The 230,686-nt window shown below is 36.7% G+C and carries 212 protein-coding genes, 3 pseudogenes and 1 riboswitch (1 of these 216 only partly in view); of the genes and pseudogenes, 152 read left to right on the plus strand and 63 right to left on the minus strand.

From position 1 onward, the window contains the following. Together ACFPM4_RS11035 and ACFPM4_RS11040 are read right to left on the minus strand one after the other, a co-directional pair. On the minus strand, positions 1 to 403 hold the start of the coding sequence (locus ACFPM4_RS11035) for a sensor histidine kinase (RefSeq protein WP_382351395.1). The gene continues 554 nt to the left of window position 1, outside the view; only the first 403 of its 957 coding nucleotides appear in the window; it begins with the start codon at positions 401 to 403; its stop codon lies off the left edge, out of view. Next, positions 403 to 1,098, minus strand: a complete 696-nt coding sequence (locus ACFPM4_RS11040) for a response regulator transcription factor (protein WP_382352068.1) — start codon at positions 1,096 to 1,098, stop codon at positions 403 to 405. The genes ACFPM4_RS11035 and ACFPM4_RS11040 overlap by 1 nt, the downstream gene beginning before the upstream one ends. A 134-nt stretch (positions 1,099 to 1,232) precedes the next feature. Between ACFPM4_RS11040 and ACFPM4_RS11045 the strand changes: the two genes are divergently transcribed. The 8 genes from ACFPM4_RS11045 (at position 1,233) to ACFPM4_RS11080 (ending at position 9,797) form a co-directional block, all read left to right on the plus strand. After that, complete coding sequence (locus tag ACFPM4_RS11045) at positions 1,233 to 1,721, plus strand: hypothetical protein (RefSeq protein ID WP_382351397.1); 489 nt, start codon at positions 1,233 to 1,235, stop codon at positions 1,719 to 1,721. A 171-nt stretch (positions 1,722 to 1,892) separates the two neighbouring features. Beyond that, the gene (locus ACFPM4_RS11050) at positions 1,893 to 2,207 is read left to right on the plus strand and encodes an MGMT family protein (RefSeq protein ID WP_382351399.1); all 315 of its coding nucleotides are present in this window, start codon (positions 1,893 to 1,895) and stop codon (positions 2,205 to 2,207) included. Between the two features lie 193 nt (positions 2,208 to 2,400). Beyond that, positions 2,401 to 3,240: a nuclease-related domain-containing protein gene (locus ACFPM4_RS11055; RefSeq protein ID WP_382352071.1), complete on the plus strand. Its 840-nt coding sequence runs from the start codon at positions 2,401 to 2,403 to the stop codon at positions 3,238 to 3,240. Positions 3,241 to 3,867: 627 nt separating this feature from the next. After that, positions 3,868 to 4,638, plus strand: coding sequence for an ABC transporter ATP-binding protein (locus ACFPM4_RS11060; protein ID WP_382351402.1), 771 nt, complete (start codon positions 3,868 to 3,870; stop codon positions 4,636 to 4,638). After that, positions 4,613 to 6,484, plus strand: coding sequence for an FtsX-like permease family protein (locus tag ACFPM4_RS11065; protein ID WP_382351405.1), 1,872 nt, complete (start codon positions 4,613 to 4,615; stop codon positions 6,482 to 6,484). Before ACFPM4_RS11060 ends, ACFPM4_RS11065 begins: the two co-directional genes overlap by 26 nt. 64 nt (positions 6,485 to 6,548) lie before the next feature. Further along, the gene (locus tag ACFPM4_RS11070) at positions 6,549 to 7,376 is read left to right on the plus strand and encodes a DUF368 domain-containing protein (protein WP_382351407.1); all 828 of its coding nucleotides are present in this window, start codon (positions 6,549 to 6,551) and stop codon (positions 7,374 to 7,376) included. A gap of 268 nt (positions 7,377 to 7,644) precedes the next feature. Beyond that, a complete protein-coding gene (locus ACFPM4_RS11075; RefSeq protein WP_382351410.1) occupies positions 7,645 to 8,559 on the plus strand; it encodes an ABC transporter ATP-binding protein in 915 nt (304 codons plus the stop codon). Continuing rightward, positions 8,559 to 9,797, plus strand: a complete 1,239-nt coding sequence (locus ACFPM4_RS11080) for an ABC transporter permease (RefSeq protein WP_382351413.1) — start codon at positions 8,559 to 8,561, stop codon at positions 9,795 to 9,797. Before ACFPM4_RS11075 ends, ACFPM4_RS11080 begins: the two co-directional genes overlap by 1 nt. Positions 9,798 to 10,144: 347 nt before the next feature. Here the strand turns inward: ACFPM4_RS11080 and lipA are convergent, their stop codons facing one another. Together lipA and ACFPM4_RS11090 are read right to left on the minus strand one after the other, a co-directional pair. Continuing rightward, entirely contained in the window at positions 10,145 to 11,086 is a 942-nt protein-coding gene (lipA, locus tag ACFPM4_RS11085) for a lipoyl synthase (RefSeq protein ID WP_318280818.1), read from the minus strand. A 4-nt stretch (positions 11,087 to 11,090) separates the two neighbouring features. Beyond that, positions 11,091 to 11,933 carry a lipoate--protein ligase family protein gene (locus ACFPM4_RS11090; protein WP_382351416.1) on the minus strand — a complete coding sequence of 281 codons (843 nt, stop codon included), beginning with the start codon at positions 11,931 to 11,933 and terminating at the stop codon, positions 11,091 to 11,093. A 210-nt stretch (positions 11,934 to 12,143) separates the two neighbouring features. Between ACFPM4_RS11090 and ACFPM4_RS11095 the strand changes: the two genes are divergently transcribed. From ACFPM4_RS11095 to ACFPM4_RS11115, 5 genes are all read left to right on the plus strand, one after another. Beyond that, complete coding sequence (locus ACFPM4_RS11095) at positions 12,144 to 12,518, plus strand: GntR family transcriptional regulator (protein WP_382351418.1); 375 nt, start codon at positions 12,144 to 12,146, stop codon at positions 12,516 to 12,518. Between the two features lies 1 nt (position 12,519). Further along, positions 12,520 to 13,431, plus strand: a complete 912-nt coding sequence (locus tag ACFPM4_RS11100; RefSeq protein WP_382351420.1) for an ATP-binding cassette domain-containing protein — start codon at positions 12,520 to 12,522, stop codon at positions 13,429 to 13,431. Beyond that, complete coding sequence (locus ACFPM4_RS11105; RefSeq protein WP_382351423.1) at positions 13,403 to 14,149, plus strand: hypothetical protein; 747 nt, start codon at positions 13,403 to 13,405, stop codon at positions 14,147 to 14,149. The genes ACFPM4_RS11100 and ACFPM4_RS11105 overlap by 29 nt, the downstream gene beginning before the upstream one ends. Beyond that, positions 14,146 to 14,832 (plus strand): hypothetical protein, encoded by a 687-nt coding sequence (locus ACFPM4_RS11110; RefSeq protein WP_382351426.1) that lies wholly within the window; start codon positions 14,146 to 14,148, stop codon positions 14,830 to 14,832. The genes ACFPM4_RS11105 and ACFPM4_RS11110 overlap by 4 nt, the downstream gene beginning before the upstream one ends. Positions 14,833 to 14,910: 78 nt before the next feature. Continuing rightward, a complete protein-coding gene (locus ACFPM4_RS11115) occupies positions 14,911 to 15,471 on the plus strand; it encodes a superoxide dismutase family protein (RefSeq protein ID WP_144919577.1) in 561 nt (186 codons plus the stop codon). A 47-nt stretch (positions 15,472 to 15,518) separates the two neighbouring features. On the opposite strand, the gene ACFPM4_RS11120 is transcribed toward ACFPM4_RS11115, so the two are convergent. Next, positions 15,519 to 16,316, minus strand: coding sequence for a TIGR00266 family protein (locus tag ACFPM4_RS11120; protein ID WP_382351429.1), 798 nt, complete (start codon positions 16,314 to 16,316; stop codon positions 15,519 to 15,521). A gap of 296 nt (positions 16,317 to 16,612) precedes the next feature. Here ACFPM4_RS11120 and ACFPM4_RS11125 point away from each other — a divergent pair, with 296 nt between their 5' ends. Genes ACFPM4_RS11125 through ACFPM4_RS11135 form a run of 3 tightly spaced genes read left to right on the plus strand, consistent with a single transcriptional unit; the run spans position 16,613 to position 17,672 of the window. Further along, positions 16,613 to 16,981 carry a DUF2089 domain-containing protein gene (locus ACFPM4_RS11125; RefSeq protein WP_382351432.1) on the plus strand — a complete coding sequence of 123 codons (369 nt, stop codon included), beginning with the start codon at positions 16,613 to 16,615 and terminating at the stop codon, positions 16,979 to 16,981. 4 nt (positions 16,982 to 16,985) lie between these two features. Continuing rightward, positions 16,986 to 17,378 carry an SHOCT-like domain-containing protein gene (locus ACFPM4_RS11130; RefSeq protein ID WP_144919574.1) on the plus strand — a complete coding sequence of 131 codons (393 nt, stop codon included), beginning with the start codon at positions 16,986 to 16,988 and terminating at the stop codon, positions 17,376 to 17,378. 6 nt (positions 17,379 to 17,384) lie between these two features. Continuing rightward, on the plus strand, positions 17,385 to 17,672 hold the full coding sequence (locus ACFPM4_RS11135; protein ID WP_382351435.1) for a hypothetical protein: 288 nt from the start codon (positions 17,385 to 17,387) through the stop codon (positions 17,670 to 17,672). 528 nt (positions 17,673 to 18,200) lie between these two features. Here ACFPM4_RS11135 and ACFPM4_RS11140 read toward each other — a convergent pair. From ACFPM4_RS11140 to ACFPM4_RS11160, 5 genes are all read right to left on the minus strand, one after another. Then, positions 18,201 to 18,923 carry an amino acid ABC transporter ATP-binding protein gene (locus tag ACFPM4_RS11140; RefSeq protein ID WP_382352074.1) on the minus strand — a complete coding sequence of 241 codons (723 nt, stop codon included), beginning with the start codon at positions 18,921 to 18,923 and terminating at the stop codon, positions 18,201 to 18,203. A gap of 1 nt (position 18,924) precedes the next feature. Continuing rightward, entirely contained in the window at positions 18,925 to 19,587 is a 663-nt protein-coding gene (locus ACFPM4_RS11145; protein WP_144919571.1) for an amino acid ABC transporter permease, read from the minus strand. Positions 19,588 to 19,675: 88 nt separating this feature from the next. Beyond that, positions 19,676 to 20,434 (minus strand): transporter substrate-binding domain-containing protein, encoded by a 759-nt coding sequence (locus ACFPM4_RS11150; protein WP_382351439.1) that lies wholly within the window; start codon positions 20,432 to 20,434, stop codon positions 19,676 to 19,678. Between the two features lie 353 nt (positions 20,435 to 20,787). Next, complete coding sequence (locus tag ACFPM4_RS11155) at positions 20,788 to 22,242, minus strand: UDP-N-acetylmuramoyl-L-alanyl-D-glutamate--2,6-diaminopimelate ligase (RefSeq protein WP_382351441.1); 1,455 nt, start codon at positions 22,240 to 22,242, stop codon at positions 20,788 to 20,790. Positions 22,243 to 22,966: 724 nt separating this feature from the next. Next, on the minus strand, positions 22,967 to 23,755 hold the full coding sequence (locus tag ACFPM4_RS11160) for an HAD family hydrolase (RefSeq protein WP_382351444.1): 789 nt from the start codon (positions 23,753 to 23,755) through the stop codon (positions 22,967 to 22,969). A 140-nt stretch (positions 23,756 to 23,895) separates the two neighbouring features. Here ACFPM4_RS11160 and ACFPM4_RS11165 point away from each other — a divergent pair, with 140 nt between their 5' ends. Beyond that, positions 23,896 to 24,837, plus strand: coding sequence for an aldo/keto reductase family protein (locus tag ACFPM4_RS11165; RefSeq protein WP_382351447.1), 942 nt, complete (start codon positions 23,896 to 23,898; stop codon positions 24,835 to 24,837). Between the two features lie 99 nt (positions 24,838 to 24,936). Here ACFPM4_RS11165 and ACFPM4_RS11170 read toward each other — a convergent pair whose 3' ends face one another. Then, positions 24,937 to 25,080: a hypothetical protein gene (locus ACFPM4_RS11170; RefSeq protein ID WP_382351450.1), complete on the minus strand. Its 144-nt coding sequence runs from the start codon at positions 25,078 to 25,080 to the stop codon at positions 24,937 to 24,939. A gap of 398 nt (positions 25,081 to 25,478) precedes the next feature. On the opposite strand from ACFPM4_RS11170, the gene ACFPM4_RS11175 reads away from it, so the two are divergent. From ACFPM4_RS11175 to ACFPM4_RS11235, 13 genes and pseudogenes are all read left to right on the plus strand, one after another. Next, positions 25,479 to 26,234, plus strand: a complete 756-nt coding sequence (locus tag ACFPM4_RS11175) for a sugar phosphate isomerase/epimerase family protein (RefSeq protein WP_382351453.1) — start codon at positions 25,479 to 25,481, stop codon at positions 26,232 to 26,234. A gap of 13 nt (positions 26,235 to 26,247) precedes the next feature. Beyond that, positions 26,248 to 27,411, plus strand: a complete 1,164-nt coding sequence (locus ACFPM4_RS11180) for a Gfo/Idh/MocA family protein (RefSeq protein ID WP_382351456.1) — start codon at positions 26,248 to 26,250, stop codon at positions 27,409 to 27,411. A 19-nt stretch (positions 27,412 to 27,430) separates the two neighbouring features. After that, a complete protein-coding gene (locus ACFPM4_RS11185) occupies positions 27,431 to 28,504 on the plus strand; it encodes a Gfo/Idh/MocA family protein (RefSeq protein WP_382351459.1) in 1,074 nt (357 codons plus the stop codon). A 113-nt stretch (positions 28,505 to 28,617) separates the two neighbouring features. Further along, positions 28,618 to 29,976: pseudogene (locus ACFPM4_RS11190) on the plus strand (MATE family efflux transporter). 19 nt (positions 29,977 to 29,995) lie between these two features. After that, positions 29,996 to 30,553, plus strand: a complete 558-nt coding sequence (locus ACFPM4_RS11195; protein WP_382351462.1) for a GNAT family N-acetyltransferase — start codon at positions 29,996 to 29,998, stop codon at positions 30,551 to 30,553. A 96-nt stretch (positions 30,554 to 30,649) separates the two neighbouring features. Beyond that, the gene (locus ACFPM4_RS11200; protein ID WP_382351465.1) at positions 30,650 to 31,870 is read left to right on the plus strand and encodes a S1C family serine protease; all 1,221 of its coding nucleotides are present in this window, start codon (positions 30,650 to 30,652) and stop codon (positions 31,868 to 31,870) included. Positions 31,871 to 31,973: 103 nt separating this feature from the next. Next, positions 31,974 to 32,690 carry a winged helix-turn-helix domain-containing protein gene (locus ACFPM4_RS11205; protein ID WP_382351468.1) on the plus strand — a complete coding sequence of 239 codons (717 nt, stop codon included), beginning with the start codon at positions 31,974 to 31,976 and terminating at the stop codon, positions 32,688 to 32,690. Continuing rightward, a complete protein-coding gene (locus tag ACFPM4_RS11210; protein WP_382351471.1) occupies positions 32,687 to 34,093 on the plus strand; it encodes an ATP-binding protein in 1,407 nt (468 codons plus the stop codon). Before ACFPM4_RS11205 ends, ACFPM4_RS11210 begins: the two co-directional genes overlap by 4 nt. Before the next feature lie 107 nt (positions 34,094 to 34,200). After that, positions 34,201 to 35,094 (plus strand): peptidylprolyl isomerase, encoded by an 894-nt coding sequence (locus ACFPM4_RS11215; RefSeq protein ID WP_382351474.1) that lies wholly within the window; start codon positions 34,201 to 34,203, stop codon positions 35,092 to 35,094. Positions 35,095 to 35,168: 74 nt separating this feature from the next. Further along, positions 35,169 to 35,888: a hypothetical protein gene (locus ACFPM4_RS11220; RefSeq protein ID WP_382351477.1), complete on the plus strand. Its 720-nt coding sequence runs from the start codon at positions 35,169 to 35,171 to the stop codon at positions 35,886 to 35,888. Positions 35,889 to 37,132: 1,244 nt separating this feature from the next. Continuing rightward, positions 37,133 to 38,140: a nuclease-related domain-containing protein gene (locus tag ACFPM4_RS11225; protein ID WP_382351480.1), complete on the plus strand. Its 1,008-nt coding sequence runs from the start codon at positions 37,133 to 37,135 to the stop codon at positions 38,138 to 38,140. Between the two features lie 75 nt (positions 38,141 to 38,215). Further along, a complete protein-coding gene (locus ACFPM4_RS11230; RefSeq protein WP_382351483.1) occupies positions 38,216 to 39,073 on the plus strand; it encodes a putative RNA methyltransferase in 858 nt (285 codons plus the stop codon). A gap of 20 nt (positions 39,074 to 39,093) precedes the next feature. Then, complete coding sequence (locus tag ACFPM4_RS11235; protein ID WP_382351486.1) at positions 39,094 to 41,241, plus strand: type IA DNA topoisomerase; 2,148 nt, start codon at positions 39,094 to 39,096, stop codon at positions 41,239 to 41,241. A gap of 62 nt (positions 41,242 to 41,303) precedes the next feature. On the opposite strand, the gene ACFPM4_RS11240 is transcribed toward ACFPM4_RS11235, so the two are convergent. The 3 genes from ACFPM4_RS11240 to ACFPM4_RS11250 all read right to left on the minus strand — a co-directional run bounded on the left by ACFPM4_RS11240 (position 41,304) and on the right by ACFPM4_RS11250 (position 43,950). Further along, positions 41,304 to 41,843: a P-loop nucleotide/nucleoside kinase family protein gene (locus ACFPM4_RS11240; protein WP_382351489.1), complete on the minus strand. Its 540-nt coding sequence runs from the start codon at positions 41,841 to 41,843 to the stop codon at positions 41,304 to 41,306. Positions 41,844 to 42,012: 169 nt separating this feature from the next. Next, a complete protein-coding gene (locus ACFPM4_RS11245) occupies positions 42,013 to 42,984 on the minus strand; it encodes a ring-cleaving dioxygenase (RefSeq protein WP_382351492.1) in 972 nt (323 codons plus the stop codon). A 114-nt stretch (positions 42,985 to 43,098) separates the two neighbouring features. Next, positions 43,099 to 43,950 carry an undecaprenyl-diphosphate phosphatase gene (locus tag ACFPM4_RS11250; RefSeq protein WP_382351495.1) on the minus strand — a complete coding sequence of 284 codons (852 nt, stop codon included), beginning with the start codon at positions 43,948 to 43,950 and terminating at the stop codon, positions 43,099 to 43,101. Between the two features lie 322 nt (positions 43,951 to 44,272). On the opposite strand from ACFPM4_RS11250, the gene ACFPM4_RS11255 reads away from it, so the two are divergent. The 4 genes from ACFPM4_RS11255 (at position 44,273) to ACFPM4_RS11270 (ending at position 50,608) form a co-directional block, all read left to right on the plus strand. Further along, positions 44,273 to 45,610, plus strand: a complete 1,338-nt coding sequence (locus ACFPM4_RS11255; protein ID WP_382351498.1) for a hemolysin family protein — start codon at positions 44,273 to 44,275, stop codon at positions 45,608 to 45,610. A gap of 212 nt (positions 45,611 to 45,822) precedes the next feature. Then, entirely contained in the window at positions 45,823 to 46,281 is a 459-nt protein-coding gene (locus ACFPM4_RS11260; protein ID WP_382351501.1) for a flavin reductase family protein, read from the plus strand. A gap of 132 nt (positions 46,282 to 46,413) precedes the next feature. Further along, positions 46,414 to 47,502, plus strand: a complete 1,089-nt coding sequence (locus ACFPM4_RS11265; protein ID WP_382351504.1) for a carbamoyl phosphate synthase small subunit — start codon at positions 46,414 to 46,416, stop codon at positions 47,500 to 47,502. Then, complete coding sequence (locus ACFPM4_RS11270) at positions 47,495 to 50,608, plus strand: carbamoyl phosphate synthase large subunit (protein ID WP_382351507.1); 3,114 nt, start codon at positions 47,495 to 47,497, stop codon at positions 50,606 to 50,608. The genes ACFPM4_RS11265 and ACFPM4_RS11270 overlap by 8 nt, the downstream gene beginning before the upstream one ends. Before the next feature lie 1,018 nt (positions 50,609 to 51,626). Here the strand turns inward: ACFPM4_RS11270 and ACFPM4_RS11275 are convergent. The 4 genes from ACFPM4_RS11275 to ACFPM4_RS11290 all read right to left on the minus strand — a co-directional run bounded on the left by ACFPM4_RS11275 (position 51,627) and on the right by ACFPM4_RS11290 (position 56,605). Next, positions 51,627 to 52,445, minus strand: a complete 819-nt coding sequence (locus ACFPM4_RS11275; protein WP_382351510.1) for a glycoside hydrolase domain-containing protein — start codon at positions 52,443 to 52,445, stop codon at positions 51,627 to 51,629. A 222-nt stretch (positions 52,446 to 52,667) separates the two neighbouring features. After that, positions 52,668 to 52,805: a hypothetical protein gene (locus tag ACFPM4_RS11280; protein WP_186324598.1), complete on the minus strand. Its 138-nt coding sequence runs from the start codon at positions 52,803 to 52,805 to the stop codon at positions 52,668 to 52,670. A gap of 80 nt (positions 52,806 to 52,885) precedes the next feature. Continuing rightward, the gene (locus ACFPM4_RS11285) at positions 52,886 to 54,718 is read right to left on the minus strand and encodes a PAS domain S-box protein (protein WP_382351513.1); all 1,833 of its coding nucleotides are present in this window, start codon (positions 54,716 to 54,718) and stop codon (positions 52,886 to 52,888) included. A 360-nt stretch (positions 54,719 to 55,078) separates the two neighbouring features. After that, the gene (locus tag ACFPM4_RS11290) at positions 55,079 to 56,605 is read right to left on the minus strand and encodes a glycine betaine uptake BCCT transporter (RefSeq protein WP_382351516.1); all 1,527 of its coding nucleotides are present in this window, start codon (positions 56,603 to 56,605) and stop codon (positions 55,079 to 55,081) included. Between the two features lie 273 nt (positions 56,606 to 56,878). Here ACFPM4_RS11290 and xylA point away from each other — a divergent pair, with 273 nt between their 5' ends. From xylA to glpK, 7 genes are all read left to right on the plus strand, one after another. Beyond that, complete coding sequence (xylA, locus tag ACFPM4_RS11295; protein ID WP_382351519.1) at positions 56,879 to 58,207, plus strand: xylose isomerase; 1,329 nt, start codon at positions 56,879 to 56,881, stop codon at positions 58,205 to 58,207. 18 nt (positions 58,208 to 58,225) lie between these two features. Next, on the plus strand, positions 58,226 to 59,392 hold the full coding sequence (locus ACFPM4_RS11300; protein WP_382351522.1) for an ROK family transcriptional regulator: 1,167 nt from the start codon (positions 58,226 to 58,228) through the stop codon (positions 59,390 to 59,392). Beyond that, positions 59,382 to 60,896 (plus strand): xylulokinase, encoded by a 1,515-nt coding sequence (gene xylB, locus ACFPM4_RS11305; RefSeq protein ID WP_382351525.1) that lies wholly within the window; start codon positions 59,382 to 59,384, stop codon positions 60,894 to 60,896. The genes ACFPM4_RS11300 and xylB overlap by 11 nt, the downstream gene beginning before the upstream one ends. Positions 60,897 to 60,912: 16 nt before the next feature. Beyond that, positions 60,913 to 62,085: a MalY/PatB family protein gene (locus tag ACFPM4_RS11310; RefSeq protein ID WP_382351529.1), complete on the plus strand. Its 1,173-nt coding sequence runs from the start codon at positions 60,913 to 60,915 to the stop codon at positions 62,083 to 62,085. Positions 62,086 to 62,118: 33 nt separating this feature from the next. Beyond that, on the plus strand, positions 62,119 to 63,606 hold the full coding sequence (gene nhaC / locus ACFPM4_RS11315; protein WP_382351532.1) for a Na+/H+ antiporter NhaC: 1,488 nt from the start codon (positions 62,119 to 62,121) through the stop codon (positions 63,604 to 63,606). Positions 63,607 to 63,791: 185 nt separating this feature from the next. Next, on the plus strand, positions 63,792 to 65,423 hold the full coding sequence (locus ACFPM4_RS11320) for a glycerol-3-phosphate dehydrogenase/oxidase (RefSeq protein WP_382351535.1): 1,632 nt from the start codon (positions 63,792 to 63,794) through the stop codon (positions 65,421 to 65,423). A 14-nt stretch (positions 65,424 to 65,437) separates the two neighbouring features. Further along, positions 65,438 to 66,931, plus strand: a complete 1,494-nt coding sequence (gene glpK, locus ACFPM4_RS11325; protein WP_382351537.1) for a glycerol kinase GlpK — start codon at positions 65,438 to 65,440, stop codon at positions 66,929 to 66,931. Positions 66,932 to 67,591: 660 nt separating this feature from the next. Here glpK and ACFPM4_RS11330 read toward each other — a convergent pair. Continuing rightward, positions 67,592 to 67,852 (minus strand): hypothetical protein, encoded by a 261-nt coding sequence (locus tag ACFPM4_RS11330; protein ID WP_382351540.1) that lies wholly within the window; start codon positions 67,850 to 67,852, stop codon positions 67,592 to 67,594. Between the two features lie 233 nt (positions 67,853 to 68,085). On the opposite strand from ACFPM4_RS11330, the gene ACFPM4_RS11335 reads away from it, so the two are divergent. The 9 genes from ACFPM4_RS11335 to ACFPM4_RS11375 all read left to right on the plus strand — a co-directional run bounded on the left by ACFPM4_RS11335 (position 68,086) and on the right by ACFPM4_RS11375 (position 79,404). Beyond that, positions 68,086 to 69,036, plus strand: coding sequence for an ABC transporter permease (locus ACFPM4_RS11335; protein WP_144919536.1), 951 nt, complete (start codon positions 68,086 to 68,088; stop codon positions 69,034 to 69,036). Continuing rightward, a complete protein-coding gene (locus ACFPM4_RS11340; protein ID WP_382351543.1) occupies positions 69,029 to 69,979 on the plus strand; it encodes an iron chelate uptake ABC transporter family permease subunit in 951 nt (316 codons plus the stop codon). The genes ACFPM4_RS11335 and ACFPM4_RS11340 overlap by 8 nt, the downstream gene beginning before the upstream one ends. Continuing rightward, positions 69,976 to 70,737 carry an iron ABC transporter ATP-binding protein gene (locus ACFPM4_RS11345; RefSeq protein ID WP_382351546.1) on the plus strand — a complete coding sequence of 254 codons (762 nt, stop codon included), beginning with the start codon at positions 69,976 to 69,978 and terminating at the stop codon, positions 70,735 to 70,737. Before ACFPM4_RS11340 ends, ACFPM4_RS11345 begins: the two co-directional genes overlap by 4 nt. A gap of 103 nt (positions 70,738 to 70,840) precedes the next feature. Then, the gene (locus ACFPM4_RS11350) at positions 70,841 to 72,340 is read left to right on the plus strand and encodes an MFS transporter (RefSeq protein WP_382351549.1); all 1,500 of its coding nucleotides are present in this window, start codon (positions 70,841 to 70,843) and stop codon (positions 72,338 to 72,340) included. A gap of 66 nt (positions 72,341 to 72,406) precedes the next feature. Then, on the plus strand, positions 72,407 to 76,087 hold the full coding sequence (locus ACFPM4_RS11355; RefSeq protein ID WP_382352077.1) for a nitrate reductase subunit alpha: 3,681 nt from the start codon (positions 72,407 to 72,409) through the stop codon (positions 76,085 to 76,087). Then, positions 76,077 to 77,645, plus strand: coding sequence for a nitrate reductase subunit beta (gene narH / locus ACFPM4_RS11360; protein ID WP_382351552.1), 1,569 nt, complete (start codon positions 76,077 to 76,079; stop codon positions 77,643 to 77,645). Before ACFPM4_RS11355 ends, narH begins: the two co-directional genes overlap by 11 nt. Further along, on the plus strand, positions 77,620 to 78,150 hold the full coding sequence (narJ, locus tag ACFPM4_RS11365; RefSeq protein ID WP_382351555.1) for a nitrate reductase molybdenum cofactor assembly chaperone: 531 nt from the start codon (positions 77,620 to 77,622) through the stop codon (positions 78,148 to 78,150). The genes narH and narJ overlap by 26 nt, the downstream gene beginning before the upstream one ends. A 21-nt stretch (positions 78,151 to 78,171) precedes the next feature. Beyond that, positions 78,172 to 78,879: a respiratory nitrate reductase subunit gamma gene (gene narI / locus ACFPM4_RS11370; RefSeq protein ID WP_144919529.1), complete on the plus strand. Its 708-nt coding sequence runs from the start codon at positions 78,172 to 78,174 to the stop codon at positions 78,877 to 78,879. Positions 78,880 to 78,975: 96 nt separating this feature from the next. After that, on the plus strand, positions 78,976 to 79,404 hold the full coding sequence (locus ACFPM4_RS11375; protein WP_382351558.1) for a hemerythrin domain-containing protein: 429 nt from the start codon (positions 78,976 to 78,978) through the stop codon (positions 79,402 to 79,404). Between the two features lie 201 nt (positions 79,405 to 79,605). Here the strand turns inward: ACFPM4_RS11375 and ACFPM4_RS11380 are convergent, their stop codons facing one another. Further along, positions 79,606 to 80,727: an IscS subfamily cysteine desulfurase gene (locus ACFPM4_RS11380; RefSeq protein ID WP_382351561.1), complete on the minus strand. Its 1,122-nt coding sequence runs from the start codon at positions 80,725 to 80,727 to the stop codon at positions 79,606 to 79,608. A gap of 106 nt (positions 80,728 to 80,833) precedes the next feature. Here ACFPM4_RS11380 and nadB point away from each other — a divergent pair, with 106 nt between their 5' ends. From nadB to nadA, 3 genes are read left to right on the plus strand one after another with little or no spacing between them, the layout of a single operon-like run. Continuing rightward, a complete protein-coding gene (nadB, locus tag ACFPM4_RS11385) occupies positions 80,834 to 82,405 on the plus strand; it encodes an L-aspartate oxidase (protein ID WP_382351564.1) in 1,572 nt (523 codons plus the stop codon). Continuing rightward, positions 82,374 to 83,222, plus strand: coding sequence for a carboxylating nicotinate-nucleotide diphosphorylase (gene nadC / locus ACFPM4_RS11390; RefSeq protein ID WP_382351567.1), 849 nt, complete (start codon positions 82,374 to 82,376; stop codon positions 83,220 to 83,222). The genes nadB and nadC overlap by 32 nt, the downstream gene beginning before the upstream one ends. After that, the gene (gene nadA / locus ACFPM4_RS11395; protein WP_382351570.1) at positions 83,219 to 84,319 is read left to right on the plus strand and encodes a quinolinate synthase NadA; all 1,101 of its coding nucleotides are present in this window, start codon (positions 83,219 to 83,221) and stop codon (positions 84,317 to 84,319) included. The genes nadC and nadA overlap by 4 nt, the downstream gene beginning before the upstream one ends. 580 nt (positions 84,320 to 84,899) lie before the next feature. Here the strand turns inward: nadA and ACFPM4_RS11400 are convergent. Then, entirely contained in the window at positions 84,900 to 86,924 is a 2,025-nt protein-coding gene (locus tag ACFPM4_RS11400; RefSeq protein WP_382351573.1) for a penicillin-binding transpeptidase domain-containing protein, read from the minus strand. A gap of 146 nt (positions 86,925 to 87,070) precedes the next feature. On the opposite strand from ACFPM4_RS11400, the gene ACFPM4_RS11405 reads away from it, so the two are divergent. Then, complete coding sequence (locus ACFPM4_RS11405) at positions 87,071 to 87,622, plus strand: class I SAM-dependent methyltransferase (RefSeq protein WP_382351576.1); 552 nt, start codon at positions 87,071 to 87,073, stop codon at positions 87,620 to 87,622. Positions 87,623 to 87,757: 135 nt separating this feature from the next. After that, a complete protein-coding gene (locus tag ACFPM4_RS11410) occupies positions 87,758 to 88,003 on the plus strand; it encodes a hypothetical protein (RefSeq protein ID WP_382351579.1) in 246 nt (81 codons plus the stop codon). 35 nt (positions 88,004 to 88,038) lie between these two features. On the opposite strand, the gene ACFPM4_RS11415 is transcribed toward ACFPM4_RS11410, so the two are convergent. Together ACFPM4_RS11415 and ACFPM4_RS11420 are read right to left on the minus strand one after the other, a co-directional pair. Further along, positions 88,039 to 88,557 (minus strand): YobA family protein, encoded by a 519-nt coding sequence (locus ACFPM4_RS11415; protein WP_382351582.1) that lies wholly within the window; start codon positions 88,555 to 88,557, stop codon positions 88,039 to 88,041. Between the two features lie 117 nt (positions 88,558 to 88,674). Beyond that, positions 88,675 to 89,604 (minus strand): manganese-dependent inorganic pyrophosphatase, encoded by a 930-nt coding sequence (locus ACFPM4_RS11420; RefSeq protein WP_382351585.1) that lies wholly within the window; start codon positions 89,602 to 89,604, stop codon positions 88,675 to 88,677. A gap of 122 nt (positions 89,605 to 89,726) precedes the next feature. On the opposite strand from ACFPM4_RS11420, the gene ACFPM4_RS11425 reads away from it, so the two are divergent. From ACFPM4_RS11425 to ACFPM4_RS11455, 7 genes and pseudogenes are all read left to right on the plus strand, one after another. After that, on the plus strand, positions 89,727 to 89,873 hold the full coding sequence (locus tag ACFPM4_RS11425) for a hypothetical protein (protein ID WP_382351588.1): 147 nt from the start codon (positions 89,727 to 89,729) through the stop codon (positions 89,871 to 89,873). Between the two features lie 93 nt (positions 89,874 to 89,966). Further along, positions 89,967 to 90,791 (plus strand): prephenate dehydratase, encoded by an 825-nt coding sequence (gene pheA / locus ACFPM4_RS11430; RefSeq protein ID WP_382351591.1) that lies wholly within the window; start codon positions 89,967 to 89,969, stop codon positions 90,789 to 90,791. Positions 90,792 to 90,824: 33 nt separating this feature from the next. Next, positions 90,825 to 91,463: pseudogene (locus tag ACFPM4_RS11435) on the plus strand (DsbA family oxidoreductase); the annotation flags it as partial. Positions 91,464 to 91,730: 267 nt separating this feature from the next. After that, on the plus strand, positions 91,731 to 91,892 hold the full coding sequence (locus tag ACFPM4_RS11440; protein WP_186324596.1) for a hypothetical protein: 162 nt from the start codon (positions 91,731 to 91,733) through the stop codon (positions 91,890 to 91,892). A gap of 118 nt (positions 91,893 to 92,010) precedes the next feature. Next, complete coding sequence (locus ACFPM4_RS11445) at positions 92,011 to 92,814, plus strand: CPBP family glutamic-type intramembrane protease (RefSeq protein WP_382351594.1); 804 nt, start codon at positions 92,011 to 92,013, stop codon at positions 92,812 to 92,814. Between the two features lie 462 nt (positions 92,815 to 93,276). After that, positions 93,277 to 93,822 (plus strand): sigma-70 family RNA polymerase sigma factor, encoded by a 546-nt coding sequence (locus ACFPM4_RS11450; RefSeq protein ID WP_382351597.1) that lies wholly within the window; start codon positions 93,277 to 93,279, stop codon positions 93,820 to 93,822. Next, positions 93,815 to 95,386 carry a hypothetical protein gene (locus tag ACFPM4_RS11455; RefSeq protein WP_382351600.1) on the plus strand — a complete coding sequence of 524 codons (1,572 nt, stop codon included), beginning with the start codon at positions 93,815 to 93,817 and terminating at the stop codon, positions 95,384 to 95,386. Before ACFPM4_RS11450 ends, ACFPM4_RS11455 begins: the two co-directional genes overlap by 8 nt. Positions 95,387 to 95,424: 38 nt before the next feature. Here ACFPM4_RS11455 and ACFPM4_RS11460 read toward each other — a convergent pair whose 3' ends face one another. From ACFPM4_RS11460 to ACFPM4_RS11475, 4 genes are all read right to left on the minus strand, one after another. After that, entirely contained in the window at positions 95,425 to 95,874 is a 450-nt protein-coding gene (locus tag ACFPM4_RS11460; protein ID WP_382351603.1) for a threonine/serine exporter family protein, read from the minus strand. Between the two features lie 15 nt (positions 95,875 to 95,889). Further along, positions 95,890 to 96,642, minus strand: coding sequence for a threonine/serine exporter family protein (locus ACFPM4_RS11465; RefSeq protein ID WP_144919513.1), 753 nt, complete (start codon positions 96,640 to 96,642; stop codon positions 95,890 to 95,892). Positions 96,643 to 96,743: 101 nt separating this feature from the next. Next, on the minus strand, positions 96,744 to 97,622 hold the full coding sequence (locus ACFPM4_RS11470) for a sensor histidine kinase (RefSeq protein ID WP_382351606.1): 879 nt from the start codon (positions 97,620 to 97,622) through the stop codon (positions 96,744 to 96,746). A gap of 39 nt (positions 97,623 to 97,661) precedes the next feature. Beyond that, positions 97,662 to 98,360, minus strand: a complete 699-nt coding sequence (locus ACFPM4_RS11475; RefSeq protein ID WP_382351609.1) for a LytR/AlgR family response regulator transcription factor — start codon at positions 98,358 to 98,360, stop codon at positions 97,662 to 97,664. Between the two features lie 160 nt (positions 98,361 to 98,520). Here ACFPM4_RS11475 and ACFPM4_RS11480 point away from each other — a divergent pair, with 160 nt between their 5' ends. Together ACFPM4_RS11480 and ACFPM4_RS11485 are read left to right on the plus strand one after the other, a co-directional pair. After that, positions 98,521 to 99,267, plus strand: coding sequence for an ATP-binding cassette domain-containing protein (locus ACFPM4_RS11480; protein ID WP_382352080.1), 747 nt, complete (start codon positions 98,521 to 98,523; stop codon positions 99,265 to 99,267). Then, positions 99,260 to 100,423: an ABC transporter permease gene (locus ACFPM4_RS11485; RefSeq protein ID WP_382351612.1), complete on the plus strand. Its 1,164-nt coding sequence runs from the start codon at positions 99,260 to 99,262 to the stop codon at positions 100,421 to 100,423. Before ACFPM4_RS11480 ends, ACFPM4_RS11485 begins: the two co-directional genes overlap by 8 nt. Positions 100,424 to 100,468: 45 nt before the next feature. Here ACFPM4_RS11485 and ACFPM4_RS11490 read toward each other — a convergent pair whose 3' ends face one another. Further along, positions 100,469 to 101,962, minus strand: a complete 1,494-nt coding sequence (locus tag ACFPM4_RS11490; RefSeq protein ID WP_382351615.1) for a peptide MFS transporter — start codon at positions 101,960 to 101,962, stop codon at positions 100,469 to 100,471. A gap of 398 nt (positions 101,963 to 102,360) precedes the next feature. On the opposite strand from ACFPM4_RS11490, the gene ACFPM4_RS11495 reads away from it, so the two are divergent. Then, positions 102,361 to 104,118 (plus strand): ABC transporter ATP-binding protein, encoded by a 1,758-nt coding sequence (locus ACFPM4_RS11495; protein WP_382351618.1) that lies wholly within the window; start codon positions 102,361 to 102,363, stop codon positions 104,116 to 104,118. Further along, a complete protein-coding gene (locus tag ACFPM4_RS11500) occupies positions 104,118 to 106,136 on the plus strand; it encodes an ABC transporter ATP-binding protein (protein ID WP_382351621.1) in 2,019 nt (672 codons plus the stop codon). The genes ACFPM4_RS11495 and ACFPM4_RS11500 overlap by 1 nt, the downstream gene beginning before the upstream one ends. Before the next feature lie 1,375 nt (positions 106,137 to 107,511). On the opposite strand, the gene ACFPM4_RS11505 is transcribed toward ACFPM4_RS11500, so the two are convergent. Further along, the gene (locus ACFPM4_RS11505) at positions 107,512 to 108,435 is read right to left on the minus strand and encodes an NERD domain-containing protein (protein WP_382351624.1); all 924 of its coding nucleotides are present in this window, start codon (positions 108,433 to 108,435) and stop codon (positions 107,512 to 107,514) included. Between the two features lie 212 nt (positions 108,436 to 108,647). Between ACFPM4_RS11505 and ACFPM4_RS11510 the strand changes: the two genes are divergently transcribed. From ACFPM4_RS11510 to leuD, 14 genes are all read left to right on the plus strand, one after another. Then, a complete protein-coding gene (locus tag ACFPM4_RS11510; RefSeq protein ID WP_144919504.1) occupies positions 108,648 to 109,190 on the plus strand; it encodes a helix-turn-helix domain-containing protein in 543 nt (180 codons plus the stop codon). An 18-nt stretch (positions 109,191 to 109,208) separates the two neighbouring features. Continuing rightward, positions 109,209 to 110,306, plus strand: a complete 1,098-nt coding sequence (locus tag ACFPM4_RS11515) for an ABC transporter ATP-binding protein (protein WP_382351627.1) — start codon at positions 109,209 to 109,211, stop codon at positions 110,304 to 110,306. Continuing rightward, positions 110,303 to 111,106 carry an ABC transporter permease gene (locus ACFPM4_RS11520; RefSeq protein ID WP_144919502.1) on the plus strand — a complete coding sequence of 268 codons (804 nt, stop codon included), beginning with the start codon at positions 110,303 to 110,305 and terminating at the stop codon, positions 111,104 to 111,106. The genes ACFPM4_RS11515 and ACFPM4_RS11520 overlap by 4 nt, the downstream gene beginning before the upstream one ends. Then, entirely contained in the window at positions 111,103 to 111,906 is an 804-nt protein-coding gene (locus ACFPM4_RS11525; RefSeq protein ID WP_144919501.1) for an ABC transporter permease, read from the plus strand. The genes ACFPM4_RS11520 and ACFPM4_RS11525 overlap by 4 nt, the downstream gene beginning before the upstream one ends. Then, positions 111,903 to 112,976 carry an ABC transporter substrate-binding protein gene (locus tag ACFPM4_RS11530; protein ID WP_382351631.1) on the plus strand — a complete coding sequence of 358 codons (1,074 nt, stop codon included), beginning with the start codon at positions 111,903 to 111,905 and terminating at the stop codon, positions 112,974 to 112,976. The genes ACFPM4_RS11525 and ACFPM4_RS11530 overlap by 4 nt, the downstream gene beginning before the upstream one ends. 276 nt (positions 112,977 to 113,252) lie before the next feature. Beyond that, positions 113,253 to 114,152: a branched-chain-amino-acid transaminase gene (gene ilvE / locus ACFPM4_RS11535; protein WP_382351634.1), complete on the plus strand. Its 900-nt coding sequence runs from the start codon at positions 113,253 to 113,255 to the stop codon at positions 114,150 to 114,152. Positions 114,153 to 114,204: 52 nt separating this feature from the next. After that, positions 114,205 to 115,869, plus strand: a complete 1,665-nt coding sequence (ilvD, locus tag ACFPM4_RS11540; RefSeq protein ID WP_382351637.1) for a dihydroxy-acid dehydratase — start codon at positions 114,205 to 114,207, stop codon at positions 115,867 to 115,869. Positions 115,870 to 116,290: 421 nt separating this feature from the next. Next, on the plus strand, positions 116,291 to 118,027 hold the full coding sequence (gene ilvB, locus ACFPM4_RS11545; RefSeq protein ID WP_382351640.1) for an acetolactate synthase large subunit: 1,737 nt from the start codon (positions 116,291 to 116,293) through the stop codon (positions 118,025 to 118,027). Further along, positions 118,024 to 118,542 (plus strand): acetolactate synthase small subunit, encoded by a 519-nt coding sequence (gene ilvN / locus ACFPM4_RS11550; protein WP_382351643.1) that lies wholly within the window; start codon positions 118,024 to 118,026, stop codon positions 118,540 to 118,542. The genes ilvB (ACFPM4_RS11545) and ilvN overlap by 4 nt, the downstream gene beginning before the upstream one ends. 17 nt (positions 118,543 to 118,559) lie before the next feature. After that, a complete protein-coding gene (gene ilvC, locus ACFPM4_RS11555) occupies positions 118,560 to 119,594 on the plus strand; it encodes a ketol-acid reductoisomerase (protein WP_144919496.1) in 1,035 nt (344 codons plus the stop codon). Next, complete coding sequence (locus ACFPM4_RS11560; RefSeq protein ID WP_382351647.1) at positions 119,581 to 121,122, plus strand: 2-isopropylmalate synthase; 1,542 nt, start codon at positions 119,581 to 119,583, stop codon at positions 121,120 to 121,122. The genes ilvC and ACFPM4_RS11560 overlap by 14 nt, the downstream gene beginning before the upstream one ends. A 32-nt stretch (positions 121,123 to 121,154) precedes the next feature. Further along, positions 121,155 to 122,237: a 3-isopropylmalate dehydrogenase gene (gene leuB, locus ACFPM4_RS11565; RefSeq protein ID WP_144919494.1), complete on the plus strand. Its 1,083-nt coding sequence runs from the start codon at positions 121,155 to 121,157 to the stop codon at positions 122,235 to 122,237. 11 nt (positions 122,238 to 122,248) lie between these two features. Beyond that, complete coding sequence (gene leuC / locus ACFPM4_RS11570; RefSeq protein ID WP_382351650.1) at positions 122,249 to 123,664, plus strand: 3-isopropylmalate dehydratase large subunit; 1,416 nt, start codon at positions 122,249 to 122,251, stop codon at positions 123,662 to 123,664. Continuing rightward, positions 123,661 to 124,245 (plus strand): 3-isopropylmalate dehydratase small subunit, encoded by a 585-nt coding sequence (leuD, locus tag ACFPM4_RS11575; RefSeq protein WP_144919492.1) that lies wholly within the window; start codon positions 123,661 to 123,663, stop codon positions 124,243 to 124,245. The genes leuC and leuD overlap by 4 nt, the downstream gene beginning before the upstream one ends. A 249-nt stretch (positions 124,246 to 124,494) precedes the next feature. Here the strand turns inward: leuD and ACFPM4_RS11580 are convergent, their stop codons facing one another. The 3 genes from ACFPM4_RS11580 to ACFPM4_RS11590 are packed head-to-tail and all read right to left on the minus strand — an operon-like array spanning position 124,495 to position 126,439. Next, positions 124,495 to 125,178, minus strand: a complete 684-nt coding sequence (locus tag ACFPM4_RS11580; RefSeq protein WP_382351653.1) for a hypothetical protein — start codon at positions 125,176 to 125,178, stop codon at positions 124,495 to 124,497. Then, the gene (locus ACFPM4_RS11585; RefSeq protein WP_382351656.1) at positions 125,175 to 126,071 is read right to left on the minus strand and encodes an ABC transporter ATP-binding protein; all 897 of its coding nucleotides are present in this window, start codon (positions 126,069 to 126,071) and stop codon (positions 125,175 to 125,177) included. Before ACFPM4_RS11585 ends, ACFPM4_RS11580 begins: the two co-directional genes overlap by 4 nt. Continuing rightward, positions 126,071 to 126,439, minus strand: coding sequence for a GntR family transcriptional regulator (locus ACFPM4_RS11590; protein ID WP_144919489.1), 369 nt, complete (start codon positions 126,437 to 126,439; stop codon positions 126,071 to 126,073). The genes ACFPM4_RS11585 and ACFPM4_RS11590 overlap by 1 nt, the downstream gene beginning before the upstream one ends. A 370-nt stretch (positions 126,440 to 126,809) precedes the next feature. On the opposite strand from ACFPM4_RS11590, the gene ACFPM4_RS11595 reads away from it, so the two are divergent. The 10 genes from ACFPM4_RS11595 (at position 126,810) to ACFPM4_RS11640 (ending at position 135,500) form a co-directional block, all read left to right on the plus strand. Beyond that, the gene (locus ACFPM4_RS11595; protein WP_382351659.1) at positions 126,810 to 128,198 is read left to right on the plus strand and encodes a TldD/PmbA family protein; all 1,389 of its coding nucleotides are present in this window, start codon (positions 126,810 to 126,812) and stop codon (positions 128,196 to 128,198) included. 4 nt (positions 128,199 to 128,202) lie between these two features. Continuing rightward, the gene (locus ACFPM4_RS11600) at positions 128,203 to 129,546 is read left to right on the plus strand and encodes a TldD/PmbA family protein (protein ID WP_382351662.1); all 1,344 of its coding nucleotides are present in this window, start codon (positions 128,203 to 128,205) and stop codon (positions 129,544 to 129,546) included. 101 nt (positions 129,547 to 129,647) lie between these two features. Next, complete coding sequence (locus tag ACFPM4_RS11605) at positions 129,648 to 129,911, plus strand: hypothetical protein (RefSeq protein ID WP_382351665.1); 264 nt, start codon at positions 129,648 to 129,650, stop codon at positions 129,909 to 129,911. A 70-nt stretch (positions 129,912 to 129,981) separates the two neighbouring features. Next, on the plus strand, positions 129,982 to 130,803 hold the full coding sequence (locus ACFPM4_RS11610; protein ID WP_382351668.1) for a hypothetical protein: 822 nt from the start codon (positions 129,982 to 129,984) through the stop codon (positions 130,801 to 130,803). Further along, positions 130,800 to 131,405 carry a hypothetical protein gene (locus ACFPM4_RS11615; protein WP_382351671.1) on the plus strand — a complete coding sequence of 202 codons (606 nt, stop codon included), beginning with the start codon at positions 130,800 to 130,802 and terminating at the stop codon, positions 131,403 to 131,405. Before ACFPM4_RS11610 ends, ACFPM4_RS11615 begins: the two co-directional genes overlap by 4 nt. 15 nt (positions 131,406 to 131,420) lie before the next feature. Next, positions 131,421 to 132,296: an ROK family protein gene (locus tag ACFPM4_RS11620; protein WP_382351674.1), complete on the plus strand. Its 876-nt coding sequence runs from the start codon at positions 131,421 to 131,423 to the stop codon at positions 132,294 to 132,296. Between the two features lie 194 nt (positions 132,297 to 132,490). After that, on the plus strand, positions 132,491 to 133,360 hold the full coding sequence (locus ACFPM4_RS11625) for a cation diffusion facilitator family transporter (RefSeq protein ID WP_382351677.1): 870 nt from the start codon (positions 132,491 to 132,493) through the stop codon (positions 133,358 to 133,360). A gap of 110 nt (positions 133,361 to 133,470) precedes the next feature. After that, positions 133,471 to 133,743: a hypothetical protein gene (locus ACFPM4_RS11630; RefSeq protein ID WP_144919481.1), complete on the plus strand. Its 273-nt coding sequence runs from the start codon at positions 133,471 to 133,473 to the stop codon at positions 133,741 to 133,743. Positions 133,744 to 133,775: 32 nt separating this feature from the next. Then, positions 133,776 to 134,546: a membrane protein insertase YidC gene (yidC, locus tag ACFPM4_RS11635; protein ID WP_382351681.1), complete on the plus strand. Its 771-nt coding sequence runs from the start codon at positions 133,776 to 133,778 to the stop codon at positions 134,544 to 134,546. Between the two features lie 63 nt (positions 134,547 to 134,609). Beyond that, positions 134,610 to 135,500 carry a GNAT family N-acetyltransferase gene (locus ACFPM4_RS11640; RefSeq protein ID WP_382351684.1) on the plus strand — a complete coding sequence of 297 codons (891 nt, stop codon included), beginning with the start codon at positions 134,610 to 134,612 and terminating at the stop codon, positions 135,498 to 135,500. A gap of 218 nt (positions 135,501 to 135,718) precedes the next feature. Here the strand turns inward: ACFPM4_RS11640 and ACFPM4_RS11645 are convergent, their stop codons facing one another. The 4 genes from ACFPM4_RS11645 to ACFPM4_RS11660 all read right to left on the minus strand — a co-directional run bounded on the left by ACFPM4_RS11645 (position 135,719) and on the right by ACFPM4_RS11660 (position 139,533). After that, entirely contained in the window at positions 135,719 to 137,161 is a 1,443-nt protein-coding gene (locus ACFPM4_RS11645) for a DUF3221 domain-containing protein (RefSeq protein WP_382351687.1), read from the minus strand. Continuing rightward, entirely contained in the window at positions 137,154 to 137,702 is a 549-nt protein-coding gene (locus ACFPM4_RS11650) for a sigma-70 family RNA polymerase sigma factor (RefSeq protein WP_382351690.1), read from the minus strand. The genes ACFPM4_RS11645 and ACFPM4_RS11650 overlap by 8 nt, the downstream gene beginning before the upstream one ends. 219 nt (positions 137,703 to 137,921) lie before the next feature. Further along, the gene (locus ACFPM4_RS11655) at positions 137,922 to 138,983 is read right to left on the minus strand and encodes a C45 family autoproteolytic acyltransferase/hydolase (protein ID WP_382351693.1); all 1,062 of its coding nucleotides are present in this window, start codon (positions 138,981 to 138,983) and stop codon (positions 137,922 to 137,924) included. A 13-nt stretch (positions 138,984 to 138,996) separates the two neighbouring features. Beyond that, a complete protein-coding gene (locus ACFPM4_RS11660; protein ID WP_382351696.1) occupies positions 138,997 to 139,533 on the minus strand; it encodes a cysteine hydrolase family protein in 537 nt (178 codons plus the stop codon). A gap of 180 nt (positions 139,534 to 139,713) precedes the next feature. On the opposite strand from ACFPM4_RS11660, the gene ACFPM4_RS11665 reads away from it, so the two are divergent. Then, positions 139,714 to 142,608 (plus strand): family 78 glycoside hydrolase catalytic domain, encoded by a 2,895-nt coding sequence (locus tag ACFPM4_RS11665; protein WP_417498484.1) that lies wholly within the window; start codon positions 139,714 to 139,716, stop codon positions 142,606 to 142,608. A 42-nt stretch (positions 142,609 to 142,650) separates the two neighbouring features. Here the strand turns inward: ACFPM4_RS11665 and ilvA are convergent, their stop codons facing one another. Both ilvA and ACFPM4_RS11675 read right to left on the minus strand, forming a co-directional pair. Beyond that, the gene (gene ilvA / locus ACFPM4_RS11670; protein ID WP_382351702.1) at positions 142,651 to 143,913 is read right to left on the minus strand and encodes a threonine ammonia-lyase IlvA; all 1,263 of its coding nucleotides are present in this window, start codon (positions 143,911 to 143,913) and stop codon (positions 142,651 to 142,653) included. Positions 143,914 to 144,034: 121 nt separating this feature from the next. Continuing rightward, the gene (locus ACFPM4_RS11675) at positions 144,035 to 144,703 is read right to left on the minus strand and encodes an SIMPL domain-containing protein (RefSeq protein WP_382351705.1); all 669 of its coding nucleotides are present in this window, start codon (positions 144,701 to 144,703) and stop codon (positions 144,035 to 144,037) included. A gap of 415 nt (positions 144,704 to 145,118) precedes the next feature. Between ACFPM4_RS11675 and ACFPM4_RS11680 the strand changes: the two genes are divergently transcribed. Next, positions 145,119 to 145,250, plus strand: a complete 132-nt coding sequence (locus ACFPM4_RS11680) for a hypothetical protein (protein ID WP_382351708.1) — start codon at positions 145,119 to 145,121, stop codon at positions 145,248 to 145,250. A gap of 395 nt (positions 145,251 to 145,645) precedes the next feature. Next, positions 145,646 to 145,789 (plus strand): hypothetical protein, encoded by a 144-nt coding sequence (locus tag ACFPM4_RS11685; RefSeq protein ID WP_382351711.1) that lies wholly within the window; start codon positions 145,646 to 145,648, stop codon positions 145,787 to 145,789. 57 nt (positions 145,790 to 145,846) lie between these two features. On the opposite strand, the gene ACFPM4_RS11690 is transcribed toward ACFPM4_RS11685, so the two are convergent. Further along, positions 145,847 to 147,043 (minus strand): MFS transporter, encoded by a 1,197-nt coding sequence (locus ACFPM4_RS11690; RefSeq protein WP_382351714.1) that lies wholly within the window; start codon positions 147,041 to 147,043, stop codon positions 145,847 to 145,849. 195 nt (positions 147,044 to 147,238) lie between these two features. Between ACFPM4_RS11690 and pxpB the strand changes: the two genes are divergently transcribed. The 10 genes from pxpB to ACFPM4_RS11740 all read left to right on the plus strand — a co-directional run bounded on the left by pxpB (position 147,239) and on the right by ACFPM4_RS11740 (position 161,996). Next, positions 147,239 to 147,946 (plus strand): 5-oxoprolinase subunit PxpB, encoded by a 708-nt coding sequence (gene pxpB / locus ACFPM4_RS11695; RefSeq protein WP_382352082.1) that lies wholly within the window; start codon positions 147,239 to 147,241, stop codon positions 147,944 to 147,946. Further along, entirely contained in the window at positions 147,943 to 148,959 is a 1,017-nt protein-coding gene (locus ACFPM4_RS11700; RefSeq protein ID WP_382351717.1) for a 5-oxoprolinase subunit C family protein, read from the plus strand. Before pxpB ends, ACFPM4_RS11700 begins: the two co-directional genes overlap by 4 nt. Then, entirely contained in the window at positions 148,940 to 149,707 is a 768-nt protein-coding gene (locus tag ACFPM4_RS11705) for a LamB/YcsF family protein (RefSeq protein ID WP_382351720.1), read from the plus strand. The genes ACFPM4_RS11700 and ACFPM4_RS11705 overlap by 20 nt, the downstream gene beginning before the upstream one ends. Before the next feature lie 199 nt (positions 149,708 to 149,906). After that, a complete protein-coding gene (locus ACFPM4_RS11710; protein ID WP_382351723.1) occupies positions 149,907 to 151,535 on the plus strand; it encodes a sensor domain-containing protein in 1,629 nt (542 codons plus the stop codon). Between the two features lie 40 nt (positions 151,536 to 151,575). Continuing rightward, a complete protein-coding gene (locus tag ACFPM4_RS11715) occupies positions 151,576 to 153,468 on the plus strand; it encodes an EAL domain-containing protein (RefSeq protein WP_382351726.1) in 1,893 nt (630 codons plus the stop codon). Positions 153,469 to 153,581: 113 nt separating this feature from the next. After that, positions 153,582 to 156,062, plus strand: a complete 2,481-nt coding sequence (locus tag ACFPM4_RS11720) for an EAL domain-containing protein (protein ID WP_382351729.1) — start codon at positions 153,582 to 153,584, stop codon at positions 156,060 to 156,062. Positions 156,063 to 156,091: 29 nt separating this feature from the next. Beyond that, positions 156,092 to 159,328 carry a response regulator gene (locus ACFPM4_RS11725; protein WP_382351732.1) on the plus strand — a complete coding sequence of 1,079 codons (3,237 nt, stop codon included), beginning with the start codon at positions 156,092 to 156,094 and terminating at the stop codon, positions 159,326 to 159,328. Further along, positions 159,312 to 160,181 carry a CheR family methyltransferase gene (locus ACFPM4_RS11730; protein WP_382352085.1) on the plus strand — a complete coding sequence of 290 codons (870 nt, stop codon included), beginning with the start codon at positions 159,312 to 159,314 and terminating at the stop codon, positions 160,179 to 160,181. The genes ACFPM4_RS11725 and ACFPM4_RS11730 overlap by 17 nt, the downstream gene beginning before the upstream one ends. Before the next feature lie 116 nt (positions 160,182 to 160,297). Then, positions 160,298 to 160,774 carry a hypothetical protein gene (locus ACFPM4_RS11735; protein ID WP_144919465.1) on the plus strand — a complete coding sequence of 159 codons (477 nt, stop codon included), beginning with the start codon at positions 160,298 to 160,300 and terminating at the stop codon, positions 160,772 to 160,774. Positions 160,775 to 161,213: 439 nt separating this feature from the next. Then, positions 161,214 to 161,996 carry a divergent polysaccharide deacetylase family protein gene (locus tag ACFPM4_RS11740; RefSeq protein ID WP_382351736.1) on the plus strand — a complete coding sequence of 261 codons (783 nt, stop codon included), beginning with the start codon at positions 161,214 to 161,216 and terminating at the stop codon, positions 161,994 to 161,996. Between the two features lie 191 nt (positions 161,997 to 162,187). Here the strand turns inward: ACFPM4_RS11740 and sspO are convergent, their stop codons facing one another. The 3 genes from sspO to ACFPM4_RS11755 all read right to left on the minus strand — a co-directional run bounded on the left by sspO (position 162,188) and on the right by ACFPM4_RS11755 (position 164,410). Further along, positions 162,188 to 162,337, minus strand: coding sequence for a small acid-soluble spore protein O (sspO, locus tag ACFPM4_RS11745; RefSeq protein ID WP_144919463.1), 150 nt, complete (start codon positions 162,335 to 162,337; stop codon positions 162,188 to 162,190). Positions 162,338 to 162,391: 54 nt separating this feature from the next. Continuing rightward, entirely contained in the window at positions 162,392 to 163,393 is a 1,002-nt protein-coding gene (locus tag ACFPM4_RS11750; RefSeq protein WP_382351740.1) for an aminoglycoside phosphotransferase family protein, read from the minus strand. 93 nt (positions 163,394 to 163,486) lie between these two features. After that, positions 163,487 to 164,410: an SDR family oxidoreductase gene (locus tag ACFPM4_RS11755; protein WP_382351743.1), complete on the minus strand. Its 924-nt coding sequence runs from the start codon at positions 164,408 to 164,410 to the stop codon at positions 163,487 to 163,489. Positions 164,411 to 164,623: 213 nt separating this feature from the next. Here ACFPM4_RS11755 and tnpB point away from each other — a divergent pair, with 213 nt between their 5' ends. Together tnpB and ACFPM4_RS11765 are read left to right on the plus strand one after the other, a co-directional pair. Beyond that, positions 164,624 to 165,799 carry an IS200/IS605 family element RNA-guided endonuclease TnpB gene (gene tnpB / locus ACFPM4_RS11760; protein WP_382351745.1) on the plus strand — a complete coding sequence of 392 codons (1,176 nt, stop codon included), beginning with the start codon at positions 164,624 to 164,626 and terminating at the stop codon, positions 165,797 to 165,799. Positions 165,800 to 165,937: 138 nt separating this feature from the next. Continuing rightward, positions 165,938 to 166,111 carry a hypothetical protein gene (locus ACFPM4_RS11765; RefSeq protein ID WP_186324589.1) on the plus strand — a complete coding sequence of 58 codons (174 nt, stop codon included), beginning with the start codon at positions 165,938 to 165,940 and terminating at the stop codon, positions 166,109 to 166,111. Between the two features lie 39 nt (positions 166,112 to 166,150). Here the strand turns inward: ACFPM4_RS11765 and ACFPM4_RS11770 are convergent, their stop codons facing one another. From ACFPM4_RS11770 to ACFPM4_RS11780, 3 genes are all read right to left on the minus strand, one after another. Next, complete coding sequence (locus ACFPM4_RS11770; protein ID WP_382351748.1) at positions 166,151 to 166,330, minus strand: small acid-soluble spore protein H; 180 nt, start codon at positions 166,328 to 166,330, stop codon at positions 166,151 to 166,153. Positions 166,331 to 166,344: 14 nt separating this feature from the next. Further along, positions 166,345 to 166,524, minus strand: a complete 180-nt coding sequence (locus ACFPM4_RS11775; protein ID WP_144919458.1) for an H-type small acid-soluble spore protein — start codon at positions 166,522 to 166,524, stop codon at positions 166,345 to 166,347. 140 nt (positions 166,525 to 166,664) lie between these two features. Next, positions 166,665 to 167,879: an ROK family transcriptional regulator gene (locus ACFPM4_RS11780; protein WP_382351751.1), complete on the minus strand. Its 1,215-nt coding sequence runs from the start codon at positions 167,877 to 167,879 to the stop codon at positions 166,665 to 166,667. A 230-nt stretch (positions 167,880 to 168,109) separates the two neighbouring features. On the opposite strand from ACFPM4_RS11780, the gene ACFPM4_RS11785 reads away from it, so the two are divergent. From ACFPM4_RS11785 to ACFPM4_RS11810, 6 genes are all read left to right on the plus strand, one after another. Continuing rightward, positions 168,110 to 168,889 (plus strand): SDR family NAD(P)-dependent oxidoreductase, encoded by a 780-nt coding sequence (locus ACFPM4_RS11785; protein WP_382351754.1) that lies wholly within the window; start codon positions 168,110 to 168,112, stop codon positions 168,887 to 168,889. A gap of 29 nt (positions 168,890 to 168,918) precedes the next feature. Then, a complete protein-coding gene (locus ACFPM4_RS11790; protein WP_382351757.1) occupies positions 168,919 to 172,071 on the plus strand; it encodes a galactose-binding domain-containing protein in 3,153 nt (1,050 codons plus the stop codon). Between the two features lie 50 nt (positions 172,072 to 172,121). Beyond that, entirely contained in the window at positions 172,122 to 174,113 is a 1,992-nt protein-coding gene (locus ACFPM4_RS11795; protein ID WP_382351760.1) for a glycoside hydrolase family 2 protein, read from the plus strand. Positions 174,114 to 174,335: 222 nt separating this feature from the next. Beyond that, the gene (locus ACFPM4_RS11800; protein WP_382351763.1) at positions 174,336 to 175,157 is read left to right on the plus strand and encodes a sugar phosphate isomerase/epimerase family protein; all 822 of its coding nucleotides are present in this window, start codon (positions 174,336 to 174,338) and stop codon (positions 175,155 to 175,157) included. Further along, a complete protein-coding gene (locus ACFPM4_RS11805; RefSeq protein ID WP_382351766.1) occupies positions 175,157 to 176,221 on the plus strand; it encodes a Gfo/Idh/MocA family protein in 1,065 nt (354 codons plus the stop codon). Before ACFPM4_RS11800 ends, ACFPM4_RS11805 begins: the two co-directional genes overlap by 1 nt. Before the next feature lie 90 nt (positions 176,222 to 176,311). Then, positions 176,312 to 177,049: a hypothetical protein gene (locus ACFPM4_RS11810; protein ID WP_382351769.1), complete on the plus strand. Its 738-nt coding sequence runs from the start codon at positions 176,312 to 176,314 to the stop codon at positions 177,047 to 177,049. Positions 177,050 to 177,102: 53 nt separating this feature from the next. Here ACFPM4_RS11810 and ACFPM4_RS11815 read toward each other — a convergent pair whose 3' ends face one another. After that, positions 177,103 to 177,267, minus strand: a complete 165-nt coding sequence (locus tag ACFPM4_RS11815) for a hypothetical protein (protein ID WP_186324602.1) — start codon at positions 177,265 to 177,267, stop codon at positions 177,103 to 177,105. A 50-nt stretch (positions 177,268 to 177,317) separates the two neighbouring features. Continuing rightward, positions 177,318 to 177,497: a DUF2187 family protein gene (locus ACFPM4_RS11820; protein ID WP_382351772.1), complete on the minus strand. Its 180-nt coding sequence runs from the start codon at positions 177,495 to 177,497 to the stop codon at positions 177,318 to 177,320. A 213-nt stretch (positions 177,498 to 177,710) separates the two neighbouring features. Here ACFPM4_RS11820 and ACFPM4_RS11825 point away from each other — a divergent pair, with 213 nt between their 5' ends. The 6 genes from ACFPM4_RS11825 to ACFPM4_RS11850 all read left to right on the plus strand — a co-directional run bounded on the left by ACFPM4_RS11825 (position 177,711) and on the right by ACFPM4_RS11850 (position 184,513). Beyond that, the gene (locus ACFPM4_RS11825; protein ID WP_144919450.1) at positions 177,711 to 178,361 is read left to right on the plus strand and encodes a TetR/AcrR family transcriptional regulator; all 651 of its coding nucleotides are present in this window, start codon (positions 177,711 to 177,713) and stop codon (positions 178,359 to 178,361) included. A 250-nt stretch (positions 178,362 to 178,611) separates the two neighbouring features. Further along, complete coding sequence (locus tag ACFPM4_RS11830; protein WP_382351775.1) at positions 178,612 to 179,715, plus strand: sensor histidine kinase; 1,104 nt, start codon at positions 178,612 to 178,614, stop codon at positions 179,713 to 179,715. Further along, positions 179,715 to 180,356, plus strand: coding sequence for a response regulator transcription factor (locus tag ACFPM4_RS11835; protein ID WP_382351778.1), 642 nt, complete (start codon positions 179,715 to 179,717; stop codon positions 180,354 to 180,356). Before ACFPM4_RS11830 ends, ACFPM4_RS11835 begins: the two co-directional genes overlap by 1 nt. 861 nt (positions 180,357 to 181,217) lie before the next feature. Continuing rightward, positions 181,218 to 182,150 carry an ABC transporter ATP-binding protein gene (locus ACFPM4_RS11840; protein WP_382351781.1) on the plus strand — a complete coding sequence of 311 codons (933 nt, stop codon included), beginning with the start codon at positions 181,218 to 181,220 and terminating at the stop codon, positions 182,148 to 182,150. Then, the gene (locus ACFPM4_RS11845; protein ID WP_382351784.1) at positions 182,151 to 183,413 is read left to right on the plus strand and encodes an ABC transporter permease; all 1,263 of its coding nucleotides are present in this window, start codon (positions 182,151 to 182,153) and stop codon (positions 183,411 to 183,413) included. After that, positions 183,410 to 184,513 carry an ABC transporter permease gene (locus ACFPM4_RS11850; RefSeq protein WP_382351787.1) on the plus strand — a complete coding sequence of 368 codons (1,104 nt, stop codon included), beginning with the start codon at positions 183,410 to 183,412 and terminating at the stop codon, positions 184,511 to 184,513. Before ACFPM4_RS11845 ends, ACFPM4_RS11850 begins: the two co-directional genes overlap by 4 nt. A 47-nt stretch (positions 184,514 to 184,560) precedes the next feature. Here ACFPM4_RS11850 and ACFPM4_RS11855 read toward each other — a convergent pair whose 3' ends face one another. The 5 genes from ACFPM4_RS11855 to ACFPM4_RS11875 all read right to left on the minus strand — a co-directional run bounded on the left by ACFPM4_RS11855 (position 184,561) and on the right by ACFPM4_RS11875 (position 188,400). After that, the gene (locus ACFPM4_RS11855) at positions 184,561 to 184,731 is read right to left on the minus strand and encodes a hypothetical protein (protein ID WP_382351790.1); all 171 of its coding nucleotides are present in this window, start codon (positions 184,729 to 184,731) and stop codon (positions 184,561 to 184,563) included. 170 nt (positions 184,732 to 184,901) lie between these two features. After that, complete coding sequence (locus ACFPM4_RS11860; protein ID WP_382351792.1) at positions 184,902 to 186,554, minus strand: b(o/a)3-type cytochrome-c oxidase subunit 1; 1,653 nt, start codon at positions 186,552 to 186,554, stop codon at positions 184,902 to 184,904. Then, positions 186,551 to 187,024 (minus strand): cytochrome c oxidase subunit II, encoded by a 474-nt coding sequence (locus ACFPM4_RS11865; protein ID WP_144919444.1) that lies wholly within the window; start codon positions 187,022 to 187,024, stop codon positions 186,551 to 186,553. The genes ACFPM4_RS11860 and ACFPM4_RS11865 overlap by 4 nt, the downstream gene beginning before the upstream one ends. An 18-nt stretch (positions 187,025 to 187,042) precedes the next feature. Continuing rightward, complete coding sequence (locus ACFPM4_RS11870) at positions 187,043 to 187,165, minus strand: cytochrome C oxidase subunit II (protein WP_144919443.1); 123 nt, start codon at positions 187,163 to 187,165, stop codon at positions 187,043 to 187,045. A 566-nt stretch (positions 187,166 to 187,731) separates the two neighbouring features. Beyond that, positions 187,732 to 188,400: a Crp/Fnr family transcriptional regulator gene (locus tag ACFPM4_RS11875; protein WP_382351797.1), complete on the minus strand. Its 669-nt coding sequence runs from the start codon at positions 188,398 to 188,400 to the stop codon at positions 187,732 to 187,734. 175 nt (positions 188,401 to 188,575) lie between these two features. Between ACFPM4_RS11875 and safA the strand changes: the two genes are divergently transcribed. The 5 genes from safA to ACFPM4_RS11900 all read left to right on the plus strand — a co-directional run bounded on the left by safA (position 188,576) and on the right by ACFPM4_RS11900 (position 192,936). Beyond that, entirely contained in the window at positions 188,576 to 189,193 is a 618-nt protein-coding gene (gene safA, locus ACFPM4_RS11880; RefSeq protein ID WP_382351800.1) for a SafA/ExsA family spore coat assembly protein, read from the plus strand. Between the two features lie 384 nt (positions 189,194 to 189,577). Continuing rightward, complete coding sequence (locus tag ACFPM4_RS11885) at positions 189,578 to 190,477, plus strand: ABC transporter ATP-binding protein (protein WP_382352088.1); 900 nt, start codon at positions 189,578 to 189,580, stop codon at positions 190,475 to 190,477. Continuing rightward, positions 190,478 to 191,215, plus strand: coding sequence for an ABC transporter permease (locus tag ACFPM4_RS11890; protein WP_382351803.1), 738 nt, complete (start codon positions 190,478 to 190,480; stop codon positions 191,213 to 191,215). A gap of 3 nt (positions 191,216 to 191,218) precedes the next feature. Further along, positions 191,219 to 192,337, plus strand: a complete 1,119-nt coding sequence (locus tag ACFPM4_RS11895) for a sensor histidine kinase (protein WP_382351806.1) — start codon at positions 191,219 to 191,221, stop codon at positions 192,335 to 192,337. Then, positions 192,334 to 192,936 carry a response regulator transcription factor gene (locus ACFPM4_RS11900; protein ID WP_382351809.1) on the plus strand — a complete coding sequence of 201 codons (603 nt, stop codon included), beginning with the start codon at positions 192,334 to 192,336 and terminating at the stop codon, positions 192,934 to 192,936. Before ACFPM4_RS11895 ends, ACFPM4_RS11900 begins: the two co-directional genes overlap by 4 nt. Before the next feature lie 78 nt (positions 192,937 to 193,014). Here the strand turns inward: ACFPM4_RS11900 and ACFPM4_RS11905 are convergent, their stop codons facing one another. Next, entirely contained in the window at positions 193,015 to 194,949 is a 1,935-nt protein-coding gene (locus tag ACFPM4_RS11905; RefSeq protein WP_382351812.1) for a DUF2207 domain-containing protein, read from the minus strand. 113 nt (positions 194,950 to 195,062) lie between these two features. Next, positions 195,063 to 195,629, minus strand: a complete 567-nt coding sequence (gene lepB, locus ACFPM4_RS11910) for a signal peptidase I (RefSeq protein ID WP_382351815.1) — start codon at positions 195,627 to 195,629, stop codon at positions 195,063 to 195,065. A gap of 199 nt (positions 195,630 to 195,828) precedes the next feature. Here lepB and mscL point away from each other — a divergent pair, with 199 nt between their 5' ends. After that, on the plus strand, positions 195,829 to 196,209 hold the full coding sequence (gene mscL / locus ACFPM4_RS11915; protein ID WP_382351818.1) for a large conductance mechanosensitive channel protein MscL: 381 nt from the start codon (positions 195,829 to 195,831) through the stop codon (positions 196,207 to 196,209). A 55-nt stretch (positions 196,210 to 196,264) separates the two neighbouring features. On the opposite strand, the gene ACFPM4_RS11920 is transcribed toward mscL, so the two are convergent. Beyond that, on the minus strand, positions 196,265 to 196,804 hold the full coding sequence (locus ACFPM4_RS11920; protein ID WP_382351821.1) for a YceI family protein: 540 nt from the start codon (positions 196,802 to 196,804) through the stop codon (positions 196,265 to 196,267). Positions 196,805 to 197,025: 221 nt separating this feature from the next. On the opposite strand from ACFPM4_RS11920, the gene ACFPM4_RS11925 reads away from it, so the two are divergent. The 5 genes from ACFPM4_RS11925 (at position 197,026) to ACFPM4_RS11945 (ending at position 202,837) form a co-directional block, all read left to right on the plus strand. Next, positions 197,026 to 198,318 carry a pyrimidine-nucleoside phosphorylase gene (locus ACFPM4_RS11925; protein WP_382351824.1) on the plus strand — a complete coding sequence of 431 codons (1,293 nt, stop codon included), beginning with the start codon at positions 197,026 to 197,028 and terminating at the stop codon, positions 198,316 to 198,318. Between the two features lie 70 nt (positions 198,319 to 198,388). Further along, positions 198,389 to 198,943 (plus strand): nitroreductase family protein, encoded by a 555-nt coding sequence (locus tag ACFPM4_RS11930; RefSeq protein ID WP_382351827.1) that lies wholly within the window; start codon positions 198,389 to 198,391, stop codon positions 198,941 to 198,943. 68 nt (positions 198,944 to 199,011) lie between these two features. Further along, positions 199,012 to 199,164: a hypothetical protein gene (locus ACFPM4_RS11935; RefSeq protein ID WP_186324586.1), complete on the plus strand. Its 153-nt coding sequence runs from the start codon at positions 199,012 to 199,014 to the stop codon at positions 199,162 to 199,164. 98 nt (positions 199,165 to 199,262) lie between these two features. Continuing rightward, positions 199,263 to 199,718 carry a MarR family winged helix-turn-helix transcriptional regulator gene (locus ACFPM4_RS11940; protein WP_382351831.1) on the plus strand — a complete coding sequence of 152 codons (456 nt, stop codon included), beginning with the start codon at positions 199,263 to 199,265 and terminating at the stop codon, positions 199,716 to 199,718. Then, a complete protein-coding gene (locus ACFPM4_RS11945) occupies positions 199,715 to 202,837 on the plus strand; it encodes an MMPL family transporter (RefSeq protein ID WP_382351834.1) in 3,123 nt (1,040 codons plus the stop codon). Before ACFPM4_RS11940 ends, ACFPM4_RS11945 begins: the two co-directional genes overlap by 4 nt. Positions 202,838 to 202,883: 46 nt before the next feature. Here the strand turns inward: ACFPM4_RS11945 and ACFPM4_RS11950 are convergent, their stop codons facing one another. Next, positions 202,884 to 204,140, minus strand: a complete 1,257-nt coding sequence (locus tag ACFPM4_RS11950) for an anaerobic sulfatase maturase (protein WP_382351837.1) — start codon at positions 204,138 to 204,140, stop codon at positions 202,884 to 202,886. 196 nt (positions 204,141 to 204,336) lie between these two features. On the opposite strand from ACFPM4_RS11950, the gene cyoE reads away from it, so the two are divergent. The 7 genes from cyoE (at position 204,337) to ACFPM4_RS11985 (ending at position 209,831) form a co-directional block, all read left to right on the plus strand. Beyond that, positions 204,337 to 205,242, plus strand: coding sequence for a heme o synthase (gene cyoE / locus ACFPM4_RS11955; RefSeq protein ID WP_382351840.1), 906 nt, complete (start codon positions 204,337 to 204,339; stop codon positions 205,240 to 205,242). Positions 205,243 to 205,379: 137 nt separating this feature from the next. After that, on the plus strand, positions 205,380 to 205,532 hold the full coding sequence (locus tag ACFPM4_RS11960) for a cytochrome c oxidase subunit 2A (protein ID WP_144919430.1): 153 nt from the start codon (positions 205,380 to 205,382) through the stop codon (positions 205,530 to 205,532). Positions 205,533 to 205,549: 17 nt separating this feature from the next. After that, the gene (locus ACFPM4_RS11965; protein ID WP_144919632.1) at positions 205,550 to 206,011 is read left to right on the plus strand and encodes a cytochrome c oxidase subunit II; all 462 of its coding nucleotides are present in this window, start codon (positions 205,550 to 205,552) and stop codon (positions 206,009 to 206,011) included. 27 nt (positions 206,012 to 206,038) lie between these two features. Continuing rightward, complete coding sequence (locus ACFPM4_RS11970; protein WP_382352092.1) at positions 206,039 to 207,706, plus strand: cbb3-type cytochrome c oxidase subunit I; 1,668 nt, start codon at positions 206,039 to 206,041, stop codon at positions 207,704 to 207,706. A gap of 451 nt (positions 207,707 to 208,157) precedes the next feature. Continuing rightward, a complete protein-coding gene (locus ACFPM4_RS11975) occupies positions 208,158 to 208,784 on the plus strand; it encodes an SCO family protein (protein WP_382351843.1) in 627 nt (208 codons plus the stop codon). 9 nt (positions 208,785 to 208,793) lie between these two features. Further along, a complete protein-coding gene (locus ACFPM4_RS11980) occupies positions 208,794 to 209,351 on the plus strand; it encodes a hypothetical protein (RefSeq protein ID WP_382351846.1) in 558 nt (185 codons plus the stop codon). Between the two features lie 117 nt (positions 209,352 to 209,468). Continuing rightward, positions 209,469 to 209,831 (plus strand): cupredoxin domain-containing protein, encoded by a 363-nt coding sequence (locus ACFPM4_RS11985; protein ID WP_382351849.1) that lies wholly within the window; start codon positions 209,469 to 209,471, stop codon positions 209,829 to 209,831. A gap of 41 nt (positions 209,832 to 209,872) precedes the next feature. Here the strand turns inward: ACFPM4_RS11985 and ACFPM4_RS11990 are convergent, their stop codons facing one another. After that, positions 209,873 to 210,568: a Crp/Fnr family transcriptional regulator gene (locus tag ACFPM4_RS11990; protein ID WP_382351852.1), complete on the minus strand. Its 696-nt coding sequence runs from the start codon at positions 210,566 to 210,568 to the stop codon at positions 209,873 to 209,875. Between the two features lie 56 nt (positions 210,569 to 210,624). Then, positions 210,625 to 212,283 carry a biosynthetic-type acetolactate synthase large subunit gene (gene ilvB / locus ACFPM4_RS11995; protein ID WP_382351855.1) on the minus strand — a complete coding sequence of 553 codons (1,659 nt, stop codon included), beginning with the start codon at positions 212,281 to 212,283 and terminating at the stop codon, positions 210,625 to 210,627. Positions 212,284 to 212,450: 167 nt separating this feature from the next. Here ilvB (ACFPM4_RS11995) and ACFPM4_RS12000 point away from each other — a divergent pair, with 167 nt between their 5' ends. Further along, on the plus strand, positions 212,451 to 212,609 hold the full coding sequence (locus ACFPM4_RS12000) for a hypothetical protein (RefSeq protein WP_382351858.1): 159 nt from the start codon (positions 212,451 to 212,453) through the stop codon (positions 212,607 to 212,609). 354 nt (positions 212,610 to 212,963) lie between these two features. On the opposite strand, the gene ACFPM4_RS12005 is transcribed toward ACFPM4_RS12000, so the two are convergent. Further along, positions 212,964 to 213,377, minus strand: a complete 414-nt coding sequence (locus ACFPM4_RS12005; RefSeq protein WP_382351861.1) for a YlbF family regulator — start codon at positions 213,375 to 213,377, stop codon at positions 212,964 to 212,966. Positions 213,378 to 213,587: 210 nt separating this feature from the next. Between ACFPM4_RS12005 and ACFPM4_RS12010 the strand changes: the two genes are divergently transcribed. The 8 genes from ACFPM4_RS12010 to ACFPM4_RS12045 all read left to right on the plus strand — a co-directional run bounded on the left by ACFPM4_RS12010 (position 213,588) and on the right by ACFPM4_RS12045 (position 220,277). Beyond that, positions 213,588 to 214,703, plus strand: a complete 1,116-nt coding sequence (locus ACFPM4_RS12010; protein WP_382351864.1) for a TIGR04053 family radical SAM/SPASM domain-containing protein — start codon at positions 213,588 to 213,590, stop codon at positions 214,701 to 214,703. 25 nt (positions 214,704 to 214,728) lie between these two features. Then, entirely contained in the window at positions 214,729 to 216,144 is a 1,416-nt protein-coding gene (gene hemY / locus ACFPM4_RS12015) for a protoporphyrinogen oxidase (protein WP_382351867.1), read from the plus strand. A gap of 27 nt (positions 216,145 to 216,171) precedes the next feature. Then, complete coding sequence (locus tag ACFPM4_RS12020) at positions 216,172 to 217,431, plus strand: hypothetical protein (RefSeq protein ID WP_382351870.1); 1,260 nt, start codon at positions 216,172 to 216,174, stop codon at positions 217,429 to 217,431. Positions 217,432 to 217,553: 122 nt separating this feature from the next. Next, the gene (locus ACFPM4_RS12025) at positions 217,554 to 217,787 is read left to right on the plus strand and encodes a DUF2249 domain-containing protein (protein ID WP_144919419.1); all 234 of its coding nucleotides are present in this window, start codon (positions 217,554 to 217,556) and stop codon (positions 217,785 to 217,787) included. A 21-nt stretch (positions 217,788 to 217,808) separates the two neighbouring features. Beyond that, positions 217,809 to 218,132 carry a hypothetical protein gene (locus ACFPM4_RS12030; protein ID WP_144919418.1) on the plus strand — a complete coding sequence of 108 codons (324 nt, stop codon included), beginning with the start codon at positions 217,809 to 217,811 and terminating at the stop codon, positions 218,130 to 218,132. Between the two features lie 49 nt (positions 218,133 to 218,181). Then, positions 218,182 to 218,706: a DUF2249 domain-containing protein gene (locus tag ACFPM4_RS12035; RefSeq protein ID WP_382351874.1), complete on the plus strand. Its 525-nt coding sequence runs from the start codon at positions 218,182 to 218,184 to the stop codon at positions 218,704 to 218,706. Positions 218,707 to 218,719: 13 nt separating this feature from the next. Then, positions 218,720 to 219,952 (plus strand): hypothetical protein, encoded by a 1,233-nt coding sequence (locus ACFPM4_RS12040; protein WP_382351877.1) that lies wholly within the window; start codon positions 218,720 to 218,722, stop codon positions 219,950 to 219,952. Between the two features lie 25 nt (positions 219,953 to 219,977). Further along, positions 219,978 to 220,277, plus strand: a complete 300-nt coding sequence (locus tag ACFPM4_RS12045; RefSeq protein WP_382351880.1) for a metal-sulfur cluster assembly factor — start codon at positions 219,978 to 219,980, stop codon at positions 220,275 to 220,277. Positions 220,278 to 220,566: 289 nt separating this feature from the next. Here the strand turns inward: ACFPM4_RS12045 and ACFPM4_RS12050 are convergent, their stop codons facing one another. After that, positions 220,567 to 221,022: an SRPBCC family protein gene (locus ACFPM4_RS12050; protein ID WP_382351883.1), complete on the minus strand. Its 456-nt coding sequence runs from the start codon at positions 221,020 to 221,022 to the stop codon at positions 220,567 to 220,569. Further along, the gene (locus tag ACFPM4_RS12055; RefSeq protein ID WP_382351886.1) at positions 221,015 to 221,365 is read right to left on the minus strand and encodes a MerR family transcriptional regulator; all 351 of its coding nucleotides are present in this window, start codon (positions 221,363 to 221,365) and stop codon (positions 221,015 to 221,017) included. Before ACFPM4_RS12055 ends, ACFPM4_RS12050 begins: the two co-directional genes overlap by 8 nt. Before the next feature lie 276 nt (positions 221,366 to 221,641). After that, positions 221,642 to 221,772, plus strand: a riboswitch (FMN riboswitch). 366 nt (positions 221,773 to 222,138) lie between these two features. Between ACFPM4_RS12055 and ribE the strand changes: the two genes are divergently transcribed. The 3 genes and pseudogenes from ribE (at position 222,139) to ribH (ending at position 223,908) form a co-directional block, all read left to right on the plus strand. After that, a complete protein-coding gene (gene ribE / locus ACFPM4_RS12060; protein WP_382351889.1) occupies positions 222,139 to 222,780 on the plus strand; it encodes a riboflavin synthase in 642 nt (213 codons plus the stop codon). A gap of 15 nt (positions 222,781 to 222,795) precedes the next feature. Then, positions 222,796 to 223,383 (plus strand): annotated as a pseudogene (gene ribB, locus ACFPM4_RS12065) (3,4-dihydroxy-2-butanone-4-phosphate synthase); the annotation flags it as partial. A gap of 57 nt (positions 223,384 to 223,440) precedes the next feature. Further along, a complete protein-coding gene (ribH, locus tag ACFPM4_RS12070; RefSeq protein ID WP_144919412.1) occupies positions 223,441 to 223,908 on the plus strand; it encodes a 6,7-dimethyl-8-ribityllumazine synthase in 468 nt (155 codons plus the stop codon). A gap of 86 nt (positions 223,909 to 223,994) precedes the next feature. Here the strand turns inward: ribH and ACFPM4_RS12075 are convergent, their stop codons facing one another. Together ACFPM4_RS12075 and ACFPM4_RS12080 are read right to left on the minus strand one after the other, a co-directional pair. Beyond that, entirely contained in the window at positions 223,995 to 224,159 is a 165-nt protein-coding gene (locus ACFPM4_RS12075; protein ID WP_382351892.1) for a hypothetical protein, read from the minus strand. A 12-nt stretch (positions 224,160 to 224,171) separates the two neighbouring features. Next, positions 224,172 to 225,809 carry a SulP family inorganic anion transporter gene (locus tag ACFPM4_RS12080; RefSeq protein WP_382351895.1) on the minus strand — a complete coding sequence of 546 codons (1,638 nt, stop codon included), beginning with the start codon at positions 225,807 to 225,809 and terminating at the stop codon, positions 224,172 to 224,174. Between the two features lie 152 nt (positions 225,810 to 225,961). Here ACFPM4_RS12080 and ACFPM4_RS12085 point away from each other — a divergent pair, with 152 nt between their 5' ends. The 5 genes from ACFPM4_RS12085 to ACFPM4_RS12105 all read left to right on the plus strand — a co-directional run bounded on the left by ACFPM4_RS12085 (position 225,962) and on the right by ACFPM4_RS12105 (position 230,625). Continuing rightward, on the plus strand, positions 225,962 to 227,104 hold the full coding sequence (locus tag ACFPM4_RS12085) for a glycerate kinase (protein WP_382352095.1): 1,143 nt from the start codon (positions 225,962 to 225,964) through the stop codon (positions 227,102 to 227,104). 32 nt (positions 227,105 to 227,136) lie between these two features. Continuing rightward, a complete protein-coding gene (locus ACFPM4_RS12090) occupies positions 227,137 to 227,559 on the plus strand; it encodes a DUF1801 domain-containing protein (protein ID WP_382351898.1) in 423 nt (140 codons plus the stop codon). A 283-nt stretch (positions 227,560 to 227,842) separates the two neighbouring features. Then, positions 227,843 to 229,303: an IS1182 family transposase gene (locus tag ACFPM4_RS12095; RefSeq protein WP_382351901.1), complete on the plus strand. Its 1,461-nt coding sequence runs from the start codon at positions 227,843 to 227,845 to the stop codon at positions 229,301 to 229,303. Positions 229,304 to 229,653: 350 nt separating this feature from the next. Further along, a complete protein-coding gene (locus tag ACFPM4_RS12100; protein WP_382351903.1) occupies positions 229,654 to 230,076 on the plus strand; it encodes a YhfM domain-containing protein in 423 nt (140 codons plus the stop codon). Between the two features lie 96 nt (positions 230,077 to 230,172). Then, positions 230,173 to 230,625, plus strand: coding sequence for a hypothetical protein (locus ACFPM4_RS12105; RefSeq protein ID WP_382351906.1), 453 nt, complete (start codon positions 230,173 to 230,175; stop codon positions 230,623 to 230,625). Positions 230,626 to 230,686: the final 61 nt, after the last annotated feature.

Raw genomic sequence — 230,686 nt, forward strand, 5'->3', positions numbered from 1 at the left:
TTAGTTCCATCACGGATAATGGGGTCTTCATTTGGTGTACCCATTGATTAATAAATGTTAAGTGATTTGCACGTTTATTTTCTTGAAGATGAAGTTCATTAATATATTGGGAATACTGCGATTTTAACAAGTTAGTCAATGCTTCTGGTATGGGGGCATTGCCTAATTGTTGTACTGCATCGGTTAGTTCATATGAAGTAGCTGTAAGCCGTTTATAATACTCTTTATGAGTTAAATAGCGATAAATTAAATACATGGATAATAGAAAAATAGTGATAAACAAGCAGTAAATGGCAGTTGGTATGTTTGTATATCCATCTAAGTAGACGATTGTTAGTACAAAGATTATTTGAATGATATTAATGAAAATAAGAGGAAGATGTTCACGAAAAAATAGCTTCATTACGTATTCTCTCCTAAAGTAAGGCGATATCCTACACCACGAACTGTTTCAATTACGTTTTCTATCCCTAGTTCTTGTAATCTTTTACGGAGACGGGTTACATTCACATTTAATGTATTCTCATCCACAAAAGACTGATCATCCCATAACTTTTCGAGTATATCTTCACGTGCAACAACTCTTGGAGACTTTTCCAACAACATTTCCAATAATACTGCTTCTTTCTTTGTTAATGTTACCGTTGCTCCTTCTACCTCTAACTCTAGTCGTTCCATATAAAGCGTTAGTTCATTAAGATGCATAACTCTCTCTTCGGGTTTTGGAGCATATTCTCCATACGCTCGTCGTAAATTACTACGGATCTTTGCCATTACAACTTCATAGTGAAATGGCTTCGTTATATAATCATCCGCCCCATTTTCCAATGCCATCACTTGATCCATCTCACCCGCACGAGCAGATATGAAAAGGATAGGGCACGTAGAAAGTGCACGGATTTGCCTACACCAATAGTAACCGTCATAACTAGGTAAATTCACATCTAATAAGACAAGTGCAGGTTTAACTTTTTTAAATATATCTATTACATTCTCGAAATCCTCTGTAATAATGGCTCTATAATTATACTTTTCCAAATAATTCTGGAGGAGCTTCGCAATCTTTGGGTCATCTTCCACAATCAGAATCTTTGTCATTTTCATTCTTCCTTTTTCTAAAATATGTGCTTTTAACATTACATAATCGCCTGGAAAGTTCAAGAGATAATTGAGTGTACATGACATTTAAAAATCAGCTAGGACATATATATAGTAATAAAGGAGGGAGGCTAATGGGAAAGGAATTTTCTAATAAGACTTCGTCAAAAGCAGCTATTTATATTGGTGTAATTTTGGGCATGGCTGGTATCATGCTTATGTTCATCAATGACCCAGTGGGATGGTCCACAATAGGATTAGCACTTATCTTATTTTTGGTATTACGATATTTTGGAGATGATACGACCGTTTCTTGTGATGAACAAGGATTTAAAGTAAAGATAGTTAGTAAAAGAAAAGGAACTACCGTAAAGGAATATGCATGGGAGGATGTAACTGGAACATATTACTACGAGTATGAGTCCGGTGGAGAAGATAGTTCCATCTCTCGTTTTTTTCAAGTGAATACGGCAGAAGGGATTGCCTTTAATATGGAGGCTATGAAGAGCTTCGATGAGTTAATAGAAATTTTTAATGAAAATACAAAGCATCTTTCCTATAAATGGGCAAAGATAGACGGATTTCAGAACACTTATATTCAACAAGAGCGCATGTTCCAGTAAACTTTACACTCCTTTTTTTCTACAATTTACGTTATGAAAAAGGAGAGATAAAACATATGAATGTTTTATCTCCCTTACTATACATACCCTCGTTAAAACCTCATTCATGACCTTTTTCCGTTTAGCCTCGAAGATTGTATGGTGGTATACTTCTTTTAGAGGAGTGAGACCATGCATCCATTTACAAAAGAAGTAGTATCGATTTTAAAGGAAATTCCACAAGGAAAAGTTGTGACATATGGACAAATCGCCAAACTTGCAGGCAATCCACGCGGTGCTAGGCAAGTTTCTAGAATCCTTCATTCTATGAGTGAGAAACATAGCTTACCGTGGCATAGAGTAGTAAACGCAAAAGGTGAAATCGTCATTGCCAACCCAGAAATAGCTCTCCAGCAAAAACTCCTTCTAGAAAGTGAAGGTGTAGAGTTAATCAATGATAAACGTGTTGATTTAAGTCGTTATCAAGTGGGGACGATGGATGAGTAAATTCAGTGTGGCAAATGTATTCGAATTGTGCTACTATTTCATTAATTATATTAGGAGGTGCACGTCAAATCATAGTAAAATATCGTTCTGAATCGCTCTCTCTATTAAGCCTACAGGCAGGTATTTTCGGGTAGACGAGAGTCATCCACAGTATCCAATCCTGTCCTCCAACTATACTTCCAAACAAGCAGGCATTGCTGGCGAAGAAAGAGTAGAGAGAGTATTCCAAAATCACAGCTTTCCCTTCCAACACTGTATCCTTCATGACTTATCCCTTCACTCAGCTACGACATTTCAAATTGATTCACTATTTTTAACTCAATTTTATGCTATTCTTTTTGAAGTGAAAAACATTTCAGGAAAACTAACTTTTCGAGAGAATCCAAGACAATTAATAAGAGAAAGAGATGATGGACAAGTAGATGCATTTGATTGCCCAGCAGCCCAAGTCGAAAGAAATAGTGAGTTGTTGGTGTTGGATCTCTGGCTGCAGTCCAAAGGTATTAATATCCCTGTAATTGGAGTCGTCGTACTTGCTTATCCAAAGCAAATAGTTTTAGTTCCTCCTAAAAGTACTCCCATTCTCTTTCCCAACTTAATTCCATCCTACATTAGAAAGATCCCTCAAAATAGGCCAATACTTAATGAAAAAGATTTAGATTGGTTATGTAATACAATGATAAATAGTCATCAAATTTATATTCCAAACCCACTTTCGCAAACGTATAAAATTCAAAAACATGACATTCGATCAGGTGTGATTTGTGATAAATGTCGTCATGTTGGGATGCAAAGAATAAGTAAAAAAGGATGGCATTGCTCGCACTGTAATCACATTAGCAAAAATGCCCACATAAACGCAGTTAGAGATTGGTTTTTACTATTTGGAGGGAAAATGACAAACAAGGACTGCCGTGAATTCTTGCATATAAACATCGATACGGCAACCAGAATACTACGAAGCATGGATTTAATAAATGAAGGAATCTTCAAAGGTAGAACATACGCGATGGATTTTAGCAAGATCATTTAAGGGTATATCTCGTTGTCGCGAGAATTTGTCTTCGCCTTGTTATCGAGAGATTATGCCTTGCGATCGCGAGAAATAAAACGAATCGCGAGAATAACTAGAAAATCGCGAGAATAACTAGAAAATCGCGAGAAAAATTAAATAATCGCGAGAAAGTGCCTTACAATCGCGAATAAATTTTGAAAATCGCGAGAAAACAGCAAGAAATCGCGAGAAATAAAACGAATCGCGAGAATAACTAGAAAATCGCGAGAAAAATGAAATAATCGCGAGAAAGTGCCTTACAATCGCGAATAAATTTTAAAAAATCGCGAGAAAGTAGCAAGAAATCGCGAGAATAAAATTGGTGCGCGAGAAAATCGAAATAATCGCGAGAAAACGCCCTGCAATCGCGAATAAATTTTGAAAACCGCGAGAAAAACGAGAAAATCGCGAGAAACTCCCCTTCAATCGCGAGAAACTCCCTTCAACCGCGAGAACCGAGCAAGTTTCCGCGAGTTAACTATCTAGTAACTTACTAAATAGCTGACTAACCTTACAAACATGTAATAAAACTGAAAGATAAAGCGATGGTTGAAAAAACTCTTTTTCCGCTAAACTATGGGTAGTGAGGAAAGGGGTTTTTTTATAATGGAGACGTTAAAAGTTAAAAATTTAAGTAAAGTTTATGATGGAAAAGTAGCATATAAAGCATTATCAGATATTGATTTGACAATTGAACAAGGTGAATTTGTAGGAATTATGGGACCATCAGGTAGTGGTAAAACAACATTACTTAATATGGTATCAACCATTGATCAACCTACTTCCGGTTCGATTTTAATTAATGGGAAGGATCCTTTTCGATTAAAACATAATGATTTAGCGCTATTTAGACGTAGGGAACTTGGATTTGTATTCCAAGATTTTAACTTGTTACCCACTTTAACTGTAGAAGAAAATATCGTTCTTCCGTTAACGCTCGATGGGATGAAAGTAAAAGTAATGCAAGAGAGGGTAGATGCGGTTGCGAAGAAATTAGGGATTACGGAGATATTAAAGAAACGCATATATGAAATTTCCGGTGGTCAAGCACAAAGAACAGCTATCGCTCGTGCTACTATACATCAGCCACAACTGATTCTTGCAGATGAACCGACAGGGAACTTAGATTCAAAGTCATCTAGAGCAGTAATGGAAATGCTGGAATCAATAAATAAAAAGGATAATGCAACAATGATGATGGTAACTCATGATGCGATTGCTGCAAGCTATTGTAATCGTGTCATTTTTATCAAAGATGGCAAGTTGTTTAATGAAATTCATCGTGGTGACAACCGTCAAGCGTTCTTCCAAAAGATTATTGACGTGTTATCGTTTCTAGGAGGGGATTCACATGACCTTTCGTCGATTCGCGTTTAATAATGTCATGCGTAATAAGCGCACATACGCTGCGTATTTTTTGAGTAGCACATTCTCAGTTCTAGTATTTTTTGTTTATGCTATGTTTGCATTTCACCCATCTTTATTAGAAATCAATCCGAATGTAGCGATAGGACTTCATTTTGCTGAGGCAATAATTTACGTGTTTTCATTCATTTTTGTTTTGATTTCTATGAGTGCTTTCTTGAAATCAAGAAAAAAAGAGTTCGGTTTAATGGTGATGCATGGAATGACAAACATGCAACTCCGAAAGATGGTATTTTTAGAAAATGTCATTATCGGATTTTTTGCAACCATTTCAGGTATTACGCTTGGTCTTGTTTTCGGCAAGGTTATCTTATTAACCGCTGAGAAAGTATTGGATCTAGAGCAGAGCTTAAACTTCTATATACCAATCCAAGCATTGTTATTAACATTTATTGCTTTTCTTTTATTATTTATTATTATTTCTTTTTCAACTGTGTCTATTTTAAAAGGAAATAAACTAGTTGATCTAATAAAAGGGAGTGAAGCTCCGAAAAAGGAACCGAAAGCATCTGTGTACTTATCTGTTCTTTCAATCATTCTGCTTGCAGCTGGATATACCACTGCATTAATCGTAAAAAATTTGCAAGTGATTATAGCGATGATTCCAGTAACTATTGTCGTTATTATTGGTACTTATTTTCTGTTTACACAGTTAAGTGTGTATACAATAAATTTACTGAAGAAGAGTAAAAATTTCTTTTGGAAAAAAACGAATCTCGTTTTAATGTCAGACCTAGCGTATCGTATGAAAGATAATGCTCGTACATTTTTCTTTGTAGCGATTGTCTCAACAGTAGCATTTTCAGCAATAGGATCATTAGTAGGATTTAGAGCGATGATGACAAAAGAATTAGTGAAGGAATCACCATTTGCTATAGAATATGAATCCTACAATAATAATAAAGATGAAGAAGCGCATTTGGAACTCATCAGGAATGAACTGAAAACAAATGACATCCCCTTTGTAGAAACGAAAACAGCTATTATGGAAATACCTAAGGGAGATATTACAATTTACGTTGTGAGAGAATCTGATTATAATGCACTTGCAAAAATGAAGAATGAGGAGCAAGTCAAGCTTGCTAATAATGAGACAGCTTTATTGTATTATCACAGTTCGATAGGTGAGTTGGAAACAAGAGATGAACAAAAAGAGTTTACTATAGGTGAAAAATCCCTTCAACAAGTACGAGCAATCCCAACTAATTTATTGCCTGGATTTCATGATTTTTACATTGTGAACGATAATCTATATCAAGAATTAAAGAAAGATGATACGGAGGAATCTCTTTACTATGCCTTTTCTATTGATGATTGGAAAGAAACAATCCCAGTAGGAAAAAAATTAACGGAAGATTTACAGCGCTTCGGTGATTCATACATGTTTACATCATTAGGGAATGAGTGGAATGAACTGAACCAAGGTTTTGGAGCGGTTCTGTTTGTTGGATTATTTATTGGGGTTATTTTCTTTGTTGCTGCAGGAAGCTTTTTATATTTTAGGTTGTATACGGATTTAGATATGGAAAAAGCAAAATTTAAAGCCATAAATAAAATGGGAATAACTAGTAAAGAATTAACAAAAGTAATAACAATTCAACTAGCCTTACTTTTCTTTGTCCCGATTGTTATTGTGTTAATTCATGGGTCCGTTGCTCTTACAGCTTTACAGCGTATGTTTAACTACAATTTAATGATGGAATCTACTCTTGTGCTAGGGGCATTTAGCATCATTCAAATCGTTTATTTTCTATTAATAAGACAGAACTATATTCGCAAAATTAAGTATAATATTTAATTCTCCATTTAAGCATTTCAATGCTATAATAAGTCCTATGAGTTTGGAAGAGGAGAATTAAATGATGGATTGGAAAAATATTTATCGTGGTCTTTTAATGGGGATAACAGATTTAATACCAGGGGTTAGTGGAGGTACCGTTGCTTTTATTCTTGGTATATATGATCGGCTACTAGCAGCTATCAGTGGTTTTTTCAGCCGTGAGTGGAAGAAACATATAGGCTTTCTTATCCCGCTTGGAATAGGAATTGTTGCAGCGTTAGTAATATTTAGTAGATTAATCGACTATTTACTAGAACACCATTTAGAACCAACACAATTTTTCTTTATGGGCCTTATACTAGGAGTAGTTCCTTTTATTTTCAAAGAAGCAAATGCAAAACAGAATTTTAAAGCGAGCCACATTATCGCGTTAATTATTGTAGGAGCATTGCTTGCTTCATTAGGCTTTATAAAACCTGATGAGGCAGCTGAACCAATTACAACATTAACGTTCCCAAATGCGATTGGATTATTTTTTGCCGGCTGGTTAGCTAGTATGGCAATGCTTCTTCCTGGAATAAGTGGATCTTTTATTCTACTGTTATTGGGTGTTTATACAACTGCTATTAGAGCGTTGAAAGATTTTAATATTCCACTAATTATTGTTATAGGCGCGGGTGTGATTATAGGATTTATTGTTAGTAGTAAAGCAATTCGTTATTTATTATCTAACTTTAAATATATGACATATGCGATTATCATTGGATTAATTTTTGGTTCATTTTTTGTGATGTTCCCTGGAGTACCTCATGGTTCTTCCCTGTATTTAAGTATTGCAACTTTTATCATCGGACTTGCCTTTTCATTATGGTTTAGTTCTGATAAAATGACGAAAAAGAAACATAAATAGATTTGCATAAGGTTGAGACAAAATGATTTGATCTGGATGTAAATCCGAACAATGTAAGTGTAGCTAGACCGCTTCAGAAATACACTTCGCTGGTAACTATATAATTTATATAATTGATAATGTGACCGAACTATCTTGTTTGAAATCAAGTTATAGTTCGGTTTTTATTTACAACCATATTCTTCTGTCCTAGCCTTTTTGTTTTTTATAAATATAGGGAACTTATTATATGTTCAAATCGTATTACAGTAGATAGGAGGACGATGTAATGGAAAATGTATTATCAGTGAAAAATCTTGGTAAGTCATTTAAATCTAAAAATGTTATCCAAGATATATCATTCGATGTCCGTAAAGGTGAAATAATGGCGATTTTAGGACCTAATGGAGCTGGGAAATCAACGACAATCCGTAACATTATGGGAATTATGTACCCAGATGAGGGAAGCATTGAATTTCATAATTATGCTAAGAATGAAATCCCGCGTCAAAAAATTGGTTACCTTCCAGAAGAACGTGGTCTATATAAGAACGTTAAAGTAATGGATATGATTCTATATTTAGCAGAACTAAAAGATTATCCAATAAAAAAAGCTAGAGAGCGAGCGATGGAATATTTAGCTAAGCTTGGCCTAGAAGGGAAAGAGAAAGTATCGGTTGAAGAACTCTCGAAAGGGATGGGACAAAAAGTACAGTTTATTGGTTCCATTATCCATGAACCGGAATTATTAATTTTGGACGAGCCATTTTCAGGGTTAGATCCTGTTAGTCAGGAAGTGTTTAAGAAAGAAATTAAAGCACTGGCAGATAACGGAACTGCAATTTTATTATCATCTCACCAAATGAATATGGTAGAAGAAATTTGTGACCGACTCTTTATGATCAGCCAAGGAAGAAAAGTAATTTATGGTTCGTTAGAAGACGTGAAGAATGAGTATGCTAATTTCAAATGTACATTACGTGGTAAAAATGATATTAGCATACTGGAGCGAATTCCTCATGTGCAACGTGTGGAACAAAAGGGAGAAGTTAATGTTTTATATTTATCCCAAGATGTACGTGTGACAGAGTGGTTAAGACAATTGCCTGAATCCTTGAATATACAGGAATTATCTATTGATCGCATTTCCCTTCATGAAATATTTATTGATGTAGCCACTGCTCAACAAGGAGGTGCTCAATAATGCGTAACAGCTTAAAGGTCGCTAAATGGGAAATAAAGCGAAATATGATGAATAAATCATTTATTATTTCTTTATTATTGACACCTATTATTTTTATGTTTTTCTTTTTCGTACCACAATTATTTAATAATGACGATAAAGAAGCAGAGCCGGTTAATGTATTTGTATTAGATGAATTGCAAGTGTGGGATAGTGTAAAGCAAATTGCGGAACAGCAGCAATTGAATTGGGATTTACATTTGACGGATTTAACTGTAGATGAGATAAAGGAACAAGTAGTTAATACGGAAAACTCAGCGTATATTCCACTTACGGAAGAGTCACTAGAACAAGGGTCGATTCAATTGTATCTAAGTGATGATGTTAGTGATAACTTTATTTATGAAGCTTATACTTTGGAAGCACCAATACGTCAGTTACAAATAGAAAGATTAGGATTAACAGCTGAGCAAGAGCAAGTCATTGTAAAGGGAATTACAATTGAGCAGGCGGATGCGAGAACGGATGATGCAATCATTGACGGTGAAGAAGGTGCTGGGGATGAGGAAGATGCTCTAAAACGAATTGTCCCAGCCGCATTTGCTGGTATCATTCTCTTTTCTATCGTAATGACTGGAATGATGATATTTACTTCTGCATCTCAAGAAAAGAAAGAAAAAGTTGCTGAGATCATTCTCTCTTCTGTAACTCCAGGTGATTTAATGCAAGGGAAGATAATCGGTTATTTCGTACTAGGGATTACTCAAGTTGCAGTTTGGCTAGTTTTCCTACTACCACTTGTCGCTTGGAAGACAGATATTCCATTAATGAAATACTTATTAGTACCTGAATTATTATTATTGCTGTTATTAGCACTTTCTGGATATTTATTATTCGCAGCTATTTTCGTGGCGATTGGTGCAACGGTGGAAGACATGACAGCTACTAGTAACTTCCAAGGATTTGTCATGATGCTACCATTCTTACCATTAATTTTTATTGCTCCAATCATAAACGACCCAAGTGGTCTTATGGCAAAAATCGGCTCATTTTTTCCATTAACATCACCATCTGTATGGATTATTCGACTTGCGATGTTAGAAGAATGGCCATGGATAGAAATACTAATTTCACTTCCAATCCTCTTAATTACTATCTGGTTAATTATGAAGGCTGCCGGAAAAATATTCAAAATTGGTATTCTCATGTACGGAAAAAACGCCACACCAAAAGAAATCTGGAAATGGCTATGGGTATAAAGAAAAGCGGAAGCGACTGTTCAGCGACGTACAAATTTAAAGATTTCTGACGAGATAAAGGAAACACGACGAGGAACGAGTCGATGTTGACTTATCGTAGGAAGAAAACGTAAATTTGCTAGTCGCTAGGAGCTGTAGCTAGACAAAGAAAAGCGGAAGCGCCTGATCATCGACGTACGGATTTACTAGGGTCCTGACGAGATAAAGGAAACACGGAGAGCCCTTAGGCAATCCGATGTTGACTTATCGTAGGAAGGAACCGGAAATCCGCTAGTCGCTAGGAGCTGCAGCTAGACAAAGAAAAGCGCGATTTCATGGATTGTTTCCATGGAATCGCGCTTTATTAGTTAAAAGTTAAAGTCTACTACTTTTTGCTCTTGTTGCTCTACACCTTGCATGTATTTAATGCGTCGCTGTGCAGCAGCATTGCTAACTTGCTCATCTGCATGATAGGAAGAACGAACAAGTGGGCCAGATTCACAATGGCTGAATCCTTTTGATAAAGCAATCTCCTTTAATTCAGCAAACTCGTCTGGGTGATAATAACGTTCCACCATCAGATGTTGTTTCGTAGGTTGTAAGTATTGACCAATCGTCATAATATCCACATTATGGTCGAGTAAGTCATCCATTGCTTTTAAAATCTCCTCTTTTGTTTCCCCGAGACCAACCATGATACTAGATTTTGTAGGGGTATTTGGAGCGATTTCTTTTACTCGCTTTAAAAGCTCAAGTGAACGCCAATATTGAGCACGTGCACGAACTTTTGGAGTTAAGCGTTCTACTGTTTCGATATTATGGTTGAAAATATCAGGGCCACTAGACATTAATGTCGTTAGACTTTCATAGTCTCCCTTCATGTCAGATGGTAAGATTTCAATTGTACATCCAGGGTTTTCTCTACGAATAGCTCGTACTGTTTCTGCAAAAACAGCTGCACCACCATCATTTAAATCGTCACGAGCAACGGCAGTTACGACGACATGCTTAAGTCCCATAATTTTTACAGATTCAGCCACACGAGCTGGTTCGCCCCAGTCTAATTCATTTGGTAGACCTGTTTTGACGGCGCAAAAACGACATCCTCTTGTACAAGTGTCACCTAGTATCATAAAGGTAGCGGTTTTTCTTTCGCTCCAACATTCGTGAATATTAGGGCAACGAGCCTCTTCACAAACTGTGTTTAATCTTTGACCACGCATTAACTTTTTTAAACCTTGATAGGATTCATTTGTATTAATTTTTGTTTTCAGCCACTCAGGTTTTCTAATGTATTCTTTATTAGCCACTTTTTTAAACACCTGCTTTCGCTTTTTTGAAGTTCCATTCTTCTGATCGATATTTTGAATCTGCTAAAGCATGTACTTCATCCCATTGCTCTTTCGTTAACTCAAATGGAGTAAACTCAAGGTCTAATCCTCTTTGAAAACCTATTTCAAATGCTTTTTCCGCTTTTTCATATGTAATGAGCTCCTTGGAAACATCATTCATCGCTATTGCCTTATTCGAAAAGTCATCTCGTTTTCTAGCACGAAGTTCTTCCGTCGAGAAAGCAAATAAATCAAATAACATTTGTTTGTTAATGGTGAACGGTAAAGAGCCATGCTGAAGTAAGACACCTTTTTTACGTGTTTGTGCATGACCAGAAATTTTTTTCCCTTCCACAAGCATTTCATAATCAGAAGGTCTTTCAAAACAAACGGCTGTTGTTTCTCTTGTAAAATGTTCTTCAGGTCGAGAATAATCAACATCAATACCGAGCTCTCTAAAGCCCTCAAGTATCCCTTTAGATAACGTATAGTAGGCTTTGCGAATAGAGTCCGCTATGTACGGTTTATCCTCTGAAACAACAAGGCTATATGTTAATTCATCGTCATGTAAAACGGCACTTCCTCCAGTTAATCTACGGACAAACTGACATTTATGACGTTCTACTCCGGTAAAATCGATTGATCGTTCTACTTTCTGAAAATGACCGACAGATAGAGTTGGTCGCTCCCAACCATAAAATCGAAGGACAGGTGGTATCTCGCCTTTACTATGCCAAAGGAGCAGACATTCATCTAGTGCCATATTCACTGCAGCATCATTGTACCCAGAATGAAGTAGGCCCCATGTGTCTTTCACTCTTTTCATCTCCTTGTTGTAATCAAATATAGTATGTAACTAAAAATTTCCAATGATACTATCGTAGCGAAGAAAGGTTAAAAAGTACAGTAAAACACTCCGAATTAGAATTGCAATAAGGAAATTTCTAATAATTACATTTTATTGTTGTATTTTTTTTTGTATTAGAATATACTACATTACAACAGTAATGCACTATTGTTGAAAGGAGGTAACTGTGTGATTTTACCTTCAGACAGTTCGAAACCAATTTATGTGCAAATTTCCGAATGGCTTGAAAATGAAATCATCAGCGGAAATTTTGTAAGTGACGATAAAGTTTATTCGCAATACCAACTTGCGGAAATGTTTAATATCAATCCTGCGACAGCTGCAAAGGGGCTGAATATATTGGCGGATGAAAATATTTTATATAAAAAACGTGGTCTTGGAATGTTCGTTACAGAGGAAGCGAAAGAGAAAATTTTAAGTAAGCGAAAGAATGAAACATTAAAAGGATTAGTTCATGAACTTGTTTTAGAAGCTGAAAGGCTACAAGTTGGGGAAAACGAATTGTTTGAAATGATCCGATTAGCTAGAAAAGGAGGCAAGTAACATGAATGTGATTGAATGTTCCAATCTGGTGAAGCGTTATGGGAGCAAGAGTGTATTAAATAATATGTCATTTACCATTCAAGAAAATAAGATAACAGGTTTAATAGGAAGAAATGGTGTTGGAAAGACGACTTTGCTAAAAATTATCGCAGGTTTTATACATCAGACTTCAGGTGAACTAAAGGTGCTTGGAAAATCACCTTTTAATAATCTTTTCGTTTCAGCTAATAGCATTTTTATTGATGATCAAATGACACTGCCACCTGCATTAAATTTAGGACAAATATTAGAAGAAGCAGCACGTTTTTATGAAAATTTTGATTTGGAACTAGCTTTACGACTGTTAGATTACTTTGCAATTGATGCCTATCAATACCATAACAATCTCTCAAAAGGAATGACGAGTACTTTCAATATGATTTTTGGATTATCCGCACATTGCGCTCTAACGATTTTTGATGAACCGACAACAGGGATGGATGCAGCGGTACGTAAGGATTTTTATCGAGCTTTACTAAAAGATTACATTGCATTTCCGAGAACAATCATCATATCTAGTCATCATCTAGAGGAGATTGAGGATTTACTGGAAGATGTCATGTTAGTAAAAGACGGGGATATCCATCTCCACATGCCTATTTCAGAATTGAAAGAGTGGGCAATTGGAGTTCAAGGCAAGAAGAGTGTAGTTGCCAACCTTACTAACGAAAAAGACATCATTTATCAAAAAGAAGTAGGTGTCGATCAGGTGTATGCTGTTATGAAAAATGATTTTGAGGAAATGGAAATCGAGCAGGCACGTCAAAAGGGTCTAAAATTCTCACCTATTTCTTGTAATGATATATGTGTTTATTTGACAAATCGAGGAAAGGGAGGGATTGATGATGTCTTTAGCCGAAGTGAACATAACTAATCTAGTAAAAAAACAATTTAGCTTTAAAACAAGAGCATTTCTTGGCGTATTTTCCTCGCTAGCAATGACGCAAATTTTGGGAATTATTTTATCACTTACAGGAGTGGCTAGCTCAGGTTTTTTTAGTGATGAATTAGAAATTAATTTGTACTATTATTCAGCTAATATGGTTATTATGCTATCGATGATATGGGCGCTTATTTCCGGAATCTTAATAACTGCACGAGCAACACGTTATGATGATTTCTCATTTGTGACAAATCGACTGAGTAGTAATATTGCGAATATATTATTCTTAATTACAGCGAGTGTGGTTGCAGGAATTTTAGCAATGGCATCTAGTTACTTTTTGCGAATCATCACCTATTTCGATAGTGATGTTCAACTGCATATTGCTGGTGGTGTATATGCAAAGCCAAATGAGTTATTAATAGGTATTATTGCAACTGTGCTATTACTTTTATTATTTAGTTCAATAGGTTATTTCGTGGGGATGCTTATTCAAATAAATAAAGTATTTTCAATCCTTCTACCTGTTCTATTATTCGGTTTAATGGTAGTCGATGGAGTAAGTGGAGGCGACAATGTAAAAAAAGTATATGAATTTATTTTTAAAGAAGCTTCATTAGGACTATTTACTGTAAAAATAATTGTAATTTCTGCACTTTTATTCGTAACTTCTATAATAATGACGAATCGATTGGAGGTTAGAAAATGAAAATTCTGGCAGCCATATTAGTAACGTTGATTTTAGTCAGTGTATTAATAGTTGCGTTTAAAGTCTTAATATTAAGTAGTAAAACTTACCGACATAAACGGATTGTAAAATCACTATTATTACTTTACGTTGTCGTCATTATTGCATCGGTTTTTATTTATGAATTACTACCCGAAAAAAGTAATAGCAATATAAGAATTGTGGAAGCGAATGAAGAAAATCCATTTAATAAAGCGGAGATAATACTTGATGACCGTCCTCAGTATGATGATTATATTAAGAGTGCTTGGGAGTTTAATTATGACAAGGAAGAACTTCATATAAGAGTAGTAGAAGGAAGCTTTAACGGGCCAATCGTACTGGAAAGAAAGACGGTTAACGATGGACTGGTAGAGGCAAAATATTATGCAAGTGTTGTAATGGATAAAGTAGACGTTACGCAAGAATTACATTCATTGGATGTAAAATTAGAAAATGATACGATCCAATTAATCGGTTCTTCCGGTGTGAGGCTGTATAACTATAATATATATCAGAAGGAATTTACAATTACACAGTTCACATCAGAAAGCGATAGTATACTTGAGCATTCAAGTACTAAAATAGATTACCTTTATCTCAAAATACCAAAGGATCTGAAACTCATTAATCATACTAATATGTATTTAGAAGAAGAAAGATAGAAAATTTCCTGTGTTTAAATAAAAAACAGCATTGTTGGGAATGATGCTAAATGATTCTAAACATAGGAGGATTACAACATGAAAAAAATGCTATTTTCTATAGCAATAGTTCTTTTTACTATCCTATTAGGAGTTGGTAATGCTGACAACATACTTATTACATCAGCTGCTAGCACTAGTACTCCAACTCCAATCGAAATTGATCTAATCAATGGGGATGAAGAAAAGATAGGCACTGCAACGTTTACAGAATCAAGCAAGGGTGTTAAAATCCGCGTGAAAGCAGAAGGTTTAGAGCCAGGGACAAAGGCAATTCATATTCACGAAACTGGAAAATGTGTAGCCCCTGATTTTACATCAGCGGGAGGACATTTTAATCCTGGAAAAAAAGAACATGGTTTTGAAAATCCAAAAGGCTTCCATGCTGGAGATTTACCAAATATTGAAGTTTCTGCTCAAGGTGTCGTAGATGTTGAAATAGTAGCCCCTGGTCTGACATTAAAGCAAGGTGCAGAAAACTCTCTGCTTGATGCAGATGGTAGTGCACTAGTTATTCATGAAAAAGCAGATGATTATAAAACAAACCCAGCTGGTAATGCTGGTGATCGTATTGTTTGTGGTGTAATCGGTAAGGAATAATAAAAAGGGTTGTCACTTCGTTTTGAAGCTGACAACCTTTTACTTTTTTATCTATCGCCACCAAGGATATCGAAGAGACCACCGATTCCACCTTCACCTTTGGAAGATCCACCTGGCGTTTGTGGTGCAGCAGCAAAGACACGACTAGCAAGTCTAGAGAATGGGAGGGATTGAACCCAAATAGTTCCAGGGCCTCTTAATGTTGCAAAAAATAGTCCCTCTCCACCAAATAATGCTGTTTTTACACCTTTTACCATTTCAATGTTGTAGTCCACTTCTTGCGACATCGCTACTAAGCAACCTGTGTCTACTCGTACTACTTCACCAGGTTGTAGTGTCCGTTTATACATGGTTCCACCTGCATGTACAAACGCCATTCCATCACCTTCAAGCTTTTGCATTATAAAGCCTTCTCCACCGAAAAATCCCACTCCAATCTTACGTTGGAATTCAATTCCGACAGAAACACCTTTCGCAGCTGCAAGAAAAGCATCTTTTTGACAAATAATCTTCCCGCCTAATTCACTTAAATCCATCGGAATAATTTTTCCTGGATATGGAGCGGCAAAAGATACGTGGTTTTTCCCGGAGCGTTCATTTGTAAATGTCGTCATAAACAAACTTTCTCCAGTAAGTAGTCGTTTACCAGCACCCATTAGTTTTCCCATCAAACCGCTACCTTGATTGGAAGAACCATCTCCAAAGACAGTCTCCATACGTATCCCATCATTCATCATCATTAAACTACCTGCTTCCGCAATAACTGTCTCATGCGGGTCTAGCTCAACTTGTACAAACTGCATATCATCTCCAAAAATCTCAAAATCAATCTCATGATTATTCATCTATGACACCATCCTTCTAAAAGAAACTACGAATAGAGTATGTAGAAAGATTCGGTTGTATTAAAAAATAGTTGCAATCTCTATAATTTTGTAAAGGAGAGGTTGTCGCGCATGATAACATATAGAATTTCATCGTGGTGATTACAAACAAAGTAATGATCAATTTCCTTTTTAATGAAATTAATGATATAAATTAAAAAAATTAATATTTAAATTAACATATTTAAAAAATAAATGTTTACATTATTAATAATATGAACTATTATATTGATAATAAGAAGTAGAGGAGGGGGAGGATGGGATACCCATTAATCACAAATTGCCCTGTTTGCAGTAAAACATTAAAAATTACTAAATTGCAGTGCTCCCATTGTCAGACAACCATTGAAAATGACTTTGAATTATCAAAGTTCGCCGCGCTCAATCAGGAACAGCTTTATTTTATTGAGGTGTTTTTAAAAAGCAGAGGTAATATTAAAGAAGTTGAAAAAGAATTAGGAGTTTCATATCCAACTGTTCGTGGGAAACTTAACGATATTATTAGTGCACTAGGATATAAGGAAAGAAAAGCTGATTCAGAGGAAAGAAGTGTCATCTCGATGCTAGAAAAAGGAGAAATTAGTGTAAATGAGGCTTTGAATTTATTAAAAGATAAGGGAGAGTAAGGACATGAAAGATGAAATAAGTAAAGTGTTAGCAATGGTTCAAGAAGGGAAACTTGGTTCGGATGAAGCAACAGAACTTATTAATGCACTAAAAGAAAAAGATTCGAGTAAACTACCACTCCATGACTCTGAGTATTTGAACAAAACATTGAAAATTAAGGTGGAATCTCAACAAGGTGATAAGGTCAATGTTAATTTGCCATTACGCTTAATTCATGTCGCGTTAAAATCAGGTCTTAATATTGCAGCAAAGATTCCTGAGGCAACACCTTACGTTAAGGATATTGATGCGCTTGATGTAGATTTGATTTTATCTGCAATTGAAAACGAATTAGATGGTCAAATTGTAGATGTTACTAGCGCCCAAGGTGATATCGTATCAGTTGTAATAGAGTGATTTAAAATGATTAAAATTCGTGTGAAGCAAAAAGATAAAAAAGGTTTTGCCATATTTGTTCCATATGCAATTTTATCAACCGGAAGTTGGATCCTATCTTCAAAAAAGATTTGGGCGTTTATACAGAAACAGGTGGATAAAGGCGATAAAGGGGAAGAAAGTAAAATCTATATCCCTACATCGATTGAAAGAAAAGATATGAAGTTACTTTTGAAAACAATAAAGAAGTATAAGGGACTAACAATTGTAGATGTAGTAGATAAAGAAGGAAATGAAGTATTGATTAAGTTGTGATGGATTTTTTGTTTTATTTTTATAGGTGAGAACAGTGTAGCGTTACTTCAACAATACCGCTACAGAAATACACTACGCTTTCCGCGGGCGGCTAATGAGCCTCCTCGACGCTTAACGCGTCTGTCTAGCTCAAGCTCCTAGCGGCTATCGAACGATCCAATCCTTTCCCTACGATAAGTCAACATCGGCTCGTTCCTCGCCGTGTTTCCTTTATCTCAGTACAGGATTGTCTCCCGTTCGTACGCCGCTGATCAGTCGCCTTCGCTTTTCTGACTGTGGGGTCTCATCGAGGCCTTTGTTCCCGCAGGAGTCTACGTGTATTTCCTCCGCTGATATTGTTCTATTAATAAGCTTGCATTTAATACAATAATAAAATTTGTATAATAAACAATTTCCTTTTGTAAGACTAGAACGTTGAATGTCTACCAGTAGTTTATTTAAGGAAGCCGAACTATCGTAAAAATAAATCAAGTAATAGTTTGGCTTTTTTATTTTCATCAACATTCATTAATATCTGACTCTTTGTTTTCACAATATCTTACTTAAGAATTCTTGTGTTCTCGGATGTTGTGGGGCGTCAAATATTTGTTCAGGGTTGCCTTCTTCCATGACAATTCCTTCATCCATAAAAATAACTCTGTCTCCGACTTCACGTGCAAATCCCATTTCGTGCGTTACTACAACCATTGTCATTCCCTCTCTCGCAAGATCCTTCATTACTTGTAACACGTCGCCGACAAGTTCTGGATCAAGAGCTGAAGTTGGTTCATCGAATAGCATCACTTTTGGATTCATTGCAAGTGCTCTAGCAATTGCAACCCGTTGTTTTTGACCGCCGGACAAGCTATGCGGATAAACATCTGCCTTATCGGATAGTCCAACCTTCTCTAGTAGGGGAAGTGCTTCTTCTTCCGCTTTCAGTTTTGATGTTCCTTTCACTTGTATTGGACCAAGTGTAATATTATCTAGTACTGTCATATGTGGAAAGAGATTAAAATGTTGAAAGACCATTCCCACTTGGGAGCGTACAGTATTAATATCTACTTCCTTATCCACAATATTATCTCCATCAATCACGACTTCGCCAGAGGTAATATCCTCGAGTAAATTTAAGCAGCGAAGGAACGTACTTTTACCTGAACCAGATGGTCCGATAACGCAGACAACTTCACTCTCATCTATCGTTGCATTAATTCCCTTTAAAACTTCTAAACTACCAAAAGATTTATGCAGATTTTTCACCGTAATCATATTAGACATCCAGCTTCCTTTCTAGTTTCCGTAAGTAGAATGATGTTGGTACGGTAATAATTAAATATAAAATACATACCATAATTAAGGTTTGGAATGCGCTGAAGGTGGCATTGTAGTATTGTTTCCCCATGTATAAAAGCTCTCCGACAGCAATGACGGAAAAAAGAGAGGTATCTTTCAGGCTAATAATAAATTGGTTGCCTAAAGGAGGAATCATTCTTTTTAGTGCTTGTGGCCATATAATAAAGCGCATTGTTTGTCTTTGGGTTAGGCCTAGAGATCTACCAGCCTCATGTTGTCCCTTATCAATAGAATGAACAGCACCGCGAACAATTTCAGCGATATAGGCGCCAGCATTAATCGTTATGGCAATAATCGAGGCGGTTACTTTATCAATATTAAATCCTATAATATCTTCTGTTAAGCCGCTAAAAATAAATAAAACTTGAACGAGAATCGGTGTTCCTCTTACAACTTCTACATAAACTGCACAAATGCCGCGAATTAGTTTGTTTTTTGATAGACGGCCCAATCCTGTTATTGCTCCTAAAGCAAATCCTAGTATGAGACCTACAATTGTAATGATAATCGTCCACACAAGTCCTTTTAACAAGAATGGTAGACTTTGAATATAGTGACTTTCCATTATTGCTTCTATCATGCAATTAATCTCTCCCTGCGTCTAGTTGGTTGTAAAAGCGCAACAAGTTTCTTGACCTGTTGCGCTTGAAAGAAATTTATTCGTGTGCTTATTCACCTAACCACTTTTCATCTGGTGCTTCCCCAAAGTATTTCTCATACAATTTTGCGTAGGTGCCATCAGCGATTATACTCTCAAGTGCTTCGTTTACTTCATCCAAAATATCTGAGTCTTTCTTTAAAGCGATCCCATATGATTGGCCTTCCAATACATCACCAACCATTTTCAATTTGCCTTCTCCTTCTGTAGCGATATAGTGTTGAACGTTCGGTAGATCATAAAACGCACCATCAAGTCGGCCGTTACTAACATTCATATAAGCAGTAACAATCTCAGGATACGCTTCTACTTGAGCATCCGTATTGTCTAACAAAAATGTTTCACTAGTTGATCCCTGTCTCGTACCAATTTTTTTACCTGCAAGATCATCAATAGATTGGATATCACTATCTTCCGGTACCATTAAGATAAGACCAGAGTCATAATAGGGGATAGAAAAATCAATCGTTTTAGCTCTTTCTTCCGTAATAGACATCCCTGCTATCCCAATAGGGTACCTACCTGATTGCATTCCAGTAAGTAAGCCATCAAAATCCATTGTTTCAAACTCAATCTCAAAATCGGCGCGCTCTGCGATCTCTTTGATTATCTCAATATCAAATCCCTCTAATTCACCAGTTTCTGTGTTCAGATATTCAAACGGTTTGAAGTTTGAGTCTGTTGCAACTGTGTAAGTATCTGAGCCACAGGCAGAAAGTAATACAATGAACAAAAGTAATGTAACGAACGTAACTACTTTTTTCTTCAAAATAAAAGCCCCTCCTAAATTTAATTGCACTTCTTATTATCCACTAAACATAAAAAATATTAAATATTCGTAAAACTCAATGTAAGAGTGTATAGAGTTATGTAGTATGACAAGGTTATAGTAGATACCTGTTTATATAAAAATGCTCCATGATGGTGGCGATTACTTCCATATATACCCGCTGATATTGGAATTAATCATAAATAGGAAAAAATTATAGACAATATGAGAAGTAGTTCTAAATTTCATAGATAGGCATATTATTCAATTGGTAGATAATATATTCAGACAAAATTACATTTGAATTAAAATAGGACTGTCCTAAGGTTATAACCTTATTTGGACAGTCCTCATTAACTGATGGAAGCTTCTTGTTCATTACTATTATTTAACAAGTATTGTAAGGTTTCTGCATCACTTGATGTAGGTAATTCGAATTCTTGTTGGTAATTTTCATGGCCTTTTCCGGTAATAATCACCCATTCTCCATTTGTAGCAGTATCCCATGCATGTTTGATAGCAAGTGTTCGATCAGGGATTACTAATGTTTTACCATCTTTATGATATTGGAGTAGGGTTTCTTCCATCTTCTTATGTGGAATACTGTTCAAATCATCAAATGTTAGGATCGATAAATCGCTAAACTCACAAGAAACATCCGCCATTTCTCTACGTTTATTTGGATCCCGGTCTCCGCGAAATCCAAATATGTGAGTAATAGATTTTGCTTTCATTTCTAAAGCAGTCTGTAAACACTGGGAAAAGGCAGCTGCAGTATGGGCATAGTCTACTATAAAATTTGCGCCACAAGGATGTTGGAAAACTTCAAACCTTCCCGGTACTCCGGAAAAAGATTGAAGGCAATCTTCCATGAGTTGCCCATTTATTCCTAACTGTGATGCAGTCAGAAAAGCCATTGCTGCATTTTGAAAATTATGTATTCCTAGCATATTAAGTTTTAATTTATAACTTTCATTATTCAAAAATAAGTGTGCAATGGGATCGGAGCTCTTTCTTTCCAAAAAATAAGCATCCTTACCAAGGGGAATAATTTCTTTTTGTGAGATTAGGTCCGCTAGTTTTTCACCCCAGCTATCATAACAATTAATGACTGCTCTTCCTTGAGTAGATAATTGATCAAATAAACTTGCTTTTACTTTAAAATATTCTTCCATATTGTGATGGTAATCTAGGTGGTCTTGATCTAAATTCGTAAACAAACAAACATCAAATTCAATACCCCAAATACGATGTTGAGCAATACCATGCGATGATACTTCTATAATAATAAAGTCGTCTTGGCTTGCTGCAATTTGTTTCTGCAATTCAATTGCATCTAATGTTGTATTCCGCTGAGAGGAGGTTATTTGTCCATTCACAATATTATAAACAGAACCGAATAGTGCACATGTTTTTCCAGCGGATTCTAACATATGTTTTAACATGAACGATGTTGTTGTTTTACCATTTGTTCCTGTAATACCTATGACAATATGATTCCTGGAAGGATTCCCATAAAATTCGCACGCAAGCATCGCAAGAGCTAAGCGGCTGTTAGAAACTTTTATATAAGGAACAGGTAAATCCGATTTATCTTTTTCACCAACAATGACTGCTGCTCCAGCAGATAAGGCAGATTCTATATAATCATGGCCATCGGTTTGATAACCGGGTATCGCGATAAATAAATATCCAGGCTGTATCTCTTCTGAATTTGCAGATATTCCTACTATTTCAATTGAATCAAATTCATCATTATGGATAGAAGTAAGTTCTGATAGTTGATTCAAAAGGTTTCCGAGTTTCATGTACCATCACCCCTTGATGTTGCAAATCAGTTTTTCTCTATCCTATTATTGTCAATCTAGGTAAATTTTAATGTTATTTCTGTAAAATTTTCGAAGTAATAATAAAAACTGCAAAAAAGAGATGAGAGAAGGCCAAAAAAAGACGATTTAAAATTACAAATGTAATTTTAAATCGTCTTTGCGCGGATTAAGGTTATTTTGTGTTTTTCCTTAGAAAGCTTTTGAATCTATATGTATCTACAGTGATGGAATTGCTTTTTATGACTTCTTTCTTGTTGATTGGAGCGGAAGGCGGCGACTCCTACCATGGAAATAAAGCTTTAAAAAGTTAGCTCTGTTAAACTCTGTTGTTGATTTGCGCTTCTGTACACTCGCTTTCCGCGGGCACGGCCTCAGCTAACTTGGCAAAGAAAACCGCTTTGCCAAGTGGATCTTCGGCTCGTGCTGTTCCCGCAGGAGTCTCGTGTACATCCGCTACAATCAACTAAGTTGTTAACAACAATGAACTTTAACAGAGCCAAAATGTTAAATTAACTTATACATGCATCGTATAGACCTACCCTAGCACATTTCCATTCCCTGTGGTGGTTTTTTGGATACATGGTTGACTGCGGGGGTAGCGAGAATGGTGAGACCCTGCAAGGAGCTTAGCGACTGAAGCGGCTCACCGCTCTCCCCGCGGAAATCAACTATATGAATTGCTCAAACATGAAATTAGGAAATGCTATTTAACTAAACCAATTGTTTTTAATCCATTGAAAATACCATTATCCTCTACAGATGTTGTTTGATATTTTGCATATTCAAATAGTTTTGGATTGGCATTTCCCATTGCAAATCCCGCACCTACAACTTGTAACATTTCTTTATCATTTAACCCATCACCGAAAGCAATCGCATTTTCGGTGGGGATATTCAATAATTTTAAAATTTCTACTATGGCTCTTCCTTTATTTACACTATCACGGATTACATCATAACAGTGCCGTAGCCCATCTACATTTACTTGAGAAAAGTGATATGCAGAATCTATTTCATACAGGGCTGGGTCTTCATCTTTTAAATTTATTAAAGTAGCTCCTAAAATTTTATCTGCATATTCCGAGGTAAATACATCGTTTTTTTGTAAATTGAACGCCTCAATAAACCCCTTTACTTCGGGCTTATCCAATGAATTGAAATAGTTTTTTTCACTTGTATAAAGAACGATATCATGGTTATTCTTTTCTGCAATTTGTAGGAACTGATGAATGGTGCTTTCTTGCATTGGTTCATTTACAATTACTTCATCTTTATAGATAGCAAGAGCTCCGTTATAGCCGATGAAAGAATGTACATCTAATTCATCTGCTAGTTCTGAGATTTCGTGAAGTGGACGACCAGTTGCAAGGAATACTTCAACCCCATTATTCCGTGCTTGCTTAATTGCATCCTTTGTAGATTCATCGTATGTGTGGTCAGGTTTAAGTATTGTACCGTCAATATCTAAAAACAATGCTTGGTATTTAGCCATTTTCTTCTCCTTAAGTTGTAATGATTATAGTCAGTGTATCATATTCTTGATAGGTGCTGAAAATGTAATCGTTTCCTTGACTACAATTCATAAATGATAGATGATAATAAAAGAGATTAAGAGTGGAGGAGATGACAGAAATGAACTATCGTAGACTAGGAAGAACGGGTTTAAAAGTAAGTGAAATCAGCTTAGGAAGTTGGTTAACGTATGGTAACTCAGTAGAGGACAATACTGCTGAAAAAATTATCCATAAAGCATATGATCTAGGTATCAACTTTTTTGATTCTGCTAACATGTATGGTCTTGGAGAAGGCGAAAAAGTAATGGCACAAGCTTTGAAGGCATATCCTCGTGAATCATATGTGATTACAACGAAGGCATTCTGGCCAATGGGCGATGGTCCTAATGACCGCGGTCTTTCCAGAAAGCACGTGTTTGAACAAGTTCATAGTAGTTTAAAACGAATGGACTTAGACTATGTGGATATCTTCTATTGCCATCGATATGATCCAGAAACTCCTGTAGAAGAAACACTACGAGTAATTGATGATTTAATCCGTCAAGGAAAGATACTTTATGCGGGAGTAAGTGAATGGAGTGCAGCACAAATTGAAGAGGCTGTCAGAATAGCAGATAAGTATTTACTTGATAGAATCGTAGTTAATCAGCCACAATACAATATGTTGGATCGTAGAATTGAAAGTGAAATAATTCCGGTTTCTGATAAGTATGGTATAGGTCAAGTTGTATTTTCCCCACTAGCACAAGGTGTTTTAACAGGTAAGTATTTAAATGGAATTCCGGAAAATAGTCGTGCCGCAAATGAAGATATTAATATATTTGTTAAGCACATGCTAAATGATGATGTTTTAAACAAAGTTCGTCAATTAGATGGGGTAGCTAAGGAGTTGGATACAACTCTGCCAGCACTAGCAATTGCGTGGATATTACGACAACCGAGTGTTGCAAGTGCAATCGTAGGAGCTAGTCGCCCAGAACAAATTGAGGCAAATGTTGAAGGGGCGAAATTAAAACTATCTACTGAAATCATTGAAAAGATAGATGAAATTCTGAAGTAAATAATAAAGACTCCTAAAATGGAATATAGATAAATTAAAAACCGACCTATCAATTTTATGGATAGGTCGGCTTTGTTATTCTGTCTTCGAGTGCTGTTCTCACTGGATGAAACGGTCTAATTTAAAGTTACCAACGATCCGTTGATGTTGCAAAATATATTTCTTATAGAATAAAGCCAAACTATCTTGAATTACTTCAAGTAATAGTTTGGCTTTTAATTCATCTGTATTTCTTTTCTCCAATCGTATTATTATTTATTTAGCTCTGTTAAACTCTGTTGTTGATTTTCGCTCCTGTACACTCGCTTTCCGCGGGCACGGCCTCAGCTAACTTGGCAAAGAAAACCGCTTCGCCAAGTGGATCTTCGGCTCGTGCTGTTCCCGCAGGAGTCTCGTGTACATCCGCTACAATCAACTAAGTTGTTAACAACAATGAACTTTAACAGAGCCATTTATTTATAAATCAAATGTTTGATTAATATTTATGTTCGCATGTCTAATTATTGATTTTAGTCATTAATAAGAAACTTTTAGTAATTATACTCTGCCTTTTTGATATAATGAAAGCGTATAATAGAAACCTTTCTATTATGCAAATTTACCCTACATAGCTAAGAAGGGACATTGGAGGAGCTAAGATAATGGAACAAAAATTTGCTGCACAGTTATTTACTGTACGAGACGAACTGACAAAAGGCATAACATCTACTTTTAAAGAATTAAAGAAGATGGGTTGGGCTGGGGTACAATTGTCGGCATTACCGGCAGGGTATGACCCAAATGAAGTCAAGGAAGCATTGCAGGAAACAGGACTTGGTGCAGCAGGAATGCATATTTCACTAGACCGAATGGAAGATGACCTCGAAAATGTGGTGAAAGAAGCGGACTTATACGGAACAAAAGATATTGTTTTACCTTATATCGGAGAAGAACATAGGAGTGTAGAAGGCTATAAATCCATTAAGAAACGTCTTAATGATATAGCTAGAAAACTACCAAATTATCGAATTAGCTATCATAACCATGACTTTGAATTAAAAACTGAAATCAATGGTGTATCAGCACTTGAATATATTTTAGAACCGACACAAGATAATTTAGTGCTAGCAGAAATTGATGTGTATTGGGTAAAAAAAGGTGGTCAAGAGATATTATCATTTATTCAACCTTATGCAAACAGAATGCCAATCATCCATTTAAAAGATATGAGTGATGATGAGAAAGAAGTATTTGCAGAAGTTGGGACAGGAAAGATAGACTTTCTACCAATTCTCCAATGGGGAGAGAAGTATGGGGTTGAATGGTATGCAGTAGAACAAGATATATGTCCAGGAAATCCAATGGATAGTTTAAATATAAGTTACGAAAATTTGATGAGATTAAAAGAACAAATATAAGGGAGTGATTATAATGTCTGAAGTAAGAGTAGGTATTATTGGTTTAGGTAACATGGGAACAAGTCATGCTAATCAAATTTTTTCAGGTAATATCCCAGGGGCTGTACTTGGAGCAGTTTGCGATGCTCGTCAGGATAGACTTGATTGGGCAAAGGAAACATTCCAGGATCAGGTAGAAGTTTATGATTCTGTTGAGGAATTTTTCAATAGTGGAAATATAGATGGTGTCATTATAGCAACACCACATTATGATCATCCACCACTTGCAATTAAAGCATTTGAAAAAGGATTGCATGTTCTCTGTGAAAAACCTGCAGGAGTTTACACAAAAAATGTTCGCGAGATGAATGAAGCAGCTGAAAAAAGTGGAAAAGTGTTCAGTATGATGTTCAACCAAAGAACAAATCCACTATACCAAAAAGTAAGAGACCTTATCGTTTCTGGTGAACTGGGAGAGATAAAACGTACGAACTGGATTATTACGAACTGGTATCGTTCCCAAAGTTATTATGATTCCGGAAGTTGGCGTGCTACTTGGGCTGGTGAGGGTGGAGGAGTAATGCTGAATCAATCTCCACACCAATTAGACCTGTGGCAATGGACAACGGGATTAATGCCGAAGCGTGTCCGTGCATTTTGTAGCTTTGGTAAGTATCGTAATATTGAAGTAGAAGACGATGTTACAACTTATGCAGAGTATGAAAATGGTGCAACAGGTGTATTTATTACTTCCGTTGGAGAAGCGCCTGGGACAAATCGGTTTGAAATCGCTGGAGACCGCGGAAAGTTAGTCGTAGAAGATAATAAATTAACTTTTTGGCGTTTACGAGTTTCTGAGAAACAATTTAACGAAGAATATAAAGGTGGCTTTGGGGAACCAGAGTGCTGGAAGATAGATATTCCTATTCATGGACATGGAACAGAACATGTTGGAATTATGAGAAACTGGATTAGTGCTATTTTGCACGGTACAGAACTACTTGCTCCTGGAGAAGAAGGTATTAAGAGTTTAATGATTTCAAATGCGGTTTATTTGTCCAGTTGGATAGATAATTGGGTGGAAATGCCAATTGATGAAGACTTATTCTATGAGATGCTTCAGGAAAAAATCAAAAATTCAACATATGAAAAGGTAGATACAGGAGATAAAACACTGGATGTTAGTGGAACACACTAAATATGAGGAGTGTATTTGAATGCAAAAAAAGGATGGGATGAACTACGCCCCTAAAGGTGAAGTGAGGCGAGTTGTAGCAGAAGGAGAATTTCATATTGCTGCAATCGCATTAGATCATGGTCATATATACGGAATGTGTAATGGACTTGTCGAAGCAGGTGCCACCTTGAAATGGGTATATGATCCAGACCCGAAGAAAGTAGAAGCATTTGTAAAGTCATTTCCACAAGTCGAAGTGGCAAATAGTGTGGAACAAGTTTTACAAGATCCTGAAATTAAACTGGTTGCGGCAGCGGCTATTCCTTCTGAACGTGGACCTTTAGGCATTCGGGTGATGGAAAGTGGAAAAGATTATTTCACGGACAAAACTCCGTTTACTACGATGGCCCAATTAGATGCAGCAAAAGAAGCTGTGGAAAGAACAGGACAAAAATACATGGTGTATTATTCTGAACGATTACACGTGGAAAGTGCTGTTTTTGCTGGAGATTTAATTAAGCAAGGTGCAATTGGTCGTGTATTACAAGTACAAAACTTGGCTCCACACCGCTTAAATGCTCCTTCACGTCCTAAGTGGTTTTTTGAAAAAGAAAAATATGGTGGTATCCTTTGCGATATTGGAAGCCATCAAATAGAGCAATTCCTTTTCTATTCTGGCAATACAGATGCGAAAGTAGTAAGGAGCCAAGTCGCTAACTATACAGTGAAAGAATATCCAGAGTTAGAGGACTTTGGTGATTGTATGATTGTTGGGGAAAATGGTGCAACTCACTATTTCCGCGTGGACTGGCTAACACCAGATGGGCTTGATGTTTGGGGAGATGGCAGAACATTTATTTTAGGATCGGAAGGCTTTATAGAAATTAGAAAATACATTGATATTGCCCGCGATAAAAGAGGCGACCAAGTATATTTATCGAATCAAGAAGGCACTTTCCATTATTCCGTTAGTGGAAAAGTTGGGTTTCCGTTCTTTGGAGAACTAATTCTTGACTGCATTAACCGTACGGAAAATGCAATGACACAGGCACATGCCTTTAAAGCGGCTGAACTTTGTCTACAAGCACAAGAACAAGCAGTAAGATTGGAATAGTAATGTTAAAATCCGGACTTGGATATATAAACTCGTCCGGATTTTTATTATTTTGCATCACAATCTGTTACAGTAGTCATAATGATAGTTTGAAAGAAAGGAAGCTTTTGTAGATGAAACAGCAAAACTTCACTACTGGAAGTATTTGGCGTCAATTAATCACTTTCTCTTTTCCGATGTTATTGACTAACCTCTTGCAAGTATCGTATCAATTTATCGATAGTTTGTGGGTGGGTAATTTATTAGGTGCCGATTCACTCTGAGCTGTTGCTGTTTCAAGTACGGTAATCTTTACTGTTCTTTCCTTCATAATTGGAGTGAATAATGCAACGTTAACAATCTTATCGCAATTAAAAGGAAGAGAAGATGATACAGGCTTAAAAAGCTATGTAAATGCATTTACTGTAATTCTTGGTAGTATGGCAATCTTACTTGGAGTGGTTGGTTTTGTATTTGCAGAGTATATATTACAGCTGTTAGGAACTCCGGATGAGTTAATAAAAGAAGCAACTAGTTATTTGCAGATAAACTTTTTAGGGATTCTGTTTTTATTTGGATATAATTTTATCGGTACAGTTTTTCGTGCTTTAGGGAATAGTAAGACTCCACTTCAGTTCGTTATTATTGCAGTGATACTAAATACAATATTAGACCCAATATTTATATATACTTTTAATTGGGGAATAGAAGGTGCAGCTTATGCTACCATTGTTGCTCAAGGTATTGCATTCCTTTACGGACTATTTATTAGTTTACGTAAAAACATAATTCCATTTTCTATTCCGAGTATACCGAAGAGAGAGGAAGTATCTCTCATATTAAATCAAGGGATACCATCTGGTTTGCAAATGACGGTTATTTCTGCAGGCTCAGCGGCAATTATGAGTGTTGTAACCAGTTTTGGAAGTGCAACTGTAGCGGGTTTTGGAGCGGCACAACGCTTAGAGAGTATTATTATGCTTCCTGCACATGCACTAGGAACTGCTGTAAATAGTATGGCAGGGCAAAATATTGCTGCTCAGAAATGGAAACGAGTCAATAAAATAACACTTTATGCTACGCTTCTCAATCTTGCAGCCATGTTGATAGCTGCGGTGCTAATTTTCCTTTTCGCCAATATTGGAGTTCGTATGTTTATCTCAGAACAACAAGCGATTAGCTTCGGGACAGAATATATTAAAATCATTGCATTTTTCTTCCCATTCTTAGGATTTAATTTTGTATGGAATGGTGTTGTTCGTGCTTCTGGTGCTGCTTTTCAAGTATTGGTATTAAACTTTATTTCATTTTGGATTTTGCGTTTTCCATTAATATATATTTTTGCAAAATTAATTGGAGAAAAGGGAATTGCAGTAGGAATGGGATTAAGTTTTGTTATTAGTAGTATCTTTGCTTTTTCCTACTATCGATTTGGAAAATGGCGAAAGATTGAGCTTTTTGATGAAGAAAAGAAATCAGCAGTTACTTTGTAAATTTGAGGAGATAAAAACGATGTTCACTCTTAAAGTTAATGACGAGATCTATTTAAGGCAAATTGCATTACAAGACGCAGAGGCTGTCTTTCAATTGACTGACCAGTCTAGGGAATATTTACGTGAATGGCTCCCATGGTTAGATCAAACTACTAGATTAGAAGATACGAAGAATTATATTGAATTCAGTATCGAAGGTTTTGACAATCATAAATCGATGAATAACGTGATTGTCTATAAAGATAACATTGTAGGTATAGCAGGATTTAATGAATTAGATTGGACAAATAAAATTGCTTATGTCGGCTATTGGATGGGCGAGGGTTATCAGGGGCATGGAATTATGACGAAAGTAGTAGAAGTGTTAACAGACTATGCATTTTCTCAATTGAAGTTCAATCGCGTTGAAATTCGTGCTGCTGTAGAAAATAAGAAGAGTCGAGCAATCCCTGAGCGGTTAGGATATAAGCTAGAGGGTTGTGTCCGACAAGTGGAATGGTTATATGATCATTACGTGGATCATGCTATATATGGAGTACTAGCGAATGAGTGGAAAAAAGATAAAAATAAAATATGAGTATTTTTACCTAACTATTTAACATTCTGTAACAATTTATTCATAATTTCTGGCTATGCTAAGAAAAAAAGAAGCAATTAGCTAGGAGGAATTATGATGTTTGACAATGAACATAATGTTTCCAATATTACTGAGAGACCGAAAGAAAGATGGAAACCAAAATCATCATTTTTCACAAAAGTTATTTCAACTGTAACAGCGGGCATCATTGGATCGGTATTAACACTTGCAGTAGTTGTAAATACCGACTTAATGAAGCAGCCAAGTGCAGAAGAAATACCTAATGAAACTTCTGTTCAACCAGAAACGGATACATCTTTTACAGTTCGACCAGTTTCTAACACCGACACATCATTAGCTGATATGGTGGAAGATGCATCCAAGGCTATAGTAGGAGTAGTCAATTATCAAAATAAATTTAATCGATTCTCACCAATCTCTGAAAATATTGAAGCTGGTACTGGATCAGGGGTAATCATTAAGAAAGATGGTAAACATGCCTTTATCGTGACGAACAACCATGTAATTGAAGGAGCAGAAAAAATTGAAGTCTCATTAGATAATGGCGAAAAGTTAACAGCAGAATTAGTTGGAGCAGATGCTTTAACCGATTTAGCGGTATTGAAAATTGATTCTAATAAAGTAGATGCTGTTTTGGAATTTGGGGATTCTGATTTGTTGAGGGCAGGCGATACAGTTGTTGCAATCGGTAACCCGCTTGGATTAGAGTTTTCAAGAACAGTAACTAAAGGAATTGTAAGTGCAGCTGAGCGTACTATTAATGTCTCTACTTCAGCGGGGCAATGGGATTTAGATGTTATTCAAACAGATGCAGCAATTAATCCTGGTAATAGTGGTGGTGCATTAATTAATTCTTCAGGTCAATTAGTTGGGATTAATAGTTTGAAAATCTCGAGCAATGGCGTTGAAGGTTTAGGATTTGCAATTCCAAGTAATGACGTGATGCCATTGGTTGATCAAATAATTAAAGAAGGTAAAATTGAAAGACCATATATGGGAGTTAGCTTAGTAGATTTAGAACAAGTGCCAGAACAATACTTAAAGGATCTGCCAGAGTCAGTGGAAGGTGGCGTAATGATTACAGCTGTAGAGCCAGGATCTGCTGCTGCCAAATCCGAATTACAAGCACAGGATGTAATTGTAGGTATTGAAAAAGAAGAGATAAAGAGCGCAAGTGAGCTTCGCAAAGTTCTATACACAAAACACAAGATAGGTGATAAAGTGAAAATTTATGTATATCGCCAAGGTAAACTCAAGACCCTTCATATGACACTTTCTGCTAAGCAAGTTGATTAATTCTCAACACCTCTTACATTGCTAGTAAGAGGTGTTTCTAGTTGATAAAAGCTTCAATAAGTTTTATTTTAAGGAAAAGGGCAATGATGGGCGGTGCGTATAGTTGAAGATACTAGTGATAGAAGATAATGAAAGTGTTGCAGCTATGATTGAAATGTTCTTCGTAAAGGAAGAAATTAAAGGTGAGTTTGTATATGATGGTTTCGCGGGATATCAACGTGCTCTTGAAGAATCATGGGATTGCCTCATTATCGATTGGATGCTTCCAGGAATGGATGGCGTCACGATTTGTAGAAAAATTAGAGCAGTAAATAAGGATGTTCCGATTATTATGCTTACTGCTAAAGATAGTGAATCAGATCAAGTATTAGGATTAGAAATGGGTGCAGATGATTATGTAACAAAACCTTTCAGTCCACTGGCACTAATGGCAAGAATAAAAGCAGTAACACGTAGAGTAAATGTACAGAAAACTAAACCAGAAGAATCGGGTGTAATAGAAACTAGACATGTAAAAGTAAATAAAAATACTCGTGAAGTGTATTTAGATGGAAAACCTGTAGACAACTTAACGCCTAAAGAATTTGATCTCCTTTATCACTTTGTTCAACATCCAAAGCAAGTTTTTTCGCGGGAGCAATTATTAGAAAAAGTATGGGGATATCAATTCTATGGGGACGATCGTACAGTCGATGTTCATATTAAGCGGTTGAGGAATAAAATAGGCTCTGGTGACCAGTCATTTTTTCAAACTGTATGGGGAGTCGGTTATAAATTTGAAGAGATGGATGAAGAAGCCGACACTGGTAATACACAATGAAAATTAAATATTTATACCAACAACTAGGAAGTCACGTAAGTGTTATCGTTATTGCCTTCTTAATCTTGAGCTTACTGTTTACACATTTTATGGAGGACTATGTCTATAAAAGCAAAATAGAAGAATTAACCTCCTACGGTAAAAATATTTTACAAGATTTAGAAACAGGATATGGCACACAACAAATACTTCAAGAATATGGAAATGTGTTAGATGGAAGAGATATTCAGTATAGTTTGTTCAATCAAAATTCAACTATTATTTACTCCTCAGGAAGAAGCTTATTAATTGAACTTCAAGAAGAGGATTGGGAAAAAATTAAAGCAGGCCATACAATGGCTGTAAAACAAGATTTTGTCCGTTTTGGTGAAGGTGTAACCTTTGTATTAATGCCATACCATCAAAATAATCAATTTGTAGGTGGGATACTACTAACATCTCCAATAAAGGGTTCTCGCCAAGTCATATCAGAGATCAATCATGATTTAGTGAACACAATGCTGATTGCATTTGCTGTTGCCTTATTATTAAGTTGGATTGTTTCTAGTTTTCATGTGAAGCGTATTAAACGACTGCAACATGCGACATCACTCGTTGCATCTGGTGATTATTCTGTGCAAATCCCAGCGTCTAATTTTGATGAGATTGGAGAATTATCATCTGACTTTAATAAGATGGTAGAGAAGTTAAAAGTTTCGATGGAGGAAATTGAAAGCTTAGAAAATCGTAGGCGGCAATTCATGGCCGACGTCTCTCATGAGATGCGAACGCCACTAACGACAATAAGTGGTGTCATTGAAGGAATCCGCAATGATATGATTCCAGAATCAGAAAAAGAAAAAGGAATGCTACTGGCAAGTAATGAAACAAAACGCCTCATTCGACTCGTGAATGAGAATCTAGATTATGAAAAAATTCGTTCCAATCAAATCACATTATATAAACAAGAAATTAAATTGGAAGAAGTATTAGAAATTATTAAAGATCAATTAGAGCTATTGGCAGAACAAAAAAATAATGAGATAATTGTCGATGTGGACAAGCATGCTTTTATATATGCAGATTATGATAGACTAACGCAAATATTAATTAATATAACAAAAAATAGTATTCAGTTTACAGAGAATGGCCGTATTATTCTTAGGGGGAGAGCTTCCGACCAAGAAACTATTATTGAAATAGAAGATACCGGAATCGGAATAAATGCCGAAGAAATAGAAAAAATTTGGCAGCGCTTTTATAAAGCAATGCTATCTCGAACGACGAATCCTTATGGTGAATTTGGACTGGGATTATCAATTGTGAAGAAATTAGTTACGATGCACAATGGAAACATTGAAGTTACAAGTGAAGAAGGAAAAGGAACAACGTTTACTTTGAAGTTTCCAGTGAAGAAAGATTAGTCTATATGTGTATAAAGTAGCATTTAATATACATTTTTTAGGTTGTTCATAATTTGTTCATACATTATTATTATAATCAAGAGGTAGATTCAGAAGGAGGACTTAAAATGAAATCAAAACTATCAACAAAGAAATTTACCATATCGGTTATTGCATTAGTAATCATTGGTGCAGCTATCATTTTTGGAGCGGCATTCTCTAAGAGAGATGTAGTAGCAAGTGTAAATGGTGAAAAAATAACAAAAGATGATTTATATGAAACACTTACAGATAAATATGGTGCTAGCGCAGTAAATGCATTAATTGAAGAGAAAATAATCGACATGGAAGCAGAAAAAGCGAAGATTAAAATCTCAGATGATGACATTGCTGCTGAAATGCAAAACTATGCTGATACAGTAGGTGGCCAACAAGCACTAGATATGTTCATGATGCAACAAGGTATTACGAAAGAAGACCTTGAGAAAGACATTGTTCAATATTTGAAAATCGAAAAGTTAATTGGTCCAAAAATTGATGTAACAGAAGAAGAAATGAAAGAACACTTTGAAGAAAATAAAGAAAGCTTTAACGAAGAAGAACAAGTACAAGCTAGCCATATCCTTGTAGAAGATGAAGAAACTGCAAAAGAAGTAAAAGAAAAAGTAGATGCAGGCGAAGATTTTGCTGAGTTAGCAAAAGAATATTCTACAGATCCTGGTTCTAAAGATAACGGTGGAGACTTAGGATATTTCGGTAAAGGTAAAATGGTGAAAGAATTTGAAGAAGCTGCATTTGCGCTTGATGTAGATGGCATTAGTGATATTGTAAAATCAGAACATGGCTATCATATTATTAAAGTTACTGGCAAAAAAGAAGCAAAAGAAGCAGTTTTTGAAGATGTGAAAGAAGAAATTAAAGAAACATTATTTAACAAAGAATTACAAACAGAATATCCAACTTGGTTAAACGAGAAAAAGAATGAATACGATATTGAAAATTCTTTTGAAACAAAAGCATAATATTTCATAATTTTTTCCAAAACGCTGGGCATGATAATACATGCCCAGCATTTTTTATTAAAGGAGGAAAAAATATGAAAAAGCAGATAGTTACATATGTATTTGCGATTGTTTTATTGTTCGGAATAGTAGGGAACTCTACAGTGTTTGCAACATTTACGGATGTACACCAGCATAAAGGTGAACATATGTATGACGAAGAAATGTTAAAAAAGAAAGCGGAGAAATTTGGTATTGAGACAGAAGGAAAAGACGCAAAAACATTGCATAAGGAAATAAAAGATGCTTGGATAAAGAAAAAAGCAAAAGAGTTCGGAATCGATACAGCTAATAAAGATAACGAACAGCTTTTAAAGGAAATCAAGAAAATTAAACTAGAAAAAGCTGCAAAAGAGCTCGGAATTGATGCAACCGGGAAAGATCCAGAACAATTAGCGAAAGAAATTCACGAAAAAATCATCGAGAATAAAGCAAAAGAGCTGGGTATATCCACTAAAGGAAAGTCAATGAAGGAGCTATCAAAGGAAGTCCGCGAAGCTTGGATCAAACAACAGGCAAAGGAACTTGGCATATCAACAGAAGGTAAAGAATTAAAAGCACTAGCAAAAGAAGTGAAAGAGCAACAAATCATCCAAGCAGCTGAAAAACTAGGCATGAATACAAAAGGAAAATCATCCAAAGAACTAATGATGGAAATGATGGAAAAACACAAAAAAGAAGTCAAAGAAATGAACCTCCTCCCTTTTAAGGAATGGAAATGGATTTGCCATTACGGACATAAAAAGCATAGATAACAGTTAGAGCTTTCGTAGTATCGAAAGCTCTTTTTTATAGTGCGTGATGATGTGACTGCTGGGCTCTAGGATTGCGATTCTTAAGGGGGAATGGACGTGCTCGCAATTGGGTTAAGTAGTGGGATGTGCAAGAAAATGGTGAGTTGTCGCAAGAATATAGGGTGAATCTGCAAGAATATCGAGTGGATTAGCAAGAATGGATGTGAGCTGCAAGAATATCCTGTGTATTCGCAAGAAAAGTGGGATGTTCCGCAAGAAAGAGAGCAGTAGTCGCAAGAATATGGAGTGAATGCGCAAGAATATCGGGTGAATCTGCAAGAATGGATGTGCTCCGCAAGAATATAGTGTGCAGTAGCAAGAAAAGTGGGATGTTCCGCAAGAAAGAGAGCAGTAGTCGCAAGAAAATGATGTGAATGCGCAAGAATACCGGGTGAAGTAGCAAGAATGGATGTTCTCCGCAAGAATATAGTGTGCAGTAGCAAGAAAAGTGGGATGTTCCGCAAGAAAGAGAGCAGTAGTCGCAAGAATATGGAGTGAATGCGCAAGAATATCGGGTGAATCTGCAAGAATGGATGTGCGCTGCAAGAATATAGTGTGCAGTAGCAAGAAAAGTGGGATGTTCCGCAAGAAAGAGAGCAGTAGTCGCAAGAAAATGATGTGAATGCGCAAGAATACCGGGTGAAGTAGCAAGAATGGATGTTCTCTGCAAGAATATCATGTGCAGTCGCAAGAAAAGTAGTGGTTGTCGCAAGAATATGAGCAGTAGTCGCAAGAATATGAAGTGAATGCGCAAGAATATCGGGTGAACCCGCAAGAATGGATGTGCGCTGCAAAAATATCATGTGTATCCGCAAGAAAAGTAGTGGTAGTCGCAAGAATATGAGCAGTAGTCGCAAGAATATGAAGTGAATGCGCAAGAATACCGGGTGAAGTAGCAAGAATGGATGTTCTCCGCAAGAATATAGTGTGCAGTAGCAAGAAAAGTGGGATGTTCCGCAAGAAAGAGAGCAGTAGTCGCAAGAATATGGAGTGAATGCGCAAGAATATCGGGTGAATCTGCAAGAATCTCAGCACACCGCAAAAAAAATGAGTGTACTCGCAAGAATATCAAACAAACCCGCAAGAATACCAATCCAACCCCATAAACCAAATCACCATCCTTCACAAACAATCCCTTACTAAAAATATCCCATAAATATTTTGTCGATTTAGCAGGAATTTTGTTATTAATGAAGAAGTAAATTATGAACAAATTAAATAGAGGTGGTAGAATGATCAAAAAGTATAGAACGATACCAATTAAGATACTTATATTGGAAGCGTTGCTTAGGAGGCTCCCTGAGAATCATCCCAAAAGACCGAAGATTAGAGAAGAATTGGTAAGAAGCTACGCTGGTTATCGTGGTGAAGAAAGCCTCGATTATTATTTAGCACAGTTACCTCCAGATAATTACTACATTTTTCAAGACCTCCGTATTCCTATCTCCAAAGATACCTACTTTCAAATTGATATTCTCTTATTAACACGCCGTTATTTTATTATTTATGAAGCAAAGAATATGTTGGGTACATTATTTTTCGATTTTAATCAATTGGTTCGGACATATGAGGAAAAAGAGGAAATTTTCCCTGACCCAATTGTTCAAGTACAAAATCAGCAATATCACTTAGATAACTTGTTGAAAAAGCACTTAAATAAAACCGTCCCCAATACCTCATTCGTAGTTGTAACGAATCCATCCTCCAAAATTGAAATAAACTCTCAATATCATGTAGCCAAACAAAAAGTAATTCGTAATCCTGCCATCCTCCCAAGGTTTGTGACTTATAGCAGACAGCATCCAACAGATATACTAGATGATAGAGAGTTACAAAAAATTACTCGATTATTACTAAAGTTTCATACCCCTTCACAACCTGATATTCTATCTCAATTCCAAATCTCCATAGATGAAATCCTACCTGGACTATACTGTGACCGTTGCATGTCCCTATCAATAGTAAAAGTAGATAGAACATGGAAATGCCAACAGTGCGGGATAGAAAATGATAAAGCTTTTATTCAAGCGATAATCGATTACTTTCTATTGATTGGAGCCACGATAACCAATCAACAATGCAGAGCATTCATCCAACATTCTTCCATTTATGTAGTTTCCCGCTTACTTCGATCATTAAAACTGCCTTACAAAGGAAGCACTAAAGGCAGAGCATACCAACTTTCGTTACATGATTTGCAGAAGTGGTTGTAAGCTCGTAGCGAATAGAATTGATATAGTTACACATGGTATGATGAAAATAAATGACGAATAAAGGATGAGAAATGGATGTCCCAATTAAGTAAAAAAGCAATCGCTTCGAAATTGCTTCAAGAATATTCACAGTTGCTTCGTTGTCCTATTTGTAAAAGGACAATGATCATGCAAAATGACCAGTCACTAGTATGTGAAGAGAACCATCACTTTGATCTTGCTAAAAAAGGTTATGTACATTTGCTGTCACAGTCTATTGAAACAAAATATGATAAAGAACTTTTTCAATCAAGAAAACGGATAGCAGAGGACGGCTTTTTTGCACCGCTTATAAAATCTATAACGAAAATAATAGATAGTAATAAGACCGATGCCATCATGTTGGACGCCGGTTGCGGAGAAGGGTCGCATTTAGCCCAAATTCAGCAATCACTTGAGCAAGCATCTTTTGGGATTGGTGCAGATATTGCAAAAGAAGGAATCCAGCTAGCTACAAGTAATTCGTCTAATTCAGTATGGATTGTAGCGGATTTAGCGAATCTGCCAATAGCAACAACATCAATCGACTATATCTTAAATATTTTATCTCCTTCTAATTATGCAGAATTTGACCGTCTACTTAAGAAGGAAGGAAAGTTAATTAAAGTAATACCGAACTCGGATTATTTAAAAGAATTGCGTGGTATTTTTTACGAGGATAAAGAAGCGTATGATAATGAAAGTACAAAAGCGAGATTTCAAGAAAAGTTTGAGCTGCTACATACGGAACAAGTTCGTTATAGTGTGAATGTAAAGCAACCTCTACTGAATGATCTTGTTAAAATGACACCATTATCTTGGTCTGCAGACAAATCCAAAGTGGAGGAAGTAAATAATACAGAATCGATGAACATTACAGTAGATTTAAGTATATTAGTTGGAATAAAGAAATAAAGGCAAGGAGAGTTTTTTGTATGAAATTAATCATCGCCGAAAAGCCATCTGTATCGAGAAACATTGCAGATGCATTGAAAATAAAAAATCGGCAAGACGGATTTTTTGAAGGAAACGGCTATATTGTCACTTGGGCTTTTGGGCATTTACTGCAACTATATGATGCAAAAGATTATGAAGAAAAGATGGCATCGTGGAAAATGGAGAACTTTCCTTTTATTCCTCAGAAATTCCAATATAAAGTAAAAAGTAACCCTAAAAACAGAGAAAAACCTGACTTGGGTGCAAAAAAACAATTAAATATCATTCATCAATTAATGAATCGAAATGATGTAGATGCCATCATATCTGCTTGTGACTTTGACCGCGAAGGACAGTTAATTGGAGATAGTATTATTTATAAAGCGAGGCCAACAAAGCCTGTATATCGACTTTTACTGAATGAGTGGACACCTCAAGAAGTATTAAATGGATTAGATAATCTAAAGCTAAATACAGAATTACGTCCGCTTCAAGATGCTGGTATAAGTAGACAATGGGCTGACTGGGTAATAGGGATTAACTTAACTTCTGTAGCGACATTGAAGTATCAAAAAGGAAAGGGTAAAGCGCTCAATATAGGTCGAGTACTTTTACCTACCTTGAAAGTTATTTATGACCGTGATCAAGAGATTGCTAATTTTAAACCTGAGGATTATTTTAAATTACAAGCTACATTCAAAACGGCAGAAAATGAAACATATGAAGCTACTTATTTTGAAGAGAAAGAAGAGAAGTTTAAAAGTAAAGAACAGTTAGAAGAAATACGTTCGCAAATCAATGAAAAACCAGGAGTTATTCATAATAAAACAGTCCAGAAAAAGAAAGAATTCCCACCATTTTTGTTCAACCTATCTAATTTACAAGGACATATTACGAGTAAACATAATGGATGGACCGCAGACAAAGTGTTAAAAGTAGCGCAATCATTATACGAAAATAAATTTATCACTTATCCAAGGACATCTAGTATTGCCTTAGAGGAAAGTTTAGTAGGAAAAACAGCAAAAGTGCTCGAAACTCATTCAGAGGATTTGCCCTATCGAGATGAAATTAAGTTTATTCGCTCCAAAAGAGTTTTTAATAATGCAAAAGTAGAGAGTCATAGTGCAATTATTCCCACCTATTTGAAACCAAAGAAACTCACTTCAGATGAACAGGTTGTCTATCAAGCAATTAAAAATCGATTTATCATGCAATTTATGCCAGTTGCGGAGCATGAAGAAACAATCATTGAAACAAAAATTAAAGATACGAGTATAAAAGGATTATTTATTGTAAAGGGAAAAGTTCAATTAATTGAAGGCTGGAAAAAGGTTGAGAAAATCCAATCAAAGGATACTATTCTCCCTTTAGTCCATGTGAACGACGAAGTGGATATGCTTAAAAGTGAAATAACCTCTCATGTTACGAAACCTCCAAAGCAACATACTGAAAAAACTTTGCTACGAATGATGGAGACAGCGGGAAGAAATATTAAGCAAGATGAGGAAGATATTGAAGCGATATTAAGTGGATTTAGCATTGGAACACCAGCAACGAGAGCAGAAACGATCAAAAAATTAAAAGATGTTGGCTATATTTCTTCACAAGGGAAAAATTTAGTTTGTACTGAATTAGGTAAAAAGTTAGTAGAAACATTTCCTATTAAAAACCTGTTTAGTTTAGAATTTACAGGTCGTCTAGAGAAATCCCTTTTTGATATAGAAAAAGGAAAGCATAATAAAAATGAATTTTTGCAGATGATATATTCATTCACAACGAAAGCTGTAGAAGAAATTAAGACAGATTCAGCTGGAACAATCCACGAAGTTACAAGAGGAAGAAAATTGAACGACTTCATGGGGAAATGTCCTGTTTGTGGACATGCGGTGATCGAGGGGAAGAAAGGATTTGGCTGCAGTAATTGGAAGAACGGCTGCAAGTTTGTGATTTGGAAAAATGACAAATTTTTGGCGACAATGAAAAAGAAGCCGACAAAGACGATGGTGAAAACTTTATTGAAGAATGGTGTTGTTACTGTAAAGGGGCTTACAAGTAAACAAGGAAATAAGTTCGATGCACAAATGCGCTATGAAAAGAACACGGAGAACGATTATTTTAGCTGGAAAATGGAGTTTACAAAATAAGTAGTAAAAACTATTTAAGGACATAACACAGATATGACGAAGAGTGGGTTATGTCCTTTCATTTACAACATGATATATTTAGGATTATTAATAATTTCACTCAGAACAGTAGGGATGTTATCCAAGTTATTTTTGCTAATATCCAATATATGATTTTCCTGTAATCCCGCTTCTTTAAACTCTTTCGCTAAAATTAAACACCTTTCTCCCATTCTATATTCTATCTTTCTCATATTATCCCTTTTTATTAAGGTTTCATTATCGGCCCAAAGGACGACATATTTAACTTGAGTATTTATTTCTTGTAACTTTTCATTGAGCCATTTTGCCTCTTGTGGGAAGGTTACGTAATCGATGACAACATCATTGCCATATTGAAGGAAGTTCTTTGTAAGACTTAAAATATTATCCCAAATCAACTTTACTTCTTCTTTGCTTTCCCAAGGTTTTTTTCGTCCATTTACATGCATATGACTAATATAATCACCTGATATATAGGCACTATTTTTAAATTGTTTTACGAGTTCCCTGGAAGTTGTGGATTTACCAACCCCTGCTGGACCTGATAATAAATAAACGATATTTGATTCCTGATCTTTCATTCTTTTTACCTCCAAATATAAAGCTTACATAGTATTTCGGTTGTAATTGCTATAAATCCTTCTATTGTTGCTTAGGTTGTTAAATTGGAGTTTGAATAGATAAATAAAAAGGATTGGAGATAAATTTGTTCTATCTCTAATCCTTTCAAATAGTGAATTGCCAAAATATTTACTTTTTCAGTTGAAGTGGTTTTAACTTGGCTTCGATTTCGTTTCTCTTTGCTTCTAAGAAGGGAGGAAGAGCTAGAGACTCTCCTAAGTGGTCAATATGTTCGTCTGTATCAAACCCTGGTCCATCTGTTGCAAGTTCAAAAAGTATTCCATTTGGTTCTCGGAAATAGAATGAACGAAAGTAGAAGCGATCGACAAAGCCTGAATTTGGAAAGCGAGCTGAACGGATTTTCTTAATCCATTGATGTAGTTCATCTTCATTTTCAACACGTAATGCGACATGGTGAACACCTCCACGGCCTAGGCGTGTTTCCGGTAAGTCATTTCGTTCTTCCAAATGTATCTCCGCCCCGCTACCACCTTCACCTGTTTCAAAAACTACAATGTCAGGTTGGCCAGCTACTGGAGAAGGGTATCTTCCTTTACGTCGGAATCCCATTACATTTGTGAGCGCATGTTCGGTTGGTTCTGGATTTTTTACGGTTAATGAAACAGGGCCAAGTCCAGTTACACCAGATGCAACTGGAACTGTACTTTTATCCCAAGGTACTCCTGCAGTAACACCCATGTTTTCTTCATCTGATACAAGGATTAGTTGTTGTCCTTCCGGATCAGTAAAAGCAAGTGTTTTTCTATTTGCTCTTTTCTTGATATCCTCATGATCAACTCCGAATTCCTCAAAACGAGCTTTCCAATATGTTAAAGCTTTATCGTCTTTCACCCTAAGTGATATAGATGAAATACTACGAACACCTTTGTGATTTTTGGCTAGCATGGGGATTTCAAAGAATGTTAACTCCGTTCCTGGATTTCCTTTCTCATCTCCATAGAATAAATGGTACATGGAAGTATCATCCTGATTAACGGTCTTTTTTACGAGGCGCATGCCCATAATATTTGTATAAAAATCAAGGTTCTTTTCTGCGTTTGCAGTCATGGCGGAAACATGATGTATCCCTTTTAGTTCCATCTTCAAACCTCCTGTAATTAAAATATCTCGAATTCAAGATAATTATAATATGTAATATCATTTTTGTCAATTTATATAAAAAAGCTTGCCCAGTAACAGGCAAGCTTTTCAAGATTACATCATCGAAATATAAATAACACCAAGAATGGCAGCTAGTACAATTCGATAGATGGCAAATGGAAGTAATTTAATTTTTTCTATCAATACAAGGAAGAAGCGAATAGAAATCCAAGCGAAAACAAATGCACTAACGAAACCAACGACGAAAAATGGAATGACTTCAGCAGTCATCACATCCCATTTACTAATTAAGGAAACAGCACTAGCTCCAAACATAATTGGAACAGCCATAATAAAAGTAAAGTCTGCTGCTGCACGATGCTTAAGTCCCATTAATACACCACCAGAAATGGTAGCACCTGATCTAGAAAACCCTGGCCATAGTGCAATACATTGGAATAAACCAATTAAGATTGCCTGTTTATATGTAACTTCATCAAGTGAAGCGCCATCGGATTCTTTATTTTGTTTTGCTTTCCAATCCGCAATAATCATTAATACTGCACCTGCTACTAAAGCAAGTAGTACCGTTTCCACTCTAAATAAATACTGATCAATTATATCTTCAAATGCTAATCCGAGTACAGCTGCAGGTAAAAGTCCTACAATTACATGTGATAACTTTAAACGTGGACCAGATGTTACATTAGTATCTTTACCACCAATATGTATACCAACTAAACTCCATAACTTTTTCCAGAAGACAATGACGACAGCTAATATCGAACCAAGTTGAATGACTACCTTAAAGGTATTTGCAACCTCGGGTGATCCTAATATTTCTTGTGACTTTAATAGCATATCATCTACAATAATCATATGTCCTGTCGATGATACTGGAGCAAATTCCGTTAAACCTTCCACAAATCCTAATATTAATGCAACAATAATATCCCATACAGTCATAATTATTTAATCCTCACTTTCGAACTTTAATTTTACATACTCCTACTTAAAAAGGAAAGGGTGTAACAAAAATTAAATCATATTCCTCAAAATAGACGATTTTTTTAGTGAAAAACCCTACACAAATCTAAAAAAATAAGTCTAATATAATAGCATAAAGAATATTCTTTCTTTGAAAGTATTTTCATATATTTTAAAAATAACATATTTTAATAATATGAAGTTAGGAATTCCTGTAGTATAATATAATTACAAATCGTCTATCCATAGACGAATTTTAAATCACAGGAGGTGTACCACCTTTCGTTGAAAGGTGAACCATTTGGACATAGTCAGTTTAATCTTAATTGCAATTTTGATTGCTTTAACTGCATTTTTCGTAGCGACGGAATTTGCCATTGTAAAGATCAGGAGCTCGAGAGTAGATCAGCTTATTGAGGAAGGAAAGCCTGGGGCAAAAGCAGCAAAACATGTGACGACACATATGGATGAGTACTTGTCTGCGTGTCAGTTGGGAATTACGGTAACAGCATTAGGGATTGGTTGGTTAGGAGAGCCAGCATTAAAAGATATGATTCAACCTCTCCTTCGGAATTTCGAAATCAGTTCTTCTGTTTCACATGTAATTTCAGTTGCAGTTGCATTTTTAATTGTTACGTTTTTACACGTAGTAGTTGGGGAACTAGCACCAAAAACTGTAGCAATTCAAAAATCCGAAATGGTAACATTAGCTTTCGCTAAGCCATTGATCTGGTTTTACAGAATCATGTTTCCGTTTATCTGGGCATTAAATGGATCAGCACGTTTAATGGTAAAAATGTTTGGGATCCAACCTGTAAAAGAGCATGAGGAATCTCACTCTGAAGAGGAGCTTCGCATCATTTTGTCCGACAGCTATAAAAGCGGGGAAATCAATCAATCAGAATTGACGTATGTCAACAATATTTTTAAGTTTGACGAACGTATTGCAAAAGAGATCATGGTACCTCGTACAGAGATGATATCTCTTTCTACTGAGGATAATTTTCAAGATTGGCTTAAAATTATTAAAAAAGAGAAGCTAACACGTTATCCAGTATATGAAGGAGACAAAGATAATGTAATTGGATTGGTAAACATTAAGGATATCTTAATGGCACAAATTAAGAATAGTGGTCCTGCAGATAATGTGAAGGTAACCAGCTTCTTAAAACCTATTATTCTTGTGATTGATACAATCCCAATTAACGATCTTTTGTTAAAGATGCAGCAAGAACGTACACATATGGCTGTCTTATTAGACGAGTATGGCGGTACTTCAGGTCTTGTTACAGTTGAAGATATAATTGAAGAAATTGTTGGAGAAATCCAAGACGAATTCGATACGGATGAAATTGCAGAAGTAACCAAACTAGGCGAACAGCATTATTCATTTAGTGGTAAAGTACTCATTAATGAAGTAAATGATCTACTTGGTACGAACTTATCTGATGAGGAAGTAGATACTCTCGGTGGATGGATTTTGTCACAAAACTTTGATATTACAGAAGGTGAAGTTGTACTTGCAGAAGGATTCACGTTTACTGTTAGAGAAGTGGAAGGGCATCAGATCCAATATGTAGAGGTTAAAAAAAATGAATTTATAGAAGAACCTATTCATTTGGAAATAAAGGAAGCATAATATAAAAAAACGCACTATGGTTGAGGATTTCCTCAAAATAGTGCGTTTTATTTTTGGATTGGATGCAAGTTAGCGATTATTGTATATACATATAATAATAGTAGTAATTTTAATTCTTATTATTCTAACCTACTTTATAGGAATTTATTTCTGCGTTTGCTAAAATAAAAGTAATAGATTGATAAGAAGTTTTTAGGAAGGGAGTTGCTTCAATGGATGATCGAACGTTTAGGACAGCAATGGGGAAGTTTGCTACTGGTGTAACTGTGGTAACAACGAAAGTAAATGATACAGTTCATGGTATGACAGCAAATTCCTTTGTATCCGTATCACTTAATCCAAAGCTTGTCCTCATTTCAGTAGGAAAACAAACAAGTATGCATAATTATATAAAACAATCAGGTTCGTTTGCAATTAGTGTTTTGAATGAAAATCAGGAGGAGATTTCCGCCTTATTTGCAAGTCAGTTAAAAGATGAACGTGAAATAGAATTTGAGTTGTTTAATGAAATGGAAGTAATAAGCGATGCAATTGTTCAAATTACTTGTGAATTGTATGATATGACCGAAGCTGGTGACCATACTTTGTATATAGGTGAGGTAACGGATTTACGCATTCAAGATGGAGAACCTTTATGTTTTTATGGAGGCAAGTACAGGAAAGTTACATGACTAAGACTCGGCAGGGTATTAACTGTCGAGCTTTTTTTGAAACAAACAATAAAAAATGCGAATTTTTATAGATTAAAATGAATAATAATGCTATTATATTTATAAATATACGACATCGGTTGAGGTGAGGGCATGAAACATTATTTACATTTAGCAAATGGGTCCAAATTCACTGGGAAGTTGTTAACGACGAATAGTAACAACTTTTTTTCAGGAGAAATTGTTTTTTATACAGGAATGGCTGGTTATCAGGAAGTGTTAACAGATCCGTCTTATAAGAATCAAATTGTTGTTTTCACATACCCGCTGGTAGGTAATTATGGGATAAATGAGGAAGATTTTGAGAGTAAACAACCACATGTAGCTGGAGTTGTCGTATATGAAGGGAATATGCGCTATTCTCATTATCAAGCTAAATACTCCTTAAAAGAATACTTAGATAAATGGAACATTCCACTTCTAAGTAATGTTGATACAAGATCAGTTGTTAAAAATATCCGCTTAGAAGGCTCCATGATGGCAACAATTAGTCCAATGGAAAAAGTATCTGTGGATAATAACAATATGACGGGAGATAACGTAATTGAATCTGTTTCTACAAATACATTTCAAGGGTATGGAATTGGCGAGGGAAAAAAGCATATTGTACTAATGGATTTTGGATATAAAAAATCGATATTAGATTCATTATTAAATAGAAATTGCCAAGTAACAGTTGTTCCTTTTAATACGAAGTGTGAACAGATTAAAGCGATAAATCCGGATGGAGTGTTACTTTCTAATGGTCCGGGTAATCCAGAACAATTAAATTACCTGCTTGGTAATCTGAAGCAAATTATTACGAACTTTCCAACGATGGGGATTTGTCTCGGGCATCAATTAACAGCTTTAGCATTGGGCGCAAAAACAAGAAAAATGCTGTTTGGTCATCGCGGTGCAAATCAACCTGTTATTGATTTAACTACAAATAAAGTATATATGAGTTCTCAAAACCATAGTTACGAAGTGTATGAGCCAAGTCTAAAGGGAACATCATTACAAGTCCGTTTCCGTAATGTAAACGATGGAACCGTAGAAGGACTAAGTCATAAAGAGTTGCCAATCTTTACTGTCCAACATCATCCTGAAGCAAACCCAGGTCCTTTAGAAAGTATGCATCTTTTTGATGAGTTTTTGCAAATGATAAATGAATATAGTGGGAGAGAAAAAGTTTATGCCTAAAGACAACACTTTACAAACGATTTTAGTAATTGGATCAGGACCGATTGTCATTGGGCAAGCAGCTGAATTTGACTATGCAGGAACACAGGCCTGTCTTGCTCTTAAAGAAGAAGGATATAAAGTTATTTTAGTAAACAATAATCCAGCAACCATCATGACAGATGATATGAATGCGGATGTTGTTTATTTTGAACCACTAACAGTGGATGTTCTAGAAAAGATTATTGCGAAAGAGCGACCAGATGGCCTACTAGCGACATTAGGGGGGCAAACAGGACTGAACCTTGCATATCAATTGGATGAACACGGGATATTAGACAAATACGGAGTAAGACTTCTCGGTACACCAATTGATTCCATTAAAAAAGGGGAAGACCGGGAATTATTTCGTCAATTAATGTTTGAAATTAATGAACCAGTTCCTGACAGTGAGATTATCCACACAATGGAAGAGGCAATTGCTTTTGCTGAGAAAATAGGTTTTCCAATCATTGTTCGCCCTGCTTATACACTAGGTGGAACTGGTGGAGGAATTGCAGATAATATGAAATCCTTCAAGGAGCTTGTGCGTGGCGGATTACAAGAAAGTCCAATTACCCAATGTTTAATTGAAAGAAGCATTGCAGGTTTTAAAGAAATCGAATATGAAGTAATGCGTGATGGTAATAATACTTGCATTACAATTTGTAATATGGAGAATATCGATCCTGTTGGTATTCATACTGGTGATTCCATCGTTGTTGCTCCGTCGCAAACACTCTCCGATGATGAATTTTATATGTTGCGCGCAGCATCAATAAAAATAATTTCTGCTTTAAATATTATTGGCGGTTGTAATATTCAATTTGCGCTTGATCCAAATAGTAAACAATATTATTTAATTGAAGTGAATCCACGTGTTAGTCGTTCATCTGCACTTGCTTCAAAGGCAACTGGTTATCCGATAGCCAAAATTGCAGCCAAACTTGCAGTAGGGTATAACTTGTCAGAGTTAATTAATCCAGTGACAAAGAGTACTTACACAAGTTTTGAACCATCCCTTGACTATGTTGCAGTCAAATTCCCACGTTGGCCATTTGATAAGTTTACAACTGCACATCGTAAATTAGGAACCCAAATGAAAGCTACTGGAGAGGTAATGGCTTTACATCGGAACTTTGAGGGAGGAGTCCAAAAAGCTATTGATTCCCTTGAATTGAAAACAAACGGCTTACAGCTGTTAAGTTTGAAAGATTGTAATGTTCCAGAGTTATGGGAAAAGTTAAAAGAAAAAACAGATGAACGAATTTTTGTCATCTTTGAGATGTTGCGTAAAGGCGTAACTATTGATGAAATACATGAAGAAACGAAGATTGACTATTTCTTTTTACATTCATTCGATTCACTGATAGAGCTAGAAAAGGAAGTTAGCTCCAAATCAATGGACACTGTAGATGAAGATGAAATGCTTGTTTATAAAGAAAAGGGGTTTTCTGACCGCTACTTAGCATCAGTTTGGAATGTTTCAGAACTAGAAGTGAGGGAGTATCGCAAATCACTGAATGTTCATGCTGTATATAAGACAGTTGATACATGCGCTGCGGAATTTGAATCACATACAAACTATTATTATTCCGCGTACTTTGGTGAAAATGAACAAGTAAAGACAACGCAAAAGAAAGTACTAATGATTGGTAGTGGTCCAATTAGAATAGGGCAAGGAATTGAATTCGATTATTGCTCTGTTCATGGTGTTTACGCCATGCAAGAAGAAAATATTGAAACGATAATGATTAATAACAACCCAGAAACGGTTAGTACTGATTTTGCGACTGCAGATCGGCTTTATTTTGAACCATTAACACTGGAGTATGTATTAAATGTAATAGAAGCAGAAGGTATTGATGATGTTATCGTCCAGTTCGGTGGTCAAACCGCAATTAACTTAGCAAAAGGACTAGAAGAATATGGAGTAAATCTTTTAGGAACTTCATTTGATGTCCTAGATCAATTAGAAGATCGTGATCGTTTTTACCAGCTATTACAAGAGCTTGAAATTCCACATGTCCCAGGAGCAATTGCTGAGAATAAACTGGAATTGGAGGAATGTGCTGAAAAAATTGGTTTCCCAATTTTAATACGACCTTCCTATGTAATCGGTGGACAAGGTATGGAAATAATTAGTTCTATGGAACAATTACGAAGCCGTTTGAATAACGGGACTGAATTAGCGTATCCAATCCTTATTGATTCTTACATACCTGGAAAAGAGGTAGAAGTAGATTTAATTGCGGATGGAGTAGATGTATATATTCCTGTTATTGCCGAACATATTGAAAAAGCAGGTGTCCACTCAGGGGATAGTATGGCAATACTTCCTGCAAAAACAATATCAATGAACGTGAAAGAAAAAATATCATTATATTCGAGCAAGATTGTTAAAAAATTAAAGTATAAAGGATTAATGAATATCCAATTTGTCATTGATGGGGAGAACGTTTATGTCCTGGAGGTTAACCCGAGGGCAAGTAGAACAATACCTATCATAAGTAAAATAAAGGGTATTTCATTAGTACAAGTTGCGACAAAAATATTGCTCGGGAAATATTTGCTGTCGAATATATTTGAAAAAACAGGCATGATGGAAGATATTCCATATACCGTAGTGAAGTATCCAGTTTTCTCGACATTTGCACTCAGTGGTTTAGATTCAAAAGTTGGACCTGAAATGAAATCTACAGGTGAAGGGATTGCGATTGGTGAAAATATTACCGACGCTCTTTCTAAGGCATTTCATGGTCAGAAGTCTAAAAAAGGTAATAGTGTCTATAAAGCAAGCTCTGTTACGGTTGACGAGCAATTAATATCAGAAATGACAGAAAAGGGATTATCGTTAACTGAAGACAGCTTCGATACATGGATAAGCGAAAATAGTGGAGTAGCTGTGCTTGCATATGGTAATAGTGATGAAGATAAAAAGCTACGTTTAATGGCAGCAAAATACAGACTGCACGCTTTTTCGGAGGAAGAAACCTTCAAAGCGTATTTACAGTCACTTGGTACAAAAGAAATGACAGTTGTTTCATTAAATGAATGGCTGGATAATAAACCGACGTTACAAATTTAAAAGTGGTTGAGACAGAGCGATTTGACAAGGATGTAAATCCGAACAATGTAAGTGTAGACATACCGCTTCGGAAATACACTTCGCTTTCCGCGGGCTTAGAAGAGTGAAAGGCGCTTGGTAATGGACCGAGAAAAGATATGCTATTAGGGAAATGACGGATGAAAAGGGTGTTGTGTTAAATTTTTAATAGTTGATTTCCGCTCTAGGCGGACGCTTTCCGCGGGGCGAGCGGTGAGCCGCTTCAGTAGCACCGCTTCTTGTCTAGCTCAAGCTCCTAACGGCTAACGAACGATCCATTCCTTCCCCTAGGATAAGTCAACATCGGCAAGAGGAACGTCGACTAAAAGCGGCACATCCTGTGCAGGCTCATGCTGCGACGTCCTGTCGCTTCGCCTGCATTAGTACATCCTGTACGTCACAACGTCGACGTGACCCACATCCTGTGGGCCCTCGCCGTGTTTCCTTTATCTTAAGAAGGGAATGTCTCCCGTTCGTACGCCGCTGATCAGGCGCCTTCGCTTTTCTATCTGCAGGGTCTCACCTGCACGCTAGTCCCGCAGGAGTCGCCGCCCGCCGCTCCAATCAACAGTATCTGCTACTAATAGTCTTATATATGAGGCCTTTGTCCCGCAGTCAACCATGTATCACAAAACCAGCTATACACCACAGAGGGTGAAAATGGATTAAGCAGTCTATACTGAAACTATCCTTGCCACATGGTATGTATAGCTCTTTTTTTACGAATTAGAAGGGTTTTATTTATTGTTCTCTTTTCCGTAATTAGAGGTTTTTTTCATGGTATGAGTCTACGTGTATTTCCTCCGCTCGGGGGGATTGCATCCATGGTACACCATTAGTTCCCACTTTAATATTGATAATTGTTGGGCGGGAAAATCACAATATATTTAAATAACAAAAGTCGAACTAACTTGATAATAATTCAAGAAATAGTTCGACTTTTTATATTTTTTAATTTACATTTACCAGTCTCTTGAGTTTCAGATTAACTCCATCATTCTTACCATAGATACTCAAATAGTTCGCCTTTGAATAAGTTGGTGTCTATGTTACATGCTTCCGCATCTATTCCGTATTGCCATCCAAGTAAATAGGATCCTTCAGGTGCTCCTGGATTATATTCAGGTGCATTTTCCTCTGTTGTGATACCTTCTTGTGGGTAAGCTGTCCAAATGATTGTTTCGTTCTTAAGCTCTTCATTTTCCTCTGCTGCTTCACTATAGATAGGGTAAAGCTCTTGTTCTTCAGCAAATACTCCATAAATACCTGGTTTATAAGCAGAATCTTTCATGCCATCAAACCAGCCTTTAATAAACTCTTTGTCTACTGGATAGTCAGGCTCAATATCAGCAAATATAGCCTTTCCATCTGGGACTTCTAGTTCTTCTGCTAATTCAACCGCGTTTCTTGCTTGTTCCATGCCATTTTCATAACCTGTAGCATCTGAGAAATGGTTGTATATTAGTAAAATCTTTACGTCATTGGAATGGAGATAATCTGCCTCATCACTTGTTAAACCAAAGGATACATTTTCTTTATCACCTAAATATCTACCCCATACTTTTGGAGTACCAAAGTTATCTACAACACAAGCATATAATTCTTCAGTCGTTAGACTTGCTGAGTCTACTCCCCAGAATGCTTTATCTGGATCAATGTCATTATTATTTTCTGAATCATTTTGTTCTTCACCGTTGTTATTGTCGTTTCCATTATCTCCTGGCGTATCCGTATTATTATTTCCAAAAGCAAAGAACAATAATGGAAGTGCCAATAAGATAGAGGCTAATATCACCCATAGTAATGGTCGTTCTGTCATATACTCCCCTCCTTACTACGTACAATATGCAAGTAGTACAAGGAGGGTATGGGGATAAGCGGATGGACAAACTAAAAAAATATAAAAGGATTTTGGAATATATGGTAGAGAGGGGTACAATGCTATCGGAATTAAATGTCATGAAAAAAGTGAGAAAAAGAAAAGGACTGCTCACAAGTCATATATGATGACTTAATGGACAGTCCTATTTGTTCGCATATCTTATTTTTTGGTCATGTTGTTTAGACCAGAAAGCTGAGGAATCACATTTGCAAGTTGCCCACCTCGACCAGTCATTAAACTGTACGCAGCTGCACCAATACCAATGGATGCAATTATCGGTAAGACATTTCGTTTCATGATTTCAGCTCCTAATTTGTATTAATTGCTCTTTTGAGCATTTATAGCTTTTGTCATTTAACGTTAAACTATCACAGAATTTATTTACCAATATCCGTAGCTAATGGAAGACGAATCTCTACAGTGGTTCCTTTACCTAGTTCACTAAAAAATTCAATTGACCCTTTATGATCTTCAATAATTTTATTACTAATCATTAAACCAAGGCCTGTACCTTTTTCCTTATTCGTAAAGAAGGGTTCACTAAGTCGCTGCAGATGTTCCTTGGAAATGCCAATACCTTCATCACGTACTTTTATCATGACAAATCCTTCTTCAGTTGAGAGAGTATGTATATGTAGTTTTCCACCTCGTGGCATTGCCTCTATCGCATTCTTTATTAAGTTAATAATTACTTGTTTAATTTGCTTTGCTTCACAATTCACAAATGGGAACGAATTGAATTTTGTGACGAATTCCACATTATTTAATACGGCCTCTGGGCGCATAAAAGAAATAACCTCTTGTACGACCGTATTCACATTTTCTTTTTTGAAAACAATTTCCCTTTGTGGTTTGGCGAGTATTAAAAATTCATTCATAATAAATTCGATTCTTTCAATTTCTGAAGTAATAATTTCACCAAATTGATGATTCGTTTCCTCGGCTAGTAATTGGACAAAGCCTTTAATACTTGTTAAAGGGTTTCTTATTTCATGTGCAATTCCTGCTGCTAGTTGGCCGATTACACCTAATTGGTCGAGCTGTTTAATTTGATTTGTTTTTTCCTTTAATTCTGTAACATCCTTAAAGATACTTATATGTCTCGTTACAGTGCCATCTTTATCTGTAATCGGAGTTATTTCAGCTCTTATCCAGCGAGTTTGCCCACTGTCTTTATCTGTTAAGTTAAATTCAAGTGCTTGTGATATCCCGCTTGTGGATCTAAAAATTTCAATCAAATTATTGCTGGCATCTGTATCAAATTTATCTTCAAAACATAGAGGATTTTCATAAATATCTTCAAGCTTAATCCCCCAAGATTTTTCTATAGAAGGACTTACATATAGGAATTTATCTTTTTTTATGTCAAACAAACAGATGACTTCCGATATATTTTTGGTTATATCAAGGAGTAATCTCTCTTCCGCTTCTAAAGTTTCGTTTTGCAGTTTTACAAGCATTTTATATTCCATAAGTTCAGATATATTTTCTGTTACTCCTAATAAAGCGGAAATTTCACAGGTTTCATTATATACAGGAGTTATCATTAAATTTATGGGAATTAGGGTACCATCTCTTCTTTGTCTCACAGTCTGAAGCTTAATTAATTTTTCGCCTTGTAGTAATCGCTGCATGACATTTTGAAATTCAAATTCTAAATGTTGTGGGACAATTGGTAGCCTTTTACCGGTTAATTCATCTTGTGTCCATCCATATAACTCTTCAAATGCTCGATTCACTAAGATTACTTTTCCATCCACATCGACAATATCAGCCGCCGTATCTGTTAAGTCAAAAAACGTGCTTCGCCATCCTATCGATATGCTATCTCTACTATCTATTATATCTTTTAAAGGGTGACAAATAAGCTTAATCGAACCTTCCTCTGTATACTCACAAGAAGTCCAAAGTATTGAACTGTATGTCCCGTTTTTTTGTTTTAATCGACTTGTGAAGGGGATGAATTGTTGATCTGGATTCATAAATAGTAGTTTTTCGACAGTGTTTTTTACATCATCAGGATGAATAAAATCGAATAGAAGAGAATTTTCTATATCCGAATTAGGTATTTGAATACATGTTTCAAAAGCTGAATTTGCGTATTTTATTATCCCTTTTTTATCTAAAAGTAAAAAGATATCTTTTGTTTTTTTAGAAAACCATTGTAATGCTTCGAATATGAAGGGATTTTCTACATTTATTTGCCCCACCGAAGACTCCCCTTTTTAGACTATGATATTTTAATTGTAACAGAAATTTTAAGTAAAATTAACAGAAAAGAAATAAGAATATAATTATTAGTAAAATGTCGAAAAAAGAAAATGGAGAAATTATATTCAACAAGAAATAAATCCCAATAAATAATTTCACGAAATGGGGTAAAGTTTTGGAAAGCTGCCCTGTCCTCACGTCCTGGTATGTTAATTGAGAATATGATCTGAATACTAGCAGTCAACCTCAATAATACTTAGCAATTTTTGTTAAAAGGTAACAAGAAAAAACCAAACTATCTTGAATGTTATTCAAGCAATAGTTTGGCTGTAATTCATCTACACTAATTTGTCTCAATTTCAATCTTTATTTATTCCTTTTTTTGCTTTCGGGCGAGGTCCGAGTCCTAATTCTTTCTTTTCTTTTATTAAAGCTTTGTAGAGGGAAATCATCATTAAAATCATAATAAACGAGAATGGAAAAGCTGCGATTATTAATGCATTTTGTAAGGCTTGTAATCCACCACTCCTTAATAATATTGCAGCAATAGCGGCAAGCAGTATACCCCATGTTACCTTCACTCGGTTAGGAGGTGTTAATGATCCATACGTAGTCTGCATTCCTAAGACGAATGTAGCAGAATCTGCAGAGGTAATAAAAAAAGTACCTACAAGCAATATGGCAACGATTGACAATACCGAGGAAATTGGTAATTGGTTAAAGATAGCGAATAAAACTTCCTCTGTTGCAAATTGTGTTAAATCGACATTCCCGCTTTGTTGGACATCAATTCCAGTAGTTCCAAATACAGTGAACCATATAAAGCTAACAATTGTTGGTAATAGGATTACTCCAATTAGAAATTCACGAATCGTACGTCCTCTCGATACACGTGCTATAAATATACCGACAAAAGGAGACCACGAAATCCACCATGCCCAATAAAATATCGTCCAATCATTTATCCATTCGCGATGATCTGGGTTAAGTGGTGCTATCCGAAAACTCATTTGTATGATGTTCTGAACATACTTTCCTAATGTGTCTGTAAACATATTCATTATAAATAAGCCAGGTCCCGCTATAAATACTAATACTAATAACAATACAGCTAGGACAAGGTTGGCATTACTTAAATACTTAATTCCTTTGCTCAATCCTGACCATGCGGACATTAGGAAAAGTATTGTAACAATTATTATTATAATTAGTTGAACCGTAAAATTAATCGGAATATCAAAGAGGAATGCTAATCCACCGTTTATTTGCGCTGCTCCAAAACCTAATGTAGTGGCTACTCCGATTACTGTCGCAGTGACTGCAATGATATCAATAATAGTAGCAATTTTACCTTCCGTATGCTTACCTAACAATGGGCCAAGCGTTGCGCTAATTAGACCAGGTTTGTCTTTTCTGAAGTTGAAGTAAGCAAGGCTTAATGCAACTAAACCATAGATTGCCCATGCATGTATACCCCAATGAAAAAAGGTGTACCTCATTGATTCTTTAATGGCATCATTTGAACCTGGCTTTGCAAGTGGAGGGTTATTGGCAAAATGTGAAAGTGGCTCAGCTGCTCCCCAGAACACCAGTCCGATTCCCATACCGGCACTAAATAACATGGCGAACCATGTGGTTTTTGAGTATTCCGGTTTTTCACCAGGTTTACCTAATCTAATTGCACCTATTGGACTAAATATGAGTAACAGGCAGAAGATTACGATTACCGTCACTAAAATTAAATAATACCAACCGAAGCTAGAAGTAATAAATGCTTGGATATTTGCAGTTGCTGCTTCAAAGTTTGTTGGTGTCGCTACACCTAAAATGACTGCTACTAACAAAATAGCTGCTGATATCCAAAAAACGTTTGAAACTTTTCTCATATCATTCTCCTTTAAGACGATTCACGTTTTTGTATACTTAGTATTGCTTCATTTCCAATTCTTATTTAACTGTAGTTCGATTATTTTTAGAAAGTATGATGGAAAAGCACTTAAGTCTGTTAAATTTTCAAGAACAAGTGGGGGGGATTATAGTTTTTAAAGCACTTTTTAAAATTTATTTAAAAAGTGCTTGAAAGCGCTTCTCAAAGGTTGTATATTATAATTAGAAGTTAAGAAAATGCTTACGAAAACGATGTTGAGAGGGGTATGTAGATGTTGAAAGAAGCTGTATTTAAGGATATTCCAGTAATAAAGTATGAGGGAGCAGGTTCAACTAACCCATTTGCTTTCAAACATTATAATGCAGATGAGGTAGTTGGGGATAAGCCGATGAAGGATCATTTAAGGTTTGCTATGAGTTATTGGCATACATTTACATTTGGCGGTACGGACCCATTTGGTTTACCAACAATGGAGAGAGAATGGGATTCCATTGAAAGCCCAATGGAACTTGCAAAGAGAAGAGTAATTGCAGCTTTTGAATTCATGGAAAAGTTAGGAATTGAATACTTCTGCTTCCATGATGTAGATGTTGCTCCTGAAGGAAAGACACTTGCAGAAAGCCAACGCAATTTATTTGAAATCGTAGACTTAATTGAAGAGAAAATGGAAGAAACAGGAATTAAGTTGTTATGGGGTACAACAAACGCGTTTAGTAATCGAGTATTTATGCATGGTGCTGCTACTTCATCTAATGCAGATGTCTTTGCAAGAACTGCTGCACAAATTAAGATTGCTATGGATATAACGAAACGTCTTGGTGGTGAAAACTACGTACTATGGGGCGGTAGAGAAGGTTATGAAACACTTTTAAACACAAATACAGAACTTGAATTAGATAACCTTGCACGTTTACTAAGAATGGTTGCAGCATATAAAAAAGAAATTGGCTTCACTGGTCAACTATTAATTGAACCGAAGCCGAAGGAGCCTACAAAGCATCAATATGATTTCGATACAGCTACAGTACTAGGGTTCCTAAGAAAATATGGTCTTGAAAATGAGTACAAACTTAACATTGAAGCGAACCACGCTACTCTTGCTGGGCATACATTCCAACATGAGTTAAATATGGCAAGAATTAATGGTGCATTAGGAAGTATTGATGCTAACCAGGGTGATACATTACTTGGTTGGGATACAGACCAATTTCCAACAAATGTGTATGATGCAACATTAGCAATGTATGAAGTATTGAAGCAAGGTGGATTAGCACCAGGTGGTTTAAACTTTGATGCAAAGGTTAGAAGAGCATCATTTGAAGCAGAAGATTTATTCCATGCTTATATCGCTGGAATGGATACCTTCGCGAAGGGCCTAAAAGTAGCACATAAACTGCTTGAGGACGGAGTACTTGAAGATAATATTGCAAAACGTTATGAAAGCTATGATAGCGGTATAGGGAAAGAGATTGTCAATGAGCAAGTAGGGTTAAACGATCTATATGAATACGCATTGAAAAATAATGATATCAAATTAAGTTCTGGAAGACAGGAAATGCTTGAAGCGATTGTAAATAACTATATCTACGAATCAAAATAAACAGAATTGGTGATGTAAATGTATGTTCAACAGCATGAGAAAATGATTAACAGAGATAAGGTGTTGGCAACACTTTTTGAGCATCGCCAATTAACAAAGCTAGATATTTCACGTATTACAAATTTAAGCATTCCGACAGTTACTTCAAATATTACTAGTTTAATAGAATTAGGAATAGTGGATGAGGCAGGAGTTGCTAATTCCACAGGTGGACGTAAACCAAAAATAGTCCGCCTCCTTCCTAATTCGCGATTTTCAATCGGTGTCGAAATTACACCAACAAAAGTAAAATTGGTGATTATCAACTTATTTTGTGAAATCCAACTCAGGAAAGAGTTTTCCTTAGATGAACTGAAGACAACTTCTGGATTTCATCGAGCAATGATAAAAATGGCAGATGTAGTCCAAGAAATGATTAAGGAGCTACATATTCAAAGCCAGTGCATTATGGGAATTGGTATTTCTGTTCCAGGAACAGTTAACCGAGAACAATTTGTGTTAGAACTCGCGCCAAATCTAGGTTTAAAGCAATTTTCGCTCCAATTTCTTAAGGATATGTTTCCATTCCCTCTTTATATTGAAAATGAGGCAAATGCTGGTGCGTTTGGTGAATTAATGCTTGATAAGCAAGCCTCGGATGAACATACCGTTTATGTATCGATTACGGAAGGGATTGGTACTTCGATTATATCGAAGGATGGCTTCTATAAGGGTAATAAAGAACGTGCTGGTGAGTTCGGCCACATGCACACTGGAAATTCTGAAAGAGTTTGTAGTTGTGGAAGGACAGGTTGTTGGGAACTGTTTAGTTCAGAAACAGCTTTACTTAATTTGTACAAGGAACAAACAGGTGTAGAACAACCAAAGCTAGCCGAAATAATGGAGAGGCATATTGCAAAGGATGAAGATGCCCAAATTGTTGTGAAGCAATATTTGCAAAATATTGCTCTAGGTATACAAAACATCCTATTAGCAATTGATCCAAAGCAAATTATTATTGGTGGCGAGCTTGCTAAATATAGTGATCAATTAATAATAGAGTTACGAAAATTCATTTTTTCCCAAGCTGTTTTTCACAATGAACAAGATGTGGATATAAATTTCTCTAGTTTATATACAGATTCATCTATTTTAGGGGCTGCTATTACCCCTTATAAACAACTATTTCTAACAGATGAAGAGTAAAGAAGGTGTAGTTATGGGGTATCTTGGAATTGATTTAGGTACATCTGGTGTAAAGATTGTCTATATGGAAGAACCAGGTAAAATAGAGAAACAAGTTACAAAGGAATATCCGATATATCACCCCCACCCTGGATGGTCAGAACAACATCCGATGGATTGGTGGGAAGCGACAATTGCTGGTATACAAGAGATTTTGAAAGATGTAGATACAAGTGATATAGCAGGTATTGGTTTAAGTGGTCAGATGCATGGAATGGTAGCACTAGATAAAAATGGCGAGGTGTTAACACCTGCTATTCTATGGAATGATCAACGTACTCATGAAGAATGTCTTTACTTAAATAATGAAGTTGGCAGGGAATTTCTAACGAAGCATACTGGAAATATGGCCCTTACTGGCTTTACAGCACCAAAAATTCTTTGGTTGAAAAAGAATCAGCCTGAAATTTTTGATCAAGTCCGTTACTTCATGTTACCGAAGGATTTTATAGGATATAAATTAACAGGTGAACTGTTTACAGATGTTTCAGACGCTTCTGGTACACTGTATTTTAATGTAGAAAAACGCACTTGGTCTCAAGAGATATTAGATATTATCGGAATAAATGAAGCAATGCTACCAAAAGTATTTGAATCATATGAGGTAGCTGCAAAAATTAATGAGAGCGCTTCTACACAAACTGGCCTTCCAGTAGGTGTACAAGTTATTGCTGGTGGTGGAGATAATGCTGCTGGTGCAGTTGGAAGCGGTATTATCCACGAAGGTACAGCATTAATTTCTTTAGGAACTTCAGGCGTTGTTTTTTCTCCGCAAAGGACGTATTCCGTAGATGAAAATAATCGTTTACATTCCTTCTGTGATGCTACAGGAAAATGGCATGTAATGGGTGTAATGCTGTCTGCTGCTGCATCTTTAAAATGGTGGATAGAAGATATACATCATGGCGATTATGATCAGTTATTACAGGAGGCAGAAGCTTCTCCAGCGGGAAGTAATGGACTTTATTTCCTTCCATATTTAAGTGGGGAAAGAACACCTCATAATGATCCATTTGCAAGAGGGTCATTTATAGGCTTGAGCCCAACTCATACTAGAGGAGATATGACGAGAGCTGTATTAGAAGGTGTTGCATTTGCACTTAATGACTCGTTTGCAATTTCCAAGGACTTAAATCTTACTTTTGAACAAGTGAGTATCATTGGTGGAGGTACGAAGAGTTCTTTATGGATGCAAATATTTGCGGATATGCTGCAAACAACCGTAGTAACTTCCTCTAATTCGGGGGGACCAGCTGTAGGAGCTGCCATTTTAGCTGCAGTTGGAACTGGTGCTTATCAATCATTAGAAGAAGCATGTACTAAAATGGACGAAAATGGAAAGGTATTTGAACCAAATGTATCTAATGGGGAAGTGTACGCAAAAATGTTCCCTGTTTTCCAAAAGGTCTATTCCGCTTTAAAGGATACTTTTGGAGCAATATATCAAGTCAACGAGAGCTTGTAGACTAGAGGCGAACAACATGAGAAACAGCTTTGATCAGATTATTAATCGTTTTAATACAAATTCTGCTAAATGGGATGAGCTTGCGGAGCAGTATGGGCGAGAAGTAATTGCACTATCTGTTGCTGATATGGATATACCAGCTCCAAAAGTACTCGTAAACAAAATGGTAGAAATGGCTAGACATGGAATATATGGATATACCGATCTATCATCATCCTATTATGCCGCGGTTCAGGATTGGTATAAACGGATGTATGATTGGGAGATTCCTAGAGAATGGATTGTCTTCTCACCGAGAATTGTACAAGCAGTCTCGCTCATTATTCAAAATTTCTTGGAAGAGGGAGATAAAGTTCTTGTTCATACTCCGTCGTATGGCCCAATTACGAATGCAGTTACGCTAAACAATCGAACATTAATTGAAAGCCCTTTACTGTTGAAAGATGGTCGTTATGAAATTGATTTCGAAGATACAGAAGCAAAAATGAAAGCTGGCGTAAAAGTTTTACTTTTTGTCTCACCACATAATCCAACTGGACGTGTTTGGACGAAAGTAGAGCTTAAGAGATTAGGAGAATTATGTGTTAAATACAATGTTTTGCTTATATCAGATGATATTCATTCTGATTTTACGTATGGGGAACATCGTCATACTTTCATTTCAAACATTTCAGAGGAGATTGCACAACATTCTATTATTTGCACATCACCTGCAAAAACGTTTAACTTAGCAAGTTTAGAGATTGCCAATATTATTATTCCAAATGATAAGCTACGCACTCAGTTACAAAAGAACATAGTTCAGGCAGGTATTCATAATCCCACATTTTTTGCAGTACCTGCCTTAGAGGTTGCGTATACACAATGTGATGTTTGGCTTAAAGAGTTAAAGGATTATGTACAACAAAATATGAATTACGTAAAAGTATCTTGTGAACAGCATCTACCAAAAGTAAATACACTTGTTACAGAAGGTACGTATTTAATGTGGCTAGATGCACGAAAATGGAGTGAAAAAGAAAGCGATTTAAAAAAATGGATATTAGACGAAGCAAAGGTCGCATTGAGTTTCGGTTCTTCTTTCGGTAATGAATATGAAGGATTTATTCGAATCAATGTTGGAACTCCACGTCCACTCTTAGAAGAAGGCTTAAGACGCATCGCAGGTATTTATCAGCAATACAACTAGGGATTGTTACAATACAAAAGAGGTGAAGGACAGATGTCAAAAACAACTACTGTTAAGAAACCAACATTGTTCTTAGCGTTATTACCAATTCTAACAATGATTGTATTACTATTTGGTGGATATGTATTCTTTGAATTACCACCGGAGCCGCTCATTATTATTTCAGCCATTGTAGCTGGAGCAATTGCTATTTATCTAGGCCATTCCTACAATGATATTCTGGATTCTGTATCTCAAAAAATTGCAAAAACGATGCCTGCAATATTAATTTTAATCACAGTAGGTTTTATGATTGGAGCTTGGATGGTCGGTGGTACTATCCCGATGATGATCTATTATGGTTTGAAAATTGTTAGCCCGCAATATTTACTAATCACTGCATTTCTTGTTACATCTATAGTTGCAATATGTACAGGTACCTCTTGGGGATCTGCAGGGACAATTGGTGTAGCGTTTATGGGTGTAGCAGCGGGGATGGATGCTAATCTTGCTGCTGTAGCAGGTGCAGTTGTAGCAGGTGCATATTTTGGAGATAAATTATCGCCATTATCTGACACTACTAATATTGCTGCTCTTGCTACAGGTGTAAATTTATACGAGCATATTGGTCATTTATTATATACTACATTACCTTCATTTATCGTTTCAGGTATTGTATTTTTAGTAGTAGGCCTTAATACGAATAGTGCAGGTGGGGATTTACCAGAAAAAGTTGGAATAATCATGGATACACTAGGTACAATTTTTAATTGGAATATACTATTGATTATACCTGTCTTGATTGTTTTAATCGGTTCCATTTGGAGAAAACCAACTATTCCCGTCATGCTATTATCTTCAATTGTAGCAATGGTGAACGGCTTGATTTTCCAAGGATTTTCGTTGAAAAGTGTAGTAGCTTCAGTTGTAAACGGTTTTAACGTATCGATGATACAAGTTTCTAACTTTGATGCAGCTACTGTAATAGCTGATATCCCTACTTTATTGAATCGTGGTGGAATGAATTCAATGATGGGGACATTACTCATTTGTTTCTGTGCTATTACATTTGCTGGGACTATCTCAGTTACTAATTCAATTGAATTGATTATTAACAAATTACTTAAATTTGTTAAATCAACGGGTAGTTTAATCGTTACAACTATTGCTACTGGCTTAACGATGATTGGCGTTACAAGTAATGGGCAAATTTCTATCTTAATTCCAGGGGAAATGTTACGCGAAACATATATTAAAAGAGGCTTACATCCTAAGAACTTAGGGAGAACGATAGAGGATTCTGCATCCATTATTGAACCAATTTTACCTTGGACAGCAGCAGGTGCCTATATGGCAGGAACATTAGGTGTAGCAACATTAGAATATTTACCATGGGCAGTATTATGTTGGACAGGTATTATTTTTGCGACAATTTGGGGTTATACTGGATTTGGTATAGCTAAATTATCGAAAGAAGAACAAGAAAAAATGATGGCAGAGACGCATACTTCCGAGATGCCATTGCAAAGCATAGCTAAATAATTATTAGTTAAAGTGAATTAATAATAAATTATGACTAATAACATATAATAATAGAATTGTAAGACTAGACGACATTAGAGCATAGTGCATTAGTGTTCGGGCTAGTCTCTTTTTTGTTAGTATAACGAGTGGAATTTTAAAGCAAATTAAGAGGAATGAGCTGAGTTACGAAGGAGAGAGCCATGATGGGTGATTTTTCCGCATTTAGCCGGGAACAGCTATTACAACTTATGGGAAATAAAGAATATGATTTACTAGTTATTGGTGGCGGAATAACGGGTGCTGGAATTGCTCTCGACGCGGCTTCACGTGGTTTAAAAGTAGCATTAGTTGAAATGCAAGACTTTGCAGCTGGAACATCGAGTCGCTCTACGAAACTAATACATGGAGGATTACGGTACTTAAAGCAATTTGAAATTAAGGAAGTAGCAGATCTTGGTAAAGAGCGGGCAATTGTTTATGAAAATGGTCCTCATGTAACTACACCAGAATGGATGATTCTCCCTTTTCATAAAGGAGGCACATTTGGCAAGTTTACGACAGCAATCGGACTTACCATGTATGATTACCTTGCAGGAGTGAAAAAAACAGAACGCAAAACGATGTTAACAAGGGAAGAAACATTAGAAAAAGTTCCATATATAAAGGAAGATGGGTTATTAGGTAGTGGATTCTATGTGGAATATCGTACAGATGATGCACGATTAACAATTGAAGTGATGAAATCTGCTCATGAAAGAGGAGCACATATTATGAATTACGTCAAAGCAGATAGCTTTATTTATGAACAAGGTATCATTGTTGGCGTTAATATAGTTGATATGCTTTCCAATTCACATCATGTAATTCGTGCTCGCAAAGTGGTCAATGCAGCAGGGCCTTGGGTGGATGAGGTTCGGAAAAAGGAAGGAACAATTGAAGAGAAACACTTAAAACTATCGAAAGGTATTCATCTTGTGTTTGATCGAAAGACCTTTCCTCTTTCACAATCCGTTTACTTTGATACACCTGATGGTCGTATGGTGTTTGCCATTCCACGTGAAGGAAAAACATATGTAGGGACGACGGATACCTTTTATGATGGAGATCCGAGTGAATTACATGTTACACGTGAGGATTGTACGTATATACTTAACGCCATACATTATATGTTTCCTGCCATTAAGCTTACCGATACAGACATAGAGTCAAGTTGGGCAGGTGTAAGACCATTAATTCATGAAGAGGGAAAGGGTCCTTCGGAAGTATCGAGAAAAGATGAAATATGGGAATCTGACACAGGATTGATTACTATTGCTGGTGGTAAATTAACTGGCTACCGTAAAATGGCTGAAAAAGTAGTTAACCTACTTGTACATCAACTTGGGAAGGCAACTAGCCCTTGTATAACAAAAACGCTTCGCATTTCTGGTGGAGATGTTGGGGGATCTGCACAACTCGATTCTTTTTTAGAGGAGAAAGCCCAGGAAGCAGAAAGTTTTGGTTTAACGCAGGAGGATGGCTATAAATTAGCGAAGTTATATGGTACGAATGTAGATAAAGTGTTGTCTTACCTTACGAATAAAGAGGGATCTAATCTGCCACCAAGTTTACACGCACAACTACTTTATAGCATTCATCATGAAATGGTTGTGAAACCGACAGATTTTATCTTAAGAAGAACGGGTTACTTATTATTTGATATGCGAAAAGTAGAGCAGTGGAAGCATAAAATAATCGAAGAAATGGCAACGATTTTTAATTGGACAGACGAGGAAAAGTCACATTATGTGGAGGATCTAAATGAGGAAATAGCTAGGGCAACAACTTTCAAATGATGGAGGTAGTGTAAATGAGTGAACAATATATTATGGCATTAGATCAGGGTACAACTAGTTCGCGAGCAATATTGTTTGATCATAACGGTGAAATTTTTCATACATCACAAATTGAATTTAAACAATATTTTCCACAACCAGGTTGGGTAGAGCATAATGCAAATGAGATTTGGAGTTCTGTTTTAGCTGTAATTGCTAGAGTTCTCTCAGAGAAAAATGTTAAGCCTGAGCAAGTTGTTGGGATTGGAATAACGAACCAAAGAGAAACGACCGTTCTTTGGGATAAAAACACAGGTGAGCCGATTTATCATGCGATTGTTTGGCAGTCACGACAAACAGCGGAAATATGTGAGGAACTCCAAGCAGCAGGTCATGAACAAACATTTCGTAGTAAGACAGGTTTATTAATTGATCCATATTTTTCAGGAACAAAAGTAAAATGGATATTAGATAATGTAGAAGGTGCAAGAGAAAAAGCTGAAGCAGGTGACTTATTATTCGGCACGATTGATACTTGGCTCGTATGGAAATTATCTGGTGGAAAAGTACATGTAACGGATTATTCTAATGCCTCTAGGACTCTAATGTATAACATCCATGAATTAAAATGGGATGAAGAGCTTCTAGAAATTCTTGGAGTACCTGCTTCGATTCTACCTGAGGTGCGTTCATCCTCAGAAGTTTACGCACATACGGAGGATGTCCACTTTTTTGGACAAAAGACTCCTATTGCGGGAATTGCTGGTGACCAGCAAGCCGCACTATTTGGTCAAGCTTGTTTTGAGCGTGGGATGGGAAAAAATACATATGGTACAGGTTGTTTTATGTTAATGAATACTGGAGAACAGGCGGTTGTGTCGGAACACGGACTATTAACAACGATTGCTTGGGGGATTGATGGAAAGGTAGAGTATGCGCTAGAAGGAAGTATATTTGTAGCGGGCTCTGCTATCCAATGGTTGCGAGATGGTTTGCGTCTGTTCCGCGATTCTGCTGAAAGTGAGAAATATGCGCAAAAGGTTGAGTCTACCGATGGAGTGTATGTTGTTCCTGCATTTGTCGGGTTAGGTACACCATACTGGGATAGTGATGTAAAAGGAGCAGTATTTGGATTAACACGGGGAACGTCCAAGGAGCATTTTATCCGAGCTACACTTGAATCTCTTGCATATCAAACAAGGGATGTGTTGTACGCTATGGAAGCAGATTCTGGAATACCATTAAAAGCATTACGCGTTGATGGTGGTGTGGTGAAAAATAATTTTCTCATGCAGTTTCAAAGTGATATGTTAAATGTTTCAGTGGAACGCCCGACAATTAATGAGACTACAGCATTAGGAGCGGCGTACTTAGCAGGCTTAGCAACGGGATTTTGGAAAGACCGTTCCGAAATAACGAAAAACTGGAAAATGGATCGCTCTTTTACTCCAAAAATGGATGAGGCTATTCGAGAAGATCTATATAATGGATGGAAAAAAGCAGTAAACGCAACAATTGCATTTAAATAAAGCTCTGTTAAACTCTGTTGTTGATTTTCGCTCCTGTACACTCGCTTTCCGCGGGCACGGCCTCAGCTAACTTGGCAAAGAAAACCCTCTTTGCCAAGTGGATCTTCGGCTCGCGCTGTTCCCGCAGGAGTCTCGTGTACATCCGCTACAATCAACTAAGTTGTTAACAACAATGAATTTTAACAGAGACTTAAATAAAGAAAGATGGAGCAATCATTTTAGTAATAAACCCGAACAGATGCTAACTTTACCGCTACGGAAATACACTACGCTTTGCAGGAGCATAGAAAAGGGAAAGGTCATAAATGAAGAAGGAAGGCTAAAAACACAACATCCTGTTGGCAGGCTCAAACAACGAATTCCTGTCGCTTCTCATGCACTAGTATATCCGTACTTCATTGCGTGCCCGCGACAAGCAAATAACCTGAGACAAAGGAAGCAGTTCTTTTCCTTTCTTGTCTCAGGTTATTTGCCCTCGAGCCGATAGCGCTGTTCGCTAGACAAGGATCGAAGAAGCCTCGTCGGTGCTCTAGTCGCACCTGTTTAGCTTAGGCTCCTAGCGGCTAGCGAGCGAGACATTCCTTTCCTTACGATAAGTCAACATCGGCAAGCGGAAACTGAAAATATACTCTCCAGATTGTCATAGATGTTCCAAAAGTTTTAAATAATTCCTTCTTCCTTGAATTTTAGCCATTCCATTCCTAAATCGATAATAGCTAGTGCAAGAGCGTGTTCCAAAATATTACTCTCCGCATAGCCAACGACATCGTCATATTCACTTCGAAAATATTTCGAATACGCTTTATAGGATCCATCCTCATTTAGGATTGCGTAAGCACTTAGTTTACCCCCAAGCTTATCTTTTCCCAAGGCATATGTATCCCCAATAACATCTTTTGTTAGAAGTATGTATTCAAGCATTCCATAACAACCTTTTTTACATGAATATATAACCAAATAAACAAAATTGCAAATTATCAAAATCTGGGTATTGAAGTGCTATTTGAAGATAGAAATTAACCATCGTCACAGTTTATACACAATTGATAATCATTATCAATTATTGATTGACTTGGATGTTGTCCATGATATAATTGAATTGATAATGATTTTCAATTAAAGACAGAAAAATCAAACAGGTGCTGAGGGTTTCTATGAAAACATGGTATTTACTTATCGGGCTAATTGTTGCCTCCATACTGTCACTATTCATTGGTGTCAGTAATATAACTCCTCTAGATTTACTAGATTTTACATCTGAGGAGACTGAAATATTTCTCATTAGCAGACTTCCTAGACTTTTTGCTATATTGCTAGCTGGAGCGGGAATGAGTATTGCTGGACTAATAATGCAACAGCTTAGTCGAAATAAATTTGTGTCTCCTACAACAGCAGGAACACTAGATGCTACGCGACTTGGTATTTTAGTATCGATGCTCTTATTCGCAAATGCAACAATGTTTACGAAAATGCTAGTAGCGTTTGCTTTTGCATTAGGTGGAACCCTGTTATTTATGCAAATTCTCAATCGCATAAAGTTTAAGGATGCCATCTTCATTCCACTTGTAGGACTCATGTTCGGGAATATATTATCTTCCTTAACGACGTTTTTTGCGTATAGAGCTGATGTTATTCAAAACATGTCTGCATGGTTACAAGGTGACTTTTCAATGATTATGAAAGGGCGCTATGAATTATTATATATAAGTATTCCAATTATCGTTATTGCATATTTATTTGCAAATCGTTTTACCGTTGCCGGTATGGGAGAGGACTTTGCCAAGAATCTCGGTTTGCATTATAAAAGAATAGTCAATATCGGATTAATTCTTGTTGCACTAATAACTGCAACAGTTGTACTAACTGTAGGAATGATTCCGTTCTTAGGACTTATCATCCCTAATATTATATCGATTATCAAAGGGGATCATTTGCAAAAAACGTTACCACAAACGGCCCTATTAGGAGCTACTTTCCTTCTAATATGCGATATTTTAGGCAGAGTCCTAATATATCCTTATGAAATTTCTATTAGTTTAATGGTAGGAGTCATTGGAAGTGGTATTTTCCTTTACCTACTGTTCCGGAGGAAAGCATATGCGTAATTCTACTAAACTAATAATTTTAACTGTAATTGCTCTAGGCTTTTGTGGAATATACTTATTTCATGACTTGAATGGCAGCTTTGACTATGCTCTCCCGAGAAGGACAATGAAAGTATTAGCGATGGTAATAACGGGAGTAGCAATAGCTTATGCAACTGTTGTCTTTCAAACAATTACCCATAATCGTATATTAACACCAAGTATTATGGGATTGGACTCCTTATATTTGTTAATACAAACATTAGCTATTTTCTTTTTAGGATCTGACCATATTACGATTGTAAACAGACAAGTCAATTTCATTTTGTCAGTAGTAGCGATGATTATTTTCGCTTTACTACTTTATCAATTTTTATTTAAAAAGGGTCAACGACCAATCTACTTCTTACTATTAGTAGGTATTATTGTCGGAACATTTTTCGGAAGTGTTACAACCTTCCTTCAAGTGTTAATTGATCCAAATGAGTTTTCAATTGTACAAGATAGGATGTTTGCAAGTTTTAATAATATAAGTTCTGATCTTGTATGGATTGCTTTATTCATAATCGGGATCGTGATTCTAATAGGTTGGCGAACACTACCTTACTTAGATGTATTATCGTTAGGTCGTGATACAGCAATCAATCTTGGAGTAGCATATGACAAGCTAGTAAAGCAGATGTTAATCATTTCCTCTGTCTTAATTGCTGTTTCAACTGCTCTAGTTGGGCCAATCACATTTTTTGGCTTAATTGTTGCCAACTTATCCTACCAATTCTTTAAAACATATAAACACAGTATATTGATTAGCGGTGCCGTTGCAATGAGTGCAATTGCTCTAGTTGGTGGGCAATGGGTAGTAGAACGGGTCTTTAGCTTTTCTACAACATTAAGTGTCATTGTTAACTTTGTTGGTGGTGTTTATTTCATTTATTTATTATTAAAGGAGAGTCGATCTACGTGATACAAGTGCGCGGCTTATCGAAGTTTTATGGGAAAAAGCCTGTAGTTGAAAATGTAACAGTTGATATAAAGCGTGGACAAATTACTTCTTTTATTGGGCCAAACGGTGCTGGGAAATCGACGTTATTATCGATGGTAAGTCGTCTCCTCGATGCTGATACGGGAGAGGTGTTAGTTGATAATAATAATGTGAAAAAGATGAAGTCAAATGAATTCTCGAAACGAGTTTCGATATTGAAGCAATCAAACTATATGAATGTTCGACTGACGATTCGGGAACTTGTTTCGTTTGGTAGATTTCCATATTCAAGAGGTCGCCTAACACCAGAAGATGAAGAAAAAGTCGATGAAGCGATTGAATATATGGCATTAGGAGATATACAAGATTCGTATATTGAAGAGCTATCAGGTGGACAAAGGCAACGTGCCTTTATCGCGATGGTTATTGCTCAAGATACAGAGTATATTTTGCTCGACGAGCCATTAAATAACCTAGATATGAAACATTCTGTGCAGATAATGAAAATATTACGCAGACTTGTGAATGAATTAGGGAAGACGGTAATCATTGTTTTACATGATATCAACTTTGCTTCCGTATATTCTGATCGTATCGTTGCACTGAAAGACGGGAAAGTTGTAAAAGATGGACCTACAGAAGAAATTATTCAGTCTGATTCACTGAAAGAGATTTATGATATGGATATACCAATACAACAAATGAATAACTGTAGAATTTGTGTCTACTTTAACTCATAAATAACTCGAGGGAAAATTCCCTCGAGTTATTTTTTTGTTTTGGAATGATTTAAAGAAAAAGTGGAATGGTAAGGAAATAGGAAAATAAAGGAGGAGTACGTGCATGAATCGAGGTGGTGTGCAATTAACACTACAAACTAGTAGTTTAGTGATTGGCTTCATGGTGTGGGTAATTCTATCCTCATTAATGCCATTTATATCTAAAGACATTCCTCTAACAGCTAGTCAAATATCCTGGGTAACTGCTGTTCCAGTTATTCTCGGTTCTATTCTTCGAGTTCCGATTGGTTTCTGGACAAATTCCTTAGGGGCTAGATATTTGTTTTTTATTAGCTTTCTTATCTTATTGCTCCCTGTTTATTTTATCAGTATTGCCGATTCCATGATGGGGTTAATTCTTGGCGGATTGCTTTTAGGTATTGGTGGTGCCGTATTTTCCATTGGAGTTACCTCCTTACCTAAATATTACCCAAAGGAAAAGCATGGTTTTGTGAACGGTATTTATGGTGCAGGTAATTTAGGTACAGCCTTAACCAGCTTTGCTGCTCCAGTATTGGCAGACAAGTTTGGATGGAGAACAACCATCCTGCTCTACATTATTTTACTAGCGTTATTTGCATTATTAAATTTTATTTTTGGTGATCGAAATGAACCGAAAGTAAAGAAACCATTCTTCAAGCAAATTAAAAGTGTATATAAAAGCCAAAAATTATGGTTTTTAAGTCTATTTTATTTTATTTGCTTTGGTTCATTTGTAGCTTTCACCGTATATCTGCCAAATTTCCTCGTTAATCACTTTGGGTTAGAGGCAGTGGATGCAGGTATGCGAACGGCAGGTTTTATTGTGCTTGCAACCATTTTGCGCCCAGTTGGTGGTTGGCTAGGGGATAAATTTAATCCCTATAAAATTTTGGTACTCGTTTTTGCTGGTTTAACAGTCTCTGGAATTTTACTTTCCTTTACTCCATCACTAGTAATTTACACTGTAGGTTGTCTTTCTGTTGCAGTTTGTTCTGGTATTGGAAATGGAACGATATTCAAGTTAGTTCCAATGTATTTCTCCAATCAAGCAGGGATTGTGAATGGGATTGTTGCGATGATGGGTGGGCTTGGCGGATTTTTCCCACCACTTATTTTAACAACGTTATTCAATTTTACTGGTCACTACGCCATCGGTTTTATGGCATTGTCCCAGTTTTCACTCGCAAGTTTAATATTAGTTTTCTGGATGTATCACCAAGATAAACTCTTCGTTGCTGATAACGTTATTGAACATACAGAAACAGGAGTAATGTTGACAAATATAGATGGTGTAATAGTTCGGGTTAATAAGGCGTTTACCAATGTCACAGGGTATACCCCTGATGAGGTAATAGGAGAGACACCGAAAAAATTACAATCAGGTAAACATGGTAAGGACTTTTACGAAAAGATGTTTGCAAGTATTAAAGATAAGGGCTTTTGGAAAGGTGAAGTATGGAATAAGCGTAAGGACGGGGAAATTTATCATCAATGGTTAACAATAAGTCCCGTAAAAAATGAAGTTGGTGATACTCAGTACTATGCTGGTTTATTTACCGTATTGCCGAATGAGAATGATTAGGCTGTATTCATACCTGTGAAATATGTAGTGGGAACTAATAAATATGTAACAGAAAGGGAGTTTATCATGGCAAATAACTCTTCTCCATTTTGGAGTAAATTGAAGTTTTTTGGTCAAACAGTGAAGGATAATAATCATATCGAAACTCAGCCACGGAGCCGTGAATCAGAAAAAATTTACCGTCGTCGGTGGCAACATGATAAGGTAGTGCGAACAACTCATGGCGTTAACTGCACAGGTTCGTGTAGTTGGAAGGTACATGTAAAGGACGGAATTATTACATGGGAGACACAACAAACAGACTACCCTTCAACAGGACCTGATATGCCTGAATATGAACCACGTGGGTGTCAGCGTGGTGCAACATTTTCTTGGTATACATATAGTCCTTTAAGAATTAGATACCCTTATGTACGTGGCTCACTACTTAAATTGTGGAGAGAAGCTTTAGAGGCAACAAAGGATCCTGTACTAGCTTGGAAGAGTATCGCAGAGGATGAAGCGAAGGCAAAAGAATTTAAAGCATCACGTGGGAAGGGTGGTTTTGTCCGGGCAAATTGGGATGAAATGTACACTCTCATTTGTGCTTCCCTTATCTATACGATCCAGGAATATGGACCTGACCGTGTATTTGGTTTTTCTCCAATACCGGCCATGTCGATGGTGAGTTACGCTGGCGGAGGGAGATTTTTAAGTTTATTAGGAGGCTCCTTATTAAGCTTTTATGATTGGTATGCGGATTTACCAAATGCTTCCCCTCAAATTTGGGGGGATCAGACAGATGTTCCAGAGAGCTCTGATTGGTATAACTCTAGTTACATTATTGCTTGGGGTTCGAATATACCGCAAACTCGAACACCGGATTCACATTTTTATGTGGAATCTAGATATAGAGGAACAAAAGTAGTAGCTGTTGCACCAGACTATGCGGAGTATGTGAAGTTTGCTGATAATTGGTTACCTGTGAAGGTTGGAATGGATGCAGCCCTTGCTATGGCGATGACACATGTTATTTTGAAAGAATTTTATGTCGATCAACAGGTTGATTTCTTTAATGATTATATAAAGACATATACAGATATGCCGTTCTTTATTACATTGAAAGAAAAGGATGGCCATTATGTTGGCGATAAATTTCTGCGTGCAAGTGATTTAGGTATGGAAGTGAACAATGCAGAATGGAAACCAGTCTTATTTGATAAAAATACGAAACAGTTTGCAGTACCAAATGGAACGATAGGTCATCGCTGGGAAGAAGGAGCTAATTGGAACTTAAAGCTAGAAGACCGTGACAACGGCTTGGGAGATATTGATCCTCAACTATCACTATTAGGGGAAGAAGATAAGGTTGTTATGGGGCTATTCCCATACTTTGGCGAAGAACAAGAAGGTGTTTTAAAAAGAGGGTTACCTGTGAAGGAAATCTCCATTAATGGCGTAACTACTTATATCACAACCGTCTTCGATTTAATGATGGCGAATTGTGCTGTGAATCGTGGACTTCCTGGGGATTATCCACAAAGTTATGAAGATGACATCCCATATACACCAGCATGGCAACAAAAACATACAGGTGTGGAAAAAGATAAAGTGGCTCAAATTGCAAGGGAATTTGCACAAAATGCGATAGATTCCAAAGGTAGATCGATGATTATTATGGGATCAGGAATTAATCAGTGGTATCATGCTGACAATATTTATCGTGCCATTTTAAACCTAGTTATGCTAACAGGCTGTGAAGGGAAAAATGGGGGCGGTTGGGCTCACTATGTTGGTCAGGAAAAGGTACGTCCACTTGAAGGCTGGGGTACGATTGCGATGGCGAAAGACTGGGGTGGACCGCCACGACTAATGAATGGAACAAGCTTTTTCTACTTTGCAACGGAACAATGGCGTTATGAAGATCAACGTATTGAAAATTTAAAGTCACCACTTGTGGATAAGAGCTTGTACAACCATCCTGGTGATTACAATATTTTAGCAGCTCGATTAGGGTGGTTACCTAGTTATCCACAATTTAATAAAAACAGTATTGAACTTGCAAAAGAAGCTGGTGGTTCCGTAGAGAAATTAAAGGAAAATGTCGTACAGCAGCTGAAGAATGGCGATCTTAAATTTGCAGTCGAAAACCCTGAAAATAAAAGCAATTTCCCTAAAGTCCTCTTTGTTTGGAGAGCGAATTTAATTGGTAGTTCGGCAAAAGGACATGAGTATTTCTTAAAGCATTTACTTGGGACACACCACGGTAACCTTAGTGAAGAAAATGACCAAGATGCAACTGAAGAAATTAATTGGGTAGAAGATATTCCTGAAGGAAAATTAGATTTACTAGTAAGTATGGATTTTAGAATGTGTAGTACCGGTTTATATTCCGATATTATTTTGCCGGCAGCAACTTGGTACGAAAAGTCCGATATTTCAAGTACGGATATGCACCCGTTCGTTCATCCATTTAACCCTGCAATTGCACCACCATGGGAAGCGAAATCAGACTGGGAGACATTTAGAAATTTGGCGAAACGCTTTTCATTAATGGCGAAACATTATTTACCTGAACCAGTTCAGGATGTAGTTTCGACTCCGCTTGGTCATGATTCCCCAGGTGAACTCGCCCAAGCATATGGACGTGTCCCTGACTGGAAGAATGGGAAAGAAGAGCCTGTTCCAGGGAGAAATTTACCTAATTTGAATATAGTTGAACGTGATTATACGAAAATCTATGACAAGTTTATCTCACTTGGACCTAATGCAGGTAAACAGGTTGGGGCACATGGGATCAGTTTTAATTCAGAGGATGAATACAAAAAGTTATTAGAAATGCTCGGTCCATCTAATCATTCAGAGATATACCAAGATTGTCCTGATATATATTCAGACAAAAATGTTGCCGAGGCCATGTTAACTTTATCTAGTGCAACAAACGGCAGTCTTGCTATGAAAGCTTGGGATGTTGTTGAAAAACAAACTGGTCAAGAGTTAAAAGACTTATCCAGTGATCGAGCTGGAGAGCATATTACATTCCATGACATTACAACTCAGCCGAAGAAGGTTATAACGACACCTATTTTTACAGGAATTCAGAAAGGGCATAGGCGCTATTCGCCATTCACTCAAAATATTGAAAGACTCATTCCTTTTAGAACATTAACAGGAAGACAGCATTTTTATATAGACCATGATTTAATGACGGAGTTTGGGGAAGAATTGCCTACATTCAAAGCTCCATTGAAAAAGATGACCTTTTACGATAAGGATAATCGTCCAGTTATGGGTGGTCAGGAAATAACATTGAAGTATTTAACACCTCACTTTAAATGGTCTTATCACAGTACGTATGGTGATACATTACCAATGTTGACATTATTTAGAGGTGGGCCACACGTTTGGATTAATAATGAAGATGCAGCATCCGTAGGTTTAGATGATAATGATTGGATTGAAATGTATAACCGAAATGGTGTAGTAGTTGCTAGGACAGTTGTTAGCCACAGAATGCCGAGGGGAGTAGCCTTTATGTACCATGTACAAGAACGTTATATTAACGTACCAGGCTCACCTATTACGAAGCAACGTGGTGGTACATTTAACAGCCCGACTAGAATTCATATGAAGCCGACACAAATGATCGGCGGTTATGCGCAGCTTAGCTATGGATTCAACTATTATGGACCAACAGGAAATCAGCGTGATGAACAAGTTGTCATTCGAAAAATGGATAGGGATGAGGTGAAGTGGCTTGAGAATTAAAGCACAATACGGCATGGTAATGAACCTCGATAAATGTATTGGCTGCCATACATGTAGTGTGACATGTAAAACGACATGGACTAACAGACCCGGTGCAGAGTACATGTATTGGAATAATGTGGAGACGAAACCGGGAGTTGGGTACCCGAAACGCTGGGAAGACCAAGATACGAGAAAAGGCGGCTGGGAAATGCGAAACGGCAAACTAGAGCTAAAAGCAGGTGGCCGTGCGAGCAAATTATTAAATATTTTTTATAACCCAGACCTTGCACCAATCGATGATTACTATGAACCTTGGGATTATGAATATGAGAACCTAATTAATAGTCCTGCTGGTGATTATCAGCCAGTGGCCCGCCCGAAATCTCAATTAACTGGAGAATATATGGAAATCGTTTGGGGACCAAACTGGGAGGATGATCTTGCTGGTGTTTATAAGACTGGTAAAGATGATCCGAACATGAAGGGCCTTGAAGAACAAGTGAAATTTGAGTTTGAAGAAACGTTTATGATGTATTTGCCAAGAATTTGTGAGCATTGCATCAATCCATCTTGTCTAGCGTCCTGTCCATCAGGGGCGATATATAAACGTGATGAAGATGGGATCGTTCTCGTAGACCAAGATGCATGTCGAAGCTGGCGCTTTTGTATGTCGGGATGTCCATATAAAAAGGTGTATTTCAACTGGAAAACGAACAAGGCAGAAAAATGTACTTTCTGTTTTCCAAGAATTGAAACAGGACAACCAACAATATGCTCCGAAACATGTGTAGGACGGTTACGCTATATTGGGTTAGTTTTGTATGATGCAGATAAAGTGGAAGCTGCTGCATCTGTTCAAGATGACAAGGATGCATATGAGGCACAGTTAGATATTTTCCTTGATCCACATGACCCGGAAGTAATAGCTGAAGCAAGAAAACAAGGGATTGCGGATGACTGGATTACAGCTGCACAAGATTCACCAGTATATAAGCTAGCTGTAGAACAAAAAATTGCCCTACCACTTCATCCAGAATATCGTACGCTACCAATGGTATGGTATGTGCCACCACTGAGTCCATTTATGAACGCATTTGGTGGTAGTGGGGATGCGATTGACCCTCGTGTTGTTTTCCCAACCATTGAGCAAATGAGAATACCAATTGAGTATTTAGCGAATCTATTTTCTGCAGGTGATACGGAAGTGATAAAAAATGTCCTTCGTAAGTTAGTTGCGATGAGAAGTTATATGCGCCAACTCAATTTGGATAAACCGACAGACCCTAGCATATTAGAGGCATCGGGGTTAACGGAGGATCTTGTACAGGAAATGTATCGATTGAACGCAATAGCAAAGTATTCTGATCGATATGTAATCCCACCTTCTCATAAAGAGTTGTCTGGAGATATGTTTACGGAAAGAGGAATGGCTGGATTTGAGGAATTCGGAAATAGTAGTGGTGGTGGAGGCTGTGAAACATGTGCAGTTGGTTCTCATCCACCAGAATCACCTTTGGAGTACTATGGTGAAAAGTATTGGAGGGAATTAGATGAATCAAAAGCAGAAGGCCTATAGTCTAATATCCACCTTACTGCAATATCCCGAACAGGAATGGATTCCCCTCGTGCATGATTTAAATATGCACGAGGAGTTTCCTGATGACGAGATTCGATTTCCACTCCAACAATTTATTCGATATGTAACGAATACTTCTTATGAAGAGTTATGTGGGAACTATGTTTATACATTTGATTTTTATGATAAAACAACTTTGTATTTAACTTATTCGGTATTTAAAGATAACCGTGATCGTGGCCCGGTGCTAGTAGAACTTAGGAATCAAATGTATGAGTTAGGTATGGAGTTTACATCAGAGGAACTGCCAGATTATTTGCCGCTTGTACTAGAATGCGCTTCTATTATTTCGGATCAAGATGCGGATAAGCTCCTTCGATTACATTTAAGGTCGATAAGGAATTTGTATCTAGAACTGCAAGGGATTGATAGTCCATATCGGCTTTTGCTAGAAGCATGTATAAATTGCATTGAAAAAGACATAGAAAATGAGAAAGTTTCATGATGAAACAGAAAGGAGTCATATATGAGTTTTATTGATACTTTCCTATGGGCTGTCTTTCCGTATCTTACATCCACGATTTTTATCATTGGTCATATTATTCGTTATAATGTGGATCAATTTGGTTGGTCAGCACAATCAAGTGAGTTTTTGGAAAAAAGGCAATTGAAATGGGGAAGCCTTCTGTTTCATTGGGGAATTGTCTTTGTGTTCTTTGGTCATGTTGCTGGTATTATGATACCGAAAATCATCTATGATACGGTTGGTGTTTCGGATCATTTATATCATATGGGAGCACTTTGGTTAGGTGGAGCAGCAGGTGTTGCAACTGTTATAGGAGGTTTCTTGCTATTTTTACGTAGAAGTGGACATAGGAGAATCCGAAATAATAGCAGCTTCAATGCAATGTTTACATTAGTTTTATTAGGTGCGGTTGTATTAGTTGGTTTTACAGCAACGGTGGGCTATGCGGCATCTGGTGGTGACTTTGATTATCGAACTACGATTAGTCCATGGTTTCGCGGATTGTTGCTTTTTAACCCACAGCCTGAATTAATGGTGGGAGCACCATTTGGTTTTCAGCTTCACGTGATTCTTGCTTTTGCACTGTTTGCTGTATGGCCATTTACAAGGCTTGTCCATGTTTGGAGCCTACCATTGGAGTACTTAACGCGAAATTACATTATTTTCCGTAAAATGAATGCCCAACAAATAGCAAGACGAGTTAAATAATGGTAGTTCTGTCTATACTAGATAAAAAATAGTAGATGTCTTAGGGGGCAATTGCCTCTTGTAGACATCTTTTATTATAAGGGAGAGAGGAAAATTATGTCAGGACCATCATTAAGAAAGTTGGATGCACATCGAGCCATTCACGAAGGATCCTTTCGAGAAGCTAAGCATCTAACAGATTTATTGTATAAGTTAGTGGATGAAAAAAAGGAAAAAGAAAGTGCAGAAGTAGCAGATGGACTAGTAGAACACTGGGAATTACGGGTTATTACCCACGCCGACTCTGAGGAAGAAGGATTTTACAAAGAAGTAGTGGAAAAAGACCCAGATATGAGTGAAACGATTGCTAAGTTAACAAGAGACCACGATTTACTACGGATACTAGCAAAGAGAATCAGAGGAATCTTAAAATCGGATGGTGTAACAAAAGAAGTATTAGAGTGTTTTACAGGCATGCTTATTGTAAATGAAATCCATAGCCGAGATGAAGAAGAGAAGCTACTAGGGCATGATCACCACCATTGATGTTCTTTGCGAAAGCAGCTATATCTAGACGACTATCTGTAGATGATTGCTTTCCTATGGAGAGGATGGGAATCAGAATGTCAACCTGATTCCCTTTTAAGTGAAAAATCTTCAGAAAGGTAATCAGAAGGTCACTCTGCTTCCCGTTTAGGTGAAAAAACATCACAATGGGAATCATGCTCCAATGACTTCCTAATTCTTTTATGTTTGTTCTTGGATTATTCGTCCAATAGTTAATGCTAATTCTCTTACATCCTCCACATTTGTCTCGCGTCCAAATGATATTCGAATAAATTCTTTGGCGGACTTATCTTCCACCCCAAGCGCAAGCATCGTTTTGGACGGAGTTTGTTGTCCTACTTGGCATGCACTACCTGTTGAAATCGCAAATCCGAAGCGATTGCATTCAAGCATCACCATTTGACCTTCAACGCCTTTTATTCTCATACCAATTGTAGAGGGAATGTCTGAATTATACATTACAAAATTTAATAGGTGTGGTTCTAGTGTATTTATAAAAGCGTTACGTAGTATTTCATAGTGCTTATGATAATTATCTAAGTTTTCGTATGCTTTTTTCGCAGCAATCGTCATCGCCACAATTGCTGGAACATTAACAGTACCGGGTCTAAATCCCTTTTCATGTGTTGCACTAGGATGATATGGCATCCATTGTAAATGAGGCTGTATATATACTGCTCCAATTCCTTTTGGGCCATAAAATTTATGCCCAGAAATCGTTAAGCTATCTACTATACGAGCAATCGGCTTTATATCTGTTTTGCCAAACGTTTGTACACAATCGCTATGAAGTAAAATACCTTTTTCTTTACAAATGGCACTTACTTCCTCCAGAGGTTGGATCGTGCCAATCTCCGAGTTTCCATGCTGTAAAGTAATTAATACCGTATCTTCACGAAGAGCTCCTATAAGCTGATTTATACTAATATGGCCACTTGCATCAAATGGAAGTGTTGTGACTTCATAATCTTCTTGGCGCAATTTTTCTAATGTGCTATGAATGGATGAATGCTCCGCCATTCCAGTAACAATATGCTTTCCCTTATTTTTAATGGAGGAAAGTAATGCATGAATAGCAAGGAAGTTTCCCTCAGAACCCCCACTTGTAAAATAAATACCAGCCTTATCCACTCCTAATAAATTAGCAATCTCATAGCGACTATTTTCTAATAAATCGAGTGCTTGGCTTCCAATATCATGAAGACTACTGGAGTTTCCGTAATAGTCTGTTGCAGCTTGCACATATACTTGTGCAGCTTCTTTATCAAGTGGGCAAGATGCTGCGTAGTCAAAGTATTTCATGCTTTTTACAGCTCCTCCGTTTTATTTTTCGAAAAAAACTCTTGTCATAATTTTAAATCTATGTAAATATAAGTGTCAAGACAGGTGTAAATATAGGGAGGCTGAAATGAAGCAAGCAGATGTAATTATTATTGGAAGCGGGATTGCTGCTATGCAACTTGCAAATGAGCTTCGTCATGATTTGAATGTGATTATCCTCACAAAGTCAAAGCTAGAGAATGGTAACTCCTATTTAGCTCAAGGAGGAATTGCAGCTGCAATAAGCAAAAATGACAGTCCCCATAAACATGTTATAGATACACTGGAAGCTGGTAGATTTCATAATGATCTCGATGCAGTTCAAGCTCTTACAAAGGCAGCACCGTCGCTTATTTATCATCTGCACCAGGAAGGATGTAAATTTGATCAAAATAATGATGGGGAATTGCTGCTTGGTATGGAAGGAGCACATAGTGAAAAACGGATTGTTCATGGTGGAGGAGATGCAACAGGAAAAACAGTAATGGATTTTCTAGCTTCTCAAACAAAACCAAATATAAATATTATTGAAAATATCTTCGTATTCGAACTATTAACTTCAAAAGGAAAATGTTACGGAGCTAAAGGTAAGTATGCAAATCACAAAGTAGAAACTTTTTACGCAAACCATATTGTTATTGCTACAGGGGGATGTGGTCAACTGTATCGCTATACGTCAAATGCCGAAACGGTGACGGGTGATGGAATAGCGCTTGCTTACCGTGCAGGTGCTGAGATAGCAGATATGGAATTTATTCAATTTCATCCAACATTGTTGTACACAAATGGAAAAACTCGAGGACTTATTTCTGAAGCAGTGCGTGGAGAAGGAGCGAGGTTAATTACCAAATATGGGAAGTTCATCATGGAAGGTGTTCATCCATTAGGAGATTTAGCTCCAAGGCATATAGTGTCGCAAACCATTTATGAATATATACGGAATGGGGAAGAAGTGTTTCTAGACATCTCTGATGTTGAAAATTTCTCTTCTCGTTTTCCAACCATTACTGGACTATGCAAAAAACATGGTGTGGACATACAAGAAAAATTAATACCAGTGGCACCAGGCAGTCACTTTTTAATGGGTGGTATTAAAACAGACCTTATAGGTAGTAGTAGTTTACAAGGTTTATATGCTATTGGGGAGGTAGCATGTACTGGTGTTCATGGTGCAAATCGCCTCGCTAGTAATTCTCTATTGGAAGGCTTGTTTGTTGGTAAAAGATTAGCAGACTGGTTGAATACTAATCATGTAAAGGAAAATATAAATCTAGATTTTAATTTTTACAAAGAAGCAGGAGAAGTCGCATTACCGAAACTGCACGAAATAAAAGATTCGATGATGGATAACGTTGGTATTATTCGAACAAAAGTAGGACTATTAAAACAAAAGCAGTGGTTGGATAACTTCCATATCACAGAATTGCTCGATGCAAATTTAGAAGACTATACAACCGATGAATTAACAAAGATATTTATGCTCATTACTGCATCATTAATTACCGAATCCGCAATACAACGAACGGAAAGTAGAGGCGGTCACTATCGTCAAGACTACCCTCACGAAAATGATGCGTCCTGGTTAAGAAAACAAATAATTCATAAACGAAATATAAAGGGTGATCAGCTTGAACAGATTGAAATTAAAGCAGCTACTTGAACAATTTTTTATAGAAGATATCGGAGATCGTGACATTACGAGCTGTATCTTTGGTGATGAGCAGATTGGAAAGATCGATTTTATCGCAAAAGCAGCTGGTGTATTCTGTGGGGAAGAAGTAATTAGAGCTGGATTTTCGCTTTTAGATTCAAGAGTAGAAATGGTGATTCATAAGCATGATGGTGATGATGTTCGTGTTGGAGACATTATTGCAACTGTGAGTGGGAAAGTTGCTATTTTATTACAAGGAGAGCGGGTAATTTTAAATCTAATACAAAGAATGAGTGGGATTGCTACTAAAACGAAAGAAGCCGTTAACTTGTTAAATAGTACACATACTAAAATTTGTGATACACGAAAAACAACTCCAGGTTTACGAATGTTAGAAAAATATGCAGTGCGCTGTGGTGGTGGTGTCAATCATCGCTATGGATTATATGATGCTGCAATGATTAAAGATAACCATATTTCCTTTGCTGGTTCAATTTCAAAAGCAGTGGAAGCTGTACGTTCTAATGTTGGTCATATGGTGAAAATCGAAGTGGAGACAGAGACAAAAGAGCAAGTGTTAGAAGCGGTAACAGCAGGTGCAGATGTCATCATGTTTGATAATCGCAAACCAGAAGAAATTAAAGAGTGGATCGAATTAGTTCCACGAAGTATTATTACCGAAGCTTCTGGGGGTATTACGTTAGAAAATCTCGCAGGTTATGGTGATAGTGGTGTGGACTATGTATCATTAGGATTTTTAACACACTCAGTATCTTCATTAGATATAAGCGCAAAAGTGACTGTTAATGAGGGGGAAGCGAAATGAGTCTTTTAGAAATGTTACAGAAGAATGCAATCCCCGATAAGTATCGGGAAATGTCTGTTGAGGAAATGGAAGCTAGAGTAAGAGAAATTAAAGAAAAACTAGGAAAGAAATTGTTTATACCAGGCCATCATTATCAAAAAGATGAAGTTATTCAGTTTGCAGATGCAACAGGGGATTCATTGAAACTAGCACAGTTATCTCAAGAAAACCGAGATGCTGAATATATTGTTTTTTGTGGTGTTCATTTTATGGCGGAGACAGCGGACATTTTAACGACAGAAAATCAAAAAGTATTTTTACCAGATATGCGTGCTGGTTGTTCAATGGCTGACATGGCAGATATTTATCAAACAGAGCGGGCTTGGAGTAAGCTTGTAGAAATTTTCGGAGATACAATTATTCCATTAACATATGTGAATTCAACAGCAGCAATAAAGTCTTTTGTCGGTCAACATGGTGGAGCGACAGTTACATCGTCAAACGCAGAAAATATGGTCCAATGGGCATTTGGACAAAAAGAAAGACTACTATTTTTACCTGATCAGCATTTAGGAAGAAACACAGCCTATAATCTTGGAGTAGGCTTAGATGAAATGGCAGTGTGGAATCCAATAAAAGATGAGCTAGAATACGAAGGACCTGTTGAGAATATTAAAGTGATCCTTTGGAAAGGTCATTGCTCTGTACATGAAAACTTTACTATAGCAAATGTGGAAGCAGTTCGCCGTGACTATCCAGATATGACAGTTATTGTGCATCCGGAGTGTAGTAGAGAAGTAGTGGCGGTATCTGATATGGCTGGTTCAACGAGTTATATAATAAATGCAATTGAACAAGCAGAAGCAGGATCTTCTTGGGCGATTGGTACGGAAATGAATCTAGTAAATCGGATTATTCAGCAGCATCCAGATAAACATATTATCTCTTTAAATCCACATATGTGTCCATGCTTAACGATGAATCGAATTGACTTACCACACCTTACGTGGAGCCTGGAGAGAATTGAGCAAGGGGAAGAACATAATATCATTAAAGTGGATGAAAAAACGGCAACTTTTGCTAAATTAGCATTGGATCGTATGTTGGAATTGGCATAGCAATACACGCTAGGTTTCCCAGCTATTTAAGAGGACAGAAGTATAATAGATTTCGAAAAACAGTCTTTCTTGTGTGAGTATGAAGACAAAAGAAAGATGAAAAGCAGAAAACTGTCTTCATAGTGTTTGTATGAAGACAAAATAAAGAGAAAAAGTGAAAAACTGTCTTCATAGAGGGCGTATGAGGACAAAAGAATGAAGAAAAGTGGAAAACTGTCTTCATATTGGTCGTATGAGGACAAAAGAAAGAGAAAAAGTGAAAAACTGTCTTCATAGTGTTTGTATGAAGACAAAATAAAGGGAAAAAGTGCAAAAATGTCTTCATAGAGGTCGTATGAGGACAAAAGAATGATGAAATGTGGAAAACTGTCTTCATAGAGGTGGTATGAGGACAAAAGAAAGAGAAAAAGTGAAAAACTGTCTTCATAGAGGTGGTATGAGGACAAAAGAATGAGAAAAAGTGGAAAATTGTCTTCATAGTGGTCGTATGAAGACAAAACAAAGAGAAAAGGCGAAAAACAGTCTTCATAGTGCTTATATAATGAAAAAAGCAACCCCCACACTAAGTGGGGGTTGCTTTTTATTTCGTCTTTTTAAAGATATTCGAGACTTTCGTAACTGTTGCACTGGAGCTTCCATCTTCGAGCATTAACGCTACAATCATTTTTGGATTTTCCACGTTATAGGCTACGAACCAGCCATTTTCTTTCCCTTTTTCACCTTGTGCCGCTTTTGCATATTCGGCCGTTCCTGTCTTTCCAGCAATAGGATAACCATCAATTTTGCCGCCACGTGCAGTCCCTTTTGAATCCTCCACTACTTTACGTAGTGCTGTTTTCATTTTTTCAGCATTCTCTGCACTTATTAGATTTTCCTTCCAAGTTTGCCCTTTTTCAGCATTCAATTCTAAAACGGGTTTTATCATTTTTCCGTTATGAATAATAGCTGTGTATGTGCTTGCTAAATGGACAACATTCATTTCTACTTGCCCTTGACCATAACTTGAATCAGCTAAAGCTATGTCAGAATCAATGTCCCCAATAGTAGATGGGTACATTGGGTAGAGATAATCCATTTCTTCTTCAAAACCAAATTTCTTTAATCCATCCATAAATTTATCTTTTCCAAGCTCTAATGTAGTTTGGGCAAAATAAATATTATCGGAGTATATTAATGCTTTTTCTAAATCAATTGGTACACCATAGTCACTAACTCTTTTAACCTTGTAGTTCCCCCATGATGCGTCTTTCCCCCAAGTTAATCCATTAATTTTAAGTGTAGTAGTCCAATCCGTTGTACCAGCTTCTAAACCAATTGCTGCTGTTATCGGTTTTAAAACGGAACCAGGAGCAAATGTGTTATTAAATCGATTTAACATTGGGTTGTATGGATTGTCTTCAATTTCAGCCCATTGGTCATTTGAAGGGCCAAGTGTTAAAATATTTGGGTCATAACTAGGACTGCTTACAAGTGCTAATGTTTCTCCTGTATTTGGATCAAGTGCAGTTGCCGTTCCTGGCTCTCCATTTAATTCGTTGTAAACTAATGTTTGTAACGAACTATCAATAGTTAACTTCACATCTTCTCCATCTTGTGCGACTTTTTCAGCAAGTACCACTTGGGTGTCATCTGTTTTATTAATAATAATCTTCGCGCCAGGTTCCCCTCGTAAGCGATCCTCGAGAACTAGTTCTAAACCACGTCTACCAATTAAATCATTACTTGAATAGCCTTTGCCTTTATTCTTTTCTAGGTCTTCTGCTGTTACTGGTGCAATATTACCTGTTAAATGAGCAGCAGCTTCTCCGAGTGGGTAAACTCGCGCTTGTACTTCTCTGTTTCTAGCAGCTGCAATATCTTTTAGTTCATTTAATGTTGCGATATCATCAGCTGGTACTTTTTTAATTGGAACAAAATGGTCTGGTTGAACCCAAGAAGCACCTAATGCTTTTTCAATCTTTTCGACATCGATACCGAGTATCTCTGCAACTTGCTCCATTACTTCGGCTTCATTGCCTTCCATAGCAGCAGGAACTAGGCCAATTTCATATGCAGTTCCATTTTCTGCAAGTGCGTTTCCATTACGATCCAATATTGCTCCACGTTTTGGCTTTGTCGTTGATACCGAAATAGTATCACCAGCTTGTAACTGTGGGAAAATATGCGTTGTATCCCATTGGATGAACCAGTCATACTTTTCTTCATCCATTTTCTCCTGGATGACTCCTACCTGCTGGTCAAATGTAATTTCACCAGCAATACTATCCATTGTTACGGAATAAGGAATTTCGACTTGCTTTGCTTCTTCATCCTCACCGGTTTCGTCCTGCTTTGTAAAAGTAATATGTACATTTTCTATTTCTAAATCTTCATAGATTTTCGTATAGCGATTTGTAAAGTCTTCTTTTGAAATACTGACTTTTACATCCGTCGATAAGTACTCATACATATCTGCAAATTTTTGCTCTTGCCATAACTCGACATACTGTGTAAAGCGGTCACCTGGTTGTGGCTCCTTTACTTCTTTCTTTTCTTCTTTGTCACTACAACCAACTAAAACTAAGGTAAAAATAATGCAAAATGTAAGTAAAAGATACTTTTTCATTTATATACCTCCTTAACTCCATTGTAACAGTTTTGATTATATAGAAAAGTAGGAATCGATGCTAATTTGAATAACTTAGAACAGGTGTTGTGTACACAATTCATCTATAAAATGGTATTTTGTCTATAAAGGGGAGGGGGATGTACATGAATAACTTGAAGATCGTTATTGGTGCTGGGGAGTATAATAACAATCCAAGCTGGCTATTAACACAAGAATCGGAACTGAATATGTTGAAACGTGATGATTGGACGAAGCGCTTTAAAGAAAACACAGTCGATGCTATTTTAGCTGAGCATGTATGGGAACATTTAGATTTTGATGAGGGAAAAGAAGCAGCCCGCATTTGTTATGAATTTTTAAAACCAGGTGGATATATTCGCTGTGCTGTCCCAGATGGCTTTTTTCCAAATGATGAATATCAGCGTGGTGTTCAAATAGGTGGACCTGGGCCGAAAGATCATCCTGCAGCAAGTCATAAAATCGTACATAACTATAAAACTATTACTAAGATGTTTGAAGAGGCAGGTTTTGAGGTTTCTCTTTTGGAGTATTGTGATGAAGTAGGTGAATTTCATTACAATGATTGGGACGAAAAGAAAGGATTCATCTATCGTTCCAAACGCTTCGACCATAGAAATAAAGATGGAAAGCTAGGCTTTGTTTCTTTGATTGTCGATGCAAGGAAACCTATATAAATGAGGAAGGGTCCATTTGATATTAGTATTCTGCAGGACTATTGAATTAGTTAGTCGAATAGTATGGCTAAGAGGTGGATATAAGGTGTTTTGATAGCAATTTCGGAATGGTACAAAAAATTGATGGAGGGGACCATGGAGAGAAGAACTTTCATATTTTTAGGGGCCATTTTTATGATAGTCAGTGGGATGTTTTATACTGCAGAAAGAGTCGCGGCGATTTTGGCTGGTGGATTAGCAGATGGGGGCAGTGCAATCCATGGTGGAGGAACTTTCGGGACGGTGGATTACCCAGGGTTTTTTGATAACTTGTTTGTCTATTTGTTCTTTATTATAGGCTTATTGCTAGTCGCAACAGGATATATACAGAAGAAATCTTGAAAGCGCTTGCCCTTTAAAGGAGCGAGCGCTTCTGTTTAATCCTTTATCTCTATCGTAATTACATCGCCATCTGGTAGTTCTTTGAATTCAACTTTCCAAATATTTTTGGTGTTATCAAAGTATATATTTCTAACTGCCATTTGTTTTGTTGGTTGGGCCTTAATAATTTTACGGAGTGCTTGTTCCTCTGTCATTTTGGCGCCGTCAGGCTTGGAAGATTCGACTACTTCGAGCTTGCTGATTTTCCCTTGCATTGGATACGAATCTGCTACAGGACCATCAATCCATACCTTTACCATTTGCCCTATTTTCACATTTTCTGGAGCGTTGGATAACGAAATGGCATCATAGTATTCACTCAAGCCATCGTTGGCACTAAAATCTTGAGCTTCAGCACTAACAACTAAGATTCTTGAATCATTTTGATCCATTACATAGCCAATGATATCAGGCTTTCCTTTTTCATCTGTATTCCCATCTGCATTCGCTTGACCACATGCAGCTAAAATGATGACTAAAAAGAAAAGGATAATATGTGTATATATTTTTCTCATGCATTACAACCCCTTTATATATCCCTTTATATATAAGACGAAAACGAGTCAAGAAAGTTTCTTATACATGAAAAAGCATGTAATTTCCACTTGGGAAATACATGCTTCTGAGGTTAATTATTTACTTAGCGCATCTGTTAAAGGTGGGACAATTTGTTTTTTACGGGATACAACACCTTTTAATACTGCTTCATTATTATCAAGTTTCACATCAAATGCTTCTTCAACTGCGCTCGCAGCTTGTCCAATCGCAACTGCAGTTGAGTCATTTGTTAGAATATCTGTTACTACAAATAAGAATAAGTCGAGATTTTTCTCTGCAACAACATTTTGTAATGCTGCTTCGATTTCTGCTTTTCTAGCAAGAACATCTTCTACACCAACTGCATTTACTTGCGCAATCTCTACTTTTGCAGAGCCCATAGAGAATTCTTTCGCATCAAGGGAAAGTAATTGTTCTACTGTTTTACCACTGACATCTGCGCCAGCTTTTAACATATCTAAACCATAGCTGTCAGCATCTACACCAGCAATTTCAGCAAGTTCACGTGCAGCTGCTACATCTTCTTCTGTGCATGTTGGTGATTTAAATAATAGAGAGTCAGAAATGATTGCAGATAACATTAAGCCTGCCATCTTTTTATCAATTTCTAAGTTATTTTCTTTATAAATTTTCTTCAAAATTGTAGCTGTGCATCCAACAGGTTCTGCACGGAAATATACAGGATCACTTGTTTCGAAGTTAGCGATACGATGGTGATCAATGACTTCCACAACACGTACTTGCTCAATATCATCTGCGCTTTGTTGACGTTCATTATGGTCAACTAGAATTACTTGATCTGTCTCATTGGCAACAGTTGTAACAAGACGTGGTGCTTCTACTCCAAATGTGTCTAATGCAAATTGTGTTTCACCATTTACTTCACCTAGGCGAACAGCTTCCACATCTGCACCAAGTTTAGTCTTAATATCGGCATAGACAATCGCTGAAGTAATTGTATCTGTATCAGGATTTTTGTGACCAAAGATAAGAGTTTTTGCCATGATAAATTCTCCTTACTAATATGTATTTAAATCTTTTTCTATTTTACCATTGAAGATAATAAGATTGAAGGGGAGCGGGTCGAAAAACTATTTATCATGAGAGTCATGAGGAGTGAGTATTGATGAAAAATGAAAAACCAACCGAAACGCTTTCAGATGCTATGAATAAAGCATCATTTGGAGATTTGAGCTCGATTGGGAAAATCGGCTGTCTTCCAATTACAATCATCGTCCTTATTGTTATCCTTATATATGTCATTTCTAGGTGAAAAAAATGCTAATCTATTGTTATAATTCCAAAACTGCATTATAATTTTGAGAATTCAGTTTTACATAGAAATTAGATGAGGGGTTTGTTAAATTTGAAAGTTGCATACTTAGGACCTAAAGGGACTTTTTCAGAAGAAGCCGCAATTCGTTATTATTCAGATGCTAATATTGAGCCAATTATGTATAAAGATATATTAGATGTATTGGAAGCTGTAAGTGAAGAACAAGTGGATAAAGGGATTGTGCCGATAGAAAATGCTATTGAGGGTACAATTACGATGACAACGGATGGCCTAGTAAACAATGATGTGTGGGTGGAAGGTGAGGCAGTACTTCCTGTAAAACTGCAATTATTGGGAGTAAAAGGTGCGTTGCTTGAGAATGTGAAGGAAGTATGGTCTATCCCACCTGCATTAGCGCAATGTCGTAATTTTACACGGGAGTTACAAGTTGAAACTAAACACTATAGTAGTACTGCTGGAGCAGCTGAGACCCTTCGTGATGAAGGTCGCCTTGATGTTGGTGCAGTTGCATCCGAATGGGCGGCTAAAACATTCGGTTTGGATGTTTTAGCAAGAGATATTCATGATAATAATTGTAATTCTACGAGATTCTTAGTGTTAACTAAAAAACAAATAGCAGATGTACAAACAGCAGCGAAGTCGATGCTTTTGATTACACCAACAGAAGATCGCCCAGGTTTGCTAGCAATTATTCTAAATGTATTTTCTTCACTAGGTGTCAACTTAACATGGATTGAATCGCGACCTACGAAGAAAAAGCTTGGTACATATCGCTTCTTTATTGAAGCAGCAATGGGAATTCAAGAAACTAATTTGCAAAAAGCAATTGCTATACTAGAAACGTATGGTTACCATGTGCGTGTTCTTGGAAGTTATAACACGAAAAAGCTATAATGGGATTCAAGTCAAAACAATGAGGTGAACGCATTGAAAATTGAAGTATGGTCAGATTTTGTCTGCCCGTTTTGTTATATTGGAAAACGTCGTCTCGAACAAGCAGTGGAAAACTTTGCACATAAAGATAACGTTCAGATTGAATATAAAAGCTTTGAATTAGATCCAACTACTCCGAAAGATAGCACCCAATCCGTTCATGAAATGCTTGCTTCCAAATATGGGATGAGTGTGGAGGAAGCGAAAAAAATGAATGAAGGAATGGGTCAACAAGCTGCTACAGTTGGTTTAACCTATAACTTCGACAACATGGTACCTACAAATACGTTTGATGCTCACCGTCTCACTCACTTCGCGAAAACAAAGGGTAGAGACATTGAACTAACTGAAAATCTGCTATATAGCTATTTTACAGAAAATAAACGCTTAAGCGATTTGGACACATTAGCTACTATTGCCGAGCAATCAGGATTAGACCGTGAAGAGGCATTAGCTGTATTACGTGATGAAAATGCTTATGCGGATGATGTTCGCTATGATATTCGCACCGCTCAAGAAATTGGTGTACGTGGAGTACCATTCTTTGTTATTAATCAAAAATATGCCATCTCTGGTGCACAACCATTAGAAACATTCACTAGTGCACTTGAAAAAGTGTGGGAAGAAGAAAATCAACAATAAATCATACACAGGGCACTGGAACAACTAAAATGTTTCGGTGCCTATTTATTGTTTGTGATTGAATTTGGTGGGGTCGGTTCTTAAGAATTAATCTAAGAAGCATTTTTGCAATGTTTCAAATACTTTTGAAAGAGGCATTTGTTAAAGATACATTTGGAAATAGTGTTTTTTTATTCACAATCCTTTATAGTAGAACTAGTATGTTTTATATGAGGAAGGAAGATCATTTTGAAAAAGTATTTTATCATTCGGATTCTAGTGGTTTTATTATACATCGCTGTTCTTTGGTACGGATTAAGAGAACGTACTAACACTGGTTATATTGTGATTGCAGTAGGTTTAGTTGCAGGTCTAGTAATTAATTACTTTAATTACCGTATTAACTTGAAAGATAGACTGGAGCAAAAAAATAAACAATAATTTAGGGCCTCGTCCATTAAAAATCAAACAGTGGATGAGGCCTTTTGCATACATATTTTCAGCATTCTTATATAAAAGTGAGAAATATTAGAAAGGAATTTGATTGTAGTTGAAAACGGTGAGGAAAATATTTTCAAGGATTTTTGATCATGAAAGGGAATTAGAAAATAGCATACGAAATAGTAATGTTAGAGTCATCTGGTTGTTAGTAGCGATTATTTGGGTTATGTTTGGAACTTATGCTTATAATGAATTACTTAACAGAAGAACCGTTGTAACAGAGGTTTTATTTTTATTTATTACTATACTCATCATCTGGAAAAATAAAGGATTAATTAAGACATTTTTTTATAATCCTTTTAAAAGAGTTGGTGCTCCTTATTCCATTTCGAACGTATTATGGATGTATCCATTTAGCGTGCTCTTAATTAGCGTTATTTTTTTGGCAATACCGCAAATTCTTGGGTGGACATCAAGTGACCCGCAGAATATTGAGCAAATTTCGATGACAACTGGTGAATATATTACTAATCTGCTAACTTTACCTTTGTTGGTTTTTGAAGAAGAGTCCTTAAATGTACTTATAGTAATAGCCATTGCTAGATTAATATGTGTGCGTATGAAACGGGGCTGGTCTCTACTGGCAGTCTTATTAGCAGCTTGTTTATTTGGCTTTCTTCATGTATCTGCATGGGGCTGGGAATCGGCTATCTCAAGAATGTTTATTCATATTCCATTCATTTATAGCATCATCTATTTTAGAACTGCTTGGATCAGCATGCTTGCCCACTTTTACCAAAACGCACTAACCTATACCTCAATAATTTATCCGGACTTTCCAACGTTATTTGTAGGGTACGGATTATTAGCTTGTCTTCTGATAGTTGTATATAGAAAATGGAGAAAGAAAGTAAATACATAAATAAGAAACCTCGTCTTAAAAATAGGCGAGGTTTTTGTTAATTAGGACAAGTGTGCCCAGTGAATGGAGAAATAGTTAAGATCGGTCACGTAATAACAGCGGATTCTGGCTACTCATTACTTGCACTATTAATTTTCCTCTAAATAAGCAACCATTTCCTGTATTATTTAAATATAAAGCTCTGTTAAACTCTGTTGTTGATTTGCGCTCCTGTGCACTCGCTTTCCGCGGGCACGGCCTCAGCTAACTTGGCAAAGAAAACCGCTTAGCCAAGTGGATCTTCGGCTCGTGCTGTTCCCGCAGGAGTCTCTTGTACATCCGCTCAATCAACTAAGTTGTTAACAACAATGAACTTTAACAGAACCAAATATAAAAACTTTTTAATAAAATGATGGGACTTTTCCTGTTATGGATCGTCTTAACATATAGAAGCTCCATTAGAGAGTAAAAGAGGTGAGTTGATTGGGGGAAAATACACCATTGTCTATTTCTGCTACTGAGTTTAGTAAGGAAGCAGCAATAGAATGGGTAATGGATCATCATGGTGAGAGCTTAAAGCGCTTTATTTTTACTTATGTAAAAAATAGAGCACAAATGGATGATGTTTTTCAAGATGTGATGCTTACTGTTTATCAAAAAATAGATACAATCCGTGATGCATCAAGTTTGAAGAATTGGTTATACAGAATTACAGCAAATAAATGCAAAGATTATTTGCGGTCGCCTTTGCACCGTTTATTTATTTGGAAGGATGAGGTTTTTGAAAAGACAACACAAACTCCTGAGCACTTTGTATTGTTGGATGAACAGAAAAGAGAAGTGATTAAAGCCATCATGAACTTGCCGATTAAATATCGGGAAGTCCTCATTTTACAATATTATCAGGAGTTCAGTATAGAAGAAATTAGTAAGCTATTAGATGTAAATCCTTCTACCATTCGTACGCGCATTATGCGAGCGAAGGAAAAACTGAAAGTGAAGCTAAAGGAGGATTATCTTAATGAGTAAATTATCTAAGCAAGATTTCGATGATTTTCTGGGGAAAGATCCTTATTACAGTGAAGAGGACAAAAAGCTGTTTTTCGATAAATTGCAAAATAAAAAGCCAAAGAGACAATATGTTGTTCAGAAAGTCTTATCAGTAGCTGTTCTCTTTATTATGATACTCGGTGGTATTCAAGTGTGGAATGGAAATCTACCGTTTTTTATATCAAGTGATGAATATAAATATAGTAATACACAAGGACGTGTGATAGCGAAATCGTTTGTAGATGTTGACCTTTATTACTACACGAAAACACCAGGTTTAAAAAGAGCAGAAGGATTGGGACTTGTGACAGAAGTGAACAAAACCATTCCGATAACAGAGGATGCAGACCTTCATATTGAGAAAATTTGGTATAATGCCGAGAATACACTTATTTTTTATTATATTGAAATGCCTGATATGAAGAAAAAGTTATCAAATTCACATGATTTATCAACATTTATTCAATATGTAACAATACATGAGGATGAAAATGGGGAATTTGAAGAAGAACCGAAAGTAGTAGCTACGGGAGGAGGTCCATATTTAAAATCTATACACCCATCATACGAAGGTGTTATTTATGAAAACCGACTTTACCAACGTGCAGTAATTGAAAATATAAGAAGCAATTCTGATAGTTGGGAAGGGGATGTTGAATACGTCCAAAAACTAAATACCAAGTTGACCAGTGATATTACTGTTAATTTATTGGGTGAAGTAATAATAATTAATGATGTCGAACTCCCTGTTCATTTTGATTTTACTAGCAATCCAATCATTACAAAGACAATCAATGAGACAAATGAAAGTCAGTATGCCCGTTTAACTTTTGAAAAGTTGGAAATTCGACCAGAAAAAAATTTGTTATATGGTAAATATGAATTACCTGAAGGGCAGCAATTTAGTAAAATCAATGCAAGTCTAGTCTTAAATGGTAGGGTGATTGATACAATTGTTGGTTATGAAGATGTAGAAGGTGACCCAGATTCTTTTATTTTTCAAATCCCTGCATTTAATGAATTGCCGGACGAAGTAACCTTTGAAATTGATAATGTTCATTTGTTTGGGAAAGATTCATTTGAGTTTACGATGGATGTATCTGATTATGAGCAAAGATTAGCGAATGCGGAGAGTTATGAGAAAAAAGTAAACGAAAAAATAACTGAGATAAAGGACACGAAAGTTTATTTGGAGCGATTATATTATGATGACCGTGGGATTAATTTTGATATTCTGTATAAAGCAAAAAAACGAAAACAACCATTACGGTTAATACCTGACGTGCCACTTAACCCTAGCTTTGGATATGATGATTATAGTCATTTACGGATTTTCGTAACTGCAGAGAACGAATCCGGAGAACCTGGGGAACCTGGAGATTATGGTCAAATTGGAAGCGGTCCAGGAGAAAAATACAGCATGTTTTTAGATAGAAAGTTTATAGAAAAATCTAAAGAAGTCACTGTCACCATCGAACGCCTTTTATACAGTGCCCAAATAGATCAATCATTTACAGTTCCAATCAAAGAATCTAATAACTAAACAAAAACCTGATCTCCACTCACTGGAGCTCAGGTTTTTTAAACTACTCGCTTCTTCTTAAACAGCTTCAATACAAACTGCATAATTACCTCTGCGAATACAAGTCCCATGGCGATCGCGCTTGCGATGATGAAGGCTTTCATGGCAAGTGGGATGGCGTTTGCGTAATCATTGCTGGCGACGTGACGCATTGCATCATATGAGGTTCCTCCTGGAACGAGGGGGATGATGCCTGCAACGATGAAAACAATAATCGGTGTTTTATATTTTCTTGCCATCATATGACCAATGATGGCGACGATAAATGCACCTGAAAAAGAAGCTTGAACGACATCGAACCCATTATCCTCCATAACGATGTATACAATCCATCCGAGCATTCCAACAATTCCACATTGGATTAGTGCTTTGCGGGGAGCATTGAAAATAATTCCGAAGCCAACAGCTGCTATAAAGCTTAATATAAGATGAGTTACGTAAAATACCATAATTTCTCCTACTTCCTATATAAATAATGAATACACTACCGCAACTCCAGTTCCGATGGCTAGTGCAGTGAAAAATGCTTCTGCACCTTTTGAAAGACCTGATAAGAAATGGCCAGCCATTAGGTCGCGAATTGCATTCGTAATTAAGAGACCAGGAACAAGTGGCATAACGGAGGCAATTACGATAATATCCAGTTGATGCCCCAAGCCATTTTTCACTAATAAAAGAGCCAATAAGCCAATCACAAAAGATGCGGTTGACTCAGCAAAAAATTTTACCTTCGTATGGTGGTGGAGAAGTAGAAAGGCAGAAAAACCAACTCCACTTATCAACATTGCTGGTAAAAAGTCTGCCCAAATACCTCTAAACATAATTAAAAAACAGCCACTAGCAATAGAAGCTGCGATGATTTGAAGCCAAATGGGGGAGGCAAGGTTTTCCTTTGAGAGTTTCTTCAGTTCCGCATAACCAGTCTCGGCATCGATCACGCCTGCAGTTATCTTTCTTGAGATGTCATTCACCAGCGCAATTTTTTCCAAGTTTGTTCCCCGTTCATTTATTCTAACAACTTGAGTTGGATCTAGGTTCTCCAAAGAGAAGATGATTCCTGTATGTGTAACATAGCTTTGACTATTTGGAAAGCCACATGCAGCAGCCATTCGGATCATCGTATCCTCTGCACGATATGTTTCTGCTCCACTTTGCATCATTATTTTCCCAGCTAATAGACAAGCATCAATAACTATTAATTTTTCATTTTGTTTCATTCTTAAAAACCTCATAACCATATTTTCTAAACTATCATAACGTTATATTTCATCAGTTCTCTATGCAGTGGAGATTCGCCTAACAGGATTGGCACCTTATTTTACTTTACATCTGGTATTTTGATTTTTAAAGTAAACGTTTCGTCAATGGCAGTGAAGTCAAGCGTCCCATCATGCTTTTTCACGATATTCATGATTTGCTGTGTACCGATTCCTTCATGGGTCCCACCTTTAGTAGATTGGGATCGTTTTGTAAAAATACATTCAATCGTTTCATTCTGGAGCGGAACAGTACTATTTTGACATACTAAAATCCAAATCCCACTTTGTTTTCGGCAACTGAAGAAGATATTTCCTTGTTTACCAGTATCCTTATATTCGCAAGCTGCATCCATTGCATTATCTAATATATTTCCAATTAGTGAGACTAGCTCATATTCCGAAAGTGGCATACCTGAAATGGCGTGTTGAATATTGTAATCGAGTTTAATTCCTTGTTGTTCTGCTTTTTTATGATAAGAGTACAGAGTACCAGCGATGATATTAGATTCATTTTTAAGAAATTGATCTACGTCCGCAAAATGTTTTTGTAGTTCTGTTTTATAATCATCATGGCCAGTCCCATACATAAGAGCAGTTGCATGTGCTTTGAAATCATGCCGTTGTTTCCGCAGCTCGTCCATTAAAGCAAGTTGCTGTTCATGATTGCGTATAATTGCTTCATTTTGTTCTTGTTGCTTTCTTTGGTTTTTACCAATGTACAAGAATGCGACGACAGGAAAAATCATTCCTAATGTAAGTAAGGCTTCATTTGTAAAATAAGAAGCAGCTAACCAGCATATTTGCAGTACTGCTAATACTTTTCCCCAAGAAGGTGGGTAGTAACCTTGTAAATATGTATAAAAATGAGATATGGCACAAACAAGGAGAAGAACCGAAATGATATAATGATGAGTCCAGACCATTGAAGTGATTGCCACTATCCAGGGTATGAGCATAATAACTTGCATTTTTTCACCTCAAAAATAATACTTCTGTAGATAATCCATCTTAAATTTTGTAAGCATTGCTATTTTTTTCGTACCTTCAAATGTTACACTGTACGACTTCTTTGTATATATGGAAAAGCTTTTTACATAATGAAGATTGATAATGAAAGAGCGATGGGAGCGGATAAAGTTATTTTCTCGCAAGTTACCTTCTAGTTCGTTCATTGTTAAATACGTCTCGTATTCTTCATTAATCGTATAAATCGTAGTTGATCTACCAGTGCGTTCTGCAAAAATAATATCCTGCTTCGGGATCATCTCAATATGACCTTTCTGCTTCAATATTAATCTACCAGTTAGATTTCCTCCGCGTTGCTTCTCTCGATATTTTGCTAATGCTTGTAGTAATCTTTCCTTCTTAAAAGGTTTTAAAATATAATCATGAACATTTAATTCGAAGGCATGTACTGCGTAACCACTGTTTGCAGTCACGAAAATTACAGTAATCAGCAATCCATGAGTATGTATTAAATCTGCAAGCTCATAACCAGAGATTCCTGGCATTTCTATATCAGCTATTAATAAATCAATCTTGTTTTCTTTTATTTGTTGGTAAGCCTCTTCTGGATCAGTCGTTGCAAAAATAATTTCAACATCCTCTTCCGACTCCAGTATAAATTTAACTTTATCGAGATCAATCATGCGGTCATCGACAATTCCCACTTTCATCTCCAAAACCCCTTTAGTAATGCTACGTATCATTATAATAGATTTTTATGATAAAAGAACCTTTCACGACATATAACCCCCCCTTCACGACATAATCGCAGAAAGTTTTTTCAATAATCGATACAATACAATTAACGAAATCGAGAAGGAGATGTGGATGATGCTTGTTGTAGATAAAGTATCGAAACAATTTAAAGATAAAAAGCAAATAGTTAAAGCAGTTGACTATTTATCATTAACGATTCCTGAAGGCCATGTTGTCGGGTTAATAGGTGAAAATGGTGCAGGAAAAACTACGTTGCTACGTATGCTATGTACGTTGATTGCTCCTGACGAGGGGAAAATCACACTAGATGGCAATGATATTTATACCCATAAAGAGCAAGTAAGAAAGCGAATGGGAGTATTATTTGGTTCGGAAACAGGGCTTTATAGCCGCTTAACTGCTAGAGAAAACTTAGAGTACTTTGGAAGTTTATATGGTATGACAAGTCATGAAATTAAAAATCAAATTGAGATGCTTGCGAAACGATTTGGCATGCGTAAATATTTGGATCGAAAAGTAGAAGGCTTTTCTAAAGGGATGATGCAAAAAGTTGCGATAGCGAGAACGCTTATCCATAATCCAGATATTGTTTTATTTGATGAGCCTACTACTGGACTTGATATCACTTCATCAAATATTTTTAGAGAGTTTATTCTTCAATTTAAAAAAGAAGGAAAAACAATTATATTCTCCACTCATATTATGGATGAAATTGCCCAGCTTTGTGATGATGTCATTATGATGCATAAGGGGCAAATGGTATATGAGGGTGGATTAGAAGAGTTATATGAACAAGAGAATAGTCGAGATCTAAATTATTTATTTACTTCTAAAATTGTAAGAGGTGATTTATATGTTTAAGACGATATTTATGAAAGAGATGAAGGACGTTTTAAGAGATAAACGGTCTATTACATTACTTGTCCTATTTCCTATCATTATGATGGCTGCACTTACTTTATTTTACGATAAAATCATCACTTCTAATGATGAGGATGAATTTATTTTAGCGGTGGAGGATACAGTAGATTCAGAACTTCTCGACCAGCTTGCAATTTATATGCCTACGTTAACAATTGAAAGATTTGCTGATGTCGACGAGGCAGTGAAAGAGAAGGAAGCACAAGTTGGGATTGAGTTTGCAGAAGGCTGGAAGGAAATGATGAGCTCACAGGAGTCTATTCCAGTTAATGTTATATTTGATCCTGGTAGTCAAGAAGGATCTGGAGCTTCAAGTGTAGTGATGTCAGCTTTAACTAAATGGCAAGAACAAACAGTGAAACAACGATTAGCCGGTGAAAATATCGATTATAGCTTAATAGAAGTTTTTACCATTGAAACAAAAACAACTAAAGAAGAAGATAATGCAATCGCATCTTATATGTTATCCATATTAATTCCTTTACTTATTCCAATTGCAATTGCGAATGGTGCCTATCCATCAGCAACGGAACTATTCGCTGGTGAGAAAGAAAAGAAGACGATTGAAGCATTATTTATTACACCAGTAAAACCAATTCAAATATTATTAGCTAAGTGGCTAACACTTTCGTCGTTAGGTATATTTACAGGGTTACTTTGTATTGCTGTACTCAGTGTATTAATGAACTTTACAACTGAGCTGAAAAAAGGATTAACATCGATTGCAGACCCAATATCCTTTACATTAATGAGCATTGTACTCATTGTATTATTTGCAATCTTTATATCCGCTTTAGAAATGATATTGAGTATGATGGCTAATTCAGTAAAAGAAGCAGGCTATTATATAACTCCTGTAATGGGAATTCTGACACTTCCAATGCTGTTCATGTTTTTCTCTGGAGAAGCATTAAGCCTTCCGTTATACGCTTTGCCTGTGATGAATTTATTTTTATTTGTCCGTGATGCCTTTAGTGGTCAGTTAACAGTGGGAGCCTTTGGATTGGCAGCAGCAAGTTATATTGTCATTATCCTAGTTTTATTCCCAATTGCGAATAAGCTATTTAAGAATCACCGACTTATGTTAGGTAAATAAAGAAAAATCGGGTTGTCTTTTTTGGAAGACAACCCGATTTTTTATTTATTTTGCACCCTTCATGAATTTTTGAATTCGAGGTGATATGACAAATAGTAATACTCCAAGTAAGATGGCAATTGCGCCGATGATACCAAAATATATTATTTCGGTTTCTGGCTTGTACAATTTTACGATTTGCGCATTAATTGCCTGCGCGGATGCACTAGATAAGAACCAAAGACTCATCGTTTGTGCGGAAAAGGCAGCAGGTGCTAATTTTGTCGTTGTAGATAAACCAACAGGTGATAGGCATAACTCTCCAAGTACAACGATTAAAAAGCTAAGTGCAAGCCATATAGGACTTACGAGCGTTGTTGTGCCATTCAAATATGCAGGGATAATCATAATTACAAAAGAAAGTCCTGCAAATATTAATCCAAATGAGAACTTTTTAGGTGTGGATGGCTGCCGTTTCCCAAGTCTAATCCACATCCATGCAAATACTGGCGCAAGTAGAACGATAAAAATAGGATTTAGTGATTGGAACCAAGATGATTGCAGTTCCCAACCAAAGAAGCTTAATTGTGTTCGTTCATCAGCATATAGTGCTAAAATAATGGCGCCTTGTTCTTGAATTGCCCAAAACATTGTAGCAGCAAGGAATAACGGTATATATGCAATTAAATTCGAGCGCTCATCATCAGTTGTTTTTTTACTGCGATACATAACAATAAAGTAAGCTGTAGGAATAACGATACCAAGAATACTTACAAGCATTGTAAAGCGGTCAATCGTTAATAAACCAGTCTTAGTAGTAATGATTCCTAATACAACAATTACAATCGTGATAATTGCGAATTTTGTGAATAAAGATTTGCGTTCTTCTTTTGAAAGTGGATTCGGTACATGTGATCCGGCCAATCCAAGGTTTTTCTTTCTAGTTAATAAGAAAATAATTAACCCTAATAACATTCCGACAGCAGCAATTCCGAAGCCTAAGTGGAAGCTATATTCTTGACCGACTGTTCCGACAATAAATGGAGCAAGTAGTGCACCTAGGTTAATCCCCATGTAGAAAATACTAAATCCTGCATCACGACGCTCATCATCTCTGCTATAAATATCACCGACGATACTGGATACATTTGGCTTTAAAAGTCCTGTCCCGATAATGATGAATCCCATCGAAATGAAGAGGGCAGTAACTCCTCCAGGAAAGGCCAGTGCAATATGGCCAATCATGATTAATATTCCGCCGTAAAAAACAGTTTTTCTTGTACCGAAAATACGGTCTGCAATCCAACCACCGATGATTCCCGACATGTAGACGAGTGAACCATATATCGCCATAATCGAACCGGCAGTTGCTTTATCCATCCCTAGACCGCCTTCTTTAACGGTATAGTACATGTAGTATATTAGGATGGCTCTCATGCCATAGTAGGAAAAACGTTCCCAAAACTCTGTGAAGAACAAAGTGAATAATCCTTTAGGGTGCCCAAAAAATCCTGTTTGTGGGACACTTGCGACTATTTGTTGTTCATTCTTTGTTGTCATTTCTTAGTCCCCTTTTGCGTAGAATAAAAAAATAATATCACTTAATAAAAAAACTGTAAAATGTTCGAAAGTTAGCATTTGCAACAAGAATGCTATTGTTAAAACAATTAATTTACAGAGTATTTTATTTTTAGCATTGACAGTATTAATTTTTCCATGCTAACATATGAACACTAATAAATTCGGAAAAAGGAGGCTGATGATCGTGAAAAAGTTAATTGTAAATAATCCGCAACTAAATAGATTGTCAGCCTACTGTCACGCATAAATGTTACATAAGAAAAAGTGACGTGGGTTGTACACTACCCGTGTCTATTTTTATGTGAAGCATAATTGCGCACATTTTTAATGGCGCAGTTATGCTTTTTTTTATGTTTTTTTTGATTGGAGGTTTTTGTATGTTTAGTGTATTAACAAAATTAGGTTGGTTCTTTCGACAGCATTGGAAACGTTATACTGTTGCACTCGTATTGTTAGCTTTTGCTAATCTATTCGAAATAATTCCACCTTTTATTATTGGTTCAGCTATCGATCATATGTTTTTAGGAACGTTGACAGCATCCACATTGTTCTTATTTTTAGGTATCTTAGCTGTAGGTACAATTTTAAATTACGGAATCACCTATGTTTGGCAGTATCTATTATTTGGTGGAGCAATTGTCGTGGAGAAAATGCTGCGGTCACGCTTTATGAATCATTTATTAAAAATGACACCAACATTTTTTGAAAAAAATCGTACAGGGGATTTAATGGCAAGAGGAACAAATGATTTAAAGGCGATATCCACAACAGCGGGATTTGGTATTTTAACATTATTTGATTCTTCTTTATACATGTTAACAATACTGATCTCCATGGGATTCCTTGTATCTTGGAAATTAACATTGGCCGCAGTTCTACCGTTACCTATTCTTGCATGGATAATTACAGTACTTGGAAAGAAGATTCATGCAAAATTTATGTCCGCACAAAAAGCATTTGGGGATATGAATGATCGTGTTTTAGAATCTGTTGCTGGAGTGCGCGTAACTCGTGCATATGTACAAGAGAAAGCTAGTGAAGCAGATTTTCAACATATGACAGAGGATGTTTATGAGAAGAATATTAATGTAGCACGGATTGATGCATTATTTGGTCCGGCTACGAAAATTATTACAGGTATTAGTTATGTCATTGGTTTATCCTATGGGACGTATCTTGTTTTTCATCAACAAATCACACTAGGCCAACTTGTTTCCTTTAATGTTTATTTAGGGATGCTTATTTGGCCAATGTTTGCAATTGGTGAATTGATTAATGTCATGCAACGTGGAAATGCATCACTAGACCGAGTTCAAGAAACATTGAATTATGAAGAAGATGTAAAAGATCCAGATGCACCTACAGCAATTGAAAAGCCAGAATCTATAAGCTTTAAGGATGTTTCTTTCCGATATCCATCTTCCAAAACAGATAACCTGGCGAAGATTGATGTTGAAATCAATCGTGGAGATACGATTGGAATTGTAGGTAAAACTGGTAGTGGTAAAACGACTTTCGTCAAGCAACTTTTACGAGAATATCCATTAGGAAAAGGTGAGTTGTCAATATCTCAAGTAGGTATTGAAGAGCAGAAGATGGATCAAGTTCGCTCCTGGATTGGCTATGTTCCACAAGATCATGTGCTCTTTTCAAGAAGTGTTCGTGAAAATATTTTATTTGGAGACGAACATGCTACGGAAGAGGACCTGAAAGAGGCGATTCGTTTAGCCTATTTTGAAAAAGATTTAGAAATGCTTCCACAGGGTTTAGAAACACTAGTTGGTGAAAAAGGTGTAGCTTTATCTGGTGGTCAAAAACAAAGAATTTCTATTGCTCGAGCTTTAATTAAAAATCCTGAAATTCTAATATTGGATGATTCACTATCTGCAGTAGATGCGAAGACAGAGGCAAAAATCATCCAAAATATCAGAAGTGAAAGAGAAGGAAAAACCACCCTTATTACGACCCATCGATTATCAGCCGTCGAACATGCTAATTGGATTTTAGTTTTAGATGACGGGAAAGTCGTAGAGGAAGGAACGCATGCTGACCTAATAAGTAATAATGGCTGGTACAAAGAACAATATGATCGACAGCAAATTGAGGATTCACTCGCAGAGGAGGTGCATGCATAATGACTGGAAAGAGATTATTTAAATATGCTTTATTTTTTAAAGGTACGATTATTGCGGCACTAATTATGCTGACCTTGTCGGTTGCGACTGAGGTTTTGAGTCCATTCATCGCAAAAAAGTTAATTGATGAACATATTTTGGGGATAGAGGACCATTGGTTGCAAACGAGTCAAGAAGAATCTGCTGTTTTATATGATGGTAAATCGTATGTAAGAGAGCGTTATGCGGAGCAAGATAAGCTAATAGTAAATGGCAGTGCTGCTACGATTTTGCAAGTGAATAAAGGCTTTTATTTTATTGAAGGGGAAGTTCCTTTAAATGGGCAACGTTCTGTATCAGGTGATCAAATTACAATTACAAGTAACGGGGAGAAGGTTAGTTATAATGCTAAAAAACTCTCTATTTCTGAAACACTAGCCTTTTATAAGCCGGAAGTTCCAACAATTATAACGCTATTAATCTATTATTTTTCGTTATTTGTTATTTCAGCAATATTTGGTTATGGGCAATATTTCTATTTACAAAAAGCCGCAAACCGTATAATTCAAAAAATGCGAACAGATATTTTTTCACATATTCAGACTTTGCCTATTCGTTATTTTGATGATTTACCAGCAGGGAAAGTTGTGGCGCGAATTACGAACGATACCGAAGCTATTCGAGAGTTGTATGTCGCTGTATTAGCGAACTTCTTTACAGGTTTCATTTATATAATTGGTATTTATGTAGCGATGTTTGTATTAGATGTAAAGCTTGCCCTTATATGCATGCTACTATTACCGATTATGTTTATTTGGATGATTGTATATCGTAAATTTGCATCCAAGTACAACCGTGTCATTCGATCTAAAGTGAGTGAATTAAATGGAATGATAAACGAATCCATACAAGGGATGACGATTATTCAAGCATTTCGCCGAGAGAAGCAAATGAGTAAGGAATTTGAAGATTTAAATGAAACTCACTTCCGTTATGAGAAAAAGTTGCTAACATTAGATGCATTATCCTCTCATAACGTTGTAGGTGTTCTCAGGAATTTCGTATTTGTCGGCTTTATTTGGTACTTCGGAAGTGACGCATTAGGAGCACACTCTGTTATTACAATGGGTGTTCTCTATGCGTATGTAGATTATATTAACCGTCTATTTAATCCTGTTACAAATATTGTGACGCAATTCTCTAACTTAGAATCAGCTTTAATTGCTGGAGAGCGTGTATTTCGCCTTCTCGATGAAAAAGGGGAGGAAGTTAGTGCCGAAAGAATACAACGATATAAAGGTAACGTTAACTTTAACCATGTATACTTTGGCTATAAAGAAAATGAATATGTATTAAAAGATATCCATTTTGAGGCGAAGCAAGGGGAAACAATTGCACTCGTTGGTCATACAGGTTCAGGTAAGAGCTCGATTATGAATATATTATTCCGCTTTTATGATTGCAATAAAGGAGAAATCCTTATTGACGGTAAAAATATTCAAGAAATCCCGAAACAAACTTTACGAGATCACATGGGAATTGTTCTTCAGGATCCATATCTATTCACTGGAACAATCTTATCGAATGTTAGCTTAAATGACCCGCGTATATCTCGTGAAAAAGCCGAAGCAGCACTGAAAGCTGTTGGAGCAGACCGAGTGTTAAAGAATCTAGAAAAAGGTTATGACGAGCCGGTTGTGGAAAAGGGAAGCACCTTATCTTCAGGACAACGCCAGCTTATATCCTTCGCGCGTGCACTTGCTTTTGACCCTGCAATTTTAATACTTGACGAGGCAACATCAAGCATTGATACGGAAACAGAAGCAATTATTCAAGAAGCGATGGACGTCCTGAAAAAGGGAAGAACAACGTTTATCATTGCCCACCGTCTGTCTACAATTAAGAATGCAGACCAAATTCTAGTATTGGATCGTGGTACTATCGTAGAACGCGGCAACCATGATGAATTGATGGAGAAAAGAGGCAAATACTATCAAATGTATCAGCTTCAACAAGGCACTCCACAAATCGGTGCCTAAGCGTTAGGGTTCAGTCATTTATGACTGAACCCTTTTTAGTTAAACAAACGCTTGTTTAAAACAAACGTTTGATTTAATGGTTTGGGGTTTGTAGGCAGTTGAATCTCGTTCTGTATATGGGGTAAAAGAGGTGAAGGGGGCTTGGTGGCGAGTTCATCGTGCCCGGTTTGGGTTGGGAAAGGCGTAGGCGGTCACGTAGGGTCGTTCATCGTGCCCGGCTTTGGATGGAAATGGTGTAAGCGGTCACGTTGGAGTGTTCATCGTGCTCGGCTCTGGATGGAAATAGTGCAGGTGGTCACATTGGGTCGTTTATCGTGCCCGATTCCGGAAGAAAAAGCCTGATGTGGTCACGCAAGATCGTTCAACGTGCCCGTCTCCGGGAGAAAATGCTTGAGGTGGTCACGCAAGGCCGTTCATCGTGCCCGTCTCCGGGAGAAAAAGCCCGAGGTGGTTACGCAAGAACGTCCAACGTGCCCGTCTCCGGGAGAAAAAGCCCGAGGTGGTTACGCAAGAACGTCCAACGTGCCCGCCTCCAGAAGAAAAAGCCCGAGGTGGTTACGCAAGAACGTCCAACGTGCCCGCCTCTAGAAGAAAAAGCCAGAGGTGGTCAAGCAAGGCCGTTCATCTTGCCCGTCTCCGGGAGAAAAAGCCCGAGGTGGTCACGTAGGGTGGTTCATCGTTCCCACCTCCGAAAGAAAAAGCCCGAGTCGGTCACGCAAGATCGTTCATCATGACCGGCTTTGGATGGAAATGGTGTAGGCGGTCACATTGGGTCGTTCATCGTGCCCATCTCCGAGAGAAAAAGCCCGAAGCGGTCACGCAAGGCCGTTCATCGTGCCCGTCTCCGGGAGAAAAAGCCCGAGGTGGTTACGCAAGAACGTCCAACGTGCCCGCCTCTAGAAGAAAAAGCCAGAGGTGGTCAAGCAAGGCCGTTCATCGTGCCCGTCTCCGGGAGAAAAAGCCCGAGGTGGTCACGCAAGGCCGTTCATCGTGCCCGTCTCCGGGAGAAAAAGCCCGAGGTGGTTACGCAAGAACGTCCAACGTACCCGCCTCCAGAAGAAAAAGCCAGAGGTGGTCACGCAAGAACGTTCAATGTGCCCGCCTCCGGAAGAAATAGACGGAGGAGGTCACGCAAAATTATCCCGGTACCCAGCCCCAGATAAAAATTGCCAAAGCGGTCACGATAAAAGATCCCACATCCCCTTAAAACCACAAAAAAGATGGAACAGGTCATGCTGGAGAATCCAACGTCCCTCTTCCAATAAAAAGAGAGGAGGTAACATGGAAATGTCTCCTTATCCCACATGCAAAGTTTAAAAGCAACTAAGGGCATGTAAGAAGACTTCTCCAGATCCCTCCTTTTTTAAATAACTCCTTATTTAAATACGTAATAAGTATGTCTACCTTTCTTAATCATTCTCATATTTCTCGCTAATATTCTTCGAATTGTTTTCTTGGAAATGATATCACCACACCAATGTTGAATGTGAGAAGTTGTTATCTTCTTATGAGGAAACAATTTCACGAATTCAATAATACTCCGCTTTAGTGCTAAATCTACGTCTTCGATTGCACCACAGGTTTTACAAATAAGCCTTCGATATGGGATAGGGCTGAAGATACTGGAACAGTTCGTGCAAATTATTCCTTTCCTTAATTCTTCATATTCATATTCAGGCAATTTTTCATTGGATGATCGATTGAGTTTGTTACTAATAAAATGGTTTGCTAAATCACTATGATGTTGTCCTAAGTTAAAGGTCACTGCATTTAACTTATCGATAAAACGGTTAACTTGTGTTGGAAAAATAATGGGAGCATCTAAAGGTGCATTATATAGGTGGAATTCGGGGTTAATGAAGATAGCATAAGGTTCGATGGAAAAGTGGAAATTGGACTGTTGTAAGAAGTTTCCGAGTAATATTTCACTTCTCTTTAACTGATGGAGTGGATTTCGTATTTCTTTCCCAGATGAAAGTACATACCAGCTGTCATTTTGAATATAAAAGTCATCATTATTATTTTTTACTTCGAGCGGATAGATTGTTTCTTTTCCTATTAGTAGAAAGTCAATTTGGAATTCATTGTTGTTGGCACTTAAAAGAAGGTTGTTGAGGAGTAGATAATTTGGGGATAATTGCTTTTTCAGTACTTCTAACATTCTTAATTCACCTTCATATCCTTTCTGGAGATTGTAAAATTGTGTTTTTTGAGGAGGTAAGAGGTTGGTTCGGTGTTGCAAATACGTTAATAATTCTAATTCGTACGGTGGGGAGTGATTAATTGATTGCATGGGCATTATCCTTTCTATTAATAATCGTATCTAGGATAACATGGTGGGTAGAAAATTCAAACTATTAAATAGCAGTGATTTTATAAAATATTAATCTTGCACAATCCACATAAATATGTATAATATTCTAGAGTTAAAAGTAAACAATAAGTTTAGTATTTGTATACTACATTGACTTATGGTTTACATATACTAAACATTAACGGAAGGTGTGAAGTATGCGAATAGGTAAGAAAATAAAGAACTTAAGATTAAAAAAAGGATTAACACAAGAAGAGTTGGGTGAGAGGACGGACTTGAGCAAGGGGTATATTTCACAACTTGAAAGAGATTTAAGTTCACCTTCGATTGAAACGTTTTTCTCTATTCTAGAGGTACTAGGTTGCACACCGAAGCAATTTTTCGATGAGGAAGAAAGAGAGCAAAAAGTAGTATATAGAGAAGAAGATCAGACAGAATACATAGATGAAGAGAAGGGTTACGAAATAAAATGGCTTGTGCCCGAATCGAATGAAATGGAAATGGAACCAATCTATTTAACACTCGAAGAAAAAGGTGAATTTAAGCAGTTTGAACCATCCTTATCTGAGACCTTTGCTTATGTTTTAAAAGGGAAAATTATGATTACGTTAGGAAAACAAACTTATTATGCCGTAAGTGGTGAATCTATTTATTTTCAGGCTTCTGAACAACATCAGATTAGTAATGTTCATAATGGTCGAACAGAGCTTATATTAATCGCTACAGATTCCTATTTATAGCAGTTTGGAGGATGAAAGATGACAGAAACAACTATCATTCGCTTTGAAAATGTGTCAAAGCAATTTGATGATACAACTATTTTAGATAATGTCAGTTTTGAAATTGAACGCGGTAAGTTTTACACACTACTTGGGCCATCTGGGTGTGGGAAAACAACGATATTAAGATTAATTGCAGGCTTTATTGAACCGACAAAAGGTACGATTTACATAAATGACAAGAAAGTTAATAAAGTTCCTGCAAATGAGCGACAAGTTAATACCGTCTTCCAAGACTACGCGCTATTTCCACATTTAAATGTATATGAAAATGTAGCATTTGGGCTGCGCATCAAAAAGATGAAAAAGAATGTTATTGATGAAAAGGTAAAAGAAGCATTAAAGTTTGTAAATTTAGAAGGATATGAGAATCGTGAAATTACGGAGATGTCTGGTGGTCAGCGTCAACGTGTAGCGATTGCACGTGCAATTGTAAACGAACCAGAGGTAATTCTACTGGACGAACCACTATCAGCACTAGACTTGAAATTACGAACAGAAATGCAGTATGAACTTCGCGAATTACAACGTCGACTAGGTATTACCTTTATCTTTGTTACTCATGATCAAGAGGAAGCTTTGGCAATGTCAGATGAAATCTTCGTCATTAATAAAGGTAAAATTCAACAAAGTGGGACGCCTACTGATATATATGATGAACCTATTAACCGCTTTGTTGCAGACTTTATCGGAGAGTCTAATATTATTAAAGGCAAAATGATGAAGGATTTCTTAGTAGAATTCGCTGGAAAACAGTTCGAATGTGTCGATCAAGGGTTAAATGAAAACGAGGCGGTTGAAATTGTAATTAGACCTGAGGATTTAGAAATTTCCGTGAAAGAAAAAGCTAATTTACACGTGCGTGTCGATAGTCAACTCTTTAGAGGAGTTCATTATGAAATTTGTTGTTTTGACGAGTTAGGAAATGAATGGCTTGTTCATTCCACTAAAAAAGCAGAGATTGGCCAAGAAATCGGTTTACGCTTCGACCCTGAAGCAATTCACGTCATGCGCCTTGGTGAAACAGAAGAAGAATTTGATAAACGATTGGAATCATACGATGAGGTAAGTCAATGAAAACACGTAATTTCTACCTAATTCCGTATGTGCTTTGGATAGCACTATTTGTTGTTACACCAATCATTCTTGTGGGCTATTATTCATTCTTTGATATCGAAGGTAATTTTACTTTAACCAATTATCAAAAATTCTTCACACCAATTTATTTAAAAATGACACTTAGCTCTTTTTGGTATGCATTGCTTATTACAATTTTTACTTTGTTAATTGCATATCCAACGGCGTATTTCCTAACGAAAGCAAAGCATCGACAACTATGGCTTTTACTTATTATTTTGCCATCGTGGATTAATTTGCTTCTAAAGGCTTATGCGTTCTTAGGCATATTTGGAGCATATGGTCCAGCGAACCAATTTTTAGACTTTATTGGTATTGGATCAAGACAAATATTATTTACCGATTTTAGCTTTATTTTTGTAGCAGTATATATCTTTATTCCATTTATGATTTTACCAATTTATAATTCATTAGAAAAAATGAATACATCACTAATTGATGCGGCTAATGATTTAGGAGCATCACAATGGACTACCTTTAGACGTGTTATTTTTCCATTAACATTGGATGGAGTTAAGTCTGGATGTCAGGCTGTATTTATTCCGGCATTATCCTTGTTTATGATTACACGACTCATTTCCGGAAACCGAGTAATTACTCTCGGTACTGCAATTGAGCAACATTTCTTAGTAACACAGGATTGGGGAATGGGGTCAACAATTGCTGTATTCTTGATTATTATCATGGCTGTCATCATGATTGTTACAGGTAAACGAAAACGAGGTGATTTGGCAAGATGAGAGGAAATAAATTAGGGAAAGTATATTTAATACTCGTTTTTGTTGTTCTATATGCACCAATATTTTATTTAATGTTTTATTCATTTAATAGCGGAGAATCCATGAGAGGTTTTGAAGGATTTACGTTAGATTGGTATAAAGAGGTATTTCAGGATACAAGGTTAATTATTATCGCATTGAATACGTTAATAATTGCGCTCTTATCTGCTACTATATCGACGATCCTAGGAGTATTTGGGGCACTTGCAATTTCTTATGTGAAAAGAAGGCAAGCACGGAATACATTAGAAACACTTAATAACGTATTAATTGTTAGTCCAGATGTAATTATTGGTGCGTCTTTCTTAATTCTATTTACGATTATTGGGATTAAGCTTGGTTTTACCTCTGTCTTACTATCCCATATTGCGTTTAGTGTACCAATAGTTGTAATTATGGTATTACCGAAACTTCAAGAGATGAGTTCCTCTCTGATATACGCAGCCCGTGATTTAGGAGCTTCGAACTGGGATGTGTTATCAAAGGTAATTTTACCATATATTACACCAGGTATTTTTGCTGGCTTTTTCATGGCGTTAACATATTCACTTGATGATTTTGCTGTTACATTTTTTGTAACAGGTAATGGTTTCTCTACTTTATCTGTAGAAATTTATTCTCGTGCTCGACAAGGGATTTCATTGGAAATTAATGCATTATCAACGCTTATTTTCCTAGTAACGTTAGCACTTGTCATTGGCTACTATATGATTAATCAGCGTCAAGGAAAATCTATTGCAGCAGGAGTGAGGAAATCATGAGTAAACTAGTCCGTGTATTTATTCTATTATTCATTGTTTCCTTTGCTCTAATCTATCTCGTTAACAGTATGAATAGTTCACAAGGATATACAAGTGGAAACACACTGAATGTGTATAACTGGGGAGAATATATTGATCCAGATTTAATTAATAAGTTTGAGCAGGAAACAGGAATAAAAGTGATATATGAAACGTTTGATTCAAACGAAGCAATGATGATGAAAGTTTCACAAGGTGGTACTGCATATGATATAGCTGTACCTTCCGAATATACGATAAGTAAAATGAACGAAGAAGGATTATTAATCCCACTTGATCATGAGAAGTTACCAAATTTAAAGCATATTAATGAGAATTTCATGGATTTATCTTTCGATCCTGATAATAAGTATTCCGTTCCATATTTTTGGGGTACTGTTGGTATTGTTTATAACCCAAAAATGCTTGATGGGAGAGAATTTACAAGTTGGAATGATCTTTGGGACCCTGAATTAAAAAATCAAATTTTACTAGTTGATGGGGCTAGAGAAGTTATAGGAATGGGATTAAATAGTCTGCATTACTCTTTAAATGATACAAATAAGGAACATTTACAAGAGGCAAAGGCAAAACTAGATGAGCTAACTCCTAATATTAAAGCAATCATTGGTGATGAAATTAAATTACTCATCGCGAATGAAGAAGCTGCAATTGGTGTTGTTTGGTCAGGTGAGGCTGCCGATATTATGTGGGAAAATGAAGATCTTAACTATGTTGTACCGGAAGAAGGATCTAATTTATGGTTCGACAATATGGTAATCCCGTCATCTGCAAAGAATGTAGATGGTGCACACCAATTTATTAATTTTATGTTGGATCCAGAGAATGCAGCTCAAAACGCAGAATATGTAGGATATTCAACGCCTAATAAAAGTGCTCTAGAGTATTTACCTGAAGAAATAACAGAGGATGAACGCTTTTATCCAGATGAAGAGCTTACGGAAAGACTGGAAGTGTACGATAACTTAGGAAAAAGAATGCTTGCTTACTATAATGAATTATTTTTAGAATTTAAAATGCATCGAAAATAACGAAGAAAAGTCACTTAATTTCCTTCCTATATAAGGAAGGAAATAGTTAGGTGGCTTTTCACATTTAATTGGTAAAAAAAGTTTGTAAAAAATTCATAAATTTTGAAAGCTTGATTTAAAAGAAATGAAAACGGATACAGTAAAATTCATTATTTTTAACTGATAAAACATTCTGAAAATCACTTGACGTTTTCCCAATACCGCGGTAACATTGAAACAATTTAATAAATCAAAACTACCAGAATAATAAATACTTAACGAAAGGGGCGAATAGTAATGAGTGAACAATTAATCTTCCTTGACGGTCGATTTGTCAAAAAAGAAGATGCCGTTATTTCAGTGTATGATCATGGGTTCCTCTACGGAGATGGAGTCTTCGAAGGAATTAGGTCATACAGCGGAAATGTTTTTCGTTTAGACGAACATTTATCACGCCTATATGATTCGGCGAAGTCCATCATGTTAACCATTCCATACACGAAAGAGGAGATGACTAACATTGTTGTTGAAACACTCCGCCAGAACGATTTGCGAGATGGCTATATTCGCCTCGTCGTTTCACGGGGAGCAGGTAATTTAGGATTAGATCCTCGTAACTGTGCTAAAGCATCTGTAGTAGTTATTGCTGAACCACTCAGTATCTATCCTAAAGAACTTTATGAAACTGGGCTCGAAATCGTGACCGTGGCGACAAGAAGAAATCGTTCTGATGTTCTTAGTCCGATGGTCAAATCGCTTAACTATTTAAATAATATTTTAGTGAAAATTGAAGCGAATCTTGCAGGAGCACCAGAAGCATTAATGTTGAATGACCAAGGCTATGTTGCAGAAGGTTCTGCAGATAATATATTTATTGTAAAAGATAACAAGTTATACACACCTCCAGGCCATGTTGGGGCACTAGTAGGGATTACGAGAAATGCTATTATCGACCTTGCTAGAGTTAAAGGGTATGAAGTGTCGGAATCAGTATTTACTCGACATGATGTGTACACAGCAGATGAAGTATTCTTAACCGGAACAGCTGCAGAGGTAATTGCAGTAAGTAAGGTGGATGGACGGGTAATTGGTGATGGTAACCCAGGACCAATTACGAAAGAACTGTTAGTAGATTTCAGAGAACTAACTGTAACTGATGGAGTGAAAGTATTCGACCAAACTTTACATGTTAGCTGAAATAGAAAATGTTCAGTAGACCCGGGAAAATCGAACCAGGAGTTGTAATAAAATGAGAAGTGACATGATAAAAAAAGGAATCGATCGTGCTCCACATCGCAGTCTTTTATATGCGACAGGGATTAAAACGAAAGATTTAGAGAAACCATTTATTGGGGTTTGTAATTCATATATTGATATAATTCCAGGACATAAGCATTTAAATGTCTTTGCAGAAGTTGTAAAAGAAGCAATTTGGGAAGCAGGTGGAGTCCCATTCGAATTCAACACAATTGGGGTTGATGATGGGATTGCAATGGGGCATGTCGGTATGCGATATTCCTTGCCAAGTCGGGAGCTAATTGCTGACTCAGCAGAAACAGTTATTAATGCGCATTGGTTTGATGGAGTATTCTACATTCCGAACTGTGATAAAATCACACCAGGAATGTTAATGGCAGCATTTAGAACAAATGTCCCATCTATCTTCGTTACAGGAGGTCCAATGGAAGGGGGAGTCTCTTCTGAAGGTGAACCTTTAACTTTGACATCTGTTTTCGAAGGTGTTGGTGCATTTCACGCAGGAAAAATGTCTGCGGAGAAACTTCTTGATATTGAGCAAAACGCTTGTCCTACATGTGGATCATGTTCAGGTATGTTTACAGCGAATTCCATGAACTCTTTAATGGAAATGTTAGGATTAACACTACCAGGAAACGCAACAATTGTTGCAACATCTGATGAGCGCCATCAATTAATCAAAGAAGCTGCAAAACATTTAATCCGTATGGTAAAAGAAGATGTCAAACCACGTGATTTAGTAACAGAAAGAACTATCGATGACGCTTTTGCATTAGACATGGCAATGGGCGGGTCGACAAACACAGTTCTTCATACTTTAGCAATTGCGAATGAAGCAGGACTAGATTATGACTTATCACGTATTAATAAAGTAGCAGAGCGAGTACCTTATTTAGCGAAAATTGCACCTGCATCAGACTATACAATGCAAGATATCCATAATGCTGGTGGTATAAGTGCAATTATCCGTGAGCTTTGTGAAATTGGAGCTATTGAAAAGGATAGAATGACAGTCACTGGTAAAACTGTATACGAGAATGTAAAAGATGCAGAAATTAAGAATCCAAATGTGATTAGGCCGAATGATAATCCGTATAGCCCTGTTGGTGGTCTTTCTATATTATATGGAAACATCGCTCCAGAAGGTGGAGTTATCAAAGTAGGTGCAGTTGATCCATCTATTAAAACTTTCCGTGGTACAGCAATTGTGTTTGAGTCTCAGGAAGATGCACAAGAAGGTATTAATAATGGAACAGTAAAAGAAGGTCATGTTGTTGTTATTCGTTATGAAGGGCCGAAAGGTGGTCCGGGAATGCCAGAGATGCTTGCTCCAACAGCAGCAATTGCAGGAAGAGGCCTAGGAACAAAAGTTGCGCTAATAACTGACGGACGTTTCTCAGGTGCATCAAGAGGTATCTCTATAGGTCATATTTCTCCAGAAGCTGCAGACGGAGGACCGATTGCTTTAGTAGAAGATGGGGATGAAATCAATATCGATCTCATTAATCGTACCATCGAATTAAATGTATCGGATGATGTTTTAGAAGAGCGACAAAAGCAACTGAAACCATTTGAACCAAAAATTAAAACAGGTTATTTAGCAAGATATTCAAAACTTGTCACATCTGCCAGCACTGGTGGTATAATGAAAATATAAATATTCCGAAAGCTATGAAGAGGAAAAAGTAAATGGAGTTCTGTATTACCAGAGAGCCGGAACTGCTGGAAACCGGCAATGCAGCCATCTACGACATCGCCTTGGAGCATGGACCAGGAACGCGAAAGCAATTATGGGTTCACGGGGGTTTAAAGTCCCCGTTATCAGAGAGCATCAGCTCATGAGGCAGTAAGTAATTACTGTGAAGTAGGGTGGTACCATGAAAGTTTTTTCATCCCTGCATAAAAGGTTCTCCTTTTGTGTGGGCTGGAAAAACTTTTTTATTTTAAACGCGAAAGCAATTAAGTAGACAATAGCCTTTGGATTATTAATAATTTACCAAAAATTAATGGATAAAATCGTATAAATACGATATTTATAAAATAATGAAAAAAAGGAAAGGTAGGCGCTTGCGGTGAGTATGGGATTTCCACTAGGAGCAAACAACCATAAGTCTGACACGGCCATTAAGGAACGAGTGAAAACTGGAGCTGACCTATTTATTGAGGCACTACAAAAAGAAAATGTTGAAGTTATGTTTGGCTATCCAGGAGGAGCTGCACTGCCTATCTATGATGCATTGCACAAAAATCCAATCAAGCATATTTTAACAAGACATGAACAAGGTGCCATTCATGCTGCTGAAGGTTATGCTAGAGTTACTGGAAAGCCAGGTGTTGTACTTGCAACTTCTGGACCAGGAGCAACGAACCTAGTAACTGGTATTGCAGATGCCATGATGGACTCACTACCACTTGTAGTCTTCACAGGTCAGGTCGCAAGCTCGGCGCTTGGAACAGACGCGTTTCAAGAATCGGATATTGTTGGTATTACGATGCCAATTACAAAACATAATTACCAAGTAAAAAGAATTGAAGATTTAGGGCGTATCATTAAAGAAGCATTCTATATTGCTACAACTGGAAGACCCGGACCGGTTTTAATCGATATTCCAAAAGATGTTGCTTCACAAGAGGTATCAAAAGTTTTACCAGAAGCAACTGTCAATTTACCAGGATATCAACCAACAACACAACCAAATTATTTGCAAATACAGAAACTAGTAAAGGCAATGGAAAGTGCGAAGAAACCATTGATTCTAGCTGGTGCTGGAGTACTATTTGCGAAAGGGTCAGATTATTTAAAACAATTTGTAGAAAAAACAGGCTATCCTATTACGAATACGTTACTAGGTCTCGGAACAATTCCAGGTGACCATCCACAATTCCTAGGGATGGCTGGCATGCACGGAACATATACGTCGAATATGGCGATAACTGAGTGTGATTTGTTAATCAATATTGGTGCACGATTTGATGATCGATTAACTGGTAATTTGAAATACTTTGCGCCAAATGCAACAGTTGCTCATATTGATATCGATCCAGCGGAGATAGGCAAGAATGTTCCAACTGCTATTCCAATTGTTGGAGACGCAAAGGTAGTATTGGAAGAACTATTAAAACTAGAACTTGAAATTCCTGATATTTCTGCGTGGAGTGAGCATTTAAAGGAGAATAAGGAAAAATATCCATACAAACAGCCATCATCGCCAGAAAATTCACTTTCTTCACCACATGTAATTAAAATGATTCATGATTTAACAGGTGGCGATGCGATTGTAACTACTGACGTTGGTCAGCATCAAATGTGGGCTGCACAGTATTACGGATTTAATGGACCAAATAATTGGGTTACTTCTGGTGGATTAGGAACAATGGGATTTGGTTTCCCATCAGCTATCGGAGCTCAATTGGCTCATCCAGATCAAACAGTAGTTGCTGTTACTGGTGACGGTGGTTTCCAAATGACACTTCAAGAACTATCTGTTATTAAAGAACTTAATCTACCAGTGAAAATAGTTATTTTAAACAATCAATTTCTTGGTATGGTTAGACAGTGGCAAGAAACATTTTATGAAAAACGTTATTCTCATTCCATCATGTCAGAACAGCCTGATTTTGTTAAGTTAGCTGATGCATATGGAATTAAAGGATATAGAGCTTCAAATGAACAGGAAGCGAAGGCAGTATTTGAAGAAGCTTTCAACATCCCTGAACCAGTACTAATCGATTGTCGGGTAATTCAAGAAGAAAATGTTTATCCAATGGTAGCACCAGGAAAAGGGCTACATGAAATGTTGGGGGTGGGAGAATGAAACGCGTTGTTACTGTAACAGTTAATAATAATCCAGGAGTTTTAAACAGAATTACTGGATTATTTGCAAAACGACAATTTAACATCGAAAGTATTACAGTAGGACCAACTTTGAATCCGGCAATATCAAAGATGACTTTCATTGTTCCGATGGATGATCCCGCGAAAATGGAACAGCTTTTAAAACAATTACAAAAGCAAATTGATGTATTAAAAGTATCTGACATCACAGATAAATCAATCGTGACACGTGAATTAGCACTAATTAAAGTTCAATGTCCACCAGCAGTTCGAAGTGAAGTATATAGCATTATCGAACCGTTTAGAGCAACTGTAATCGATATGGGGAAAAATATGATTACGGTACAAATTACTGGTGAACCAGACAAAGTTGACGCATTTATGGAGTTGTTAAAGCCTTATGGCATTAAAGATATATCAAGAACAGGTGTAACTGCATTTGTTCGCGAACATCAAAAACAAGATACACAACAACTATCAATCATTCAATTATAAGAGGAGATGGACTAAAAATGGCAAAAGTATACTATAACAATGAAATCAATGAACAGGAATTACAAGGAAAGAAAATCGCAGTATTAGGATATGGATCTCAAGGTCATGCTCATGCAACTAACTTAAAAGAAAGTGGTTTTAATGTAGTAGTTGGTGTAAGACCTGGTAAATCTTTCGATCAAGCAGTAGAAGACGGTCATGAAGTAGTAACAGTAAGAGAAGCAGCTGCACAAGCAGATATCATCATGGTATTGCTTCCAGATGAAAGACAAACAGCAGTATATGAAAATGAAATTAAACCTGAGCTATCTGCAGGTAAAGCACTAGTATTTGCTCATGGATTTAACGTACATTTCAGCCAAATCGTACCTCCAGCTGATGTTGACGTATTCCTAGTAGCTCCTAAAGGACCAGGACACCTAGTTCGTCGTACATTCCAACAAGGTGCAGGTGTACCAGCATTATTCGCAATCTATCAAGATGCTACTGGTAAAGCAAGAGATATAGCACTAGCTTATGCAAAAGGTATTGGAAGTGCACGTGCAGGTGTGTTAGAAACTACGTTCAAAGAAGAAACAGAAACAGATCTATTTGGAGAGCAAGCAGTACTTTGTGGTGGAACAACTGCACTAGTAAAAGCTGGTTTCGAAACTTTAGTAGAAGCAGGATATCAACCAGAAGTTGCATACTTTGAATGCTTACATGAACTAAAATTAATCGTGGATCTAATGTATGAAGATGGTCTTGCTGGTATGCGTTACTCTATTTCAGACACAGCTCAATGGGGTGATTTCGTATCAGGTCCACGTGTAATTGATGCAAGTGTTAAAGAACGTATGAAAGACGTATTGGATGATATCCAAACAGGTAAGTTTGCAAAAGGTTGGTTGCTAGAAAACCAATTGAATCGTCCAGAATTCAATGCTATTAACCAACGTGAAAGCGAACATCTAATTGAGAAAGTAGGTCAAGAACTCCGCGAAATGATGCCGTTTGTTAAAGCTGGCAAAAAACAAAATAACAAGGAAGTGGTTGGTAGTGCGAAAAATTGATTTCTATGATACCACCTTGCGAGATGGAGAGCAGTCTCCCGGAGTAAATTTAAATACTGCAGAAAAATTAGAGATTGCAAAACAACTAGAGCGCCTAGGGATGGATGTAATTGAGGCGGGTTTTCCCGCCGCCTCCCCTGGTGATTTAGATGCAGTAAGAAAAATTGCCTCAACTATCAAAAATTCTTCCGTTACAGCTCTTGCACGCTGTGTAAAATCAGATATAGATGCTGCTTGGGAAGCATTAAAAGTGGCGGAGTGTCCTAGAATTCATATATTTCTAGCAACATCAGATATACACATGAAATATAAGCTAAAACAAACACCTGAACAGGTAGTTAATACTGCAGTTGAAATGATTAAATATGCGAAGTCACTTTTCCCAGTCGTACAATGGTCAGCAGAGGACGCATTTAGATCAGATCGTGCCTTTCTTGCCCATATTGTAGAGCAAGCAATCAATGCTGGAGCATCCATCATTAATATTCCTGATACTGTAGGTTATGCTACACCAAAGGAATATGGTGAATTATTTAAATATTTAAAAGAAAATGTTCCTAATATTAACCAAGTAAAACTTTCGGCTCACTGTCATGATGACTTAGGAATGGCAGTCGCAAATACATTAGCAGCAATTGAAAATGGTGCAGATCAAGTGGAAGGTACCATTAACGGAATAGGAGAAAGAGCAGGTAACGTCGCTTTAGAAGAAGTGGCGGTGGCGCTCTATACTCGTAAAGATTTTTATAATATTCAATCAAATCTAACATTAAATGAAATTAAACGTTCTAGTCAATTAGTAAGTCAATTAACAGGAATGGTTATTCAACCTAATAAGGCTGTAGTTGGTAAAAATGCATTTGCTCATGAATCAGGGATTCATCAGGATGGTGTATTAAAAGAGCCAACAACATATGAAATTATTACTCCTGAATTAATCGGAGAAGCGTCAAATAATCTTGTTTTAGGAAAACACTCTGGCCGTCATGCATTCCAAGACCGTGCAAAATTAATGGGATTTGATCTTGATCAAGAAGCACTTAACAATGCATTTAAGGAATTTAAGAAGCTGGCAGATCGTAAAAAAGAAATTACAACAGAGGATTTGTGGACGATATTAACAAACCAACAATTGAAAGATTCTGAGGCTGCTATCTATGAATTAGAATCTGTTGAAGTTCAATATGTCTCCGCAAATACACCTTCAGCTACTGTAAAAGTGAAGACACCTGAAAATGAAGTTGTCGAAGCAACAACAACAGGAGCAGGAAGTGTAGAAGCTATCTTTAACGCCCTTGAAAAAGTTGTGGATGGTACAGTTCATGTTCTTGATTATCGTGTTTCATCCATCGGTAAAGGAAGAGATGCGTTAGCTGAGGCAGTTATTAATTTGACGTTTAATAATGAAGAACTAACTGGACGTGATGCGGCACAAGACGTTCTAGAAGCCTCTGCTAAAGCGTATTTGAACGCAGTAAACCGTAGCTTATTACAAATTCATATAAAACAAATGATTGGAACCATTTAGTATCGTTTAGAGTTATAAGGAGGAAATGGAGATTGAAGAAACGAGTAGCTGTATTACAAGGAGACGGAATCGGTAAAGAAGTAACAGACGCAAGTATTGCTGTATTAGAAGCAATTGGCCGTCGCTTTCAACATGAGTTTGAATGGAAATACGGCTTGCTCGGTGGAGTAGCTATCGATAAAGCCGGCAAGCCATTACCTGAAGAAACAATCGCCATTTGTGAAGAGAGTGACGCGATTTTATTAGGGGCTGTCGGTGGTCCAGCATGGGATAATAATCCTTCCCATCTTCGACCTGAAAGAGGGCTTCTTCAAATTCGTAAACACTTTGAACTAAGTGTTAATCTCCGGCCAGTGCAAGCTTTTAAGAGCTTGCTGGCTGTTTCTCCTTTAAAGGAAGACGTAGCAGCTGGTGTTGATATGATGATTGTTCGTGAATTAACTGGTGGCCTATATTTTGGAGAACCAAGTCATCATGATAACGACAAAGCTGTTGATACACTATTATACAGTCGTGAGGAAATCGAACGCGTTGTAACACATGCATTTGAATTAGCAAAGATTAGAAGAAATAAAGTAACATCTGTTGATAAGGCGAATGTATTAGAATCTAGTAAACTATGGAGAAAAATTGTAGAAGAAATTGCAGAAAAATATCCTGATGTGGAATATGAACATATGCTTGTCGATGCTGCTGCGATGAAGTTAATCACATATCCTTCATCATTCGACGTTATTGTAACAGAGAATATGTTTGGTGATATTTTAAGTGATGAAGCATCTGTAATAACGGGATCACTAGGAATGCTTCCATCTGCAAGTCTTCGAGTTGATGGATTTGGGCTTTACGAACCGATTCATGGTTCTGCACCTGATATAGCAGGGAAAAATATTGCAAATCCAATTGGTACAATTTTATCAAGTGCAATGATGCTTCGCAGTTCATTTGGAATGTTAGAAGAAGCAAATGCGATTGAAGAAGCAGTTAAAAACGTACTAGATGCAGGCTACTGCACAAGTGAATTTAAAGAGATTGGTAGAAACATATTATCTACTACAGAAATGACAGAAAAGATTATTAGTGAAATAGAATCAAAAACTGTTAAAACAATGTGAGGTGAAGAAAGATGGGCAAGACGATTATTGAAAAGATTTGGGAAAAACATGTCGTTCATCGGGAAGAAGGTAAGCCTGATTTGCTGTATATCGATCTTCATCTCGTACATGAAGTGACATCTCCGCAAGCATTTGAAGGCTTACGCTTAAATAACAGGAAAGTAAGAAGACCCGACTTAACATTTGCAACGATGGATCATAACGTACCGACTCGATTAAATGAGGCAGTGCAAGATCCAATTTCGAAAAAGCAAATGTCCACTTTGGAGAAAAACTGTGCTGAGTTCGGTGTACCTCTAGCAGGTATGGGGCACCCAGACCAAGGGATTGTCCATGTTATTGGTCCACAATTAGGATTAACACAACCTGGTAAAACAATCGTATGTGGTGATAGCCATACATCTACGCATGGTGCATTTGGGGCTCTAGCATTTGGTATTGGTACAAGTGAAGTGGAGCACGTGCTTTCCACACAAACATTATGGCAAGCAAAGCCAAAAACAATGGAAGTAAAAGTAAATGGTAAATTAGGTGAAGGTGTAACATCAAAAGACTTAATATTAGCGATTATTGCAAAATACGGCATTAACGTTGGTACAGGTCATATTTTTGAATACACAGGTGAGGCAATTCGCAATTTGACAATGGAAGAACGTATGACAGTATGTAACATGTCAATAGAAGCGGGAGCAAAAGCCGGATTAATAAGTCCTGATGAGAAAACATTTGCTTATTTAGAAGGACGTCCACACGTACCGACTGGAGAAGCTTTTGAAAAATTAAAAGAAGAATGGCGTACACTTGCGACCGATGATGATGCTGTTTATGATGCAGTAATTGAGATCGATGCAAGTGAAATCGAGCCAGTTGTAACTTGGGGTACAAACCCAGGTATGGGTGTTGGAATAAATGGTCGTGTTCCAAAACCAGAAGATGCAAAAACAGAAGCAGAAAAAGCAGAGATTGAAAAAGCATTAACATATATGGGGCTTGAAGGTGGCACGAAAATGACAGATATTGAGATACAATATGTGTTCATTGGGTCCTGTACGAATTCACGTATCGAAGATCTACGTGCTGCTGCAAAAGTAATCAAAGGCAAAAAAGTTCATCAAGGTGTGAATGCGATTGTTGTTCCAGGTTCACATTCTGTGAAATTGCAAGCTGAAGCAGAAGGTCTGGATCAAATCTTCCTTGATGCAGGATTTGAATGGCGTCAATCTGGCTGTAGTATGTGTCTTGCAATGAATGCAGACCAAGTACCTGCTGGAAAGCGTTGTGCATCCACATCCAACCGTAACTTTGAAGGTCGTCAAGGAAATGGATCAAGAACACACCTTGTTAGCCCTTCAATGGCAGCTGCTGCAGCAATTGCTGGTCGTTTTGTTGATGTTCGCACATTTTCACAAGAGGAGGCGTTAGTATGAAACCAATTAAAGAAGTAACAAGCGTACTTGCGCCATTAGATCGATCCAATGTGGATACTGACCAAATCATTCCGAAGCAATTTCTAAAACGTATTGAGCGCACAGGTTTTGGTAAATACCTATTTTACAACTGGCGTTTTGATGATAACGGCGCAGAAAAAGCAGATTTCGAGTTGAACAAACCAGAATATGCGGGTGCTGAAATCCTAATCTCCCGCGAAAATTTTGGATGTGGATCATCGCGTGAACATGCTCCGTGGGCGCTTGGTGATTACGGTTTCCGTGTTGTAATTGCGATTAACTTTGCTGATATTTTTTACAATAACTGCTTTAAGAATGGAATTCTTCCAATCCAGCTATCAGAAGCAGATGTAGATGATTTAATGAAAAAAGCAAAAGCAAAACCATTAAAGATTACTGTTTCACTAGAAAGCGAAACAGTTACTACAGAAGATGGTGACACATATTCATTTAAGGTAGATGAGTACCGTCGCCAAATGCTTCTAAATGGATGGGACGAAATTGCATTAACATTGCAATTAGAAGATAAAATAGCAGAATACGAAAAAGCACAAGCTTAAAAAAGAGGATGGGAAACCATTTGAACAGAATGTAAATCCGAATTGCCCAAAACACTACAGAAATACACTGTAACTTTAGAATCGTAAAGCGGACAATCCTATCCTGTGAAAACAGCTCTTCTAAAATGAATAAAACCGAACTATCTTGAGTTTGATTAGATAGTTCGGTTTTTTATTCCATTCATATTCTTTTGTCCCACGCCTTTTTCTTTATTAGCTATATAAAGAGTTTCTGCATTCACCCTATATTCATATTGTTGATCTTTTCAAGAAAAAGTATGATGCAATTAAATAAATCAAGATGAAAGGGATAAACCAATATGCAATTCCAACAGCAGTCTTACCAACAAACCAATTAAAAATATCAATCCAAGCATCATAATAGGACACTAATAATGTGGCAATTGTTCCTAATAATACTATAACTAAAGCTGAAATTAACATTCCCTTCCCGCCATATCGTAGGAAGAAACTAGCGATTAGTGAACCTGTAAAGTACAGCATTGTAATTAGAAGAATGTACATTACAATTTGCTCCCATATTGTTCCGTCATTTACATATGGAAAGTGGAAGAAATGTAGTCGATTGCCCCAACCATTTGTACTATTTTCAATTACTGAGAAAATATACAGTAAAACAGCCAAGGTAGTACTTGAAATCAAACCCATTATGACGTTACCAGTGAAAAAGTCGATCCTTCTTACGGATAGCCCGATTGCGAAAGGGAATAAATGTGCAATCGATAGGATCCCGAAGACAAACATATAGACCATTACGGACGAAATTCCACCTGTATAGAAAGGTTCGTCACTAGGAATTAAAAAACTCACGATTATATTAACAAAGAAACTTGAAAACAAGATGATAGAAGGTATATAAATTAATGACCACTTATCTCTTGTATACATTTTCAATACACTTTGAACATTCATTGTGCAATCGCTCCTCTTTTATCAGAATTGCCTTTCGTTAAATGGACAACGAGCTGTTGTAAAGAAACTGGAGTGATTTCCAACCCATTTTCTATTGCATGTTTTCTATCCAACTGATTTTGCTTACCAATTACTGTGACTGATAGAAGTCCTCCAAATGGCTCGCGGTGTACCGTTTCTTTGCCTGATATAAACGCTTCGACTTTCGCTGCTGATCCAGTAACAGTGTAAGCCGTCCCTCTCAATGACTCTGCATCTTCATTAATAATTAACTGACCATTATCGATGACTAAAATATGTTCTAATAGGTTACTTACTTCATCAATTAAATGGGTGGAAAGGATGATAGTTCTTGGGTTTTCTCCGTAATCCTCCATCAATCTATCGTAAAATAAATTTCGAGATACTGCATCTAGTCCTAGATAAGGTTCATCAAAAATGGTGATTGGTGCACGACTAGCAAGCCCTACTACGATTCCAACTGCAGAGAGCATTCCTCTGGAAAGCTTTTGGACCTTTTTCTTTAAAGGAAGGTTAAAGTCATTTATTAAAGACAATGCATATTCGTGATCCCAATTTGGGAAGAGCCCTTTTGATACGTCTAATATATCTTGTACGGAAAACATCTTTGGATATTTTTGACTTTCTTTTATAAAACAAATGCTTGATAGTACCTTTTTATTTTCAAAAGGATCTTCACCGAATACTGTTAACTCACCACTAGAAGGGAAAATCTGTGATGTGATCATTTTCATGAGAGTTGTTTTTCCCGCACCATTTCGTCCAAGTAATCCATATATTTTATTTTCTTCTATGGAGAAGCTCATATTTTTAATTGCTTGGAAATCACCATAAGCCTTTTCTAACTGGTTTACTTCAATTATCTTTTTCATTATTGTTCATCACCTCTCCGAATCATCTCTGTTAATTGTTCAGCGGTAATCCCCAGCTTCTTTGCTTCATGAATCATCGTAACGATATACTGCTCGAAAAATTGTTCTTTTCGTTTCTCCATTACTTTTGCGCGTGCACCTTCCGCTACAAACATCCCAATCCCTCGCTTTTTGTATAAGATTCCTTCGTCAACTAACAAATTAACCCCTTTAGCGGCTGTGGCTGGATTGATTTTGTAAAATGCTGCGAATTGATTTGTGGAGGGTACTTGGGTTTCTTCTTCAAGTGCTCCCTCGATAATGTCGTCTTCTATGCGCTCAGCTATTTGAATAAATATTGGCCGCCCATCATCAATTAATTGCTTCATATCTTCACCACCATGTTGGTTAGTTACTTGTGTAATTAACCATATAACAAATGAACATTCATGTCAACATAGTTTTTAAAAATAGGCTTGGAAATATAAAAAATTAATTTGATGGATATTTAGTGTTAGTGTGAGGTGATGGCTAATACACATGTAATAATGCTTAATGACATGTGTACAAAGGGATAGGTTAGCGTGGGTAAAAGTCTAGTAGGCTGGATTAGATTAGAAATACACGAAAGCTAAAATTAGGTGCTCCATACTAATAAGAGGAGGAAATCAAGAAAATTAAAAACATTTAGTAGTAACAACCCTGAAAAGAATAGTAAACTAGATATATGAAGTTATTGAACAAGGAGGGAAAAAACAAATGATTAGTAAATCAGTTATAGAAGATGTTTTAGCTGCCGCATTATCAACTGGTGGAGATTTCGCCGAAGTATTTGCGGAAGATCATTATAAAAATAGTATCGTTTTACAAAAAGGAAAAATTGATAAAAGTATTTCTGGAAGGGACGCGGGTGTTGGGATTAGGGTTTTCAATGGCCTGCAAAGTGTGTATGCATATACGACTGATTTTTCAAAAGAGGGTCTATTAAAAGCGGCAAAAAATGCAGCACATGCGATTAAAGGGGATGTTCGTCATATCCCAACGGCTTTGCAACAAGAAATAATTACACCACTACATAATATTATCCATATGCCGCGTACAATTGAGTCAGCTAGAAAAGTAGATGTGATGAAGAAAGCGTACGAGATTGCTAAAAACTATCATGCTAGTATTAAGCAAGCGTCTGTCACATATGTAGATAGTGAACAAAATGTCCTTATCGCGAACTCAGAAGGTAAATTTGTTGAGGATAAACGGGTGCGTAGTAGGATGGCGATTCAGGCGATTGCATCGGATGGAAAGCAAATGCAACCTGGTTTTTACGGTCCTGGTGCATATAAAGGATTTGAGTTCTTTGAAAACCTTGATTTAGAGCATTATGCTGGTGAGGCAGCTCGAATTGCAGTTACTATGCTCAATGCGGAGGAATGTCCGAGTGGGAAATTCCCTGTTATTATCGATAACGAGTTTGGTGGTGTTATTTTCCATGAAGCTTGTGGTCATGGACTAGAAGCGACAGCAGTTGCGAAAGGTAACTCTGTTTTTGCAAATCGTATTGGAGAAAAAGTAGCACCTGATATAGTTACCTATATTGATGACGGTACACTCGCAAATGAGTGGGGTTCACTCAATATCGATGATGAAGGAGAAAAATCAAGGAAGAATGTTTTAATTGAAAATGGTATTTTAAAAGGTTATTTAATAGATAAATTTAATGGACGTCGAATGGGAATGGATGCAACAGGTTCTAGTAGACGGGAATCATATCGTTACAACCCAACATCAAGAATGACGAATACGTATATTGCCCCTGGGAAGTCAACTCCGGGAGAAATTATTGCATCCACTGAACATGGGCTATATGCAAAATACATGGGTGGAGGATCTGTTAATACATCAACTGGCGATTATAACTTTGCCATCATGGAAGCGTATATGGTTGAAAATGGAGAAATTGGCAAGCCAGTTAAAGGAGCAACGTTGATTGGTAATGGTCCAAAAACATTACAACTTGTTGATATGGTAGGCAATAACTTAGCACATGGAGCTGGTATGTGTGGATCTGTAAGTGGTAGTCTCCCAGTCAATGTTGGGCAGCCAATGATTCGTGTAAGTGAAATAACTGTCGGCGGGACGAAGGGAGAGTAACTAGATGAAAATTGAGAAATTTCAAGAGCGATTATTAGAAAGTGGTCTAGCTGCTGGTTTTGAAGATATGGAAATATATTATGTGAAATCCAAACGTTTTGCATGCCAAGTATATAAAGGTGATGTTGATCATTATGAGACAGCAGAGGAAGGCGGTCTTTCCTTCCGTGGTCTCTACAATGGGAAAATGGGTTATGCATATACAGAAAAAATTGATCAAGAATCTATTCCATTTCTACTTAATAGTGCAAAAGCGAATGCAGAGATATTGGAAGATGAGGAACAAGATGAAATATTTGCAGGAAGTGAAGAGTACGAAGATCGCGATTTTTATTCCGAAAGTCTAGATAATATTTCTGTTCCAGATAAAATTGCTTTTTTACAAGAAGTAGAAAGCAAGATTGCGAACTATGATCCTCGTATTAGTTCGATTAATTCATGTAAGCTTATCGAAGGAGCTACAGAACGAGTTCTAGCTAACAGTAAAGGCCTTGTGCTTCATGATCGTAGCAATTACTTAGGCGTTGTCCTCTCCGTCATTGTAAAACAAGATGATGAGACAAAGAGCGGTTTTAAAGTAAATATAACGAAGGATTTCTCTACTTTGCATGTTGATGAAATTGCAAAAGAGGTGGCAGAGGAAGCACTCTCTTATCTTGGAGAAAAGTCGATCGCAAGTAAAAAGTATCCTATTGTTCTTCGTCATGATGCTGCTTCACAATTGCTTGATACGTTTGTATCTGTGTTCTCAGCTGAGGTTGCTCAAAAAGGTCAATCATTATTAGAAGACAAAACAGGTGATCAAATTGCCGCTGACATTGTAACAATTGTGGATGATCCTTTCTATGAAGATGGATTTGCAGGTCGTAATTTTGATGGCGAAGGTGTAGCTTCGAAAGTTTGTACGGTTATTGAAAATGGTACATTAAATACACTTCTTCATAATCGCAAGACCGCGAAAAAGGCTGGAGTGGAAACAACTGGTCATGCATATAAGCCATCTTATAAAGGAACGCTGACAGTTGCACCATCTCACTTTTATATAAAACCAGGTGAGGTAACTCGTGAAGAACTTATTGCTTCTCAAGAGGAAGCGGTATTTATTACAAAACTAGCTGGACTTCATTCTGGAGCAAATGCTGTTTCTGGAGATTTCTCTGTAGCTGCTAACGGCTTTTACGTGAAAGATGGAAAAATCGTAACTGCAGTGAAGCAAATGACGATTGCTGGTAATTTCTTTGAGTTATTAAAAATGGTAAAAGAGATTGGGTCTGACCTATATGTATCAACAGGTGGAATTGGATCGCCGTCGATATTATTAGAAGGTTTATCTGTAACAGTGGAATAATGAGGAGCACCCTAATAATAGGGTGCTTTTCTTCTTGTGTTCATAATGATGAAGTATAATTAGATGAAGATATTGTATTTTGTTTAGAGGAGACGAATATTATGGAAGTATTTTTAGCAATTTTAATTGTAATAAGTTTTGTCGTATCTGTTGCCCTAATTGTGATGACGATTGTAAAAGCATTATATGATAAAGGAATGTCTATCAAGCGATTAGGAATATTATTAGCTATATCATTTGCTGTATTTGTTCTATCAATTGTGTATTTTGATAAGACGGTGAAACAGAATGAAGTCCAAAAAGAAGGAGCGGTATATATACACGGAGGAGAGGATAGTAGCATTTCCTTTCAAATTGATGAATGATAAAAGGAATTTCGCTACCAAGAACCGAATAAGTTAATGTGCAAGGAATTTTGACACGGAGGTTTTGCCAGTGACGATAAAAAAGCCTGTGCTCCTAATTGGGATGGCATTGGTGCTCGTTAGCTTGATTGGGAATTATTCGGTGTTTGCTATTAATCAATTGAAATCGCCTATTATGTTAAAACATTATTACAATTTTTCCGTTCCTTCAGGGTTAACATTAGAGTTGCATTATCTTGTAAATCGTAGTGAAGAAATGGATATTCAATATGCAACTATTGGTGACAGTGAGATACCTTTATATTCAAAAGAATCGTGGACTTATCAAACTCTGCGCCACCATAAAGTGAAAACATTATATTTTCAACTAGATAATCATTTCTTTGAGGATATGAAATATGACGAGATGACCATTAATCAAATTCGTGTATTTCTTACAAATGGCGAATCTATGGTAATGGATGTAGGGGAAATAAACTTTTATAAGCGGGAAGATTCACCTTTAGATTTTAAAAGTTCTGGAAGTTCAAATGACAATTCTGGATTTGGAACATTAAGTGTAGAGGAAAATATGAATATTGAAAGTTATGAAGTGTCATTTATTAATAGCTTAAAAAACAATATTATTTATGATCTCAATCTCGGTGAAAAAAAGGTTGATGATCAATATAGTTTCCCTATTTCAAAGGAAAAAGGAGATATTATATCCTATCAATATCATTGGAAATTTAAAGAAGATGACCCAATGCGAAATCACTATTATTACACGACTTTGACATTGAAAGGCAAGGATGAAAGTAATACACCTTATAAACATCCTATTACGATGGATTACAGACCTTACTTTACAGAAAAAGATGTGAAAGAGATTATTAAGGAGGCAAAAAAATGAGAGATCTTGCCTCTGCATTAAATAGAATCTTTTGGGGATTAATCTTTGTTATTATCAATGTTAACATTATCTATTTTGATATATTTCCAGACTTTATTGGCTACTTTATGATTCTAGCAGCATTAAGTAAGTTGCAATCCTATTCAGCGTATTTTTCGAAGGGAAAGATATTTGCGGTTACATTGGCTCTCTATGCAATTCCACTATGGTTTATACCAGATTTACAACTGACAGAGGGTTTTCATCCAACTTCTGAAACAGTATATTTCTTGCTAAGTACCGTTGTTCATACATTTCTACATATTGGATTAATATATATGATTTTATGTGGATTAATTGAAATTGCAGAGAAATGTACTTTATCAAATTGGATTAATAGAATTGGAAAAGGACTTCGTGTATATGTATACACCATGTTTGTTTGTTGGACCATTATTCCGTTTGTCCTAAATATGACGGAGAATGCAGCAATGATTACTTTAATAGGTACGATGATGTTTTCTTTCATTATGGAATTGATGATTATTGTTTTGATTAGGAAGTTTCGAAATTCTATAAATTCTTTGAATGCGATTACATTAAAATCAATAAAAAGTATATAGAAGAGGGGTAGAACGATGTTTGCAGCTATCGAAGCAGGAGGAACGAAATTTGTCTGTGCAGTTGGGGACCAAAATTATCATATAGTAGAAAAGATAGAGATTCCTACAACTACACCAGCAGAGACAATGGAAAAAGTGAGAGACTTTTTTTCTCAATTTGAAATCAAATCAATGGCGATAGGAACATTTGGGCCAGCAGATATTAACCGTCAATCTCCAACGTATGGCTCGATTACTACAACACCAAAGGAACATTGGCAGCATTATCATATTCTTGGGTACTTGAAGGAACATTTTCAAATACCAATTGTTTTTGATACTGACGTAAATATTGCAGCATTAGGTGAGGCAAAGTTTGGTGCCTCGAAGGAAGTGAAGAACAGTATATATATGACGGTGGGGACGGGAATCGGTGTCGGTGCTATTGTGAATGGAGAAATGTTGCAAGGCCTTAGCCATCCGGAGATGGGGCATATTATTGTCAAACGACATCCTGATGATGATTTTGTTGGAAGTTGTCCATTTCATCAAGACTGCTTGGAAGGAATGGCAGCTGGACCTGCAATAGAAAAGCGTTGGAATAAAAAGGCGTATTTATTGGAAAAAGATGATTTTGTATGGGAATTGGAAGGATACTATATTGCTCAAGCATTGATTTCAATCATTTTAACTCTTTCACCTGAGAAAGTTGTACTTGGTGGAGGTGTGATGAAGCAGCGCCAAGTTCTTCCGATTATTCATAAATATGTTCAAGAATTTAACCGTAACTATTTATCTTTCCCGCAGTTAGAAGACGATATTGCGGAATATATTGTGACACCCGGTATAGAGGGATTGTCTGCTATTAAAGGTGCATTATATTTAGCAAAAACACAATTGAATGAAGACTAACTGTATATTTTTCTGTAAAAATATATATGCTAATGAAGGCTGTCCATATCGGCAGTCTTTTTATTGTAAAGTTTTTCCTACAGGAAACACTATTGTATCTCTCTTACAAACCTAAATGCGTGAAACAACGTTGCTCTAGACCCACATATAAGCGAGTTGATATGATGGTTACATAGCAATTCGTGGAGGTAGTTATGGAACAAGAAAAATACAAAAACATAAAAAAGGGAGAGCGTGGAGCGATAATAAGCATCGTTGCTTATTTAGTTTTGTCTGCTTTAAAGCTATTTGTAGGAAACATGACTGGTTCCGAAGCATTACAAGCAGACGGATTAAATAATGCCACTGATATTATTGCTTCTGTCGCAGTGTTAATTGGGCTAAAAGTTTCAAGAAAGCCAGCAGATAAGGATCATCCATATGGTCACTGGAAAGCCGAAACAGTGGCATCCATGGTTGCTTCTATTATTATGTTCGCAGTAGGGCTTCAAGTGTTAAGGGAAGCCATAACATCTATTGCAAATAATAATCATGCTTCACCTGATTTAATATCAGCATGGACAGGACTTTTTTGTGCTGTCGTCATGTATTTTGTCTATCGTTATAATCGAAATTTGGGCAGGAAAATAAAGAGTCAGGCAGTACAGGCTGCAGCTAAGGATAATTTATCAGATGCATGGGTAAGTGTGGGAACAGCTATTGGGATCATTGGCTCCCAATTTAATCTTTCTTGGTTAGACCCAGTAACTGCAGTAGCAGTTGGACTTTTAATTTGTAAAACAGGTTACGATATTTTTAGAGAAGCCTCCCATGACCTTACAGATGGATTTAATGAAGAAAAACTAGAAATTTATAAAGAAGCGATTCTCGAAATTAAAGGTGTAAAAGATGTAAGAAATATTAGGGGTAGGAAATATGGTAACAATGCCGTTGTCGATGTTGTTATTACTGTAAACTCTGATATGGCAATAGGAGCGGCCCATGATATTTCCGAACAAGTGGAAGATGAATTGAAGGAAAAACATCATGTCTATGAAGTTCATGTTCATGTAGAACCTAATTAGTTTTTAGCAAAAATGTGTATACTTTCCACGAATGAACGAATAGAAAAGCTTTTACAATTATAGTAAATACATCTATACTTTAAGTATTGAGAGGAAATTAGGTGTATAACATGCTTGAACTTTTACTTCAAGATTCATATGCAGAATGGGTTGTTCCACTTACTATTGCAGTAATTTGGATCTCTGGGTGGCAGCTATTCTCATTGTCAGGATATTTTCAAACACATAGTAAACTAGACAACAGTATTCATATAAATAATGTCGAAGTAAATGATTGCATAGATAATGAAAGACCACTTCATATTAGACACCCATTTTTCAAAACGGTGAAACGTAAAGAATGTCCAGATGAAGTAGAAGGTCCGCACCATCTTCTAATTTAATCATCAAATTTTAAATTAGAAGGGTGAAATCATTGAAGAAGAAATTATTATTATTGTCATTACTACTAGTCACAGCAGTTCTACTAGGTGGCTGTTCTGGTGTTGAAAATCAAACAGGTTTTTTCTATAACACATTCGTAAAACCATTTTCTTGGTTGATACATGAGATTGGTTCCTTACTTGGTGGAAATTATGGAATGGCTTTAATCATTATTACATTGTTGATTCGTTTAGTTCTTCTACCATTCATGTTGAAAACATATAAAAATCAGCAATTGATGAAAGTTAACATGGAAAAAATGAAACCAGAAATGGAAGAAATTCAAAAGCGTGCGAAAGAAGCGAAGACTCCTGAGGAAAAACAGAAAATCCAACAGGAAATGATGATGCTGTATCAAAAACACAATGTAAATCCATTAAACATGGGTTGTTTACCAATGTTGATTCAAATGCCAATACTATTGGGCTTATATTATGCAATTAGAAGTTCCGAGGATATGGCGACACATTCATTCCTATGGTTTGATCTAGGACAATCCGACTTCGCGATGATGATTATTGCAGGTCTCATCTACTTTATTCAGGCGCAAGTTTCAATGGCAACAGTTCCAGATGCCCAAAAGAAACAAATGCGTATTATCATGCTTATTTCGCCAATTATGATCATGGTCATATCTTTCTCAGCACCAGCTGCGTTACCACTATACTGGGCAGTCGGCGGTATCTTCTTGATTTTCCAAACATTGCTAGGGCGTAGATACTATATGCAGCATAAAGAAAAGGTTGAGGAAGAAGGAAAATAATAACGAGGCTGTACGGAAGCAGTGATTGCTGACGTACAGCTTTTTTTGTAAAGGGGTAGTTCAATGATACATATTAAAAGAGCAGAGAAACAAAGTGAAACAGAAATAGCAAGATTTATTGCAAGAGTGAATAAGTTGAAAAACCATCATATTGGTTATTGTGGTACGGATGAAGAAGAAATATTGCATTATTTAAAGGAAGAAATGACAGATATCCCGTTTCAAGATTGTTTTCTGCTAGCTTATGAGGATGATAGTTTAATAGGAGTAATTGGATTTGAAGCGGATCTTGATAATCATCATGGAGAAATATGGGGCCCTTTAATTACACATGATGATTGGCAAGGAATTGCTAAAAATATGTGGAATGATTTGATAAAAATGATTCCTAGTGAGATGGATAGTGTGAGTCTTTTCGTAAATAAATTGAATGTTAATGTGAATGAATTCTCACGTGCATTATCTTGTGCTTTTAATGAGAAGACAGATAGACATACGATTCTTCTCTATCAAAAAGAAGTTAATGGAGTTCCTGAGAAGGTACCGTTTATTACAGAAATAACCGAAACAGAATATTCTACCATGATAAAGATACATGATATCGCTTTTCCGAAGGGGTATTATGATGGTGAAAAAATTGTACAGCGAATGAATGATGATAATAGAGTGTTCGTATATAAAGAGAATGATACGGTCATTGGCTATATTTATGTGGAGTCACAACCGTTATTTGGCGAAGGGTCGATCGAGTTTTTTGCGGTAAATGAAGGGTGGCGCGGTAGAGGAATAGGTAAGAAATTACTTCAGCATGCACTTCATTGGTTACTTTCAAAGGATTTTATAGAGGAAATCCGATTGACGGTGAATAGTGAAAACTCGCAGGCGATTCATTTATATCAAGCTGTTGGATTTACAGTCGAAAATGAGTTGAATTTTTATGAGGTGAAATTTTAAAAAAGCTAAGTTATTACTATTTTTGCAAGTGCAACTATACCCGCTTCGACAATACACTTCGCTTTCCGTGGGCGGCTGATGAGCTTCAAGGATAACCTAGTTACAGTTTTTTTGTAAAATATTCATGTTAAATATCCGAACTACCATGGGGTATAAGATAGTTCGGATATTGATTTCCTTCATATTCAATTTGTCTCATGCTTTTTTATTTCATAACTTTATTCTTTTGGAGGAGACATTACCCATTTGTCGCCTTTTTTATGGAAGGTGACTGTGAGGGTGCGTTCGCTTTCGTGAAATTCAGAATATTGTACTTGGGTTAGTGTGTATTGAGTATCTGAATCTTTGTTAAGAGAATAAGGTACATCTTCTTGGAAGGTCATTGGGATATAATCACTACCATAGATATACAAGCCATCCTCCTGCTCATAGATAAAATGTCGTTCTAAGAAACTTTCAATTTCTGATTCATCCATATATGGAGTAAATTCGGCAACTGCCTCCGCCATGTTGGCATAATCAATAAACTTATTATAATCATCTAATTTTGCAAACATCACTTTTTCTACTGCTTGTGAGTAACCTTTAATGATACTAATAGGATCAAAAGAATCTAATTTTTCGATTTTACTAGCACCAGCTTGTGCAGGAAGTGAAGTATCTATCCCACCTGATATCGTTGCAGTGACATAGTCTCCTTTATCAAAGTTGTTTGCATCTTCATAATCCAAGTAAATGAGTTGAGGTATGCTCTCTAAACTCAAGAGCTCTGTTAAAGATAAATCTTTTAATTGATGATATTCCTCTAATGTCATATTTTGAGCTAATAATACTCTATCTGCTTCTATATGAAGGATATACCCAGTTACATGTAATGCTTCTCCATTAACATCTGCCAATGAGGAAGTTATAATAGATTCTTGGTCTCCATCTTTTATGACAATTTCCCTTTTTATTTCTCCATAATTTTGAGCAAAGTACTTACGTGTGATACTACCACCTTCTTCTTCCTTCTCAATAACTATTACACCGGAGAATTCTTTATAAGGAGTAGTAAGCTTTGCATCTGTATGAATAATTTCCCAACCATCAAACATTGCACCTTTCGCGAGAGGCTGTTCTAAATGAGTATATAAGGGCTTCATTTTGTTAAGTTCGGATAGAGTAGGGGGGACAATTTCATAAACTTCTCCCTTCTCTTGTATAACTTCAATTTTATTATCATCTATACGAAATATACGTTGGATTGAAGTCCCACCATTTGCTTCATGAACCAATACATATTGTTCTGAAATCCACTTTGTTAGTGTTGTGTACTCTGCAAATTCATTCCCTTCTCCTTTAAATTCGGCGATAGATTGATCAGGTAGAAAGAATTTCTTTAAATCAACTTCATTTGCTGTTTGTTTGTCAGGTGGGGTGTTACTGTTGTTGGGATTAGAATTAGTTAGTGAGTCGTAATTACCAATAGCGTAAATTGAAAAGAACACCAATAATCCAACACAGGCTAATGTGGAGAAGTAGTACAAAAATTTATTTGACTTCTTTTGCCTTCTCGCTATTGTACTTTTAACTTTGTTTTTTTCTCGATTTGTCATGTGAATTTTGCTCGTTAGGAAATCATCTAGTTCATTCTTTATTTGCTTATCAAATTCATCCATGATTTCTGCCTCCTTCCATTTTTTCCTTTAGTAGTTTTTTTCCGCGTGCCAGTCTAGACTTTACTGTATTGATATTCAATTTGGTAATTTCGCTGATTTCCTTCATCGTCATATTCTGGTAGTAGAATAGGATGAGGATTTCTTTGTACTTTGGTGGAAGGCTTGTGATGCAAACAATTAAATAGCTGTTATTTTCTTTTTGGATAACTAAAGACTCTGCTGAACCAGATTTTCCATTAACGAAAGGTTCAATTAACGGTTTATACACGATATTGCGAAAACTCCATTTACGTTGGTAATCTTTACACTTATTAATGGTGATCCGGATTAGCCATGTTTTGTAACTTGATTCGCCCCGGAAATTATCGAGTTGTTTATAACAAGAGATGAATACTTCTTGAAGTATGTCCTCGCATTGAGCGTGATCTTTTACATATAAATAGGCAATTCTTTTTAAATCATTTCCGTATTCATCCATGAGTTTATTTAAAAGTATCTCTTTTGATACTTCATCATTATCATCGACTTCTAAGTTGATCACATTGGAATCCCCCTTTCATGAAATTAGACGTGAGTCAGTTAAATAATGACTCATTTATTTTTAAAAAATAAAGCTCTGTTAAACTCTGTTGTTGATTTCGTGCTGTTCCCGCAGGAGTCTCGTGTACATCCGCTACAATCAACTAAGTTGTTAACAACAATGAACTTTAACAGAGCAAAAAAAAGATAGCCATTGCCTAGGCTATCTCATGTTAGTTGATTATCTTCGTGACCAATGGGCGTCTTCATCCATATGTACGAAGGGAATGTCGGTGTTGACTTCACCATAAATTCGCTCTTCTTCGATATCGATACCACTTAACCATTTTGCAAAATCGAATACAATCGGTTCTCTGTCTCCCCCAAGTGCAATCCATGCCTTCATTTCTCTTGGGAGATAAGCGGTCGTATGAATTGTTCCGGCCCAACTTCCATACAGGGTGGAGAAGATACCTTTATCGCTATCGTTTAGGAGTCGAAAGGCTGCTTTTGCATTGAGCTGCTGACGATTCTCCTCGATAATTGCAAGGCGTCGTTTCGAATCCACAAGATGGTTACGGTTTTCATGAGTCATTATCTCAAAGTGGTTCGTGCATGCATTTGCTTGGCGAACCTCCACAGCACGTGGAGACGTCTCTACAATAAATGTCTCCCCATGCTTATCATACACGATATAACTAAAGGAGTGTCGATGAGGTATTTCTTTTAACATTGACACAGCTTCTCTTGCATCTGCACAAGATTCCAAAATCAAGCGGCCAATCATACAACAAATAAATCCATCCCCAGGATTTTTACGATGCATGAAGTTATAGCCAACTGCAAGGCCTTTTTCATTCATGCCATCCATTCTTCCAGTAGCTCTTTGGCTTGGTCCTATAATGGCATATCCTTGATCAGTTGGTTGATAAAAAACATAGCGACCCTCATATGTTTTTGGGTGATAATCATAATTTCGTATTAAGTAGTGATCTCCTGTTACAATGGAACACCCTGATTTTACATAATCAAGACGGTATCCGCCGAATTCTTGAAGCACTCGCTCCATTGGCCATTCAAGAGCTGCTTGGATGCCTAATAATTCATCCCATACACCTGGTGCAAATGGAAGAATTGCTTGTTTGACTTCCTCCACTTTGATTGTAAATCGCGGTTTTCTCACCTTCCACTGTATTTCTCGATTCTTTACAGTTAGTGAGTTTCTTAATTTTTCCCCTTGCATGTAGCCGAAATCATAATGATTGCCACGAAATTGAATAATCTCACTATATATTTGCTTCAAAAAATCAAATCCTTCATTCTGATGTGGAATATGCTTCTACGTACTCATCATAATCTAATACTTCTATTACTTCTGACCAATGTAATACAGTGCCCAGAAAATCACGGATATCGAGTCCAGGCATTTCATATGATTCTTCATTATTTACTGTTCCTGTCGCATTTTCGATAAAAGTCACTTCATACCCTCTATCATAAGCTGCTATTGCTGTAAACATACAACAAAACTCGGTATTAAAACCAGTAATGAACAGATGATCGACACCAAGCTCCTTTAATTTTTCAGCTAAATCGGTTTTGTAAAAAGAACTAGGAGTTTGTTTTTCAATAACACAATCAGCATACTCTTTTACAGATTCATGTAGTTCTGAACCTCTAGATCCTCGAAAGAGTGGACTTTCTTCTGCGTCGTCAAAGTGTCTAATAAAAATGACGGGCAACTCTTTTTTCTTGAAATCTTTTATTACATTTTGAATAAGAGTTAATTCCTCGTCGAAGTTATCAAATTCGACAATTCCATTTTGAACATCAATAACTAACAAAGCTTGCATTATATACCCCAACCTTTTTTCTTTTTATCATACTATATTAATATTGAGAATGCTTGAAAACAAGGTCAGTGTTTCCATTCCATTTAAGATGAAGAGATTGAATGAAGGGAGTAAGTAAGTACTATTTATGGAACTTGTCTTATTGGGTGTAATCGGTTACAATTCCAGTAAAAGGGAGTGGTGAGTTTGATAGATTGGCAGGCGAAGTGGATTTGGAATGAGGGTGAAGAAAGTCCGCGAAATCAGTGGTGGATGTTTAGGAAAAGATTCGACATCACAAGTAGAGAGTGGGGGAGTGCAAAACTTTCTATTACTGCAGATTCACGTTATGTATTATATATTAATGGGAAGCAAGTGGGGAGAGGACCTGTACGTTCTTGGCCGAGTGAGCAAGCTTTTGATACATATGAAGTAGGACATTTATTAAAAGCAGGACAGGAGAATGTAATCTCCGTTCTTGTGATGCATTTTGGAACTACCAACTTTTGTTATGTAAGAGGGCGGGGTGGACTGCTTGCCCAATTAGATATCCTGCAAAATGATAAAGTGTTGCAGTCCGTGCGTTCCGATAATAGTTGGAAGACAGCTCAATACCAAGCTCAAGATACTAGGTCACCAAGAATTTCCTGTCAGCTTCCTTTCACGGAAAATATAGATGGTAGATTAATAGAAGCAGAATGGGTGGAGGTTAACTATGACGATATAAGATGGGAGCAAGCTGTAGAAATTGGTAGTGTTGGAATGGAACCGTGGACATCGCTAGTACCAAGTGAAATCCCTTTTTTAACAGAGGAGCCAATTCAACCTACACGAGTTACTTCTTTGAAAAAAGTAAAAGGGATTACTTGGTCGACGAATATTGAGCTTAGAAATCATATGCAGCTTGAAAGTACCAATCATGCGAACAAGGTTGGCTTTGTCGGCTATATTGCAACAATTATTCGGATGGAATCTACTGCAAAAGTGATGCTTGGGTTTGTTTATTCTACTCGCAACTTTGGTTTATGCAGTATTGATGGGAAGCATTATCACCCACATCAGTTCCTAGCAAAAGGTCAAGAAAAATACTTAGAATTGGAATTAACTGCAGGAGACCACCTTTTCATGATGGATGTAACGGATATTGATCATGGAGATGGCTTCCATATGGGAATAGATAGTGAGGCTAACGTTGAAATTGTCTCGCCGATTGAACATGAATCGCCATTCATTACAATTGGACCATTTATGACGAAGGAATACATTAATGATGAACCACATCGTAATCCTTTTGAAAAGTTTAGGGATCCAAATTCAAACGACCCTATTGTGAGAGATTTCCAAGGAGTATTGACTATATCGTCTATCCATGAGTTAGATAGATTCAAAGAATGGATAAGGCCGATTCCGCTTCCTTTGGTGAGTAGGGCGGATGTGTTCGCACATTCGATTTGGAATCGAGAAGAAATCGCGACTCCCGTGCCAACAAGTTTTAACGAAGCGATTGCAACGGCAGCAACACCAGCAATCGTTCCAAAATACGAGGATTACGACACACAATTCATCGTCGATTTTGGGAAGGAGTATTCTGGCTTTCTTGAATTTGAAATAGAAGCTGCAGCCGGTACCGTGGTAGATTTTTATGGTTTTGAATATATGAATGGGGATTACCGTCAAGAAATGTATCGAATGGATAATACATTACGCTATGTAACTCGAAATGGTTATCAGAAATACATATCGAATGTACGCAGAGGACTTCGCTATGTCATGGTAACAGTTCGAAATATGAATAGTCCGGTGAAAATTCATCGTTTGCGGATGATACAAAGTAATTATCCTGTATCGGAAATTGGCCAATTTGTTAGCTCAGATCCACTTTTAAATGATATTTGGGAGATTAGTAGGCATACAACAAAACTTTGTATGGAAGATACGTTTGTCGATTGTCCAACATTTGAACAAACCTATTGGGTTGGAGACAGTAGGAATGAAGCGCTCATCAATTATTATTTATTTGGATCGCTAGATATTGTGAAACGTTGCTTGAAACTTGTACCTCCATCCAAAGAAGTGACTCCACTATATATGAGTCAAGTGCCGAGCGGATGGAATAATGTCATCCCGAACTGGACGTTTTTCTGGGCGATTGCATGTAAGGAGTACTATGATCAAACAGAGGACATCGATTTTGTGCAGGATATGTGGCCAAAGGTGAAATATACGTTGGATTATTATTTAACTCATCTAAATAAGGATGATCTTTTCTCCATATCTGCATGGAATTTGCTTGATTGGGCACCGATGGATCAACCGAATGAAGGTGTTGTCACACATCAAAATATGTTTCTAGCAAAAACGTTAAAAGAAGCAAGTACCTTAGCAGACATAGCAGGTGATTTACAAGCAAAGGTAGATTATGAACAAGCATATAGTTCTCTCAAAGCTGCAATTAATAAAGCGTTATGGTCAAATGAAAAAAATGCGTATTCCGATTGCATAAAGAGGAATGGGGAGTTGTCAGAAACGTACAGTATGCAAACACAGGTCGTTGCGTATGTATGTGACATAACAGATGGAGAGCGCAAGAAAATCATTGAAAATTACTTAGTGAATCCACCAAGCGACTTTGTTCAAATTGGTAGTCCGTTTATTTCTTTCTTCTATTATGAGGCACTAACGAAGGCAGGAAAACATAGCTTTATGCTCGACGACATTCGCAAAAATTATGGTGTCATGATTGAGTATGGAGCAACGACCTGTTGGGAGATGTACCCGCAACGAATTGGGGATGAAATAGATCCGAGGAACTTAACGAGAAGTCATTGCCATGCATGGTCTGCAGCACCAGGATATTTTCTTGGAAAATATGTCTTAGGTGTTAGTAGTGCAGCTCCTGGATGGAAAAAGGTAATCATCAATCCACAACCAGGTGACTTAGATTGGGCAAAAGGGGCAGTTCCATTACCAAACGGTGGTGTTGTTCAGGTCGAGTGGAGAAAGAACGATAAGCAATTTACATTACATGTGGATGCACCAGAGGAAGTTGAAATCGAAATAAAAGCTCCAGTAGATTACGAGTTAATATTAAACTAAACGAAAAACCAAGGTCGCTATCTGACCTTGGTTTTTGAATGTTTATATTAATAAATGGAATAGCGTACTATCATTATTGATTTCTGTGTATGGGAAGCCTTTTTGTTCCATACGTTCAATCAGACCTGCATAGTCTTCCTTACGTTTCAGCTCGATACCAACAAGTCCAGGACCACTTTCTTTGTTGTTTTTCTTCGTATACTCAAATGTCGTAATATCATCATCAGGTCCTAAGACATTATCGAGAAATTCACGAAGTGCACCAGCACGTTGTGGGAAATTAATAATGAAGTAGTATAGTAATCCTTCGTAAATTAAAGACTTCTCTTTAATTTCTTGCATGCGGCCAATGTCGTTATTCCCACCACTGACAACACAAATAACCGATTTGCCTTTAATTTCTTCTTTATAAAAATCCAGTGCTGCTATTGGTAATGCACCAGCTGGTTCGGCAATGATTGCGTGTTGGTTATATAAATCTAAGATAGATGTACATACTTTGCCTTCTGGTACAGGTATAATATCATCCACATATTTGCTGCAAAGCTCATATGTTTTCTTACCGACACATTTTACTGCAGCTCCATCCACAAATTTATCAATTGTTTCGAGCGCAATCACACCATTGTTTTTGATTGCTGCTTTCATACTTGCAGCACCCTCTGGCTCCACACCTATCATCTTTGTATGAGGAGACACGTTTTTAATATATGCACTTAATCCTGCGACAAGTCCGCCTCCACCAATGCTAGCAAAGACGAAATCAACTGGTTCTTCAAGATCGTTCATAATTTCAACTGCAACTGTACCTTGACCAGATATAATATCATGGTCATCGAACGGATGAATGAAAATCTTATCGTTTTCCTGAGCATAGTTAATCGCACTTTCTGAAGAGTCATCGAAAGTATCGCCAACTAAAGCTATCTCTACAAAATTGCGACCGAACATTTTCACTTGATCTATTTTCTGCTTAGGTGTTGTTTGTGGCATGAAAATTTTACCATTAATACCAAGGTCCGCACACGCGAAGGCAACCCCTTGAGCATGGTTCCCAGCACTTGCGCAAACTACCCCTTTTTCACGGGCAGCATTTTCGATCGTTTTAATTTTATAATAAGCACCACGTAGTTTGAAAGAACGTACGTGTTGCAAGTCTTCTCTTTTAATGTATACGTGACAGCCATATTTTTCAGATAGTCGCTCATTCTTCTGCAAAGGCGTATGTGCCACTACATCTTTTAATTGTTGATATGCAATGAGTATATCCTCCACATGAACTGTCTTTTCTTTTGTATCGTTCATGGCGTCATCCACTTCCTCCGTTAAACTTTTGAATATTTGCTAATTATATCATGAAATTACTCAAATAACACCACGAATATTCCAACAATTTAAATGATAACGCACCCAATTATAATATCGGTTAGTAAGAAAATTCGGCTGTTACTTCACTCTTAATTTCCATCGAACTAGATTGGATTGGTGTACTTGCTTCACTCTTTACCATTGCTACTGGTTGGAAAGGAATAGGACCGCCACTTTCACGAGTATTTTCTGCAACTAACGTTGGTTCCTTTATTAATGGAACTTTTAATGTGTTGGCGATGGTTTCAGCCTTTTGACCAGCATTTAACACCGCTAAAGAAAGTGCTTGTTGATAGTATTTGCTATATTCGGAAGTGTCGAAGGTAATCCCTCTTACAATATTGGCACCATTATTGACAGCAGTATCGACAACAAGACCAGTATTATTAATATCTGCTACGGTGATGAGGAGAACATGTTCTACTTTATAATTACTGAAAACTTGTTTACCGTCACTAAAATCATAAAGAGGATAGATGGAATAATCAATTGTTTGCATGCTATCCTCGGGGATACCAATTTTCTTTAATTCATTTTTGATATTTGTAATAATGTTAGCATTTTCCTGTTGTGCTGTTGCTAGCACCTTATTTTCTGTTGCAGCACCTAGTGTTATTTTTGCTATATCAGGTTGAACCGTTACGGAACCTTCGCCGATTACTCTAATAATATTTCGTCTTCTTTTATTCGTATTTTCATTCGTCCTAAATCCAGGTGAATAATACAATTCCATCTCCTCGCTTTCGTAATAAAAATCCGGAGCACCATTGCTATTTATATGATTATTTTAGCACTAAAAATACCAGTAAAAGTAATTATCCATGGATAATAGCTAAATAATTTGCTCATTCGTCATTTGGGGAGAGGGATCTGGACAGATTTGTGTGGATGATGGAGAGGGGATGGTGGAGAGTATGGGTGTCATGACGGATTTAAGTGGATAATGCAGTGGAAAAGGTTGAGAGAGGAGCACTCACGACCGATTCGTGTTAAAAATGAAGATGAATCGGTCGAGAGCGTGATTGTCACGACGGATTCAATCGGATGTTGGAGTGAGAATAGTTGAGAGAACCGTTATCACGACATTTTTGAATGAAAGATGGTGCAGAACCGGTTGAGAGAGGAGCAGTCACGACAGATAAGTGTTGAAAATGAAGATGGACTGGTCGAGAGCATGGTTGTCACGACGGTTTTATGCTGATGATGAAGTAAGAATAGTCGAGAGAACGTTTATCACGACAGATTCAAGTGGATGTTGGAGTGAGAATGGTTGAGAGAACCGTTATCACGACATCTTTGAATGAAAGATGGAGCGGAATCAGTTGAGAGAGGAGCACTCACGACCGATTCGTGTTAAAAATGAAGATGAATCGGTCGAGAGCGTGATTGTCACGACGGATTCAATCGGATGTTGGGGTGAGAATGGTTGAGAGAACCGTTCTCACGACATTTTTGAATGAAAGATGGTGCAGAACCGGTTGAGAGCAGAGCAGTCACGACGGATTCAAGTGGATGTTGGAGTGAGAATGGTTGAGAGAACCGTTCTCACGACATTTTTGAATGAGATGGTGCACAACCTGTTGAGAGAGGAGCCGTCACGACGGATTTAAGTAGTTGATGCAGATGAATAAGTCGAGAGAACCGTTCTCACGACAGCTTTGAATAAAAGATGGAGCAGAACTGGTTGAGAGAGGAGCAGTCACGACCGATTCAAGTTTATGATGCAGAAGAATCAGTCAAGAGCAGTTCTATCACATCAATTTTATCCCTAATGTTAACAGGTCGTGAGAATCCAACTGTCAGAGGTCCATAAATAATTCAACAAAAAGAAATACCCTGAATCTTGATGTTCAGGGCAGGTTACTTCAAACTATGTAGCTTTTTTAAATTTATCGTTTATCACGATAAAAATATAAATTAACATGGAAATACATACAGATAGGGCAGATATGCCATAAATCGTATGGTAGCCGAATGAGTGGGCTATTTGACCGAAAAGTATTGCTCCGATTCCCACCCCGAGATCAAAGAAGGAGAAAAATGTGGCATTGGCCATTCCACGCCGGTTCATCGGAGAATCTTTAACAGACCAAGCTTGTAATGCTGGTTGCACCGTTCCGAAGCCAAGTCCATACAATATCGCTGCTGCAAAAAGCGTTATGCTATTTGGTAACCATGATAAAAGCATCATCGATATAAATATCATCAAAGTTCCTGGTATAAATACATATAGATGGCCTTTTTGGTCGTAAATTTTTCCAGCAAATGTACGTGAAATCATTAAAGCTAGTGCATATAGGAGAAAATATATCTCTATTCCATCTACACCTTTTTGCGCTGAGTAGATAGGAAGAAATGTTGCAATTCCACCAAATGTAACCGTTATAAAAAATAGTAGGATAGATGGTGGTAATGCTGACTTTTCATATACATCCCACTTTTTATGTGGAATCGTTCGTTTCTCTACTTGTTTATAGCGAATTTTAGATGCTAATAATAACGATGTTAATCCAAGAATTCCTACAATAATAAATAATTGTTTAAACGAAATAATTCCCATTAAAGCTAGACCAAGTGAAGGTCCAAATGCTAACGCTAAATTTCCCGATAAACCGTAATAGCCCATTCCTTCGCCACGACGTTTTGCCGGGATGAGATCTGTAGCGATTGTCCCTGAAGCTGTTGTGGAAAAGCCCCAACCAACTCCTTGAATAATCCTCATAAGAAATAAAAATATGAGACTAGCAGCAAATCCAAATGAGCTCACAGACAAAACAAAGATACCTAAACCAGTTAAGTATATAAAACGTCTACCCTTTGTTTCTAATGCGTGACCAGCAAACGGTCTAATTAAAAGCGCGGAGAAGGTGAAAATTCCAACGACTATTCCGATAAGCTGATCATTGCCACCAAGTTTTTCAACGAAAAGTGGGAGCGTTGGCAATGTCATTTGAAAACCGAGAAAAATAAAGAAATTGGACATAACAATTAGTATGAAATCTTTTGTCCATATTCGTTCGGAACTCTCTTCTTGTAGAGGAGCTTCCTTCGCGAGCGAATGACCCATTAAATCTCCTCCTTAACATGTTATATTAATCTATTATTTTGGTACTCTAAATATATGCTATATTCTACATGATTTAGCATCGGAATTCTATGTATAACGATCATATTTAAAAGTTGATATTTGAAAAATGTTATAATTAGGAAAGTTATGTATTAATTGAAGAGGGTGTGAGTACTCATCATTACATATGAAAGAATTTATCCATTAAGTGAAACTACAATTGTAGTTGATTTTGGTACAACAGTAGATGAAGAGACACATAAAAAAGTACATGCATTCTGTACATACCTACAAAACAATAAATTAAACATAATAAAAGGATTTGTACCAGCTTATACAAATGTAACTATCTACTATGACTGTTACATGGCTTTTCAACAAATTAGTTCATACATTGTCACATCTGGATATGAAGTAATGAAAGCAATTCTAAAAGAACTTTTGACAAATATGAAGGAAACAGAAGAGGAAAAGAAGAAAGTCATAGAGATTCCTGTATGTTATGGGGGAAGCTTTGGTCCTGACTTAGAAATAGTAGCAAACCATCATCACTTAACACCTGAACAGGTAATCCATATTCACTCGAAACCGAAGTATTTAGTTCATATGATTGGTTTCGCACCAGGATTTCCATATTTGGGAGGACTGAATGAGGAAATTGCAATACCTCGTAGACAATCACCAAGGGTGAAAATACCTGCAGGTTCTGTTGGGATTGCTGGAAATCAAACAGGAGTGTATCCAATTGAGTCTCCAGGAGGTTGGCAAATAATTGGCAGAACACCTGTAAAATTATTTGATCCTCATAAAACACCACCTACACTTTTGCAAACAGGGAACTATATTACCTTTAAGCCAATCTCTCGTAAAGAATATGAACAATTAGCGGGGGTGGAATGGTGAGTATCGAAATAATTAAACCAGGGGTTCTTTCCACTATTCAGGACCTTGGCAGAATAGGTTACCAGCAATTTGGTGTTATCAAAAGTGGGGCAATGGACGAATTTGCATTAAGAACAGCCAATATTTTAGTTGGGAATGAAGAGAACGAAGCAGCAATAGAAATGACATTAATTGGAACAACGATACGATTTAATTGTAATACACTAGTTGCCATTTGTGGTGGAGACTTTTCACCTACGATTGACGGTGAACTAGTGCCCCAATGGCGACCAGTTTTCATCAAAAAAGGGACTACGTTAAAAATGGGTGGAGCGAGAAAGCAAATTCGCGCTTATTTAGCGGTAGCTGGTGGATTGGATGTTCCGGTTGTCATGGGTAGTCGCTCTACTTATTTACGTGCAGGTATCGGTGGTTTTATGGGAAGGAAACTTTTATCTGGTGATGTTATACAGATAAAAGACCCTATGCAAAAAGCCATCGATATTGATCAGTCATATATATCGTTTCCGAAATTTATTTCTAGTCAAATAAAACCACCATACGAATCCTCGAGCTTTATTCGTATTGTTCGAGGAAGCGAGTATCATTTATTCACAGAGAAAAGTAAAGAGCTGCTTCTATCAAAACCATTTATTTTGAGTTCTGACTCTGATCGTATGGGCTACCGATTAGAAGGACATCGTATTCAGTTACATAAAGAAGGGGAAATGGTATCATCCGCTGTTACATTTGGAACGATACAAGTCCCATCTAACGGAAACCCCATTATATTGATGGCAGATCATCAAACAACTGGGGGTTATCCAAAGATCGGTCAAGTCATAGCGGTTGATTTACCGTTACTTGCCCAAATGAATATAGGTTCGGAAATTTATTTTCAGGAAGTATCCTTTGAGGAAGCAGAGCGCTTATTCATTGAAAGAGAAAGGGAAATACAAATTTTGAAGCATGTAATGAAAAAAGAGTTAATCAATTTTTTAGGAGCGTTATCGTATGAACTTTATCGATATTAATTGTGATATGGGAGAAAGCTTTGGAGCGTATTCATTAGGTAAAGATGAAGAAATATTAAAGTTTGTGACATCAGCTAATATCGCATGTGGATTTCATGCTGGTGATCCAGCAACGATGAAAAAAACGGTACAACTTGCTTTAGAACATAATGTAGGAATTGGTGTTCATCCTGGACTACCAGATTTAGTCGGATTTGGGAGACGGAATATTGATATAAGTCCGGATGAAGCATATAACCTCGTTTTATATCAGATAGGTGCATTATCAGCTTTTGTAAAAGCAGAGGGTGGAAATATCCAACATGTAAAGCCCCACGGAGCACTTTATAATATGGCAGCAAGAAACGAAGACTTAGCTCAAGCGATTGCAAAAGCTATTGTAGATGTAGATATGGATATTATTTTATTTGGTTTAGCGAATAGTGAGTTATTGAAGGCTGGAAGAAAATATGGCTTGCGAATTGCAAGTGAAGTTTTCGCTGATAGAACATATCAACATAACGGTACATTAACACCCAGAAATCAACCAAATGCACTTATTGTGGATGAACGAGTAGCAGTTGCACAAGTAATTCGAATGGTGCAGGAAGGTAAGGTATTAACGAATCAAGGTGAAGAGATAGGAATTGAAGCACATACAGTTTGTATACATGGGGATGGGCCCAATGCACTTACCTTTGCCAAGAGAATAAGTACAGAGCTGTCTGATGCGGGAATTAATATTAAGAAAATAGGGGAAATTATATAGGGAATTAGGAGAGTCCACGGTTTGTGGGACTCTTCTTTTTTTTACACTTCCTATTGGTTTTAAAAAAATAGGAATCAACTCCTAGTGTTTTTAACCTATATAAGAAGAATAGGTGATAAGTTTTTTATGGGTAATATTGCATAATAAAGATACATTAATTACTAATTGCTTACGAATTATGTGAACGGTGGTGTTATCGATGGTTAATCAACATGCATTACAACTTTTTATACAAGCATTCAATGCAATTCAAGACTTACTTTTTATCATAAAAGCGGAAACTGGGAATTTTACGATCGAATATGTCAATAAAAGAGGATTAGACTACTTACAAAAAGATGAGGGTATATTTGGGCAATCCATTTCTGGAATACAAGAAAAGCTAGGAAGCACATTTACATTCCATCTATCTCAAGCAGCCAATGGTACGGATGAAAAAAGGTTTGTAGAAGTGATAGATACAAATAAAGGCCAATCAGAATTAGAAACAGTATTAACACCTGTTGAATTAGATAGCGATATTTACATCATTGCGGTTTTTCGTCCTGTTAAGGAGAAAAAGCAACCATTACAACAACTTGTTGAAAGTGAGGAAAAGTATCGGAAAATTGTCCGAGCTATTCCTGATGCTATCATCTTACATCGAAATGGAATTATATATGATGTCAACGAAGTAGCGTTACATTTGTTAAAAACAAACGAAGAGCATGTTATCGGAAAACATGTATTGGACTTTGTAGATATGAGAGATCGGCAACAGGTAGTAGAGCGGATCGAGAATGCGATGTATAAGGGCCTAAACGGTAAGACGGTAGAGGAGAGGTTTGTAAATTATGCAGGTGAGGTCATCTATGCAGATACAACTTCAGCTCCAGTAAAAATAAATGGAGAGCAATTTGTATTAGTAACGTTTAAGGATGTAACAGAAAGAAAATTGGCAGAAAAACAAATACGTGAAAGTGAAGAACGTTTTCGAATTATCGCAGAACATTCAATGGATATCATCAAAATTTTAGATCCATCAGGAGAAATTATGTATGTTTCTCCTGCAATAGAGGCTGTTTTGGGTTACGACATTCAAGACGTAGTAGGGAAGTCGTTTTTTAAAACAATTTATGAAGAGGATGTTTCGGACGTAAAACAAAAATTTTCTAATATGATACAGACAAAGGAATACTTTGATTTTATCTTAAGGCGTGTCCATCAAGATGGTTATCCAGTGTGGCTTCATTCTGACATAATACCTGTACTAGATGGGGATGGAGAAATTGAAAAAATAATTGTTATTTCTGGTGATGTTTCAGCATTTAAAAGAAGAGAAGAAATGCTATCCAAAATGGCTTTTTATGATTCATTAACGGGACTCCCGAATAGAAGATTATTTACTCATCGCCTTCAACAAGCGATGTACACAACAGATAGAACAGGGAATATAACGGCATTATTAGTGTTGGATTGTGACAAGTTTAAGCAAATCAATGATACGCTCGGTCACGATATCGGAGATGAAGTTTTAAAAGAATTTGCAAGGCGTGTTCGAAGTTCTATCAGAAGCATGGATACACTCTCTAGGTTAGGTGGAGATGAATTTACGATTATCCTTCCGGAATTACATAAAAAGGAAGAGGTATTCGATATATCCAATAAGATTTTTAAGAAAATACATGCTCCAATGGTGATTAACGGGGAGTCATTATCAATTACAACAAGTATTGGTGCATCCTTTTATCCAGGAGATGGGACGACAATAGAAAACTTATTTAAAGCAGCAGATGAAAACTTATATAAAGTGAAAGAAAATGGTGGAGATTCCATTATAATTTTGTAACGAAAGAAGAGAGGTTATGGGAATGGTTAATTTTCCGTTTTTGAAAAACAAAAAGAATAAACAAGATGATGAGCAGTACCTAACTTCTTCTGAAGAGACAACAGAGTATTTGGAAATAAAGGAAAAACTTAAAATAACGGAACAACAGAAACATGCATATGAGAAAAGAATACAGTATTTAATTCATCATGATCATGTAACGGATTTACCAAATCGAACTCTTTTTGATCGGAAAATTGAGGAATTGATTATGGAATCATCTTTGAAAGATGCGAATTTTACTGTGATGTATTTAGATGTGGACCGTTTTAGGCAAATCAATGAATCACTTGGCCATGTTATCGGGGAAAAATTAATCATGCAGTTTAGTCAACGAATGAAAAAATTACTAAACAAAGATTCACTACTTGCAAGAGTAGGTGGGGATGAATTTGGAATTATTTTGTGGAATTATTCAGACGCTAAATACCCTGAGTTCACTGCTAATTGGATTCTCGATGATTTAAATGAATATTTTGTAGTTGAAGATATCGAATTCCGGATTACTACAAGTATTGGCATTAGTAGTTTCCCTGCAGATGGCCAAACAAAGGATGAATTAGTAAAAGCTGCAGAAGTAGCTCTTTTCCGTGCGAAGAAAAATGGGAAGAATACGTACCAAATCTATTCCGCAACGATGGATATTAACTCCTATAAGAATTTCTATTTAGACCGAGATTTGAGAAAGTCTATTGAGAATAATGAACTGGTAGTGTACCTACAACCTCGTGTTGATACGTTCACAGGTAAATTGATAAGTGCAGAGGCTTTAGTTCGTTGGGAGCACCCAGTATGGGGACTTGTTTCTCCAAGTGAATTTATTCCAATTGCAGAGGATTCAGGGTTTATCAATGAAATTGGAGATTGGGTATTAGAAGAAGTATGTCACTTTATTCAATCTTGCGAGAAAAAGAAGATAACTACAATCCCAATTTCTATTAATATATCGGCACAACGATTTCTTAGAAATGACTGGAAGGATAAGTTAATTCACATCTTACGGAAAACAAATACTGATCCAAATTTATTAGAATTTGAGATTACAGAAAGAACACTAATTCAATATGAGCAAGATGTCGAAGCTGCGCTGAAATATATTAAAGGATTGGGAATAAAAATTGCATTAGATGATTTTGGTACAGGCTATTCGTCACTATCATATATTAAGGATTTCTCGATAGATACGATTAAAATTGATCGATCTTTTATTTCACAAATAGCGAAATCCTGTGATGTGGAAGTTATTATAAAAACGTTGCTATATATGACGAAGGAATTAAAGATGAATGTTGTGGCAGAGGGTGTCGAGACAGAAGTACAACTAGATTTTCTAAAACAACACGGTTGTAAGGAAATTCAAGGATATATATACAGTAAACCTGTTACTATTGAGGAATTTCAAGCGTTACAATCAGAATCTATTTTAAAACTACATGATCCAAGTCAACACAAGAGGGTAGGAGTTCCAATCAAACGGAAATACTTTCGCATTGATTTACATTATCCTTTAAAAGCAAAGATGACGTTAACATCTATTAAAGGAAAAGAAGTTAAATTAGGAAAAACAGATGTCTTAATCGAAAATATTGGTCCGGGGGGCCTAAAATTTCTTTCTAACATACACTTACCGATACGTTCAGATATATTTTTTCAGTTCGATACGAAGATATTGAATGAGCCCATCACTTTGTCGGGATATATCGTGTGGAAGGAAGAAGTGCAAGATATTTATCAGTATGGATTGCAACTGGAAATTGAAGAACAAGATAGGGACCATTTAATAAAGGTACTAAATAATCTTACCGTCCAACTTAGAAAAACTACTAAATTACCTAACTGTAATTTTATCCTTGTCGATAAAATCGATTATATTAAAAAGCTACAAAAAGAATAATACCTTGTGGTAAAAATTAGTATGAAAATAATATATATGTACGATCCCTTATTATGCTATTCTAAAGTATGAATTATGACAGAAATATGTCCGTATTAAGGGAAGGGACTTTAATGGATGATAAAGTTAATATTCTATTAGTAGATGATAGACCGGAAAATTTAATTGCATTAGAAGCTATCATTGAGAGAGAAGATTACCGATTGATGAAAGCTACCTCTGGTGAGGAAGCACTTAAATATTTATTAAAATATGACTTCGCTGCAATTCTATTAGATGTTCAAATGCCAGGGATGGATGGATTTAGAACTGCAAAAATAATAAAAGCGCGTGAGAAGACAAAGCATATTCCAATATTATTTATTACGGCGAATAATATGGATTCTGAACACATCTTTATGGGGTATTCAGTAGGTGCAATTGATTACATCTTAAAGCCGATTGATCCATTAATTTTAAAGGCAAAGGTAGATGGATTTGTCGAAATATACATGATGAAAAAACAACTTATCCAACAAGCTCAAGACTTAACAAGAAAAACGGAAAAGTTAGAGGAAATGAATAAGGAACTTTCTATCATATCTTCTGAATTACGTAAGTCTGAGGCGTTAACTAGTGTAATAAGTGAAACATCTATTGACTCAATGCTCGTTCTGGACAAGCTGGGGCAGATACTAAAGATAAATCCAGCTGTGAATAAAATGTTTCAATATGATGAGGGTAGTTTAATAGGAAAGCATATTTCATTATTATTCTCATCGCTAATATCGAAACAATATATGAACAAAATAATTGAGTCCCATTATGTAATGGGACTTGAGAATATTACTTTAGTAGATGCGGTACGTAAGGATAGGACAATTTTCCCTGTTGAAATCCAAATAGGAAGAAGATTAGTTCAAAATGAATGGATTGTTGCTATTACTTTACGTGACATTACAGTAAGAAAGAAGAATGAAGAACTTGTCACGCATTTGGCGTACTATGATACCATCACTGATTTACCTAATAAACAATTGTTTCATAAAGAATTTACCAACAGATTAGAGATTGCAAAAAATGAAAATCAAACATTAGCGATTATGCAATTGGATGTTGATAGGTTTAAGTATGTAAACGATTCCCTAGGTTACATTATTGGAGATCGTGTTCTGAAAGAAATAGCAAAGCGACTCCTTGAGAGTACATGCGCTTCAGATATCGTAGCAAGATTAGGTTCAAGTGCGTTTAGTATCCTTTTACCTAATACAGATCGGGAAGCAGCACTAGATGTTGCGGAACAATTAATAGACGCTTTTAAAAAGCCATTTATCATTGATAAGTATGAGCTATTTATTACGATAAGTATTGGATTAAGTATTTTTCCGTATGATGGCGACAATTCTTTTGTTCTGATGAAAAATGCGAACGCTGCTTTATATCGGGCGAAGGATTCTGGAAAGAATACATTTAAAGTTTTTCATTCTGGAATGAATGTACATTCTTATCGCTCATTTATGCTGCAAAGTGATTTACCAAAAGCATTGGAACGTAGTGAGTTTACATTAGTTTATACGCCACGTTTAGAATTAAATACTAGATTGGTAAGAAGTGTGGAAGTATTGGTTCACTGGAATCATCCGAAGTGGGGAACGATCTTACCTGATGAATTTACTCCGTTAGCAGAAGAAACAGGATATATTATTGAAATTGGAAAATGGATGTTGGATACTCTAGGTCAGCAAATGGTCGAATGGAAACATCAAAATGTACCTCCGATAAGAGTGGCTATTAATTTTACTGCATTACAAATTATCGAAAACGATTTTGTCGAAACTTTATTTCAATTTCTAGAAAAATATGAAATAAGTTCAAAATTACTCGAAGTTATATTGTTAGATTCAATTGTTTTACAGAATGAACCAATCATTGCAAAAGCGTTAAAGCAATTGGGAGAACGTGGTGTTTCTATTACGATTAATAATTTTGGTGCAGGGTACTTATCGTTAAAGTATATTAGAGAGCTGGCGGTAAATACGTTAAAGCTAGATAAATCATTGTTACTAACTGCAGAAGGTGCCTCATACGAATTACAAGTGTTATTATCTGGTGTTATTTCAATGGCCCATCAGTTAAAAATGAATGTAATTGCAGACGGTGTAGAAACGGAAGAACAATTGAAATTATTAATGAAGGAACATTGTGATGAAATCCAAGGAAGTAAAATTAGTCAGCCTATGACTGGGAAGCAATTGGTTCATCTTGTTTTGTCAGAGGAAAAACCACAATTTCTAAATATTAGGAGCCCATTAAAGGAAGTAACAAATAAAGTAGATGATTTTCAAATACAAAAGCAGCAACTGATTGAAGGAGCTTTAGAACGTACGAAGAAGCTATATTCTGTTTCTGCTCGGGAGATGGATGTATTTAAACTAATTTTAGAGGGGCTCAGCAATAAAGAAATCTCCGAAAAGTTATATATTAGTGAACACACTGTAAAAAATCATATTACCCGTATTTTCCAGAAGTTAAATGTAAATGATCGTATGCAGGCAATGGCGATGGTATTGCAAATGTATATGGATGATAAAGAAGAAGTAAGTGAAAATCTATAAAAACTTTATATGAATGAAGGGAACACAGTATGAAAATAAAGACTAAGTTATTATTAGGACTTAGCGCATTACCCATTCTGCTAGTAATTCTTATCGTCATTAGCCTTTTTCAAATATCCAAGCTGAAAGAAATGAGTGAGACTTTACTTGCAAATTATGAAAAAACCGTGCTTTCTGAAAGTATCCATCGTGATATTAAGGATGAAGCAATTCATTTACGGAATTTAGTAGTATCTGATGATCAAGAGACGATCAAAAAAGAAATCAAGTCATTACAAGAAAAACAAGAGGCAGTGAAGCAAAATATTGCACTATTAGAGTCAAAACTCATTACAGATGACCATCGCAACTGGCTTCTCAAATTAAGAGACACAAACAATAGATATAATGACTATTTGGATGAAGTATTAACGTTAACATTAGCTGGAAAAGATAATGAAGCTTTAGTATTAATAGGGGAAAACTCTATCGAGATGCATGAAGAATTTTTTCTCATTACATCTGATTTTACCGATGTATTAGAAACAAACATGCATTCTTCCGTTGATACATTAACGAAGGATTTCCAGAGAGAGATTATTATTAGTTTACTTATATTATCTGTTGCTATTATTTTTATTATTGCTTTACTAGCAAATAACTTTTGGAAAATATCTGAGAGACTGAAAAAGGTTTCTCAAGCAATGAGTAACGTTGCAAACGGAAAAGCAGATTTAGGTACGAAGGTTGAAGATGATTCACCAGATGAAATTGGTGATGTTGTTCAATCATTTAATAGAATGGCGATGTCATTAGAAGAACAAATGACAAAGGAACAAGAATTAACATGGAGTAAAGCTAATTTAGCTGAAATCACTACAAGTCTTAGTGGAACTCATGATGTAGAAACATTAGCTACTACGTTTTTATCGAAAGTAGTTCCATTAGTGGAGGCTAACCAAGCTGTATTTTATGTAAAAGAAATAGTCAATGATCAAGAACCAGTCTATAAATTACTAGGATCATATGCATTTAAAGAAAGAAAACATGTAACGAATATTATCCGTTTAGGAGAGGGTTTAATAGGACAAGCAGTTCTAGAAAAGTCACCTATTATACTAACAGAAGTCCCATCTGACTATATTCGTGTAACGTCAGGTTTAGGAGAAGCAGCACCTGTAAATGTGTACGTACTGCCGATCATTTTTGAAGGTGACGTAAAAGCAGTCTTAGAATTAGCTTCATTTAAATCCTTTACTCCTTCACAGCAATCTTTCTTGGAAGAACTAATGAGTGACTTAGGTATAATACTAGAAAGTGTCATGGGTAGGATTCAATTAGCGAAGCTCTTAGAAGAGTCCCAAACTTTAATGGAAGAGGTTCAGGCTCAATCAGAGGAATTACAGTCCCAGCAAGAAGAATTACGTGCAACAAATGAAGAATTGGAAGAACAAACACAAGCTTTACGTCAGTCAGAAGAAAAGCTCCAAGTTCAGCAGGAAGAATTGGAGCAAACAAATGCTGATTTAGAAGAAAAGGCGAAGAGCTTAGAAGAACAAAATAAACGATTTGAACAAACGAATCGAGAAGTAGAAAAAGCAAGAGCAGAGCTAGAAGAAAAGGCAAAGCAGCTAGCGTTAAGTTCCAAATACAAATCTGAGTTTTTGGCAAATATGTCACATGAACTACGTACTCCACTTAATAGCTTATTAATCTTATCTAAATTATTAGCTGATAATGCAGATGGTAATCTTTCTGCAAAACAAGTGGAATATTCTAAGACGATCTATACTTCTGGAAATGACTTATTAGCTCTTATTAATGATATTTTGGACTTAGCAAAAATTGAATCAGGGAAAATGGAAGTAAATCCAACTCAAGTCCATATAAAAGAAATGACTGAGTTTGTGAAAAATAACTTTAGACCAGTCGCTGATCAAAAAGGAATCGATTTCCAAATCATAATAAAAGAGGATGTACCAACTTATATTTATAGCGATATGACACGTATTCAACAAGTATTAAAAAACTTGTTATCCAATGCTTTTAAATTTACGAAAGAAGGGGAAGTAAGGCTAGAGATTTCCCTACATTCCAAAGTAAAAAATCAATCTGTACTTGCTTTTGCAGTAAAAGATACTGGTATAGGCATTGCGAGTGATAAGCTCGATTTGATTTTTGAAGCATTTCAACAAGCGGATGGTACGACAAGTCGCAAATTTGGAGGTACTGGTTTAGGCCTATCTATCAGTAGAGAAATAGCAGCATTATTAAATGGTACATTAGAGGTTAAGAGTAGTATTGGAAGAGGGACCACTTTTACACTTTATGTCGGTGATTATGAAGAGAAAGATAACTTACTCGTACACCCTATAAATGAAGTAGCTACAACAATAGAAACTTCAGAGACCGTAGAAAAACCAGCACCCCCGAAACAAAAACTAGGAGCTGTATTTAATAACATCGATAATGATATTAAACGCTTGCTAATTGTGGATGATGATAAAGTACAACGTAATAGCTTAATGGAACTTATCGGTGATATGGATATTGTTATTACTGCTGTTTCTACCGGTCATGAAGCAATCGAGCAATTAAAACTTCATCAATTTGATTGTGTCATTCTCGACTTAGGTTTGTCCGATACGAGCGGTTTTGAATTACTCGATAAAATAAAAGAAATGGAATTAAATAATGATCTGAGAGTATTCATATACACTGGTCGTGACTTAACGTTAAAAGAGGAAATACAACTTAATAAATATGCTCATACGATTATCATCAAAGATGGACGCTCACCTCAAAGATTAAAAGCAGAGCTGGAATTATTCTTTAAAAACAGCGATAAGCAAATACAACCAGATCCTCTACCTAAAAAAGTCGAGGAATTATCCAATCTGGAAGGCAAGAAAATTTTACTAGTAGATGATGATGTGAGAAACGTTTATGCATTATCAAGCATACTTGAGCTGTATGGGGTGGATATATCCTTTGCAGAGAATGGTAAAGAAGGATTGGAAATATTACAGAAGAACCCGGATATTGATTTAGTGTTAATGGATATCATGATGCCAGAAATGGATGGGTATGAAGCAATTCAGCGGTTACGAGCTATTTCTACATTTGTTAATTTACCTGTTATTGCATTAACCGCAAAAGCGATGAAAGAAGATAGAGAAAAGTGTATGGAAGTTGGCGCATCGGATTATATCGTGAAGCCGATTGATCCTGATCAACTTATATCATTGATCAAAGTGTGGTTATATGAAGATGGGAAATGGAACTAGTATGGAAGAGACGATGAATACCAATATAAGTGAAGCAGAAGAATTAGAAAAAATTGAGATTCAGTTACTGTTGCAAGCTCTTTATGAATGGTATGGTTTTGATTATCGTGATTATGCTTATAATTCGATGAAAAGACGAATATGGCATCGAGTTCATTCAGAGAAGCTTACTACCATTACTAGTTTGCTCGATAAAGTGTTACGAGATCCGCAATGCTTACAACGATTACTCGCTGATTTTTCTATTAATGTAACGGAGATGTTTCGAGATCCATTATTTTTCTTAGAGTTTAGAGAAAAAGTAGTTCCGATGTTACGCACATATCCTTCGATTCGAATTTGGCATGCAGGCTGTTCCACTGGGGAAGAAGTATATTCGATGGCAATGTTACTTCAAGAAGAGGGTCTTTATGATAAAACGAAAATATATGCAACAGACATTAATGCTAATGTGTTAAAAAGTGCAAAGAATGGTATTTTCCCATTAGAATACATGAAGAAATACACGAGTAACTATTTACAGGCTGGTGGAAATAGGGCTTTTTCGGACTACTATAGTGTCGTCCATAATGGAGTGAAATTTCATCCGTATTTAACGAAAAATATTGTCTTCGCACAGCATAATTTGGTAGTGGATCGATCATTTAATGAATTCCACGTTATTCTTTGTAGAAACGTATTAATCTATTTCAATAAATCTTTACAGAAAAAAGTACACGAGCTTTTTTATGAAAGTCTAGGTATGTTCGGTATTCTTGGGTTAGGAGATAAAGAAACCATTCACTATACGGATGTTACTAGTAGGTATGAAGAAATTAGTGTGAAACAGAAATTGTATAAGAAGGTAAAATAAATGGGAAGAGGTGTTCTACATATAGGACATCTCTTCTTTTGATGTGTAAAGGTACAGAACGATTCAACAAGACAAACCCCCTGCATGATGGTAAAATTTCTGTAAGGGGTGACAATATGGGGAAGAAACTGCTATCTGTATTTATAATTGTAATCGGTTTAATAATGTTAACAGCTTGTGGTCAAGATGATAGATATGAAGAGAAAGATCCAGAGAAGCTCGAAGAATATAAGGAAATAGCACGTGGAATGATTCATCATTTTAATAATATATACACAGCAGAGAGTGAAGAAGAATTTGAGGATGCATTTAGTATATTCCAGAATCCCGAAAGACGAATTGACGATGGTAAGAAAATAGGGTTATATAATCCCGGATTATATAAAGATGCGGAAGTTACAATATCCGATGAAAAAATCACATCTTCTAATACAAAAGAAGGCACATTTAGCTATACAGCTAGAGTGAAGACAGTCGCTGAAAAGGCAGACGGTGGAGAATCGATGGAAGCAACAGAAATATGGATGATGTATTGCAAAAAAATTGATGGAGAGTACAAAGTTACCTCATTTAATATTGAGGCGTTAAAGTAATGTAGGAATGTTGATATGTGTGAGAGTCCTAATGGGCATTTCGTAAGTTTTGATTGGTGAAATGTCGAATAGAAGGTGTCTAAAGGACATTTTGGTCAGGACTCAACGGTAAAATGTCCAATAGGAGCAGTCTAATGGACACTTTGCCCATACTTTACCGATGAAATGTCTAATAAAATGAATCTGATGGACATTTTAGTCAGGCCGTACCAATGAAATGTCCAATAGAAGCCATCTAATGAACATTTAAGCATAAATCTCAACTGAAATGTTGATTAGACGAATACAACAGAAAAGAATGGACGGGGGGGAGTTCCTAATGGAGCTGCCCCTAGTTTTATTTTTTAACTGCTGTAAATGTATTATTATAAAAACTTACCAATATGCGAGTGATGACTGTTGCTTCGGGAATGCTAAATGAAAAGAAGAGGTGATGAATATGAGGTTGTTGATAAGCGCATTAATACTTTGCCTTTCATTAACGCAAACAGTTTTAGCTGAACCTTATAACTTTTCGAAAAAGGACTTAGCAATTGTCATTGATGATCTTGGAAATAATATGGAAGGGACGGAGGATCTTCTTCATCTACCTATTAGTTTAACGGTAGCAATCATGCCCTTTATGTCGACAACAAAAAAGGATGCAGAACTTGCCCATCACAATGGTCACCAAGTTATTGTGCATTTACCAATGGAACCAAAGAGAGGAAAGAAGAGCTGGCTAGGGCCAGGTGCCATCACAACAGATTTAAGTGATGAGGAAATTCGCAAACGAGTAATAGCTGCCATTGAAGATGTTCCTCATGCAGTAGGTATGAATAATCACATGGGGTCAAAAGTGTCAGAAGATGAACGGGTGATGAGAATTATCTTTGAAATTTGTAAGGAAAAAGGGATGTTCTATCTCGATAGTAAAACATCAAATAAAAGTGTTGCCAAAACACTTGCAGAGGAAATGAAGGTTCCTTTTTTAGAAAATGATTTGTTCTTTGATGATGTATATACCATTACTCATATATCTAGGCAGGCAAATTTATTAGCAAATAAACTAACAGAGTTAGACGAAATCATTGCTATTGGACATGTTGGGATACCTGGGCCAATTGTTGCAAGCGTGTTGGAACAATATATCCCTGTTTACCAAGATAAAGCCAACCTTGTTTATTTATCCGATTTAATTCCAGAGATGAAACTAATCGAGAAGGATTATGAAATAAAATAAAATGATATAGTTGATTTCTGCTCCAGGTGTTCACTTCTAACTCCAGGCTCTCCCGGAAACCGTTCAACCCGAAGGATTCTCATACTTCCGCTACAATCAACATTGTGCATCAAGTAAAAAGGTAATAAAAAAATAAAGGTGCTTCCAACAAGTTAATTTCTCTAACTTATTGGACAGCCCCTTCACTGCAATTATTGGTTTTTCTTCTTCTTTTTATTATTTTGTTTTTGTTTCTGTGTTAGTGGTTCGTTTGCAAATTCCTCTTGAAAATTTGCTCCAAAGTCAGGTCCTTTTTCTGGGTTCATCCCTGAAATTTTATTTGCAGATCTTTTGTGTGCCAAGTAACTCACCTCCGAACTTATTTTGGCATTGGAGGTGAATTAATATGTACGTTATTAACGTGAACAAAAACGCTCTATCTTCTTCAGGTTAGATTCTACTGAATCTAGGCGGTTTAAGCAATGGAATTGTATCATTTCTATATCATTCAAGTTTTGCATCGCATCATTATTTCTAAAAAGAATATTCATTAACCAATTGGTAAGATTTCGAAGATGGTGTCTATATGCGTAAAATTTTAATAAACCAATGTTAAGGTTTATCGGTTTATTCCAACTTTCCTGATACGAGGAAAGCAATGTGTCAAATCCATCCCCAATATAAGTGAATAAGTCAAACTCAGGCGGTGCCAATTGTGCGGATTCCCAATCAATGACATACATTGTATCTCCTCGTTGAATTAGGTTTCCTCCCCACAAATCCCCATGGCAAAAAACAAAGGTATTCATGTTGGATGGAGCGTGAAATTTTTGTAAGTCATTAATGATTGTATTTATCTGCTCTTTCATGGCTAGTACAATTTTTAGTTCCTTATAAGGTAATTCTTCTTCTAGCATCTCTATACATCTTCTTAAATCTTTTACGAAGGAAAGGTCAAATTTCTCTACTAAAAGCGGAGACTGATTTACATATGTTTGATGAATTGTTGCGATTACTTTTCCTAATTGGCGTAAAAGATTGTTAGAAAAAGGGTAGGCATCCGCTAATGTTTCACCATTAATGAAATGAAACAGTATGATGGAAGTTGATTCCATTATCGTACAGAACTCGGCTTTATCATTTTTTAGTGGTAGAGCGGTGTTTTGCAGAGATCCTTGATGATATAGCTCCCATAACACAGGTAGGACACGATTTAATTTTTGTAAACTATCCATTTGTCTATCATTATCATGATCAAAAAGCTTTAGATAATAAGTATTTTTATTTATGTCTGTTATTCGATAAGAGTAAGCAGAGTCACCGATTGGGATGAAATCGATATGTATAATGTCCAATACGTATTGCTTCTTTATAACAGATTGAAGCACGGCATCATTTAGTGGAAATTTTACTTGCATTATTCTACTTCCTTTCGTCGTTATGAATACTATCATACCGTCATTTTAATCAAATGTGGGAATCGATTAATGAGTACGATTCCCAACGATTCACTAGGAAGAAGTTATTTGACCGCCATTTACATGAAGTGTCTGACCAGTAACAAATCGAGAATCATCTGAAGCGAGATAAACAAATGTAGGTGCGAGTTCAAATGGTTGACCTTGTCGTTGCATTGGATTGCCAGCGAGTGTTACTTCGTCCGCCGAGAAACTAGCAGGGATTAGTGGAGTCCAAATTTTCCCTGGAGCTACGGCATTTACACGAATCCCTTTTTCCACTAAATTATTTGCAAGTGCACGAGTAAAGCTAACAATTGCACCTTTTGTGGCAGAATAATCGATTAGTTGTTCATGTCCATAATATGCAACGACGGAAGCTGTATTAATAATAGAACTGCCTGCTTTTAAATATGGAAGGGCAGCCCTCGTTGTATAAAAATGAGAATAAATATTTACTTTAAATGTATCATCAAATTGTTCATCTGTAATATCGAGCAAACTTAATTGTTGAAACTGGATACCGACATTATTACAAAGAATATCTAACTTTCCGAAAGCATTAATCGTTTCTTTCACAATATGATTACACTGTTGCTTTTCTCTTACATCCCCAGGCAATAATATACAACGTTGTCCGAGTTCTTCTATTCTTTTTTTCGTTCTGTTTGCATCTTCATGTTCATCTAAATAGGAAATAGCAACATCTGCTCCTTCTTTCGCAAAGGCAATTGCAGTTGCTGCTCCAATTCCACTATCGCCACCAGTTATAAGTGCTACTTTTCCCTTTAATTTATCGCTTCCTTTATAGAGTGGATTTTCGATTATAGGTCTTGGTACCATAAACTTTTCCACACCAGGTTGCCGATATTGTCTCTGCTCAGGTACGGTAAGTGGTACATCTTTATATTGAGTTATCTTGCCGTAGTTAGGATATAAAGGATATTCTTGCTGAGGTCTCCCTTGATTATTATTCATTGTAACCCTCCAAAATGTTTACTGAGTTACATTATGAAATATAGGCGGAAGAAGTGCCTTTTTATCATCCCCCGAAAGAAGACTCCCTCTTCAAGCTGGTGAAGGGCTTAAGGCCAGAGATAAGGGGGGATGAATTTTGGTTGGTGGTAGAAAAACCTCCCTCCATTTGATATAATAGGAACATACATTCTGTTGTGGGGTGAGGTGAAAATAATGCTAGTAAAAAAAGCGTTCAAATTTCGAATCTATCCAAACAAAGAACAAACAATCCTCATTGAAAAAACTTTCGGATGCGCTCGTTTTGTCTACAACTATTTTGTAGGAAAACAAATAGACAAGGAATCCTATTGGTATGTTGTGAATGAAATGGTTCAAAATGGTCAACTTCCTAGTAATAATTGGAGAGGGGAATTTTTCCATAAAAACAAGTCAATGAAAGAACTTCCTGAGTTGAAGAAACACTACCCATTTTTAAAAGAAGTAGACAGCATTGCACTGCAAAAGTCTGTTGAAATTGTGAACGATGCCTATACGCGCTATTATAAAAAACAAAATAGTGAGCCACGTTTTAAGTCAAAGAAGAATCCCATCCAATCGTATACAACAAAATACACAAATGGAAATATCACTATTGTGAAAAACAAAATAAAAATTCCAAAGCTTGGATTTGTACGATTTGCCAAAAGTCGTGAAGTACATGGGCGTATTATCAGTGCCACTATCAGGCGCCATCCAAGTGGTAAATACTTTATTTCTATTTTGTCCGAAATAGAAGTACAACCCATGAAAAAGACAGGGTCCATCATTGGGATAGATGTAGGATTAAAGGATTTTGCAACATTGTCGGATGGTACAATCTATCATAATCCGAAGTTTTTCCACACATTAGAAGAAAAGTTAGCAAAAGCACAACGTATTCTTTCTAGACGAAAATTAGGATCATCCAATTGGCTCAAGCAACGGATAAAAGTGGCTCGTATTCACGACAAGATTGCAAATGCAAGGAAGGATATGTTAGACAAGATCTCCACACAAATTGTCAAAAACCACGACATTATTGGGATTGAGGACTTATCTACGAAAAATATGATGAAAAATAAAAACCTTGCCAAGGCCATTAGTGAAGTCTCATGGTCCAAATTTAGAACAATGTTGGAATATAAAGCAAGATGGTATGGAAAAGAAGTAGTGGCCGTGGCGAAAAACTTTGCCTCCAGTCAACTATGTTCAAATTGTGGTTATAAGCATAAAGACGTTAAAAACCTTGCTTTGCGTGAATGGACTTGCCCGAAATGTATGTGCCATCACCGAAGTCGTGATATTAACGCAAGTATAAATATTCGTAATGAAGCGTTACGATTAACCGCAGGAACTGCGGGGATAGCCTAATCCATAACTAACCGATAGGTTAGTGTTCTTAGGAATCCCCCACTTCAAACAACTCGTAAGAGCTTTAAGTGGCGGGTAGTTCAAAAACTGTACTTAATTTCGTCTTGTGAATATGTTAGGAAAGGGAGGTTTTCAATCATGAAAGAATATTATTTTAATCCAGAGGTAAAATTATTGTTAATTCAACAATCAGATGAAAAAGTAAAAGTAGTATATGATGATAATGAATCTGAATTTTTATTACCATTTATCAGTGCAAGACCGCCATTTTATACGAATCCCAGATATGTACCAGAATTTCCGATTATTTAAAAAGGGTCTGGCCCTATTGGGATAGGGCAGACCCTTTATTTACTTCTCCATCAAATTAGTCAGTTGTACTTCAATTTCATTAGCAGGATCATCTAGTGGGTACACGCGAGCTGTATTGCTTTCTTTATTTACATGCTGGATGTATACAGGTTTTCCATTATAGGTAACATATTTCATCTCAGGTGATTCAGCAATTTCTTTTGCTCGTTGTATATTCATTTGTAATCCCCCTTTTATGGTCCTGATTCAATAAGCCCATCGAGATCAACTTCTTGAGAGTGATGCATTTCATCCAATGGAAATATCGTGGCGGTATCTGAATTTATTTGTTGTAAGTAAACCGGTATCCCACGGTAGTTCACATTAATCATATGAGATGCATTAATAATCTCTTGTGCACGGTCTCTCTCCATGTAAGCAGCCTCCTTCACTGAAGCTCTGTCTTTATTTTTCTCCTGTATTTCAACAAATATGAGAGGGAGAAAAAGGATAGAAACAGATGACGAGCATAAACAAATGAAATGGGGAAAAGATAAAAATATCCGCAAGATACTTATTTGCGTATGATTTCGTTAATAGATCTATTTCCATGAAATAATTCATTCACCCATAAAGTTGCAGCACCAATTACGTCTGCATGTTGTCCAAGCATCGAAGGAATCAGATCAAGTTTTTCTGTGTTAACTTTTAAAGAGTGTTTGAATGCAGAATCCCTTAAAGAGTCAAATAAAATATCACCTGCTCTTAGCACTCCACCTGTGATAATTACCTTTTGAGGATTGAATAAGTTAATTAATGTACCAATACCAATGCCGATATATCTCCCTGCCTCTTGTATATGTTGGATAACTAAATTATCACCATGATTTGCGGCATGATACAAATGTTCCATTGTAATTTCTTCGGGATGATTCACTAATTCATTTAACATTGTTGGAAAACCTTTTTTCACCTTTTTAATCACTTGCTTTAATAAGGCAGGCTCACTTGCTATTGCTTCTAGACAGCCATAATTGCCACAGGCACATTTTATTCCCTCATCGTCTACGATCGTATGCCCAATTTGACCACCACCAAAGTTGAATCCATGGAATAATTCATCACCATTCATAATCCCTGCACCTATACCATAATCGATATTTAGTGTGATGAAAGAACTCGTCTCCTTTTTCCCTCCACCAAACCATCTTTCAGCTAATGTTAAAGTGTTACAATCATTATCTACTAAAACAGGGAGTTGCGTCTCATTCGCTACATACTCTCCAATTGGAAAATAGCCCCAATCTAAATGAGGAGGATAAATAGAAGCTCCTTCAAATGGATTAATAATTCCGTGCATCCCGATTCCAATTCCATACACTTTATGTTCAGAGGATTGTAGCTTATTTACTAGCAGGATGATTTGTTTACATACATTTTCAGGAGTTGGATTGTTGGGGAGTGGCTTGGAGTGAATGTCGATGACTTCCCCACCTATGTTAACAATTGCTGCTTTCATTCTTTGAGATCCAACTACAATTCCAATAAAATGAATATTTGTTCTTTTTAGTTGATGCATCATTGGAAAGCGACCACGTTTAATTTTTACATGCCCAGTATTCTCGATAAGTTGAAAGTCTTCAAGGTCGTTTAAAATATCTGTAATCGCTGGGATTGTTAGTTTTGTATGTTCGGATAATTGCGCTTTCGACATGGATCCCAGATCATGTAGGCATTTTAAAATTACTTTCTGGTTATAAGTCCTCATCGCTTCACGGCTAAGCTTCATAGGTGAAACTCTCAATTTTACTTCACCTCATCATTTAATAGACTATCAATATATTGCAGTTATTTTAACTAACTTTAATTAATAAGACAATAGTACCATAATACTTTGCATACATTGTAGTTGTATGTCGGTAAAAACACATAATTTATGATTGAATTATTAAAGTTACTTTGTTAAACTTTCGTTAATGATACCGCTTTCAAACATGCGTTTAAGGAGAGGTGAACATATTGCAACAATTATTGAATAAAGTTGCCATCATTACAGGTAGTGGTCGTGGAATAGGAAGAGGTATTGCAAAACACTTTGCTTCTGAAGGTGCGAAAGTAGTTATTGCTACTCTTGATGAGCAGGAAGGATTAGAGGTGGAACAGGAAATTCTACAAGCAGGAGGTAGTGCATTATGTATTCCTACAGATGTAGAATCAGACAGTAGTATTCAATCTATGGTGGATAAAACAATTGAAAAGTTTTCTAAAATTGATGTGCTAGTTAATAATGCCGGAATTACATTATTTAAACCTTTATTCGAAGCTACCCTAGAGGATTGGAATCGAGTCATCAATATTGATTTACGAGGTAGTTTCCTATGTTCCAAGTATGTTGCCAAACATATGAAGAATAGTGGAGGGGGTTCCATCATCAATATTTCTTCCAACCATGCGATTGCCACACTACCAGATACGGAAATGTATGCTGCAGCAAAAGGTGGTATAAATTCAATGACAAAAAGCATGGCCTTAAGTCTAGGGAAGTATAATATCAGAGTCAATGCGATCTGTCCTGGTTTTACAGATACTCCGCACTATCGCACATGGCTTGATCAACATGAGAATCCTAGTCTTATAGAGAATGAAGTATTAAAGTTACATGCACATGGTAAAATTTGTACTCCAGAAGATATTGCCAATTTAGCCTTATTTTTAGCGACAGATCAATCAAGTAAAATGACCGGAGAAAGCATCGTTTTAGATGGCGGCTTAAGTTATCGATTATATCAATCTATATAACTTATTAATTTTAGAAAGGGGTTCATGAAATGCCAGTCCATAACCTTCATAATGTAGGGACAATGGAAAAAATTGATTTAGCAGGGCAATGGAATTACGAGCTTGACTATAACGATTTAGGTGAAAAAGAAAGTTGGTATAGTAGGATATTATCTCTTTCTAATTTCCAACTTCCAGGTACAACAGCTGAGAATGAAGTTGGAGAACCTCTAGAAATGGAACTTAACTTAACGAAAGAAACTGTAAAAAGCTTAAGACAGAAATATCGCTATGTTGGTGCAGCCTGGTATCAAAAAAAGATACATATCCCGAAACAATGGCTGGGAAAAGGTGTTCAACTTTTCCTTGAACGAGTCATGTTTCAATCAACGATATGGGTTAATGGTCAAAAGGTAGGCACCGAGGACAGTTTATCTACTCCACATGTATACGACATCACAAATTATGTCACCCCAGACAAAGAAACTACAATCACGATTAGAATAGATAATCGCGATGTGCAAAATATAGGCCCCTATCCAAGCGCATATACAGATGAAACGCAAACTATTTGGAATGGAATAGTAGGGAAGTTAGAATTGCGTTCTTTTGAATTAGTTCATATTGGTCATGTGCAAATTACTCCAAATGTAAAAAATCATCAAGTAGAGTCTTTAATAGAAATTAATAATCTATTGAATTCTGAAGTAGAAGCTTCTATAGATGTAGAGGTAATCAGTGCGGAAGGCAATATAATCGGTGCTCCTGTAAAAGTAACCGACAACTTTCGTGAAGGGAAAAATATCGTTCCAATTAAAAATGTAGTTGGTAATGAGGTTACATATTGGGATGAATTTGAAGCGAATCTTTATGGATTACGCGTATCTGTTATCGATAGCAATGGAAATAAAGAGCAAAAAACAATCCCATTTGGTATGAAGGAATTTAAAGTAGCTGATACACAATTTGAGGTGAATGGAAGAAGAATTTTTCTAAGGGGAACGTTAGATTGCTGTATTTATCCATTAACAGGATATCCTCCTATGGATAAACAGACATGGCTAGAAGTGTTCCAAGTTGTGAAAGATTATGGCTTAAACCATATTCGATTCCATTCATGGTGTCCACCGGAAGCGGCATTTTCTGCTGCAGATGCATTAGGTTTGTATTTAAATGTAGAAGCCCCAATGTGGATGGATAATTGGAGTGATTATCCAGTAGGGGCATTTGATAGTCATTATCGCTATTTACCGAAGGAAGCAATAAGAATATTGAAAGAGTATGGTCACCATCCAAGCTTTTGTATGTTTAGTAATGGAAATGAATTAAATGGGGACTTTGATCTATTGCACAATATGATTGTCTTGTTAAAGGATATAGACCCAACGAAAGTGTATACACTTACATCGAATTGGGACCGGAAAGTAGATAGTGCGGATGATTATTTTTGTGCACAAACAGTAGATGGTGTAGGTATTAGAGGTCAATATTATTTAGATGAAATGGTACAAGGAACGATGCTTGATTATAAGGAAGGCGTATCGTTACGAAATATGCCAGTTGTATCCCATGAAATTGGTCAATATAGTGTGTATCCAGATATGGGAGAAATCCAAAAATACACCGGGGTATTGAGGCCAATAAACTTTGAAGTGATCAAACAGGATTTAATCGAAAAGAACATGTTGAAGTATAGCAAGGATTTTACTCATAATTCAGGGAAGCTAGCTGCCAATCTGTATAAAGAAGAAGTGGAAGCAGCATTACGGACGCAAGGATTTGCTGGATTTCAATTATTAGATATTCATGATTTTCCAGGGCAGAGTACTGCGACAGTAGGGCTACTCAATTCTTTCTGGGAATCGAAGGGGATCATAAGTGGGGAGGAATTCCGTAAATTTTGCTCCGAAACAGTACCAATATTACGTATCGATAAACGGATTTACTCCAATAAAGAGGCAATATCGGCCAAGATTGAAGTTAGTCATTATGGTCCAAGGGATTTGCCAGATGCCACAATCAATTGGAAGCTGACTGATCAATTACATGTACTTGCTAGTGGCAACTTTAAGTCCACTAATATAAAGAGTGGCGAGGTTACGTTAATCGGTTTAGTAGAAAATATACATCTCGATATGATTGATAAGGCATCACAGCTTTCTTTTATCGTTGAAATAGAGGGAACAAATTATAAGAACAAATGGGATATATGGGTTTATCCTGATGTGAATGTGACTGTAGAAGATAATGTAGTTATTACTACCGTTTTTAATGTGGAAACGGAAAAATACTTACAGGATGGAAGAAAGGTATTATTACTTCCAAGCTCTTATGGATTGGAGGCTATTTCAAAAGGTGGGTTTTTCCCTGTTTTTTGGAGTCCTATTCATTTTAAAAGTCAAGATCCATGTGGAATTACTTGTAACAATACGCATCCTATTTTTAATGAGTTTCCAACGGATACTTTTGCTCATTACCAATGGAAAGATTTATTGGAGAACTCTTTTTCTATTCATATTGATGAGCTTCCTGTTGATTTTGAGCCAATTGTTACCGTAATCCCTAACTTTTTTAATAACAGCAGAATGACAAATTTATTTGAAGCAACTGTTGGAAATGGGAAGTTAGTTGTTTGTTCCATGGATATTTCAAATGATTTACATGAACGAATAGCAGCCAAACAGTTGAAGAATAGTATTCTACACTATATGCAGTCTGATAAATTTTCGCCAACTCAACAACTTCGTATAGAGGAGTTAAGAAATGTGCTAGCTCCGAAAAAGAGGGGGGGAGTAGATGATACAAGAGTCGACTTAGCATTGAATAAAAAAGCAATTGCTACGAGCGAAAAATCATTAAGCTTCTCTGCCAAAAAAGGAAATGACGGAAATATTACTACTTATTGGAGTGCTGCAGATGCATCCACTGGACATTGGTGGCAAGTTGATTTAGAGAAAGTTTACGAGATTAGTGGAACAAGAGTTACTTTTAGTGAGGCAGAAAATTACTTGTATGTCATTAAAGTTTCGGAAGATGGAGAGAATTGGCGGTTGGTAGTGAACCAAACAGGAAAATCAAGTAAACAAACAGTGATGGATGATGTATTTGAAGCAAAAGCAAGGTATGTAAGAATTGTTTACACTGGTTTACCATCTGGAATTTGGGCAAGTCATAAGGAATTTCAAGTATTTCTAAAAGAGTAATAGTTTGAAAAGACTTTTCTAAGTAAGTACTAACCTTTGGAGGTGTAATAGTGAAGAAATCAAAATATTATTTGATTTTGTTCCTTTTATTCGGATTAGTTATCTCTTCTAGTGCTCACCCTAGTAACACCTTTGCTGAAGAGAATAAAGGAGTTGAGCGAGAGCCTATGAGTACAGAAATTCGAAATGTGGATGGTGTGAATGTACTATTCCAATATGGAAAACCAGTACCTTCTTTTGACACATGGAATAAAGAAGAAAAAGGCAGAACTTTAACATCTCTAAGTGGAAAATGGAAGTTTAAATATGACCCTGAAAATGAAGGGCTAGAACATCAGTGGTTTAGTAAATCTCATGATGACAGTAGCTGGGATAAACAAAACGTACCTGGAAGTTGGGATTTATATGATACAGAAGATTTCGGATCATATGATGGCAGCAACTACGGGGAAGGCAGTGCTTTTTATGATGGCTACGCCTGGTATAGAACATCATTTAAGGCTCATGCAAAATGGAAGGATCAATTTATTAAATTGAACTTTCTTGGTGTGAATTATCGCGCATGGGTATACATCAATGGAGAAGAGGTAGCTGTTCATGAGGGTGGTCATACACCATTTTCGATTGATATTAGTGAATATGTTGAACCGGGAAAAGATAATGTAATTGCTGTAAGAGTGTATAGGAGACCATGGTATGACACTTACACTGGAGAAGTCCAAAATGAAATTAGAGATAACAAAGAGATTCCATACAAACCTGTTGACTATTGGCCTTATGCAGGGATTACTCGTGATGTATATTTGGAAGTTACATCCCCAGTAACCGTTAGTAAAGTAATCACAAAAGCCCAAGACAATAAACTTCACGTATCTGCCGTTATTTTCAATAACGGTATGAAAAAGGAAACGAAGCAAATAAATATTGAACCAGAAAGGAAAACTGGAGGATCCGCTGTTAAAGAGGAAGTGTCGCTTAAACCAGGTGAAGTAAAGGTAGTTCAAACAACGATAGATATTCCAAAAGCGAAAAAGTGGGATACACAGGATCCAAATTTATATGAGGTAACTGCATCTTTATCCAATAGAAAAGGAGAGTTAGAGGATAGTTTAACAGCTACTTTTGGAATGCGTACCATTGATGCCCAAAATGGACAATTAAGATTGAATGGCCGCCAAATCTTACTTAAAGGTGTGAATTGGCATGAAGAGACAGATAAAAGTGGTCGTTCCATGTCAATTGCAGAATTGAAAAAAGAACTACGTATGGTACTAGATTTAAATGCAAACTTTATCCGCAATAGTGTGTACAATCGACATCCGTATGTGTATGAATTTGCTAATAAAAATGGATTATTGGTCATGGATGATATTGATAATATGTGGCTAAATACGGAGCAAGAAGAGTATCAAACAAATGTGTATGGATTATCAAGAGCGTTGGCTGCATCCATGACATGGAATCAAATTAATGATCCATCTGTTATCTTGTGGGGATTACAAAATGAATCGGAAATTGGAACTGACGCTACTATATATCGTAATTGGATTGCTGATATGAAGGAAGCGGTGAAATTATTAGACGTTCAGGATAGACCTGTAACTTGGGCATCTAGTAGTAGCTGGGATCCGGCTTTTGATTTGGCAGATGTAATAGGGTTTAATGAATACTTTGGCTATTTTTATGGGAAAAATGAAGATTTAGGAACTACCTTAGACATTGTTCATCAGCAATACCCTGATAAGCCAATACTGATTACAGAAAATGGAACATGGTCCTTGTATGGAAATCATGGGGATGAAAATGTCGCAGGAACAGAAGAATGGCAGGCAGCAAACTTTACAAGTCATTGGAATCAAATTGTAGAAAGAAAAGATTTTATGGCAGGGTATACATTCTGGAATTTAAAGGATTATAAACAGCGAATGACCTACAATCACGAATATAACGGAATATCTGCAATGGGCTTAATTACTTTTAATGGAAAAGGAAAGCGACTCGTTTATGATCGGTTTAAAGAGGCTGAAAACCCTCTAGAATAATAACCTTATCGCTTCATTCTAGTTGCGTAAAAATCTTATGGGAGAGTTCCAAGTTAATAGAATGTAAGGGATGGAAATTGAATCGGCAATTCTTCCATCCCTTTGTTCTTGAAAATTTATCAAAAGCAATTGTGTTTTTATTAAAGGGATATACCTATTTTTCTAGAACTAATAGTAGTGTAAGAAAATCTAGTTCATATTAAACAGTAGGAGGGAAAAATAATGAGATTTGCATTTATGACCGCTAATTTTGTTGCAAGAGAATTAAACTACGAAAATAGTAATGATTGGGGTGCATGTCATCAGGCTACATATGATGCATTTCATGGACCGAATTTCGAGTCAAAATTCGAAGAAATGATAGCGTTAACAAAAGATATGGGTTTTAATGCAATCGAACTATGGGTCGCTCATTTGGATCCACTCCACGCTACTCCTGAAATGATCAATAAAGCGGTGGAGATTTTGCAAAAGTATGATGTGGACGCAGTTGCGTATACAGCTGGATTTGGTGCACCAGGGGTAACCGAGGAGGAGGCTACGAAAACCTTTGCTACGGCAAAAGCAATTGGAGCAAAAGTGTTAGCGAATGCTTTCCATCCTGATAATGGACCAATTGTACAAGAACTAGCAAAAGAAAATGGGATCTATATGGGCTTAGAAAATCATCCGGAAAAATCGGCACAAGAAGTGATAGATAAAGTAAGCCCGTTTGCACCATGGGTTGGTGCTGCTATTGATACAGGTTGGTTTGCTACACATGGCTATGATGCAGTTCAAGCAACAAAAGAATTACAAAATAATCTTGTACATGTACATTTAAAAGATATAAAAGCAGCTGGAGCTCATGATACATGTACATTAGGTGATGGAATAGTGGACATAAAAGGTGTTTTATCAGTATTAAAGGAAATTAATTATGATGGAATTATTACGATTGAGCATGAGCCACATGATCATGATCCAACGGAAGATGTAATCGAAAGTATAAAAAGAGTTAAATCATGGTGGGCGGAAGTAGAGGCAGAGGGAGTTAAGGGATAATGGCGAATAAATTACGGATTGGGATTATTGGAGCGGGATCCATCGCAACGGCACATATGCATGGATTTGGCCAATTACAAGAAGATGTGATATTAGACGCGGTTACCGATATAAATTTAGAATTGGCAAAAAACCGTGCAAAGGAATTTGGAGTTAGAAGGGTAATCGAAAGTAGCGAAGAACTACTCCAAGATAAAAGTATTGATGCTGTTGTAATAGCTGTTCCTAATAAATGGCACGCTCCCTTAGCCATACAAGCTTTACAGGCAGGAAAACATATATTGCTGGAAAAACCGATGGCGATTAATGGGGAAGCTGCAAAAGAAATTAGGAAGGCACAGAAAGAATCAGGGAAAATTGTAATGATCCCTCACCAATTACGCTGGCAAGCTAGTGCACTAGAAGTGAAAAAACAAGTAGAAGATAGTAGCCTAGGAAAAATATATTATGCTAAAACAACGAATTTAAGAAGAAAGGGAATCCCTGGTTGGGGTAGTTGGTTTACGCAAAAGGAGCTTTCAGGAGGTGGACCATTAATTGATATCGGTGTCCATATGTTAGATCTCACCCTGTGGTTGATGGGAAATCCAAAGCCAGTTAGCGTGTATGGATCAACATATGCAGCATTTGGACCTGAGAAAAAAGGGCTTGGCTCCTGGGGCACTCCGAATTGGAATGGCACATTTGACGTAGAGGATCTCGCAACTGCTTTAGTTAAAATGGATGATGGTTCTACGTTATCGTTAGAAGTAAGTTGGGCCGCACATAAAGATACGGATGACACTGCGACTGTTCAATTAATGGGTACAGAGGGTGGTGCTTTATTAAAAGGAAACACATTAAGATTTTACACGGAAAAATTTAATCAACCGATTGATGTTGATATACCTGTCCTGACAGAAGAGTCTGAACGAATTTTATTAAATAAGCATTTTATTGAGTGTATTCGTGAAGGGAAGGAACCAATTTCTTCTTCTTTAACAGGACTAACGAATAACTTAATTATTGATGCGATATATGAATCTTCTGTTACTGGAAAAGAAGTATTGATTAATTGGGATTGAAAAATACAGATGATGACGTGACTGATGTCCCCTTAGCCTATTGATTGCATAGAATATTACAATTAATAGGATAAGGGGATGTAAATCTTTATGGGGCTATTTATTAATAATAATGAACATCCAAATGTTTATAAAAATAAAGAAGAAATAGCAACGCAAAATCAATCAGAATATAAATTTAATTTTTTAACAGAGCTTGTAAGGGAGCAGAGAGATGCAAATGATTCCTTACATCATTCTTTTCGTGACTTAATCATGTTGTATGAACAGCAAGGAAATGCACATACAGACCAACTGATGGAACTTGGCAATCATCTGAATGAATTGCGTGTAATAAGTGGTGAACATGAGCGATTTGAACATAATGTAATCGATATGCTTTCAAAATTAGATAAAGGGTATGAAGTGGTATTAGAAAATGATGATAAGCTAAGAGAAGAACTGTTTGAACAAATTAGTGTAATTGGAAAGACCAATGAGGAAATTGTTAGTCGACTAGAAAAATATGATACTGCAAATGAGCAGTTAGCAAAGAAATTAAGCGAACAATTGGAGATGCAGAAGCAATTGGCAGAGCGGGTAGATCAGCAGGAAGGAAAACAAGATGCTGTTTCTAGTAGACTTGAAAATCAAGAAGCACTAACAGAGAAAATATTACGGGAGATCCATCATATTAGAACCATTTTATTCGAAAGAACTAGCTATCTCGCAGAAAAGATTGAAAATGGTTATAAGGCTACATCTTCCTATATATACAAGTTGATTTCAGGATCTGAAAAACAATTGACTTTAGTGAAGAATAAAGAACCAGAGAAAAAAGTGAAATAAAAATACCCCCATCTTCCATTATAAGATGGGGGTATGTATATGTTTGGCAATCCTTAAGATGTAACGTTTTTGTCATTGTTTGGAATAGGTAATGAAATCACTTTTCCTCCAATTTGGACATGAATAGTATCTTTAAAAATAGCCTTAACAATTCCTTTTAAAGAAATAGGTGAATCAACAGATATACCCTTTTTATCAAAATTTTCTGCCGTCATCATCTTCACGCCTTCCAAATAATATTAATTACTTTCGAACTGGTGGAAAAAAACTATGATAATACTTTGTAATTTTTGTGTGCAACAACTGTTACAGGAGTATCGATTTTAAGTCTTTTTGCATCCATATTACTTATATATACTATAACACTTTCTTCTTTGACAATGGTAACTTTCCCCACAATTGAATACCCTTGTCTTGTAAAAATTACTTTATCACCAATCTTTGCCACTTTTTTATTTTCAAATACATTTTTTGAGGACGCTTCCATCCTATCCAACACCCCTTTATATTTGGTAGTTGTATATAAATAAAAATGTGCTTAAAATATAATATGAACTACAGTTCAAGTATTCCATATATACAAACTACCTGTCAATAGAAAACATGAACTTTATGTCAACTTTTTCTTGCGTATATGATATAGTAATGGTGAGGTGGTAGTATGTCTAAAGATGATGGACATCTAATAGGTAAATTTCCTGCTCTTCCGAAACAAGAACGTGCTCATCAGAAAAGAGAAGCACTTATGGAAAGCGGGCGATTTTTGTTTATTTCTAAGGGGTATGAAAGCACAACCGCAAAAGAAATTGCTGCACATGCGAATGTAGCTACAGGGACATTTTACCGTTATTTTTCTGATAAACGACAATTATTAATGTCGTTATTAGAAGATCAATTAGAAAAAATTATGCCACCAGAGCCTACATGGGTGCATGGTGACCCAGAATATTTATTAGCAACCTTATTAGCAAAACATTCCGAGGACTTAAATAAACTGGGCTTACACCGAGTTTTGCCGGAACTATTACCACATGACCCAGAATTGGCTGAAGTAATTACGAATGCACGCTTGAAGATACACTTCATGATGGTGGAAGTATTGGAACAAGCACATCAGGAATCACTTACATGGACAGATTTGGATTTAGATTCCGTCTCTTGGGCAATTATTGCTGTCCTAGAGAAATTACCTCAAAAAGAGGCGGAAAGTGGTAGTAAGGCCGACTATGAGAAAATCGCAAAAGTTATTTGTCGTATGATTTTCCCACCTGAAATAATAGAACAATTACAAAGTGGTGAGAAAACGCTTTAAACTTTATGTAGGCAATGTCGAGAATTAGGCGACATTGCATTTTTGTTTTTACCGCTTTTATCCAAAAGGCTGTAACAGCAAACTACTACCATCCACATTCCCATCGAATAAAAAACGAAGGAATATTATAAACATATACGACCTTCTTGGAAAAAAGATTCAAAAATTTTATTATTTTTTTCAACTTTTTTGTATAATTAAAAATAGTGAGTATTTTCATCTTGCTTAATTAGATGGGAGACGTTTGTAGATGAAAGGAAAGGTTTGGTTCATCCGTTTAGCATTATTTAGTTTCTTATGGATTGTTTTTTTTCTAAGTGAAAGAATTCAAGATACATATTTCCCTTTTGTATTATTTATTTGTGCTGTTGCTTTTTGCCTTTACTTTTTCCTCCCGATAATGAAGCGTCCTGTTATTCTATACATTTTATTACACACCTTGCTTTTTAGTTTAGTCTTTATGGATATAGCATTAAATTGGTTAACTATATTTATATTCTATATTGTGTTGGAAGCAATATTTCATTTGCCCAAAAAAGTACTTATTTCCTTCTCCATTTATAGTGCTTTATTAATTGTATTTGCTTTTCTATATCGTAATGATTGGTCTTTCGTTTTAGCTATTATTATTTGTTTTATTCTTTTTCTATTAATCTCATTAAATCAATACATATGGGAGCGCAAGGATCAACAGTATTTATACGATCAATTATTAGGTGAGTATCGTCAATTAAAACGCTCGAAAATAGAACATGAACGTGTCGTCCGATTGGAAGAAAGGACAAGAATAGCTCGGGATATTCATGACTCTGTTGGGCATAAATTAACGGCACTATTAATGCAGTTGCAAATGATTTCTATGGAGAATGATAGTGATGAATATAAAGAGCTGAAACGATTAGCAGCAGAGAGTCTGGAAGAGACGAGGCACGCGGTGAAGACATTGAAGAATGACGAAGTTGCTGGAATTGCTTCCGTACTTCAACTTATTCGGAAGTTAGAAGCAGAAAATCACTTGCTTGTGCGTTTTACAACGAAACAAGGTGTATTGAACACAGATTTATCAAATGAACAAAGTATAACACTATATCGTTCTATTCAAGAAGGTCTAACTAATGCGATGAAGCACAGTTCATCTCGAGAAGTGAGTGTTACTTTAGGGCGCTCAGCGATAGGTGCATTAGAATGGGTAATCTCAAACCCAATCACAAGCCCAATTCCATTTGAGCTTGGCTTTGGATTAACAGCGATGAAGGAGCGAGTGGAGGAGCAAGGTGGGAGCTTCCGCGTGTATCAAACAGAAAAAGCGTTTGTAGTAGAAGGCTCCATGCCGGTGAAGGGGATGACAGCTTAATGGTAAACATTTTACTTGTTGAAGATCAGGTAATTGTAAGAAAAGGGTTAAGAATGATATTAGAAACAGTGGATAATTTCTCCGTTGTTGCTGAAGCAGGGGATGGGATGGAAGCAGTAGCATTAATGGAGAAACATGAGATTGACATTGTATTATTGGACATCCGCATGCCAAAAAGAAATGGTGTCGAAACTACAAAATTGATAAAACAGCGCTGGCCACATGTAAAAATACTCGTCCTTACGACCTTTAATGATGATGAAGCGGCTCTTCAAACGTTGAAGGATGGAGCAAATGGCTTTTTATTAAAAACTGCAGATCCGGAGAAGTTAATTCAAGCTGTACATAGTTGTTTAGAAGGTGGGCTTGTTCTGAATGAAGAAGTGGCAGCGAAAATGATGCCAAAATTACTAGATGACAAGAAGCTGGATAAACATCAACCGGTACATATTCCGTTGACAGAACGAGAACTAGAAATTGTTCGCCTTGTTGGAGAAGGAAAAACGAATAAAGAAATTGCCGCTGAGTTGTTTTTATCTATTGGTACAGTCAAGAATCATATTACACAAATCCTCCAACAACTGGATCTTCGTGACAGAACTCAATTAGCGATATATGCAGTGAAAAATGATTTAGTGTAGCGGTCTATCCAACGGTCATCGAGATGACTTGTTGGATAGACTTTTTTGTTTACATATTATTAGCGCAATGGGGATTTCCTGGTCTAACGGACATTATGAGTGGGTAATGAAGATGAACTGTCTATTAGGTCGGCTCTATCGGACATATTGAGCGGGTAATGAAGGTGAAATGTCTATTAGGTCGGTTCTATCAGACATATTGCTCGAGTAATGAAGGTGAAATGTCCATTAGGTCGGCTCTATTGGACATTTAGATCGGAATTTGAATGCAAACTGTCTATTAGAGATGTTCTAACGTACATTTTGTCCGGGATTTGAGTGTGAACTGTCCGTTAGAACGCCTCTATCAGACATTATGATTAGGGTTTGAATGACAAAGAGATTAGGATAAAGAGGTAGGGTTGCAAATAAAATCGAATTTCATTTCAAATCAGTATAGTGCGGTATCTATGTTAATTATAGTAATTTTATAATTACCAGCGGAGGAAATACACGAAGACTCCTGCGGGATGTACGGTAGCCGGAAGACCCCACAGGCGTGTTCAGCGCCGAGGAAGCTTCCGTACCGCCCGCGGAAAGCGAAGTGTATTTCCGAAGCGGTCTAGCACACTTACATTGTTCGGATTTATATCCAGGTTAGTCAAATGTTTGTCTTAACCTCTTTAGATCAGACTACGAACGTGAACTGTCGATTAGAAACACTTCTAACAGACATTTTCCTTTGGATATGCATTCAAAGGGTTATAAGAGCAATCCCCCTAAAATTTTATGACGGAGGTCACTTTGTTTTTATGACTATGGATAGTGGGATGTAGATAGGTGGCACTGTACAATAGAGATAAGAGAAAGGGAGTGGGGAGAATGCTTGAAGCAGTTGAATTGACGAAGCATTATAAGCAACAAAAGGCAGTTCAAGGGATTAACTTCTATCTAAACCAGGGGGAGATAGTTGGTTTATTAGGGCCGAATGGTGCTGGCAAATCAACAGCGATTGGAATGATTTCTTCGCTCATTATACCGACTAAGGGGGAAGTCCGTTTTAATCAAGTGGATGTATTAAAAGACCCCCAAGTGCTACGTGAAAAACTTGGAGTAGTACCACAAGAGTTAGCTTTGTATGATGATCTAACTGCACGTGAGAATTTGGAGTTCTTTGGACAAATACAAAAGATTAAGAAGCAAGATTTAAAAAAGAAAATTGATGAAGTACTCATTCAAATTGGTCTCGACGATCAAGAAAAAAAACTAGTGAAACACTTTTCGGGTGGGATGAAAAGGCGTTTAAATATTGGTGCTGCACTTTTACATGAGCCAGAAATATTAATTATGGATGAACCAACTGTTGGGATTGACCCACAGTCGAGAAATTATATCTTAGAAACAGTCAAGCGATTAAATCAGGAAAAACAAATGACTATTTTGTATACGAGTCATTACATGGAGGAAGTTGAGTTTCTTTGTGACCGTATTTATATCATGGACCGCGGCAACATTATAGCTTCTGGTACAAAAGAAGAGATCAAGAATATTCTTTCCGCTGAACAGACTGTAAAAGTTAAGTTAGAGATTCAACATCAAGGATTTATAGATAGAATTAAACAAGAGTCTGTCATTTCCAGAGTGGATGTCCGTGAGCAATGGGTAACGATTGTTGCACCGAAAGAAGTTCCTGTATTTTCACAGTTGTTTCAGTTTGCAGAAGAGACAGGGGCAGTAATACATGGAATCGAAATTCAAACGCCTACTCTTGAGGATGTTTTCTTACATCTAACGGGAAGGGCGTTGAGAAATTAAATGTTACGATCATTTTTAAAGAAAGAGATATTGTTATTTCTCCGTAATCGCCAAGAGTTAATAATTCTAATCGGAATGCCGTTTCTACTCATTACCATTCTGGGGTTTGCGCTTGGTGCGGTGCTAGATGGTGATGTGCAACCAATAAATGCAAAAGTAGCATTAGTAGTCCATTCAAATGAGCAAGAAGAATTGCAGGAATTTAAGAAAAAGCTGGATGCTTCTCCAATGCCGGATGAAATAAAGTCCATGTTGTATACTCAATCTCAACAATTACTACCAGTTTCCATGTTAAAGAATAATATTTTTTTAGATGAGAGAATGAGTCAAATTCTTACTCTAGATGAAATATCATTCTCTCAAATGGAGAAAGTGAAAAAAGAGGGAGAATATGCAGCGATTATTGAGGTGCCTGAGGGTTTTACGAGTTCCATCTTACAGACACTTTTTATTCAAAAACAATCTGTACCTGAATTAAAGGTGTACGTAAATGAAGGGAAAGAGCTCTCAGCCAATATAGTAGAAGACATCATGAAGATTTTCCGTGACCAATATTCTGTTATGTCTGCCGTAGGAATGGAAATGCAAGGGGAGGTTCAAGTCCCGGATATAACGGTTGAACCAAAGGTGGAAACAGTAAATAAAGCTGAGCCAATTGGTGCATTTAGTTATTATTCAGTAGGTATGAGTGTCATGTTTGTATTATATATCGCATCAACAATGAGTTCACATAGTTTCATGGAAAATAAGAATCATGTATTTAACCGAATTATTCTAGCGAATGTTCCGAGTTTGATGTATATCGTAAGTGTATTTTGCACAACTGTGATGCTTGCATTCATACAGGTTGGAATTCTTTATTCTGGAGCTGCAATATTTTATCAAGTTCATTGGCCGGATTTTATTGCCTTTGTTAGTGTAACGCTTGCGCTTAGTATGGCGGTTGGTGGCATAGCTGTTTTTCTTTCAGCATTGAATCACCGTTATCGTACAAACGCTGCCTCTAAAATATTTATGAACGTATTTGTAACAATACTTTCGTTTGTTGGAGGAAGTTTTATACCAGTTGGAAATATGTCAGAAGTGATGGAACGTATAGGGCAATTAACGCCAAATGGCGCGGCAATGGCGGCATATTTAGATGTGCTGCAAGGTGAAGGATTATTGGGAGTCATAAATCACATTGGAGCTTTGTCTATTCTAGCTATCATTTTCTTTGTTATCGCTTGGTTAATTTTCCCTAGAAGGGTGGGGACAGTATGAGGGCAATTATTCAATCTAAATTTCGCATATTTCTTAGAAAACCGTGGTTATTTATTATCATGACAGTTGTTTGTATCATGTTTGCTTTTTTTATTGGGAAAAATACGTATAGTAAGATTACAGTCCCTATCCATACTAATTTGCCACAAGAAGAATATGATGTCTTATTAAAAAAATTGAATGAATCTGATTTATTTATTTTTGAACAACGAAGTAGTAATGAAGTGAGGAATGATGTGAAGAATGGAAGTGCAGAGGCGGGTCTTCACATTGAAGGGGAAGAAGTTACTTTAATTGCGAATGCAGAGACAGGTAATGTCCCTCTTTTAAATCAATATGTGCAAACGGTATATACAGAATACCTTCAAAAAAAGGAACTATTAAATACGGTTGAAGCGCAGGATGAAAAGGATAAGTTAGAAGAAGTATGGGATACAGCACTTACGAATCCAATTTTTACAGTGGAACAGGAAAACTTTCGTAATAAGGAATCCAAAGTGATAGATACCCAGCTACAAGGTATTTTTGGATTTTCATTGTTCTTTGTTATATATACGATCGCATTTAATGTTATTCACATATTGGAGGAAAAAGAAGATCGCATTTGGAATCGAATGATCGTTTCGTCTGTGAAAAAGTGGGAAATATATGCTGGAAATTTAATTTATAGCTTTCTAATGGGGTATGTGCAAGTTGTATTAGTATTTATAACCTTCCATTTTGGAGCGGGTGTTGATTTTTACGGAGGATTTGTAAAAACATTAATTATTCTAATACCGTATGTATTAGCAATTGTTTCACTTTGCATGTTACTAGCAGGTATATCAAAAACTACTAGACAATATAATGCTCTTGTTCCGTTATTCTCCGTAAGTCTTGCGATGTTAGGTGGGGCATATTGGCCAATTGAAATTGTTTCTTCTGATTTCATGCTCATGCTCTCAAATATTTCACCGCTTTTATATGGGATGGAGGCATTAAAAGGTGCAACAATCTTTGATTATGGATACATGGAATTATTTAAACCTATTAGTGTTCTTATGTTAATGGCTGTTGTCATGATGGGATTTGGAATCAATCTGATGGAAAAGAGAACTTAATAATAAAAATCGGGCAGTGATAAGTCACTACCCGATTTTTTAATGGATTATTCCATTTCATCTTCTTTTACACGGTTTTTAAATGCTTCGTGTGTAACAATATCTTCCATTTGTTCTGTTTGTCGACTATGTTCTTTTCGTTCAACTTGCATGCTGCTTTCAGGAAGATCTCCGGGATGTCCTTTTTTCTTATGATTAAATCCTTTACCACGACTCATATTTTTCGCTCCTTTCATCGTTACGTAATTAGTTTTATCTAGAAAAGAAAAAATATGAATCGCTTTAGTTTTTATTCTTCTTCAGGTGTGTTGATCTCAATGACAATAACAGTTGTGATAACTAGCACAATCATTAAAGCAAAAACGCTTAGGAACAAATTAATCAACTCCTACCATGTAATATATCCACGGGATCCTGGTGGTGCATGTTGAATCAAATCACTGATTGGAATAGCATAAGCCATGACAATGAGTGCAATGGTGATGCCAATCCAAATCCACCAATTTTCCAAAAATTTTGGTGTTCTAGAATCATCGCTTTCTGCAATAGGGAATTCTTCAAATTCATTTTCCAGTTTTGCTTTTGGTGCAAAAAATAACAAGTTCATCACGATATAGACAAGCAGCATCGCAGATAGGAATAGAATGATACCTCCAACTGCCATTGTTACGTGATTGGAGAAAAATCCGTCAAACCATTCCAGTGCAGATGGATGATCGTTATATCCTGTATATGCGGTTCTTCTAGGTGCTCCAAGTAATCCTAATACGTGTTGGGCGGTAGACATGAGTATCATACCGACAGCCCATGAAATTGTTTGAACAAAGGCAAGTTTTTTCATCGCCTTGGAAAATACGCGACCAGTTAAATGAGGGATGAGCCAATACGTAACCCCCATAAAGGTCATCGCAACCGGTGCACCTACAGTAATATGGAAGTGACCTACAACCCAGAGAGTATTGTGGACTAATTCATTTAATTGGAAACTTGCATTAATAATTCCTCCTGCTCCACCAGGGATAAAGAAGGCCATCGCAATGAAAATAGAAGTGAATCTAATATCTTTCCAAGGAAGTTTTGTGAACCAACCGAATAATCCACGTCCACCTTTTTTTCGCCCGGAGATTTCAAAAGTAGCAAACATTGAAAATGCAGTCATTAATGATGGGATAATAACCATAAATGTTAGAACTACTTGTAGGAACTTCCAAAATCCTGGAATTCCTGGTTCTGTTAATTGATGGTGAAATCCTACTGGGATGGAAAATAGGATGAATAGAATAAATGAAAAACGTGCCAATGAGTCACTAAAAACTTTTGTTCCAACTAATTTAGGCACTACTACATACCATGCAATGTAAGCTGGTAAAAGCCAAAAATACACAAGCGGGTGACCAAAAAACCAAAATAATGATCTACTTAATTCAACGTTAATGGTATCTACCCAACCAAATGCCCAAGGGATGTATTGGAAAACAACGGCAGCTACTACACCAAGACAAGCTATTAGCCAAAGAATTAGGGTTGATATAGTCATAAAGGCGAACAATGGACTTAGTTTCCCTTTATTCTTTTTGCGCCAAGCAATATAATGTCCAATAAGCCCAAAGCTACTTAACCAAGTACCAATAATCACTAAAGCAAGGCCTACATAAAACCATCCGCTTCCTTTAAGTGGAGCGTAAAATGTGTATAGGACGGAAGCTTCACCAGATACAATCATGGCGGTTGCTAGCGTTGTACCTAATGCAGTTACAATAAATCCTAGCCATAAAAAGGTACGTACTTTAGGGCCGAAGCTACCTAATGTTTTACTCATACCGCTAATTAAGAATGCAAAGATAAAAAATGTTGTATATATAAGTGCTAGTAAAACACCGTGAGCGGTTAATATTTGATAATAATCGAGCCAAGTTGGTAATTCGAGCGCATCATTTCGAATGAATACTTGAAGTAATCCGCAAAACGTTCCAATAATAAATGCGATGTATGCGACTCCAATATTAGATAAAGCGATTCTGCGATCTTGTACTGCCATCATGGTTCATACACCTCAATTTCTGTTTGCATGTAATGGTGTCCTGTTCCACAATACTCGTTACAGAGGACTAAGTATTTCCCTGGTTCTGTAAACGTATAGCTCTTATGTGTAATCCTTCCAGGAACTGCCATCATGTTCACTTTTGTGTCATCAATGGTAAAGCTGTGAACAACATCCTCACTTGTTAATGTAAAAATAATTTCTTTCCCCACAGGGACTTTAATTTGAGCTGGATTGTATCCGAACGCCATTGCTATAATAGCAACTTCGTACGTATCTTCATCAATTTGTGTAACGCCTGGATTATCAAAAGGTGCAGTTTCTCGTACTTTTTCTGGATCAATTGTGTCCATTCCACCTGCAGGCATATGACCATGTGCAAAAGCATTTATCCCGACAATTACTAAAAATAATGCGAGAGCAACGATGCCAAAAATTAGCCATATTTTTTCAAATTTGTGTAAGTGCATGAATGTCACTCCTTTCAGTTATCTAGAAATATATAGCCCATACACAGCAAACCACATTGCTACAATTACAAATCCCACTATAAATACGCTAAATAAGGTTCCTTTCAAGTTTGGTCCTGAATCATGCTGTTTCTTCCCCATGCCAACACCTCCAAAGCGATTATATTTTTATCGTACTTTCTATATCTCGTCTAACTCTGTGACAAAAATCACACTTTTGGCGAATTCGAAAATTAGACAAAAAGAAAATGTGCTGAATAAAGCTTTTTTACATTAGCTGTAAATCCGAATAATGTTAGGACGACAATACCGCTTCGGAAATACACTTCGCTTTCCGCGGGCTTCGAAAAGTGAAGGCGACTGTCTAGTGGCGTATGAATTTTCTAGGTCACTGACTGAGATAAAGGAATCACGACGAGAGGTTCACAGGATGTGGATCACGTCGACGTTGGCACACGATGTGCCGATCTTAGTCGACTTTCCTCCGTCGATGATGACTTATCGTAGGGAAGTGACCGGAAATTCACTAGCCACTAGGAGCCTGAGCTAGACAAGGTTCGGGAGCCTCCTCGGGCATGCCCCTATAGGAAATCAACTGATTGCCCCGCAATTTATTTTAAAATAGACAAAGACACCTAGATGTGGAGCGCTAGGTGTCTTTGGTGATAATTAAAAATGACTTGCCTAAAAGCAAGTCATTTACAACATTATTCTATATTACAGATTTCAATTGGACAGTTTTCACAGTGGATTTCGTCCTTTAATGCTTGGAGATCATGGATGAGTATCTTCCCATCTATGATAGATATTTTTCCATCTTTCTTTAATGAACTAAGTAACCGGTTTACTACTTCACGGCTCATCCCGCAAAAATTTGCTAATTCCTGATTTGTGAAGGCAATATCAATTAGGATTCCATCGGATTGTTGAATACCATAACTGTTTGTCATTCGGATCAATGTGGAGTAAAGGGCACCTTTTTTTCCGTGTAATATAAGGTCACGGAATTTGGATTGTGATTTTTGCTGGTCAATGCTCATTTGCTTCATTACTTCTATATTTAAGGTAGGATTTAATAACAACTTTTCTTCTAAATCTTCTTTTTTTATTTTAGAATAAGTTCCATCTTCTAACACTTTTGCATGAACATTATAAATAGAAAAATTACAGAAAAGCATAACTTCACTAATGAAATCACCAGCACCGCATATGCGGAAAGTTAGTTCTCGTCCGTCGGGTGTGATTTTTCCAATCCGCACTTTTCCGGAGTGGATTAAATAAATTCCGTCTGCAGTATCCCCTTCGCGGAATAGAAATGTACCTTTGTTCATTTCCTTCTCCATTTTTTCAATCGTAGAGAGGTTCGCAAACACCATGGAAGAGTTATCGTTTTATTTATTCACATTTTATCCCACCAAAATTAAATTGTTATATATGTAGTATATCATGATAATTTACTAGTATGGCTTTTTATACATGGGAAAATGTTCCGTGAATTAGATGTAAAAACCAAAAATAAAAAAGATATAATGTGCTAAAAATATAGACGTTATGATGAAAAGAATAATGCTTTATACGGTGTTGCTCGTTGCTCTAGTCTTTGGTTTTAGTTCAAATACGGAAGCTGCCACTACCTATACAGTAAAACCTGGGGATAGTCTGTGGAAAATTTCCGTAAGATACCAAGTGGGATTAAGTGAGATAATAGCTGCGAATCCGCAATTTAAAAATCCAAACTTAATCTATCCGAATCAAAAGGTATACATTCCAGATCTTTCAGCACAAAAAGGTGTAGAAAGTGAAGTTCTTCGCTTAACAAATATCGAAAGGGCAAAGGTAGGTGCACCAGCACTAAAGATGGATTGGGAATTACAACGAGTTGCTCGAATCAAATCGGAAGATATGCGCGATCGTAACTACTTCAGTCACCAAAGTCCAACATATGGAAGTCCTTTTGATATGATGAAGGCATTTAGAATTTCCTATCGTTCTGCCGCGGAGAATATTGCAGCTGGACAAACTTCTGCACAGGCAGTAGTTAATTCATGGATGAATAGTCCAGGACATAAGCAAAATATGCTAAATCCTGCATATACACATTTAGGAGCTGGATATGCACGTGGTGGATCTTACGGTCATTATTGGACTCAAATGTTTATCAAAAAATAGGAGGAAGTAAAGAGTATTATTAATTAGTCAATCTAAGGAAACTAATTCGTCAATGAATTGGTTTCCTTTTTTTTATACAGGCTCTGTTAAACTCTGTTGTTGATTTTCGCTCTTGTACACTCGCTTTCCGCGGACACGGCCTCAGCTAACTTGGCAAAGAAAACCGCTTTGCCAAGTGGATCTTCGGCTCGTGCTGTTCCCGCAGGAATCTCGTGTACATCCGCTACAATCAACTAAGTTGTTACCAACAATGAAACTTAACAGAGCCTATATGTAAAAAAACATATGACATTTGTCATTCAGATTTGATTACATTGGTTACTTCATCACCCAAATTAATAATAGTAATATTCGAAGTAAGAGATTAATGGGGGTGTTTTCGTGATGGATAGTGTTGTTGAGATTAAACAATTGACGAAGGTGTTTAAGAATACGAAAGCAGTTGACGGTGTATCATTTTCGATTAAGCAAGGGGAAGTTGTTGCGATTCTTGGCCCAAATGGTGCAGGAAAAACGACAACTATGTTAATGATGTTAGGGCTATTAAATCCGACGGCTGGTGTAGCAAGGTTATTTAACGAAGATGCAAAAGCAATTAGTGTCCGTGAAAGAATTGGTGTGATGTTACAAGAGGTAAGTGTGATGGATGCGATGAAAGTGAAGGAATTAATTAAGTTATTTCAAAGTTATTATCCAAATCCCCTTGAGATGGAGAAGCTAGTTCGCTTGTCAGGGTTAAGTGAACAAGATTTAAATAAACGCACAGAAAAGTTATCTGGTGGTCAGAAAAGGCGAGTTGGTTTTGCTTTGGCACTTGCAGGAAATCCAGAATTGTTATTCTTTGATGAACCAACAGTTGGAATGGATATTTCGGCTCGAAAGGTGTTTTGGGAAACAGTAAGGGAACTTTCAGAACAAGGAAAGACCATTATTTTCACCACGCATTATTTGCAAGAAGCAGATGATATTGCAAGTAGGATAATTTTATTTAATGAAGGTTCCATTGTAGCCGATGGAAATCCAGCTGATATTAAGAAAAAACTGTCAAAGCAGTCGGTATCTTTTATTGCAAAAAATGATATCAATAAGGAGCTTTTTGTTCAGCTTCCATTTGTGTCAGATGTATTCCAAAAGAATGACAGAATGTATATTGTTACCGATGATACAGATTCAATATTGGCGACTATTTTTAAGGGGAATTTGCAAGTACAAGATATTCAAATTGAAAAAGGGCGACTAGAAGAGGCCTTTGAGCAATTAACGGTAGATAGGGAGGCGGTGTAAATGAAAATGCTCCTAACACAATGTAAGGTCGAGATATTGCGTGTTTTCCGGAACCCTTATTACATTTTTTGGTCGTTATTTATGCCAATCGTTTTCTACTTTATTTTTACAAGAGTTGTAAATTTGGATGTACCTGACAAAGCGTTGTGGGATGCACACTTTTTAATGTCCATGACGAGTTTTAGTGTGATGGGGAGTGCGATTATGACGCTTGGCATTAGAATGGTAGAAGAGCGTTCAAAAGGCTGGACAACATTTATGAGAGTAACTCCCTTAACGGACACAATATATTTTTTTTCCAAAATGATTGGTCAGAGCATGGTCCATGTTTTTTCGATATTAATTATTTTCCTTGCTGGTGGTTTAGTAAATGGAATAGAGCTCACAGTCTTTGAGTGGATTTCTAGTGCCTTTTGGATTTTGCTTGCATCTATGCCATTTTTAGCTCTCGGAGTATTGGTCGGGATGATGAAGCGTGTAGATACTGCTGCAGGAGTAAGCAATATTATATACATGATTTTAGCGATAACGGGTGGTATGTATATGCCGTTTGATATTTTACCAAAAACAGTGCAAGCGATAGGTTCTTGGTTACCTGCTTTTCATTTTGGAAATGGAGCATGGGAAATTATACGAGGAAATGGACCTGAAATTTTGAATATTGCCATTTTAGCCGCATATCTGATTGTTTTCATGTTATTATCAACATATATAAGAAGGAAACAGGAAGCGGTGTAAGAATTGAAGGACTTTCAACTCTTTCCGAAAAGATTTGGTCTATTACCATATGTTTTTCTTATTTATTTAATCATGCCACTGTATTATGTTGTGATGGAAGCTGGGATCAAAGCAGTAATCGGTTATATTTTATTAACAATATTCCTAGTTTCCTATCAGCAATTATATTGGATACAAAATGTGAAATTATATGTATGTTGGATTGCAGTCCAGATAGCCATTGTCGTGGTGTTAAGTGTTTTTTATGAACCGTATAACCTATTTATGGGATTTTTCCCTTCTCATTTTATTGGTTGGTTTGAAAAGAAAAAACATTTTCATATTGCTTTAGTCATATTCGGTGTTGTAATGCTGATTACGAATGTAATTGTTAGTTTTCAAGGTTTTAATTTTTTATTCTTCCTGCCATTTTTATTTGTCATGATCATTTCTCCATATGGAGTGAGATCGATGAACAGGCGTATTGAACTGGAAATGCAGTTGGATCAGGCGAATGAACAGTTAAAAATGCTAGTAAAAAGAGAAGAAAGAGTGCGAATTGCTCGTGATCTCCATGATACTCTAGGGCATACACTTTCACTTATAACACTGCAAAGCCAGCTTGTACAAAGATTGGCAGATAAAAATCCAGACCGTGTAAAGCAAGAGGCAAAAGAGATTGAAATGACTTCACGATCCGCTCTACAGCAAGTTCGTGAACTTGTATCTGATATGCGAGCTATATCTATTAAAGAAGAGCTAGCACAGATGCAGCAAATTATTGAAGCAGCAGGGATAGCCTTCCATTCGGATATAGATGATAGTGCATTGGAATTATCTTTATTACAGCAAAATATCATTGGACTCTGTCTCCGTGAAGCAGGTACAAATATTGTCAGACATAGTAATGCGTCACAATGCCAACTCTCTATTAAAAAGGGGAAGGGCCATTTTATTATTCGGGTAGATGATGACGGTATTGGATTCAACGAACATGAAGTAAAGGGGAATGGCTTGAAAGGTATGAAGGAAAGGTTAGAGCTAATTAATGGAGAGCTGTTTATTAGATCGGAACAAGGGACAACAATCATTATGAGAATTCCAATTGTGCTGAGGCAAGAGAAAGAAGAGATTGCCATATGATTCGAATCGTAATAGCGGAAGATCAGAGAATATTGCGTGGAGCGCTAGGGGCATTACTCGATTTTGAAGATGATATGGAAGTGGTTGGACAGTCGGAGAACGGAGAAGAGGCTTTAAAGCTTGTCCAAGATTTACAACCAGATGTTTGTTTACTTGATATTGAGATGCCTGTAATGAGTGGGCTGATGGTAGCTGAAAAATTAAAAGAAATAGGTTCCAACTGCCGAGTAATAATATTGACGACATTTGCACGTCCAGGATATTTTGAAAGAGCGATAAAAGCAGGAGTTCATGGTTATTTACTTAAAGATGGATCTGTAGAGGAACTAGCAGAATCCCTTCGCAGAGTGATGCAAGGGAAGAGGGAATTTTCTCAAGAACTAATCTTGAACTCGTATCAAGAGGATAATCCATTGACCGAGAGGGAGCAAGAGATTTTATTACTAGCTGCTTCTGGAAAAACTTCTAAGGAAATTTCAAAAGAGTTGTTTTTGTCATCAGGAACAGTCCGAAACTACATGTCTGAAATACTGCAAAAACTCGAAGCGAAAAATAAAATAGAAGCCATTGCAAAGGCAGAGGAAATGGGATGGATATAGGAAACGGGGTAGTCTAATAAGGGACTATCCCGTTTTTTGATCTGCTGTATTCATTAGGAGCGCCTTCCGCTTTTTTGCTCAGAATGCTCCAGCTCCACCGCCGCCGCCAGATCCACCACTGCTTCCGGTTGAGCTTCCACTAGAGTTGCCTCTATAGTAAGTGCTTCTGATTGTTCTATAATTATATGAGTATATAGTAGCTGTATCTAATGGCGATATTAAGAATGGATATATCGCTTCCGTAGCAGATGCTGTAATTGATTCTCCATAAAACGCATGGAAGTATTCTACTCTACCTAAGGCAATCGCATGTTGGTAACAACGTTCTGTATTTAGGCTATTAGATGATATTTCTAACTCATTTTTCTTTACTGCTTTTCGCCATTTCTTCATGCCTTTATATAAGGAGGCACCACGATATGTTGTGTATGCTTCAGGTAGAAAGACAGATATGAGCATGAATGTAAACGGCAATACTTGTAAGTTTTCTGTTCCATAATCCATTCCCATCATATTCATGACAATTAAACTTATAAAGTAGAAGATAGTAAAGTATATCCGTCCTCGTTTTTTATATAAAACAAATAAATAGATCAAAATTAATGAGATGGTGCCGATAAAGATCGCAAACATGCTACTCATGGAGAGTAATATCCCACTTACTGCAATCCATACAATCCATAAAGGGGTTAGCACATAATGTAGTACTTTTCTAAAAAATACAGGTTTCACTAATTCATGTAGTTCTTTGTCTGCTGCTGCGAGTTTCTTCCAATCTTTATAAAACATTTTAAATGTCTGCTCGGCTTTTTTTAACTCCCCTAATTTGCGCCAGTTTTCTTTATGATCTCTCATGGTTCTCACTGGAATCTGATCGAGAGAAAAATACTTCTTGCCATTTTCGCTTTTTGTAAACAACCAGTTGATAAGAAACTTTTCGTGCTCTGCAAGTTCAGCTGTTGACTTTTCTAAAACAAATTTAAACGTATAATCCGGACTGTTCTGATTATCGGTATCATTTGTTTCAACACGTTCAACCGAGACAATACCGTTTTGATATAGTCGGAAGAGGGCAGCGTTAATGTCTTGAGGCTGAAATTTCAAATGTCTTAATAAAGCAGTTAATGTAAAAGAGTCCATTTGTTCTACTTGCGAAAAGCGTAGTGGTCTAGTCATTAAGCGTGCAATTCGACGAGGATAAAATATAGAATATAGACAAAGGATAAGTAAGAAAATTAGGAAGACACTATTCGTAGATTCCAATTTTGGTAACCATTGTGTACGACGCTTTAACTTTTTATCATAGTCTGCCTCTTCTTGTAAGAAAGTTGGTAGCATTTCTTCCTTCTTTGTATAATCCATTTCATTCAGGAAGTCATTAGGGAATAATAGCCTTAATTCAAAAGGTTCTCCCCCTGGTAGTTTTTTATTATGATAATAAAGTCCCCCTCCTCTTAATTCATAGGTTCCTCCTGTTAAGTCATGCATAAAACCATAAGAATTATCGGGGAGCTGTGACTTTCCATATAAAGAAACGAATATCTCTAAGTCGTTTAAATCGTCTTCTCCCATTTCATCAAAGAATCGCCAATAAAATTCACCGATGTCCTCATATTTCCTTATAGCATCTTTCAATCTGTAGCGATAAAAGACTTTTTTTGTTTCATCTTTAGAAGATTGATATATTTTGAACGTATAATTATCTTTTTCGACTTTAAGTGGATCGATGTCTTTAGGGATGTTCCCCATGACCGCATCATCCGGTACTTTGTAAGCTTCAAAAAACTCAAAACCATTAAAATCGTCATCACCGATTATTCTTGTTGTTCCGTTGTATGAACCATTAAAAGTATATGTATAAAGCTCCTCTACGTATAAATCACCATCAGGCAAAATAAACGCATGGATATCAACGGAGTCAATCGAAAAGGAGCGAGCATCTGCGGAAGAAGGACTTAAGAATAAAGTAAGAATAATGGCACTGAAAAATAAAGTGATATATCTAAAGTGCAATGAACATTTCAACCCCTTAATTATCTAATAACATTAGTATATCAAAGGTATTCATTAAAAATGATCAGACAAAATGCCCATGAACAAAGTTCCGATGGGCATGTGTTTAGTGATTATTTAGTTAATCGAAGGTTGCTTAATGGATAAATGACGAATTTACTAATTCCAATGATTCTGTCTTCCGAAATATATCCAAGTGAATTACCAAATAAGTCCGAGCGACTATCAACACTTCGGAGGCGATTATCTCCCATGACGAAGAAATGATTGTCTGGTACTTTAAGTGGTCCAAAATCAGAAGTTAATTTACGTCCATTATCATGAGCTCTTTTTTTGTTTTCACTTAAATAGGGCTCGTCTATAAATTCCCCATTAATAAATAATTTGTCATCTTTCATCTCAATTAATTCTCCAGGCATACCGATAACTCGTTTTACATAGTTTTTATCATTAACTGTATCATTAATTATCACGATATCTCCTCGGTTTACTTCACCAATCCAAGTGATTGTTCGCGTTACGATGATTCGTTCACGATCATGAAGTGTAGGCTCCATGGATGCACCATCTACTGTCACTGGTGAAAAGAGAAAAGTGCGGATAATTAGTGCTAAAAGAAAAGCGAGAATTAATGATTTTAACCAATTAATCTCTTTTTCTCGCAAAAAACTAACTTTCATTATTTAACCCCCACTTATGATTTGTCTTGATAGACTATCGCAATTCGTTTCTTTTTGATAAAATTCGAGTAATATATATGCGAACATCTTAATGTTTATTATATATATTCTATGTTTTTTTGAGAATGCCTGCACGGATGTTGATTTTATATTTACGAATATTGTAGAATTTTTTCATGATGAAAGGAGCTGAGGGTAAGTGTGGCAAGAGTTTAAGAAGTTTGCTATTAAAGGTAATGTGTTAGATTTGGCTGTAGCAGTGGTGATTGGAACAGCTTTTGGTAAAATAGTATCATCACTTGTAGATAATATTATTATGCCACTCGTAGGGGTTCTTCTTGGTGGTAGAAGTTTTGAGAAGCTCTCATATAGTATTAATGATGCAGTTATTCAGTATGGAGTATTTATTCAGAGTATTGTTGATTTCTTTATTATTGCCTTTTCTATCTTTTTGTTTATTCGAGTTATTGATAGGTTGAAGCATAAGAAAGTTGAAGAGGTAGTGGAGGAAAAAGTGGTTGTTGCCCCTGAAGTGGAGTTACTAACAGAAATAAGAGATTTATTGAAAAAACAATCATGAAACTAAAAAATCCAGAGCAGAAAATAGCTCTGGATTTTTTAAATTTGCTAATGTATTATCCTTCTATTCTTTCTGCTTCAATTTCGATGGTTATTTTAATGTCATCTCCGACTAATACGCCGCCTGTTTCTAGGGCTGCATTCCATGTTAATCCGTAATCGCTGCGTTTAATTTTACCTTCTGCACTGAATCCGGCTTTTTCTGCACCACTCATAGGGTCTTTTGCTAAACCTTCAAATGTAACATTGAATGTTTCTTGCTTTGTAACTCCATGTAGGGAAACATCTCCAGTTACTTTATATTCATCTTCATCCGTTTTTTCGATTTTAGTAGTCGTAAATGTGAGGTTTGGGTATTGCTCTACATCAAAGAAATCTGCTGAACGCAAGTGGTTGTCTCGATCATTGTTACGTGTATTGATACTTGCTACATCAATTGTAAATTGAATGCTTGCAGTTGTTAAATCAGTTGGAGTTGCTTCTATTTCTGCAGTAAATTGATCAAATGTACCTTTTACTTTTGAAACCATCATATGCTTTACAGAGAAACCAACTTCGCTATGAGCGCCATCAACTTTCCATTTAGATAATCCCATTCTTATTACCTCCAATTAATTATTGTCTTACAAAAAGTAAGTTGCTGTGTTTATTATAGTTTAGGATATCTCGAATGTAAAGTATTATTTTGGATGTGAAATGCCACAATAATTAAATAGAATGTTAAGACGTAAAGTTTTTCTAAAGATTTTGACATTCTAATCTGAAAAATGAATAATGATGCTAAGAAGATAGTTGTAGTAAAAGGAGTGATTTTTGTATGCGAATGGTTGATATTATTGAGAAGAAAAGAGATGGACAGCAGCTGACAAAGGAGGAAATTCGTTTTGTCGTAGATGGATATACGAATGATACGTTACCAGATTATCAAATGTCGGCTTTTTTAATGGCGGTTTACTTTCAGGGAATGACAGCAGAAGAAACAGCAGAATTGACTCTGGCAATGCTCGATTCTGGAGACCAAATCGATTTAGCAAATATCCACGGTATTAAAGTAGATAAACATTCAACTGGTGGTGTAGGTGATACGACTACACTTGTATTAGCACCTCTAGTTGCAGCAGTAGGAGTACCAGTAGCTAAAATGTCAGGTCGTGGACTTGGTCATACAGGTGGAACGCTAGATAAATTAGAATCTGTACCTGGATTTCATGTGGAAATTACAGAAGAGCAATTTATAGAACTCGTTAATCGTAACCAAGTTGCGGTAATTGGCCAATCGGGAAATTTAACACCTGCAGATAAAAAGATGTACAGTTTAAGAGATGTAACCGCAACTGTAAATTCGATACCACTTATTGCTAGCTCCATTATGAGCAAAAAAATGGCTTCCGGTGCGGATGCAATCGTACTTGATGTAAAAGTTGGTGCAGGAGCATTTATGAAGAATATAGATGATGCTCGTAAGTTGGCAGATGCAATGGTGGAAATTGGTAATCAAGTAGGCCGAAATACATTAGCTGTTATATCAGATATGAACCAACCACTTGGCTTTGCGATTGGGAATGCATTAGAAGTGAAAGAGGCGATTGCAACATTACAAGGAAATGGGCCAGATGATTTACAAGAACTTTGCCTTGTTTTAGGAAGTAAAATGGTATTACTTGCTGAAAAAGCAAAAACAGAGGAAGAAGCACGGACGATGCTACTACAGACAATGAAGGATGGGACCGCCTTAAGTAAATTTAAAGAATTCTTAGCTGCTCAAGGTGGAGATGCGTCTGTGATAGATGATATGACGAAGTTACCAACAGCAAAATATCAAATACCAGTTCCGGCACCAAGCAACGGATATGTATCAGAGATAATTGCGGATGAAGTAGGTACAGCGGCAATGCTCCTAGGTGCAGGTCGTGCAACAAAGGAATCTACCATCGATTTAAGTGTAGGCGTTGTATTACATAAAAAGGTGGGAGATGCTGTAAATAAAGATGAACCAATCGCAACCATCCATAGCAATGCAGAAAATGTAGAAGAAGTTACAAAGCGCATTATCGATGCTTATACTTTTACAGATCAACAGCCTGAGAAAAAACCGATCATCTATCAGTAAATTGAAATTTTGCATAAAAACGGTTTCATGGTATTATAAATGAAAATGATTATCATTTTCGGAGGTAACCATGATTACAACAAATAGAGTGGCAGAATTAATACGTGAAAGAACAACAGTAAAATCGGGGTATATTGATAAGGAAGTGAGTCAAGAACTGGTCCTTTCCTTGTTAAAGGATGCTGTGTGGGCTCCAACACATGGAATACGGGAACCATGGCGTTTTATCTTTATTGCAAATGATCGTAAAGAACCATTTATAGAAGCTATTTTACAATGCCATGAGAAAAGTAGGCATGACATTGTTAGAGCTAAATTCGTCGATGTACCAGCATTTCTGGTTATCATTATGAATGAAGATCCGCGCCAAAAAGTATGGGAAGAGGATTTAGCTGCTACGAGCTGTATGCTACAAAATCTGCAATTACTCGCGTGGGAAATAGGGCTAGGGATGGCGTGGAAAACACCTAATCATATATATGATCCGAAATTCCGCAACGCTTTAGGTGTAGTCCCTGGGGAGAAAATTGTCGGGGTTTTAAATATCGGCTATTTTGATAAGGAAATCGTAGAAAAGAAAGTTCGAAAACGGACAGACCCAGAAGAAAAATTAATTGCATTTTAGAACATGTTTTATTTTAGAATAAATCGGGTAGTTCACTTATAACACTCTTATTAAGGGATGTGAAAAAAGTGGACAACCGTGAAGAAATTGAAAAAGTAGAAAAGAAGTCCGATTCAAGTAAAGTGGCATCTACATTTATTAAATATGCCGCATATTTAATTATCTTTTTCGCCATCATGTGGTTCATCATTAGCTATATAATGCCGATGATTAACGGATAAAAAACAACTTCCATTACTGGGAGTTGTTTTTTTCGTTGACGAGTTATCATCATTTGTATTATAGTTTATAGGGTAAACTATTGATGGGGTGAACTAATATGGACAAACAACAAATACAGTACATATTTGATCGATATATAAGTATATTTCTTTATGGTTCGAGAAACATTTCTGCCTTAATGTCAGATCAATTAATGGAGGAGTTATCACTGGAGCAGTTTTCTCTCGTTCGTATCTTATACCAAAATCGTTCGATGAGAGCTTCAGAGCTTGCGGAACAACTTTTGGTCCACAAAAGTGCGATAACAGCAAAAGTCGAGAAACTGGTGAAAAAGGGACTCGTTGAGCGGGTGAGGGATGAAGATGATCGTAGAAACGTGTATCTACATCTATCACCTACTGGGAAGGAACTATACGAATCTCTTGCAACGAAAATTGATGAATTTATGGAAGATATTTTAAAAGAGATACCAAAAGATGAAATGGAAAGTTTTCTAAATGTATATGAGAAAATAGCAGATTACATTGAAAACTATGAGGGGGATAGAAAATGAAGTTTATTTTAAAATACAGATGGGCGTTTTTAGCTGTATGGATCATAGCAGCAGTGCTTTTATTAATAAATTCACCTAATATGGCGGATTTAATTCGGGAAAAGGGGCAGCTTTCGGTCGCAGACGGATATCCATCTGTTATTGCATCCGATATTATCGAGGAGCATTCCACTCAAGAAAAAGGAACACAATCCTTTATTGTTGTTTTTCATGATAAAGAGAAATTTTCGGAAGGCCAAGAGCTTAATATCAAAGCAACAGTGGAGCATTTAGAAGACAATAAGGATCAATTAGGGATTAGTGGAATTACGACACATTTCCAAGATGAAGCATTACGGGACCAGCTCGTTTCAAAAGAAGGTAACACAATTATTGCATTACTCAATGTGAATATGACCGATAAAACAATTGGAGAAGTACGGGAAACATTGGATAAGGCAATTGAGACACAACAAGTTGATACGTATATGACGGGAGATGGCTTAATCTCTGAAGATGTAATTGTAAGTTCTGAAAAAGGATTAAAGAAAACAGAAATAATTACCGTTATATTTATCATGGTTGTATTAGTTCTTGTATTTCGTTCTTTTGTTGCTCCATTTATTCCATTATTGACAGTTGGAGTAACATACTTAGTCAGCCAGGCAATTGTTGCGTTCCTAGTAGATGGTGTGAATTTCCCAGTATCTACTTTCACGCAAACATTCCTAGTCGCCGTTTTATTTGGAATTGGGACGGATTATTGTATTTTATTATTAAGCCGCTATAAAGAGGAATTAACAGATGGGAAAGATATTCCAGAGGCTATTATTGCAACATATAGAAGTGCAGGAAAGACCGTAATATTTAGTGCGATTGCAGTTATGATAGGATTTGCTTCTATCGGATTTGCATCTTTTAAACTGTATCAATCTGCAGTTGGCGTTGCCGTAGGAGTATTTGTTCTTATTCTTGCGTTATTTACGATTGTACCTTTATTCATGGCTACGTTGAAAAGAGGCTTATTCTGGCCAGTGAAAAAGAATATTTCTCATTCAGAGAGTAAGCTATGGGGTTGGATGGGAAATTTAGCAATTACAAGACCACTAATTGCACTTGGAATTGTAGCCATTTTTACTGTACCTTTACTTGTAAGTTATGATGGCGAGCTTTCCTTCAACTCATTAGATGAGATTGGGGAAGAATATGATTCTGTAAAAGGATTTAATATTGTTGCAGATAGTTTTGGCCCAGGTGAAATTATGCCAATCCAAGTAGTCTTGGAAAATGATGATTCCATGAAGACAAAAGAGTATTTAGCATTAATTGAATCAATTGGTAACGAATTAGATAAAATTGAACATGTAGATAAAATTCGTAGTTTAACAAGACCTACTGGGGATAAGTTAGATGAAATATATGTGAATAACTTGGCGAACGAGCTTGGTAAAGGAATAAGTGAAGGAACGGACGGTATTTCACAAATTAAAGCAGGTCTCCAAGAAGCAGCAACATCATTGCAGGAATCAAAACCAGAAATGGAAGAAGCGACATCTGGTATCGAGGAGCTTTATTCAGGGACAATCGAAATCCAATCTGGAATCGGAGAGTTACAAACAGCATTAAGTACGATTAAAACTGGAATTGAAAGTAGTGCAACAGGAACTGCTGAGTTGAAAAAAGGTGCTGCTACTGCGAGTAAATCTGCAGAAGAATTAAAAACTGGGACTGAGCAACTCCTAGAAGGTTATAAAGGAGCCCAACTGGGGTTAACACAATTGATCGAGGAATATAAAAAGGTTCCAACGACACTTGAAGGAGCATTAGGACAGTTGCAGTCATTGGAAGAACCAATGACAAAGTTAGTTCAAAACCATCCAGAAATAGCTACTGATCCAAATTTTGTTGAAATTCAAGAAATAATAAAGAGCGCGTCTGAAAAAGTTGGAATTGCATACGGAACAGTGGATGCATTAAATAAAGAATTGGAAAAAGTAAATGCTGGATTAGAAAAAGCAAATGAAAATTTGGCTAAAATCGTTAGTGGTTTAGAAGAATTTTCGAAAGGCTTGGATAATATTGTTTCAGGTCTTTCTGAATTAGAATCTGGGTTAAACCAGGCTGCTTCAGGTCAAGGACAGGTCGTAGAACAAATTCCTGCAATTAAAACAGGTCTAGGTGAAATTGCAAAAGGTCAAGAACAATTGCAAACCGGCTTTGGAGATATGGAAAATCAGCTAGAGCTACTAAGTACTGGACTTGAACAAAGCAGCGAAGGGCTTGGACAAATTGAAGAAGGATTTGGAGAAGCAGAGACGTATTTAACAGATTTAGCTAATAATACGAATTTACAACAGTCTGCCGTTTATATTCCAGATGAGCTTATGACAAATGAAGATTTCCAGCAAGCTTTTGATGTGTATCTATCAGAGGATGGAAAAATGACTACGATAGATATCGTATTGGATGAGAATCCATACTCACGCACCGCAATGGACACGATTAATAAAATAGAAGAAACCATTCAAGATGCTACAATTGATACGAAGTTAGAACAAGCTAATATTGGTATTGGCGGAGTTACTAGTATGAACAGAGATTTAGAAGCGATGTCAAACTCTGACTATACGAAAACAGTAACATTTATGATGATTGGTATCGTGTTAATATTGATTATTTTATTACGCTCACTCGTAATGCCAGTGTATATTATTGCTTCTTTACTATTAACCTATTATTCTTCGATTGCTTTAACAGAAGTAATCTTTGTAAATATATTAGGTTATCCTGGTATTAACTGGGCAACACCATTCTTTGGCTTTGTTATTTTGATTGCGCTCGGTGTAGATTATTCAATCTTCTTAATGGATCGTTTCTCAGAATATAAAGAGTTAGATGTTAAAACAGGTATCATGCTAGCAATGAAAAATATGGGTACGGTAATCATGAGTGCTGCCGTCATTTTAGCAGGTACATTTGCAGCGATGTTACCATCCGGAGTATTATCGATGTTGCAAATTGCTACATTAGTGCTTAGTGGTTTGTTATTTTATGCATTAATCATTCTCCCATTGTTTGTTCCCGTATTAATTAAAGTGCTAGGAAAGGCTAATTGGTGGCCGTTCTTAGGAAAAAGATAAAAGTGAAGGGGCGATCTCATCAGGTTCGCCCCTTTATTTATGCATGTTACAATCCAATTTTCATACAGCAGTTTTTGTATTTCTTCCCACTACCACATGCACATTGGTCATTTCTAGCAGGATGTTGCCCTTTATACATATAGCTCAAGCCTTGGGTAAATAAGTTTTTACGAATCTTTTCGGCAAGAGGAAGCATGCGCTCATGTGCATATTCATAAACTTGCTGGAAGCTATCACAGAAATAATCTGGATCTGATTGCTGTAAATCATCACTCCAGCGCCTATTACGCGGACAACCACCGTGACATAGCTTTATCCATTTACATGTTTGACACTTTTCTGGTAGATTTGGCTTCATTTGCATGAATGTATCATAGAGTGGATGTTTTAAAATATCGGTAAGTGCATCTTCACCAACATTACCAATTTTCCAATCTGGGTGAATATAGAAGTCGCAAGGGAATGCATCTCCATTTTGTTCTAAAACAAGAGTTTTTGCACACGACTTTTTATGCGTGCATAGCTCTGCTTCACGATTGACATATATACTCAGCATATTATCAAAAAAACGGATCGACATTTTGGGATTCCCGTCATTATACCAGTAATCAAAAGCCTCACAGAGGAAATCTCCATATTGTTTAGGTGTTATTTCGTATACACCAGGCTGATCAATTCGCTGCGAATGAAAGTCCATGCAAGGGATGAACTGGACGAAATCAAAGTTTTCTTGTTCATAAAACTCGAATAAATCTTTGACTCGATGAACATTATCTTTATGAATGACCGTAAGGATGTTAAACTCCACTCGATTGTTTCGTAAGTGCTGTATACCTTTCATTACTTGGTCAAAACTACCTTTTCCGTGAGAATATACTCGACGAAGATTATGTATTTCTCTAGGGCCGTCCAAACTTACGCCAATTAAAAAGTTGTATTTTTTAAAGAACGCAGCAAAACGATCATTAATCAATGTTCCATTTGTTTGCAAACCATTACTAATTATCGTATTTGCGGGTGCATTTTTTGCTTGGAGAGCAACTACGTTTTCAAAAAAGTTTAGGCCTGCAAGCAATGGTTCGCCACCTTGCCAAGCAAATGAAACTACTCCTCTAGTAATAGCCATATATTCTTTTATAAATTTCTCTAATACGTTAACATCTATTTTTTTAATCTGTTTCCCTGGTTTTCCACCACATGTGCTGTAATAACAATAATCACAAGCTAAATTACAATCCTCAGAAACTGTTTTCCACATCACACTAATATTACTATTTGGGTTGATCATACAACCGGCTTCCATCGTATCGCTTCCTTATCACAATATTAATATCATTGTAAGGGGTTATAAGAATGAAGTTTGTGATAAACGTCACTATTTGTGAAAAATGTTTGAATAGTACGAAGAGGAAGTGACTGGGAAACGTTGGATTCCAATGACTTTTATAGATTCATATACTATGATATTTATATAGCATGTTATAAAGGAGGATAGGGTGATGAAAACTACTTTATCCGTTACTCAACAAAAATCTACTATTTTTTCAGATGTGAAATTGCTATTTAAAGGTCCCGTATTAATATTTAATGTTTTCCCTGTCATTACGGGGTTTTGGTTAGCACTATATTTTAATGAAGTATCTTTCGTAGAAAATATAGATTTATTTTTATTAACAACTGTAGGAAGTTTATTAGTAATCGCAGGAGCACTTGTTTTTAATAACTGGTATGACGTCGATATTGATACAGTAATGGATAGGACAAAAAGTCGGCCAACTGTTACTGGGAATATTTCATTAAAAACCGTTTTAACGTTATCTATCGTGTTAACTATTATTGGATTTATTATGTTATTATTCACGACAATGGAAGCAACGATTTATGCCTTTATAGGTTGGTTCACATATGTTGTACCATATACCATCTGGTCGAAACGGAGATATACGTTCAATACAATTATTGGTAGTGTTTCCGGCGCAGTAACACCAATGATTGGTTGGGCAGCTATTGAATCTTCCTTTCAGCTAGTGCCAATTGTGTTGTTTATTCTATTATTTATTTGGCAAATGCCTCATACGTATGTGATTGCGATACGAAAATTTGAAGAATACAAAGCGGCGAAAGTAGCAATGCTACCAGTGGTCCGTGGCATCGATGTCGCTAAGCGTCATACTTTCGCCTATATACTTTGCTTACTGCCAATTCCGTTCTTGCTTCTAAATGAATTAGGAGTTGTATTTGTTGTCATTGCGACATTGTTAACAGTTATGTGGATAATTCTCAGCGTTTATGGATTTTTTATGAAAGATGAACGAAGATGGGCTGATTGGAATTTCATTTACTCTGTTAACTATTTATTTGTTCTCTTTTTAATGATGATTATTGTGACATTGCCAATATTCTAGTTGCTTGGAAAAGCTATTCTCTTTTAGGAGGATAGCTTTTTTTGTTTTTACATATCGTTTTGTGACGTGGCTCACATTCGTGAGAATCTTTATCAATTAAGATGAGGATGATTACGAATAGGGAGGTTGATTTTTTTATGGCAGATTCAAAAGTTGACCGTGTTAAGGATGTTAAAGCAGATGAGAGCTCCACTACAGTGAAGGGAACGATTTTTTCCGTAGGAGTTGTTGGGGCAGTTATATTCATTACTTATCTTATTATTTATGGCCTATATATGGCGAGAGTATAGGGGGGATCTAAGTGAAGATGCATCGTGCAGAAGAGATATGGTTAATCCTGAGCTTCGGTATGATTATCGGGTTCATGTTATTAACAGGTTATCAAACGTTTGTGGAAGGAATGGGACCACCGAGTCATAAAGAAACGATTGATCCACAAAAAGTGGATGAGACGGCACCATTTGATAATCCTGGCATTACACAAATTGGTGAAAATGAATACGAAGTTGTGATGACATTAGAGGTATTTAATTTTAATCCAGGTAATATCGAGGTACCTGCAGGCTCCACTGTTCATTTTACATTGACGTCAAAGGATGTTGTTCATGGCTTTCAGATAGCAGAAACAAATGTAAATGCGATGGTGATGCCAGGGTATATTCAGAAAATTACGCAAAAGTTTGATAAGCCAGGTGAATATTTAGTGTTATGTAATGAGTACTGTGGTGCTGGTCACCAAATGATGAGTACAACGATAACAGTCAAATAAAGGAGGGGAGTAAAGTTGGAAACAGCAATGAAACAAACTTTTACACAGAAGGCGAATAAAGCATTGGGGATTAATCCAGAGGACGCAAGATTATCGAAATCATACTTATTTGTAGCATTTGCAGCCCTGCTAGTTGGGGGGATTTTAGGACTTCTTCAAGGTTTGAACCGCGCAGGACTTCTGGAATTACCAACATGGCTTAATTATTATCAAGTACTTACGGCGCACGGATTATTATTAGTGTTAGTCTTAACAGCATTCTTTACGATCGGGTATTTCTATGCGGGTCTTTCTCATACGTTAGGTGGTTTGCTTCCGAAAGTAAGAAAGATGGCTTGGATTGGCTTTAGTATGAAACTCGTAGGATTTGTATTGGCAGTCATTCCAATTATTACGAATGAAGCAAGTGTGTTATACACATTTTATCCACCAATGGCTGCATCCCCGATATATTATGTAGGTCTTGTATTTATTGTTTTAGGGGTGTGGATGTGTGCATTTGGTGCATTTATTAACGTAGCAAATTGGCGTAAAAATCACCGTGGTCAACACCTACCTATTCTTGCATTCTTTGCAACAGGTGTATTTGTCCTATTATTCTTTGGAAGTGTACCAGTTGCCATTGAAGTGTTAACGATTATTCCTTGGGCTTCCGGTTGGGTAGAAACCATCAATGTAATGGTAGCACGTACTCTGTTCTGGGCATTTGGCCATACGCTCGTAAATATTTGGTACTTAACCGCAGTATCAGCTTGGTATGTCATTGTACCGAAGATTATCGGTGGTAGACGTTGGAACGATACGTTAACACGTTTTGTTGTCATCGCATTAGTAATTATGAATATACCTGGTGGATTCCATCATCAGATTATTGATCCGGGTATTTCAGAATCTGTAAAATTTGTGCACGTGTTTATGAGTTTAGCAATCGGATTCCCATCGTTAATGACAGCTTGGGCAATGTTTGCCGTGTTTGAACGTACGGGTAGAAAAAAAGGTGGAAAAGGATTGCTTGGTTGGATCAAAAAATTGCCTTGGGGGGATGTCCGTTTCTTAGCTCCAATGGTAGCAATGATCGCGTTTATTCCTGCAGGTGCGGGTGGGATTGTGCAAAGTACAAACCAATTAAATCAAGTTGTTCATAATACTTTGTGGGTTGTAGGGCATTTCCATTTAACTGTTGGAACGTCGGTTATGCTTACATTCTTCGGGATTAGTTATTGGTTAGTTCCATATGTTTCTAAGCGTGTGTTGACTCCGAAAATAAATAAACTAGGTGTTATTCAAACGTTTGTTTGGACGGCAGGGATGTTTCTAATGGCTGGTGCTATGCACTATGTCGGGTTATTCGGTGCTCCTCGAAGAACTTCATATACTACTTATGGTGACCATGCTACTGCATTAGGCTGGGATCCATACTTACTGTTATTAGCAGTTGGTGGAACATTATTAATCATCGGTGTCCTTCTTCAAGTGTACGCGGTTGTACATCTAATGTTCTTTGCTCCAAAAGGAGAAACAGAATTTCCAATTGCCGAAGAAGAAGAAAACGCACCAAAAACACCATACTGGACAGAACGCTGGAGCCGTACTATTTTACTCATGCTTCTCGTCGTCGCAATGGGCTACGTCATCCCAATGGTCGACTTCATCGTCAACGCACCACCAGGATCACCGCCGTTCAAGACGTGGTGATAAGAAAAGCGGAAGGCGCCCGCTTATCGGCGACAAGCAAATGTTCTGAGGCAAAGAAAGGCGCTCTTTGCCTTTCATTGCCTCAGGTTATTTGACCTCGAGCCGATGGCGCCTGGAGCTGGACAGGGTAAAGCGGAAGCGACTGCTCAGCGACGTACAAATTTAAAGATTTCTGACGAGATAAAGGAGGCCTACAGGATGGAGGTCACGTCGACGTTGGCACAGGACGTGCCGATCTTAGTCGACGTACCTTTGAAAACCTTTGAACGATGTTGACTTATCGTAGGAAGAAATCGTAAATTTGCTAGTCGCTAGGAGCTGTAGCTAGACAAAGAAAAGCGGAAGGCGTCCGGTGACAAAAGAGTGCCTGGCACCCAAGCAATTTGGACACAATTCTGAATTGTATCGGAGTTGTTTGGGTGCCAGGCACCGACACAAAGGAAGTGTGTATATGTTGAGGGTTAGGGCAAATGCTGTTGCGGTGATTGTTGTTTCTTTATTTGGGTTTTGTCTGTTTTTTATTGGGACGGATGGGTTTCAGGCTTTTACAGCTGAAACGGCAAGATTAAATCAACTAAAGGAAAAGAAGCCGATATTTCCAGATGTAACACTGGAGGATAGTAAGGGTGCAACATATAGTTTTTCGGAATTCAACGATAAGTATGTGCTCATAACGTTTATTTACACTTCCTGTGCTACCGTTTGTATTGATATGGAGATGAATATGGCGGAAGTTTATCGACAGATTCCAGATACGTATTTAGGGAAGGACATCCATTTTTTAAGTATTAGTTTTGATCCGGAAAGAGATATCCCGACAGTACTGGATAAGTATAAAGACTATTTTGGTAGTGATGGAGATAAATGGAGAATGGCTAGAATACCAAATCAAGATCAATTAGACCAACTTCTCTCTACATTTGGTGTCATTGTCATTCCGGATGATTATGGGAATTTTGCACACAATGCGGCTTTTTATTTAGTAGATAGGAGCGGGAGATTAGTCGATGTCCTAGATTATACAAAAACAGATGAGGCTGCAAAAGAGATTCTTCGCATTTTAGAAGAAGAAGGGTAGAGGTGATGAATGAGACAGTTTATGTATGGTTTGCTATTATATATATTTTTAATCATTCCTCCTGTAGCTAATTTGTTAGAATCGATCATGATTATTCATATGCACATGCAAATGCCATTACTCGTCATTGCTGGTTTCTTAATGGCCCGTTACGTTCAACATCGATTTCCACGCATTTTTGAAAAATGGAATCATAACGGTATTCCAGGCATTCTTCTATTCATGATTATCATGGTGTATTGGATGATTCCACGTACGATGGACGAGGCATTAACAACTACAAGTGTTGAAGTTTTTAAATTTATAAGTTTGCCATTTTTGGCAGGGATGCCGCTGCGAGATAGTTGGAAAAAGCTAACGATAAAAGGAAAAAATGTCATCTTTATTATCTTTACAATTTTGTTCATAGGGATGGGATGGTTGTACATTTATTCTCCTGTGCAGTTATGTAATAACTATTTATTAATTGAACAAATAACGTTAGGTTGGGGTTTTCTGACGATGGCAATTTGTTTACTGCTGTATTTGATCTTTCTAGCGTTTCAAGATGGATCAAAGATTGAATAATTTGTCACAGCTTTAAGTGCAACAAAGACTTATAATAAAAATTGTGATGTATATCACAGTGAAAATTTATTAATCGCTTTACGATTTAAATATATCATTTATGAGGAGGAAACAATGATGAAAAAATGGATGTTAGCACTAATGCTTGTGGTAGCTTCAATGTTCCTATTGGCAGCGTGTGGTGGCGATGATGAGGAAGAAGCTGTTGGAAACGGTGAAGTAAAAGAATTTACAATAGATGCAACAAACTTTGAGTTTGATTTAAAAGAAATTAAAGTTAACAAAGGTGACACAGTTAAGGTAACATTAAAGAACTCTGAAGGTAACCATGCAGTTAAGTTTGAAGGATACAACAAAGAAGTAAGAGGCGACAAAACAATCTCCTTCGTTGCAAATAAAACAGGTGAATTTGAATATGTTTGTTCTATTTTCTGTGGTATAGGACATGATGACATGGTTGGTACACTAATCGTAGAATAATCAATAAAAAACAACATCCCATACTTTTGATGGGATGTTGTTTATTTTTGTTCCAATACTTCGTGGAATGCTTCTAAGTCGGTTATTACCATTTGATTTCGATCCATTTCTAAAATACCGCTCTTAATCAATTGGTTGAACAAACGATTGATTGTTTCTCGTGTTGTACCAACAGAATTAGCAAACTCTTGATTTGTCATTGGTAAATGGATGGTAACTTTGTTCTCCTCATGCTGACCATGCTTTTCCGCAAGTTTTAGTAAAAAGGAGAGTGCGCGATGTTTGACATCTTTCCCTGATAGAACTTGGAGTCTCTCTTGAAGATCGCCAATAATTCTACCCATCACACGCATTACTTTGATTGCAATCGTTGGATTATTCACCATTAATTGATCAAATAAATGAATGGGAATTGCTAAAAGCTGTGTGTCCACTAGTGTTTCAGCGGTAGCTGGATAAGGGTTTTCATTGAAAAAACCTGTATGTGGAAACATATCACCAGTTTTTAAAAAAGAGACAATTTGTTCGTGACCATTCTCGTCGGTTTTATATGTTTTTATCAATCCATCTTGGATAAAATAGACGGACTCTTTTTCACTACCTTCTGAAAAGACAGTTGATTTTTTTGCGAGAAAACGAGGAATTGTAATTTCCTCTAAACGCTTTATTTCTTGTGTATTTAAATCCTTAAATAAAGGAACTTGTTGTAGTAAAGATGCTACGGTTTTTTTAGACAAGTGGATTTCCCTCCTTCGTCTTTGCAATCTCATTATATCGTAACTTTCCATTTGTTTCATTCCTCAATCATATCCTGGTTGCTTGCGCCAGGAGGGACAATTGGATATACATTTGCCTCTTCCACTACCTCAAATTCCATAATGACAGGTCCTTTTGTCATTATTCCTTCATGGATTATCGCATACGCTTCATCCAATGTTCGTGCAGAAAAGCCTGTTGCTCCAAAGGTTGTAGCCATTGCTGCAAAATCAGGTGAGGAGATATGAACTGCAGAATATCTTTGATTTAAAAATAATTGTTGCCATTGGCGCACCATACCGAGATAACCATTTTTCAAAATTACTACTTTTACATTTAGACCATAATCAACAGCAGTCATGATTTCTTGCATATTCATTTGGAAACTACCGTCGCCACTAATACAAACAATTTGTCGTTCGGGAAAAGCAACAGCTGCTCCAATTGCAGCTGGAAAACCGTACCCCATCGTTCCTAGCCCACCTGAGGTTAAAAATGTTCGCGGTGTGTGAAGCTGATAATGATGAGCTGTCCAAATTTGGTGCTGTCCAACATCGGTTGAAATGATTGTTTGCTCGTCAGTTGCTTTATCTATTGCTCTAATTACTTCTTGGGGAGTTAAACGTCCATCTTGTACTGGCTTGAATGCAGGTGCATGCTTCGCCCAATTGTTTATTTTTTCATGCCAGGAAGTATGTGGCTTCGGTTTTATATATTTTAGTATTTGCGTTAGAGCATCTTCCACAGAACTACATACTGGTATATCCACACGAATATTTTTATTTAGTTCAGCATTATCGATATCAATATGAATTTTAAACGAATTAGGAGAAAAAGACTTTTTATTTCCTGTTACTCGATCACTAAATCGCATTCCTAAGGAGATTAGGACATCAGCTCCATGGACCGCACGATTTGCTGCAACGGTACCATGCATTCCAAGCATCCCCAAATGTAGTGGATGTTCAGCTGGAAAAGCATCAAGTCCCATCAGAGTTGAAGTGACAGGGATATCACAACGAATGGCAAGCTCATGCACTAGAGTTGGACCATCTCCTGCGATACATCCTCCACCGATTATTAGTACAGGACGCTCTGCATTATTTATTTTTTCAGCAATGATATGTATCTCTTTTTCTTTTATTTTTGGGACGATAAAAGAACGAATTTCTTTGTCTTTTTTATCGTGTTCCGTAACATGGTTTGTCATGACATCCTTTGGCAAGTCGATTAATACAGGGCCAGGTCTACCAGATGTAGCGATTTGAAAAGCCTGATGGATCACACTAGGAAGATCTCGGATATCCGTAACCATGAAATTATGCTTCGTAACTGTCATGGTCATGGCAAAAATATCTACTTCCTGAAAACTGTCTAAACCAAGTAAATTAGTAGGCACTTGTCCAGTGAGCACAATCAGTGGAACAGAATCGACATGAGCAGTAGCAATTCCTGTCACTGCATTCGTGGCACCTGGTCCACTTGTAACTAAAGCTATACCAGGTTTTCCGGTTGCACGTGCATACCCATCTGCAGCATGAACAGCAGCTTGTTCATGGCGAACGAGAATATGCTTTATGCTTTGGCAATCAAATAATGCATCATATACTGGTAACACTGCTCCTCCTGGATAACCAAATATAGTGTCGACCCCATGTTCCTCTAGTAATTTAATAAGTAATTGTGCACCATACATTACGAACATCTCCTCTGTCTATGGAAAGAAAATTCAGTTTTTTTGCTAATATGTCATTCACCTTAACAGAAAGTTCTGCTAGTATTTGTGACTTGCATCACATTTTAAAAAGGAAGAGAGCTAATTTTGAGATTGGACTTAGTGGAACTGCTTGTAAACAGGAGTGAATGGACAGTAAATTAAAGATGGCTTGTAAATGGAGAGTAATGGCTAGTAAAAGAAGTGCGATGGCTAGTAAACAGACACGGATGGCCAGAAAATCACCGATGATGGCTAGTAAACATGATGCGACGGCTTGTAATCTGTATAGAACAGCCAGTAAATGAAGGACGGCTCGTAAAAGAAGAATGATGGCTAGTAAATAGGCAAGTATGGCCAGTAAATCACCGATGACAGCTAGTAACCAAGATGCGACGGCTTGTAATCTGTATAGAACGGCCAGTAAATGAAGGACGGCTAGTAAAAGAGGAATGATGGCTAGTAAACAGACACAGATGGCCAGTAAATCAAAGTTAACGGCTAGTAAACAAACCCAAATGGCTAGTGAATCACCGATAACGGCAAGTAATCTCCTAGTAACCTACTATCTACCACTAGTAAACCTCCAAAATGCTTTCAAAGTCCTTCTTCTAAAAGTAAAAAACGATAGCCGCCATAGAGCTACCGTTTTTTCATGCACTTTAATGATTACCACAAGCTCCGCCGCAGCCACAGCCGCCTTTTTTTATTTCTTTTCTGCTTGGAAGACGATTCAGCTCAATGGTCTTAGTGAAGTATTGGTTAATGATGCTGTGAACATCGCTGAATTCACGTTGGGCATTTAAGAATTCTCTTATTACAGGGTTATCATACAGTTCCAGTTCTATCTGTTCGTAAGCAGCGATTTCGGATGGTGATAAGCCCTCACGTTGTTCCTTTTCTTGTAATGATCGTTGCATGTCTGCAAATTCTTCATATTGCTTAACAGCTTCCTCATTTTCAGTAAATTTTTCTATCTTACTTCGTAATTCAATATAGGCATCTTGATTTAAAATGGCGGAACAAAGCTCTTCCATTTTTTCGGAAACAAAATCTGTATCCATTTTAACAATCATACATGCACCTCCTCAAAATTTTTATGTAGATGGAAAAATAACCTTCATCATTAATCTACAATGTTCTTGTCAACATATCTGTGACAACACTCACATATTGGAAGGTATTTTTATCTCGTTAACTAAACATGTGACATTCATCACAAACCTCAAATGCTATTTTTATTAGAATGAGTTTAACGCTTATGCGATATGTTGGGAGGATTATGAATGTCATTCAGGAGAGAAAGAGATTATAACGAAAATCCATTTATTGTGATATGGGAAGTAACTCGGGCATGTGCACTGAAATGTTTGCATTGTCGGGCAGAGGCACAGTACAAGGCAGATCCAAGACAGCTTTCATTTGAAGAAGGAAAAAAGCTAATTGATGATATTGCAAAAATGGATAATCCACTTTTCGTATTTACCGGTGGCGACCCGTTAATGAGACCGGATTTATATGATTTAGCAAAGTATGCGATTGAAGAGAAAAAGTTATCGGTTTCGATGACACCAAGTGCAACGCCAAGGGTGACGAAGAAGGCAATTGAAAAGGCGAAGGATGTTGGTTTATCTCGTTGGGCATTTAGCTTAGATGGATCATGTGCAGAGATACATGATCATTTCCGTGGAACAAGAGGGTCTTACGATATGACGATGAGAGGTATCGAATATCTGAAGGAGCTTCATATTCCCATCCAAGTGAATACTACTGTTTCGAATTATAATCTCACAGATTTACCAAAGATTGCAGAGAAGGTAAAAGAGATGGGAGCGGTATTGTGGAGCTTATTCTTCCTCGTTCCAACAGGCAGAGGAATGGCGAAGGATATCATTACACCAGAACAGCATGAGGAAGTTATGAAATGGCTATATCAAATTCAACAAACAATGCCATATGGGGTAAAGACGACAGAGGCTCCACATTATCGAAGAGTATTTTTACAAGAAAAAGCAAGAATTGGGACATCTACCTCAGGAATCGAAACAAAACGTGAAGATTTATTAGGTCGTGCACCTAGAAGTGTGAATGATGGAGATGGATTTGTCTTCATTAGTCATATTGGTGAAGTGTACCCAAGTGGATTTCTTCCAGTCGTATGTGGCAATGTACGCGAACAATCACTAATTGATATTTATCGTAACTCACCTATTATGAAGCAATTACGTGATAAATCCCTATTAAAAGGAAAGTGCGGAGTTTGCGAATTTAAGGAGATATGTGGTGGGTCAAGAGCACGTGCATATGCAGTAACAGGTGACTATTTAGAAAGTGAACCATATTGTCCTTATATCCCAAAAGCATGGGAGAAAACGAGGAAAGTGCAGTTGCAAAATAACTAGTAGCTTCATGAAAGGATACACCAAAATGAATAATCATAAAAAAGTTGTTGTCGTTGGTGGCGGAATATCGGGGTTAAGTGCGGCATTTTATACAAAAAGATTATTGGAAGAACAACAAATACCTGTGGAGATTACGCTAATCGAAAAAAGTAATCATGTAGGTGGAAAAATTAAGACAGTACAACGTGATGGCTTTGTCATTGAAAAAGGTCCTGACTCTTTTCTAGCAAGGAAACTTCCCGTTATAAAATTGGTACAAGAACTGGGATTAGAAGATGAGTTAGTGGCAACAAATGCAAATGCAAAAACAAATTACATTCTTCATAAAGGTAAACTGCATCCTATGCCAATGGGACTTGTCCTTGGAATTCCGACAAAGTTTTCATCATTTGTAAAAACGGGGTTGATTTCTCCACTCGGAAAAGCGAGAGCTGCGATGGATTTTCTGTTACCCAAAAAAGATGATCAAGAAGATGAATCATTAGGGTCTTTTATTGAACGGAGATTAGGGAAAGAGGTTCTAGAAAATATAACGGAACCATTGCTTTCTGGAATTTATTCTGGGGATACACAGTTCTTAAGTTTGAATGCTACTTTTCCACAGTTCAAACAGCTAGAACTGAAGCATCGTAGTCTTATTTTAGGAATGTTAAATGGTACGAAAGGAGCGCGACCAGCTAGTAACCTACCAGAAGTAGCAAAAAGAAGTATGTTTTTAAGTTTCAAAAATGGCTTAGCTACGCTAGTAAACCGTCTAGTGGAGGAATTGCATTCTACTAATATCATAACTGGTGAAGGCATTGTGGAATTGAATAAGGCGGATAAGGGATACAAGGTAAAGCTTGAAAACGGAGCAGAAATAGATGCAGATGCAGTCGTTTTAGCAGTGCCAACTACCGTGGCTGCTACTCTATTGCCTGAATTAACTTTTGCGAATTACTTAAAGCAAGTTCCGTACGTGTCCGTTGCAAATATTGCGTTGGCTTATGACCAAAAGGATATAAATCATCCGTTGAATGGGTCAGGGTTTCTCGTTCCACGGAAAGAAGGGAGGTTCATTACGGCATGTACTTGGACCTCATCGAAGTGGAATCACACAGCTCCAAACGAAAAAGTTTTACTCAGAACGTATGTAGGACGTGCTAATGCAGAAGAGTGGACAGCTTTATCAGATGCAGAGTTAGTGAAGAAGGTTCGGAAAGATATTATGGAAACAATGGGGATTTCGGCAGAACCTGAATTCATTGAGATTTCGAGATGTTATAAGTCCATGCCTCAATATCCTGTTGGGCATTTAGAGCAGTTACGAGTTGGCAGAGAAGAATTACAAGAACATCCTGGTATTTATTTGTGTGGAGCTGGATATGGAGGAGTAGGTATTCCCAATTGTATACAGCAAGGGAGAGAGGCAGCAGAGCATGTATTACAACTCTTACGATAGATAAAGAGTTAGAACGGGGAGTAGAAGATGAGTAAGTCTATACCGAAAATACCACCAAATTTGCAAATATTAAAGCTAACTTTTTTATTCATTGGTACCGGGCTAAGTATGTTTTTAGGTGCGATGATTGTAGGAGCTTGGCTAATTCCTGATCTTGTAGAGTTATCAACAGTAAGGACTCCAAAAGGTTGGTTTCTAGCTCATCTATTATTACTTGGTTGGGCAACAATGGTGGCAATGGGTGCTAGCTTTCAATTAACCCAAGTTATTATGAGGACAACACTGTTTAGTAAGATGTTGGGGTATATCCAGTTTGTATTACATGTAGCAGGGGTAATCGGCCTCATGCTAGGGTTTTACACACATATTGCACTCATCATCGTTGGAGGGGTTAGTGTTACTATTGCAGGTATTCTGTACGTGTATAATTTGCTCATGACATGTAGGAAGAGAAAAGAGTGGAATGTGTTTGTATTAGGCGTGAGTTTAAGTCTAGGATCCTATCTCCTTACCATTTTCCTCGGTATTGCGATGGGGATGCAAGCAGCGCTCGGTACAAATGCACATATGTATGAAGCCACTTTTCACAGTCATTTATGGTTCGGAATTGCGGGCTGGTTATCGGGATTAATCATCGTGTATAGCTTGAAACTATTGCCGATGTTCTATGTGTCTACGAAGAAAGTGACCACTTCTGGCTATTGGATAATTGGGCTTTACCATGTAGGTGTGCTGCTCCACGTTATATCCATATGGAGTGAGATGCAGTGGCTAGCTCATATCGCAACGGGATGTATGGTTGTTGGACTCAGTTTATTTATTAGCTATATCTTTGCTGTAAGGAAGTATCGAAGAGGGAGACTACCGATTGGAACAGTAAAGGTCGCATTTTATCTACTACCTATGATGTTCGTTTTATTTATTGCATGGAGTATCGCTAAACTACTTCCTAAAGGAATTCCCAATCTTACAGAAGGCTTGATTGTGACTATTATTTTAGGCTGGTTTTCTGCGTCCATCTTGAGTTATTTATTTAAGATTATTCCTTTTCTTTGGTGGCCACATCGCTACCAAACGAAGGAACAAAGGAAGTCGGCGGTTCTATTATATGAAATGCTACCAGGGAATCGCATGACCATAGAGCTCATCGGCTATTTGGTAGGAATTGTCCTCGTTGTGAGCGGATTTATTTTAGAAAATTCTATACTTGCTTTAGTTGGTCAATTGATCGCTGTTTGCTTCGTCGTTATTTATTTAATGGAATTACAAAAGGTATTTCGTTATTAAAAAATGTGATTGCATCATCTAATTGAACATTATTTTCAATTATGTGACCGCAATCACATTCTCATTTTCTTGGAAACTTATAATGATAATTGAGAAATCTAATTTTATAGGAGGAATAAAACATGAATACATATGCAGCAACGATTAAAGTGACAGAGTATCCACCACATTTAAAACATAAGGTGATATTCGAAACCTTTAAGAAATTAAATCCATCTGAGTCGATGTTATTAATTAATGATCATGATCCAAAGCCATTACATTTTCAATTCGAGTCGATGTACGCAGGTGATTATCACTGGGAATATGTAGAGCAGGGACCAGAAGTATTCCAAGTGAAGATTGATAAACTATAAAGCTAGTTGGAGCTGATTTTTATGGCAAAGGTAGAGATTATCGATGAAAATACGTTGAAAATAAAAGTAGAACTCCGGGATGCGATTTCCATGGTTCATGAGGCAGCTCAACATATACAACAATATGCCCATGATATTGTGACAATCTATGAAAAAATGCCAGAGTTTGAATATACGTACTTTTGTTTTTATGCATATGATAGTGCTCAACTTTTTGAAAAAATGTTAGAGGTGGATCCGAAGCAATATAATTCCTTCTCCTTGGATGCACCGGACAGCTTTTTCTATTCCTTGTATGGTGGGATGGCAGGTATATACGAAGAAGCGAGGAAATTTGTAGCATAGTTACATGGGTGGGGGAACTGCCATCCCCCATGTTGGGAGTTGATGTAATGTGGAGAGAAACATTGTAGAACTTGATGTACGCGAGCAGTTGAAGAAAAAACTAGAACCATTTCAATTAATAATGAATACGGTGAAGAACTTAAAAGAAGAAGATATCTTTGTTCTTCATGCTACTTTTAAACCAACGCCATTATTAGGTCTTTTGAAAATGAAAGGTTACGTTCATAAAGTAGAAAAAATAGATAAAAACCATTGGGTTGTATCTTTTGTAAATAAAAAGTATAAACACTTCCTTGAAATAGATGAGAATATGGAAGTCACGAAAAAGAAGAAAATGGAAGCAATAGATAGAGAACCAAAAATAATTGAACTGAATAATCGTGGGTTAGAGCCACCACAACCAATGATGCGGACATTAGCAGCATTAGATCGTTCGCTACCAGGTGATAAGGTTCATATCCATAATGACCGTGTGCCGGTTTTTCTCATTGAGGAATTAAAGCGGTTAGGCTGTCCGTTTGACATTGACGAACAGTCGGATGGTTCAGCAAAAGTAAAGATTCAAAAAGTGTAAGGAGGCGTGGGATATGTTTCGTCTCCCATTTCTTTTCATCATAACAGGCATAATTGGTTTCGTTTTTTTCCAAGCAACCACCATTATTAGTTTGTCAGATTGGATGATGAATAGTTTACGTGGTCCAACAGGATGGTTCCAAACGCATTTGTTTGTGCTTGGGTGGGCAACAATGCTTGCGATGGGCGCTGTTTACCAACTAATTAATGTAATACTGCAATCAAAGATTTATAGTGAACGACTAGGATATATTCATTACATCTTCTTTACGGTAGGGTTAATTGGTCTTTTATATGGATTTTACTTCGGAAAAGTAATGATAATTGCTAGTTTTGCTAGTTTAACTTTTATCGGAATTTTATTGTTCGCATGGAATATGGGCGTAACATTAATTCGTGCATCTAAATGGGATGCCATCACGATAAGTGCAGCATGTGCAGTTGGTTATTTAGTATTAACTGGTTTCATAGGAATGGCAATGGGGGTCAATTTCTATACGGGAATTTGGGGCGAGTTCCACGAAAATCTATTTCGCTCTCATATATGGTTAGGTACTGTTGGCTGGTTTGGGCTTCTCATCACTGGCTTTAGTTATAAAATGCTACCGATGTTCTATTTATCCCATCAATATCCAACTAATTTACAAACTGTTACCCTGATTCTTTGGAATAGTGCAGTCGTCTTAGGGGCAATTAATTTCTTAATTGGTGGAGGATTTTGGATTAGCTGGTTAGCTCTTTTCATTCTTACAGGTGCCATTGTCGTATATAATATCCATCTCCTACAGATTAAGAAGTATCGTAATAAACGAAATCCTGGATTAGGAATTAAGTGGTCGGTTTTTGCTAGCCAAGCTTTTCTAGTACTTGTTATCGGATTATTAATATATTCTCTGCTCTTTCCGGAACAGCTCTTTCATGCTAAAACAATGACCATTGCAGGGTGGATCTATCTTGGAGGCTGGGTATCCTTTACGATACTTTGTTACGCTTCAAAAATCGTGCCATTTCTGTGGTGGACACATAAGTATGGAAAACATGCTGGCAAACCTGGCATTCCGTTAATGGCTGACTTATTGGATGAGAAAAAGGTACAAATAGGACTAGCGATTGTAGCGGGCTTTTTTCTCCTATTACTGACAGGGTTATTCATGGAGGCATCTATAATCATTGCCATTGGAGGTACGATATTATCGCTTGTTTCCATACTTTATATAGGGTTAATCGGCTTTGTATTTGCCCGCTAAATTGTATGTAAGGAGTGAAGAAAGTATGGATATGGTAGAACAAATTAAAGAAATGTTAGACCTCGTATATGATCCGGAACTAGGCATTAGCATAGTGGAACTTGGACTTGTATATGATATTCAATATCATGATGGTAAAACGTATATCAAGATGACATTAACAACACCAGGTTGTCCAATGCATGACACTATTGTTGGTGGAGTTCGATTTATCTTGAAGGATCGCCTTGATCTAGAGGATGTGGATATTGATGTAGTCTGGGAACCACAGTGGTCACCGGCAATGATATCAGAACAAGGAAAGCAAATACTTGGATTCTTTTAAAATAGGCTCTGTTAAAGTTCATTGTTGTTAACAACTTAGTTGATTGTAGCGGATGTACACGAGACTCCTGCGGGAACAGCACGAGCCGAAGATCCACTTGGCAAAGCAGTTTTCTTTGCCAAGTTAGCTGAGGCCGTGCCCGCGGAAAGCGAGTGTACAGGAGCGAAAATCAACAACAGAGTTTAACAGAGCTTTTTACTAGTGTTTCTAAAGGGAATCTTCGTTTGATAGGTGTCTTTTGACCCCAATCATTACTAAGATGGGCAGAGGGACACGGTTTGTATATAAATCAGTTATTTTTCAATGCCTCGTTTCGAACCAATTCCACAAACTCATTTACTACCTTTTCATTATTCTTTGTGCCGCCAAGTTTTAATAAAGAGCGTCCAAGAAAATTAGTTCCTTCATTATTCCCTGAATAGATAAACCTTGTCATATTATCATCTTCTTTAATTAATGTATATGCTGCTTGGATATGGAAGACCTTAGCTAACGTAAACTCAATTTTATGATGTTTCCTCACATCCGTTTCCTCGTGCTCAATATCAGTAACGATATATGATTCTTTACGTTTCCCTTCTTGATAGGTTTGTAAATAGGTTGAACCTACGACACCTTCTTTTATGTCGATTGGTTTATGCTCAACCACATTTGGCATTATCCTTTGAATTTGATCAATATCAAAGAGCTTCCAAACTGTTTCTATATTTGCAGGGATTGTAATCTCTTTTCTCCAACTAATCATTTATTTCCACTCCATTTCCATAATCGATAAAAGAATCAATATCATTTATTAGTGCATGTATTTCATTAACTTTTTTCATTAGCTTCTTTTTCTTTGCCTGTAGAATACTTTCCAAATCATCTAAGGAACGTTCTTTTACAACCTCTTTCATCTCTTGTATAGAGAAGTCAAACCGGCGTAAGTAATATAATAATCTTGCAGTTAAAAAAGAATTATTGTCATAGTAGCTATAACGGTTAGTGGGGTCTACGTAAACTGGCTCTAATAGTCCAATTTCAGCATAGTATCTTAAAGTCTCTTTTGACAGCTCCGTCATAGCGGCAAATTCTCCGATGCGATACATAATTGTCCCCCTTTCAAAACCGATTATAAACTATGTGGTGCACCACAATGTCAATCAATTATAGTTTTTCATTTTTCCTAGTAAATAAACCCAGACAATAGGGCGCTATTTTTTGTAAGATTCATGCGAATTCACTCTTTATTATCATGTGTAAGTTTGGTAATAAATCTATGTTCAACTGCAATTTTCCAATTTATTGTATTTGGATAATCGTATTCGGTATGATAAAATTTATTTGATACTGATGTATCATAAGTAATAAGAAATAATTAAATTTTTGTCCTTCGGGGTAGGGTGAAATTCCCAGCCGGCGGTGATGAAGTAATTCTAAGCCCGCGAGCCTGAATAAGGCAGGATTTGGTGAGATTCCAAAGCCGACAGTATAGTCTGGATGGGAGAAGGACAGGATGGAATTTGTAAATAGTATATGTGTAGTCTTATGTTTTTTTTGTAAGGCTCTGTTAAAGTTCATTGTTGTTAACAACTTAGTTGATTGTAGCGGATGTACACGAGACTCCAGCGGGAACAGCACGAGCCGAAGATCCACTTGGCAAAGTGTGGTTTTCTTTGCCAAGTTAGCTGAGGCCGTGCCCGCGGAAAGCGAGTGTACAGGAGCGAAAATCAACAACAGAGTTTAACAGAGTTTAACAGAGCTTTTTATAAAAAAGCATAAGGCTTGTTCTACTATACATATTTTATCTAATCTCCCAAACCCCTTAGGTTTCCTAAGGGGTTTTTTATCGTTATAAGTTATAGAAAGGAGGAAGGAGTGCGTGTTTACAGGACTTATTGAAGATATCGGAACTGTCCAATCTGTAAAAATGGGTAGGCAGAGTATGGAACTAACGATATTATCTGAAAAAATCGTTGATGGCGTCCAAATTGGCGATAGCATTTCAGTTAATGGTGTATGTTTAACCGTCACTGTTTTTAACAAGGAATATTTCACAGTTGACGTGATGCCGGAAACTGTAAAAGCATCAACAATTCGTCTGCTAAAACCTGGTATGCCAGTGAACCTTGAAAGGGCAATGAGTGCCAATGGACGATTTGGTGGGCATTTTGTTTCTGGCCATATTGACGGTACAGGGACAATTGTTAAAAAGGAAAAAAAGGAAAATGCCGTATATTACGTAATTAAGCTGGATGAAGGTCTTAGTGCGTATTGCATTCCAAAAGGTTCTGTTGCCATTGATGGTACAAGTTTGACCATTTTCGAATTAGCGGGCGATTTACTTACGGTATCGTTAATTCCTCTAACACACCAAGATACAGTGTTAGGTCGGAAAAATGTTGGTGATTTCGTAAATATTGAAACCGATATGATTGGAAAGTATATTGTTCACCATTTGACATCAAGTAAGGGAACGCAAGGAATATCAACAAGCTTTTTAGCTGAGCATGGATTTTACTAAAGAGAGGTGTGTTATATGTTCGATTTAATCGAGGATGCCATAAAGGATTTAAAAGCAGGAAAAGTAATCATCGTAGCTGACGATGAAGACCGCGAAAATGAAGGAGATTTTATTGCATTAGCTGAAAAGGCTACTCCTGATGTCATTAATTTTATGGCTACACATGGTCGTGGTTTAATATGCACCCCTATTTCTGAGGAAATGGCTAAAAAGCTAAATCTACGTCCAATGGTGGAAGTGAACACAGATTTCCATGGGACTGCCTTTACGGTAAGTGTTGATTATAAAAAGTCTACAACAGGGATAAGTGCTTTTGAAAGATCGGAAACTATTTTAGCAATGTTAAATGAACATGCTGAAGCGGATGACTTTAAACGGCCTGGTCATGTATTTCCATTAATTGCAAGAGCCGGGGGAGTGTTAGAACGCCCGGGACATACAGAAGCTGCAGTAGACCTTGCGAAGCTTTGTGGTGCTGCTCCAGCTGGGGTAATTTGTGAAATTATGAATGAAGATGGAACAATGGCACGTGTTCCACAGTTGTCAAAGTTAGCTGCTGAACATGATGTAAAGTTCATTACAATTGCTGACTTAAGAGAGTATCTTAAAAATTTGCAAGCGAAAGGTATACATTCATTTTAAAAATTAGGAGGAAGATAAATGGGAAATATAATCGAAGCACAATTAATAGGTACAGGATTAAAAGTGGGGATTGTAGTAGGGAGATTTAATGAATTCATTACAAGCAAATTATTGGATGGGGCTGTTGATGGACTAAAGCGTCATGGGGTACATGATCAAGATGTAGACATTGCATGGGTGCCGGGCGCATTTGAAATTCCCCTTATTGCAAAAAAACTAGTCCAAACAGGTAAATACGATGCTGTCATTGGTCTAGGAACTGTAATTAGAGGAGCGACGACACATTATGATTATGTGTGTAATGAAGCTGCGAAGGGTATGGCAGCTGTTTCACTAGAATCGGGAGTTCCAGTTATCTTCGGATTAGTAACGACAGAAAATATCGAGCAAGCAATTGAAAGAGCGGGTACTAAGGCAGGTAATAAAGGGTATGAGTCTGCTGTTTCCGCAATTGAGATGGCGAATCTAGGGAAAATGATTTCTTAAGAAAAAAGTATAACCTCTAGTGTAGATGAAAGAAGAACCTACACTAGAGGTTATTTTATTTAGTCGCTATGTCTAAGTGAGAAAGGTTATTTTTTTCTATTTAGCTTAACAAATATCATAAATAACAAACCAATTACAATGGCGAAGTTTAGTTGGTTTAATAGTACTTCTTCAACTATTAATGGTGTTATTAACGTGTAGGCGATGACAAAGATTAGAAGATATAGATATGGTCTTCCTGAATCATTCATATGAAGCCTCCTTTAGGCTAAAATTTTATCAACCTTTTCACTTTCATCTTCTAAGCGTGATACGGATGCAATCGCACTTTCCTCATCCGGGTAAAAAGAAGAGGAACCAAGATGTTCATATAGACCGCTCTTTTTAAAGAGTGTTAATTCTTCTTCATTCAGACCTGTAATCAATACTCTTCCGCCTGAGGCAGTAAAATCTTTAATAAATGATGAGAGTTTCTCCTCTCCAGTTGCATCTATCGTCGTTACTTCAGACATATTCAAAATAATTACTTTAGGAGCATTTTGAATTGTGGCGGTTAGAGCACGTTCAAAAGCCTGTGCTGTTCCAAAGAATAACGGCCCCTTAACTGTAAAAGTCTTATAGTTAAAGTGAGCAGTTAAGTCTAATGTGTCATGTTTTCCTTGATTTACTTGTATTAATTTACTTTTCTTTTGTATAAAGGAAAGAATCGCTAGCAGTAAACCGACCTGAACGGCAACAGTTAAATTAACAAAGACAGTTAAAGCAAACGTAGTCACTAGTACAACAGAATCACTTGATTTCATATTCAGAATTTGTTTAAAGGACTTTACCTGCGCCATATTCCATGCTACAAACATTAAAATTGGTGCCATCGCTGCAAGTGGAATATGTGAAGCATAAGGTGCAAATAGCAGAAGTGTCACCAATACAAAAACACTATGAATAACGCCTGATAAGCGGCTGACAGCTCCAGATTTAATGTTAGTTGCTGTACGTGCAATCGCTCCAGTTGCAGGGATTCCACCGAAAAGTGGAGCTACTATATTTGCAACACCTTGACCAAATAATTCTCTATTGGAATGATGTCTTTCTTTTGTCATTCCATCTGCGACAACTGCGGAAAGAAGGGATTCTATAGCCCCTAACGAAGCAATAATGAGTGCTGGTACAAATAACTGACTAATTTTCCCTAGTGTAATTGAAGGGAATTGAAATTCTGGTAGAGTTTGAGGGATGCCACCAAAAGCCGTACCGATTGTTTCCACATGGTTTGGATAAAAAAGAACAGCTACTAGCGTTGGAATCATTAGCCCTGCTAAGTAAACCGGTATTTTTCGAGAAAGTCTTGGAATAACAAGAATTGTTATAATACCAATAATAGCAGTAATAATGCTGTAAATGTTCAATGTAGGGAAGTGCCGAAAGATTTCAAGCATGTTTTCGTGGAAGTATTCTTTCTTTTCTACGTTAGAAAGTCCGAAGAAATTACTGATTTGCCCAGAAAATATGATAACGGCAATTCCAGTGGTAAAACCAATCGTTACAGATCTAGGAATGTAATGAACTAAGTTTCCTATACGCAAGAAACTCATCATAATAAGCATTACTCCTGCCATTAAACCTGCAATTAATAAATCTTGGTAGCCATATTGCAGAACGATAGCAAGTAAGATAGGAATAAATGCTCCCGTTGGACCTGCAATTTGAAACCGTGAACCGCCTAGCAATGAGACTAGCAATCCAGCGATAATCGTCGTGTAAATTCCGTACTCTGGCTTCACACCCGAAGCCATGGCAAAAGCCATCCCTAGAGGAATGGCTACAATACCGACGGTAATCCCAGAAATGAAGTCCTTGCGGAGGCTTGTAAACTGATAATCTTTTAAACGATCAACAGACAACAAACCACTTCACCTCTAAATTTTTTATATTTTAATCCTTTAGCATACTAATTATATCATAAGTTACAGATTTTTCAATTTACTCAGTATGAGAAGGAGAGGTTTTTCGTTATAATGGAAAAAATAGCTAATTTCATATGGAGGTGGGGAATATTAAAGTTGTGATTGCACCCGATTCCTTTAAAGGTAGCGTGACAGCAATGGAGGCAGCATATGCGATTGAAAAAGGTGTTAAAGCTGCATTGCCATCTGCAGAAACGGTAATAGTTCCAATGGCGGATGGTGGGGAAGGAACAGTAGAAACATTAGTTTCTGCCACAAGCGGTCATCAAGTGAGTAAAGTAGTAACAGGACCACTTGGAAGAAAAGTGGAAGCGATTTATGGAGTGCTTGGTGATGGCGTAACTTGTGTTGTTGAAGTGGCGAGTGCATCTGGAATTAACTTATTAACGAAAGATGAACTTAATCCAATGCAGACAACGACATTCGGAACCGGAGAACTGATTAAACATGCACTAGATGATGGATACAGAAAATTTATTTTAGCCCTCGGTGGTTCTGCTACAAATGATGGTGGTGCAGGAATGTTGCAAGCACTTGGCGTTAGTCTAAAAGATAAAGAGGGAAACGAAGTCGGCTTTGGTGGCGGGGAATTAGGGAATATTAGAAACATTGATATGACGCATTTTGATCAAAGAGTTGAGGAGAGTACCTTTTTAATTGCTTCTGATGTTGAAAATCCATTGATTGGAAAAAATGGGGCCTCGTATGTGTTTGGACCACAAAAGGGAGCAACACCAGAAATGGTAGAGGAATTAGATAGTAATCTCCAACATTTTGCGAATGTTATTGAAGAAACAACAGGAATACATATACATGATGCAGCAGGAGCTGGAGCAGCTGGCGGAATTGGTGGCGCCTTTCAAGCATTCTTTCCGGCTGTTAGGAAAAGGGGAGTGGAGGTAGTTCTCGAATACTCCGGCTTTAATGAAATATTGGACGGTGCGGACCTCGTGATTACTGGAGAAGGACAAGTGGATTCGCAAACTGCTTTTGGAAAAACACCGATGGGAGTCGCAGAGGCAGCGCGTAAAAACAATATCCCAACTATTATTCTTGCAGGTTCTGTTGGTGATAATATCCAAAACCTTTATCCATATGGCGTAATAGGGGTATATAGTATCATTAACCGACCAATGACATTAGAAACTGCCATAAAAGAAGCTAGTAAGCTGCTAGAACAAAAAACCGAACAAATTTGCCGTACGTTTTTTGCAAGGGGAAATAAAGTATAAATTGTTTACTTAATGAAAAGGAGGTTTAGCAATTGTCTGAACCGAAGATGAAAGAAACGAACAACAGTGTCATTGAATTTATTGAGAAAGTGGAAAGTGAAAAGAAGAAGGCAGATGCATATGAGTTATTACAAATTTTCGAGGAGGTGACTGGCTACGAGGCAAAGATGTGGGGCCCTAGTATTATCGGTTTTGGTAGCTATCATTATAAGTATGCATCAGGACGTGAAGGGGACGCGCCTTTAGTTGCCTTTTCACCGAGAAAAGCAAAAATTAGTCTTTATTTAGATTATGAAGGGGAAGAAAGAGACAAATTTTTAGAAAACTTTGGTAAACACACAAAGAGTAAAGCTTGTATATATGTAAATAAATTAGCTGATATCGATATTAATGTTTTAAAGGAGTTAATAAAACATACAGTAGAAAAGTATAAAAAACTGTATCCGAGTGAATAAGAGTAGGGGTATTATTACTAGAGGTTGTGACAAACGATTTGAACTCAATTTAAATTAGAACGATGTAAGTATAACTATACTGCTTCGGAAATACACTACGCTTTCCGCGGGCGGCTAATGAGCCTCCTCGGCGCTAAACGCGCCTGTGGGGTCTCATCGAGGCCTTTATTGAGGGCACTGAAAAAGTCTCTAATTTTGCAGTAGAAAGTTCAAATACATCGAACTTTCTACTGCTTTTTTACTTTATAATAAAGATACTAATTATATGTAGGTGATCTTCCAAATGCTATCAAACCAAGAGTCTCTAAATCTAAGCCCATTCATGGCAATATACGACATAGTTGTACCGAAAGACAATATGCTACGTAAGATCAATGAACTTGTAGATTTTACATTTATATTTGAAGAATTGAAAACAAAATATTGCCTTGATAACGGAAGGAACGCAGTTCCTCCAATTCGTATGTTTAAATATCTACTGTTAAAATCATTTTTTGATTTATCTGATGTCGATGTAGTAGAACGATCAAAATATGATATGTCATTTAAATATTTCCTCGATATGGCACCCGAGGATAAAGTCATTAATCCAAGCTCGCTGACTAAATTCCGCAAACTCCGTCTTACAGATGAGGGTTTATTAGATATGCTTATAGGGAAATCGGTTGAAATCGCGTTGGAACACGGAATTATTAATAGTAAAACGATAATCGTGGACTCTACACATACAAAATCTCGTTATCATCAAAAATCACCAAAAGAGTTTTTACAAGAGAAATCAAAAAATGTTAGAAAAGCAGTGTATCAAATTGATGACTCTGTAAAAGAAAAATTCCCCGCAAAACCAACTTCTAATGAAATCTCAGATGAATTGGATTATTGTAATCAAATCATTTCAATTATTGAAAGAGAGCCACAAATCGCAGAGGTGCCTTCTGTTAAAGAGAAGTTAAATGTTTTAAGAGAAGTCACGGAGGATTTCAAAGAAAACCTTAGCTATTCTAATGATCCTGATGCCAGGACAGGACATAAATCTGCAGATTCTTCTTTTTTTGGTTTTAAAACGCACCTTGCGATGAGTGATGAAAGAATTATTACTTCAGCAGTTGTGACAACAGGTGAAAAGAGTGATGGGAAATTCCTGCAGGAATTAGTTCAGAAGAGTCAAGCAACAGGAATGGAAATTGAAACAGTTATTGGAGATACTGCGTATTCTGAGAAGGATAATATTAGCTATGCCAGTGAAAATGAACTAACTCTGGTTTCTAAATTGCATCCAATCATAACACATGGAACACGAACAAAAGAAAAAGAGTTTGAATTTAATAAAGATGCTGGATTGTACGTGTGTAAGGCAGGTCACTTAGCAACTGGTAAAAAATACAACAAAGGAGATGGAGAAAAGAAAAGTCCAAGAATTAGATACATATTTGATGTAGAAAAGTGTAAAGTCTGTCCACTTCGTGATGGATGTTATAAAGAGGGAGCGAAAACGAAGTCCTACTATGTAACAATTAAATCCAAAGAACATACCGAGCAGGAAGCTTTTCAAAACACAGAAGAGTTTAAGAACTTAGCGAAGTCTCGGTATAAAATTGAAGCCAAAAATAGTGAGTTAAAACACAGACACGGGTATGATATAGCATCATCTGCGGGTCTATTTGGTTTGCAAGTCCAAGGAGCAACGACGATATTCGCTGTCAATCTAAAGCGAATTATAAAATTGCTCAGTGAAAAAGAGTAAAAAATAGTGACATAGTAAGGCAATTTCCCTCTTAAAACAGTGGGAAATTGCCCTTTTTTTTGCCATCAACTACTATAATAAACAAAAATATGAAAGATTTTCAGTGCCCTCCCTCCTTTATTCCCGCAGGAGTCTTCGTGTATTTCCTCCGCTGGTAACTATAAAATTTTAAATAAAGTGGCCAAACTATCTTGTTTTGAAATCAAGTTATAGTTCGGCTTTTTATTTGCAACCATATTCCTTTGTGCCAATCTCTCTTTTTTACACCGTATTCATTTCACTTTATATTTATAATTTTACGACAATTATTATGGGAGCTACTCATATAATGTAAGAAGGAGAAGATGCCTTTGGAAAAAACAAAGTATGTAATCGGGATTATAATAATTACATTATTTATGGTAGCTTGTTCATATCAAGAACAAGAAATTAAAGTTTTTCAGCGTATTGGTAGTGAAAACAAATATGAAGTTATGAAAGTTATTACGGATAAAGAGCAAGTTCAGACAGTGAGAAAGATGATAGATAATATAAATTGGGAGATAGTAAAGTTTCAAATGGAACGTCCTCCTGATTACAAATTTGCATTTCAACCTACAAATGCTGAAGTCGATGTAAAAACCATACAATATCAACTTTGGATAAGTCCAAATAAGGATAAAGTAGGTCTCCATGGAGGAAGTAGATATTACCAATTGAATAAAGAAAATTCTGCCATTATATTTGAAATCTTAACAGGAGAAAAGATTTCAAACGCGAATGTTAATGAATGAAGGGACGATTTTTAAGCCCCACAATTGCATACTTCAACGAGGTTTTTTTCATATAGATTCAAAATTTTCTAAGATGAAGGGAGGAAACCATCAAAATTGAAAAGATTATTAAGTATTATTTTTATAAGCTTTATGATACTTAGTGGTTGTGAGGATATAGATGATCATTATTCTAGTATTGAGAATGAAGCCTTTTTAGATGTCCTTAATGACCCAAATATGGTGTATCTTAACTTCAAAGGACATAGCGATAATTGGGCAGTGGTAAATATAGCTTATAGGGAGAAGGATTCTGATAGATTTATAACAAAAATATTTGCGAAATATATTGGTGAAAAGTCTCTTCCAACTGGGGAAATAAGCTCTGTTTACGAAGCAGGGGGCATCACAAAAAGTGAATCAGCTATTTACACTGATGTACCTGAAAATGGGATGTATTACTTAGGCGAGTATTCAAGTAACGAACTTATGCCGTTGATAACAACTAAAGTGAAGTTGCAAATTGAGTGGAATGAAAAATCAGAGTTCATTGAATTGGAATCAAAGTAAAAATTTAGATAAAGTAGTAGTTTTAGAAACCTGCCAATCCTTCATATAGATTGGTAGGTTT

Source organism: Lederbergia graminis, assembly GCF_042655485.1.
GTDB lineage: Bacteria > Bacillota > Bacilli > Bacillales > Bacillaceae_C > Lederbergia > Lederbergia graminis.

What these genes read in the sequence shown, in the direction of transcription:
- ACFPM4_RS11230 (WP_382351483.1), top strand. Translation starts at nt 38,216, where the DNA reads ATGTCCCAATTAAGTAAAAAAGCAATCGCTTCGAAATTGCTTCAAGAA.
- ACFPM4_RS11045 (WP_382351397.1), top strand. Translation starts at nt 1,233, where the DNA reads ATGGGAAAGGAATTTTCTAATAAGACTTCGTCAAAAGCAGCTATTTAT.
- ACFPM4_RS11480 (WP_382352080.1), top strand. Translation starts at nt 98,521, where the DNA reads ATGCTTGTTGTAGATAAAGTATCGAAACAATTTAAAGATAAAAAGCAA.
- ACFPM4_RS11850 (WP_382351787.1), top strand. Translation starts at nt 183,410, where the DNA reads ATGAGGGCAATTATTCAATCTAAATTTCGCATATTTCTTAGAAAACCG.
- ACFPM4_RS11790 (WP_382351757.1), top strand. Translation starts at nt 168,919, where the DNA reads ATGCCAGTCCATAACCTTCATAATGTAGGGACAATGGAAAAAATTGAT.
- tnpB (WP_382351745.1), top strand. Translation starts at nt 164,624, where the DNA reads ATGCTAGTAAAAAAAGCGTTCAAATTTCGAATCTATCCAAACAAAGAA.
- narJ (WP_382351555.1), top strand. Translation starts at nt 77,620, where the DNA reads ATGAATCAAAAGCAGAAGGCCTATAGTCTAATATCCACCTTACTGCAA.
- ilvC (WP_144919496.1), top strand. Translation starts at nt 118,560, where the DNA reads ATGGCAAAAGTATACTATAACAATGAAATCAATGAACAGGAATTACAA.
- ACFPM4_RS11830 (WP_382351775.1), top strand. Translation starts at nt 178,612, where the DNA reads ATGAAAGGAAAGGTTTGGTTCATCCGTTTAGCATTATTTAGTTTCTTA.
- ACFPM4_RS11500 (WP_382351621.1), top strand. Translation starts at nt 104,118, where the DNA reads ATGACTGGAAAGAGATTATTTAAATATGCTTTATTTTTTAAAGGTACG.
- ACFPM4_RS11240 (WP_382351489.1), bottom strand. Translation starts at nt 41,843, where the DNA reads ATGAAAGATCAGGAATCAAATATCGTTTATTTATTATCAGGTCCAGCA.
- ACFPM4_RS11805 (WP_382351766.1), top strand. Translation starts at nt 175,157, where the DNA reads ATGGCGAATAAATTACGGATTGGGATTATTGGAGCGGGATCCATCGCA.
- ACFPM4_RS11660 (WP_382351696.1), bottom strand. Translation starts at nt 139,533, where the DNA reads ATGCAAGCTTTGTTAGTTATTGATGTTCAAAATGGAATTGTCGAATTT.
- ACFPM4_RS11810 (WP_382351769.1), top strand. Translation starts at nt 176,312, where the DNA reads ATGGGGCTATTTATTAATAATAATGAACATCCAAATGTTTATAAAAAT.
- ACFPM4_RS11950 (WP_382351837.1), bottom strand. Translation starts at nt 204,140, where the DNA reads ATGGAAGCCGGTTGTATGATCAACCCAAATAGTAATATTAGTGTGATG.
- ACFPM4_RS11685 (WP_382351711.1), top strand. Translation starts at nt 145,646, where the DNA reads ATGGAGCAGAACTGGTTGAGAGAGGAGCAGTCACGACCGATTCAAGTT.
- ACFPM4_RS11780 (WP_382351751.1), bottom strand. Translation starts at nt 167,879, where the DNA reads ATGAAGCTTAGCCGTGAAGCGATGAGGACTTATAACCAGAAAGTAATT.
- ACFPM4_RS11080 (WP_382351413.1), top strand. Translation starts at nt 8,559, where the DNA reads ATGCGTAACAGCTTAAAGGTCGCTAAATGGGAAATAAAGCGAAATATG.
- ACFPM4_RS11825 (WP_144919450.1), top strand. Translation starts at nt 177,711, where the DNA reads ATGTCTAAAGATGATGGACATCTAATAGGTAAATTTCCTGCTCTTCCG.
- ACFPM4_RS11605 (WP_382351665.1), top strand. Translation starts at nt 129,648, where the DNA reads ATGGAAGTATTTTTAGCAATTTTAATTGTAATAAGTTTTGTCGTATCT.
- narI (WP_144919529.1), top strand. Translation starts at nt 78,172, where the DNA reads ATGAGTTTTATTGATACTTTCCTATGGGCTGTCTTTCCGTATCTTACA.
- ACFPM4_RS11350 (WP_382351549.1), top strand. Translation starts at nt 70,841, where the DNA reads ATGAATCGAGGTGGTGTGCAATTAACACTACAAACTAGTAGTTTAGTG.
- ilvB (WP_382351640.1), top strand. Translation starts at nt 116,291, where the DNA reads ATGGGATTTCCACTAGGAGCAAACAACCATAAGTCTGACACGGCCATT.
- ACFPM4_RS11920 (WP_382351821.1), bottom strand. Translation starts at nt 196,804, where the DNA reads ATGGGATTATCTAAATGGAAAGTTGATGGCGCTCATAGCGAAGTTGGT.
- ACFPM4_RS11690 (WP_382351714.1), bottom strand. Translation starts at nt 147,043, where the DNA reads ATGGGTCATTCGCTCGCGAAGGAAGCTCCTCTACAAGAAGAGAGTTCC.
- ACFPM4_RS11175 (WP_382351453.1), top strand. Translation starts at nt 25,479, where the DNA reads ATGGAACAAAAATTTGCTGCACAGTTATTTACTGTACGAGACGAACTG.
- ACFPM4_RS12005 (WP_382351861.1), bottom strand. Translation starts at nt 213,377, where the DNA reads ATGATTGTTAAAATGGATACAGATTTTGTTTCCGAAAAAATGGAAGAG.
- ACFPM4_RS11770 (WP_382351748.1), bottom strand. Translation starts at nt 166,330, where the DNA reads ATGAATATACAACGAGCAAAAGAAATTGCTGAATCACCTGAGATGAAA.
- ACFPM4_RS11120 (WP_382351429.1), bottom strand. Translation starts at nt 16,316, where the DNA reads ATGAATAATCATGAGATTGATTTTGAGATTTTTGGAGATGATATGCAG.
- ACFPM4_RS11725 (WP_382351732.1), top strand. Translation starts at nt 156,092, where the DNA reads ATGAAAATAAAGACTAAGTTATTATTAGGACTTAGCGCATTACCCATT.
- ACFPM4_RS11815 (WP_186324602.1), bottom strand. Translation starts at nt 177,267, where the DNA reads ATGATGACGGCAGAAAATTTTGATAAAAAGGGTATATCTGTTGATTCA.
- ACFPM4_RS12040 (WP_382351877.1), top strand. Translation starts at nt 218,720, where the DNA reads ATGTTTCGTCTCCCATTTCTTTTCATCATAACAGGCATAATTGGTTTC.
- ACFPM4_RS11165 (WP_382351447.1), top strand. Translation starts at nt 23,896, where the DNA reads ATGAACTATCGTAGACTAGGAAGAACGGGTTTAAAAGTAAGTGAAATC.
- ACFPM4_RS11710 (WP_382351723.1), top strand. Translation starts at nt 149,907, where the DNA reads ATGGTTAATCAACATGCATTACAACTTTTTATACAAGCATTCAATGCA.
- ACFPM4_RS11475 (WP_382351609.1), bottom strand. Translation starts at nt 98,360, where the DNA reads ATGAAAGTGGGAATTGTCGATGACCGCATGATTGATCTCGATAAAGTT.
- ACFPM4_RS12095 (WP_382351901.1), top strand. Translation starts at nt 227,843, where the DNA reads ATGCTATCAAACCAAGAGTCTCTAAATCTAAGCCCATTCATGGCAATA.
- xylB (WP_382351525.1), top strand. Translation starts at nt 59,382, where the DNA reads ATGAAGAGTAAAGAAGGTGTAGTTATGGGGTATCTTGGAATTGATTTA.
- ACFPM4_RS11580 (WP_382351653.1), bottom strand. Translation starts at nt 125,178, where the DNA reads ATGAATGTTCAAAGTGTATTGAAAATGTATACAAGAGATAAGTGGTCA.
- ACFPM4_RS11490 (WP_382351615.1), bottom strand. Translation starts at nt 101,962, where the DNA reads ATGACAACAAAGAATGAACAACAAATAGTCGCAAGTGTCCCACAAACA.
- ACFPM4_RS11135 (WP_382351435.1), top strand. Translation starts at nt 17,385, where the DNA reads ATGATTAAAATTCGTGTGAAGCAAAAAGATAAAAAAGGTTTTGCCATA.
- ACFPM4_RS11460 (WP_382351603.1), bottom strand. Translation starts at nt 95,874, where the DNA reads ATGGTATTTTACGTAACTCATCTTATATTAAGCTTTATAGCAGCTGTT.
- ACFPM4_RS11720 (WP_382351729.1), top strand. Translation starts at nt 153,582, where the DNA reads ATGGATGATAAAGTTAATATTCTATTAGTAGATGATAGACCGGAAAAT.
- ACFPM4_RS11735 (WP_144919465.1), top strand. Translation starts at nt 160,298, where the DNA reads ATGGGGAAGAAACTGCTATCTGTATTTATAATTGTAATCGGTTTAATA.
- ACFPM4_RS11425 (WP_382351588.1), top strand. Translation starts at nt 89,727, where the DNA reads ATGAAAAATGAAAAACCAACCGAAACGCTTTCAGATGCTATGAATAAA.
- ACFPM4_RS11280 (WP_186324598.1), bottom strand. Translation starts at nt 52,805, where the DNA reads ATGAAACGAAATGTCTTACCGATAATTGCATCCATTGGTATTGGTGCA.
- lepB (WP_382351815.1), bottom strand. Translation starts at nt 195,629, where the DNA reads ATGAAAGTTAGTTTTTTGCGAGAAAAAGAGATTAATTGGTTAAAATCA.
- ACFPM4_RS11400 (WP_382351573.1), bottom strand. Translation starts at nt 86,924, where the DNA reads ATGAAAAAGTATCTTTTACTTACATTTTGCATTATTTTTACCTTAGTT.
- ACFPM4_RS11840 (WP_382351781.1), top strand. Translation starts at nt 181,218, where the DNA reads ATGCTTGAAGCAGTTGAATTGACGAAGCATTATAAGCAACAAAAGGCA.
- ACFPM4_RS11860 (WP_382351792.1), bottom strand. Translation starts at nt 186,554, where the DNA reads ATGATGGCAGTACAAGATCGCAGAATCGCTTTATCTAATATTGGAGTC.
- ACFPM4_RS11415 (WP_382351582.1), bottom strand. Translation starts at nt 88,557, where the DNA reads ATGAGAAAAATATATACACATATTATCCTTTTCTTTTTAGTCATCATT.
- ACFPM4_RS11130 (WP_144919574.1), top strand. Translation starts at nt 16,986, where the DNA reads ATGAAAGATGAAATAAGTAAAGTGTTAGCAATGGTTCAAGAAGGGAAA.
- ACFPM4_RS11300 (WP_382351522.1), top strand. Translation starts at nt 58,226, where the DNA reads ATGTATGTTCAACAGCATGAGAAAATGATTAACAGAGATAAGGTGTTG.
- ACFPM4_RS11155 (WP_382351441.1), bottom strand. Translation starts at nt 22,242, where the DNA reads ATGAAACTCGGAAACCTTTTGAATCAACTATCAGAACTTACTTCTATC.
- ACFPM4_RS11100 (WP_382351420.1), top strand. Translation starts at nt 12,520, where the DNA reads ATGAATGTGATTGAATGTTCCAATCTGGTGAAGCGTTATGGGAGCAAG.
- ACFPM4_RS11065 (WP_382351405.1), top strand. Translation starts at nt 4,613, where the DNA reads ATGACCTTTCGTCGATTCGCGTTTAATAATGTCATGCGTAATAAGCGC.
- ACFPM4_RS11410 (WP_382351579.1), top strand. Translation starts at nt 87,758, where the DNA reads ATGGAGAGAAGAACTTTCATATTTTTAGGGGCCATTTTTATGATAGTC.
- ACFPM4_RS11640 (WP_382351684.1), top strand. Translation starts at nt 134,610, where the DNA reads ATGATACATATTAAAAGAGCAGAGAAACAAAGTGAAACAGAAATAGCA.
- ACFPM4_RS11125 (WP_382351432.1), top strand. Translation starts at nt 16,613, where the DNA reads ATGGGATACCCATTAATCACAAATTGCCCTGTTTGCAGTAAAACATTA.
- ACFPM4_RS11855 (WP_382351790.1), bottom strand. Translation starts at nt 184,731, where the DNA reads ATGAGTCGTGGTAAAGGATTTAATCATAAGAAAAAAGGACATCCCGGA.
- ACFPM4_RS11515 (WP_382351627.1), top strand. Translation starts at nt 109,209, where the DNA reads ATGACAGAAACAACTATCATTCGCTTTGAAAATGTGTCAAAGCAATTT.
- xylA (WP_382351519.1), top strand. Translation starts at nt 56,879, where the DNA reads ATGTTGAAAGAAGCTGTATTTAAGGATATTCCAGTAATAAAGTATGAG.
- ACFPM4_RS11215 (WP_382351474.1), top strand. Translation starts at nt 34,201, where the DNA reads ATGAAATCAAAACTATCAACAAAGAAATTTACCATATCGGTTATTGCA.
- ACFPM4_RS11060 (WP_382351402.1), top strand. Translation starts at nt 3,868, where the DNA reads ATGGAGACGTTAAAAGTTAAAAATTTAAGTAAAGTTTATGATGGAAAA.
- cyoE (WP_382351840.1), top strand. Translation starts at nt 204,337, where the DNA reads ATGAAAACTACTTTATCCGTTACTCAACAAAAATCTACTATTTTTTCA.
- ACFPM4_RS12075 (WP_382351892.1), bottom strand. Translation starts at nt 224,159, where the DNA reads ATGAATGATTCAGGAAGACCATATCTATATCTTCTAATCTTTGTCATC.
- ACFPM4_RS12030 (WP_144919418.1), top strand. Translation starts at nt 217,809, where the DNA reads ATGGCAAAGGTAGAGATTATCGATGAAAATACGTTGAAAATAAAAGTA.
- ACFPM4_RS12000 (WP_382351858.1), top strand. Translation starts at nt 212,451, where the DNA reads ATGGACAGTAAATTAAAGATGGCTTGTAAATGGAGAGTAATGGCTAGT.
- ACFPM4_RS11140 (WP_382352074.1), bottom strand. Translation starts at nt 18,923, where the DNA reads ATGATTACGGTGAAAAATCTGCATAAATCTTTTGGTAGTTTAGAAGTT.
- hemY (WP_382351867.1), top strand. Translation starts at nt 214,729, where the DNA reads ATGAATAATCATAAAAAAGTTGTTGTCGTTGGTGGCGGAATATCGGGG.
- nadB (WP_382351564.1), top strand. Translation starts at nt 80,834, where the DNA reads ATGAAGCAAGCAGATGTAATTATTATTGGAAGCGGGATTGCTGCTATG.
- ACFPM4_RS11340 (WP_382351543.1), top strand. Translation starts at nt 69,029, where the DNA reads ATGCGTAATTCTACTAAACTAATAATTTTAACTGTAATTGCTCTAGGC.
- ACFPM4_RS11455 (WP_382351600.1), top strand. Translation starts at nt 93,815, where the DNA reads ATGAGTAAATTATCTAAGCAAGATTTCGATGATTTTCTGGGGAAAGAT.
- ACFPM4_RS11220 (WP_382351477.1), top strand. Translation starts at nt 35,169, where the DNA reads ATGAAAAAGCAGATAGTTACATATGTATTTGCGATTGTTTTATTGTTC.
- ACFPM4_RS11585 (WP_382351656.1), bottom strand. Translation starts at nt 126,071, where the DNA reads ATGAAAAAGATAATTGAAGTAAACCAGTTAGAAAAGGCTTATGGTGAT.
- ACFPM4_RS11235 (WP_382351486.1), top strand. Translation starts at nt 39,094, where the DNA reads ATGAAATTAATCATCGCCGAAAAGCCATCTGTATCGAGAAACATTGCA.
- ACFPM4_RS11975 (WP_382351843.1), top strand. Translation starts at nt 208,158, where the DNA reads ATGTTGAGGGTTAGGGCAAATGCTGTTGCGGTGATTGTTGTTTCTTTA.
- ACFPM4_RS11620 (WP_382351674.1), top strand. Translation starts at nt 131,421, where the DNA reads ATGTTTGCAGCTATCGAAGCAGGAGGAACGAAATTTGTCTGTGCAGTT.
- ACFPM4_RS11775 (WP_144919458.1), bottom strand. Translation starts at nt 166,524, where the DNA reads ATGGAGAGAGACCGTGCACAAGAGATTATTAATGCATCTCATATGATT.
- ACFPM4_RS11740 (WP_382351736.1), top strand. Translation starts at nt 161,214, where the DNA reads ATGAGGTTGTTGATAAGCGCATTAATACTTTGCCTTTCATTAACGCAA.
- ACFPM4_RS11145 (WP_144919571.1), bottom strand. Translation starts at nt 19,587, where the DNA reads ATGATAGAAGCAATAATGGAAAGTCACTATATTCAAAGTCTACCATTC.
- ACFPM4_RS11160 (WP_382351444.1), bottom strand. Translation starts at nt 23,755, where the DNA reads ATGGCTAAATACCAAGCATTGTTTTTAGATATTGACGGTACAATACTT.
- ACFPM4_RS11200 (WP_382351465.1), top strand. Translation starts at nt 30,650, where the DNA reads ATGTTTGACAATGAACATAATGTTTCCAATATTACTGAGAGACCGAAA.
- ilvN (WP_382351643.1), top strand. Translation starts at nt 118,024, where the DNA reads ATGAAACGCGTTGTTACTGTAACAGTTAATAATAATCCAGGAGTTTTA.
- ACFPM4_RS11505 (WP_382351624.1), bottom strand. Translation starts at nt 108,435, where the DNA reads ATGCCCATGCAATCAATTAATCACTCCCCACCGTACGAATTAGAATTA.
- ACFPM4_RS12045 (WP_382351880.1), top strand. Translation starts at nt 219,978, where the DNA reads ATGGATATGGTAGAACAAATTAAAGAAATGTTAGACCTCGTATATGAT.
- ACFPM4_RS11890 (WP_382351803.1), top strand. Translation starts at nt 190,478, where the DNA reads ATGAAAATGCTCCTAACACAATGTAAGGTCGAGATATTGCGTGTTTTC.
- ACFPM4_RS11275 (WP_382351510.1), bottom strand. Translation starts at nt 52,445, where the DNA reads ATGACAGAACGACCATTACTATGGGTGATATTAGCCTCTATCTTATTG.
- ACFPM4_RS11595 (WP_382351659.1), top strand. Translation starts at nt 126,810, where the DNA reads ATGATTAGTAAATCAGTTATAGAAGATGTTTTAGCTGCCGCATTATCA.
- ACFPM4_RS11755 (WP_382351743.1), bottom strand. Translation starts at nt 164,410, where the DNA reads ATGAATAATAATCAAGGGAGACCTCAGCAAGAATATCCTTTATATCCT.
- ACFPM4_RS11600 (WP_382351662.1), top strand. Translation starts at nt 128,203, where the DNA reads ATGAAAATTGAGAAATTTCAAGAGCGATTATTAGAAAGTGGTCTAGCT.
- ACFPM4_RS11875 (WP_382351797.1), bottom strand. Translation starts at nt 188,400, where the DNA reads ATGGTGTTTGCGAACCTCTCTACGATTGAAAAAATGGAGAAGGAAATG.
- ACFPM4_RS11970 (WP_382352092.1), top strand. Translation starts at nt 206,039, where the DNA reads ATGAAACAAACTTTTACACAGAAGGCGAATAAAGCATTGGGGATTAAT.
- ACFPM4_RS11625 (WP_382351677.1), top strand. Translation starts at nt 132,491, where the DNA reads ATGGAACAAGAAAAATACAAAAACATAAAAAAGGGAGAGCGTGGAGCG.
- ACFPM4_RS11985 (WP_382351849.1), top strand. Translation starts at nt 209,469, where the DNA reads ATGAAAAAATGGATGTTAGCACTAATGCTTGTGGTAGCTTCAATGTTC.
- leuC (WP_382351650.1), top strand. Translation starts at nt 122,249, where the DNA reads ATGGGCAAGACGATTATTGAAAAGATTTGGGAAAAACATGTCGTTCAT.
- ACFPM4_RS11070 (WP_382351407.1), top strand. Translation starts at nt 6,549, where the DNA reads ATGGATTGGAAAAATATTTATCGTGGTCTTTTAATGGGGATAACAGAT.
- ACFPM4_RS11870 (WP_144919443.1), bottom strand. Translation starts at nt 187,165, where the DNA reads ATGGGGAAGAAACAGCATGATTCAGGACCAAACTTGAAAGGAACCTTA.
- ACFPM4_RS11835 (WP_382351778.1), top strand. Translation starts at nt 179,715, where the DNA reads ATGGTAAACATTTTACTTGTTGAAGATCAGGTAATTGTAAGAAAAGGG.
- ACFPM4_RS11090 (WP_382351416.1), bottom strand. Translation starts at nt 11,933, where the DNA reads ATGAAAAGAGTGAAAGACACATGGGGCCTACTTCATTCTGGGTACAAT.
- ACFPM4_RS11865 (WP_144919444.1), bottom strand. Translation starts at nt 187,024, where the DNA reads ATGCACTTACACAAATTTGAAAAAATATGGCTAATTTTTGGCATCGTT.
- ACFPM4_RS11040 (WP_382352068.1), bottom strand. Translation starts at nt 1,098, where the DNA reads ATGACAAAGATTCTGATTGTGGAAGATGACCCAAAGATTGCGAAGCTC.
- ACFPM4_RS11225 (WP_382351480.1), top strand. Translation starts at nt 37,133, where the DNA reads ATGAACAAATTAAATAGAGGTGGTAGAATGATCAAAAAGTATAGAACG.
- ACFPM4_RS12050 (WP_382351883.1), bottom strand. Translation starts at nt 221,022, where the DNA reads ATGATTAGTTGGAGAAAAGAGATTACAATCCCTGCAAATATAGAAACA.
- ACFPM4_RS11195 (WP_382351462.1), top strand. Translation starts at nt 29,996, where the DNA reads ATGTTCACTCTTAAAGTTAATGACGAGATCTATTTAAGGCAAATTGCA.
- ACFPM4_RS11310 (WP_382351529.1), top strand. Translation starts at nt 60,913, where the DNA reads ATGAGAAACAGCTTTGATCAGATTATTAATCGTTTTAATACAAATTCT.
- ACFPM4_RS12020 (WP_382351870.1), top strand. Translation starts at nt 216,172, where the DNA reads ATGAGTAAGTCTATACCGAAAATACCACCAAATTTGCAAATATTAAAG.
- glpK (WP_382351537.1), top strand. Translation starts at nt 65,438, where the DNA reads ATGAGTGAACAATATATTATGGCATTAGATCAGGGTACAACTAGTTCG.
- ACFPM4_RS11405 (WP_382351576.1), top strand. Translation starts at nt 87,071, where the DNA reads ATGAATAACTTGAAGATCGTTATTGGTGCTGGGGAGTATAATAACAAT.
- ACFPM4_RS11245 (WP_382351492.1), bottom strand. Translation starts at nt 42,984, where the DNA reads ATGGAACTAAAAGGGATACATCATGTTTCCGCCATGACTGCAAACGCA.
- ACFPM4_RS11355 (WP_382352077.1), top strand. Translation starts at nt 72,407, where the DNA reads ATGGCAAATAACTCTTCTCCATTTTGGAGTAAATTGAAGTTTTTTGGT.
- ACFPM4_RS12055 (WP_382351886.1), bottom strand. Translation starts at nt 221,365, where the DNA reads ATGTATCGCATCGGAGAATTTGCCGCTATGACGGAGCTGTCAAAAGAG.
- ACFPM4_RS11320 (WP_382351535.1), top strand. Translation starts at nt 63,792, where the DNA reads ATGGGTGATTTTTCCGCATTTAGCCGGGAACAGCTATTACAACTTATG.
- nadA (WP_382351570.1), top strand. Translation starts at nt 83,219, where the DNA reads ATGAGTCTTTTAGAAATGTTACAGAAGAATGCAATCCCCGATAAGTAT.
- ACFPM4_RS11965 (WP_144919632.1), top strand. Translation starts at nt 205,550, where the DNA reads ATGCATCGTGCAGAAGAGATATGGTTAATCCTGAGCTTCGGTATGATT.
- ACFPM4_RS11290 (WP_382351516.1), bottom strand. Translation starts at nt 56,605, where the DNA reads ATGAGAAAAGTTTCAAACGTTTTTTGGATATCAGCAGCTATTTTGTTA.
- ACFPM4_RS11925 (WP_382351824.1), top strand. Translation starts at nt 197,026, where the DNA reads ATGCGAATGGTTGATATTATTGAGAAGAAAAGAGATGGACAGCAGCTG.
- ACFPM4_RS11900 (WP_382351809.1), top strand. Translation starts at nt 192,334, where the DNA reads ATGATTCGAATCGTAATAGCGGAAGATCAGAGAATATTGCGTGGAGCG.
- ACFPM4_RS11420 (WP_382351585.1), bottom strand. Translation starts at nt 89,604, where the DNA reads ATGGCAAAAACTCTTATCTTTGGTCACAAAAATCCTGATACAGATACA.
- ACFPM4_RS11485 (WP_382351612.1), top strand. Translation starts at nt 99,260, where the DNA reads ATGTTTAAGACGATATTTATGAAAGAGATGAAGGACGTTTTAAGAGAT.
- ACFPM4_RS11940 (WP_382351831.1), top strand. Translation starts at nt 199,263, where the DNA reads ATGGACAAACAACAAATACAGTACATATTTGATCGATATATAAGTATA.
- ilvA (WP_382351702.1), bottom strand. Translation starts at nt 143,913, where the DNA reads ATGAACGATACAAAAGAAAAGACAGTTCATGTGGAGGATATACTCATT.
- ACFPM4_RS12025 (WP_144919419.1), top strand. Translation starts at nt 217,554, where the DNA reads ATGAATACATATGCAGCAACGATTAAAGTGACAGAGTATCCACCACAT.
- ACFPM4_RS11510 (WP_144919504.1), top strand. Translation starts at nt 108,648, where the DNA reads ATGCGAATAGGTAAGAAAATAAAGAACTTAAGATTAAAAAAAGGATTA.
- ACFPM4_RS11115 (WP_144919577.1), top strand. Translation starts at nt 14,911, where the DNA reads ATGAAAAAAATGCTATTTTCTATAGCAATAGTTCTTTTTACTATCCTA.
- ACFPM4_RS11465 (WP_144919513.1), bottom strand. Translation starts at nt 96,642, where the DNA reads ATGAAACAAAATGAAAAATTAATAGTTATTGATGCTTGTCTATTAGCT.
- ACFPM4_RS11765 (WP_186324589.1), top strand. Translation starts at nt 165,938, where the DNA reads ATGAAAGAATATTATTTTAATCCAGAGGTAAAATTATTGTTAATTCAA.
- ACFPM4_RS11945 (WP_382351834.1), top strand. Translation starts at nt 199,715, where the DNA reads ATGAAGTTTATTTTAAAATACAGATGGGCGTTTTTAGCTGTATGGATC.
- ACFPM4_RS11110 (WP_382351426.1), top strand. Translation starts at nt 14,146, where the DNA reads ATGAAAATTCTGGCAGCCATATTAGTAACGTTGATTTTAGTCAGTGTA.
- ACFPM4_RS11845 (WP_382351784.1), top strand. Translation starts at nt 182,151, where the DNA reads ATGTTACGATCATTTTTAAAGAAAGAGATATTGTTATTTCTCCGTAAT.
- ACFPM4_RS11380 (WP_382351561.1), bottom strand. Translation starts at nt 80,727, where the DNA reads ATGAAATACTTTGACTACGCAGCATCTTGCCCACTTGATAAAGAAGCT.
- ACFPM4_RS11050 (WP_382351399.1), top strand. Translation starts at nt 1,893, where the DNA reads ATGCATCCATTTACAAAAGAAGTAGTATCGATTTTAAAGGAAATTCCA.
- ilvD (WP_382351637.1), top strand. Translation starts at nt 114,205, where the DNA reads ATGAGAAGTGACATGATAAAAAAAGGAATCGATCGTGCTCCACATCGC.
- ACFPM4_RS11705 (WP_382351720.1), top strand. Translation starts at nt 148,940, where the DNA reads ATGAACTTTATCGATATTAATTGTGATATGGGAGAAAGCTTTGGAGCG.
- ACFPM4_RS11270 (WP_382351507.1), top strand. Translation starts at nt 47,495, where the DNA reads ATGCCTAAAGACAACACTTTACAAACGATTTTAGTAATTGGATCAGGA.
- ilvB (WP_382351855.1), bottom strand. Translation starts at nt 212,283, where the DNA reads ATGTATGGTGCACAATTACTTATTAAATTACTAGAGGAACATGGGGTC.
- ACFPM4_RS11265 (WP_382351504.1), top strand. Translation starts at nt 46,414, where the DNA reads ATGAAACATTATTTACATTTAGCAAATGGGTCCAAATTCACTGGGAAG.
- ACFPM4_RS11530 (WP_382351631.1), top strand. Translation starts at nt 111,903, where the DNA reads ATGAGTAAACTAGTCCGTGTATTTATTCTATTATTCATTGTTTCCTTT.
- ACFPM4_RS11930 (WP_382351827.1), top strand. Translation starts at nt 198,389, where the DNA reads ATGATTACAACAAATAGAGTGGCAGAATTAATACGTGAAAGAACAACA.
- ACFPM4_RS11645 (WP_382351687.1), bottom strand. Translation starts at nt 137,161, where the DNA reads ATGGATGAATTTGATAAGCAAATAAAGAATGAACTAGATGATTTCCTA.
- ACFPM4_RS11075 (WP_382351410.1), top strand. Translation starts at nt 7,645, where the DNA reads ATGGAAAATGTATTATCAGTGAAAAATCTTGGTAAGTCATTTAAATCT.
- ACFPM4_RS11525 (WP_144919501.1), top strand. Translation starts at nt 111,103, where the DNA reads ATGAGAGGAAATAAATTAGGGAAAGTATATTTAATACTCGTTTTTGTT.
- ACFPM4_RS11630 (WP_144919481.1), top strand. Translation starts at nt 133,471, where the DNA reads ATGCTTGAACTTTTACTTCAAGATTCATATGCAGAATGGGTTGTTCCA.
- ACFPM4_RS11495 (WP_382351618.1), top strand. Translation starts at nt 102,361, where the DNA reads ATGTTTAGTGTATTAACAAAATTAGGTTGGTTCTTTCGACAGCATTGG.
- ACFPM4_RS11105 (WP_382351423.1), top strand. Translation starts at nt 13,403, where the DNA reads ATGTCTTTAGCCGAAGTGAACATAACTAATCTAGTAAAAAAACAATTT.
- ACFPM4_RS11750 (WP_382351740.1), bottom strand. Translation starts at nt 163,393, where the DNA reads ATGCAAGTAAAATTTCCACTAAATGATGCCGTGCTTCAATCTGTTATA.
- ilvE (WP_382351634.1), top strand. Translation starts at nt 113,253, where the DNA reads ATGAGTGAACAATTAATCTTCCTTGACGGTCGATTTGTCAAAAAAGAA.
- ACFPM4_RS11520 (WP_144919502.1), top strand. Translation starts at nt 110,303, where the DNA reads ATGAAAACACGTAATTTCTACCTAATTCCGTATGTGCTTTGGATAGCA.
- ACFPM4_RS11980 (WP_382351846.1), top strand. Translation starts at nt 208,794, where the DNA reads ATGAGACAGTTTATGTATGGTTTGCTATTATATATATTTTTAATCATT.
- ACFPM4_RS11615 (WP_382351671.1), top strand. Translation starts at nt 130,800, where the DNA reads ATGAGAGATCTTGCCTCTGCATTAAATAGAATCTTTTGGGGATTAATC.
- ACFPM4_RS11335 (WP_144919536.1), top strand. Translation starts at nt 68,086, where the DNA reads ATGAAAACATGGTATTTACTTATCGGGCTAATTGTTGCCTCCATACTG.
- ribH (WP_144919412.1), top strand. Translation starts at nt 223,441, where the DNA reads ATGGGAAATATAATCGAAGCACAATTAATAGGTACAGGATTAAAAGTG.
- ACFPM4_RS11210 (WP_382351471.1), top strand. Translation starts at nt 32,687, where the DNA reads ATGAAAATTAAATATTTATACCAACAACTAGGAAGTCACGTAAGTGTT.
- safA (WP_382351800.1), top strand. Translation starts at nt 188,576, where the DNA reads ATGATGAAAAGAATAATGCTTTATACGGTGTTGCTCGTTGCTCTAGTC.
- leuD (WP_144919492.1), top strand. Translation starts at nt 123,661, where the DNA reads ATGAAACCAATTAAAGAAGTAACAAGCGTACTTGCGCCATTAGATCGA.
- ACFPM4_RS11330 (WP_382351540.1), bottom strand. Translation starts at nt 67,852, where the DNA reads ATGCTTGAATACATACTTCTAACAAAAGATGTTATTGGGGATACATAT.
- ACFPM4_RS11800 (WP_382351763.1), top strand. Translation starts at nt 174,336, where the DNA reads ATGAGATTTGCATTTATGACCGCTAATTTTGTTGCAAGAGAATTAAAC.
- ACFPM4_RS11730 (WP_382352085.1), top strand. Translation starts at nt 159,312, where the DNA reads ATGGGAAATGGAACTAGTATGGAAGAGACGATGAATACCAATATAAGT.
- nhaC (WP_382351532.1), top strand. Translation starts at nt 62,119, where the DNA reads ATGTCAAAAACAACTACTGTTAAGAAACCAACATTGTTCTTAGCGTTA.
- ACFPM4_RS11185 (WP_382351459.1), top strand. Translation starts at nt 27,431, where the DNA reads ATGCAAAAAAAGGATGGGATGAACTACGCCCCTAAAGGTGAAGTGAGG.
- ACFPM4_RS11375 (WP_382351558.1), top strand. Translation starts at nt 78,976, where the DNA reads ATGTCAGGACCATCATTAAGAAAGTTGGATGCACATCGAGCCATTCAC.
- ACFPM4_RS11180 (WP_382351456.1), top strand. Translation starts at nt 26,248, where the DNA reads ATGTCTGAAGTAAGAGTAGGTATTATTGGTTTAGGTAACATGGGAACA.
- ACFPM4_RS12010 (WP_382351864.1), top strand. Translation starts at nt 213,588, where the DNA reads ATGTCATTCAGGAGAGAAAGAGATTATAACGAAAATCCATTTATTGTG.
- ACFPM4_RS11590 (WP_144919489.1), bottom strand. Translation starts at nt 126,439, where the DNA reads ATGAAGCAATTAATTGATGATGGGCGGCCAATATTTATTCAAATAGCT.
- ACFPM4_RS11260 (WP_382351501.1), top strand. Translation starts at nt 45,823, where the DNA reads ATGGATGATCGAACGTTTAGGACAGCAATGGGGAAGTTTGCTACTGGT.
- ACFPM4_RS11885 (WP_382352088.1), top strand. Translation starts at nt 189,578, where the DNA reads ATGGATAGTGTTGTTGAGATTAAACAATTGACGAAGGTGTTTAAGAAT.
- ACFPM4_RS11960 (WP_144919430.1), top strand. Translation starts at nt 205,380, where the DNA reads ATGGCAGATTCAAAAGTTGACCGTGTTAAGGATGTTAAAGCAGATGAG.
- ACFPM4_RS11250 (WP_382351495.1), bottom strand. Translation starts at nt 43,950, where the DNA reads ATGACTGTATGGGATATTATTGTTGCATTAATATTAGGATTTGTGGAA.